Origin of the sequence: Microbacterium alkaliflavum (assembly GCF_044325405.1) — a bacterium.
Taxonomy (GTDB): Bacteria; Actinomycetota; Actinomycetes; order Actinomycetales; family Microbacteriaceae; genus Microbacterium; species Microbacterium alkaliflavum.
The window spans coordinates 109757-340442 of the sequence record NZ_JBIQWL010000002.1 but is presented as its reverse complement, the minus strand read 5'-3'; the positions used below and the strand labels follow the sequence as shown (position 1 = coordinate 340442).

Here is a 230686-nt window from a genome sequence, read left to right as displayed (position 1 = left end):
CTTCGCACATCTGCGGTCGATGGATGCCGCGGCCCCCGCCCTCCTCGTCATGCACGGCTGGCCGCACACATTCGCCCTGCAGCTCGATTTCGCCGATCTGCTGCCCGACTTCCACGTGGTCGTGCCGAGCTTCCCCGGATTCGCGTTCTCGACGCCGTACGCCGCCCGGCCGATCACCGAGACGCTTCTCGCCCACACGATGCACGTGCTCATGACCGAGGTCCTGGGCTACGAGTCGTACGTCACGTACGGCGAAGACGTCTCGGCCAATGTCAGCGACCTCATCGCCGCGACGCACGGCGATCACGTGCTCGGCATCGTCGCGACCCACGCGCACTTCCCGACGATGGCCGAGCGCGAACTGCTCACCGAGCCGGATCAGGTCGCCTTCTTCGCGCGGCTCGCGGCGGCCCATGATCCGAACGGCGCCTACGGCCACATCCAGGGGACCCGTCCCGACACCCTCGCGGCGGCACTCGACGACTCGCCCGCGGGCCTGGTCGCTTGGCTCGCCGAGAAGCTCGTGGAGTGGAGCGACACGCCGGCGGGGGATCCCCCTGCGGTGGAACGACGCATCTCGCGCGACCGCATCCTGACGGAGGCCACGCTCTACTGGGTCACCGAGACGATCGGCACGTCGTTCCGTCCGTACTACGAGGACGCAGACCAACCCGACTCCATACCGTCGGTCGACGTGCCCGCAGCCGTGTTCATCCAGACGCACGAGGGCGACTATCCCGAATCCCTCGCACGCTCGTTCTATCGCGACCTGCGCATCTTCGAGCGGCTCGACGAGGGCGGACACTTCGCCATCGCCGAGGTGCCGCACGCGATGGCCGAGCGTGTGCGGTTGTTCGCGCGGGAGATCGGCGTGCTGGCCTGAGTCGGCTGGGCCTCAGCGCCGGGCGATCTCCTCGAGCAGCTCACTGAATGCCGCCTTCGCGGCCTCCGCCGTCGCCTGATCGGGCAGCTTCTCCTGTGCGATGGTGATCGGCGTCCCGGACGCATTCTCGGGGCCGGCCGACGCCGAGAGGCGCGTGCCGTCGGCGAGCCGCCAGCGCATGATCGGCAGCGCCGCCGCGAGGTTCTGCCCGGACGGCTCGCCATACCGCGCCGTGAGCGCCGCACCGACGGCCGCCAGCGCGTCGAGCCGCTGACCCGGGATCGTCTTCGCCTTCTGCGTCGAGAACGTGCCGTCGGCTCGCTGGCCGGGAATCCGCCCCTTGCGCGCCTGCTCATAGCCGATCGTCACGCCCTGCGCCCACCAAGCGGCCACGCCCTGCTCTTCGGTCAGCCACCGGGCCGTCTCGGCGTGCGACCATCCCTTGGCGCCTGCGCCATCGAGCAGAGCGTGCCACTCGGCGTGGTCGCGACCCGTCGCGGCGCGCATGGCGTCGTCGCCCATGTTCTGTTCGAGAGGCTTCGCCATCGTCCAGTCCGTCTGCTCAGGCCGCGAGGCCGCGACGCTTCAGCAGCGGCGCGATCTCGGCATCCCGCCCGCGGAAGTCGCGATAGGCCTCCAGCGGGTCCTTCGAGCCGCCCACCCCGAGCAGCCGATCACGGAACCGCTGCCCGTTGTCGCGGTTCAAGCCGCCGTTCGCACGGAACCACTCCACCGTGTCGGCGTCGAGCACCTCGCTCCAGATGTAGGAGTAGTAGCCCGCGCTGTAGCCGCCCGAGAAGACGTGGGCGAAGTACGTCGACGAGTAGCGGGTGGGCACGACGGGGTTGTCGAGACCGATGTCGGCGAGTGCGGATGCCTCGAACGCAGCCACGTCGACCGCGGTGGCGGACTCCTCCGACGTGAGCGAGTGCCACGCCTGGTCGAGCCAGGAGGCGGCGAGGTATTCGCTCGTCGCGAAGCCCTGGTTGAACGTCTCCGAGGCGTCGAGCTTCTCGACGACCTCGGAAGGGAGCGGCTCGCCGGTGTCGATGTGGCGCGCGTACTTCGCCAGCACCTCGGGCCAGTAGATCCACATCTCGTTGACCTGGCTGGGGAACTCGACGAAGTCGCGGAAGACCGCCGTGCCTGCGAAGTGCGGATAGGTCACGGTGGCGAACAGGCCGTGCAGCGCGTGCCCGAATTCGTGGAACAGCGTCGTGACCTCGTCGAGGCTCAGGAGTGTCGGCTTGCCGGGCGCCGGCTTGGGCACATTGAGGTTGTTGACGACGACCGGGCTCGTGCCGCGCAGCCGCGACTGCGAGACGATCGAGTTCATCCACGCGCCGCCGCGCTTCGTGTCGCGCGTGTAGAGGTCGAGGATGAACAGGCCGAGCGCGGAGCCGTCGGGGTTGTGCACCTCGAAGACGCGGGCGTCGGGGTGGTACGCGACGAGGTCGGCGCGCTCGGTGAAGGTGATGCCGTAGAGCTCGCTCGCGGAGTGGAAGACGCCGTCCTGCAGCACGCGCTCCGCCTCGAACCAGGGCCGCAGTGCGGCGCGGTCGAGCGCGAACTCGGCCTGCCGCACCTTCTCGGTGTAGAACGCCCAGTCGTGCGCTTCGAGCGGGAAAGAGGCGTCCTCGGTGTCGATGATCGCCTGCAGCGCCTCCTGCTCGCGGCGCGCGTTGCGCGCCGAAGGTGCCGCGAGGTCGCGGAGGAGGGCATGCACGGCCTCGGGGGAGCCCGCCGTCTCATCGGCCGTCACGAACGCCGCGTGCGACGCGAACCCCAGCAGCGCCGCGCGCTCGGCGCGCAGCCGGACGATCTCGACGAGCACGTCGCGGTTGTCGTACGCGTTGCCGCGCGACCCGCGTGCGCGCGAGGCATCCAGGATGCGCTTGCGGCTCGACCGGTTGGTGAGGCTCGCGAGGTAGGGGTGGCCCGTGAACAGGGTGAGTGTGACGAGGTACGACCCGTCGAGCCCGCGATCGGAGGCGGCCTGCGCCGCGGCCGACAGCTCGCCCTCGCTGAGTCCGTCGAGCTCCTCTGCCGACTCGAAGACGACCGCGAGGTCGTTGGTGTCGTTGAGCAGGTTCTTCTCGAACGTCGTCGTCAGCGTCGAGAGTCGCTGGTTGATCTCGGTGAGCCGCGCCTTGGACGCGTCGTCGAGCCCCGCGCCGGCCTGCGTCTTCTCCGTATAGTGCCGCTCGACGAGGTACCGCTGCTCGGGATCGAGCTCGAGCTGATCGAGCTGGTCGTGCAGCGTCTTGATGCGCCAGTACAGCTGGGCATCGAGCTGGATGGAGTCGTAGTGGGCGGAACTCAGCGGCGCGAGCGTCTCCTCGATCTCCTGGATCTCGGGCGTCGCGTCGGCAGACGAGACGGTGTAGAACGCGCGGGAGACCTCGCCGAGGAGGCGGCCGCTCTCCTCGAGCGGCACCATCGTGTTCTCGAACGTCGGCATCGACCGTGCGCGCGTGATGGCCGAGATCTCGGCCTTGTGCTCGGCGAACGCGTGCTCGAACGCCGGAAGGTAGTGCTCCGGACGGATCGCGGCGTAGTCGGGAAGGCGGTAGGGGAGCGTGCTCGGGGTCAGCAGCGGGTTCTCGGACACCATGCCGCCGAGCCTATCGGGGCCTCGGTCGGTGGCCGCCGAAGCCCGGGTCGCATCGATGGCTGCCGAGCGTCTCGGTGTCAGTGGCCGCCGAAGCCCGTGTCGTCGTCGTGGGTCACGACGACGGCACCCTCGGCGTCGAGCGTCACGATGACGCCCGTGTCGAGCTCCGCGATGGGCCGGCCCTCGAGCCACGTGAGCGTCCACCGCGGGCGCGGCTGGCCGAGCTCGTCGGCGGGTGTCGCCTCGTCGACCTGGTGGATGCCGACGGCGAGAGCCGCGGGCACGGCCTTGGGCGGTTCGTCGCCCGACGTCCAGCGCGTTCCGAGCTGCATGTCAGACCTCCACAGGAGCGAGCTCGATGTCGGAGACCGCGGTGGCCTCGGCATCCGCGTACTCGATCTCGGCGATACGTCCGACGGCCTTGAGGTCGCCCTCGGCGAGGCGGAGCGCCGCCAGGGACGCCTCGGAGGCGGCGATCGTGACGCGTGCGACGGGCGTCTTCTGCGAGGCCTTCGCCTCGGTCTTGGCGCGACGGATGCCGACGAGCGCCTCGCTCGCCGCGACGAGCACGGCGGGGTCGCCCTCGATGCCGAGCGGCTCAGGCCATGCCGCCGTGTGGACGGAGCCGTCGTGGAACCACGACCACGACTCCTCGGCCGCGAACGACAGGACGGGGGCGAACAGGCGCAGGAGCGTCTCGAGCGCGATGTGCAGCGCAAGGGCCGCCGAGGCCTGACCGACGTCGGTCTGGTTGTAGGCGCGCTCCTTGACGAGCTCGAGGTAGTCGTCGCAGAACGTCCAGAAGAACGACTCGGAGATCTCGAGCGCCCGCGCGTGGTCGTAGGCCTCGAGAGCCTTCGTCGCGTCGCGCACGACGCCGTCGAGCGTCGCGAGCATCGACGCGTCGAGCGCATGCGTCACCTCGGCGCCCTCGGGCACGGGGAACGACAGCACGAACTTCGCGGCGTTGAGCACCTTGATCGCGAGGCGTCGGCCGATCTTGATCTGCGTCGGGTTCTGCGGGTCGAACGCGGCGTCGGTGCCGAGACGGCTCGACGCGGCCCAGTAGCGCACGGCGTCGGAGCCGTGCTGCACGAGGATGTCGGCGGGCGTCACGACGTTGCCCTTCGACTTCGACATCTTCTTGCGGTCGGGGTCGACGATGAAGCCCGAGATCGCGGCGTCGGACCACGGCGCGCGGCTGTCTTCGAGCGCGCTGCGCAGAAGGGTCGAGAACAGCCACGTGCGGATGATGTCCTGGCCCTGCGGACGCAGGTCGAACGGTGCGACGAGGCTCCACAGCTCCGGGTCGCGCTCCCAGCCGCCCGCCAGCTGCGGCGTCAGCGACGAGGTCGCCCACGTGTCGAAGATGTCGCTCTCGCCGACGAATCCGCCGGGCACGCCGCGCTGGTCGGCAGAGTAGCCGTCGGGCACGTCGGTCGTCGGGTCGACGGGAAGGCGGTCGTGGCTCGGGATGAGCACGGTGTCGTAGTCGCGGTCGCCGTTCTCGTCGAGGCCGTACCAGACGGGGATCGGCACGCCGAAGAACCGCTGGCGGCTCACGAGCCAGTCGCCGGTCAGGCCGTTGGTCCAGTTCTCGAAGCGCACTCGCATGAAGTCGGGATGCCACGAGATCTCACGGCCGAGCTCGATGAGGTTGTCGCGCAGGGCCTCGTCGCGGGCGCCGTTGCGCAGGTACCACTGACGCGTCGAGACGATCTCGAGCGGGCGGTCGCCCTTCTCGTAGAACTTCACGGGGTGCGTGAAGGGCTTGGGGTCGCCGATGAGTTCGCCCGACTCCTGCAGGAGCTCGACGATGCGCTTCTTGGCGCTGAACACGGTCTTGCCGGCGAGCTCGGCGTAGGCATCCTTCGCCTTCTGGCTCGTCAGAGCCTCAGGCGCCTCGGCGATGACGCGGCCGTCCTGCCCGAGGATCGTGCGGTTCGGGAGGTCGAGCTCGCGCCACCAGATGATGTCGGTGACATCGCCGAACGTGCAGATCATCGCGATGCCCGAGCCCTTGTCCTGCTGCGCGAGCGGGTGCGCGAGCACGGGCACCTCGACGTCGAAGATCGGCGTGCGCACGGTGGAGCCGAACATCGGCTGGTAGCGCGGGTCGTCGGGGTGCGCCACCAGCGCGACACACGCTGCGAGCAGCTCGGGACGCGTCGTCTCGATGTGCACGTCGCCCGAGCCGTCTGTCTTGTGGAAGGCGACGCGGTGGTACGCGGCCGGCTGCTCACGGTCTTCGAGCTCCGCCTGCGCGATGGCCGAGCGGAAGTCGATGTCCCACAGCGTCGGGGCGAGGGACTGGTACGCCTCGCCGCGCTCGAGGTTCTTGAGGAACGCCAGCTGGCTCGTGCGGATCGTCTCGTCGGAGATCGTGCGGTACGTCTGGGTCCAGTCGACGCTCAGGCCGAGCTTGCGCCACAGCTCCTCGAAGTGCTTCTCGTCCTCGACGGTGAGCTTCTCGCACAGCTCGATGAAGTTGCGGCGGCTGATCGGCACCTGGTCGGCGGCCTTGCTGCTCTTGTTGTCGCCGCCCTCGTACGGAGGCGCGAAGTCGGCCACGTAGGGCAGGCTCGGGTCGCAGCGCACGCCGTAGTAGTTCTGCACGCGGCGCTCGGTCGGCAGGCCGTTGTCGTCCCAGCCCATCGGGTAGAACACGGTCTTGCCGCGCATGCGCTCGTAGCGCACCTTGACGTCGGTGTGCGTGTAGCTGAACACGTGGCCGATGTGCAGGCTCCCCGACGCGGTCGGCGGGGGAGTGTCGACGGAGTAGATCCCTCCGCGGCCGACCTCGGCGGCCTTGGCGCGGTCGAACAGGTATGTGCCCTGCGCGGTCCACGCGGCATCCCACTTGTCTTCGAGACCCTCGAGGGCGGGCTTGTCGGGAATCTGCGCGTCGGCCATGGGGGTCTCCTTGTGCGATATGTGCGGCACTGTGTGAGCGTGCCTGAGTGTGGGAAGTCGCTCGATTCTACCGGGCGGGCGCCGGGGTGAGGCATCCGGTCCCCTCGGCTCGTGCCGGTGGCCTGCCTCGCGTTCGGTGTGGCCCTCCGCCCAGCGGAGGTGCTGAGGGCTGGGGAGGGTGGCACGACGCGCGTTGCGCCCTCCCGCGCGCCGAGACCCTCCGGCAAGCGGAGGGGGTGATTGGGGATGCTGCGCCGCGCCGTCCACGAGGCTGCCAGGTCCTCCCCAGGGTGGGCGTCGCCGCCAGCCATCCCCAGACTGCGATCCGCGTCGGCGCTCAGAACGGCGCCCTGACACGCTCTCACCATGGACGTCGTCGAGCTCGTCAAGTCATACGGAGGCGTCGTCCTCAGCTCCACCTTGACTGCACGCCATGTGCGACCCCACCTGGTCGAGAAGGCGGTCGCGGAGGGCAACGTCGTCCGCCTGCGGCGGCGCTGGGTCGCGCTCCCCGACGCGGACCCGCTCCTGAGGTCGGCGGCGAGAACAGGCGTCCTGCTCTCGTGCGTCACTCAGGCCAAGCGCCGCGGCCTGTGGGTCCTGCCCAAGGACGAACCAGCCCACGTCGCTGCGCGACCCCATGCGGGGCGCGTTTCGGTCGCGGCGTCGACAGTGGTCCACTGGCGGCATCCCGTCGTCCCGCGGAGTCCCGACGCCCTCGAGGATCAGATCGAGAACGTCCTGGCCCTCGTCGCATTGTGTCAGCCTCAAGAGACGGCGCTCGCCATCTGGGAGTCCGCTCTGCGACAGGGGTTGGTCGATCCGGCAGCGATGCGCCTCCTTCCTCTCCCCGCCGAAGCTCAAATGCTGCTCGACATCGCCAATCCGTTCGCGGACTCGGGACTGGAGACGATCGTCGGGCCGAGGCTGCGCTGGCTGGGCCTGCGGATCGTCTCCCAGGCGTGGATCCTGGGGCACCGGGTGGATTTCCTCATCGGCGACCGCCTCGTGCTGCAGATCGATGGTGGCCATCACGTCGGTCCTCAACGCACGTCCGATATCACGCACGATGCTCAACTGATGCTCGGCGGCTACCACGTGATCCGGGTCGGGTACCACCAGGTCATCAACGATTGGCCCGGTGTACAGGCCCTCATCACCGGAGCCATCGCGCGTGGGCTTCACCGCGCGGCGTGAGCCGCTCCGAACCTCCGCTCAGCGGCGGGCGTCAGCGGACAGGAGGGGCTTCTCGTACTCAGAGACCCTCCGCCTGCCCTTGCCCCTCCGTTCAGCGGAGGTCGAGGGCGCGGGGGATCAGTCGCGGACGTCGATCCCCGCGGCGCGGGCGAGGCCGACCGCCAGCGCCTCCACCTGGTGCAGCGACATCGTCGCGCCGCGCAGCGTGTCGGGGGCCGTGAACGACAGGGCCTCCAGGCCGCGGAGGTCGAGGTGCTCGGCGCGCAGTCCGCCGGAATCGACCTCGTCGGCGCGCGAGGCCTCGAAGCGCACGCGTGTCAGCGTCGCGAGGGGCAGGTCGAGCGTGCCGACGGTGCAGTCGGCGATCAGGATGTCGGACGCCGTCGCGCCCCGCAGCGAGAGGTAGTCGACGCGCAGCCCGCGCAGCTCGACGCCGTCGAGCTCTGCACCGGAGAGGTCGAAGGTGCCGACGCGGCCGCCCGCGAGCCGCACGGAGCGCCAGCGTGCGTTGCGGGCCACGAGCTCCGTCGCGCGCAGGCCGGTCACGTCGACGTCGGTCAGCGTCGCGCCCGTCACGTCGAGGCGCGACACGGATGCCTCGGCAACGGCGCACTCTTCGAGGCGGGCGTGTGCGGCATCCGTCTCCGTCTCGAGGTCGACGATGCGGGCGCCCACGAGGTCCGCGTTCCGGGAAAGCCCGCGGGCCGTCTCCAGACCGGGAGGCAGATCGGGAGCCGAGACGCGCGGGGGGAGCGGGCCCTGCGCGCGCGGCATTCAGCCCTCCTCGGGCTCGGGGCGTCGACGCGCAGCGGCCCAGGCCGAGACGAGCGTCACCGCCGAGAGGAGCGCGAGCACGATTCCCGGATGCCACCAGGCGAAGTCCGTCGCGCCGCCGAGTGCGACCGTCACGAGCGGCACGAATCCGCTCACGGTCGCGGCGATCGCGTACGCGACCGAGAGCGCCGAGTAGCGGAAGTGGTCGGGGAAGAGATCGTTCATGAGCCCGCCGAGCGCCGCCCACGACATCGTCGGAAGGATCCCGCCGATGATCATCGTCGCGACGAGGATCGGGAAGGTCGCGAACTGCAGCAGCCAGTACATCGGGAATGCGATGAGGAGCGTGCCCAGCGCGCCCCACGCGACGACCTGCGCCGAGCCGATGCGCGACGCCCACACTCCGAACAGCGGGATCGTGACCAGCTGCAGCAGCGCGCCGATCGTCGTGGCGACGAGGAGGTCCTGGAAGCTGAAGCCCAGCTGTTCCACGCCGTAGTTGATCGTGTACGTGTTCATGAGCGAGTACGAGCCGATGCCGAGCAGCGCCGCGCCGATCGCGATGAGAAGCGCGACGGGGCGCTGGCGGAACATCGTCGCGAAGGGCAGGCGGTCGCGGCGCCCTTCGGCCAGGACGTGCTCGAAGACGGGCGTCTCGTCGATCGACCACCGCAGGTACAACGACACGAGCAGCAGCGGGAAGGCGAGGAGGAACGGGATGCGCCATCCCCATTCCGCGAGCTGGTCGGCGGGGAGCGCGATCGTCATGACGATGAAGACGGAGGCCGAGAGGATCGAGCCGACGGGCGAACCGAGCTGCGGGATCGCCGCGTAGAACGCGCGCTTGACGGGCCCCGAGTGCTCGGTCGCGAGCAGGATCGAGCCGCCCCACTCGCCGCCTAGCGACAGGCCCTGCGCGATGCGAAGCAGCACGAGGAGGATCGCGCCGAGCCAGCCGGCCTGCGCGTAGGTCGGCAGCACGCCGATGAGGCCCGTCGCGACGCCCATGATGCCGACGGTCCACAGGAGGGTCGCGCGGCGGCCGAGGCGGTCGCCCATGTGGCCGAAGAGGGCCGCGCCGATCGGCCGCACGACGAACGCGAGTGCGATCGTGGAGAACGCCGCGAGCGTCTCGCCGAACGGTCCGAGCGGGTCGAAGAAGAGGGGTCCGACGAAGAACGCGGCGAAGTAGGCGAAGACGTAGAAGTCGAACGACTCCAGGGACGTCCCGACCATCGACGCCCAGGCGACGCGGCGCGTGGGGGAGGCGGTGGGCGACGGCGTGGCGGGTGCTGCAGTTGTCACGGGCATCCATCCTGCCACCGCGCCGACGTTGCTGGATCGGGTCCAGCAACTCCGCTCAGGCGGACGACACGGCGTTCGCCGCGATGACGGACGCGAACCAGTCCGCGCTGGCCTTGGGGATGCGTTCCTGCGTCTCGAAGTCGACCGCGACGAGGCCCCAGCGCTGCTGATACCCCTCCGCCCACTCGAAGTTGTCGAGCAGAGACCAGACGTAGTACCCCTCGAGCGGGACGCCCTCGCCGATCGCTCGCGCGGCCTGCTGGAAGTGCGCGCGGAGGAAGTCGATGCGATGCGGGTCGTCGACGGTCACGTGGGAACTCGGGTCCGGGATGCCGTTCTCCGTGACCAGCAGCGGCACCGCGGGGTAGTCGCGCACGAGCCGGATGAGGAGGTCGTAGAGTCCCTCGGGCCGGATCTGCTGCCAGGAGGCGGCGGAGGTCGGCGCGATCTGCGTCTCGTTGCCGGAGCCGTCGACGCCTGTCACGCCGTAGTACTGCACGGCGAGGAAGTCGATCGGCGTGGAGATCGTCCCCAGGTCGCCGTCGCGCTGCAGCGCGGCGAAGGCATCCGGATCGGCAGGCAGCTGCCCGGGGAGCGTGCCGATCGCCTCTTCCGGGTACGTCCCGCGCAGCACAGGGTCCAGGAACAGCCGGTTCTCCCTCGCATCGAGCGGATCGACGCCATCGGCGTATGAGGGATCGGCCGGATAGACCGGGATCAGGTTGAGGGCGACCCCGATGCGCCCGGCGGCGCCACCCGCGCGGAAGCGCTCGACTGCCAGGCCGTGGGCGAGGAGCTGGTGGTGCACCGCGGCCGCGGCGATGTCGGGATCCCGCAGGCCCGGCGCGTGCGCGCCGTACCAGTGCCCGACGAAGGCGTGGGTCTTCGGCTCGTTGAGGGTCATCCAGTCGATGTCGACGTCTCGGAACGCGTCGAAGCAGAGCTCCGCGTAGTCGGCGAAACGCGCGGCGGTGTCGCGCTCGGCCCAGCCGCCGGCATCCTGAACCGCTTGCGGAAGGTCCCAGTGGAAGAGCGTGACGGCGCTGCGGATGCCCTTGTCGGCGAGGGCGTCGATCATCCGGCGGTAGTGGTCGAGCGCGACGGCGTTGGCGCGTCCCGACCCGGTGGGCTGGATGCGCGGCCAGGCCAGTGAGAACCGGTAGGCACCGAGGCCGAGGCCCGCCATGAGCGCGATGTCCTCCTCGTACCGCACGTACTGGTCGGCAGCCGGGTCGCCTGTGGAGCCGTCCTTGATCACGCCGGGTCGGGCGGCGAAGGTGTCCCACACCGACGGCGCGCGCCCGTCGGCGGCGACAGAGCCCTCGACCTGATACGCGCTTGTCGCGGCGCCCCACACGAAGTCGCGTGGGAACAACATCGGACCCGCGGGCGGCATCCAGGTCGGGGTGGGTGTCGGCCCTCCTCCCGGCGCGCAGGCGGCGAGGGCCGCGGTGAGGCACGCACCTCCTGCGAGAGCGAGGAAGGTGCGGCGACTGACCACGGGCACGGCGTCGTGCATGTCTGCCTCTCGAAATGGGAGCGCTCCCATACGCTCCTGAAAGGAGAATATCGGATCCCGGCGGGTAGACTCGCTCAACCAGCGTCGATCCGGCCATCACCGGGGAGCTCTCGGAAGAACAGGACTCCGGTCCCCACTAGAACCGAGCGGGTCAGGCCCGTGACAGCCGCAGTGAGAGCGGGCCTTCTCAGCGGGGTCAATGCAGGGTGGTACCGCGGTGCGCCTGGTCAGCAGTCCAGGAGGCGTCGTCCCGGCAGAAGCCGATGAGACGAGACCCTGCGAGACGACATGACGTACCCCCGCCCTTCCGCATTCGGCCCGGCCGCAGACGGCGCCGCGCCCATCGTGCCCAGCCCTCGATTCCCCGAGATCGAGCGCGACACGCTCGCGTTCTGGGAGCGCGACGACACCTTCCGCGCCTCCATCGCGAACCGCGAGGGCGCCGAGGAGTGGGTCTTCTACGACGGCCCGCCGTTCGCGAACGGGCTCCCGCACTATGGGCACCTCCTGACCGGCTACGCGAAGGACCTCTTCCCGCGCTTCCAGACGATGCGCGGCAAGAAGGTCGACCGCGTCTTCGGCTGGGACACGCACGGCCTGCCCGCCGAGCTCGAGGCGATGAAGCAGCTCGGCATCACCGAGAAGGACGAGATCGAGGCCATGGGCGTCGCGACCTTCAACGCGAAGGCACGCGAGTCGGTGCTCGAATACACGCAGCAGTGGCAGGACTACGTCACCCGCCAGGCGCGATGGGTCGACTTCGAGCGCGGCTACAAGACGCTCGACACGAACTACATGGAGTCGGTGCTCTGGGCGTTCAAGACGCTGTACGACAAGGGCCTCGCCTACGAGGGCTACCGGGTGCTGCCGTACTGCTGGCGCGACGAGACCCCTCTGTCGAGCCACGAGCTGCGCATGGACGACGACGTCTACAAGATGCGCCAGGACCCGTCGGTCACCGTGACGTTCCCGCTCACCGGCGCCAAGGCCGAGGCGCTCGGCCTGACCGCCGTGCGTGCGCTCGCGTGGACGACGACACCGTGGACGCTCCCGACGAACCTCGCCCTCGCCGTCGGACCCGACATCACCTACGTCGTCGTGCCCGGCGGCCCGAACGGCGCCGCCGACATCCACCCCGGCGACGACCCGCTCGAGGCGACGGCGCACCGCTATCTGCTCGCGCAGGACCTCCTCGCCGGCTACGCGAAGGACCTCGGCTACGAGTCGGCGGAAGCCGCGAAGGACGCGGTCGTGCAGACCGTCCTCGGCAGCGAACTGCAGGGCGTGCACTACGACCGCCTCTTCGACTACTACGCGGATCCCGCGACGTGGGGCACCGAGAACGCGTGGCGCATCCTCGTCGACGACTACGTCACGACGGCGGACGGCACCGGCATCGTGCACCAGGCGCCGGCGTACGGCGAGGACGACCAGCGCGTGACGGAGGCGGCAGGCATCCCGCTCATCATGAGCCTCGACGACGGCGGGCGCTTCCTGCCCCAGGTCACCGACGTCGCGGGCGAGCTCTGGATGGACGCGAACCGCCCGCTCATCCGCGTGCTCCGTCAGGAGGCGCGCCTGCTGCGCGAAGCGAGCTACGAGCACTCGTATCCGCACTGCTGGCGCTGCCGGAACCCCCTCATCTACAAGGCGGTCTCGAGCTGGTTCGTGCGCGTCACCGACTTCAAGGACCGCATGCTCGCGAACAACGAGCAGATCACGTGGGTGCCCGAGAACGTCAAGCACGGCCAGTTCGGCAAGTGGCTCGAGGGCGCGCGCGACTGGTCCATCAGCCGCAACCGGTACTGGGGCTCGCCGATCCCGATCTGGAAGAGCGACGACCCCGCCTACCCGCGCGTCGACGCCTACGGATCGCTCGCCGACCTCGAGCGCGACTTCGGCCGCCTGCCGCGCAACACGGAAGGCCAGGTCGACCTGCACCGGCCGTACATCGACGACCTGACCCGTCCGAACCCCGACGACCCGACGGGCCAGAGCACGATGCGCCGCATCGAGGACGTGCTCGACGTGTGGTTCGACTCCGGCTCGATGCCCTTCGCGCAGGTGCACTACCCGTTCGAGAACCAAGAGTGGTTCGACGAGCACTCGCCCGCCGACTTCATCGTCGAGTACATCGGTCAGACGCGCGGCTGGTTCTACCTCATGCATGTGCTCTCGACGGCGCTGTTCGACCGCCCCGCCTTCACGGGCGTCTCGTGCCACGGCATCGTTCTCGGCAGCGACGGGCAGAAGATGTCGAAGTCGCTGCGCAACTACCCCGACGTGAGCGAGGTCTTCGACCGCGACGGGTCCGACGCGATGCGCTGGTTCCTCATGTCGTCGAGCGTCCTGCGGGGCGGCAACCTCGTCGTGACGGAGGAGGGCATCCGCGCCGGCGTGCGCGAGTTCCTCCTGCCGCTGTGGAACGCGTGGTACTTCTTCGCGACCTACGCGAATGCGGCCGGGGGCCCTTCGACAGGCTCAGGGACCGTCACAGGGTACGAGGCATCCTGGTCCACCGCCTCGACCGACGTGCTCGACCGCTACATCCTCGCTCTCACGGGCGACCTCGTGCGCGACGTCGCCGCCGACCTCGAGGTGCTCGACTCGACGATGGCCGCGGCCAAGCTCCGCGACTTCGCCGAGGCGCTGACCAACTGGTACATCCGCCGCTCGCGCGACCGATTCTGGGTCGGGGTCGACGGCGGCACCGAGGCCTTCGACACGCTCTACACGGTGCTCGAGACGCTCACGCGCGTCGCGGCCCCGCTCATCCCGCTCATCTCCGAGCGCGTGTGGCAGGGTCTCACGGGAGGCCGCAGCGTGCACCTGGAGGACTGGCCCGACGCCGACGCGTTCCCCGCGGCCGACGACATCCGCTCGGCGATGGACGCCGTCCGCCAGGTGTCGAGCGTCGCCAATGCCCTCCGCAAGAAGGTGGGCAAGCGCGTGCGGCTCCCGCTTCCGCGCCTCACTGTCGTGGTTGCGGATGCCGCGTCCCTCGCCCAGTTCGAGGACATCCTGCGCGAGGAGCTCAACGTCAAGACGGTCGAGCTCGTCGAGCTCGGCGAGACGACCGCGCAGGAGTACGGCATCACGAACCGGCTGTCGGTCAACGCCCGGGCCGCAGGGCCCCGCCTCGGCAAGCAGGTGCAGCAGGTCATCCAGGCCGCGAAGGCCGGCGACTGGAGCGAATCGGCCGGCGTCGTGACGGCGGGCGGCATCGACCTCGAGCCCGCCGAGTACGAGCTCGTGCTCGAGACGTCGGGGCGCCCCGAGGGGGAGGCGCTCGCGCTCCTCGCCGGCGGGGGATTCGTGCTGCTCGACACGACGACGACGCCGGAGCTCGAGGCCGAAGGGCTCGCGCGCGACATCATCCGCGCCGTGCAGGACACCCGCAAGGCCGCCGGCTTCGACGTCAGCGACCGCATCCGTCTGCAGCTGCTCTTCTCGAGCCACGACGACGCGAACGCCGTGTCATCGGCCTTCGAGGTCGCGGATGTCGATGGCGAGACGCTCGCCGTCGAGCACGCCGTGCTCGTGGACGGACACGGCGTGCACATCCCGGCCGACTCGACGCCTGACGTGTGGCACTCGATCGTGTTCGGCGCCGAGCCCGACCATGTCGGGCATGTGAAGGCCGGGGCATACGCGAACAAGGGCGGCTTCCACGTCGCCGTGACGAAGGTCGAGGCATGAGCATGAGTGATCGCGATCGCGCCGACGCCGTCTATGCGGCGCTGCTCGAGCGGCAGGGGGAGCGGTGGGTGCAGCCGCGGGTCGAGCGCACGCGCCGCGTGCTCGAGCTGCTCGACGACCCGCAGCGCACGTACCGCGTCGTGCACGTCACCGGCACGAACGGCAAGACCTCGACGAGCCGCATGATCGAGAGCCTCGTGCGGGCCCACGGCCTGCGCACGGGCCTGTTCACGAGCCCGCATCTCGAGCGGTTCACCGAGCGGGTCATGATCGACGGCGCCCCGATCGACGACGCCGCGATCGCCGACGCCTGGGACGAGGTCGAGCCCTTCATCGGGCTCGTCGATGCGGAACTCGCCGCCGCCGGCGATGCGCCGCTGACGTTCTTCGAGCTGCTGACGGTACTCGCGTTCGTCGCGTTCGCCGACGCCCCCGTCGACGTCGCGGTGATCGAGGTCGGCATGGGCGGGTCGTGGGACTCGACCAACACCGCAGACGGCGACGTCGCGGTGATCGCCCCGATCGATCTCGACCACGCCGACCGCCTGGGCGAGACGATCGCCGAGATCGCGTCGGTGAAGGCCGGCATCATCAAAGACGGCGCCGCGGTCGTCTCGTCGCGACAGGATGCCTCCGCCGAGGCCGTGCTGCGCGCGGCGGCCGCCGAGAAGGGCGCGACGATCGCGTTCGAGGGCCAGGACTTCGCGCTCGCGGAGGGCCGACTGGCGGTCGGCGGCCAGCAGATCACCGTCCGCGGGCTAGCCGGGACGTACCGGGACGAGTACCTCCCGCTCTACGGCGCGCACCAGGGCTTCAACGCCGCACTCGCGATCGCCGCGGTGGAGTCGCTCATCGGCGGCGCCTCGCAGCCGATCACGGGCGACGTGCTCGCCGAGGGGCTCAGCCAGGCCACCTCGCCCGGGCGGCTCCAGCTCGTCGGGACGAACCCCACGGTGCTCGTGGATGCCGCGCACAACCCGCATGGCGCCCGGGCGCTCGTCGATGCCCTCCGCGACTCGTTCGACTTCGACGAGTGGGGGATCGTGCTCGGGATCCTCGCCGACAAGGATGCCGCCGGCATCGTCTCGGCGCTCGCGCCGGTCGCGAGCCATGTCTTCGCGACGGCGCCGGACTCCGACCGCGCCAACGATGCCGACCGCATCGCCGATCTCGCCGAGCTCGCCGACCTCCCAGTCACGGTGCACCGCGACGTCTCCGATGCCGCCGAGGCCGCACGCGAATGGGCTGCCGCATCCGACCGTCGTGCCGTCGTGATCGCCGGCTCGGTCGTGCTCGCAGGGGAGGCGCTCGCCCTCGCCGCCGCGGAGGACTGGAAGTCGGGGTGGCAGGAGTGACGACTCCCTCCCCGGCTCCCGCGGGCCGACCGCGGCGCGCGCGAGGCGCCGCCGAGTCGCTCGGATCGATCGTGCTCGTGTTCGAGTCGATCGTCGTGTTCCTGGGCGGCCTGGCCGTCTACGGGCTGAAGGCGCTCCCCGAGACCATCGAGCCCTGGTGGGGCGTCGTGGCCGGCACGGTGCTCGCCGTGCTCATGCTCCTGACGGCCGGAATGCTGCGCCATCGCTGGGCGATCGTCGTGGGCTGGGCGCTGCAGGCGCTGCTCCTGCTCGGCACCTTCCTGCTCCCGGCCCTCGGGATCGTCGGGCTGATTTTCGGCGGCATGTGGGCGTATGCCACGATCAAGGGGGCGTCGCTCGACAGGCGCAACGCCCGATTGGCCGCCGAGGCCGAGACCGCGAACGGAGACTGAATTGGCCACCGAAGAAACACTCGTCCTCGTCAAGCCCGACGGCGTCGCCCGTGGACTGACCGGGCAGATCCTCGCCCGGATCGAGGCGAAAGGCTACTCGCTCGTCGACATCCGCCTCGTCGAGCCCGACCGCGAGAAGCTCGAGAAGCACTACGCCGAGCACGAGGGCAAGCCGTTCTACGAGCCGCTCGTGGAGTTCATGCTCTCCGGCCCCTCGGTCGCGATCCGCCTCGCGGGCAACCGCGTCATCGAGGGCTTCCGCGCCCTCGCGGGCACGACCGACCCGACGACCGCCGCGCCGGGCACCATCCGCGGCGATCTCGGCCGCGACTGGGGCCTCAAGGTGCAGCAGAACCTCGTGCACGGCTCGGACAGTCCGGAGTCGGCCGCTCGCGAGCTGGAGATCTGGTTCGGCTGACAGGTTGCGCGCTGGGCGTCAGAAGAGGGCGCCGAGGACGTCCAGTCGCACCTGCGCGATGACGGCGATGATCGCGTAGCTCCCGATCGCCATCAGGGGCACCCAGCCCATGAGCTTGTCCGCGCGACCACGGGCGCGCGCCGAGACGGGGAGGATGCCGGCGCGGAACAGGTGGATCGTCACGACGTAGAACGTCGGGATCGTGACCGCCCACGTCACCATGCACCACGGGCACAGGGTGCCGAGCACGAAGATGCTCTGGCTGATGAGCCAGATGACGAAGCCGAACGCGAACGCGATGCCGGCCCAGAACAAGAACCAGAACCACCGCGCGAAGCGGGCGCCGGCGAGGATCGCCATGCCGACGACGATCGGCGCGACCCAGCCGGTGAGCCCCAGGATCGGGTTGGGGAACCCGAAGACGCTGCCCTGCCACGACCCCAGGTTCTTGCTGCACTGCACGAGCGGGCTGAAGTCGCACGAGGCGCCCTCGCCGGGGTTGCTGAGCGCGTGGAACTTCTCCATCGTGAGCGAGAACGCCGCCCACCAGCCGATGACACCCGCGATCACGAGCCAGACGGCCATGACGGTGGGGCGGGTGCGCGACGGGGGCGAAGACATGACTCGGATTATGGCATCGAGGTCATGAGGATGCGCCGACCGCGACCCGTGCAGAAGCTGTCAGGTCGTGCCGCCGAGCAATCGGCGGGTGAAAGTGCGATAATGGTCGTCGATGCGTCGCGGCCGCGCCGCCACCGCATCACAGAAGACTTCAGGGCGAAGAGAGCCCTTCGCAGCGTGAGGCCCCGCCGATGAGCCGAGTCCCGCTGCAGACCGAGTGAGTTCGCGGCACCGCAGGTGCGGCGCCGCACGAGATTTCGCCGGGCGACGCGCGGTGTCGCCCCGCAGGGAGTACGCCGGTGATGGCAGATGAGAACAACGCACCCTTCGACCCCCAGCCCGAGACCGATGCACCGCTGACGGCGGAGCAGGCCGAGCCTGCCCGCGAAGAGCTGGAATCGGTCCTCGAGTCGGTGGAGGTCGTCGAGGTCGAAGGCGGCGAAGAGCCGCCCGCAGCGCCCGCCGAGGCCACGCCCGAGCCCGCCGAAGGGTCCGAGGCGCAACCCGAGTCGGAGGCGGCGACCGGGTCGGAGGCGGCGACCGAGTCGGAGGCGGCGCCCGAGCCCGAGCCCGTCACTGCCATCACGCTCGGGCTCCTGCCCGAGGTGTTCGTGTCGACCGTGTCGACGCAGCTGCACTTCTACGCGCCCGAGATCACATTCCTTCCCGCGCGACCGGGGCAGGCACGCCCGCCGGTGACCGCCGACGAGTCCGCAGGCACCAGCACGAGCGCGCGCCGTCGCCGCCGCGGTCGCGGCGCAGACGGCCGTGACGAGGCATCCGATGCCTCGACGGGTTCGGGTGCCGAACAGAGCCAGCCGCAGCCGCAGCACCCTCGCCAGCGCGCCGTCGAGCTCATCACCGAGCCCCAGCGCATCAAGGGCTCCACTCGTCTCGAGGCCAAGAAGCAGCGACGACGCGACGGCCGCGAAGCCGGCCGCCGTCGTGCCGTGGTCACCGAGGCGGAGTTCCTCGCGCGCCGCGAGGCCGTCGATCGCGTCATGATCGTGCGCTCGAAGAACGGGCGCATCCAGATCGCCGTGCTCGAGGACAACGTGCTCGTCGAGCACTACGTGGCGCGCAACCAGGACGCCTCGCTGATCGGCAACGTCTATCTCGGCCGCGTGCAGAACGTGCTGCCGAGCATGGAGGCCGCCTTCGTCGACATCGGCCGCGGCCGCAACGCCGTGCTCTACTCGGGCGAGGTCGACTGGGATGCCGTCGAGACCGGCAACCAGCCGCGCCGCATCGAGCTCGCGCTCAAGACCGGCGACAAGGTGCTCGTGCAGGTCACGAAGGACCCCGTCGGCCACAAGGGCGCCCGCCTCACGAGCCAGATCTCACTCCCCGGCCGGTACCTCGTGTACGTCCCCGGCGGCGCCATGAACGGCATCTCGCGCAAGCTCCCCGACACGGAGCGCGCGCGCCTCAAGCGCATCCTCAAGGAGGTGCTCCCCGAGTCGTCGGGCGTCATCGTGCGCACCGCGGCCGAAGGGGCGACCGAGGAGCAGCTGACCCGCGACGTGCAGCGTCTCACGAACCAGTGGGAGCACATCTCCAAGCAGGTCGAGACCATCCAGGCTCCCTCGCTGCTGCACTCCGAGCCCGACCTCCTCGTCAAGATCGTCCGCGACGTCTTCAACGAGGACTTCTCCAAGATGCTCATCCAGGGCGAGGACGCGCACCACACGATCTCGAACTACCTCACGAGCGTCGCGCCCGACCTCCTCGAGCGGGTCGAGCACTACGAGAGCGACGGCGGCGACCCCTTCGACGACTTCCGCATCACGGAGCAGATCGAGAAGGCGCTCGACCGCAAGGTCTGGCTGCCTTCGGGCGGCTCGCTCGTCATCGACCGCACCGAGGCGATGACGGTCATCGACGTCAACACGGGCAAGTTCGTCGGCTCGGGCGGCAACCTCGAAGAGACCGTCACGAAGAACAACCTGGAGGCCGCCGAGGAGATCGTCCGCCAGCTGCGGCTGCGCGACATCGGCGGCATCATCGTCGTCGACTTCATCGACATGGTGCTGGAGTCCAACCGCGACCTCGTGCTGCGCAGGCTCGTCGAGTGCCTGAGCCGCGACCGCACGAAGCACCAGGTCGCGGAGGTCACCTCGCTCGGTCTCGTGCAGATGACGCGCAAGAAGCTGGGCCTCGGGCTGCTGGAGACCTTCAGCGAAGCGTGCGAGGTGTGCGCCGGTCGCGGCGTCATCGTGCACCACGACCCCGTCGTGAAGCACCGTGCCCCGAGCCCGAACACGCAGGGTGCGCGGCGTCCCGTGCGCGGCGGAGCCCCCGCGGCCCCGTCGAACGGCACCCACGTCATCACCGAGGGCGTGAAGTCCGCTCTGGCCCAGATCGCGGCATCCACGATCCATCACCACGACGAGGCTCCGCACGCCGACGCGATCGAGACACCCGTCGAGGTGCCTGTCGAGCCGGCCCCCGAACGGCCCAAGAAGCCCCGCAAGAAGCGCGGCGAGTCGAAGGCACCCCGGACCGAGAAGGAGCTGCTGCTCGACTCGGTGCTCAACGCCCTCCCCGAGCCGAAGGCACCGGGTCAGGGCAGGGCTCGTCGCCGGGTGACGACGGCGGCGCTCACGGGCACCCCCGTGCCGCACCTGCCGGCGGGGGAGTAGCCCTACAGCCCCCGCCGCTCACGCCCTTCGACAGGCTCAGGGCAGGCGGCGCGTGACCGTCGGGCGCTAAAGCGCCCGCCGCTCACGCGCCGTGATCCTCAGCCCCGAGGCGATGAGGCGGCGCACGAGCGTGTGCCCGTCGACGTGGAGTGCACCCGCGGCGACGAGCCGCGCGTGCGCCTCGTCGGGGACGTCGTAGTGGTCGCGATCGAATCCTCGACGAGGGATGCCGTTCGCCTCCGCGAACGCGTGCAGCTCGTCGAGGTCGTGGTCGGAGACGAGGTGCGCCCAGAGGCGGCCGTGCGCGGGCCAGCGCGGATCGTCGATGAGGATCGCCACGAGCCGATCCTAGGGCCGCGCCGGGCGACACGCCCCGCCGCGCTTTTGGGGATTGCCGAGGCATCCGGTAAAGTAGTCCTTTGGTGCGTCGAGAAATCCGCACCGCGTCTTTCAGGACATCCCGAGCGCGTGCGCTCCAAGAAGAAACAGGTGTGAAGTGGTTTACGCAGTTGTGCGCGCCGGTGGCCGTCAGGAGAAGGTCTCGGTCGGAACGATCGTCGTCCTCGACCGTCAGGCGGCCAAGGTCGGCGACAAGATCGAGCTCCCCGCGGTTCTCCTGGTCGACGGCGACGCCGTCACGACCGACGCCGACAAGCTCTCCAAGGTGACCGTCACCGCCGAGGTGCTCGGTGAGGAGCGCGGTCCGAAGATCGTGATCCAGAAGTTCAAGAACAAGACCGGCTACAAGAAGCGCCAGGGCCACCGTCAGGACCTCACGCGCGTCAAGGTCACCGGCATCAAGTAAGTCCAGGAAGAGACGCAGAGATGGCACACAAAAAGGGCGCAAGCTCCACCCGTAACGGTCGTGACTCCAACGCACAGCGCCTCGGCGTGAAGCGCTTCGGCGGCCAGAAGGTCCTCGCCGGCGAGATCATCGTCCGCCAGCGCGGCACGCACTTCCACCCCGGCGCCAACGTCGGCCGCGGTGGCGACGACACGCTGTTCGCGCTGTCGGCGGGCGCCGTCGAGTTCGGCACGAAGGGCGGCCGCAAGGTCGTCAACATCGTCGCCGCCGCCGAGTAAGGCCGAGGCCGACTCAGCAAGCAGTCTTCGCGAGGGGCGGGCTTCGGCTCGCCCCTCGCAGTCTTAACACCCCAACCTTTCCGCCGGCACACGCCGCACAGTCCAGGAGAACGCGATGGTCACCTTCGTAGACCGAGTCACGCTGCACCTGCGCGCGGGCAAGGGCGGCAATGGCTGCGTCTCGGTGCGCCGCGAGAAGTTCAAGCCGCTCGCCGGCCCCGACGGGGGCAACGGCGGCCACGGCGGCGACGTCGTGCTCGTCGCCGACCCGCAGGTCACGACCCTGCTCTCGTACCACCACTCGCCGCACCGCCACGCCGGCAACGGCGGCTTCGGCATGGGCGACAACCGCTCGGGTGCCGCCGGCGAGGGGCTCGAACTCGCGGTGCCGGTCGGCACGGTCGTGAAGGACGCCGACGGCGAGCCGCTCGTCGACCTCGTCGAGCCGGGCATGCGATTCATCGTCGCGCCGGGAGGCCTCGGCGGCCTCGGCAACGCCGCCCTCTCGTCGCCCAAGCGCAAGGCGCCGGGCTTCGCGCTGCTGGGCACCCCCGGCTGGGAGGGCGATGTCCTCCTCGAGCTGAAGACGGTCGCCGACGTCGCGCTCGTCGGCTACCCGTCCGCCGGCAAGTCGAGCCTGATCGCCGCGATCTCCGCCGCGCGGCCCAAGATCGCGGACTACCCCTTCACGACGCTGCACCCCAACCTCGGCGTCGTGCAGGCCGGCGACGTGCGCTTCACGGTGGCCGACGTGCCGGGCCTCATCGAGGGCGCGAGCGAGGGCAAGGGACTCGGCCTCGAGTTCCTTCGCCACGTCGAACGCTGCACGGCGCTCGTGCACGTCCTGGACTGCGCGACGCTCGAGCCCGGCCGCGACCCGCTCAGCGACCTCGACGTCATCCTCGCCGAGCTCGCCGCGTACCCGGTCCCCGAGGGCCAGCTGCCGCTCCTCGAGCGCCCGCAGCTCGTCGCGCTGAACAAGGTCGACGTGCCGGAGGCGAAGGACCTCGCCGACCTCGTGCGCCCCGACCTCGAGGCCCGCGGCTTCCGCGTGTTCGAGATCTCCACCGTGAGCCACGAGGGCCTGCGTCCGCTCACTTTCGCCCTGGGCGACGTCGTCGCCCGCCAGCGCGCCGAAGACGCCGTCAAGCCCGCACTCGAGCGCATCGTGATCCGTCCGAAGGGCGCTGATCAGGACTTCCACGTCCGCGTCGAGGGCGGCTCGTACGGCGACATCTTCCGCATCCTGGGCGAGAAGCCGGTGCGCTGGGTGCAGCAGACCGACTTCCAGAACGACGAGGCCGTCGGCTACCTCGCCGACCGGCTCAACAAGCTCGGCGTCGAAGACGAGCTGTTCCGTCAGGGCGCGACGCCCGGTGCCACCGTCGTCATCGGCGAGGGCGACGGCGTCGTCTTCGACTGGGACCCCTCGCTCACCTCGACCGCGGAGCTCATCACGGCCCCGCGCGGCACCGATTCCCGCCTCGACGGGTCGGGACGCCGCACATCGGCGGAGCGCCGCGAGCAGTACCACGAGCTCATGGATGCCAAGGCAGAGGCCCGGGCAGAGCTCGAGGCCGAGCGACGTGCGGAGTCGGGCTGGGACGACGAGGAGGACGAGTGACGGTACGCGAGCGGTCGGAGCTGCGCAGTGCCCGCCGCGTCGTCGTGAAGGTCGGCTCGTCGTCGATCAGCGGCGAGAACGCGGGCCGCATCCAGCCGATCGTCGAAGCCCTCGCATCCGCGCACGCTCGCGGCACTGAGGTGGTGCTCGTCTCGTCGGGTGCGATCGCGACCGGGATGCCGTATCTCTCTCTCGCCGAGCGCCCCAGCGATCTCGCGACGCAGCAGGCGGCTGCCGCCGTGGGCCAGAACGTGCTCATCTACCGCTACCAGGAGGCGCTGCGGCCCTTCCGGATCGTCGCGGGCCAGGTGCTGCTCACCGCGGGAGACCTCGAGAACCACACGCACCGCTCCAACGCGCGTCGTGCCATGGAGCGCCTGCTCGGCCTGCGCATCCTGCCGATCGTCAACGAGAACGACACGGTTGCGACCCACGAGATCCGCTTCGGCGACAACGACCGGCTGGCGGCACTCGTCGCTGAACTCATCGGCGCCGACGCCCTCGTGCTGCTCAGCGACATCGAGAGTCTCTACACCCGTCCGCCGGACCAGCCCGGGGCCCGCCCCATCGACCGCGTGCACTACGGCGACGACCTGCACGGCTTCGAGTTCGGCTCGGTCGTCGTCAACAGCGTCGGCACGGGCGGCGCGGCCACCAAGGTGTCCGCCGCGCGCCTGGCTGCGGCATCCGGTGTCGGCGTGCTCGTCACGAGCGCCGATCTCGTGGACGAGGCGCTCGGCGGGGCCGAGATCGGCACGTGGTTCGATCCCAACCCGGAGCCGACCGCACCCGCCGCGACGGGGCCGATCCGCACGGCCGGCGTGGTCGCACCCCGATAAACTGGCGGGATGACCACCACCGCGACGACTCCGCGCGAGCGCATGCTGCTCGCGAAGGACGCGGCCCGCACGATCGGGCTCCTGACCGACGAGCGCAAGCGCGATGCGCTGCTCGCGATCGCCGACGCGATCGAGGCGGCTGCCGCCGAGATCGTCGCGGCCAACTCGGGCGACCTCGAACGTGGACGCGCGACCGGCCTGTCGACGGCCCTGCAGGATCGACTGCGCCTCGACGAGCCCCGCGTCGCGGCTCTCGCCGCCGCCGTCCGCGACATCGCGGCGCTGCCCGATCCGGTCGGCCGCGTGCTCGACGAGCGCACACTGGCCAACGGCGTCGAGCTCACGAAGGTCTCGGTGCCGTTCGGAGTCGTCGGCTCGATCTACGAGGCGCGGCCGAACGTGACGGTCGACATCGCCTCCCTCGCGCTCCGGTCGGGCAACGCCGTCGTGCTGCGCGGCGGTTCCGCCGCCGAGTTCACGAACGCGGCGCTCATCCGGGCGATGCGCGGCGCGCTCGCCGACGAGGGCATCGATCCCGAAGCCATCCAGACCGTCGACGACTTCGGCCGCGACGGCGCGAAGGCGCTCATGCAGGCCCGCGGCATCGTCGACGTGCTCGTGCCGCGGGGGAGCGCGCAGCTCATCGAGACCGTCGTGACCGAGTCGTCCGTGCCGGTCATCGAGACCGGCGCCGGCGTCGTGCACATCGTGCTCGACGCCTCGGCGCCCCTCGACTGGGCTCGCGACATCGTGGTCAACGCCAAGGTGCAGCGGCCGAGCGTCTGCAACTCCGTCGAGACGGTGCTCGTGCACCGGGATGCCGCATCCGGCCTCGTGCCCCCGATCGTGGCGGCGCTTCAGGAGCGCGGAGTGACCGTGCACGGCGACGCCGTCGTCGCAGGACTGGCGGCCGAGGTCGTGCCCGCGACCGACGAGGACTGGCAGACGGAGTACCTGTCGCTCGACGTCGCCATGCACGTCGTCGACGACCTCGACGACGCCCTCGCGCACATCCGCCGCTACTCGACGCACCACACCGAGTCGATCATCACGACCGACGACGCCAACGCGCAGCGCTTCCTCGCCGAGGTCGACTCTGCCGTCGTCATGGTCAACGCCTCGACGCGGTTCACCGACGGCGGCGAGTTCGGCTTCGGCGCCGAGGTCGGCATCTCGACGCAGAAGCTGCACGCGCGCGGACCCATGGGCCTTGCCGAGCTCACGAGCAGCAAGTGGCTCGCGCGGGGCTCCGGGCAGGTCCGCGCCTGACGGCATAGACTGTCTAGGCGCCCGAGTCCGCGGCGCGATCCCGAAACGGAGTCCGAATGACCGTCGCCACGCTGATCGCTTTCGCCGCCGAGGAGTCGGGGCATGGGAACGTCGCTCTCGAGACCGTCGGCTTCGGCATCACCGCCTTCGTGGTCTTCCTGGCTCTTGCATTCGTGACCCTGTCCTACCGCAACGTCGCCAACCGCCACTCGCGCAAGGCCGAGGCATACGCGCGCGCCCACGCGAACGACGTGCAGCAGACGGGGCACGGCCACTAGGCCCACCGCATGACGGTGGCACGAGCCCCGAGGATCGGGGTCATGGGTGGGACGTTCGATCCCATCCACCACGGTCACCTCGTTGCCGCCAGCGAAGTCGCGCAATCGTTCGATCTCGACGAGGTCGTCTTCGTGCCCACGGGCAATCCGTGGCAGAAGAGCGACGTCAGCCAGAGCGAGCACCGCTATCTCATGACCGTCATCGCGACGGCATCCAACCCGCGCTTCACGGTCAGCCGCGTCGACATCGACCGCGGCGGCCTGACCTACACGATCGACACGCTCCGCGACCTGAAGACGCAGCGGCCCGGAGCCGAGCTGTTCTTCATCACGGGCGCCGACGCCATAGCGCAGATTCTCAGCTGGAGAGACCATGATGAACTGTGGGAGCTCGCCCACTTCGTCGCGGTCTCCCGCCCCGGGCACGTTCTGAGCACGGACGGACTCCCCACCGACGACGTGAGTCAACTCGAGGTTCCCGCCCTCGCCATCTCATCGACGGATTGCCGCGACCGTGTTCGTCGCGGTCACCCCGTGTGGTACCTCGTTCCCGATGGCGTCGTCCAATACATTGCGAAGCACCATCTCTATCGGAGCCAGGAATGAGCACACCCGAGCAGCCCGACACTCCGCCGCTGACGCGCAAGCAAATGCGCGAGATCCGCAACACGGGGGCCAACCCCGTGATCGACACGGGCGCGATCCCCGTCGTCGCGCCCGCCGAGGCCGACGAGCCGTCTGTCGAGATCGACGACGTGCCGGTCGCGCCGCCCCCCTTCGAAGCGTCACTCGCGCCGGTCGCCCCGTTGCCGCGCCCCGCCGAGCCCGTGATCCTCCCCGAGGCGCCGATCCCCGATCGCAGCGTCGACTTGGGCGTGTCGCCGCTCACGCGGCGTCAGGCGCGCCAGCAGGAGCGCATCCGCACGGCATCCGTCCCGGTCATCACACCCGACGTCGCTGCGTCGTATCTCGCGGAATCGGCCCCGCCGCTGGCGACCGGGACGTCGGAGCCCGTCGCGGTGCTCACATCGACCGCCGACCCGTCGTCAGAGAGTGCTGAAGACGAGACGGGCATCGACGCGTTCGCCGCTCTCGGTGTGATCTCGCAGCCGACGCCTGTCGTCACAGAGCCCGAGCCGGCCGCCGAGCACGAGCCCGAGCCTGCCCCGGAGCAGCAGCCCGAGCCGGCCGCGAAGAAGAAGCCGGCCAAGTCGACGAAGCAGGCCGAGCCTGCCGCGCAGGCGGAGGCGGCCGAAGAGGCCGACACCGCCGCCGCACTGTTCGGCGGCGAGGACGCGTCCGACGAGGACGAGTCCGGTTCCCGCGTCATCGACCCGTCGTTCGGGGCCGCCCTGCTGGCCGGCGAGGCGGCGCCCGCCGCGCCGCTCGCCCCGTCGTTCGATGAGCTCATCACGCGCTCGGCGAACGGCTCCGTCGCGACGCCGAACGCGCTGATCCTCTCGCAGGCTCCCGACGGCGGCCCGATCGTCGCGCCCGTCAACGCCACCGGCGAGGTGCTCATCACGGGCACGTTCAACCTGCCGGAGGGCCTCGGATCGACCGGCCACGCGCCGGGCACGGCCGACGGCAAGGAGGTCGACGCGGTGCTCGTCGACGGCGAGCTTCCCGCGCATTCCTCGCCGACGCCGATCGCGGCCAGCGCGGCCGTGAGCACCACCAAGACGCCCGGGGAGATCATCAAGCCGCCGACCCCCGAGAAGGGTGGCCGCCTCATGCTCACGCTCGCGATCACAGCGGGTGCGCTCGCGCTCGCCCTGGTCGGCGTGCTCATCGTGGCCTTCGCGACAGGAGTGCTGTAAATGGCGGCGACCGAGAACGGACGACGGATGCTGCAGATCGCCGCGGCCGCGGCGGACTCCAAGGGCGGTGAAGACCTCGTCGGCCTCGACGTGTCGGAGCCGCTGCCGCTCGTCGACATCTTCCTGCTCGTGACGGGGCGCAGCGAGCGCAACGTCGCCGCGATCGCGGACGAGATCGAGGACAAGCTGCTCGAGGCCGGCCACAAGCGTCTGCGCCGTGAGGGCAGAGAGGAGTCCCGCTGGGTGCTCCTGGACTTCGGCGATCTCGTCGTGCACGTCTTCCATGAGCAGGAGCGCGTGTACTACGGCCTCGAGCGACTCTGGAAGGATTGCCCGATCGTTCCGATCGACCTTCCCGAGCGCATCGTGCCCGGTCGATGAGCCTGCCGTGGTTCGGAGCACCGCTCGACCTGTAGTAAGCTGAACGGGTTGCCCGCGCTCAGCGGGAAACGTTCCGGGCCTGTGGCGCAGCTGGTAGCGCACCTGCATGGCATGCAGGGGGTCAGGGGTTCGAGTCCCCTCAGGTCCACCCGAGGAATGAAGCCCTCCGCGATGCGGAGGGCTTCATTCATTTCACGCCTGGATCACAACGAGGGCGGGTCATAGCCCGCTTCGTCCCGTGGGCGACTGCGTGCGGCTTCACGTCAGGACAGTGTCCACCGATCACCGTCGAGGTCGAGGTAGTAGGTCGTGATCCCGTACAGGGTGAGTTCCCCTGTCGACCAGTGACGCTGCCGAGTCTCTCCCGACTCCGACGTGAAGACGATCGTCGACGCGTCTGCCGTGACGACCCCTCGCTCGATGACGGCGTTCTTGTACGCGAGCTCGTAGGAGCCGTCGCCCGAGATGGCGAGATACCAGTCCTCGTCTGGATCCCAGCCGCGACTCCACAGCCCCACGATCGACGCAGGCACCTGGCTCTGCGGCTCGCAGCAGTCCATGTCGGGCCCGGGGTCGAAGGGGCCGGCGCATCCGCTCAGCAGCAGGAGCGCGGCTGTCGCGACAGCCGCGAGCGCCGGTGCGCGTCGTGTGGGCGAGCGGCGCGGGCGGGCCTCCGCGGCAGGTGATTCGTATGAGCCGATCATGGCCGTTCCTTCCTGACAGCGCCGGGGTGGCGTGAACTCCACGGTCCCGCTCCGCTGATGACCCCGCGTCCACCGTCGGGTGGCTTTCGAAGGCCGATCCACGGGATGACATGAGGCATCCGGAATGCCCACCGGGGGTGGACGCGCCTGCAGCGACCGGCGCGCACACTGGCACCGCCTCGTCGCTCGGCGACGGCAGTGATCCCCGATCGTCAGGAGGAAGCCATGGACTCCACCGGTCCACTCCAGTTCGAGAGCCTGAGGTTCCCCGCTGAGCCGTCGCGCCTCGCGATGGCCACCGTCTGCGTCGTGTGCGTATCGGCGGTCTCCGTCGTCTGGCTCATCGTGATCGACGTTTCGTCGTTCGTCGCCGGCGCGATCGGGCTCGTGATCAGTCTCGGGGTCCTCTGGATCGCCACGCAGTTCGTCCGACTTCGCCGGCTCGGCGACGCCGTCCTGGTCGGGTCGGGGACCTTTCCCTACGTGCAGGACGCCGTCGAAGAGGTGCGGCGGATGCTGCAGTACGACCGTCGTGTCGACATCTTCGTAGTCCCGAACCTGTCTCCCCGCATCCAGCGGACGAGCTACTTCGGCATCAGGGTGCTGCTCATCGAGGGCGGGGCGATCGCGGACATGACGACGCCGGATCGCCGCCCCGAGCTGCTCTTCCTCCTGGGCACATATTTCGGGGCCTTCAAGGCGAAGCACGATCGGCAGGCGCTCGCCGAGCTCGTGCTCGACAACGCGGGCATGCGCAAGGTTCTCATGCCGTTCGTCGCTCCGTGGCTGCGCGCGACGGTCTACACGGGCGATCAGATCGCGTATGCGTGCACGCGCGACTTCCGCGCGAGTCTTGCGGCCGTCTTCCGGGTGCTGGTCGGGCGAGAGTTGAGCGACGAGCTCGAGGCATCCGGTCTCATTCTGCAAGCCGGGCGCGTCTCGCGCTCGCACGTTCTTCGAGTTGCCGAGATCTTCCGGTCGCAGCCACACGCGATCAACCGCTTCGTCAACCTGCTTCGGTTTGCGCAGCAGGTCGACCCCGACGCCGTCCTCGAGTTCCGGGCCGGGTTGTCACCCGAAGCCAATCGCATCCTGGACGAAGCGCTCGCGCGGATTGCGCGCATCGGGCGCAGCACTTCCGGCGTCACGTGGGTCACCGTCGGAGTGATCGCCGTGAGCGCGATCCTGGCCGGAGTCGGAATCCAGGCTATGCCTGGCCAAGCCCAGGCGAGCGAGGACGAAATCGCGGTCGACGCGCCCGAATCCCCGGAACAGCCCACCGACCCCGTGACACCCAGTCAAGACCCGATAGAGCTCCTCGTGGCGGTCGTGCCACCCTCGGTCGCCGAGGGATGCGCCGAGCTGTCCCTGCCGGCTCCGCAACTGACGTCGGGGCTCGTCGCCGCGATCGGGTGTTCCGGGACGGCCTCAGCCGACTTCGATGGTCTCGAGCTCTACGCCTACGATTCCACCGAAGGGGTGGCCACGGCGTTCGCGGCGTGGATCGGCGATCTTCCAGAGGGATCTTGCGGCGGCCAGGGCTGGAGCGCATGGACCGATGGCGACGACATCGAGCGCGGCGCTCTCGCCTGCTACTACACCTCCGCCGACGCCGTCGCACTCTGGACCTATGACACAACTCACGTGCTCGTCATCGCCTCCGATCCGTCCATGAGTCTCGACGAGGCGTACCTGCGGTGGCAGTACGCGGCCTCCAGGCTGGCGCTCGTATGACGTGGACGGCCTAGCCGCCGGCTCCACGCCCGTCGCCGGCGCGCACGAGCCCCGACCGGAACGCGACCGACACCGCTTGAGCCCGATCGGTGATTCCGAGCTTGAGGAAGATCCGGTGCACGTGGGTCTTGACGGTCGCCTCGCTGAGGAACATGTCCCGCGCGATCTGGGCGTTCGGGTGCCCGTTGGCCATGGCGGCGAGCACCTCGCGCTCCCGGCGTGTCAGCAGCTGCACCTCTGCGGCCGTGGGCAGCGACGGCTCGGCGCGCGACGCGAGCTCCTGGAGGAGCGCGCGCGTCACGGTGGGGTCAAGCCACCCGTCGCCCTTGGCGAGGGCCCGGACCGCCTCGGGAAGCACTGTGGGTGCGGCGTTCTTGAGGAGGAAGCCAGCGGCGCCGGCGCGCACGGCGTCCCGGACCGCGGCGTCCTCGCTGAAGGTCGTGAGGATCAGGATGCCAGGGGGATCCCCGTGAGCATCGCGGTACTCGCTCGAGGTGAGCGTCCTGGTGGCTTCGACACCGTCCATCCGGGGCATCCGCACATCCATCACCACGACGTCCGGACGCAGTCGTGCGACCAGCTCCACCCCGGTGACCCCATCGGATGCCTCGCCGACGACCTCGATGCCGTCCTCGGCGTCGAGGAGCATGCGCAGGCCGGCGCGGATGAGGTGCTCATCGTCGACCAGGACCACGCTCACCGCTCTTGCCCCCGCAGATGCTGCGACATCCGTCGCCATGGGCCCAGTGTGCCGCGACGATGTGCGGTCGCGCCATACCCACCGAGCGCGGTCGTCCACCCAGGGATTGAACGACCGAGTAGATCCCGAGGTGGATGCGCCGACGACCCGCACGCGAGACGCTTGTGACGAGCATGAAGGGGACGATCATGCAGCAGATGGAGGGGAGCGATTCCTCCGCGCGGACGGTGCCGCGATTCCAGGTGGGATGGCCCGAGCGGTTCGACGTGCTCGTCGTCATCGGCATCATCGTCTTCTACGTGATCGCGTTCGTCGCCGAGGGCGGCGCACGCCACGAGCAGTTCGACCTCATGCCGCGCGTGCTCGCCACGCTCGTGCCGCTCCTGTGGCGCTCTCAAGCACCCGTCCTCGTGTTCATGCTCGTGATCGCCCTCCAATGGACCGTCCTCGAGCCCTCCGGTGGGGCTTATCAGATGCCGGGCGGCATGGTCGGCGCCGTCGCGACGCTCGTAGCGCTGGGGGGCGTCGCGGCCCGGAGGCCCCTGTGGACCTCGCTGACCGCTTGGGCGGCAAGTCTCGCGTCGATGGCGCTGTCTCTCATCAATACCTGGGGAGACGACAGCGCCGGCTGGGCCGTCCTGTCCTCCACGGTGATCTGCAGCATCGTGTGGTGTCTCGGCACGGTCGCACAACGGACTCGGCGGCACATGCAGGAACTGGAGGCCGACGAGCGGCGCGCGTCGCAGGCGGTGATGAGCGAGCGGGTTCGGATCGCCTCGGACCTCAACGGCATAATCCGTCGCGCGCTCCGAGTGATGGCCGACGAGACGGGGTCGGCACGGGACCATCTCGGGCGCGACCGGGAACGAGTCACGCGAGCCCTCGCCTCGGTCGAGTCGGTCGGCGTCGAGGCGATGCACGAACTGCGTCGGCTGCTCCACGTGCTCCATGACGATCCGAGTCTCGCCATCGACGAGTCGGCCCCACCGGCTGAGCCCGAGGAGGCGTCGTTCCGGGCCTGGATCGCGCGGCTGCCGCTGCGCCTCGACAGGTCCGACCTGGCAGTCACCATCGGTGTCGTCGTCGCGACGATGTGGTTCACGTCGGATGCCTTCGGCGACGGCGCGATTCCCGTGCTCGCGAGCCTCTACTTCGGCGTCGTCCTCCTGGTGGTGCTCTGGCGCCGTCTGTTCCCGCTCGCGGTCTTCGTCCTCGTCATCGCTGGTCATGCCGTGGCCGTCCTCCTCTTCCGCGGCGGCGACTTCATCTCCTACAATCAGGCAGCCATTCCCGCGGTGCTCGTCGCGCTCGCCGCCGTCGCTGCCGCGAAACCGGTCTGGATCTCGATCCCGGTGCTCGTGATCGCGTGGGGTTACATTTCACTCTCGTCACTCCAGTACCCGGCGACCTACGTGATGAGTTTCGTCGTGGATGCGGCAGCCGTGGCCGCAGTGTGGCTCGCGGGTCTGGTGGTGGGAAGGCGGCGCCGACGCATCCATGATCTGCAGGCGGCGCGGGAGTCTGCCGAACGAGCGGTCGCGAGCGAACGCGCCAGGCTCGCCTACGAGCTTCACGATGTCGTCGGGCATGCGATCACGATCATGGTGCTCCAGGCCGCGGGCGCCCGCCGAATCCTTCTCCAGGACCCCGCACGCGCCGCCGCGGCTCTCGTGGCGATCGAAGAGGCCGGCAGGGAGGCCGAAGAAGAGCTCGAGCGGCTTCTCGCACTGCTCGATCCTCGCGATCCCGCACAGCGGGAGGGGACCACCGAGCCGCTGCTGGGGCTCTCGGATGTCGGGCAGCTCGTCGAGCGCACAAGGCGGACCGTCGTGAACACAGAGCTCGAAATCCTCGGCGAGCCAGGTTCGCTGGAGCCGAGTGTCGACGCTGCGGCGTACTCGGTCGCGCGTGAGGCGCTCGCCAACGCCGTCAAGCACGCGGGTCCCCACGCGCGCGTGGGTCTCACGATCACATGGATGCCCGATCTCGTCCGCATCGAGGTGACGAGCGGCCCTGGTCCGCGAGACGGCACGCGGGCGACCGAGCTCTCTGGAGGCTACGGCCTGCTGAGCATCAGAGAGCGGGTCGGCCTCGCCGGCGGCGACCTGCGCTGGTACTCGGAAGGAAACCGGTTCCACCTCGACGCCCGCCTTCCCACCGGGTCGCGCCGGCTGCGCGCAGAGACCGATCACGAGAGCCCTCACGCCGAGTGAGACGCGGGCGGCCGAAGATCCGCCGTGCCGCTCATGTATCAGGCCCCGGATTCCGCACTCCAGACGGGCAAGACCCAGGACAGGAGTGCGTCATGCCCACGACCTATCGGATCCACCCCGCCATCGGCATCGCCCGCGTCGGCAACAGCCCGGACGAGTTCTTCATCGGGCCGGAGCGCGCGTTCGAGCTTCCCGATCCGCCCGGCGGATTCAAGGACGCGGAAGGTCGGGTCAAGCGGCAGGCAGCGCGATTCCGGATCTTCGCGCATCACGACGACGGCACCTTCGCCGAGGTGACCGATGCCGAGGCCGAGATCCACTGGACCGTGCACCTCGTCAATGCGAAGGCGGCGCATCCGGGACGCGGCAACGGCTCGGGAGCCGGCCTCGTCATCGATCCCGGGCCCCGCAGCCTGACTGGCCCCGACCAGCAGGCGCTGTTCGACTCGGGTCAGATCACCTTCGGCGGCACGACCACGACCGTCCCACTCGGCGAGATCCGCACCGACGACGAGGGTCACCTGCTCGTGCTCGGCGGCCACGGCGCCGCGGCATCGCCGACCGGCGCGTCTATCGTCGACTTCTGGGGCAACGCCGAGTGGTACGACGACATCGCTGACGGTCCCGTGGAGGCGACCATCACGCTGCGCAGCGACGGGTCGACGCCGCCCGTCAAGCGAGCGTGGGTCGTCTCCGCCCCGCCCAAGTTCGCTCCGCAGCAGGACAGCATCACGACGCTGTACGACCGGATCCTCGAGAAGCTCGTCCAGTCGGGTGTCGCAACCGCTCCGTCGACGACGTCCTACACGAACGACATCCACCCCATCCTCCAACGGGCGCGCGACATCAACTGGGTGCGCGGGATCAAGAACAAGCACGCGTGGGCCGAGCCGGTGACGTCGCAGCCAGTCATCGACACCATCCGGGCGCGGATCAACCCCAGCGACATGCCGAACCTCAACGGCGGCGATGCCGAGCCCACATCGATCCAGGTGCAGCACTTGGACCGGTGGAAGAACGGCACCTACGTCAACGACTGGGCCGGGACGCCCCCGGTCGGCCCCCTGAGTCCCGACGGCATGGACCGTGCGGCGCTCGACGCCTGCGTCGGTGCGGCGTTCTTCCCCGGCATCGAGGCGGGAGGACTGGATGCCACGGACCGGCCGATCCTGAATCTCCCGTACGAGGCGCCCTTCCGGTTTGCACCGGGCGTCGCGCCGGGGCAGCTGAGCCAGGCTATGGCGCTGCCGTGGCAGGCCGACTTCAACGCGTGCGGCGGATCCAACACGCCGTACGGCGACGCCTGGTGGCCCGTGCCCCGCCCCAACCTCGTGTTCCCGCAGGGCCAGAGCACGTACGCGGACTGGACCCGCAACCTCGGCGGCGACATGGTCGGCAAATGGCACACCCTCGGCTTCGTCGTGAAGCAGGGCGCCGAGCACGTCGAGGTGGACTCGGCGCAGGCGCCGTCGGTCACGCTGCTGACCCCGAAGCTGCAGTTCCTCGACGTCCCCCAGGGCCCGATGGGCATGGTACGGGAGATCCCTCTCGCGATCGCCTTCGAGGTGATCGCCCCCGCGGGCGCCGTCACACTCGAATACGCGCCCGGCGGCGAGCCGAACCACGCGCAGCTCGTCGCGATCACGAACTCCGTGACCGTGGGGCCGACGCCCGGAAACAGCGTCGCGACCGCGCGTCTGTGGATCGTCTACCGCACGGGCGCCGTCGGCTCGGCGATCCCCACCCAGACCGTCACGGTGCGGCAGGCCGGCGGCGGGTCGACGTGGCAGATCACGATCGACGGCAACACGATCGCGCGCAAGACCGCAGCCGTCGCGCTCGTGCTCGACCGCTCGGGCAGCATGAGCGAGGATCGCGGCGACGGACAGCCGAAGCATGCCGCTGTGCAGGATGCCGCGAACGCCTTCGTCGATCTCATGCTGGAGGGCGACGGCGTCGGCGTCACCCGCTTCAACGAGGACGCTCAGGAGCTCCAGCCGGTGAAGGCCCTCGGCGCCGGAGGTCTGAGCGACACTGCCCGATCGGATACGCACGACGTCATCAACGGCTCGGGCCTCGATCCCTCCGGGGCCACGTCGATCGGCGACGGCATCTTCGTCGGTCGCGCCGGGCTCACGGCATCCACTCCCTTCGACACGAAGGCGCTCGTCGTCCTCACCGACGGGGTGCAGAACCAGCCGCGCTGGATCGCAGATGTCGCCCCCGAGATCAACGAGAAGACGTATGCGGTGGGACTCGGGCAGCCCCAGAACATCAGCGTGCCGGCATTGCAGACGATCTCGGGCAACAACGGCGGCTACCTACTCGTGACGGGGGCGATCACGGCCGACAACCGCTTCCGGCTGCAGAAGTACTTCCTGCAGATCCTGAGCGGGATCAACAATGCGGATGTCGTGCTCGATCCCGACGGAGTGCTCGCGCGCGGCGAGGAGATGCGCATCCCCTTCCTGCTGAGCGACGCGGATGCCGGCATCGAGGTCGTGCTGCTCACGCCGCGTCCCGCCGCCGTCGACTTCCGGCTGCAGACCCCTGCGGGGATGATCATCGAACCGTGGCGGGCGCTCAGCGATCCGACGATGACTTTCCAGCTCGGTGACGGCACGGCCTTCTATCGCCTCGGCCTTCCCGTGCAGCTCATCCCGCAGCGCTTCGAGCAGCAGGGCATGTGGCATGTCCTGCTGACGATCGGCAAGCCGCGCGTCGATCGCCCCGAGGGGGTTCACGACGGCCCGCTCGTGCGCGGCGACCGCGCGCACAGGCCCGTCCACGAGGTCGTGCGCACGGACGAGCTGCGTCGCGCGACGGAGGTGCTCTCCCCGATCGACGCGGCACCGCCGGCCGCGCTCGCCGCGGCGGCCATCAACGTCCCGTCGCGGGGCGTGCTCCCGTACAGCGTGCTCGTGCACAGCTACTCGAGCATCGCCTTCGAGGCCGATCTCGACCAGTCCTCGCTCGAGCCCGGTGCGACGGTGACCGTGCGGGCACGACTCGCCCAGTCGGGCCTGCCGTCCGAGGGCGCGTCGGTCTGGGCGGAGATCGTGCGGCCTGACGCCTCGGCCTTCACGCTCGCGCTCGGCGAGTCCGAGTCGGGCGAGCACACAGCGACCTTCGTCGCCGGCTCCGCAGGCGTGTACACCGTGCGGGTCCGAGGTCGCGGTCGCACGCGGCTCGGCAATCCGTTCACGAGAGAACGGACGCTCACGGCTGCCGTCTGGCGCGGTGGCGATCGCGCCGTCGAGCCGTCGTCACCGGCCGGTGGGGCGGGGCACTCCTCCGGCTGCGGCTGCGATGTGCTGCGCTGCATGCTCGAGAACGGCCTCTTCGACGACCGGGCGAAGGAGCGCCTGCGCGAGCAGGGCATCGATCTCGATGTCGCGCTGCGCTGCCTGGCGAAGCACGGCGATCGTCCGATCCCGGAGCGGTGACGTGTTCGATGTCGCCATCGTCGGGGGCGGACCGGCGGGATCGGTGCTCGCGCACCGGCTCGCCGGATCCGGATGCTCCGTCGCACTGCTCGAACGCACGCGGTTCGACGACCTCCGAGTCGGCGAGAGTCTCGCGCCTGTGGTCGAGCCGCTTCTGGCGTCGCTCGGGATCCACGACGTCTTCGAAGCGGTGCCCTCCGTGCCGTTCCGCACGGTCCGGACGACCTGGGCGGACGCGACATCCACCGACCTCGACATCGGCCCCGCCCACGGACGGCACGTCGACAGAGCCGTCTTCGATGCGACGCTCTCGCGACGCGCGAGCGATGCCGGTGTCGCGGTCCTCGAGGCGTGGCCCGCGACGCGCTTCTCGTTCGAGCAGGGTTCGTGGATGACACAGGCATCCGATGGACGCATCGTGAGATCGCGGGTGCTCGTGGATGCCACGGGCCGCGGTGCGCGCGTCGCGCACGCGCTCGGCGCGGGGCGTGAGGTCTTCGATCGGCAGGTGGCGATCGGCGGGCGGTGGTCGGGGCTCGCGCACGAGGACGAGGACGGCACGCTCCTCATCGAGCCGGTGCCGGAGGGATGGTGGTACTCGGCGCCGGTTCCGGGCGGCGGGCTGGTCGGGATGCTCTTCACCGACGTCGACCTCTGCCGTCGTGACCGGCTCGCCGACGACGACATCTGGATGACGGCGCTCGCTCGTGCCGCCGCGACGACCGCACGAACGCGGGGGAGCCGACCGCGCACGCGCCCGACGGTGAGTCCTGCCGCGTGCGGGCGCCTCCGCCGCCCGCTCGGCGACGATCGCCCGTGGATCGCCGTCGGAGACGCGGCGGCGAACGTCGACCCGCTCTCCGGCAGCGGTGTGCGCCGTGCGGTGGAGTCGGCGCGTGACGCCGCGCACACCATCGCCGCGATGCTCGAGGGACCGCTGGCGCGACGCGAGGCGATCGCAGACCACGAGGCCCGGGGGGACGACGACTGCACCCGTGAGCTCCGAGAACGATGGGACGTGTACGCCGAGTGCGACCGCTTCGCCTCGGACTACTGGGATCGGCGAGCCGCGGCGCGGTCCGCTCTCGCGGGCGCCGCGACCTGACTCGGCGCTCTTCCTGCCGACCGGCTCTTGCGCCTCTCACCGCGCTGACGGAGTCTGAGGGTATGAGCGATGTGACGCCCTTCCTGTGGTTCGACGACGATGCCGAGGCCGCGATCACCTTCTACACGGGCCTCATCCCCGGATCGGAGATCGTGTCGATCGGGCACTACCCGAAAGAGGTCCCCGGCGTGGGCGGCAAGGTGATGCACGCGCACTTCCGGCTCGGCGGACGCGATTACTACGCCATGGATGCAGGGCCCCAGTTCCCGTTCACGGAGGCCGTCTCGCTCTACGTGTCCTGCACCGGCCAGGCCGAGGTCGACCGGTACTGGGACGCGCTCACGGCAGGCGGCGAGGAGCAGCCGTGCGGCTGGCTCAAGGACCGGTGGGGGCTGTCGTGGCAGATCATCCCCGACCGGCTCATCGAGCTCATCCGCGACCCCGACCCCGACCGCTCGCACCGCGCCGTGCAGGCGATGCTCGGCATGCGCCGCATCGACATCGACGCGCTGGAAGCGGCCGCCGCCGCCACATGAGGGCCCCGGCGCGACTCGGCTTCGTGGGTGCAATGCTCGCCGCGGGCCTCGTGGCATCCGCGTGCACGGCCGCCGAGCCGAGTGCGAGCATCCCTCCCACGGCGACCACGGGAACCCCCAGTGCCACCGCCGCAGCGACCACCGGATGGTGGAGCCCGACGGACACACCGACGACGCTCGCCTCCGATCTTGCTGCACCGTGGTCGGTCGTGCCTCTCGACGGCGGGGGAGCGCTCATCAGCGAGCGCGGCGACGGCACGGTGCTCGAGCTGACCGCGACCGGCGAACTGCGGACGGTCGGCACCGTTGCGGGGGTCGTCTCGGGCGGCGAGTCGGGCCTGCACGGGCTCGCCGTGTGGAGCGACGCAGGCGAGCGGTGGCTCTACGCCTACCACGGGGCATCCCAGGACAATCGGGTGGTGCGGATGCCGCTCCTCGGCGATCCCGGGGCGCTCAGCCTGGGGGAGCCTGAGGTGATCCTCACCGGCATCGCGCGCGCCTCGAATCACGACGGCGGCCGCCTCGCCTTCGGGCCGGACGGGTATCTGTACGTCACGACCGGCGACGCCGGAATCCGCCCATCCGCGCAGGACGAGGCATCCCTCAACGGGAAGATCCTGCGGATCACGCCGGAAGGCGACCCGGCGCCGGGCAACCCCTTCGGCACGGCCGTCTACACGCTCGGTCACCGCAACGTGCAGGGCATCGCGTGGACGGGCGACGGCACGATGTGGGCGAGCGAGTTCGGGCAGGACACCTTCGACGAGCTCAACCGCATCGTGCCGGGCGGTGATTACGGCTGGCCGACCCACGAGGGTGTCGCGCACGACGACGCCTACATCGATCCCGTCGCGACGTGGGCGACCGACGACGCGAGCCCGAGCGGCATCGCGGCCGTCGGCGACACCGTGTTCCTCGCGAGCCTGCGCGGCGAACGGCTCTGGACCGTCGACACGGCCGACGGGAAGCTCGCGGCAGACCCCGTCGCGAGCCTCGTCGGCGAGCAGGGCAGGCTCCGCGACGTCGTGGCCGCGCCGGACGGCTCGCTGTGGATCCTGACGAACAACACCGACGGCCGCGGAACGCCCCGTCCCGGCGACGACCTGCTGCTGCGGCTCGAGGTCGCGCGCCACGAGTGACCCTACGGCCCCGCGAGGCATGCCGGGGCGTACGGTGATCGAGTGATCTCGCAACCCCGGTGCCCGGTCTGCCGGCACTTCCTGTACCTCGACGCGCTGGTCTGCTCCAACTGCGATGCCGAACTCGGCTACCACATCCTCACCCGCCAGTTCTACGCGGTGAACAAGGGCCGCGCCGTCATCGACGGCCAGAACTGGTACACGTGCTCAAATCGCGGATGGGAGTGCAACTGGCTCGTCTGGGAGGATGCTCCGGCCGGACGCTGCTTCTCGTGCCGGCTCACCCGCACCCGGCCCGACCCCGACGACACGATCGCCCTCTCGAAACTCGCCAGGACCGAAGAGGCCAAGCGCCGCCTCCTCCTGCAGCTGGGTGACCTGGGCGTGCCGATCGTCCCGTGGGACGTGCAGCCCGGCGGTCTCGGTTTCGACCTGCTGTCGAGCATCTCGCTCGGCCGGCCGGTCATGATCGGCCACGCGAACGGCATCGTCACGATCGACCTCGCCGAGAGCCTCGACGATCGGCGCGAGGCCCTGCGGATCAAGCTGGGGGAGCCGTACCGCACGATGCTCGGCCACCTCCGGCACGAGACGGGCCACTACTTCCAGAACGTCCTGCTGAAGGATGACCGCGACTGGGCGCGGTGCCGCGACCTGTTCGGCGACGAGCGGGCGAGCTATCGCGACGCCATCAAGCGGCACTACTCGATGGGGGCACCGGACAACTGGCACGAGGCCTTCATCTCGGAATACGCGACGATGCATCCGTGGGAGGACTTCGCCGAGACCTGGGCCCACTACCTCCACATCACGGGAACCCTGCAGACTGCCGCCGCCATCGGCATCCATCTGGATGCCACCGTCACGAGCCTGCGCGACATCGACGTCGTCCCGCTCGGCTCGTACCGCGACGAGCCGATCGCCCAGCTCCTCTCGGACTGGGAGTGGATGTCGGAGGCCTTCAACCGGATCAACCGCGCGATGGGCTTCGGCGATCTGTACCCGTTCACCATCAGCGCGCCGGTGCGTCGCAAGCTCGGGTTCATGCACGAGATCGTCACGAACGCCCCGCTCACGACCGAAGAGCAATACCGTCTGGCACTGCCGATGCAGGAGGCCGAGCCGGCGTGACCTCGTACACCCGCGGGCGGCGCGTCATCGGCTCGGCGACCCACCACGTCGAGAACCAGGCGCCCTGGCGTGTCGGCGTCGACGAGTACGAACTGAACGCGCCGCTCCGGAACGCGGTCGGCGCCTTCGGCGCCGGGTGGGCGGACTCCGCGCTCCACGACGTGGGTGCGCTCGTGGGCGCCCTGGACTTCCAGCGCGACGCCGACCTCGCCAATACGCACACTCCCGTCGAACACCGGCACGACCGGTGGGGGTACCGCATCGACGAGGTCGAGTACGACCCGTCGTACCACCGCATCATCGGCGCCGCGGTGGCGGCGGGCGCCCACACGTCGGCGTGGGCCGATCCCCGGCCGGGAGCGCACGTCGCACGAGCCGCGACGTTCATGCTGTTCGCGCAGGTCGAGCCCGGCCACGCGTGCCCGATCTCGATGACGCACGCGGCGGTCGCATCGCTGCAGGACTCGCCGTGGGTCGCCGACGAGTGGCTCCCCAAGCTCTACTCGCGCGAGTACGAGCCGCGCCTGCTGCCGGTCGAGGAGAAGCGCAGCGCCCTCATCGGCATGGCCATGACCGAGAAGCAAGGCGGGTCGGACGTGCGCGCCGGCACGACGGTAGGCGTTCATCTCGGCGGGCGCTCGTATCAGGTGACCGGGCACAAGTGGTTCTGCTCGGCGCCCATGTCGGACGGGTTCCTCGTGCTGGCGCACACGCGCGACGGCGCGACGGAGGAGGGGCTCAGCTGCCTCTTCGTGCCGCGGATGCTCTCGCACGGCGTGCGCAACGTCTTCCGCGTGCAGCGCCTCAAGGACAAGCTCGGCAACCGCTCCAACGCATCGGCCGAGATCGAGTTCGACGGCACCGTCGCCACGCTCGTCGGCGAGCCCGGGCGCGGCGTGCGGACCATCATCGAGATGGTGCAGCGCACCCGACTCGACTGCGTCCTGGGCACGGCGGCCGGGATGCGGCAGTCCGTCGCCGAAGCCGTGTGGCACGCCCGGGGGAGGGAGGCGTTCGGCGCGAAGCTCGTCGATCAGCCGGCGATGACCGCCGTCCTCGCCGACCTCGCGCTCGAGTCCGAGGCCGCGATGCTGACGGGTCTGCGTCTTGCACAGCTGTTCGAGGCAGAGGCATCCGATCGCGATGTCGCCCTCCGCCGCCTCGCGACACCCGTCTCGAAGTACCAGGTCTGCAAGCGCGGGCCGCAGCACGCATATGAGGCGCTCGAATGCCTCGGCGGCAACGGCTACACGGAGTCGTTCCCGCTCGCCCGCCGCTACCGCGAGCAGCCCGTCATGGCGATCTGGGAGGGTTCCGGCAACGTGATCGCGCTCGACGTGCTCCGGGCGCTCCGCCGCGATCCCGAGTCCGCCGATGCCTTCGCCGACGAGCTGTTCACGACGCGTGGGGCTTCGATCCTGCTCGACGCGCACACCGATCGCACGCTCGGCCTCCTCGCCGAGGTGGCTGCGGCGCCCGACACCGCTCCGCTCCACGCGCGGCGCCTGACGGAGAGCCTCGCGCTGGCGTTCCAGGCGTCGCTCATGCTCCGCCACGCGCCCTCCGTCGACGCCGAGGCGTTCATCGCGGCACGTCTCGGCGAGGATCGTTCGGCCATGTACGGCGCGCTGCCCGCAGGGACGGATGCCGCGGCCATCGTCTCCCGCCACTAGGTCTTGGACGTCCGAGCCGGACGTACGCTGGAACGATGGGAAGAGCGCGTCGCGGTGCGATCGCCGCCGTCGCGGGGGCGGCGCTCCTCGTGGTGTCTCTCGGCCCGTCGGCGGCCGCCGCGACGACCGCGGACGGCGACCCGGTCGTGACCGTCGTCGCCGCGACCCCCGCCGACACGCAGGCCCAGGCCGCCGCCCTCGTGAGCGCCATGGACGTGCGGCAGAAGGCCGCCACGGTCGTCATGGGACACATCCCGACGACCGACCCGACGGCGCTGAAGGACTATCTGCAGCGCACGGGGATCGGCGGCTTCATCCTCATGGGCGCGAACATCCCGGGGAGTGAAGGAGCGTTGCACGACCTCACGACCGCCATGACGATCGACCCGGCGCTGCCGCCGCTGATCGCCGTCGACCAGGAGGGCGGCGACGTCTCGCGCCTCCCGTGGGACGACTTCCCCTCGTCGGTCACCCTCAAGACGCAGCCCGCGGATGCCTCCGCCGAGGCCTTCGCGGGGAGGGGCGCGCTCGTCCAGCGGGCGGGCATCGGGGTCAACTTCGGGGTCGTCGCCGACGTCACGGCCGACCCATCGATGTTCATCTACCGGCGGGCACTCGGCACGACGCCGGACGACTCTGCCGCGCGCGTGACCGCTGCCGTCGCGGGCGAAGGCGGGCAGGCGCTCACGACGCTCAAGCACTTCCCGGGGCACGGGGCCGCGGGAGGCGATTCGCACACGATGATCCCGACCACCGGCCTCTCGAAAGCCGACTGGGAGGCGACCGACGCCCGGCCGTTCGCCGCGGGCATCAAGGCGGGCGCCGAGCTGCTCATGTTCGGCCACCTGGCCTACACGGCTGTCGACGCGGCGCCCGCGTCGCTCTCGGCGGAGTGGCACCGGATCGCACGCGACGAGCTCGGCTTCCAAGGAGTCGCGGTGACCGACGATCTCGGCATGCTCGAGGCATCCGGTGACCCGCAGTATCGCGACCCCGTCGCCAACGCGGTCGCGGCGCTCGCGGCAGGCAACGACCTCTTGCTGACCATCATGTTCTCGAATGCCGACACCGCACCTCGCATCGTCGACGGGATCGTCGCCGCCGTCGGATCAGGTGCCGTGCCCGCCGCGCGCCTCGACGACGCCGCGACGCGCGTCACGGCGCTGCGTCTGAAGCTCGCCGCGGAAGGACGTGGGCTCGATCCGTGCGGCGACTGCACGCCGGCCGGCTGAGCTCAGACGACCGCGAGGAGTCGCTGTCGCAGAGCCTGCCCGCGGACGCTGAACTCGCGCTGCCGCCGCACGTACTCGGCCTTGCCCTCGGCCGTCTCGATGCGCACGGGCGCATAGCCGAGGTCGGCGAGGTCGTACGGCGAGGCCTGCATGTCGAGGATGCGGATGTCGCGCGCGAGCTCGAATGCGTCGAGGAGCAGCTCGCCCGGCACGAGCGGGCCGAGCTTCATCGCCCACTTGTAGAGGTCCATGCCGGCGTGCAGGCAGCCAGGCTGTTCGAGCGCGGCCTGCGTCTCGCGCGTCGGGGTGTCGCGGTTCAGCGGCGCGGCGGCGGGGGTGAAGAAGCGGAATGCGTCGAAGTGCGTGCATTTGAGGTCGTGCGCCTCGACGACGGCATCCGTCCCGCCCTGGCCGAGGCGGAGGGGAGCAGGATGCCGGTGCTCGGCCTGCCGGTACACCATGGCCCATTCATGCAGGCCGAAGCAGCCGAACGATCCCGCGCGCCCTGCGGTCGCACGGAGGATCTTGGCGACGCCCGTGACGAGCAGGGACTTCTCCGCGCGGAACCCCTCCGCATCGACGACGAGCGAGCCGGCGGAGGCGCCCGGGACGTACCAGCGCCAGTCGGCACGCGGATCGGTCGCCGCATCGGAGAGCTCCACCCCGGCGCCAGGGTGCCACCGCCGCAGCAGCGCCGGCTTGTACGAGTAGTACGTGAAGAGGAAGTCTTCGACGGGATGCCGCTCCCCGCGCGCCGCGCGGGTCCGATGCGCCGCCGTGAGCGCGTCGGCGCGCTCCTCGTGCGCCCTCTCCCGTTCGCGCCAGCCGAACGCGCCGAGCGGGCGCTCAGGGCGTACGGGAGCGAGCGTCGTCACCCCTCGAGGATAGGCGGACCGCCTGTGATCTCTCCGCCGGTCCCCACGGTCATCACGACCGTGGGGACCAGCATGCGCGTCAGGCCTGGACTCGCCGGGCGTCGACGGCGGTGCGCAGACCGTCGACGACAGGGGTCGTCGGGCGGCCGAGCAGCTGCGAGAGGGTCGGGTGTGCGTCGGAGAGGACGCCACGCGCGATGCCGGCCTCCATCTCGGCGACGAATCCGATGGTCCCGACGTCGAGACCCGCCTCGGCGAGTGCCGCCTCGAACTGCTCGCGTGACACGGCCAGGTACGCCACGTCGCGGCCGAGCACCTCGCCGGCGGCTCCGGCCAGATCGCTGTACGACACCGCGACGTCGCCCGACAGCTCGTAGGTACGGCCGAGGTGGCCGTCTTCCGTGAGCACGACGGCCGCCGCCTCCGCATAGTCGGCACGGCTGGCCGCGGCGACCGTCGCGTCGCCGACCGAGGCCGCGATCACACCGGTGTCGGCGGCGCGCAGTGCGTCGGGAAGGTAGTTCTCGATGTACCAGTTGTTGCGCAGGACCACCGCGGGAACACCGCTCGCCGCGAGGTACTCCTCGGTCGACTTGTGCTCGGGCGCGAGGACGAAGTCGACGGAATCGGCGTGGGCGAGGCTCGTGTAGACGACCTTCGCGACGCCCGCCTCCTTGGCCGCGTCGATCACCGCCTTGTGCCCCTCGTAACGCTTTCCGGGCTCCGAGCCCGAGACGAGCAGCACGGCGTCTACGCCTTCGAGCGATGCCGCAACCGTCTCGGGTGCGTCATAGTCCAGCGGGACGACACGGATGCCTCGCTCCGCCAGATCCTCCGCCTTCGAGAGGGTGCGTGCGCCGGCCACGATGTCGTGCGCCGGGACGCCACGGTCCAGGAGCGCGTCGATGGCGAGGTGGCCGAATTGTCCGCCGGCGGCGGTCACGAGGATGGTCATGGGTTTCCTTTCGGGAGGCGCTGGTGCGCCCTCACCCGACGCCAACGCCCGCACCGATCGAACACATTCCGCACGGATGGTACCCACTTTGAGGTAAGGTACCCACGTGCTGGTAAGTCTTGCGGAAATTCGGGCCGAGGTTCCCGGGGTCTTCGATCAGGCGTGCCCGACGCGGCAGGTGCTCGACCACGTGATGAGCAAATGGGGCGTGCTCGTGCTCATCGCGCTGACCGAGGGCACCATTCGCTGGGGAGAGCTTCGCCGCACGGTGGAGGGCATCAGCGAGAAGATGCTCGCCTCGACGCTGCGCACCCTCGAGAACGACGGTTTCGTCGCCCGGACGTCGTACCCCGAGGTGCCGCCACGTGTCGAGTATGCGCTCACACCCCGCGGCGACGAGCTGATGGAGCACATGATGCCGCTCATGGCCTGGATCGGCGTGCACGCAAGCGAGATCGTCGATTCGCCCAGTTAGCGTCGACTCGCCGCTTCAGCGCTGCTGCGAGCGCCCGACCGCCGTTCTCGGCTCGGCTGTCACTCCACCGGCTCGATGAGCTCCGGCGAGTTGTTGCGCACGTTGCCGACAGCCTTGCCGACGACATGGTCGTCGAGGGTCTCGGCGATCGCCGGCGCCGCGTCGATCGCGGCGTCGAGCACATCGCGCACGTTGTCGGTCGTCGGATCGAGCCACGCGTCGGCGTGATCGGCGTCGATGAACAGCGGCATGCGGTCATGGATCGAGCCGAGGCGGCCGATGGAGTCGCGCGTGAGGATCGTGAAGCTCAGCACCCAACGGTCGGGATCGTCATCGGGCTTGCCGGCATCCTTCCACCACTCGTAGAGCCCCGCGAAGAACAGGGGCTCGCCGTCGGCCGGGTGGATGTAGTGCGGGATCTTCTCGTCGCCGACCTTCTTCCACTCGTAATAGCCGGTGGCCGGCACGACGGCCCGGCGCTTCTCGAGCGCGTTGCGGAACATGGGCTTGTCTTCGAGCTCCTCCGCCCTCGCGTTGAAGGCGCGGGCGCCGATCTTGACGTCTTTCGCCCACGCCGGCACGAGGCCCCAGCGGGCCGACTCCAGGCGCCTGGTCGGCGGCTCGGTCTTGGCCGAATCGAGCACGATCGCGACCGACGACGTGGGGGCGATGTTGTACGACGGCTCTGGCAGGTCTTCGCTCTCGACGTCGACGCGCAGCACGCCGACGAGCTCGGAGCCGACGTTCGCGACGACGAATCTTCCGCACATGCCGCCAGCCTACGCGCGGCTCCGACGTCAGGACTCGAGGACGCCGACCTCTTCGAGGCGCTCGAGCAAGCCCGCGCCGTCGGACTCGGTGACCCACGGCACGGATGCCGCGGAGTGGTCGTCGACGTTGGTGCGGCCACCCGCGAGCACCGCCTCGGCGGGTGACAGGCGTCGGATCGCGACGCCGACGACGTTGCCGGGATGCCGGCGCGTGAACGTCGTGTAGATCTTGTCGTCGTGCTGCCCGTCGTCGCCGATGAGGAGCCAGCGGATCTGGGGGAACTCGCGCGCGAGGCGGTTGAGGTTGGAGAGCTTGTGCGCCATGCCGCTGCGGAACCAGCGATCGTGCGTCGGACCCCAGTCGGTGAGCAGGATCGACCCGGGCGGGAACAGATGCCGCCGCAGGAACCGGATCAGCGTGGGTGCGATGTTCCACGCACCCGTCGACAGATAGACGACGGGGGAGCCCGGGTTGTCGCGCGCGATGCGCTCGAGCAGCACCGCCATGCCCGGTACGGGCTGACGGGCGTGCTCGTCGACGACGAACGAGTTCCATGCCGCCAGGAGCGGGCGCGGGAGCGCCGTCACCATGACGGTGTCGTCGACATCGGAGACGACGCCGAACCGCACGTCGGGACCGACGATGAAGACGCGCGTCTCGACGGGCTCGCCGCCCTCGACCGACATCTCGAACGTCTGCCAGCCGGGTTCGAGCCGGGCGGGGAGCACGGTGTCGAGCACGCCGCCGCGGTCGGTGACGACTTCGTGCGTCACTCCGGCGATCGTGACGGAGACCTGGGCGAACCCGACGGGCACCGACAGGAAGCTGCGCCAGCCGCGAACGGTCGCATACTCACCCGTTCCGATGGGCTTGACGGGCGGCACGATGAGCACGCGGCCGAGCACGCGCACCCAATCGACTCCGCCGTAGCCGGGGAACGGCGTGACGGTCGGCTTCTGGTGGCGCGCTCTCGCGCGACGTTCACGCCAGCTGTGGAAGCGGTACTCGAGGCGAGCGAGCCACAACACCTTGGCACGGGGTGGGGCGGTGGCGGGCATCCCCTCAGTCTTCCATGTCCTCTTCGACGGGTCGTGCCGCGGGGGTGTCCGCCTCGTGAAGGTGACGGTGCTCGAGCCGCTCGATGACCTTCTTGCCGACGAACACGAGCACGAGGAACAGGACGATGACGGCCACGAAGATGTAGCCCGCGTAGTGGATCCGGTCGGCGAGCTCCCGGTAGGTGCCCGCCGCTGCCGCCGAGACCGAGATGTACAGCGTCGCCCACACGATGCACGCGGGCGTCGTCCATGCGAGGAAGCGGCGGTAGGAGTAGCCGCTCATGCCGACCGTCAGCGGCACGAGCGAGTGCAGCACGGGCAGGAATCTCGAGATGAAGATCGCAGGGCCGCCGCGCCGGCGCAGATACCGCTCGGAGCGCTCCCACTTGTCGTCTCCCAGGCGCTGCCCGAGGCGCGACGCGCGGATGCGGGGGCCGAGGAACCGGCCCAGCCAGAAGCCGATGCTCTCGCCGATGAGGGCGCCGACGACGATCGCGATGCCGAGGAAGAGGCCTTCCAGGGGCGAGGCGACAGCGGTTCCCGCGACGATCACGATCGTGTCGCCCGGGACCACGAGTCCGACGAGGATGCTCGTCTCGAGCATGACCGCGACCCCGGCGATGAGGGTTCTCACGACGGGATCCACGCTCTGGACGGCGTCGAGCATCCACGTGAGGAACTCGTTCACGCCATGAGCCTAGAGCGCAAGGCCAGGCCATAGCCTGGGAAGATGACCCATCCGCTCGCTGTTGCGCGCCTGGGCGAATGGGCCGACCCCGAGGCCGTCTTCCTCGCCTGCTTCGCCGAGCTCGCCGACGCCTTCTGGCTGGACGCCGGGCCGGATGCCGCGACGGGATGGAGCTGGATGGGCGCGGGGGCACCCGAGGCCGACGAGACCGCCGTGCGCGACGTCGTATGCGCTCCGGGACGGGCGCGCGCCCACGCGCCGGGGCGCTTCCACGGCGGCTGGATCGGCTGGCTCGGCTACGAGGATGCCGCGGCGCGCGCCGACGCGCCGACGGCGACCCCCGACACCGGCATCCCGCAGCAGCTCTGGCTGCGGGTCGACCGCTTCGTCGCGTTCGACCACGAGACGCGCGAGGCCTGGGTGTTCGCGCCCGCGGCCGAACTCGACGAGGTCGTCCGCGCCGTCACGGATGGGGGGCGGCATCCCGTTCCCCCTCTGCGGGCGACGCCCGACCACGCCCGCGTCGTGCCGCGTCACGAGCCCGACGAGTACGCCGCGCTCATCGAGCGGTGCCGCGCCGCGATCCGCGAAGGCGACGCGTATCAGCTCTGCCTCACGACGCGCTTCGAGGTCGAGGGCGACGTGGACCCGGTCGCCGCCCACCGGCGCCTGCGCTCGCGCACGGCCGCCCACCACGGCGGCATCGTGCGCTCGGGCGGCGTCGCGCTCGTGAGCGCGAGCCCCGAGCTCTTCCTCGAGGTCGAAGGCGGCGTCGTGCGGACGCATCCCATCAAGGGCACCCGCCCGCGGGGAGCGGATGCCGCCACCGACGCCGCCCTCGCCGCCGAGCTCGTCGCGAGCGAGAAGGAGCGCGCGGAGAACGTCATGATCGTCGACCTCATGCGCAACGACCTCTCTCGCGTGTGCGACGACGGCACGGTCGCGGTCGACCGTCTGTTCGCCGTCGAGAGCTACCCCGCGGTCCACCAGCTCGTCAGCACGGTCTCCGGCGTGCTGCGCGAGGGAGAGACCGTGGGCGGCATCCTCGATGCGACCTTCCCGGCGGGAAGCATGACGGGCGCGCCCAAGCTCTCTGCGATGACGATCCTGCACGACCTCGAGGCGGCCCCTCGGGGCGTGTTCGCCGGGTGCTTCGGCTGGGTGGGCGACGACGGTGCGCTCGACCTCGCCATGGTCATCCGCTCGATCGTCGTGCACCCGGGCGGCGCGTACGTCGGCGCGGGCGGCGGGATCACCTGGAGATCGGATGCCGCAGCAGAGGTCGCCGAGGTGGGCGTCAAGGCGCGGGGACCCCTCGCCGCGGTGGGCGCGAGCCTTCCCTCCGGCTGGTGATGACGCCCGTCGGGTAACCTGGAATGCGCGTTTCGCGCGCCCTCCCGGCCTTTCCACGATTGGTATCACGACGTGTCACAGAGCTCCGCACCCCTCACCGCCGCTGACAGCGGAGGGTACGACGCCCACGCCGTGCAGACGAAATGGCAGGACCGGTGGGCGAAGGCCGACCCGTTCCGCGCTGGCGACGACACCGACACGCGGCCCCGCAAGTACGTGCTCGCGATGTTCCCGTATCCGTCGGGCGACCTGCACATGGGCCACGCGGAGAACTACCTCTACTCCGACATCGTGGCGCGCTCGTGGCGGCACCGCGGCTACAACGTCCTGAACCCGATCGGATGGGACTCGTTCGGCCTCCCCGCCGAGAACGCGGCGATCCAGCGCGGCGCCAACCCGGTGACGTGGACGTACGAGAACATCGCGCAGCAGCGCGAGAGCCTCAAGGACTACGGCGTCTCGTTCGACTGGTCGCGCGTGCTCCACACGAGCGACCCCGAGTACTACCGCTGGAACCAGTGGCTTTTCCAGAAGCTCTACGAGCGCGGCCTCGCCTACCGCAAGGAGAGCCCGGTCAACTGGTGCCCCAACGACCAGACGGTGCTCGCGAACGAGCAGGTCGTCGACGGGCACTGCGAGCGCTGCGGCGCCGAGGTCGTCAAGAAGAAGCTGACGCAGTGGTACTTCCGCATCACCGACTACGCCGACCGCCTGCTCGACGACCTCAACCAGCTCGAGGGCTTCTGGCCGCAGAAGGTGATCCAGATGCAGCGCAACTGGATCGGCCGCTCCGTGGGCGCCGACATCGACTTCGAGATCGAGGGGCGCGAGGGCGCCGTCACGGTCTTCTCGACGCGTCCTGACACGCTGCACGGCGCGACGTTCTTCGTCGTGGCGCCCGACTCCGACCTCGCCGCCGAGCTCGCGGCCGGCTCGTCCGCCGACGTGCAGGCCCGCTTCAAGAAGTACCTCGAAGGGGTGCAGCGCGAGTCCGAGATCGAGCGACAGAGCACCGACCGCCCGAAGACGGGCGTCTTCCTCGAGCGCTACGCGATCAACCCGGTCAACGGCGAGCGGCTGCCCGTGTGGGCCGCCGACTACGTGCTGGCCGACTACGGCCACGGCGCGGTCATGGCCGTGCCCGCGCACGACCAGCGCGACCTCGACTTCGCGCGCGCCTTCGACCTGCCCGTCAAGGTGGTCGTCGACACGACGGCGCCCATCACGGGCGCGATCCCCGTCATCGAGGTCGACGACGACGGCGTGCCGATCGACCCGGGTGCCGGCGACGGCTCGCTGGACGACCTCGACCCGGCCCGCACCGGCATCGCCCTGACGGGCGAGGGCCGCATGATCAACTCCGGCTCTCTCGACGGACTCTCCAAGCGCAACGCGATCGCGCGGGTCATCGAGCAGCTCGAAGCGGCCGGCAAGGGCCACGCGTCGAAGTCGTTCCGCCTGCGCGACTGGCTCATCTCGCGCCAGCGCTACTGGGGCACGCCGATCCCGATGCTGCACGGCGACGACGGCACGATCATCCCCGTGCCCGACGAGCAGCTCCCTGTGCTGCTTCCGTCGGTCGAGGGCCTCGACCTCAAGCCGAAGGGCACGTCGCCCCTGGGCGGCGCGACCGAGTGGGTCAACACGACCGATCCCGCCACGGGTGCGCCGATGCATCGCGACCACGACACGATGGACACCTTCGTCGACAGCTCGTGGTACTTCCTGCGCTACCTCTCGCCGAAGGACGCCGGCGAGGCGTTCTCGTCGCGCGAGGCCGACAAGTGGGGCCCCGTCGACTTCTACATCGGCGGCGTCGAGCACGCGATCCTGCACCTGCTGTACGCGCGCTTCATCACGAAGGCGCTGTTCGACATGGGCCTCGTCGACTTCACCGAGCCCTTCTCGAGCCTCATCAACCAGGGCATGGTGATCCTCGGCGGCTCGAAGATGTCCAAGAGCAAGGGCAACCTCGTGCTCTTCCAGGAGGAGCTCGACGCGCACGGCGCCGACGCGCTGCGCGTCGCGCTCGCGTTCGCCGGCCCCGTCGAGGACGACAAGGACTGGGACGACGTCTCGACGACGGGCGCCACGAAGTTCCTGGCACGCGCGCTGCGCGTCGCGCACGACGTGACGAGCGACCCCGACGTCGTATGGAAGGACGGTGACCCGGCGCTGCGCCGCGTGACGCATCGCCTCCTGGCCGATGCCCCCGCTCTCGTCGAGCAGACGAAGTTCAACGTTGTCGTCGCCCGCCTCATGGAGCTCGTCAACGCGACGCGCAAGACGATCGACACGGGCGCAGGTCCGGCCGACCCCGCCGTGCGCGAGGCCGCCGAGGTCGTCGCCATGGTGCTCGACCTGTTCGCGCCCCACACCGCCGAGGAGATGTGGGAGGTGCTCGGCTACGAGCCCTTCGTCGGACTCGTGACGTGGCGTCAGGCCGACCCGATGCTCCTCGTGGAGGAGTCGGTGACGGCGGTCGTCCAGATCGACGGCAAGGTGCGCGCGACCCTCGAGGTGCCCGCGCGCATCGACGGTCCGGCTCTCGAGGCGCTCGCGCGATCCGACGCACGCGTGCTCAAGTCGCTCGGCGACCGCGAGATCGTTCGCGCGATCGTGCGTCCGCCGAAGGTCGTGAGCTTCAGCACGCGCTGACGCGCTCCTCCCCAGGGAGGCGATTCGCCCAGCCGTCCACGGGGCGGGTGCGGTCGCGGCGGCGGGATCCCGCGCGCTCGTACCGTGGGCGGGTGGCACCGACCGACGATCCCCCGAACGAGCGTCGACGGCTCGGCGTCGGTGCTGCCGTCGTGGTGGTGCTCGCTGCGCTCGCGATCACGATCGGCATCGGCATCCTGCGGGGAGCAGGCGCGCCCACTCAGTCGGTGCCGATCGCCTCACACGCATCGGTGGATGCCTCGGCTCCGGCCTCCCTCTACGTGCACGTGTCGGGCGCCGTCGCCGACCCCGGACTGTACGTGCTCGACGAGGGCGCACGCGTCGTCGACGCCATCGGCGCGGCGGGCGGCTTCGCTCCCGACGCCGATCACGACGCCGTCAATCTCGCCCGCCCGCTGAGCGACGGCGAGCAGCTCGTCGTGCCGGTCATGGGGGAGTCGGCGCCGGTCGGGGATGCCTCTCCCGCGGGCGACGGTCGCATCAACCTCAACACCGCCGACACGGCGGCCCTGGACACCCTCCCCCGCGTCGGACCGGCGATGGCGCAGCGGATCATCGACTGGCGTGAGGCGAACGGCCGCTTCACGAGCGTCGAAGACCTCCTCGCGGTGCCCGGCATCGGCGACAAGATGCTCGAGGCGCTCCGCGACCTCGTGACGGTATGAAGATCCGGCGTCTGCGCCTCGTGCCGGTCGCAGCGCTGGCGTGGTGCACGGCTGCAGGCGCGACGCTCGTCCCGGCCGCTTCGGTGCCGATGGCGGCAGCGGCGTGGAGCGCGACCGCGGTCGCGCTCGTCGTGCTGCTCCGCCGCGCCCCGCGCCGGCCGCTCGTCGTCGTCGTCGTGCTCGCGTTCGCCGCAGCGGCGGTCGTGGCCTCGCACGTCGCCCTCGCGCAGCCCGCGCGCACCGCGCTTTCGGCTCTTGCGGTCGAGGGCGGCCGGGCCGTCGAGATCACGGCGCGGGTCGTGGGAAAGGTGGAGCGGCGCGCCACGACGGGGCAGCTCGTCTTCGACGCCCAGGCGTCGCGCGTCGCGACGGGGCCCGTCGCTCTGGCGGTGGATCTGCCCATCTCCATCGGAGTGCGCCCCGACGAGGTCGATCGGCCTGACGATCTCGACGTGGGCGCGCTCGTCCTGGTGCGCGGCACCGCGCGCGGCTCCGATCCGGGCGAGCGCGTCGTCGTGCTGGTGAGCGCGTCGGGAGGGCTCGACGTCGTCACCGCCCCGAGCGGGCTCGCGGCGCTCGCCGGTGACCTGCGCGACGGCCTCGTCGCGGCGACTCGCGGTCTGCCCGATCCAGGCGGAGGGCTCGTGCCCGGGCTCGCCGTCGGCGACACGAGCAGGGTGGATCCGGGCCTCGACGCCGCGATGAAATCGTCCTCGCTGTCGCACCTCACCGCCGTGTCGGGCGCCAACTGCGCACTCGTCGTGGGGCTCGCGTTCGCGGGCGCGGCGCTGCTCGGTGCGCGCCGAGGGGTGCGGGTGGGAGCGGGGATCGCCGCACTCGCCGGCTTCGTCGTGCTTGTGACGCCCGAGCCGAGCGTCGCACGTGCCGCCGCGATGGCCGCGGTGGCGATGCTCGCCGTCGCGCTCGGCAGACCGGCGATCGGCGTCGCCGTGCTGTGCCTCGCCGTGGCCGTCCTCCTCGCGCTCGATCCCTGGCTCTCGACTTCCCTGGGATTCGCCCTGTCGACCGTCGCGACGGCGTCGCTCCTGCTCCTCGCCCGTCCGCTCGCGGCGGGTCTGGCACGAGGGATGCCGCGCGCCCTCGCCCTGGCGCTCTCGGTGCCGCTCGCGGCCCAGCTGGCGTGCGGCCCGCTCCTCGTGCTCATCGCGCCCACCGTGCCGCTCTACGGCGTCGTCGCCAACCTCCTCGCCGCACCGGCCGCGCCGGTCGCGACCGTCGTCGGGCTGGCCGCGTGTCTCGCACTGCCCTTCCCCGTCGTCCAGTCGGGGCTCGCAGCGCTCGCGTGGGCGCCCGCCACGTGGATCGCTGCGACGGCGGCGACGTTCAGCGACCTTCCCGGCGGCCAGGTGGCCTGGCTCGAGGGGTGGTCGGGACTCGTGCTCCTGACAGTGCTCGGGGCAGGTGTCGCCGTGCTGCTCGCCGTCGCGCCCCGGAGAGCCGGGTCGCCGCGCCGACGGTCGATGACCTTCTCCCCGGTGACGGTGTCGCGCACGCTCGCCGGGACGGTCGTCGCCGTGGTCGTCGGCGCGTCTGCCGGCGGAGCCGCCCTGACGAGTGTCGCCGGGCCCCTGACGCTGCCCTCCGCCTGGGCGATCCTGGCGTGCGACGTCGGGCAGGGCGATGCCGTGCTCGTGCGCTCGGCCGGTGAGGTGGCGCTCATCGACACGGGTCCCGATCCGGCACTGCTTGAGGCGTGCCTCTCGCGCACCGGCATCGGCCGCCTCGATCTCCTCGTGCTGACCCACTACGACGCCGACCACGCGGGAGGCTTCGAGGCCGTGATCGGCCGAGTCGATCGGGTGCTGCACGGCCCGCCCGACACCCCTGCGCATCGGTCGGTGCTCGACCGGCTCGCCGGCGGCGGGGCGGAACTCGTCGACGCGGACTCGGGCATGCAAGGCGCCCTGGGCCGAGCGACGTACCGCGTGGTCTGGCCACGCGCCGAGAGCCGCGCCTATCCGCCGGGCAACGACTCGAGCGTCGTCGTCGACATCCGCGGCGGGGGAGTGCCCACGTCGCTGTTCCTCGGCGATCTGTCGGCCTCGCCGCAGCGCGCGATCGTGGCATCCGGTCTCCTCGACCCGCCGTACGACGTCGTCAAGGTCGCCCATCACGGCAGCGCCGACCAGGATCCGCACCTCTACGCGACCGCCCAGCCGGCCGTAGCCCTCGTCACCGTCGGACTCGGCAACGACTACGGGCACCCCCGCCCGGAGACGCTCGACGTGCTCGAGCAGCTCGGAGCCGTCATCGCCCGCACCGATCGGGAAGGCGTCCTCGCCGTCTGGCTCACCGATCAGCAGGCGCAGGTGTGGCGCGAGCACGCCGTCGGCGTCGGGCCCCCTGGATAGGCTGGAGACATGGCACCCACCGCGCGACGCTCCGCACCCGCGAAGACGCGCAGCGCGATTCCGCAGCTCTCCTGGCGTGAGCCGCAGCCGGCGCCCATCGTGCTGGTCTCGGGCCCCGAAGAGGTGTGCGCCGAGCGCGCCATCGCCGGGCTCCGCGACTATCTGCGCGCGGAGGATCCGAGCCTTGAAGTATCCGATATCCGTGCCGACGACTACACGCAGGGCACCCTCCTCGCCGTCACGTCGCCGTCGCTGTTCGGCGAGCCGCGCCTCGTGCGCGTCTCGGGGGTCGAGAAGTGCTCAGACGCCTTCCTGTCCGAGGCTCTCTCCTATCTGGCCGCTCCGCAGGAAGGCGCGACCGTGGTGATGCGGCACACCGGCGCGACGGTGCGCGGCAAGAAGCTCCTCGACGCCATCCGGGCGGGGCAGGGTGGTGGCGCCGAGATCGCGTGCCCGGCCGTCAAGCGCGACAGCGACCGCTTCGACTTCGCCGCCGGCGAGTTCCAGGCCGCGCGCAAGCGCATCGCCCCCGTCGCGCTGCGCTCCCTCGTCTCCGCGTTCGCCGACGACCTCACCGAGCTCGCCGCGGCGTGCCAGCAGCTCATCGCCGACGTGCCGGGCGACATCACCGAGCAGGTCGTCGAGCGCTACTACGGCGGGCGGGTCGAGACGTCGGCCTTCACCGTCGCCGACACCGCGATCGCGGGTCGCTCCGGCGAGGCGCTCCTGGCCCTGCGCCACGCCCTCGCGTCGGGCGCAGATCCCGTGCCGCTCGTCGCGGCGATCGCCTCGAAGCTCCGCACGATGGCGCGCGTCGCCGGCAGCCGCGAGCCGGCCGCCGCCCTCGCCGGGCGCCTCGGCCTGAAGGACTGGCAGGTCGACCGTGCCCGGCGCGATCTCGTCGGCTGGTCCGAATCGACGCTCGGCCTCGCCATCCAGGCCGCCGCGCGCGCCGACGCGGAGGTCAAGGGCGCCTCACGCGATCCCGTGTTCGCCCTCGAGCGGCTCGTCACGGTCATCTCGACGCGGGCGCCCTACGGCTCCTGAGCCGTGCCGCTCACCCGCGGCAGTCTGCGGGTTCGACCGGCACACACCCGCACAACGCCGCGGCCGAAGCATCCCCCGCCCGATTCACCCGCGGCACTCTGCGGGTTCGACCGGGCACACACCCGCACAACGCCGCGGGTGAAACGCACACACCGCAGAAACGACGAAGGCCCGCCCCTTTCGGGACGGGCCTTCGATGAAAGCCGGGGTGGCTCAGAGTGCCGCGACCTGCTTGGCAATGGCCGACTTGCGGTTCGCCGCCTGGTTCTGGTGGATGACGCCCTTGCTCACGGCCTTGTCGAGCTTCTTGGTCGCGGTGCCGAGAGCCTTCTCGGCAGCGGCCTTGTCGCCCGTCGAGATGGCCTCGCGCGTGCGGCGCACGGCGGTCTTCAGCTCGCTCTTGACGGCCTTGTTGCGCTCGTGAGCCTTCTCGTTGGTCTTGTTGCGCTTGATCTGCGACTTGATGTTCGCCACGTGTCGACGTTCTTTCGTTCGGAGTGAATCGGTTGATGCCGGACCAGCGGTAGAGGGGCGCCTCCGGCGCGTGCGGGGTGGGACCCACACGCAAGCCAAACAAGGAGTCTACCAGGTCGCCATCCATCCACCGACTCGGGCCACCTGTCCGAGAACCGCCCTCCGATGATGCATGATCGACCCGAGCAGTGCGCACGCCCCCGAGTGCGCAGCTCGCGACGAAGGAGTCCGCGTGCCCGAACAGCCCCTCGCCGACCTTTCGGCGTTCCCTCCGGGGTTCCGATGGTCCGCGGCGACCGCTGCCTTCCAGGTCGAGGGATCGCGCGACGCCGACGGACGCGGGCGGTCGATCTGGGACGACTTCGTCGACGCTCCCGGCCTCGTGCGCGACGGCGCCGTCCCCGACCCCGGTCCCGACAGCTACCGTCGCCACCGCGACGACGTCGCACTGCTGAAGGATCTGGGCGTCGACCGCTACCGTTTCTCGATCTCGTGGGTGCGCGTGCAGCCCGAGCCGGGCGGCCCGGTGCTCCAGGCGGGCCTCGACTACTACCGTCGGCTCGCCGACGACCTCCTCGAGGCGGGTGTCACGCCGTTCGCGACGCTGTACCACTGGGACCTGCCGAGCGTGCTGGAGGAGCGCGGCGGCTGGCTCGACCGCGACACCGCGCTGCGCTTCGGCGAGTACGCCGAAGTCGCGGCGCAGGCGCTCGGCGACCGCATCCGCCACTGGTACACGGTCAACGAGCCCGTCTCGACGTCGCTGCAGGGCTACGCGGTGGGCACGCTCGCACCGGGCAAGCAACTCCTCTTCGCGTCTCTGCCGACGGCGCACCACCAGCTGCTGGCGCACGGCCTCGCGCTCCGCGCGCTGCGCGACGGCGGCGCGGTCGAGGCCGGGATCGTCAACAACCACACTCTCGTGCTGCCCGCGGGGGAGACGGATGCCGACCTCGGCGCCGCCGCCGCGTACGACCTCCTGCACAACCGCATCTTCGCCGACCCCGTCCTGACCGGCGCCTATCCCGACCTCGAAGCGTTCGGCATCCCGCCCATGCCCGTCGAAGAAGGCGATCTCGACCTGATCTCGGCACCCGGCGACTTCTACGGGATCAACTTCTACAACCCGACGACCGTCGCGGCAGCCGCCGAGGGCAGCTCGATCCCGTTCGAGATCGTGCCGACACCGGGCGCCCCCGTGACCGGGTTCGGTCCGGAGTGGCCCATCGTCCCCTCGGCGCTCACCGACCTGCTCGTCGACTTCCGCGAACGCTACGGCGACCGCCTCCCGCCGCTCGTGATCGGCGAGAACGGCGCCTCGTTCCCCGAGCCCGGGCACGTCGAGGGCCCCGTCGCCGACACCGACCGCATCGCCTACCTCGCGGGCCACATCGAGGCCGTGGGCGCAGCCCTCGCTGAGGGTGTCGACGTCCGCGAGTACACGGTGTGGTCGCTGCTCGACAACTTCGAGTGGGCCGACGGCTTCACTCAGCGCTTCGGACTCGTCCACGTCGACTTCGACACGGCCGAGCGCACGCCGAAGGCGTCGTTCGACTGGTATCGCGCACTCATCACGGAGGCCCGCTCGTGACCGCTCAGCACGGCGCCAAGGTCGGCGCGACCTGGTTCATCCTCTTCACGCTCGCGTGGCTCGCACTCTGGACGGTCCAGCTCACGCCCCTCCAGCTGCTGATCCCGCTGCAGCTGAACACGCCGGACGACGCCAGCGGCTGGATCTCCGGAGTCGTCTCCTCGGGCCTCGTGCTCGCGATCGGCGGCGTCGCGGGCGTCATCGCCGCACCCGTCGCCGGCGGCCTCTCCGACCGCACGCGCGGCCGCACCGGGCGCCGGCGCCCCTGGGCGCTCGGCGGCACGTGGCTCGCGACGCTCTCGCTCGTCGGCATCGCGTTCGCACAGGGTCCGTGGGGCGTCGGGGCCGCGTGGGTCGGCGTCTCGGTCGGCGTCGCCGTCGCCTCTGCGGCGTTCACGGCGCTCATCGCCGATCAGCTCACGACGCAGCGGGGGGCCGCATCCGCCGCCGTCTCCTCGTCGCAGGCGCTCGGCATCGTCGTCGGCGTCGGCGTCATCGTGCTCCTCGAGCTCGGCGTCGTGGTCGGCTACCTCGTGCTCGCCGCGTTCATCGGCGTCGTCGGCACCCTGGCCGCGCTCCTGCTGCCCGATCCGCCCGCGCAGGGCGAGGTCGCCGCCGCGCGCAAGGTCCGCACCCTGGGCGAGCGGCTCGCCGCGCTGCGCGACCGCGATTTCGCCTGGCTGCTCGCGGGACGTCTGACCGTCAACATCGGCAACGCCCTCGGCACGGGTCTCCTCCTCTTCTTCCTCCTCTACGGACTGCATCGGGATGCCTCGACCGCCGAAGACGAGCTGCTCATGCTGATCCTCGTCTACACGCTGTTCGTCGTGGCGGCCTCGATCGTGTCGGGGTGGATCTCCGACCGCACCGGCAAGCGCGTGCCGTTCGTCGTCTGGTCGGCCATCGTGCAGGGCGCGGCATCCCTCATCCTCGTCTTCGCACCGTCCCTGACGAGCGCCATGATCGCCGCCGCACTCCTCGGCGTGGGCTATGGCGCGTACATGTCGGTGGGGCTCGCGCTGGGCACCGATCTGCTGCCGTATCCCGAGGACCACGCCCGCGACCTCGGCTTCGTCAACGTCTCGGCGAGCCTCGGCCAGCTGATCGGCCCGCTCCTGGGCGCGGGGCTCGTGGCGCTCGTCGGCGGGTTCTGGCTGCTGTTCCTCGTGGGCGGCGTCCTGTCGATCGTGGGCGGCCTCATGACGTACGCGATCCGCAGCCGCGAGCGCGCCCCCTCAGCCGTCTGACGCCTCGCGTGTCGCGTCCGGCGCCTCGCGTGTCGCGTCCGGCGCCTCGAGCGTCGCGAGCGCGACCTCCAACAGCGCGTTGAACACCTGCGGGCGCATCGCCGTGACGAGGTGCGACGTGCGGGGCACGACGACGAGCTCGGCGTGCTTCGCGAGGCGCAGGAAGAGCCTCTCGTTGACGCGGAGCTGGTCGTACTGCCCGTTGATGAACCACAGCGGCACGTCGATACGGCGCAGCGCCGCGAGCAGGTCGAGCACGGAGAGGCTGCGCAGCGCGAGGTCCTGCGTGTCGAAGGCGTAGCCTCCCGCGCCGAAGTCGGGGCGCGTCTCGGCCGGCAGCGTGCGATCGAGCACCTGGTTGGTGAGCCACATTCCCCGGTCGGGGAGCGCATCGAACCGGCGGGCGAGGAAGCGGTAGGTCTGCAGGCCGATACCGCGGGGGATGGCGGTGCAGGATGCCGCGATGAACCCCGCGACGGGGGGAGGCTCCTCGGCGCCGACGTACTCGATGCACAGCAGGCCGCCCATCGAGTGCCCCGCCAGCAGGACGGGACCGCGGGTCGCGGCATCCCGAACCGCATCGTCGATCGCAGCGAACGCCGATTCGAGCGTGAACCCCTCGCTCATGCGCGCACCGTGGCCGGGGAGGTCGACGGCCCTGACGGGATTGCCGCGTGCGGTGAGATATTCGACCTGCGACCGCCACATCGTCGCAGACGTCCGGATGCCGTGGACGAGGACCACCTGGACGGTCATGGTGCCAGCGTACGAGGCGCGGCGCGCTCCGTAGGCTGACGGCATGCCTCGACTCGCTGAACACATCCTCGGCATGCCCGGCTCGGGGGTGCGCCACATCCTCGAGCAGGCGCTGCGCCTCGAGGACGCCATCATCCTCGCCGTCGGCGAGCCGGGGGAGGAGCCCGCACCCGCGATCCGTGCCGCCGCGGCGCGGGCGTGGGAGGCCGGCCAGACGCGGTACGCGCCGAACGGCGGCATCCCGCCCCTCCGCCGCGCGATCGTGGAGAAGCTCGCCGCCGTGAACGGGTTCCGCCCCGACGTCGAGCAGGTGTGGGTGACCGTGGGCGCGACGCAGGCGCTGCACCAGGCGATGGCGATGACCCTCGCGCCCGGCGACGAGGTGCTCGTGCCCGATCCCGGCTACACGACGTTCACGATGAACGCCCACATGCTCTCCGCAGTGCCGGTGCCGTACCAGCTGGCTCCCGCGAAGGGCTTCCAGCCCGATCTCGTCCAGCTCGAGGCGCTCGTGACCGACCGCACACGGCTGCTCATCGTCAACTCGCCGTCGAATCCGCTCGGGTCGACGTTCGAGCCCGAGACGATCGCCGCACTTCTGGCCTTCGCCGCGCGCCACGACCTGTGGGTGCTCAGCGACGAGTGCTACGAGGCGTTCACGTACGGGATCCCGCACGCGAGCCCCGCCGCGCTCGACACCGACGACCGCGTCTTCTCGGTGTTCTCGACATCGAAGACCTACGCCATGACGGGCGCACGGGTCGGCTGGCTCGTGACGCCCAAGGGCCTGACCGCGACGATGCTGCGCGTGCAGGAGTCGGCGGTCTCCTGCGTCGACATGCCTGCGCAATACGCGGCGCTCGAGGCGATCTCGGGCCCCCAGGACCACGTGCGCGCCGCCGCGACGCACTACCGCGACAACCTCGCCGCCGCGTCGGCGCTCCTCGACGAACGCGGCTTCAGATATCTCACGCCGACCGGCGCCTTCTACCTCTGGATCGACGTGTCGCACTCGAGCGACGGCGACGTCGCGGCGTGGGCGGAGCGGTTTCTGCACGAGCAGCGCGTCGCCGTCGCGCCCGGCAGTGCCTTCGGCCGCACCGGCGAGGGATGGATCCGAGTGTGCTGCGCTGCGCGCCGGGAGGATCTGCTGGAAGGACTCAGCCGACTCCCGGCCCCGGCATCCCTCGCGGCACGGGCTGAGGCGTGACCCCCCGGTAGACTGGGCCGGATATGTCCCCGCGCGCCCTGAAGCCCCTCGAGCCGTCTGCCACGGCTCCCGAGGCGATCCGCAACTTCTGCATCATCGCCCACATCGACCACGGCAAGTCGACCCTCGCCGACCGCATGCTGCAGATCACGGGCGTCGTCGCCGAGCGCGACATGCGCGCGCAGTACCTCGACCGCATGGACATCGAGCGCGAGCGCGGCATCACGATCAAGTCGCAGGCCGTCCGCATGCCGTGGGCCACGGATGCCGGCACCTTCGCCCTCAACATGATCGACACCCCCGGCCACGTCGACTTCACGTACGAGGTCTCGCGCTCGCTCGCGGCCTGCGAAGGCGCGATCCTCCTCGTCGACGCGGCGCAGGGCATCGAGGCGCAGACCCTCGCGAACCTCTACCTCGCACTGGAGAACGACCTCCAGATCATCCCGGTGCTCAACAAGATCGACCTTCCCGCCGCCGATCCCGAGAAGTACGCCGCCGAGCTCGCGAACCTCATCGGCGGCGACCCCGACGACGTGCTGCGGGTCAGCGGCAAGACGGGCATGGGCGTCGAGACGCTCCTCGACCGCATCGTCGAGCAGATCCCCGCCCCCACGGGCGACGCGAACGCACCGGCCCGGGCCATGATCTTCGACTCGGTCTACGACTCGTACCGCGGCGTCGTGACGTACGTGCGGATGGTCGACGGCAAGCTCGAGCCGCGCGAGCGCATCCAGATGATGTCGACGAAGGCGACCCACGACCTCCTCGAGATCGGCGTGTCCAGCCCCGAGCCGACCCCCTCGAAGGGCCTCGGCGTCGGCGAGGTCGGCTACCTCATCACCGGCGTGAAGGACGTGCGCCAGTCGAAGGTCGGCGACACGATCACGAATCTGCGCAAGCCTGCGAGTGAGGCGCTCCCCGGCTACACCGACCCCAAGCCCATGGTCTTCTCGGGCATCTACCCGATCGACGGCAGCGACTACAGCGACCTCCGCGAAGCCCTCGACAAGCTGAAGCTCTCGGACGCCTCGCTGCAGTACGAGCCCGAGACCTCGGTCGCGCTCGGGTTCGGCTTCCGCTGCGGGTTCCTCGGCCTCCTGCACCTCGAGATCATCACCGAGCGCCTCTCGCGCGAGTTCGACCTCGACCTGATCACGACGGCCCCCTCGGTGATCTACGAAGTGCTGACCGACACCGGCGAGCACGTCACGGTCACGAACCCCAGTGAGTACCCCGACGGGCGGGTGGCATCCGTGTCGGAGCCCATGGTCAAGGCGGCGATCCTGCTGCCCAAGGACTACGTGGGCACCGTCATGGAGCTCTGCCAGGGCCGGCGCGGACAGCTGCTGGGCATGGAGTACTTCAGCGAGGAGCGCGTCGAGCTGCGCTACAACATGCCGCTCGGCGAGATCGTCTTCGACTTCTTCGACCAGCTCAAGTCGCGCACGCAGGGCTACGCGAGCCTCGACTACGAGCCCGCGGGCTCGCAGGAAGCCGACCTCGTGAAGGTCGACATCCTGCTGCAGGGCGACAAGGTGGATGCCTTCAGCTCGATCGTGCACCGCGAGAAGGCCTACGCCTACGGCACGATGATGACCGAGCGCCTGCGCAAGCTCATCCCGCGCCAGCAGTTCGAAGTCCCCATCCAGGCCGCCATCGGCGCGCGCATCATCGCGCGCGAGAACATCCGCGCGATGCGCAAGGACGTCCTCGCGAAGTGCTACGGCGGTGATATCACCCGCAAGCGCAAGCTCCTCGAGAAGCAGAAGGAGGGCAAGAAGCGCATGAAGATGGTCGGTCGCGTCGAGGTCCCCCAGGAGGCGTTCATCGCCGCGCTCTCAGGAGATGTCGAGGGCAAGCAGAAGTAGCCTGGAACCCATGCGCCGCGGAACGTTCAAGGACGAGACCGTCGACTACGCCGCCGTCGGGGCGACGCAGGCACCGGATCTCATGCAGTATCCACCGGAGCGCAGCTTCCCGGCGGAGGAGTCGTGGCGCATCGGCAGCGGTGACGCCCGGTTCGCCACGGCGAGCGAGGCGCTCCTGTCGTGGGCGGCGCTTCGCGGGGCGGGGCTCCGCATCAAGGACGTGCGCCCGGCATCCGGCCCGATGTACTCGGGCGTGAGCTTCGACGCCGAGGGCAACCCCGTCAAGCCGAGCCGCAGCGAGGCCGAGCAGCGGTTCGACTCCGACGGAACGCCGTACGTCGCCGCCGGAACGACGATCGTCGTAGAGGGCCGCGTCAAGGGCTACAACGCCGACGGCGAGCTCCGCGTCATCTTCGCCGTCGAAGAGCCGCGCCGCGTGGGCTTCGCCCTCGGCACGGTCGACGGCTCGAAGGTGAGCGGCGAGGAGTCGTTCATGCTCGACTGGCTCGAGAACGACGAGGTGTGGTTCACGGTGCGGGCGTTCGATCGCCCCGCTTCGTTCCTGTACCGGATGCTGCCGGCCATGGCGCGCCGGCGTCGCCGCGAGCTGTTCACGCGCTACCTCCGCGCGATCTCGCCGCTGTACTCGACCCCCGCCTGATGGGCTCCGCACTCCCCATCGGCGAGCCCGCTCCGGCCGACGGGGCGCTGCCGGCAGAGGTCCGCGTCGATCCGGCAACGCCGTTCGGCGTGTACCTGCACGTGCCGTTCTGCCGTGTGCGCTGCGGCTACTGCGACTTCAACACCTACACGTCGGGCGAGCTGCGCGGCGCCCGTCAGGACGAATACGCCGACACGCTCCTGCGCGAAGTCGCCCTGTCACGGGGCGTGCTCACGGGCGCGGGCGGGCTGCGGCCTGCGACCACCGTCTTCTTCGGCGGCGGCACGCCGACGCTCCTGCCGCCCGGCGACCTCGGTCGCATGCTCGCCGGCGTGCGCGACACGTTCGGCATCGCGGCCGGGGCCGAGGTGACGGTCGAAGCCAATCCCGACACCGTGACGGATGCCGTCGCGGCCGAGCTCGCGGCATCCGGTGTCACGCGCCTGTCGATCGGCATGCAGTCGTCGGTCGCGCACGTGCTCGCGGCGCTCGATCGCACGCACGATCCCGAAGCCGTCGCGACGGCCGTCGCCGCCGCCCGGGGAGCGGGGCTGGACGTGAGCCTCGATCTCATCTACGGCGCGCCCGGAGAATCGCTCGCCGACTGGCGCTCCTCGCTCGAGACGGCCATCGCGCTCGAGCCGGACCACGTCTCGGCGTACGCGCTCATCATCGAGGACGGCACGAAGCTCGCCCGGCAGATCCGCCGCGGCGAGGTCCCCGCCCCCGACGACGACCTGCAGGCCGACATGTACGAGCTCGCCGACGACCTCCTCGGCGGCGCCGGCTTCGGATGGTACGAGGTGTCGAACTGGGCGCGCGACGATGCGCACCGCTCGCGGCACAATCTGGCGTACTGGCAGGGGCACGACTGGTGGGGCTACGGCCCGGGCGCGCACAGCCACATCGCCGGCGTGCGGTTCTGGAACGTCAAGCATCCCGCTGCCTATGCCCAGCGGCTCGCGATGGGCGAGTCGCCGGCGGCGGGCCGGGAGCGACCGGATGCCGAGGCCCGCGCCCTCGAGAGCGTGCTGCTGCGCACCCGCATCCGCGAGGGGTTCCCGGTCGCCGAACTGCTCGGCGAGGGCAGGCACGCCGTCGCCGCACTCATCGCGGACGGGCTCGTCGAGGGGCCCGCGGCGCTCCACGGCCGGATCGTGCTGACGCGGCGCGGGCGGCTCCTCGCCGATGCCGTCGTGCGCGCCCTCACCGACTAGACCGCCGGGTCCGATAGAATTGGCACTCCACTCCTGGGAGTGCCAGCCCAGGCGGATCGCGCGTGAGGAGGGCGGGATGGTCACCGATCGAGGACTGCAGGTGCTGCGGGCGATCGTGCAGGACTACGTCGACTCGCACGAGCCGGTCGGCAGCAAGTCGATCGTCGAGCGCCACGCGTTCGGCGTGTCCGCCGCGACGATCCGCAACGACATGGCCCTCCTCGAGGACGAGGAGCTCATCGCAGCTCCGCACACGTCGTCGGGCCGCGTGCCCACCGACAAGGGCTACCGCGTCTTCGTCGACCATCTCGCCGAGCTGCGGCCCCTCACGCCGGCGCAGCGCCACGCGATCGCGTCGTTCCTCGACGGCCCGGGCGACCTCGACGACCTGCTCGTTCGCACCGTCCGCGCCCTCACGCAGCTCACCGGCCAGGTCGCCCTCGTGCAGTACCCGTCGTTCGCGCGTGCGAGCGTCTCGCACGTCGAGCTCGTGCCGCTCGATGCGGGCCGGCTCATCGTGATCCTCGTGACCGACACCGGTCGCGTGTCGCAGCGGCTCGTGCTGCTCCGCCACGAGCTCGACGAGACGACCATCACGCGCGCCCGCACGACCGTCGGCGACCTGATCGTGGGCCGTTCGGTCCGCGACGGCGTGCAGCGGGTCGAGGAGTTCCTCTCCACCGCCGACGACCCCACCCGACACGACGACGCGGCCACGATCGCGATCGTGCGCTTCGTCGCCGAGGAGCTGGACGAGTTCCGGCAGGACCGGCTCGTCATGGCCGGTGCCGCCAACCTCGCGCGCCGCGAGTCCGACTTCCGCGGCAGCATCTACCCGCTCCTCGAGGCGATCGAGGAGCAGGTGACGCTGCTGCGGCTCATGAGCGAGATGGTGGCCGATGAGCACGGTCTCGCGACGAGCATCGGACGGGAGAACGCTTCGTTCGGGCTCATCGAGGCTTCGGTCGTCGCAAGCGATTACGACGCGACGGGAGCGCGCGCCCGCATCGGGCTGATGGGCCCCACGCGCATGGACTATCCGAGCAACCTCGCGGCGGTGCGGGCGGTCGCCCGCTACCTCAGCAGGATGCTCGACGACGACGAGAACGCCCGCTGACGGCGGACTCGACCAGACGATCCCGCGCACGGCGCGGGCGGGAAGGCGATTGTGGCTGACCACTACGAGGTCCTCGGTGTCTCGCGCGATGCGACACCGGACGAGATCAAGAAGGCGTACCGGCGGCTCGCGCGCGAGCTGCATCCGGACGTCAATCCGAGCGAGGAGGCGTCGGAGCGCTTCAAGCTCGTGACGCACGCGTACGACGTGCTGAACGATCCCGAGCAGCGGGCGCGCTACGACATGGGCGGCAGCGACTCGCCGTTCGGCGGCGGCGCGAACTTCGGCGGCTTCGGCGACATCTTCGAGACGTTCTTCGGAGCCGCCGCGGGCGGGCGCCCAGGCCGGCCCCGCTCGCGGCGCGAGCGCGGGCAGGATGCGCTCGTTCGCGTGACCCTGGAGCTCAAGGACGTCGTCTTCGGCGCCCACCGGGACCTCGAGGTCGACACCGCCGTGCTCTGCGACACGTGCCAGGGATCGTGCTGCCAGCCGGGAACCTCCCCGGTCACGTGCGACATCTGCCACGGCAGCGGCAACGTGCAGCGCCAGGTGCGGAGCCTGCTCGGCAACGTCGTGACCAGCCAGCCCTGCAACGTGTGCCAGGGGTACGGCACGACCATTCCGTACCCGTGCGCGACCTGCCAGGGTCAGGGCCGCGTGCGCGCACGCCGCACCGTGTCGATCGACATCCCCGCCGGCGTCGAGACGGGCCTGCGCCTGCAGCTCCCCGGCTCAGGCGAGGTCGGGCCCGCGGGCGGCCCCAACGGCGACCTCTATCTCGAGGTCACGGTGCAGCCGAACGACATCTTCAGCCGCGAGGGCGACGACCTGCTGGCGACGCTCGAGGTGTCGATGCCCGACGCGATCCTCGGCACGACCACGACGATCGAGTCGCTCGACGGCCCCGTCGATCTCGAAGTGCGCCCCGGCGTGCAGGCGGGCGACGTGCTCACGATCAAGGGCCGCGGCATCACGCCGCTGCGCGGCACGCAGCGCGGCGACCTCCGCGTCGGCGTGCACGTCGTGACCCCGACGCGCCTCGACCACAAGGAGCGCCAGCTGATCGAGGAGTTCGCGCGCCGCACGAAGGCGCCCTCGCCGCGACTCGCGGAGTTCCACCAGGGCCTGTTCGCCAAGCTGCGCGACCGCTTCCGGAACGGCTGATCGGATGCCGCTGCACTTCCTTGTCGATGACGTCGCAGCCGGCCGCGGCGACGCCGTGACGCTCACGGGCGCCGAGGCCAAGCACGCCGCGGTCGTCCGGCGCGTGCGCCCCGGCGAGGAGGTCACGGTCGGCGATGGCCGCGGCGTCTGGCTCACGGGCGAGGTGGAGAGCGTGCAGCCCGTCGAGGTCGTCGTGCGGATCGTCGGGCGGCGCGACGTGCCGCCCCCGACGCCCCGGCTCGTGCTCGTGCAGGCCCTCGCGAAGGGCGACCGCGACGAGCTCGCGGTGCAGGCCGCGACGGAGCTCGGCGTCGACGAGATCGTGCCGTGGCAGTCGGCGCGCAGCGTCTCGCGGTGGGATGCGAAGGCCGAGAAGGGCCGCGCGCGGTGGGCGACGATCGCGCGCGAGGCCGCGAAGCAGGCGCACCGCGCGTGGCTGCCCGAGGTCGGCCTGCTCGCGTCCACGAAGGAGCTGGAGCGGCGGGCCGCGGCATCCCGGGTCGTCGTCCTCGAGCCGACCGCCGACGCGCGCCTCACCGGTCTTGCTCTCGACCCCGCCGACACGAGCGACATCGTGCTCGTCGTCGGCCCGGAAGGCGGGTTCGCGGGCGAGGAGCTCGACGCGCTCGAAGCCGCCGGCGCGACTCTCGTGCGGCTCGGCGACACGGTGCTGCGCACCTCGACCGCCGGCCCCGCCGCGATCGCCGTCGTGAGCGGGATCCTGGGCCGGTGGTGAGGGCCCGCCGTTAGACTGACGGCATGAGCGAATCCTCGATCTTCACGCGCATCCTGGAGGGGGAGGTCCCCTCCGAGATCATCGCCGAGACCGAGAACGCATTCGCCATCCGCGACATCCGCCCGCAGGCGCCCGTGCACCTGCTGGTCATCACCAAGTCGCAGGAATATCGCAACGTCGTCGAGCTGGCGGCGGGCGATCCCGACCTGCTCTCCGAGCTCGTCGGGCTCGCCAACTCCGTCGCCGCGGAGCACGCCGACGGCGACTTCCGGCTCGTGTTCAACACGGGCCCGCACGCGGGACAGACGGTGTTCCACGTGCACGCACACGTCCTCGCCGGAGGACTGGAGGAGAAGACACTCGGTGCCTGACGATACGCCCACGGTCGAACGCGTCTATGCCGACGGGGTTGCCATGGTGCAGCTGCTCGGCCCGCAGGATCGGCTGCTGCGCGTCGTCGAGCGCGAGCACCCCGACGTCGACGTGCATGTGCGCGGCAACGAGATCACCCTGACAGGGGACGCCGCCGCCGTCGCGGCCGCACGCTCGCTCGTCGACGAGCTTCTGGCCATGACGAAGGCCGGCCAGCACCTGGGCGAAGCCGACGTCGCGTCGTCCAACCGGATCCTGCGCACCGAGGGCGGCCCGCGGCCGTCCGAAGTGCTCGGCGAGGCGATCCTGTCGTCGCGCGGCAAGGTCATCCGTCCGAAGACCCTCGGCCAGAAGGCCTACGTCGATGCGATCGAGGAGAACACGATCGTCTTCGGCATCGGTCCCGCCGGAACCGGCAAGACCTACCTCGCGATGGCGAAGGCCGTGCAGGCACTGCAGCGCAAGGAGGTCAGCCGCATCATCCTGACGCGGCCTGCCGTCGAGGCGGGGGAGCGGCTCGGGTTCCTGCCCGGCACCCTCAACGACAAGATCGACCCCTATCTGCGGCCGCTCTACGACGCGCTCAACGAGATGATGGATCCCGAGCTCGTCCCCAAGCTCATGGCGACCGGCACGATCGAGGTCGCGCCGCTCGCGTACATGCGCGGGCGCACGCTCAACGATTCGTTCGTCGTGCTCGACGAGGCGCAGAACACGACGCCCGAGCAGATGAAGATGTTCCTCACGCGCCTGGGCTTCGGCACGCGCATGGTCGTGACGGGCGACATCACGCAGATCGACCTGCCCCAGGGCGCCTCCGGCCTCCGACTCGTGACGCGCGTGCTCGGCAGCATCGACGACATCCACTTCTCGTACCTCACGAGCGAGGACGTCGTGCGGCACACACTCGTCGGACGCATCGTCGATGCGTACAGCGAGTACGACGAGCGCCGGCTCGCCGCCCGACGCGAGCGGGACGAGGCATCCGAGTTCGCCAACCGTGCGGAGCGGCGCGCCGCCGCACCGCGCACCGCCGGTCCGCGCGACCACCTTCCGAAGCGAGGCCGCTCATGACGATCGAGATCAACAACGAGTCCGGCGTGCCCGTCGACGAGACCGTGCTGCTGCGCCTGATGGAGTACAACCTCGCCGAGCTGCACGTCAGCGCCGACGCCGACGTCGCGATCGTCCTCGTCGACGAAGGCGCGATGGAGGCCCTCCACGTGCAGTGGATGGACGAGCCCGGCCCCACCGACGTGCTCAGCTTCCCGATGGACGAGCTGCGGCCCGGCACGGAGGACATGCCGACGCCTCCCGGCCTCCTCGGCGACATCGTGCTGTGCCCGCAGGTGGCCGAGACGCAGGCCGTCACCGCCAAGCACTCGACGCAGGACGAGCTCATCATGCTCACGACGCACGGCCTGCTCCACCTCCTCGGCTTCGACCACGCCGAGCCCGAGGAGGAGCGCGAGATGTTCGGGCTGCAGAAAGACCTCATCGTGGGCTTCCAGCACGCCGAACGTCGACGAAGCCGCGCATGACGCCGGTCCTGCTGCTCGTCGCCGCCGTCCTGCTCGTCGTGTTCGGCGGCCTCATGGCCGCGATCGATGCGGCGCTCGCGGTGACCTCGCGGCAGGGGCTCTACGAGCTCGCGCTCGGCGGACGCAACGAGTCCTCCCTGCGCAAGATCTCCGACGATCCTGAGGTGCACGCGAACGCGGTCGTGTTCATCCGCGTGCTCGCCGAGACCACGGCCGCCGTGCTCGTGACGGTCGCCTTCACCCTGCTCTTCGACAGCATCTGGTGGGCCATGCTCGCCGCGGCCGTGCTCATGACGGGTGTCTCGTTCGTCGTCGTCGGCGCGAGCCCGCGCACGTGGGGACGCCAGCACGCCAAGGGTCTGCTGGCCGGTGCGGCGCCGATCGTCCGCGGCGCGCGGCTCATCCTCGGGCCGCTCGCCCACGGGCTGGTCGCCTTCGGCAGGCGCGTGACTCCGGGCATCGCGCGCGGCGCGTCGTTCGCCTCGGAGGAGCAGCTGCTCGACATGGTCGATGAGGCGGCCTCGCAGGATCTCATCGAGGAGGACGACCGCGAGCTCATCCACTCGGTGTTCGAGTTCACCGACACGATCGTGCGCGAGGTCATGGTTCCCCGCAACGACATGGTGACGGTGGATGCCACGGCCACGACGCGTGAGGCCATGGCGATCTTCCTCGACAAGGGCGTCTCACGCATCCCGGTCGTCGACGACGACGCCGACGATGTCGTGGGGATGCTGTATCTCAAAGATCTCGTGCAGTTCGGGTTCCGCGACGAGACGGGCTGGCGGGATGCCCCGGTCAATCGCATCGCGCGCCGCGCCGTCTTCGTGCCGGAGTCGATGAAGGCCGAGACGCTGCTGCAGCAGATGAAGCGGGACGCCGTCCACGTGTGCCTCGTCGTCGACGAGTACGGCGGCGTCGCGGGCCTGGTGACGCTCGAGGACCTCATCGAGGAGCTCGTCGGCGAGATCGCCGACGAGTACGACCCGCGGGCCGAGGAGGCCGTCGAGCTCGAGCCCGGCCGCTACAAGGTGAGCGCGCGCCTGGGCCTCGACGAAGTGGGCGACCTGTTCGGCCTCGAGCTCGACGACGAGGACGTCGACTCGATCGGCGGCCTTCTCGGCAAGGCCCTCGGACGCGTGCCGCAGCCGGGTGCGACGGTGGAGTACGCGGGGCTCGTGCTGACCGGCGGCGCCTCCGCCGGACGCGGCCGCGGGCTCGCTACCGTGTTCGTCGAGCGCAGTGACACACTCGAGGCCGCCGACGAGGCGTTCGGCGGCCGCCCGCGCACGGGCGAGATCCGTCTGTCACGACCGCGAACAGAGCCGATCGCGATCGTGCCGCCCGCTGCGAGCGAGACGAAGCCGGCGAAGTCGAAGAAGGAGCGCAATGGCTGATTCCCCGGTTCCCGAGCCTGTCGAGGGGAGGTCCGGATTCGTGACGTTCGTCGGACGTCCCAACGTCGGCAAGTCGACGCTCACGAACACCCTCGTCGGGGAGAAGGTCGCCATCACGAGCGACAAGCCCCAGACGACGCGACGCGCGATCCGCGGCATCCTGAACCGCCCTGCCGGGCAGCTCGTCATCGTCGACACCCCCGGCCTCCACAAGCCCCGCACGCTGCTGGGCCAGCGCCTCAACGACCTCGTCGAACAGGTGCTCGGCGACGTCGACGTGATCGGCTTCTGCGTGCCCGCGACCGAGAAGGTCGGACCGGGCGACCGCCGTATCGCGGAGTCGCTCTCGGGTTACCCGCGCGCCAAGAAGGTCGCGATCGTGACCAAGACGGATGCTGCGAACCGCGAGCAGATCACGGAGCGGCTCATGGAGGTCGACAGTCTCCGCGAGGACTGGGCGGCCGTCATCCCGCTCTCGGCCCTCGGGGCCGACCAGCTCGACGTGCTCACGGACGAGCTTCTCGCACTCATGCCGATCGGGCCCGCGCTGTATCCCGACGACGTCGTCACCGACGAGTCGCTCGACGACCGCATCGCGGAGATCATCCGCGAGGCCGCCCTCGAAGGCGTGCGCGACGAGCTGCCGCATTCGATCGCGGTGACGATCGAAGACATCGAGGAGCGCGACACCGGTGCGCTCACCGACATCTACGCGAACATCGTCGTCGAGCGCGACAGCCAGAAGGCGATCATCATCGGCAAGAAGGGTTCGCGGCTGCGGGATGTCGGAGCCCGCGCCCGCGAGCAGATCGAGCCGCTCGTCGGGATGAAGGTCTTCCTCAAGCTCCACGTGCGGGTCGCGAAGGAGTGGCAGCGCGACCCGAAGCAGCTGGGAAGACTCGGGTTCTGACGCGCCTCAGGCGTCGCAGCTGCAGATCGTGTTGAACTCCACGACCTGATCGCCGAGGTCCACACGCGCCCATGCCTCGGCCGCTGCGCGGTCGGCGAACTTCCGCGGCGCGAGGCGGCCATCGGCCATGAGCACGCCGACCTCGAGGTCGTCGCGCGGGTCTGTCCAGGGCAGGGGAGTCGCTCCCATGCCGCCGATCCTACGCGGGGTTGCGCTGCGCGGGTTCGGGGCGTCTTCCGGTTCCGACACGCCGCACGCCGCCGCGTGTCGGCGACGTGTCGCGCCCCAAACCCAGCCGCTCAACCACCCGTACGGCGAACCTTCCGAGGTCGCCGTTTCGCAGACGGCGGCAACGCGGGATCGACCCGCGTGTCGGTATCGCAGTGCACGCCGTACAGCAGCCCGAGCGGGTTGCCGTGCTTCTCGAGGAAGTCGCGACGCAGGCCGAGGACGGCCTCCCCGAGCGGCTCACCCGAGAACAGGCGATCGAAGAAGGCCATGCCCCACTCGCTCGCGAAGCGCGCCGGCACCTTCGACTCGGTGCCGATGACGCCGCGCGCGCCCTTCGCGAGGAAGTACGGCACGAACCCGTCGTAGAAGCCGGGGGAGAGCTCGCCCGACTCGCACGCGTTGACGAAGACGAGGGGATGGCTCGTCAGCTGGTCCTCGATCGGCGCGTACACGGCGAGCCGGCCGAGCGACACGCGCTCGTCGTCGCTCAGCACGAGGTACGAGTCGTCGGGATCGGTGCTCGACGCGACGGCGTGGCAGTAGAGGTAGAGCACCTTGTCGACGGCACCGGCGGCGAGCGCAGTCCCCACGAGATCGTCGACCATCGTCCCCTCACCGAGGGCGACATCCCGCGCCTCCCAGTACGCGCGCTGGGCGGCGACGGGATGCGACGGCATCTGTGCGTCGATGCCGTCGTTGAAGAGCACACGCACGCTGAGATCGGGCGTCGACGCGATCGTCGCGGTGGCCGGCAGCGCCGAGATCTCGCGCATCGGCACCTGCTCGACGACGTGCCGCATGCCGATGAAGTTCCTCCAGTCGAGTCCGTCGTCGGCGAACCGGTCGGTCAGGTACATGAGTGCCCACGGCACGGGGAAGCCCCGCGAGACGACCTGCAGCGTCGTGACGTCGTCGGCGAGACTCTCGCGCAGCCACACGCCGACCTCCCTGAGCTCGTCGGACGCGAGCGGACCGCTGAAGATCGCCTGGTAGAGGCGGAATCCGGCGAACGCGAGACTCTTGAGCGCCGCCGCCGCGAGATCGGTCGGGATGTCGATCTCGAGCCCGAACGTCTTGTCCTGCACGGCATCGAGGAGCGCCTCGCGCACTCCGTCGATGCGGGCTGCGAGCTCGTCCGCCGTCAGCGGTACGAAGACCTGCCCCTCGGTCACGCCCTTCACGTAGAGCTCGTAGCCACCGGTGGCCGGGGCGAACTGCATCGACGCCGTGCGGGGCTGCAGCTCGACCGCCGCGCCTGCGGGTCTGCCGAAGCTCGCGGCATCCACCTGCGCGGTCGCGCCGATGTCGAACGCGAGATCCAGCCGCTGCAGGAAGTTGCCCTGCACGTCGACGAGCACGCTGAGCGTCGAGCGCCCGTCGTGGAGCGGTGTCACGGGGAAGAGCGCCCTTCCGATCGACCTGCCGTCGCGGCCGATGCGGAGCTGCTGAGGGAGAGGCGGCACCGTGAAGTCGCCGCTGACGAGCTGCACCGAGACATCGACGCTCTCCTGGCCGGTCTCGAACGGGATCGCGGTCGGCACAGAACCCGCAGCCGCGTCGCTCCTCTCGCCGAAGAACACGGCGAGCACGGATTCGCGCACGGGCTCGAGCGGGTCGCCCTCCACTTCGGCGTTGAGCCATGTCGGGACCAGCTCATCGCCGAGCGCGGACTGCACCTGCTCGATCGCCGCGTCGATCTCCGCGTCTTCGCCGGCCCCGAACCCCAAGCGGCCCGCGTCGGCGTCGGCGCGGAACCGCGCCTCGAGGTCGGGATCGCCACGCAGGGCCGAGAGGATCGCCAGCGCACGCTCGGCGAGGCTCGTCGCCGACTGCCAGTCGGGCCGCGCGACGACGGCGTCGTACAGATCGACGACCGACTGCGGGAACCACTCCGCGATCGCCGGGCGACCCCGCGCATCCAGGAACGTGTTCGCGAGGATGACGGCTTCGATCGCACGCTCGTCGTCGGAAGCCATCGCCGCTCCTTTCGCTCAGGCCGCTTCGCGGAGGGCGGATCGCACGACCACGACCTTCTCGCCGAACTCGCGGTCGGCGGCATCCTGATACGAGCCGTCGTCCCAGACGACGTCGACCCACAGGTAGCCGTTGTCGATGCTCGACGAGACATAGTCCGTGCCGAGTCGATCGGCGAGCGAGTCCTGCGCGTCGGCGAGCGTCGCTTCGTCGCCCGAGCCCGGCTCGCCGCCGGTCGGATCGGGCATCGGCATCGGGTCGTACAGCGCGAGGAGGATCGGCGGCGCTGTCACGGTCAGCGTCGACCCGTCGTAGGTCCCCTGTACGACGTAGGCGCCCCACGTGACGCCGTTCGACGACTCGCTGCCGTCGACGCCGTCCCACGACCACCCGTCGAGGGGGATGCCGGAGCATTGCGGCGGATACGAATCGGCGACCGGTCCGAGGCACAGCTGCGCCTCGCCGTCCGCCTCGAGCACCGTCCCCTGACCCACGACTTCGCCCGAGGGAAGGGCCGGCTCTGCGGCCCCGAAAGGCACCGCAGAACCGCCCGAACCCGTCGCACAGGCGGCGAGCACAATCACGGCGAACGAGGCGACGACCGGCACCGCGACGGCGCGACGAAGAACGCTCATGCCCTTCAGGTGTCCCTCATCGGGCGATCGTCTCACGCGCCGCCGTTTCGTCTCACACGCGCCACGGGTGTACCCTGACTTCATGCGCGCAGCCTCGCTCCTTCTTCTTAGCTGCCGCGGCGAGTCCTCGTTCTAGGGCCTTCCTCGTCGCGGAGCTTGCTGTCGGCCCGCATCACCTCAGACGAGAGAAGAAGCGACACCATCATGGACAACACCCAGAAGCCCTCGGGGATGCCGATCCACAAGTATCGGCCGTTCCACGAGCAGATCACCGTCGACCTGCCCGATCGCACGTGGCCGAGCAACCGCATCACGACCGCGCCCCGCTGGTGCGCCGTCGACCTGCGTGACGGCAACCAGGCCCTCATCGACCCGATGAGCCCCGAGCGCAAGCGCATCATGTTCGATCTCCTGGTCCGCATGGGCTACAAGGAGATCGAGGTCGGCTTCCCGAGCGCGAGCCAGACCGACTTCGACTTCGTGCGGCAGCTGATCGAGGAAGACCTCATCCCCAATGACGTCACGATCCAGGTGCTGACGCAGGCTCGCGCCCACCTGATCGAGCGCACGTACGAGTCGATCGCCGGCGCGAAGCGGGCCATCGTGCACCTGTACAACTCCACGAGCATCCTGCAGCGCGACGTCGTCTTCCGCACCGACAAGCAGGGCATCATCGACATCGCGCTCGAGGGCGCCCGCCTGTGCCGCGAATTCGAGAAGCGCGTCCCCGAGACGAAGGTCTTCTACGAGTACTCGCCCGAGAGCTACACGGGCACCGAGCTCGAGTTCGCCCTCGACATCTGCAACCAGGTGATCGAGATCTTCGAGCCGACACCCGAGCGCAAGGTGATCATCAACCTGCCCGCGACGGTCGAGATGGCAACGCCCAACGTCTACGCCGACTCGATCGAGTGGATGAGCCGCCGCCTGGCGCACCGCGAGAACGTCATCCTGTCGCTGCACCCGCACAACGACCGCGGCACGGCGATCGCGGCGGCCGAGCTGGGCTACATGGCCGGCGCCGACCGCATCGAGGGATGCCTGTTCGGCAACGGCGAGCGCACCGGCAACGTCGACATCGTCGCGCTGGGCGTCAACCTGCTGACGCAGGGCATCGACCCGCAGATCGACTTCAGCGACATCGACCAGATCAAGCGCACGGCCGAGTACTGCAACCAGCTGCCCGTGCACGAGCGCAGCCCCTGGGCGGGCGACCTCGTCTTCACGGCGTTCAGCGGTTCGCACCAGGACGCCATCAAGAAGGGCTTCGAGGCGATGGAGGCCCGCGCCGAGGCCGAGGGTGTCTCCGTCGACGAGCTGGAGTGGGGCGTCCCGTACCTGCCGATCGACCCGAAGGACCTGGGCCGCTCGTACGAGGCCGTCATCCGCGTCAACTCGCAGTCGGGCAAGGGCGGCGTCGCATACCTGCTGAAGACGGACCACGCGCTCGACCTGCCGCGCCGCTTGCAGATCGAATTCTCGGGCGTCGTGCAGAGCAAGACCGATGCCGAGGGCGGCGAGGTCACGAGCGATCAGATCTGGTCGATCTTCAACGACGAGTACCTGCCTTCCGACATCGCCGACGAGCGCTGGGGCCGCTTCGAGCTGCTCTCGACGCGCACGCAGAGCGACCTGTCAGGCGATGTCTCGCTCGAGATCACGCTGCGTGACGGCGACGACCGGGTCGAGGCATCCGGCCACGGCAACGGACCCGTCGCGGCGTTCATCGAGATCATCCGCGCGCACGGCTTCGACGTCACGGTGTACGACTACGTCGAGCACGCGCTCAGCGCGGGCGGCGACGCGCAGGCCGCCGCCTACGTCGAGCTGCAGGTCGAGGGCGAGCGCCTGTGGGGCGTCGGCATCGACGGCGACATCTCGACGGCGTCGCTCAAGGCGATCGTGTCGGGCGTCAACCGTGCCATCCGCACGCGCGACCGCTCGCGCGAGCTCGCGGGCGTCTGACCCCGCTCAAGACTCGCTGTCGTCGCCGGGGCGGACGATCGGGATCGCCGACGTCTCCACCGCGACTTTCCGGCGATAGAGCATGCGCTGCTCGGGGAGCGACACGTCGAAGATCACGGCCAGAAGCCGGATGACGGCGGTCACGACCAGACCGGCGATCGCCGCCGCCACAAGCGGCGCCCCGAGCGCATGCGCCGTCGCCACCACGACGCACCCCGCCCCGGCGGCGACGGCGTACAGCGAGCCCACGTGCATGATCGCGGTCGGCAGTCCCATGAGCATGTCGCGCAGGATGCCTCCACCGACCGCCGAGCACACCCCGACGAAGACGGCGGGCACGAACGGCAGCCCGAGCGTGAGCGCCTTGCTCGTGCCGAAGGCTCCGAACAGCCCGATGACGATCGCGTCGAGGCCGACGATGACGGCGTTGAGCCGCCGGAAGAGGTTCGCCAGCAGCATCCCGGCGAGGGCGGCGAGCGTCGCCGTGAGCAGGTACCAGTTGTTCTGCAGCGTCGCCGGCAGCACATTCAGCAGGAGGTCGCGGATGAGTCCGCCGCCCATGCCCATGACGATGCCGATGATCGCGACGCCCAGCAGGTCGAGCCGGCGCTGCCCCTGGAAGCCCGAGGCGAACAGCGCGCCTTGAACCCCGCCGAGCCCGACGGCTGTGAGGTCTGCCCAGAGCGGGATCACGAAGAGCGGCTCGTTCACACGTCCATTGTCATGGTGGCCACGCGATAATCGTGGAGTGCCCACCTACCGCGATGAGGTCGTGGTCCTGCGCACCCACAAGCTGGGGGAGGCCGACAGGATCGTGACCCTGCTGAGCCGACGCCACGGCAAGCTCCGTGCCGTCGCCAAGGGCGTCCGCCGCACCTCGTCGCGTTTCGGCTCGCGGCTGGAGCCCTTCATGGTCGCCGACGTCCAGCTCTACCAGGGCCGGTCGCTCGACATCGTGCAGCAGGCCGAGTCGATCGGCTCGTACGGCGCCGAGATCGCCGTGCACTACGACCGGTACACCTCCGCGAGCGCCATGGTCGAGGCCGCCGACCGCCTCAACGAGGCCGAGGCGACGCCGCAGCAGTACCTGCTGCTCGTCGGCGGGCTGCGCGCGCTCGCGCGCGGCGAGCACGCGGCGCGCAGCATCCTGGATTCCTATCTCCTGCGCGCCATGGCGCTGTCGGGCTGGGCGCCCTCGCTCGACGAGTGCGCGCGGTGCGGCAAGCCCGGTCCGCACGACACCTTCGTCGCCCAGCTCGGCGGCATCGTGTGCCACGACTGCGCTCCGACCGGCGCCGCACGCGTCGGCGCCGAGACCGTGTCGCTCCTGCAATCGCTCATGGCGGGGGAGTGGGATGCTGTGGATGCCGCGTCGCACGGTGCCACGGCGGCGGCATCGGGCCTCATCGCGGCCTACGCGCAATGGCACCTGGAGCGCGGCATCCGCTCGCTCTCGCACGTCGAATCCTCGCCCTGGGAGGCCGCTCGGTGACGCCGAAGCCCTATACGCACCGCGACGCGGTGCCGTATCGCCCCATCGACTGGACCGGCCTGTACCCTCCCGCCTTCCCGAAAGGCTCGGTGCCGGCGCACATCGCGATCGTCATGGACGGCAACGGGCGCTGGGCCAACCGCCGGGGCCTGACCCGCATCGAGGGCCACAAGGCCGGCGAGGCGGCGCTCCTCGACGTCGTGGCCGGCGCGATCCAGGCCGGTGTCAAGCACCTGTCGGTGTACGCCTTCTCGACCGAGAACTGGTCGCGCTCGCCCGACGAGGTGCGCTTCCTCATGGGGTTCAACCGCGACGTGCTGCACCGCCGCCGCGACCAGCTCAACGAGTGGGGCGTGCGCGTGCGCTGGGCGGGCCGCAAGCCCCGGCTGTGGGGCTCGGTCATCAAGGAGCTCCAGTACGCCGAGCAGCTGACCGCCGGCAACGACGTGCTGACCCTCACGATGTGCGTCAACTACGGCGGCCGCGTCGAGCTCGTCGACGCCGTGCGGTCGATCGCCGACGACGTCGCCGCCGGGCGACTTCGGCCCAGCGCCGTGTCGGAGAAGCTCATCCAGCGCCGCCTGTACATCCCCGACATGCCCGACGTCGACCTGTTCGTACGCTCCAGCGGCGAGCAGCGCACGTCGAACTTCCTGCTGTGGGAGTCCGCATACGCCGAGTTCGTCTTCCTCGACACGCTCTGGCCCGACTTCGGCCGCACCGAGCTCTGGCGCGCGATCGGCCTCTACCTCGACCGCGATCGCCGGTTCGGCGGTGCCGTCGACCAGCCGGAGCCGCCCGCGCTGTGAGCATGTCACCCCGGTGAGGCGGTTCACCCCGGTCGGGGGAGGTTCACCTCCCCGATGATTGACGGCGGGTCGCGGCTCCCGGTAGACCGGGGGGAGTCATTGTCGCCGACGTTCCCTCGCCATGGGCCGCCGACGACCCGAGGAGGGGGCTCATCGATGCTGCATCACCGTGACAACGTCCGCGACGAGATTCTGGACGAGGTCTTCGCCTCGACGGATCTGTCCATCTCGATGCCGAAGTACCGCATCCCGGAGAAGGAGCACCTCGCCCGGCACGCCTACCAGGTGGTCTCGGACGAGCTCCTGCTCGACGGCAACTCGCGGCAGAACCTCGCGACGTTCTGCCAGACATGGCTCGAGCCCGAGGTCAAGGCGCTCATGAACGAGACGCTCGACAAGAACATGGTCGACAAGGACGAGTACCCGCAGACCGCGGCGATCGAGGCCCGGTGCGTGCACATCCTCGCCGACCTGTGGAACTCGCCCGACGCCGAGAACACCCTCGGCACCTCGACGACGGGTTCGAGCGAGGCCGCGATGCTCGGCGGCATGGCGCTGCTGTGGAAGTGGCGCGCGCGCCGGCGGGCGGCGGGCCTCCCCACCGACAAGCCCAACCTCATCACGGGCCCCGTGCAGGTGTGCTGGCACAAGTTCGCGGTCTACTGGGACGTGGAGCTGCGCGAGATCCCGATGGACGGCGACCGCTTCCTCATGACGCCGGAAGAGGTGCTGAAGCGCGTCGACGAGAACACGATCGGCGTCGTCCCGACCCTGGGCGTCACCTTCACGGGCGGCTTCGAACCCGTGCAGGCCGTGAGCGAGGCGCTCGACCAACTCCAGGCGGAGAAGGGCCTGGACATCCCGATCCACGTCGACGGTGCCAGCGGCGGGTTCCTCGCGCCGTTCACGGCCCCCGAGGTCGTGTGGGACTTCCGCCTGCCGCGCGTCAAGTCGATCAACACGTCGGGGCACAAATTCGGCCTGGCCCCGCTGGGCGTGGGCTGGATCGTGTGGCGGGATGCCGCGGACCTCCCCGAGGAGCTCATCTTCAACGTGAACTACCTCGGCGGCAACATGCCGACGTTCGCGCTGAACTTCTCGCGTCCCGGCGGCCAGATCGTCGTGCAGTACTACAACTTCCTCCGGCTCGGACGTGAGGGCTACCGCAAGGTCCACCAGTCCTGTTACGACACGGCGATGTACCTGTCGGCCGAGATCGAGAAGCTCGGGCACTTCGACATCATCAACTCGGGGCGCCCCGACGAAGGCATCCCGGCCGTCTCCTGGAAACTCAAGGATGGCGCCCCGCACCCCTTCACGCTCTTCGACCTCGCCGACCGCCTCCGCACGCGCGGCTGGCAGGTGCCCGCGTACACGATGCCGCCGAACCGCGAAGACCTTCCGATCCAGCGCATCCTCGTGCGCGTCGGCTTCAGCCGCGACGAGGCCGCTCTGCTCATGGACGACTACCGCGATGCGATCGCGCACTTCGACAAGCACCCCATCACGGTGCCCATGAGCGAGGAGGAAGCGGGAGCCTTCCATCACTGACATGGCGACGAGCGCCGTCTCGCGCAAGAAGCGCCTGCGGCGCGAGGCGTGGGGCTTCATGGTGGGCTCCACGTTCTTCGCCGTCGGCGCCGTGCCGTGGTACGCGGCGGCGGTCGGACCCGTGTGGGACTCCCTGACGTTCTTCGTCGGCTCGATCTTCTTCACGTTGGCGGGGCTCATCCAGCTGCTGCTGAGCGGTCGGAGGCCGCCGCTGCGCGGCGCGTCGAGAGCCGACGCGTACGACTGGTGGGCGGCGGCGATCCAGTTCGCCGGAACCCTCCTGTTCAACGTCAGCACCTTCGCGGTTCTGCTCGCCGCGTACCGCGACATCGATGAACCGACGGCGGGGTGGACCCCGGATGCCTGGGGATCCGCAGCATTCCTCATCTCGAGCGCACTCGCCCTCTTCGCGGCGGGACGGCGTCACGAGCTGTGGGATCCGGACGCCCGCACGTGGCGCGGCACGTGGCTGAACATGGTCGGCTCGATCGCGTTCGGCATCTCCGCGATCGGCGCCTACGTCGTGCCCGCGACGGGCTCCTTCATCAACGTGCAGTGGATCAACCTGGGCACGTTCCTCGGCGCGGTCTGCTTCTTCGTCGCCGCGGCGCTCTCGCGACGGGGAATATGACGCCCACGGCATGGGTTGCAACCAGCGTGACGGAACCGATCAAGATCGACGTATGGAGCGACATCGCCTGCCCCTGGTGCTACATCGGCAAGCGGAATCTCGAGAAGGGCCTGGCGGAGGCATCGCACGATGACGACGCCCCCGAGGTCGAGGTGACGTACCACTCGTTCGAGCTGTCGCCCGACACACCCGTCGACTTCGAGGGCGGCGAGACCGACTACCTCTCGAGCCACAAGGGCATCTCGCACGACCAGGCGCGGCAGATGCTCGACCGCGTCACCGGCGTCGCCGCCGACGCGGGCCTTGAGTACCGGTTCGACGTGCTCAAGCACACCAACACGGTCAAGGCGCACGAGCTGCTGCACTTCGCGAAGGCCCAGGGCCGTCAGCTCGAACTCGCCGAACGTCTCATGTCGGCGTACTTCACGGAGGGTCGCCACCTCGGTCGCGAAGACGAGCTCGTCTCGCTCGCGGCGGATGCGGGGCTCGACGGCGACGCTGCCCGCGACGCGCTGCGCAGCGGCCGCTATCTCGCGGCAGTCCGCGCCGATCAGGCGCAGGCCGCGGCCTACGGCATCAACGGCGTGCCGTTCTTCGTCATCGACGGCAAGTACGGCGTGTCCGGCGCGCAGCCCGCCGAGGCCTTCGCGCAGATCGCCCGGCAGGTGTGGGCCGAGCACCGCGAGGCGTCCGAAGACGCCGTCGCTTGAGGTCAGCCGGGCAGGTTGTCCTCGATGACCTCGACGATCGCGGGGTCGTCGGGCTTGACGTTCGGACGGAAGCGGTGCAGCGAGCCCGAGGGCGTCAGCACGAACTTCTCGAAGTTCCACAGGATCGGACCGCGCTTGCCCTCGGCATCCCGCGTCTTCTTCAGCGCCTTGTAGATCGGCGCCGCCTTGCCGCCGTTGACCTTCACCTTGTCGAACACGGGGAAGGTGACGCCCCACGTCATCGAGCAGTACTCGAGGATGTCCTCCATCGAGCCGGGCTCCTGACCCGCGAACTGGTTGCACGGGAAGCCGAGCACCGTGAAGCCGCGCTCGCCATAGGCCCGCTGCAGCGCCTCGAGCTGCTCGTACTGCGGCGTCAGGCCGCACTTGGAGGCGACGTTGACGAGGAGGACGACCTTGTCCTCGTAATCGGCGAGGGTCGCAGGGTCTCCGGACGCGGTCAGGAACGGGATGTCGCGAAGGGAGATGTCGGTCGCCTGGGTCATGCTCCCAGGCTAAGGCCGCGCTCAGGGAGCTCGGTGCATTCGTCTGGGAGAATGGTGCGATGACGACCGCCCTCGCCCCGACGCGCGCGCTGCGCATCGGGCCCATCGAGCTCGACGCCCCCGTGGTGCTCGCCCCGATGGCGGGCATCACCAACACGGCGTTCCGCCGCCTGTGCCGCGAGTACGGCGCGGGCCTGTACGTGAGCGAGATGATCACGTCGCGCGCGCTCGTCGAGCGCAACGCGACGACGATGCGCCTCATCACGCACCACGAGTCGGAGACGCCGCGGTCCATCCAGCTGTACGGCGTCGATCCCGCGACGGTCGCCGAGGCGGTGCGCATCCTCGTCGCCGAGGACCGCGCCGACCACATCGACTTGAACTTCGGCTGCCCCGTTCCCAAGGTCACGCGCAAGGGCGGCGGATCGGCACTCCCCTGGAAGCGCCGCCTCTTCCAGGACATCGTCACCGGTGCCGTGCGCGCCGCCGGCGACATCCCGCTGACCATCAAGATGCGCAAGGGCATCGACTCCGACCACCTCACCTACCTCGACGCGGGCCGCGTCGCAGAGGACGCCGGCGTGTCGTCGATCGCGCTGCACGCCCGCACCGCCGCCGAGTTCTACTCGGGGCACGCCGACTGGTCGGCGATCACGAAGCTCAAGGAGACCGTCACGAGCGTGCCGGTGCTCGGCAACGGCGACATCTGGTCCGCCGAGGACGCGGTGCGCATGATGGCCGAGACCGGCTGCGACGGCGTCGTGGTCGGCCGCGGCTGCCTCGGCCGACCGTGGCTGTTCGGCGACCTCGCGCGAGCGCTGGGTGGGCCCGGTGCAGCGCCCGAGCAGCCCGTCGACGCGACGCTCGGCTTCGTCGCGCAGGCGTTCCGTCGCCACGCGGAGCTTCTCGTCGAGTTCTTCGAGGACGAGGACCGGGGATGCCGCGACATCCGCAAGCACGTCGCCTGGTACTTCAAGGGCTACCCGGTCGGGGGCGACACGCGCGCGCGTCTCGCGACGGCGTCGAGCCTCGCCGAGATCGATGAGCTGCTCGCGACGCTCGACCTGGAGGCGCCGTACCCCGGCGCTGCGGCGGAAGGCCAGCGCGGCCGCGCGGGAACACCCAAGCGCCCGGCACTGCCCGACGGCTGGCTCGACTCGCAGGAGCTCGGGGCCGAGGCATCCTGCGCCCTCGCCGAAGCGGAACTCGACCACAGTGGCGGCTGACCCTTCGAAAGGCTCAGGGCAGGCGCCCGCAGCCTCAATCGCGAGATCGGGCGCCGTCGGCGTCTCATCCGGCCGTCCGGTCGGCTATGTCGAGCACGACGCCGAGCGATTCCACAACGAGCAGCACCGCTCGCAGCGCGACGCCTTCGCGCGCGACCGCGCCCGTGTGCTGCACTCCGCGGCGCTGCGGCGCCTCGCCGCCAAGACGCAGGTGCTGAGCCCCGCGAGCCCCGCCGATTTCGCCCGCAACCGCCTCACCCACTCGCTCGAGGTCGCGCAGGTCGGCCGGGAGCTCGCGACCGAGCTGCGCCTGTCGCCAGACGTCGTCGACACGGCCTGCCTCAGCCACGACCTCGGGCATCCGCCGTTCGGCCACAACGGCGAGCGCGCGCTCAACGAGTGGGCCGCCGACATCGGCGGGTTCGAGGGCAATGCGCAGACTCTGCGCATCCTGTCGCGACTCGAGCCGAAGGTGGTCGACGACGACGGCTCGTCGTTCGGGCTCAACCTCACGCGGGCGAGCCTCGACGCCGCGTGCAAGTACCCCTGGACGGCGGAGCATCCCGTGCCCGATCCCGGTGGGCGCCTCAAGTTCGGCGTCTACCCCGAGGACGAGGCCGTCTTCCGGTGGCTGCGCGACGGCGCGCCCGGGCGGGTGCGCTGCATCGAGGCCGAGGTCATGGACCTCTCGGACGACATCGCGTACTCCGTCCACGACTTCGAGGACGCCGTCGTGAACGGCTACATCGATCCCGCGCGCCTCGCCGACGTGCGTGAGCGCGAGGCGCTGCTGTCGGCGATCCAGAGCTGGGTCGGCTACGACTTCGCCCGCGACGAGCTCGACGACGCGCTGTACCGTCTCATGCGCATGCCGGAATGGATCACCTCCTTCGACGGCACGCGCGCGGCGCACGCCCGCCTGAAGAACCTCACGTCCGACCTCATCGGGCGGTTCGCGAGGGCCGCGACGGCGGCGACGCGCGAGCGCTACGACGCGCCCGCGCTCACCCGGTACCGTGGCCACGTGGTCGTGCCGCGCGTCATCGAAGCCGAGATGGCCGTGCTCAAGGGCACGATCGGCGCCTTCATCGTTTCGGTCGAGGGCCGCAAGGGGCTCTACAAGGAGCAGCGACGCGTGCTCAAGCGCCTCGCGACGGCCCTGTGGGAGCATCCCGAGCACCTCGACCGCGTCTACGCCGACGACTTCGCCCGCGCCGAGACGGATGCCGCGCGCCGACGCGTCGTCGCCGACCAGGTCGCGAGCCTCACCGATCGCTTCGCGATCTCGTGGCACTCGGAGCTCGTCGGATCCGTCGACCTCGCGAGCATCGGCATCTGGGTGCCGGGCAGCCGCATCGTCGCGTCCACCGCCTACGCGCTGCCCGAGCCGATCGAAGGGCTCTGATGCCGGGCCGCATCCTCCAGGCCGACGTCGACGAGGTGAAGGCCCGCACGAACATCGCCGACATCATCGGCGAGCGCGTCGCGCTCAAGGCCGCGGGCGTGGGTGCGCTCAAGGGTCTCTGCCCCTTCCACGACGAGCGCAGCCCGAGCTTCAACGTGCGTCCGCAGGCAGGCTTCTACCACTGCTTCGGCTGCGGCGAGTCGGGCGACGTGTATTCGTTCCTGCGGAACCTCGACCACCTGTCGTTCACGGAGGCCGTCGAGCGCCTTGCGGGGCGCATCGGGTACACACTGCACTACGAGGACGGCGGCGCCGCGCCTGAGACGACGGGCCGCTCGCGCATGTACGCGGCCAACGCCGCCGCCGCAGAGTTCTTCCGCGGCCAGCTCGCGACGCCCGAGGCCGACATCGCCCGCCGGTTCCTCGGAGAGCGCGGCTTCGACGCGGGCGCAGCGGCACACTTCGGCGTGGGCTTCGCACCCAAGGGCTGGTCGGGCATGCTCGACGCCCTCACGAGACAGGGCTTCTCCCGCGACGATCTCACGGCGGCCGGGCTCGTCTCGCAGGGGCAGCGCGGTGTGTACGACCGCTTCCGCGGACGCGTCGTGTGGCCCATCCGCGACGTGACGGGCCAGGTGCTCGGCTTCGGCGCGCGGCGTCTGTTCGACGACGACAACGGGCCGAAGTACCTCAACACCCCCGAGACGACGGTGTACAAGAAGGCGCAGGTGCTTTACGGCCTCGACCTGGCCAAGCGCGAGATCGCCCGCGGCCACCGCGTCGTCGTCGTCGAGGGCTACACCGACGTCATGGCCTGCCACCTCGCGGGGGTCACCACGGCGATCGCGACGTGCGGCACGGCGTTCGGATCCGACCACATCACGGTGCTCCGCCGCGTCATGGGCGACGACTCCGCCGCCGGCGAGGTCGTCTTCACCTTCGACCCCGACGCCGCCGGTCAGAAGGCGGCGCTCCGCGCCTTCGCCGACGCCAAGCGCTTCAACGCGCAGACGTACGTCGCGGTCGGTCCCGAAGGCCTCGACCCGTGCGATCTGCGCCTCAAGCGCGGCGACGGCGCCGTGCGCGCCCTCATGGACACGAAGTCGCCCATGGTCGAGTTCGTGCTCGACCAGCGCATCTCGGGTTTCGACCTCGCGACCGTCGAGGGCCGCGTCGGCGCGCTCCGCGCGGCGGCGCCCGTCGTCGCCGAGCTGCGCGACCCGCTCCTGCAGCCCGAGTACGTGCGGGTGCTCGCCCGCCGCCTCGGCATGGACACGGAAGACGTGCGGCGCGAGGTCGAGCGTGCCGGCCGGAGCGGCGGCGATCCCCGACGCGACCGCGAGCGCGAGCCGGAGCCGGGGGAGCAGGATGGCGCTCCCACGGTGCGCGTGACGCTCGCGTCGCTGCCCCGCACGGCTGACGTCGCGCTGGAGCGCGAGGCCCTCATGGGCCTCCTGCAGTTCGGACACCGCATCGATCCCGCGCTGCGCGAGCGCGCGTTCGCGCTCGCGTTCCGGCATCCCGCCCTCGAAGCCGTGCGCGCGACGGTCGCACCGAACGCGAACGTCGAGCGCCCCGGATGGGCGGCCGAGGCCGTCGGCAGCGTGCGCGAGCCCTTCCGCTCGCTCGGCGCCGAACTGCTCACGGCCGACTTCCCGGCGCTCACCGACAACGAGGCTGCGGCTTCGGCGTCCTCGCTCTGCCGGCGCCTCATCGCGCGCGACATCGAGCGCGAGAAGGCCGAGCTGCTCGGGGCGATCCAGCGCGTCCCGCCCGCGTCCGAGCAGGGTCGGGCGATCCGGCTGCGCCTCCGCGAGCTCGACGTCATCCGCCAGCAGCTGGAGTCCGAGGCCTAGGTCCGATGCCCGGACCGTGAGCCTCCACCTGACCGCCGAGAACGCGGGTGACCCCCGAGGTCTCGGCAGGCAGATGAAGGCTCACGGGTCAAGCCGCTGGCGGCCCGAGTCGGCGCAGGGCAGGATGAGTCCATGCCCCGACGACGCGACCCTGACGTCGCCATCCGCGCGAGCGACCTCTCCCTTCTGCGCTCGTCGCGCGGAGGAGTCGACGTTCGCGTCGTGGACGGTGTCTCGTTCGTGCTCCCGCACGCCTCGACGCTCGCGATCATGGGTCCGACGGGCGCGGGCAAGTCGAGCCTTGCGACGATCCTGTCGGGCTCCGAGGAGCCCGGTCTCGCCGTCGTCGGCGGCGACGCGTGGGTCGAGGGCATCCCCGTGCGCCGGCCCGGCCGGTCCGTGCGCGAGCTCACCTACTACACGGGATTCCTCGCACAGTCGGCCGGGGCGAAGCTTCCCGCACGCATGACGGTGGCAGAGGTCATCGGCGAGCCCATCACGAGCCGCGACCGCCGCGTCAACCAGCGCGCCCTCGCCGTTCGTGTCGCAACGCTCCTCGACGAGCTCATGCTGCCGCTCGGCGCGGCCGCGAAGTATCCGTACGAGCTGAGCGCCGGCATGCGGCAGCGCGTCGCGTTCGCACGCACCCTCGTGCTCGAGCCGCGTCTGTTCATCGCCGACGAGCCGTTCGCCAACATGGACGTCGAAGTGCGCCGGGCGGCGCGCGACGCGATCCTCCGCCGCCGCGATCACGGCATGGCGACCCTCATCGTCACGAACGAGAAGGAGGTGGTCCGCGACCTCCACGCCGATGTGCTCGTGCTGCGCGCGGGTCACACCGTCGCGTACGGCCGCGGAACCGAGGATCTGCTCTGGACTCCGAGCTCGGGAGCCGATCATCGCCTCGTCACGTCGTGAGCACCCTCTGAGCTTTGCTAAGATGGTCAAGTTGCCCGCACGAGAGTGCGAGTGATCCTCCATAGCTCAATTGGCAGAGCAATCGGCTGTTAACCGATAGGTTCTTGGTTCGAGTCCAAGTGGGGGAGCGAAAGCCTCGGGGCTCCACCCCCGGGGCTTTCTTGTTGCCCGGAAGACTTCGGGCGCTCAGGCCTCGATGTCGTCGATGCCCGGCGTCCACGACTGACCGGGACGGCCCCAGCCCCGCTTGCGGGCGATCTTCTGCGTCGTCTTCCAGTCGCTGTCATCCAGCCTGTCGATGTACAGGATGCCGTCGAGATGGTCGAACTCGTGCTGCATGATGCGGGCCCGCCAGCCGTCGACCTCGATGCGCACCGGAGTGCCGTCGAGATCGGTGCCCGTCACGAGCACGCGCTCCGACCGGCGCAGCGGGAACCGTTCGCCCGGGAACGACAGGCATCCCTCCGACTCCTCGTCGGGGTCGGGATCACCCGGCACGAGGGGATGCATCCACAGCACGGGGTTGATGATGACCCCGCGCCACGGCTGCCCCTCGTCGTCCTGGTACGAGTAGGTGTACAGGCGCAGACCCACGCCGACCTGGGGCGCGGCGAGGCCCACGCCGGGGGCGGCATCCATCGTCTCGAACATGTCGGAGACGAGCGTGCGCACCTCCTCCGTGATCTCCTCGACAGGCGCCGCGGAGGCGTGCAGGACAGGGTCACCCATGATGCGAATCGGCAGTACGGCCACGTCTCGAGCCTATCGAGGCCTCCTGCGGTTAGTGTCGGAGGGTGGTCTTGGCGGATATGACGGTCGATGACGTCACGAACGAACTCATCGGCTTCTTCCGCGACCCGGCGATCCTCATCGGCATCCCGCTCGCCCTCATCGGCGCGGTGTTCATGTCGTTCGGCGCCCAGTACCAGCACCGCGGCGTCACGAAGGTCGAGCGGCTCAGCGGGGCGTCCGGGAAAGCCGGACTCACGGGACGCCAGCTGCTGAACCTCCTCAAACGGCCGTCGTGGGTCGCGGGCACGCTCATGCTGGGGCTCGCGATCGTGTGCCAGCTGAGCGCCCTCGCCTTCGCTCCGCTCATCATCGTGCAGCCGATCGGGGCGATCTCGCTCGTCATCACGACCCTGCTCAATGCGCGCGTCACCGGGATCAGGCCGACGAGGCGATCGATCATGGCGATCATCGCCTGCGTGGGCGGCATCTTCATCTTCGTCACGATCGCCGCCTTCTACGCGACCGAGAACCCCATCACGGAGCGCGAGACGCTCGTCATCCTGGCGCTCCTCGGCGTCGTGATCCTCGCCCTCGCGGGCTTGTGGCTGTGGCTGCGCAAGCGCGGCCAGGCCCTCTTCTACATCGTCGCCTCGGGCATGATCTACGGCTTCGTCGCGACTCTCGCCAAGGTCGTCATCGAGCGCATCAAGGCCGGCGACTTCAACTGGCTGACGATCCTCTGCATCGTCGCGCTCCTCGCAGCCGTCGCCGTCGGCGCCTACTTCGTGCAGACTGCCTACGCGGTCGGTCCACCCGACCTCGTCATCGCGGGTCTCACCGTCATCGACCCCATCGTCGCGGTGGTCATCGGCCTCACGGTGCTGCAGGAGGCCGCCAACGCGCCCCCGTGGGCCTTCGTCGGCTTCGCGGTCGCCGGCGCGATCGCCGTCTTCGGCGTCATCACGCTGGCGCGCTACCACCCACAGCTGCTGTCCGACAGTCAGGAGCTGCCCATCCAGCGCGGCAGCACGCCTCCGGAGCCCCCCGAGACGGATCCGACCTCCTGAGGAGTGGATGCCGCGCTCAGCGCGCGTCGTGCACGTCGATCACGATGCGGCCGTCCTCCATGCGCCCCTTGTCGCCGGGTGACGGCGCCGGTGCGGGAACCTCGACCTGAGCCTCCCACTCGCGGTGCGCCTCTTCGGCCGACGGCCGCCACACGGCGTCGAGACCCGATCCGAGTCCGCCCGACACCGCGCGGCCCGCGAGCTGACGGCGACGGTGATCCCGCTTCATCGCAGGGGCGAGGGCGATCAGCACCCCCGTCGTCGCGAGCGCGGCGACGACGATGACTGCGGCGACAGGGTCCATGATGCTCGGAGTCTAGACCAGGGCCAGCAGAGCGTTCTCCTCGACCACCTCGAGCGAGAGCACCTTGTAGCCCTCGTCGTCGAAGAAGACGGTGATGCGGTCGGTGTCGACGTCGACCACGCTGCCCCGGCCCCACTCGACATGCTCCACCGCGGCACCTGGAGCGAACGCGACAGCCGATCCGTCGACCGGCTGACCGCCCGCCGTGCCCCGACGGCAGGTGTCGCACCGGCCGCAGGGCTCTGCCAGGTCTTCGCCGAAGTAGCCGAGCAGCAGCTGCCGCCGGCAGTCCCGCGTCTCGGCGTAGCGCTGCATCACCTCGAGCCGCGACTGCTCGATGCGCTCCCGCCGCTCCGCCGAGTCGGCCGCGACCGAACCGGCCTCGGCGGGCGCGAGGGTGGTGCGAACGACGGCTCCGTTCGGGGTGAGCGAGACGGCGCCGCCCTCGGCGAGGAGGTCGAGCAGACCAGTGGCCGACCTCGGCGCGATGTCGAGGGCGCCCGCGAGGACCTTCGCAGGGACCGGAGACGGGGATGCCGCGAGGATCGCATACGCGGCTGCGGCACGCTCCGGAGCGACGCCGCGCGCGGCGAAGTACCGGCGCAGCCCGAGATCCTCCGAGCGATAGAACAGCACGGCGGATGCCGGTGCTCCGTCTCTGCCCGCGCGGCCGAGCTCCTGGTAGTAGGCGTCGAGCGACTCGGGCACGGAGGCGTGCACGACGAAGCGCACGTTCGGCTTGTCGATGCCCATGCCGAACGCGTTGGTCGCGACGACGACGTCGACGCTGTCGGAGAGGAAGGCGTCGTGCGCGTCCGACCGCTCCCGGGTCGACAGCCCGGCGTGGTACGCGGCGGCGCGCAGCCCGCGCGCACCGAGAGCCTCGGCGAACTCCTCCGCCTCTCGTCGGGTCGCGGTGTACAGGAGGCCGGGACGGGGGAGCGCGGAGACGACCTCGATGACGGCATCCCGCTTCTCGTCGGCCGAGGTCTCGCGGCGCACGGCGAGGTCGATGTTGGGACGATCGACGCCGCGAACGACTAGCAGCGGATCGGACATGTCGAGTCGTTCGGCGATCTCGGCCCGCACAGGCTGGGCGCCGGTCGCGGTGAGCGCGACGGTCACGGGACCGCCGAGCGCGGCGCGGACGGCTCCGAGGCGCAGATAGTCGGGGCGGAAGTCGTGCCCCCAGCTCGCGACGCAGTGCGCCTCGTCGACGGCGAGCAGTCCCACGCCTATCGTGCGCAACCGGTCGACGACATCGTCCTTCGCGAGCTGCTCGGGCGCGACGAAGACGAACTCCGCTTCGCCGCTGGAGAGAGCCTCCCACGCGACGTCCACGGCGCGGTCGCCGATCGTCGAATTGATCGCGACACCCCGCGGCGCATCCGGTGTGTCGGCGAGGCGCGCGAGCTGGTCGCGCTGGAGGGCGATGAGAGGTGACACGACGACGGTGATGCCCGGCGTCATCGCGCCGGCGAGCTGGTAGACGGCCGACTTGCCGCCGCCGGTCGGCAGCACCGTGATGACGTCGCGACCCTCGAGCAGGGCCGCGACGGCTTCCTCCTGTCCGTCGCGCAGGCCCGCCCAGCCGAACAGCTCCCGCGCCGTCTGCGCGATCGATCGCTCCGACATCCGTCTCCCTCCGACGCCGGAACATCCTCTCAAGGCCGGAGGGAGAGACGGGTGGGGTTGACGGATTCCTGTGGAAAGAGAGTAGGGCGGGTGGAAGTGTGAAGTAGGGCGGGTGGGACTTGAACCCACGATCGTCGGGTTATGAGCCCGCTGCCTTGACCAGCTTGGCCACCGCCCCCTGCGCCCGAAGGCGCCCCACGAGCCTACCGCGCCGCGTAATGACACTGTTGTGATTCCGCGGGGTGCTGAGCCATAATGGCCGCAAGCACAACTGAAGAGCCGTGACATCCGTCCGCAGGTCGTTGGGGAAGACGCACCTGAAGGAACGGAGAGACCATGGCGACACCACAGGCGCGTGGAGTGATCTACATTCACTCCGCGCCACGCGCGTTGTGCCCCCACCTGGAGTGGGCGGTCGGCCGCGCCCTCGGGCGCGCCGTCAACTTCGACTGGGCCGACCAGCCGATCCTGACAGGCAGCCGCCGCGCCGAGTTCTACTGGGAGGGCTCCGCCGGCACCGGCGCGGCCCTCGCGACGGCGATCCGCGGATGGGAGCACCTCCGCTTCGAGGTGAGCGAAGACCCGACACCCCGCAGCGACGGCGGCCGCTGGATGCACACTCCGGGACTCGGCATCCACTATGCCCAGACCGATACGGCGGGCAACGTCGTCATCGGCGAAGATCGGCTGCGCTATGCGCTCGAGGTCGCCGCAGGAGACGCGTTCGAGCTGCAGCGCGAACTCGAGGTCGCCCTCGGAGGCGCGTGGGACGAGGAGCTCGAGCCGTTCCGTCACGCGAGCGACGATGCGCCGGTCGTGTGGCTCCACAAGGTGGGGTGACGCCGCAGACGAGACACAGGCGGTCGAGGCGCCACTACCGGTGATCGGAGGCCGAACATCCCGGACAGCGGGAACGCGAATCGCCGCCTGACACGGAAGACGCCCCCGGACCTTCGGATCGAAGGACGGGGGCGTCTTCCGTGTGGATCAGACCGAGCGGATCGCGACGACCGCGTTGTGGCCGCCGAAGCCGAACGAATTGCTGATGGCGAGCTGCGGGCCCTCCGAGAGCGCGATCGGCTCACCCGAGATGCGCAGCGGGATCTCCGGGTCCTGCGTCGTCAGGTTGATCGTCGGCGGAGCCTGGCGATCCTGGAGCGCGAGGATCGTGAAGATCGCCTCGAGCGCACCCGTGCCGCCGAGCAGGTGGCCGGTGGATGCCTTCGTCGCCGAGACGGGGATCTCGTCGATCCGGTCGCCGAAGACGCTCCGGAGCGCCTTGTACTCGGCGATGTCGCCCGTCGGGGTCGAAGTCGCGTGCGCGTTGATGTGGGTCACGTCGTCGGGGGTGGCCCCCGCCTCCTTGAGCGCGAGGCGCACGGCGCGCGAGGCGCCGAGACCCTCGGGCTCGGGAGCGGTGATGTGGTACGAGTCGGCCGTGACCCCGCCGCCGACGATCTCGGCGTAGATCTTGGCACCGCGAGCCTTGGCGTGCTCCTCCGTCTCGAGCACGAGCGCCGCGCCGCCTTCGCCCATGACGAAGCCGTCGCGATCGACGCTGTACGGGCGAGAGGCCGTCTCGGGGGAGTCGTTGCGCTTCGACAGCGCCTGCATCGCGGCGAAGGCCGCGATCGTCAGGCCGTGGATCACGGCCTCCGAGCCACCAGCGATGACGACATCGGCGCGTCCGAGACGTAGCGAGTCGAACGCGTTGATCAGCGACTCGGTGCTCGAGGCGCACGCGGAGGCGACGGTGCGCGCGTAGGCGCGCGCATTGAGGTGCATCGAAACCGCGGCCGCGGGCGCGTTCGGCATGAGCATGGGGACGCTCATCGGCATGACGCGCCGCGGGCCCTTCTCCTTGAGGACGTCCCACCCGTTGAGCGTCGTCTGCAGGCCGCCGATTCCCGTCGCGAAGTCGACGCCGAGGCGGTCGGGGTCGACGTCGGGCGCGCCGGCATCCGCCCACGCCTCCTTGGCCGCGACCAACGCGAACTGCGCCGACGGGTCGAGGCGGTTCGCCACGGGCCGCTCCAGCACGCTGTCGGGACGCACCGCCGCTTCCGCGGCGAACGTGACAGGGAGCTGGTACTGCTCCACCCAGTCGTATTCGAGGCTGTGCGTACCGGAGACGCCGTTCTTCAGCGCTGCCCAGCTCTCAGGCGCGGTGCCGCCGATGGGAGTGGTCGCGCCGATGCCGGTGACGACGATGCGGGGTGTGCTCATGTGTGTGGATCCTCGGGGTCTCGGAGCCGGTGGGGACGCGGACGTCCCCACCGGTATTCGCTAGGCCTGGTTCGACGTGATGTAGGTGACGGCGTCGCCGACGGTCTTGAGGTTCTTGACCTCGTCGTCGGGGATCGTCACGCCGAACTTCTCCTCGGCGTTGACGACGATCGTCATCATCGAGATCGAGTCGATGTCGAGGTCGTCGGTGAACGACTTCTCGAGCGCGACCTCGTCGGCCGAGATGCCGGTCTCGTCGGTGATGAGCTCGGCGAGCCCAGCGAGGACCTCTTCGCTAGTGAATGCCATCGGTTTCTCCTGTTTCTTGGGGGTTCGCGGGCCCGGGCCGGGCCGTTGTTCAGTTTAGGGTCGGGGGATCGGGCCTCAGGGGAGCACGACGACCTGCGCGCCGAACACGAGTCCGGCGCCGAACCCGATCTGCAGAGCGAGCCCGCCGCTCAGCTCGGGGTGCTCCTCGAGCAGGCGGTGCGTCGCGAGCGGGATCGAGGCCGCCGAGGTGTTCCCCGTGGTCTCGATGTCGCGGCCTACGATGACGGTGTCGGGGAGCTTCAGCTGCTTGGCGAACTCGTCGATGATGCGCATGTTCGCCTGGTGGGGCACGAAGGCGGCGAGATCGGATGCCTCGACCCCCGCGGCCTCGAGGGCCTGGCGGGCGACCTTGACCATCTCCCACACCGCCCAGCGGAACACCGTGGGGCCCTCCTGGCGGAGAGTGGGCCACGGCGCGACGCCGTCGCGGAAGTCGGTGAGGGTGTAGTCCATGCCGACGGCGTCGGCCTTCGAACCGTCGGAGCCCCACACGGTCGGGCCGATGCCCGGCGTGTCGCTGGGACCGACGACGACGGCGCCCGCACCGTCGCCCAGGAGGAACGAGATGCTGCGGTCGGCGGGGTCGACGATGTCGCTGAGCTTCTCCGCGCCGATGACGACGACGTGCTTGGCGATGCCGGCGCGGATGAGGGCGTCGGCCTGCGCCACGCCGTAGGCGAAGCCGGCGCAGGCGGCGTTCACGTCGTACGCCGCGGCGGGGTTGGCCCCGACGCGGTCGGCGACGATCGCCGAGACGGACGGCGACTGCTTGGGGTTGCTGATCGTCGCGACGATGACGGCGTCGATGTCGGCCGGCGCGACGCCGGAGCGCTCGATGGCCTCGCGCGCGGCATCCGTGGCGAGATCGATCGCGTCGGTCTCCTTCACGGCGCGAGCGCGGGTCACGATGCCCGTGCGCTGCCTGATCCACTCGTCGCTCGAGTTGATCGGCCCGATGAGGTCTTCGTTGGGCACGGCGACCTCGCCGCGGGCGGCTCCGAAGGAGTAGATGCGCGTGTGCGCGGCGCCGGTCGGCTGGATGAGCGAGCGGGTCATGCGGGTGCTCCCGTCAGAAGGGCGTCTGCGGAGGCGAGGTCGTCGGGGGTCTTGACGGCGACGCCCGGGACGCCGCGCAGCGCCCGCTTCGCGAGGCCGACGAGAGTGCCGGCGGGGCTCAGCTCGATGATGCCGGCGACACCGGACTCCGCGAACGAGGCCATGCACAGGTCCCAGCGCACAGGCGAGGCGACCTGGTCGACGAGCAGGTCGCGGAAGGCCGCACCCGAGGTCACCTCGGAACCGTCCCGGTTGGTCCAGACGCGAAGCTCCGGATCGTTCGTCACGACGTCGGCGGCGGCGGCGCGCAGCGCCTCGACGGCGGGGGCCATGTAGCGCGTGTGGAAGGCGCCGGCGACCTGGAGGGCGATGACGCGCGTGCCGGCGGGCGGCTCCGCCGCGAGGCGCTGGAGTGCGTCGAGGGCGCCCGCGGCCACGAGCTGCCCGCCGCCGTTGTAGTTCGCCGGGGTGAGGTCGAGCTCTTCGAGCCGGGCCACGACGGCGTCCTGATCTCCGCCGAGGACGGCGCTCATGCCGGTCTCTGCGGCAGCCGCGGCATCCGCCATGGCACGGCCGCGGAGTCCGACGAGGCGGAGCGCGTCCTCTTCGGAGAGGATGCCGGCGGCGGCCGCCGCGGCGAACTCGCCCACCGAGTGGCCGGCGACGCCCGCCACCTGCGCACGGTCGCCGAGGGCGTTCCACGACAGGAGGCTCGCCGCGACGATGAGCGGCTGCGCCACCTTCGTGTCGCGGATCTGATCGGCGTCCCACTCGGTGCCGGCCGCGACGAGATCGACGTCTGCCCACTCGGAGTACTCGGCAAGCCGCTCTCGAGCGCCGTCGCGCTCGAGCCAGGGTGCGAGGAACCCGGGGGACTGAGAGCCCTGCCCGGGGAAGACCGCGATGATCACCTAACCATCCTCCCAAGGATCGATTGTGGCTTTCTGGCGACGAAGTCACAGAAAAGCCGAGAAGCTTTGTTCGTGGCGTACAGAATCATGCGTGTCCGCGCCGTGGCGTCGTCGTCCGCCGACGGGTTCCGTCGGTCGCGATCGAGCCCAGGATGAGCGCGGTCTGGAGGATGAGCGCCTCGCGCGGGCCCGTGGCATCCCATCCGATGACCTCGGAGACGCGCTTGAGCCGGTAGCGCACCGTGTTCGGGTGCACGAACAGCTCGCGCGCGGTCGCCTCGAGCGACCGGCCGTTGTCGAGGTAGCTCCACAGCGTCGTCACGAGGTCGGCGCTGTGCTGCTGAAGCGGACGGAAGATCCGGTCGACGAGGGTCTGCTTGGCCAGCGGATCGCCCGCGAGAGCGCGTTCGGGCAGCAGGTCGTCGGCCTCGACGGGCCTGGGGGCATGCCGCCACGCTCGGGCGACGGCGAAACCGGCGAGGGAGGCCCGCGCGCTCTGGCTCGCGTCCACGAGGGCGGGAACGGCGGGTCCGAGGACGAGATGGCCCGTGCCGAAGCCGGGCTCCAGCCGGCGCGCGATCTCGGGGAATGGAAGCTCGGTCTGCACCTCGTCGGCGCGTGCGGGCAGTTCGGCGCGCCCGAGGACGAGCACGAGGCGCGTGCCCTGCACCCCGATGAGCACGTCGACCCCGAGCTTGCGCGCGGTGCGCCGCAGGTGGTCGACGTCCAGCAGCGGCGGCGTCGTGCCGACCAGCACCGCGACCTCTCCGTGCCCGTGCCAGCCGAGGGCCGCGATGCGGCTCGGGAGCTCTTCGTCGGCCTCGCCCGTCAGGATCGAGTCGACCACGAGCGCCTCGAGCCGGGCATCCCAGAGGCCCCGGGTCTCGGCCGCGCGCGCATAGACGTCGGCGGCGGCGAAGGCGACTTCGCGCGAGTAGAGCAGCATCGCCTCGCGCAGCGGCTCGCTCTTGCTCGCGACGCGCTCCTCGGTGACCTCGACGGTCACGCGGATGAGCTGCAGCGTCTGCTGCAGGCTCACGCTGCGCAGCAGCTCGCGCGGGGCCGCGGCGAAGATGTCCGCCGCGATCCACGGCGTCGACTTGGGGTCGTCGAACCACTGGATGAACGACGAGATGCCCGCCTGCGCCACGAGCCCGACGGCCGACCGTCGCGCCGGCGGCATGTCGGCGTACCACGGGAGGGTGTCCTCGAGGCGCTTGATCGTCGCCGTCGCGAGGTCTCCCGAGATGCGCCGCAGCCATGCGAGCGTCTCGGTCTTGTCCATCGGAGTGGAACTGGCGGGCATCCGCTCGGTCAGCTCTCGCCGCCCGCGTTGCCGCTCGTGCCGGCGGTCACGTCGTGCAGGCGGTACTTCTCGATCGCCTGCGCCGAGAGGCTGCGGTCGACGACGCCCTCCTCGGCCAGCGCCTGAAGCGTCCGGACGACGACCGACGGCCCGTCGATCTTGAAGAAGCGGCGTGCGGCGGCGCGGGTGTCGGAGAAGCCGAAGCCGTCGGCGCCGAGCGTCGCGAAGCGGTGCTGCACCCACGGACGGATCTGGTCCTGGACGGCGTGCATCCAGTCGCTCACCGCGATGACAGGGCCGGGGGTGTCGCGGAGCTTCTCGGTGATGTACGCGGTGCGGGGTTCCTCCGTGGGGTGGAGGAAGTTGTGCTCGTCGGCGGCGAGGCCGTCGCGGCGGAGCTCCGACCACGACGTGACCGACCAGACGTCGGCCTGCACGCCCCAGTCGTCGCGGAGCAGTTGCTGCGCCTCGAGCGCCCACGGCACGCCGACGCCCGACGCGAGGATCTGGGCGCGCGGCCCTTCGCCTTCGGGGCTGGAGATGCGGTGGATGCCGCGCACGATGCCCTCGACGTCGACGCCCTCGGGCTCCGCCGGCTGAACGAGCGGCTCGTTGTAGACCGTCATGTAGTACATGACATTGGGGTCGGGGTGGTTGCCGCCGTACATGCGCTCGAGACCCGACCGCACGATGTGCGCGATCTCGTAGCCGTACGCGGGGTCGTAGGACACCGTGGCAGGGTTCGTCGACGCGAGCAGCTGAGAGTGGCCGTCGGCGTGCTGCAGGCCCTCGCCCGTCAGCGTCGTGCGCCCCGCGGTCGCGCCGATGATGAACCCGCGCGCCATCTGGTCGCCCGCCGCCCACTGCGCGTCGCCCGTGCGCTGGAAGCCGAACATCGAGTAGAAGACGTAGACCGGGATGAGCGGCTCGCCGTGCGTGGCGTAGGACGTGCCGGTCCCCGTGAACGCGGCGACCGCGCCCGCCTCGTTGATGCCGACGTGGATGATCTGACCCTGCGGGCTCTCCTTGTAGGCGAGGAGGAGCTGGCGGTCGACGGACGTGTAGTTCTGACCGTTCGGGTTGTAGATCTTCGCCGTCGGGAAGTAGGCGTCGATGCCGAACGTGCGCGCCTCGTCGGGGATGATCGGCACGATGCGGTTGCCGAAGTCCTTCGCCCGCAGAAGGTCCTTGAGCAGGCGGACGAACGCCATCGTCGTGGCGATCTCCTGCGTGCCGGAGCCCTTCTTGGGCAGGGCGTAGGTCTCGTCGCCGGGGAGCGTGATCGGCACGTGGTGCGAGCGGCGCTCCGGGAGGAACCCGCCGAGGGCGCGGCGGCGCTCGACCATGTACTGGATCGTCTCGTCCTCGCCACCGGGGTGGAAGTACGGCGGGAGGTACGGGTTCTCCTCGAGCTGCGCGTCGGAGACCGGGATGCGCATCGAGTCGCGGAAGTGCTTGAGGTCTTCCAGCGTCATCTTCTTCATCTGGTGGGTCGCGTTGCGGCCCTCGAAGTGGTGACCGAGACCGTAGCCCTTGATGGTCTTCGCGAGGATGACGGTCGGCTGACCCTTGTGCTCGGTCGCCGCCTTGTAGGCCGCGTAGACCTTTCGGTAGTCGAGACCGCCGCGGCGCAGGTCGCCCCAGATCTCGTCGTCCGACCAGTCCTTCACAAGGGCGGCCGTGCGCTCGTCCCGTCCGAAGAAGTGGTCGCGGATGAACTTGCCGTCCTCGGCGCGGTACGTCTGGAAGTCGCCGTCGGGCGTCGTGTTCATGAGGTGCACGAGCGCGCCGTCGGTGTCCTTCGCGAGCAGGCGGTCCCAGCCGCTGCCCCACACGACCTTGATGACGTTCCAGCCCGCGCCGCGGAAGAAGCTCTCGAGCTCCTGGATGATCTTGCCGTTGCCGCGGACCGGGCCGTCGAGACGCTGCAGGTTGCAGTTGACGACGAACGTGAGGTTGTCCAGCCCCTCGTTGGCGGCCACCTGGAGCTGGCCGCGGCTCTCGACCTCGTCCATCTCGCCGTCGCCGAGGAACGCCCACACGCGCGAGTTCGACAGATCCTTGATCCCGCGGTTGGTGAGGTACTTGTTCGTCATCGCCTGGTAGATGGCGTTGATGGGGCCGAGGCCCATCGAGACGGTGGGGAACTGCCAGTAGTCCGGCATGAGACGCGGGTGCGGATACGAGGGGATGCCCTCGGGCGCCTTCGACTTCTCCTGACGGAAGCCGTCGAGCTGGTCGGCGCTGAGCCGGCCCTCGAGGAACGAGCGGGCGTAGATGCCGGGGGAGGCGTGGCCCTGGATGAAGATCTGGTCGCCGCCCGACGGGTCGTCCAGGCCGCGGAAGAAGTGGTTGAAGCCGACCTCGTACAGCGAGGCCGACGACGCGTAGGTCGAGATGTGACCGCCGACGCCGATGCCGGGACGCTGTGCGCGGTGCACCGTGATGGCGGCGTTCCAGCGGATCCAGCGGCGGTAGCGGCGCTCGAGCTCTTCGTCGCCGGGGAACTCCGGCTCGTTCTCGGGCGCGATCGTGTTGATGTAGTCCGTCGTCGGGACCTGCGGAACGTTGAGCTGCAGCTCGTGCGACTTCTGCAGCAGGCTCAGCATGATCTCGCGGCCACGGCCGGATCCCTTGGCCTGCACGAGCTGATGCAGGGATTCCTGCCACTCGGAGGTCTCTTCCGGATCGCTGTCGAGCGGTCCCTGGGAGTACGGATCCTGATCGTTGACAGTCACAAGAGACCTTTCGTCGTCTGGCAGGTCGTGCCAGGGAATCGGCTTCGGGATGCCGCCGGCATTGTTCGCCACAGACAACGCATCCTGCATCAGCCTAGCGAGTCAGGGGATGCCAGGATTGCCGTATGGCATTCCTGCCCGTGACCGGGCGCCGCGACGCCATCCGGGCACCTGGGCAGTCACAGGCCTGCCCATAGACTGGTCGGACGGGCCTTTAGCTCAGCTGGTAGAGCGCCACGTTTACACCGTGGATGTCGTCGGTTCGATCCCGGCAGGGCCCACCATCCCCACCTCGCCTCACTTCCGCGGGTCGCCGTCGCTGTCGTCGCGCTCGTGCGAGACGACGTGGGGGAGCGCGAAGTCCTGGTAGCCCGGCTTGCCGAGCCGCGAGTGCCGCCGCGAGTAGGCGAAGTAGATGATGAACCCGATGACGAGCCAGATGACGAACCGCAGCCACGTCTCCACCGTGAGGTTCAGCATCAGGTAGACGCAGATGAGCGCCGACAGTCCCGGCAGCCAGGGGTTCAGCGGCACGCGGAAGCTGCGCTTGAGGTCGGGGCGCTTGCGACGCAGCACGATGACGCCGACCGAGACGAGCACGAACGCCGAGAGCGTGCCGATGTTGACCATCTCCTCGAGGAGCCCGATCGGCGTGAATCCGGCGACGACCGCGACGATCCCCGTGACGACGATGGAGATGACCCAGGGGGTGCGGAGCTTCGGGTGCACCTTGGCGAGCCCCGCCGGCAGCAGCGCGTCGCGCGACATCGCGAAGATGATGCGGGTCGCGCCGATCAGCAGCGTCAGCACGACCGTCGTGAGCCCGGCGACCGCCCCGGCGGAGATGAGTGTCGCCATCCAGTCGGCGCCGTGGTACACGAAGGCGTTGGCGAGGGCGGCGGCCGGGTCGAGCTCCTGGTACGGGACCATGCCTGTGACGACGAGCGACACGGCGCAGTAGAGCAGCGTGCAGATCAGCAGCGACGCGATGATGCCGATCGGCATGTCGCGCTGCGGATTCTTCGTCTCCTCGGCCGTCGTGGCGACGACATCGAATCCGATGTAGGCGAAGAAGACGAGCGCGGCGCCCGCGAAGATGCCGCCGACGCCGAACGCGGTGGGCTCGATGCCGGAGAGGAACTGGAGGAGAGGCTGGGTCAGACCCGATGCGGCTTCGGTCGGCTGGGCCGGCGGCACGAAGGGCGACCAGTTCGCCGGGTTGACGAACAGCAGGCCCGCGACGATGACGAACAGGACGATGAAGATCTTGACCGCGACGAGAACGAGGTTGACGCGCAGCGACTCCTTGATGCCGAAGGTCATGAGTCCGCCGAGCACGACCACGAGCAGGATCGCCATGACGTCGACCGTGCCGCCGTACCCGATCGCTTCGGGGATCGGCAGGCCGAGCTGAGACATGAGCGTCCCGAAGTACGCGCTCCATCCCTGCGCGACGACGCTCGCGCCGAGGAACATCTCGAGGATCAGGTCCCACCCGATGATCCACGCGAACAGCTCGCCCAGCGAGGCATACGAGAACGTGTACGCGGAGCCCGCGACCGGCACCGTCGAGGCGAACTCGGCGTAGCAGAGCGCCGCCAGAGTGCAAGCGATCGCCGCCACGACGAAGCTGATCACGATGGCGGGTCCCGCGACGTCGTGCGCAGCGCGACCCGTGAGCGTGAAGATGCCCGCACCGATCACGACCCCCACGCCGAAGACGGTGAGGTCGAGCGCGCTGAGCGACTTCTTGAGGCGGAACTCCGGTTCGTCGGTGTCTGCGATCGCCTGCTCGACCGACTTCGTGCGCAGCATGCTCATGACGCGTTCCTCTCCGTTGCGGACCGGTCGTTGCATGCTAGTCCGCGCTCATCGCCGCGTCGACGCCCCACGGTAGGTTGGGAGGGTGAATGCCAGCCCTGCAGACCAGCGTCGTCTCCTCGAGGTGGCAGACCTCGACGCCCGCATCGACCGGGCCGATACGGCCCGCAAGAACCCCGCCCAGGCGGCGCGTGTCAACGAGCTCCTCGCCAAGCGGCAGGAGCTCAGCCAGGAGCTTGCGACGCGCCTCGGCGCCCGCGACGACCTGAGAGCCGAACTGGCGCGCATCGAGTCCGATGTCGCGGTCGTCGACGCGCGGCGCACACGCGATTCGGAGCGTCTCGCGACGTCGACGAACTCGAAAGAGGCTCAGGGCCTCGAGAGCGAGCTCGCCTCGCTCGCGCGCCGCAAGAGCGACCTTGAGGATGCAGAGCTCGACATCATGGACCGGCTCGAGCAGGCCGACGTCGCCGTCGGCGAGCAGGAGGCCGTGATCGCCGAGACCAACGCCGAGGGATCGCGGCTCAGCGCCGAGGGCAAGCAGGCTGTCGCCGACGCGACGGCCGCCTTCGAGCAGGCGACGCGCGACCGCGCCGCCGTCGCGGGAGCCGTGCCCGCCGATCTCCTGGCCCAGTACGAGCGGATCGCGAAGCGCACGACCGGCGCCGCGCTGCTGCGCGCCCGCACGTGCGAGGCATGCCGCATGGTGCTCGCGGGCACCGACCTGCAGACGCTGCGCCAGGCCCCCGACGACCTCGTCGTGATGTGCCCGGAGTGCGGTGCGATCCTCGTGCGCACGGAGGAATCCGGCCTGTGAGCCGTCGCACCGGCGAGCGTCCGGTCGATCGACGTGTCGAGCTCCGCCGGCGCTGAGCCGCCGAGCTGGATCGCGCTCGGGCTCGTCGCGGGCGAGCCGGTCGCGGCCCTCCTCGACGCCGCCGGCGCGGAGCTCGAGCGCACCTCGCCGGGCCCCGCAGACCTCGCCCGATGGGTGGCCGAGGTCGAGGCATCCCGGACCGTCCGCTGGGTGTGGAGCGACGCGCCCGCGTGGTACCCCGACCTTGTCGCGGCGGGCGTGCGCCTCGCGCGCTGCCACGACCTGCGACTGTGCCATGCGATCCTGCGCGATTCGGCGCTCGTCGAGCACGCCGACGAGCTCCGCGCGGCGGCCGCATGGGATGCGGGCCCGTCCGGCGTGGCCGTCGACGCCGCGCCTGCGCTCTTCGACCTCGACGATGCCGCGGCCTCGTCGGGACCCCCGACGGCGCTCGACGACGTGCTCGCCGAGTTCGCGCGTCAGCAGGCCGCCGTCGCCCGGTCGCCGGATGCGCGGCGTCTGCGACTGCTCCTGGCCGCGGAGTCGGCCGGCGCGCTCATCGCGGTCGAGCTGCGCGCCGCCGGCCTCCCGTGGGACCCCGCTGTGCACGACCGCATCCTCGCCGAGATCCTCGGGGAGCGGCCGGCGGGAGGCGGACTTCCGGTGCGGATGCAGGATGCCGCCGATCGCGTCCGCCGCGAGCTCGGCGATCCGGCCGCGAGCCTGGACTCCCAGCCCAAGCTCCTGCGGTCGCTCCACCGGGTCGGACTGCTCGTCGAGTCGACGAGCCGCTGGGAGCTCGCGGAGCACACGCACCCCGTCGTGGCCCCGCTCATCGAGTACAAAAGGATGGCGCGGCTGCTGAGCGCCAACGGCTGGACGTGGCTCGAGGAATGGGTGCGCGACGGGCGCTTCCGGCCCGTGTATGTGCCCGGCGGCGTCGTGACGGGGCGGTGGGCGGCCGCCGGCGGCGGCGCGCTCCAGGTGCCGCGCCAGCTGCGCGCGGCCGTGCGCGCCGATCCAGGATGGACTCTCGTCGTCGCCGATGTCGCGCAGCTCGAACCGAGGGTGCTGGCCGCCATGTCACGCGACGAGCAGCTGGCCGCCGCGGCGCGCGGGCGTGACCTCTACACGGGGATCGTCGACAGCGGCGCCGTCGCGACGCGGAGCGAGGCGAAGATCGCGCTCCTCGGGGCGATGTACGGCGCCACCACCGGCGAGAGCGGCCGGCTCGTCCCGCGCCTGCGGCGCATCTACCCGCGTGCGATGGCGCTCGTCGACGACGCCGCGCGGATCGGCGAGCAGGGCGGTGTCGTCACGACGTGGCTCGGCCGGTCGTCACCCTCGCCGTCGTCCGGATGGCGGGCGACGCAGCTGCAGGCGAGCCAGGTAGAGGCATCCGGAGCCGACGAGACCCGCGCCCGTCGCTGGGCGCGCGACCGCGGCCGGTTCACGCGCAACTTCGTCGTGCAGGGCACAGCGGCCGAGTGGGCGCTCGCGTGGCTGGCCGATCTGCGCGGACGGCTCGCCGTGCTCCCCGGCGCCGGAGTGTCCGCACCCCGCTCGGGGCCCGTCTTCGAGGGGATGCCGCACCTCGCGTTCTTCCTGCACGACGAGATCATCGTCCACACGCCCGCCGAGCTCGCCGACGAGGTGGCCGACGCGGTGCGCGGGGCCGCGGCATCCGCCGGTCGCGTGCTGTTCGGGGACTTCCCGATCGACTTCCCGCTCGACCTGAAGATCGCGCAGTCGGCCGAGAAGGGCTGATCAGCCGCGACAGGTCGCGTCGTCCGCGGAGATCGCGACGTCGTCAACCAGGGGGGTGTGCACGATCGTCGGCGCGACAGCGCCGGGCTCTGCCGAGACGAAGCGGTACTCCATCGTGTTCGTCTCGCCGGGGGAGAGGTTCACGCGCGCGCCGGTCGACGGATGCCCGTTGTCGACGACGTTCGTCGACACCTCCGGCTCGCCGTTCTTCCACACCCCGCCGTAGAACCAGCCCGGCGGCGCGGCGACCGTCACGATCGTGCCGATGTCGCCGTTGCCCGTGCCCAGCAGCCCGCCGCCAGTCACACTGAACGGGAGGCTTGCGGCCGCATCCGCCGGGGCGCGGCTGCCCATCGTCACCACGATCGACACGTCTCGGCGACCGTCCGAACGGCAGTCCGCCGTGCCGACGGTCATGCTGACGTCGAGGAAGACATCCATCTTCCCGCCGGTGACGTCGTTGAAGTAGACGGCGAAGGCATCGTCGCCCGCGTCGGCGTGACGAGCGAGGGGGCCCGCGATCGCCGTCCCGTCGATGAGAGCCTGCTCGGCGGGGTGCGCGCTCCATACCGAGACACGACCCTGCTCGACGGGCGCGGCGAGGGCCTCGGCCCAGTTGAGGACGTCGGGCGACGCGAGGAGCTGTGAGAAGACGGCGCCGGTGACAGCCTGCAGGAACGCCGTCTGCTGCACCGGGTCGAGCGTCAGGTAGGGGTCGATGAGAAGGCGCTGAACGAGGTTGTCAGAGCTCAGCTGAGACCCGTCGGGAAGTGTCACGGGACCGGTGACCGCCAGGAGCGACTTGAGCACGAGCGGGTCGATCGAAAGGACGGCGTCGGGCGTCACGCCGAACTTCTCCTGCCACCAGGTGCTCGCCAGGCCGGCCGAGAGCGCGAAGTCCGACGTTGCGGTCGCGTTCTGCACGAATCGTCCGATGACGTCGCCGTACAGCTGGGTCGTCGACTCCGGGATGGGCACGATGTCGGTGCCGCTCGGCGCGAACTGGCCCGAGTCGGCCTGCTGCACCATGGAGATCCGGCCGCCCTCTGCCCGAAGGAGCACGTAGGCGCCGGTGATGCCGCCGCCCGTGCGCAGTTCGGCGTTGTTCTGCAGCATGACGAGGATCGTCCGCGGCCCGTCCGCACCGAGGAGGGGCGGCAGCACGCTCGCCGCGCGGGCGAGGCCGCCGACGATGGGCGCCGAGGCCGTCGTGCTCTCGTCGAGCTTGTCGACGGCATCCCGCACCTGCCGGATGAGGCTCGCGCGGGGGAGCGCGCCGAAGGTGTCCGCGGCGTGATGCAGCGCGTTCGCGGCCTTGGCGAGCGGGGCCTGGGCGTCGGCCGCGAGTGCGAGATCGAAGCCGCCTGCGGCCTGCTCCGGGCCGGATCCGAGGGAGCCCATGAGGTCGACGAGCGGATGCACCGCGGAGCGGTCGAGGATCACGAGCTGGTCCGCCACGACGCGGACCGCCGTGAGGTTGGGCCCGATGGCGGGCAGCGCCTCCGCGAGGCGCCACACCGGATCGGACGTCAGCGACGCGGCGCGCTCGCTGTGCTCGCCGACGGTCGCGGAGATGTCCTCGAGCCGAGACACGTCGCGGCTCGAGGCGGCTTCCTGCAGCTCGCCGACGACCGGGACGAGGGCCTCGAGCTCGTTCTTGACCAGCACGGCGCGCACCACGACCCACGCCGATGCGGCGAGGAGCACAGCGAGGACGACGGCGCTCACGACGAGGACCGGCCGGAACCGCCTGCCGCGTCGCCGGGCGGTATCGCCCGACATGTCTCAGCTGTGGGTTCGGCGCCTGCGGCGAAGCAGCAGGAGCACGATGCCCGCGACCGCGAGCAGGGCGCCCGCGATCGAGATCGGAAGGACGGCCACACCGAGACCCGTCACCGGCAGAACCGTGGACGACGTCGTGGAGCCGACCGGCGTCACAGGCGGATTGGTCGCGCAGTTCGGCGTCGACGGCGGGTACGACAGCGGCACCACCAGCGACGGGTTCACCTCGAGCGTCGCGGTGATGGCGCCGCGCGTCCAGCGGAAGTTGCCGTCGGTCTCGACCCACTTCCCATTCTCGAACGCCCAGCCCGGCCAGCCGGTCGGGTTGCCGGCGGCGTCGACGGACGCACCCGGCCACAGCACGCGGCCGCTGAGGTGGTTGTCGACGAGCTCGCCGAGCGGGATGTCGGCCGTCTCGGTCCCGTTCGTCAGCACGAGGTGCGCGGTGTGGCTCGTCGACTGGTTGTCGGGATCCACCAGCGTCACCGTGAAGCTGATCCAGGGAACGTCCCCGTTGCACTCGCCGACGGCTGTCGATCCGGCGAGCGTCGGATTGCTCAGCTGAGTGGGGGTGTAACCCGTCGGCGACGGCGACGGCGAGGGATCGGATCCCTCGGTCGCGTACCCGGCTGTCGGAACCCCCAGAACGAGCGTGGTGGCAATGGCTGCAGACAACACCAATGCACGCATGGCAAGCCTCCCCAAAAGGCTGATGCCCGACTTTCCCCAAGTCGAAGTCGGTTGCACTGCACAATCTACTCCTGAACCGCCCCGCGCGCCGATCACGATCGCGCGTCGGCGTCGCCTCTCAGGGCGGATCGATATGATCGCGGGGCGAATGGGTCGGCCGGACGGTCGCGTCGCGGGGCTTCGGCCGCCGCGCCGAGGAACGTCCGGGCTCCACAGGGCAGGGCGGTGGGTAACACCCACCCGGAGCGATCCGCGAGACAGTGCCACAGAGAGCAGACCGCCTCGGCCTCGGCCGGGGTAAGGGTGAAAGGGCGGTGTAAGAGACCACCGGGGTCGCGGTGACGCGACCCGCAAGGTAAACCTCGCCCGGAGCAAGGCCAGACAGGGGATGATGACGCGGCCCGCCGAGTCCCCGGGTAGGCCGCTGGAGCGGCACGGCAACGTGTCGCCGAGAGAGATGACCGTCGAAGGGGCTTCGCCCCGGAACAGAACCCGGCGTACAGGCCGGCCCATTCGCCCCTATCCCAGTGCCAGCGCGGCAGCCCCGATGATCCCGGCGTTGTTGCGGTGGACGGCCGGCACGATCGGCGTCTTCAGGTCGAGCAGGTGCAGGAACTTGTCCGCGTGCTTGGACACCCCGCCGCCCACCACGAGGAGATCGGGGCTGAACAGGAACTCGATGTAGCTGTAGTACCACTGCAGGCGCTGCGCCCACTCCTCCCACGACAGCTCCTCGCGCTCCATCGCCGAGTACGCGGCGAAGCTCTCGGCGTCGCCCTTGTGCTTCGCGCGCTGCACGTGTCCGAGCTCGCTGTTCGGCACGAGCACGCCGTTGTAGATGAGTGCAGACCCGATGCCCGTGCCGAGCGTCGTCAGCAGCACGAGCCCCTCGCGGCCCTTCGCCGCGCCGAAGCGCACTTCCGCGATGCCTGCGACATCGGCATCGTTGGCGAAGTGGATGTCGCGGCCGAGGCCGTCCTCGAAGAACTTCTCGGCCTCGAAGCCGATCCATTTGTCGGAGACGTTGGCCGCCGAGAGCGTGCGGCCGCCCTTGACGATCGCCGGGAACGCCACGCCGAGGTGCACGTCGGGATCGTCGGCCACCTCGAGCGTGTCGAGCACCTTCTTCACGGCCTCGAGCACGTCGGCCGGCTCCGCCCCCTTCGGGGTGGGCACCTTGATGCGGTCGCTCTGCAGGGCGCCTGCCTCGAGATCGACGATGGCCCCTTTGATGCCCGTCCCACCGATGTCGACGCCCACCGCACGATTCGTCTTCGATGCCATGGGCTCAGCCTATCCAGCGTCGCGCGGCCGATCAGTAGGATCGAGGCAGGATCGAAGGGGAGGCGCCATGACGGACGGCAACGAGAAGTATTGGTACAACCTCAAGACCGGCGAGGTCGAGAAGGGCTTCGTATCTCCGTCGATCGATCGTGCGGGTCCCTTCGACACTCCCGAAGAGGCGGCGAACGCGCCCGAGGTCATCCGCGAGCGTTCTCGCGCGTGGGCCGAGGACGATGCGCGCAACGACGACTGGGGCTCGTCCGGCGGCACCGGCGAGGACGCCGAATAGTCTGGCCGGCGGCGGCCAGGAGAGGATCAGATGGACAAGCAGCGTGACTTCGTTCTGCGTACGATCGAGGAGCGGGGAGTCAAGTTCGTCCGACTCTGGTTCACCGACGTCATCGGAACGCTGAAGTCGGTGGCGATCGCGCCGGCCGAGGTCGAGGGGGCCTTCACCGAGGGGCTCGGCTTCGACGGCTCGGCCATCGAGGGCCTCACGCGGTCGTACGAATCCGATCTGCTCGCGCATCCCGATCCGACGACCTTCCAGATCCTGCCGTGGCGCGGCGAGATCGACCCGACGGCGCGCATGTTCTGCGACATCACGACGCCCGACGGACAGCCCGCCGTCGCCGATCCGCGACACGTGCTCAAGCGCGCGCTCGCGAAGGCCGCCGATGCGGGCTTCACGTTCTACACGCATCCCGAGATCGAGTTCTACCTGCTCAAGTCGTCGTCGTTCGGCGCCGACGGCCCCGAGCCGGTCGACTCGGCAGGCTACTTCGACAACGTCCCGGGCGGCACGGCGCACGACTTCCGCCGCCGGTCGGTGCGGATGCTGGAAGACCTCGGCATCTCGGTCGAGTTCAGCCACCACGAGGGCGGCCCCGGCCAGAACGAGATCGACCTGCGCTACGCCGACGCCCTCGCGACGGCGGACAACATCATGACGTTCCGCACCGTCATCAAGGAGGTGGCCATCGAGCAGGGCGTCTACGCGACGTTCATGCCGAAGCCGCTGAGCGGCCAGCCCGGCAGCGGCATGCACACCCACATGTCTCTGTTCGAAGGCGACGTCAACGCCTTCTACGAAGAGGGTGCGCAGTATCAGCTGTCGAAGGTCGGCCGTCAGTTCATCGCCGGGCTGCTGCGCCATGCGAACGAGATCTCCGCCGTCACCAACCAGTTCGTCAACTCGTACAAGCGCCTGTGGGGCGGCGACGAGGCTCCGAGCTTCATCTGCTGGGGCCACAACAACCGCTCGGCACTCGTGCGCGTGCCGCTCTACAAGCCGAGCAAGGGGCAGTCGTCGCGCGTCGAGTACCGCGCACTCGACTCGGCATCCAACCCCTATCTCGCGTACGCACTCATGCTCGCCGCGGGTCTGAAGGGCATCGAGGAGGAGTACGAGCTTCCTCCCGAGGCCGAGGACAACGTGTGGTCGCTCTCCGACGCGGAGCGCCGCGCGCTCGGATACGCGCCGCTGCCCGCGAGCCTCGACCACGCCTTGGAGTACATGGAGGAGTCCGAGCTCGTCGCAGAGACGCTCGGCGAGCAGGTCTTCAACTACGTGCTCCTCAACAAGCGCACCGAGTGGCAGAACTACCGCACGCAGGTCACGCCGTTCGAGTTGAAGAGCAACCTCGAGATGCTCTGAGCTCGCTGTCAGGCGATGTCGACGCGCGATCGGTCCTCAACACTCACCGAGCTCGCTCGGCTCGGCTTCAGCGAGCTCGGCGCGGCCGAGTCGCTGCTGGCCGAGCTCGAGCAGGAGCTCGGCCTCGACCGTGAGACGCTCACGGGCCAGGTCGCCGATGCGGCCGATCCGGATGCCGCGCTCGGCGCGCTCGCTCGGGTCGTGCGCCGCGACCCGGAGCCCGTCAAGGCGATCCAGCGCGATCCGCGGGGCTGGCGCGCGTTGTGGGCGCTGCTGGGCGCATCGACCGGCTTCGGCGAGTTCTACCTGAGGCGTCCCGAGGAGCTCGCCCACCTCGCGGGAGCGGGGGAGTATCTGCCGTCGGCGGAGGAGCTGCGCACGGCCCTCCTCGAATCCGTCGGCGCCCGCGACGGCTTCGCCGCGGAGGGCGGCGAGAGCGCGTGGATCGCGCTGCGGGTGCGATACCGGGCGATGCTCGCGCGCATCGCCGCCTACGACCTGCTCAGCGCGCACCCGGTCGACGAGATCGCAGCGGTCGCCGCGATCCTCGCGGATGCCGCGGGGGCGGCCCTCGAGGCATCTCTCTGCGTCGCCCGCACGCGCATCTCGGGAGGATCCGGAGCCGCGCTCTTCCCCCGCGAGCAGGTCGCCGGCACCGAGCTCGCCATCATCGGCATGGGCAAGACAGGAGCGCGCGAGCTCAACTACGTGAGCGACGTCGATGTCATCTTCGTCACGGGCGCCGATGACGGCGTGATCGAGCAGGTGGGGGAGAGCCGGGTCGTCGACATCGCGACGCGGCTCGCCGTGCAGACGATGCGCGGCGTCTCCGGAGCCGAGATCGAGCCCGCATTGTGGGAGGTCGACGCCAATCTCCGCCCCGAGGGCAAGCAGGGCGCCCTCGTGCGCACGCTCGACTCGCACCTGTCCTACTACGACCGCTGGGCCAAGAGCTGGGAGTTCCAGGCGCTCCTGAAGGCACGACCCATCGCGGGCGATGCGGCGCTCGGCGAGGCGTACGTGCGCGCGGTCCAGCCGAAGATCTGGACGAGCGCCGCCCGCGAGAACTTCGTCGACAGCGTGCAGCGCATGCGCGAGCGCGTCACGGAGCACATCCCCGCCGACGAGCTCGCGCACCAGATCAAGCTCGGGCCCGGCGGCATCCGCGACATCGAGTTCACGGTGCAGCTGCTGCAGCTGGTCCACGGCCTGAGCGACGACCGCATCCGTCAGCGCGGCACGCTCGAGGCCCTAGAGGCCCTTGTCGCCGAGGGCTACATCGGCCGTCCGGAGGCGGCGACCTTCGCCCGCGATTACGGGATCCTGCGCGTGCTCGAGCACCGCATGCAGCTGCGGAACCTGCGCCGCACGCACCTCATGCCGTCGAAGCCGGATGAGCTGCGCGTGCTCGCCCGCGCATCGCGTCTCGCCGACAGCGGGCCGGCCGTGTGGCAGGTGTGGGAGTCCGTCAAGCGCGAAGTGCGCGACATCCACGTCCGGCTGTTCTATCGGCCGCTCCTCTCTGCCGTCGCCGCGCTCCCGGCGGAGGAGCGGACGCTGTCGACCGAGCAGGCACACGACCGGCTCGCCGCGATCGGCTTCGCCGATCCCGCGGGCGCCCTGCGCCACATCGCCGCCCTCACGAGCGGACTGAGCCGCAAGGCGACGATCCAGCGGCATCTCATGCCCGTCATGATCCGCTGGTTCGCCGACGGCGCCGACCCCGACTACGGCCTCCTGGCCTTCCGCCGCATCAGCGAGCGGCTCGGCGACAGCCCGTGGTTCCTCCGAATGCTGCGCGACTCGTCCGCCGCCGCCGAGAGCCTCACGCGCGTGCTGTCCGGCTCGCGATACGTCGGCGAGCTCATGGAGTGGATCCCCGAGTCGGCCGCCTGGCTGGACGACGACGAGCTGCTCATCCCTCGCACGGGTCACGCGCTCCAGCAGGAGGCGCGGGCGATCCAGACGAGGCACACGACCACAGACGACGCGATGCGCTCGGTGCGGGCGCTGCGGCGGCGCGAGCTGCTGCGCGTCGCGATGGCCGCGATCCTCGGCGTCATCACCGTCGAGCAGCTCGCGGAGGGCCTCACGACGATCACCGAGGTGACGATCCAGGCGACGCTGCGCGCCGTCCGACGCGAGATCGTGCCCCCGGAGGACGCCGGCCTCGACTTCTCGGTCATCGCGATGGGGCGCTTCGGCGGACGCGAGCTGGGCTTCGGATCGGACGCCGACGTCATGTACGTCTACCGCCCGAACAACGTCGACCCGCAGCGGGCGCACGAGCTCGCGCTGCAGCTCGTCGCGGCGCTGCGCCGCCATTCCGAGGACCACCGCGTGCCGCTCGACCTCGACGCCGACCTGCGCCCCGAGGGGCGCAACGGCCCGCTGGCTCGGTCGCTCGACGCCTACGTCGAGTATTACCGTCGCTGGTCGCTGTCGTGGGAGGCTCAGGCCCTGCTGCGGGCGCGCGGCATCGCGGGAAGCGTCAAGCTCATCGCGGAGTTCATGAAGCTCGCCGACCAGGTGAGGTACCCGGCATCCGTCGATCTGCAGGCCGTCCGCGAGATCAAGCGCATCAAGGCCCGGGTCGAGAACGAGCGCCTCCCGCAGGGCGCCGATCCCGCCCGCCACCTCAAGCTCGGACCGGGCTCGCTCAGCGACGTCGAGTGGCTCGTGCAGCTGCTCCAGCTGCAGCACGCCCACGACGTGCCGGCGCTGCGCACGACCTCGACGATCGCGGCGCTGCGGGCCGCCGTCGAGGCCGGATTGGTTCCGGATGCCTCCGCCGACCGCCTCGCCGCGGCCTGGCGCCTGGCCAGCCGGCTCCGCTCGGCGAACACCCTGCTGTCGGGACAGACGAGCGACGTGCTGCCGGTCGACCGCAAGCGGCTCGACGGCATCGGACGCCTCCTCGAGTACCCGCCCCGGTCGGCGACGCAGGTCGAGGAGGACTACCTCGGCACGACCCGTCGCGCCCGCCGCGTGTTCGAGAAGCTCTTCTACGGGTGACTCCCGTGGCGCATCGCGCCCCGAAGGTATAGCGTGCGTCGCGGGACGTGAGGCGGCGCGCGTCTTGGGGCTGTGGGCATCGCGCCGTCAGAGCGAGCGGGACGGCGGGCGACGATGCTGTACTCGAACGGAAGAGTGCCGGACTCCGTCGTCTCGGTCGTCGTCGCCAACGGCGGATCCGGCGCCAAAGCCTGGGAGCATCGCCTCACGCCCGGCACGGCGGCGAGGTGGAAGGCCGCGCAGGAGTACGCCTTCGCGCACTTCGGCCGCCGGATATACATCACGTGGGGCGGATGGAACGCGTACCGCCCGTTCGACGTACAGAAGAGGTACCGCGACGAGGCATGCGCCAATGGCAACTGCAATCAGGCGTCCGTGGCGGGCTCCTCGTCGCACGGGGGAAACTGGCGGGGGAGCGACTGTCTCGCGATCGACGTCGATCGGAACGGGCTCGAGTGGTGGCAGGTGTGGGAGTCGTGCAGCTCGGCCGGTTTCGAGTGCAACCGGATCACTGAGAGGCGTTCCGGGATCGACGGCGGCGAGCCCTGGCACATCATCGATTTCAACGCATTCAGACCGCTTCAGGAGGATGACATGTTCACAGACGACGATCGCCGGGCGCTGCAGGAAGTGCGCGTGGCGCTGGGGGCGGGCGGCGCGACGACGGCGATCGCCGACAGCGACACCGTGCTCGGCGTCGTGCGCTCCCTCCGGGCGAACGGAGCTCTCTCCGCGGACCAGGACAACGCGCTCATCTCCATCTGGAAGGCCATCTTCTTCGGCGGCGGCAATGCCGGGCCCACGTCGATCCTCGAGACGCTCGCAACCCTCGTGGCGAGCTCGTCGGCCGACATGGCTTCGCTCGCCGACGAGCTGACGAACCAGCTCGGGACCGAGCGTGCGACCGAGCTCGCGCACGAGCTCAACCGGCGCGTCGTCACCGACTGACACACGCAGAGGCCCCTCGAGTACGCGACTCGAGGGGCTCTGCGTGAGACGTCGCTCAGACGTCGGCGATGTGCTCAGACGCCGTAGTACAGCTCGTACTCGAACGGGTGCGGACGCTGCGCGAGCGGCTTGATCTCGTTCTCGACCTTGTAGTCGATCCAGGTCTCGATGAGCTCGGGCGTGAAGACGCCGCCCTCGAGGAGGAACGCGTGGTCGGCCGCGAGGGCGTCGAGCGAGTCCTGCAGCGAGTTCGGCACCTGCGGGATGCCCTTGGCCTCCTCGGGGGGAAGCTCGTAGAGGTCCTTGTCGACCGGCTCGTGGGGCTCGATGCGGTTCTTGATGCCGTCCAGGCCCGCCATGAGCTGCGCCGCGAAGGCGAGGTACGGGTTGCCCGAGGCGTCCGGCGCGCGGAACTCGATGCGCTTAGCCTTGGGGTTGGTGCCCGTGATCGGGATGCGGATCGCCGCCGAGCGGTTGCCCGCCGAGTAGACGAGGTTGACGGGAGCCTCGAAGCCCTTCACCAGACGGTGGTAGCTGTTGAGCGTCGGGTTCGTGAAGGCGAGCACGGCGGGGGCGTGGGCGAGGATGCCGCCGATGTACCAGCGCGCGATGTCGGACAGGCCGCCGTAGCCCTTCTCGTCGTAGAAGAGGGGCTGGCCGCCGCTCCACAGCGACTGGTGGGTGTGCATGCCCGAGCCGTTGTCGCCGAAGAGGGGCTTCGGCATGAACGTGGCGGTCTTGCCCCACTGCTCGGCCGTGTTCTTGACGATGTACTTGAACTTCAGGATGTCGTCGGCCGCGTGCACCATCGTGTCGAAGCGGTAGTTGATCTCGGCCTGGCCGCCCGTGCCCACCTCGTGGTGCGCGCGCTCCAGGATCAGGCCGGCCTCGATGAGCTTGAGGCTGATGTCGTCGCGCAGGTCGGCCTGCTTGTCGACGGGGCTCACGGGGAAGTAGCCGCCCTTGTAGGGGGTCTTGTTGGCGAGGTTGCCGCCCTCTTCGATGCGGCCCGTGTTCCACGCGCCCTCTTCGGAGTCGACCGAGTAGAAGCTCGAGTTCTGCTTCACCTCGTAGCGGACGTCGTCGAAGATGTAGAACTCGGCCTCGGGGGCGAAGAACGCGGTGTCGGCGATGCCCGTCGACGCGAGGTACTTCTCGGCCTTCTTGGCGACCTGGCGGGGGTCCTTCGAGTAGATCTCACCGTTGCGCGGGTTGTAGATGTCGAAGACCATGATGAGCGTCTTCGCCTCGCGGAACGGGTCGAGGTATCCCGTCGACACATCCGGGATCAGCTGCATGTCCGACTCGTGGATGTTGGCGAAGCCGCGGATCGAGGAGCCGTCGAACAGCTGGCCGACGGTGAAGAACTCCTCGTCGACCGTCGAGGCCGGAATGTTGAAGTGCTGCTGCACACCAGGGAGGTCCGTGAAACGGATGTCGAGGAACTTGACGTCCTCGTCCTTGATGAACTTCAGCACCTCGGATGAATCATTGAACATTGAGGCTCCAGAAATAGCGCATCGGGAAGTGCCGCCCGCCCGGGCGGGCTTCCAGAACCGTATCGACAGGGGATTGCCCGCCAGTAACCCCTTTGTTTCCGGCATGTTACACGAGGCTGTATACGCTGGAAGGGTGACCCAGACAGGCGAGACGTACCCCGGCGAGCGGCTCGGATTCCCGCGCGAGGGAAGCGGCTCGATCGCCCGGCTGGGCCGACGCGTCGGCGCGATCTTCGTCGACTACGGCGCCGCCTATCTCATCTCGGGGTTCTGGGGATGGGACGCGATGTCGATCCTCGTGATCTTCGCGATCATCCAGCTCGTCTTCCTGCCGACCCTCCAGGGGAGCCCCGGGCATCGCCTCTTCGGGCTCCGCCTCGTGCGGCTCGACGGCGCCTGGGTGGGGCTTTGGCGGCCCATCGTGCGCACGCTGCTGCTGGTCATCGTGATCCCCGCCGTCATCTGGGATGCCGACCAGCGCGGCCTGCACGACAAAGCGGCCGGCACCGTCCTGCTGCGCGCGTAGACGGGCCGACCGCCGGGGGTCGTTCTCGGCGAGGTCCTAACGCGGGCGCGGCGCCCGCACCTTCGTGGGGTCGATGCCCTTCGGGATCGGCAGCGACGCGAGCGACTGCGACACCGACTCGAGGCGCTTGATGACCGCCGACTGCGTCGACTTGTCGATCTTCTTCGGCAGCCCCTTGATCGTCGAGGCGAGCTTGGCGATCGTGATCTCGTCGTCGCCGTGACCCACATACAGGACCGTCACGGGAACTCCCGAGGCGACCCGCTGCACCTTCGAGCGCTCCTCGTTCACCAGCCGCGTCAGACGTCCGCGGGCGCCTTCGCCCACGATGACGACGCCGCCGCGACCGACCACGCGGTACACGGCCTCCTGGGTCTTGGGGTTCACGCCGACCGGCATGTCCGTGGCCGACCAGTTGCGGCCGAGCGAGGTCGACAGCACGTGGCCGGCGGCTCCCGGCATCCCGTCGATCTGCTTGTACATGGCGGTCGTCGACAGTCGCGTCATGGTCATGAGCGAGATCAGGATGCCGAGCATGAGCCCGGTGACGCCCCAGAGGAGCACGCTCCACCACGCAACGGGCGGGATGAGGAAGCCGACCGCGACTCCGGCGCCGATCGAGAGCACGAAGATGCCCGCGAGGAGCCACGGAAGCCATTTGTAGGCCTTCTGGGTGAACGTGTAGAGGGTGCGCAGCTGCCGGAAGAAGCCTTGTCGCTTCTCGGGCGCAGTCGAACGGCCGGACATAGCTCCAGCCTACCTTTCGACCGCCGTCCGCTCGGCTCCTCCCCAGGCGGCCCGGACGGTGGGAACTCCCCAGATCGGGTCGCCCGCATCGCCGTCGTCGGGCTCCTCGCAAGACTCGGGGAGTGCCCTCCGCAGACCTCCTCCTCGATGCGTACCGCATCATGCGACGGCTCGACGGACCGCCGGATTCGCCGTACCCCGGCCTTCTCGCGCACTCCGCCGCGACGGGGACGTGCGTCCTCGTCGACGTCGAGATCCTGGGCGACGACTGGACCGGATGGCTCGTGCCGCACGACGGCCACATCCTCGGGCCGGCCGATCTCGTGCGACGCTCCGACGGCCACGCCGTCGCGCTGCCCGTGTGCACCGAGCGGCTCGACGACTTCCTCGGCCGCCGCCTCGATGCCCCGCTGACCGACGGCGAGCGACTGACGCTCGCGGTGAGCGTGCTCCGCGCCTGCGCCGACGCCGCAACGATCGACCAAGGCGCCGGATGCCCCGGCACCTGGTGGCTCACCGAGGGCGGGCGTCCCGTGTTCGCACCGTCGCCCGACGGCGAGCCGATCGCATCGGCGGCCGACGCCCTGCTCGACGAGCTGGCGCACGGAGCCCGCCCGGCGCTCGTCTCCGCCCTCGCCGAGGCGCGCGAGACCGCGGCCGAGCCCACCCGCCTGGGCCGAGGCCTCACACGGCTGGAGGAGCTGCTTTTCGCGACCGCCGTGCCCGAGCCGCTCGCGACGACCGTGTTCGCGCCGCGGCGCGTCCGCTCGGAGCCGACCATTCCGCAGTCGGCGCGGGCGCCCGACGACGCGCCCCGCGAGCGATCGCTCGTCGCGCGGCTGGCCGGCAACGTCGACGCCGACCTGGCCGATGCCTTCTCCCAGGCATCGACGGCCGTGTGGCGCCGCTTCCGGCGAGCCGACCGCGAGCCGGCGACGAGCCGCCGGCGTCCGCTGCTCGTCGCGGCCGCCGTCGCCGCGGTCGTCCTGGCGGGCGGACTCCTGTGGCCCACGGGAGGCGCGGGCCCCGCGACGGCTCAGCCCGATGCGACCGCGGCCGCGCCGACGGGGGCTCCGTCGGCGGAGGCGACCGCGACGCCATCCGACGTGTCAGGCCAGGAGTCGCTGGAGGCGGTGCTCGACGCGCTGCTCACGGCACGCTCGGCGTGCGGAGCCGATTCGGGATGCCTCGCCCCTCTCCAGGACGACGCGTCGGCCGTGTTCCCGCCGGGCGCGATCGACGAGCCTGCGACCGAGCGCACCATCACCCTTCTCGACGAGTTCGGGGGAGCCGCCGTCCTCCGGGTCGAGTCGTCGACGGGCGGGATCGCGGCGCAGCTCGTCGTGATCTTCCGCAGAGACGAGAAATGGGTGCTCCGCGACGTTCACGACGTCGCGGAGCACCCAGGATGACGATGTCAGATGCCGAGCTGGCCCCCGAAGTCGGCCGCCTCCAGGCGCGCCTTGACCGCGCCGAGGAAGCGGGCGGCGTCGGCGCCGTCGATGATGCGGTGGTCGTACGAGAGCGCGAGATACACGTACGAGCGCACCGAGATCGCGTCCTTGCCGTCGACCGTCACGACGCCGGGCTTCTTGACGACCGCACCGAGGCCGAGGATCGCCGACTGCGGCAGGAACACGATCGGGGTGTCGAAGAGCGCCCCGCGCGAGCCCGTGTTGGTCAGCGTGAAGGTGCCGCCGGCGAGCTCGTCGGGCTTCAGCTTGTTGTCGCGCGTACGCGCGGCGAGGTCGGCGATCTCGCGGGCGAACTGCGCGAGGCTCTTGCCGCCCGCGTCCTTGACGACGGGGGTGAGCAGGCCGCGCTCGGTGTCGACGGCGATGGAGATGTTCTCGGTGCCGGGGTAGACGATGTCGCTGCCGTCCACCGTCGCGTTGACGATCGGGTACGCCTGCAGCGCCTCGACCGCCGCGACCGCGAAGAACGGCAGGAACGAGAGCTTGTCGCCCGTCTTCGCCTGGAAGTCGGCCTTCACGGCGTCGCGATAGGCGGCGAGCCTCGTGACGTCGACCTCGACCACCGTCGTGAGCTGCGCGGTCGCCTGCATCGACGCGACGGCGCGCTCGGCGATCACCTTGCGCAGGCGCGACATCGGCTGGGTGGTGCCGCGCAGCGGCGAGACCTCGAGCTGAGGCGCGGCGGGCGCCGCGGCCGGTGCGGCTGCGGGAGCGGGGGCCGCGGCCGCCTCGGCGGCCTTCAGCACGTCTTCCTTGCGGATGCGACCGCCGACGCCGGTGCCCGTGACGGTGGCCAGGTCGACGCCCTGCTGCTGAGCGAGGCGGCGCACGAGCGGCGTCACGTAGGTCGGGGCGTCGGCGTCCTCGGCCGCGGGAGCCGCAGCGGCGGGAGCAGGTGCCGCGGGCGCCGGAGCGGCCGGGGCCGGGGGTGCGGCCGGAGCCGCGGCGGCGGGAGCAGGTGTGGCGGGCGCCGGAGCGGCCGGGGCCGGGGCCGGGGCGGCGGCGACGGGGGCGGCGGGAGCAGGAGCGGGGGCGGCCGCCTGCGGCTCGGCGGGAGCCGCGGGCTCGGCGGGGGCCGCGGCGGGTGCGCCGTCGCCGATGCGGGCGAGGGCGGAGCCGACGGCGACGGTCTCGTCCTCCTTCACCAGGATCTCCTGGAGCACGCCGCTGAACGGCGACGGGATCTCCGTGTCGACCTTGTCCGTCGAGATCTCGAGCAGCGGCTCGTCGGTCTCGACCTGGTCGCCGACCTGCTTGAGCCAGCGGGTGACAGTGCCCTCCGTGACGCTCTCGCCGAGCTCGGGAAGGACGACCTCCTTGCCGCCGCCGGTGGTGGCCGGCGCGGTCGCCTCCGCGGCGGGAGCAGGCGCTTCGGCGGGCGCCGGCTGCTCCTGCGGAGCGGCCTCGGCGGCCGGCGTCTCCGCGGCCGGGGTCTCCGCGGCCGGGGTCTCCGCGGCCGGGGCGGGGGCCTCGGCGGGAGCGGCGGAGCCGTCGCCGATCTTGGCGAGAACGGCGCCGACCTCGACCGTCTCGTCCTCCTGGACGAGGATCTCCTCGATGACGCCGCTGACAGGCGACGGGATCTCCGTGTCGACCTTGTCCGTGGAGATCTCGAGCAGGCCCTCGTCGGCCTCGATCGTGTCACCGACCTTCTTGAGCCAGCGGGTGACCGTTCCCTCGGTGACGCTCTCGCCGAGCGCGGGGAGGACCACGGATGTGCTCATAGGACTGTCTCCTTCAGAATGCCGATGTCTCGACTAGCTTAGTGACGCCGTTCCGGCGCCGGGGTTCACAGGGCGTGCAGCGGCTTGCCCGCGAGGGCGAGGAACGCCTCGCCCAGCGCTTCGCTCTGCGTCGGATGGGCGTGCACGAACGGGGCGATGTCTTCGGGGTGGGCCTCCCAGCCGACGGCGAGCTGACCCTCTGTGATGAGCTCCCCGACGCGGTCGCCGATGAGGTGCACACCGATGATCGGACCGTCCTTCAGTCGCACGACCTTGACGACGCCCGAGGTTCCGAGGATCTCGCTGCGGCCGTTGCCCGCGAGGTTGTATTCGTAGGCGACGATGCCGTCCTGGCCGTGCGTCTCGGCCGCCTTGGCCTCGCTGAGGCCGACGGAGGCGACCTCGGGATGCGAGTACGTGACGCGCGGCACGTGGGCATCGGGGACGACGACGGGATTCAGGCCCGCGATCTCCTCGGCGACGAAGATGCCCTGCTGGAAGCCGCGGTGCGCGAGCTGGAGCCCGGGCACGATGTCGCCCACGGCCCACACGTGCTCCGCCGAGGTGCGCAGGCGCTCGTCGACGACGACGAAGCCGCGTTCGAGAGCGATGCCCGCCTCTTCGTAACCCAGGCCCGACGTCGCGGGACCGCGGCCGACCGCGACGAGCAGGTAATCCGCCTCGAACGTCTTGCCGTCTTCGAGGGTCACGGTGACCGCATCCGCCGTCTGCGTCGCGCTCGCGAAGCGCACGCCGAGGGAGTAGGCGATGCCGCGCCGGCGGAAGGCGCGTTCCAGGCCCTTGCTCAGCGCGACGTCCTCGACGGGGACGAGGTGGTCGAGCGCCTCGACGATCGTGACGTCGGCGCCGAACGACCGCCACACGCTCGCGAACTCGACGCCGATGACCCCGCCGCCGAGCACGACGACGCGACTCGGGATCTCGGAGAGCTCGAGCGCCTGCTCGCTCGTCAGGATGCGGCCCCCGATCTCGAGGCCGGGAAGCGTGCGACTGTACGAGCCCGTCGCCAGGATGACGTCGGCGCCGACGTACCGGTCGTCGCCCACGCGCACGGCGCGATCCGCCTCGAGCAGGCCCTCACCGGTGACGACGGTGATGCCGCGGGCCTTGACCAGCCCCTCGAGCCCCTTGAACTTCTTCGCGACGATCCCCTCGCGGTATGCGCGGACGCCCTCAGGGTCGATCGCGTCGAAGGTCGCACGGACGCCGACCGCGCTCGCCTCGCGGGCGAGGTCGGCGACCTCGGCCGCGTGCAGGAGCGCCTTCGTCGGGATGCAGCCTCGGTGCAGGCACGTCCCGCCGACCTTGTCCTTCTCGACGAGGGCGACGGACTTCCCGAGCTCGGCCGCGCGCACCGCAGCGGCATAGCCGCCGCTCCCGCCGCCGAGCACGACGACGTCGAAGGAGTGATCGGTCATCGCGCCGCCTCGCCCTCGATGAAGCGGATGAGCGATCGCACGGTCGCGGCAGTCGGGCCCTTGTCGGTGAACCCGAATCCGCCGCCCTTGTTCATTCCGACGCCGGCGATGTCGAGGTGCACCCACGGGATCCGAGGGGCATCGGCTTGGTCGGACGTGCGCCCGACGAAGCGGCGCAGGAAGAGTCCGGCGAACAGCGAGCCTCCCGCGGGGTCGCCGACCTTGGCGTTGACGAGGTCGGCGATCGGCGAGTCGAGCTCGTCGTTCATGTGCTCGGGCAGCGGCAGCTGCCACGCGAGCTCGTCGACCTCGGCCGCGGCGGCGAGGTATCGCGAGACGGCGTCGTCATCGCCCATCACCCCCGCGTGGCGCGTGCCGAGGGCGATCGTGATGGCTCCCGTGAGGGTGGCGACGTCGACGATGAGATCGGGATGCTCGCGACTGGCCGCGACGAGACCGTCGGCCAGCACCAGCCGACCCTCGGCATCGGTGTTGAGCACCTCGACCGTGGAGCCGTCGAGGAGCCTGAGCACGTCGCCGGGGCGCGTGGCCCGCCCGGAGGGCATGTTGTCCGCGATGCAGAGCCAGGCGCTGACCCGCACGGGGAGGCCGCGCGCGGCGACGGCGCGCAGCACCGCGAGGGCGGTCGCGGCACCGCACATGTCGTACTTCATGCCGACCATCGAAGCCGCGGGCTTGAGGGACAGCCCGCCCGTGTCGAACGTGATGCCCTTGCCCACGAGCGCGATGTGACGCGGGGCGCCCTCGGGCGCGTATTCGAGATGCACGAGCCGCGGCGGCCGGTCGGAGCCCTGGCCGACGCCGAGGATGCCTCCCCAGCCGCCGGCCGCGAGAGCCGCCTCGTCGAGCACCTCGACGGTGACGGGAAGCTCGGCGACGGCGTTCGTCGCGCGCTCGGCGAAGTCGGCAGGCCCGAGCCATTCGGCAGGGATGGAGACGAGGTCCTTGACGAGCGCGGCGGCGGCCGCGGCGGCCTGCACGGCCGCGACGTCGTCGGGGTCGGCATCCGTCGTCCCGTGCACGCGAACCGTCGCGGCGCGCAGCTTGGGTGCTTCGGATTTGTAGCCGTCGAAGCGGTAGCCCCCGAGCAGCGCGCCTTCCGCCGCGGCGCGCCACAGATCGGCGTCGGCCGCAGGCAGCGCGACCGACACGGTCGTCTGACCGGTGAGCGTACGGATGCCCGTGCCGACGGCGTCGCGGACGGCGGCGGCATCGGGCTTCGCGCCCGTGCCGACCACGGCGAGCGGAAGCGATGTGCTCTCGGGCGCGTACACGCGCTGATACGACGAGGACGCGCCGGTGAAGCCCGTCGCCAGCAGGGCGTCGCGCAGCCCTGGCCAGTCGTCGAGCCCGGGGGAGTCGTCTTTGTCGAGCGGCGGGAGAGCCAGAAGGATCGCTTCGGCGTCGGTCTCTCGAATCGGGGCGGTGGTGTACTCGAGGTCGGGGAACGACATGCCCACCATCCTAAGTACCGGCTGTTCGCTGTCAGCGGGACCCGCGGCGGCCCGGGTTCGACGGCCCGGCTCGTAGCATGGAGCCATGCCCCAGTCCGCGCCCCTGTTCGAGCGTGCCGTCTCGGCCCCGCCTGTGCCGACCGGGCTGCCGCTCGTCATCGCGCTCACGGGCTTCACGGATGCCGGCAGCGCCGTCAGCGGACTCGTCGACTACGTCCGCGACGAGCTCGACCCGACACCTGTCGCGATCTTCACCAACGACGTCCTGCTCGACTACCGCGCGCGCCGGCCGATCGTCGCGTTCGATCAGGACCACCTCACCGACTACACGCCGCCGCGACTCGAGCTCTCGCTGGCGCACGACGCCCTGGGGCACCCGTTCCTCGTGCTCGCCGGCTACGAGCCCGACTTCGCCTGGGACGGGTTCGCCGCGGCCGTCGTCGACTTCGCGCGCAGCCTCGCCGTCTCGACGATCACCTGGGTGCACTCGATCCCCATGCCCGTGCCCCACACGCGACCCATCGGCACGACCGTGAGCGGCACGCGCAAGGACCTCACGGCGGCGCACTCCGTCTGGCAGCCCCACACCCAGGTGCCCGCGACGGCCGGACACCTGCTGGAGTACCGGCTGAGCGAAGAGGGGTTCGCGATCGCCGGATTCGTGCTGCTCGTGCCGCACTACCTGGGCGACACCGAGTACCCCGCCGCGACTCTGGCCGCACTCGACAGCATCACAGTGGCGACGGGCCTCGTCTTCACGGGCGACGATCTGCGCGAGCAGAACCGCGAGTACCTCACCAAGGTCGACGAGCAGGTCACCGGCAGCGAGGAGCTCTCGCGCATGCTGCAGGGCCTGGAGGAGCGCTACGACTCCTACATGGCAGGCTCGACGTCGGCGACGCCGATCATCCACGCCGGCGATCTGCCGAGCGCCGACGAGCTCGCCGCCGAGCTCGAACGGTTCCTCGCGACACGCCCGTCCGGTGACGAGGACAAGCGGCCCTGACCGGGGAATGCGCCGAACGTTCGTCGCGTTGTGGTAAACGTGTCCCCCGCCGCGATCAGCGCGCGGCGAGTGTGAGACAATAGATGACCTGACCCGTTGTCAACGTGGTCCGCGAGACAACCTCGACGGGCGGCGGACTTGACAAGGGTCTTACTAGTGTCCGAAACGATCGGAGGACGCGGCAGCCGCGTCCGCCGATGAAAGGCGAACCGTGACCTCGAGCACGAAGACATCACCTCGATCCCGAGCAGCGAAGGACACCGAGGCAGAGACCCCCGTCGAGGAGGTCGAGAACAAGCCCGCCGCCAAGCGCGCGGCGGCCAAGACGAAGGCCGCGCCCAAGGCCAAGGCCGCGGGGTCCAAGGCCAAGAGCGACGACGACGAAGAGCTCGACGACGAGGAGCTGGACTCCGACGTCGAGCTCGACGACGAGGCCGGTGACGACTCCGACGACGACGCGGCGCCGGCCGCAGGCTCGCGCAGCAAGTCGGCCGCGGGCGACTCGGAGACCGACGGCGAGTCCGCCGAGGAAGAGGACGAGGAAGAGGAGGGCAAGGCCCCTGCCTTCTCGGAGCCGCTTCCCACGGGCGCGATCGTCATCTCGTCGAGCGACGAGGACGACATCCCGGTCTACTCGACGCAGATCACCGGAGCCACGGCCGACCCCGTCAAGGACTACCTGAAGCAGATCGGCAAGGTGCCGCTGCTGAACGCGGCCGAAGAGGTCGAGCTCGCGATGCGCATCGAGGCGGGCCTGTTCGCCGAGGAGAAGCTGTCGCACATGACGGCGGCCGAGAAGTCGAACCAGCTCGGCCTCGACCTGCAGTGGGTCGCCCGCGACGGCCAGCGCGCGAAGTCGCACCTGCTCGGCGCGAACCTCCGCCTCGTCGTGTCGCTCGCCAAGCGCTACACGGGCCGCGGGATGCAGTTCCTGGACCTCATCCAGGAGGGCAACCTCGGTCTCATCCGCGCCGTCGAGAAGTTCGACTACACCAAGGGCTTCAAGTTCTCGACCTATGCGACGTGGTGGATCCGCCAGGCCATCACCCGTGCCATGGCCGACCAGGCCCGCACGATCCGCATCCCCGTCCACATGGTCGAGGTCATCAACAAGCTCGCGCGCGTCCAGCGCCAGATGCTGCAGGACCTCGGTCGCGAACCCACGCCCGAGGAGCTCAGCCGCGAGCTCGACATGACCCCCGAGAAGGTCATCGAGGTGCAGAAGTACGGCCGTGAGCCGATCTCGCTGCACACTCCGCTCGGCGAGGACGGCGACAGCGAGTTCGGCGACCTGATCGAAGACACCGAAGCGGTCGTCCCGGCCGACGCCGTGGGCTTCACGATGCTGCAGCGTCAGCTCGAGTCGCTCCTGGACTCGCTGTCGGAGCGCGAGGCGGGCGTCATCCGCATGCGCTTCGGCCTCGGTGACGGCCAGCCGAAGACCCTCGACCAGATCGGCGACACGTTCGGCGTCACGCGTGAGCGCATCCGCCAGATCGAGTCGAAGACGATGGCGAAGCTGCGGCATCCCTCGCGTTCGCAGTCGCTCCGGGACTACCTCGAATGATCGGCGAGGCCAACGCCGGCAAGGCGCTGACCGTCGATCTCGAAGGCGCATCGTTCGCCCGCATCCCGATCAAGACGCGCGTCGTCATGCCGGGTGACGATCTCGACGCCTTCGTGCGCGAGTACGCGACCGATGTCGTGCAGCCCGGTGACATCCTCTTCGTGACCGAGAAGATCGTGGCGATCACGCAGGGCCGCTCGTACCCGATCGACTCGATCAAGCCGCGGAGACTCGCGTTCTTCCTGTCGAAGTTCGTCGTCAAGACGCCCTACGGCATCGGCCTCGGCATGCCCGAGACGATGGAGATGGCGCTGCGGGAGTGCGGAACGATCCGCATCCTGTTCGCCGCGGGCGTCTCGGCCGTCACGAAGCTGTTCGGGCGCAAGGGCGACTTCTATCGCGTCGCGGGCGACAAGGCGCGCTCGATCGACGGGCCCACGAGCGGGACGATCCCGCCCTACAACAAGGCGGTCGTGCTCGGTCCGGAGCGCCCGCGCGCCGTCGCCGCGCGGCTCAAGGGCCTGCTCGGGAACGGCGTCGAGGTCGCCGTCGTCGACATCAACGACATCGGCGGCAACATCCTCGGATCGACCCTGCTCAAGGAACGCGAGAAGCAGCTCGTCGCGATCCTGCGCGACAACCCCCTCGGCCAGGGGCACCAGTCGACGCCGCTCGGCATCGTCCGCGCCTCCTGAGGTGCTCGCCACCGCATAACCCGTGAGCCTCCACTGGGCTGCCGAGAGCGTGGGTGTCACCCGCGCCCTCGGCGCTCAGATGGAGGCTCACGGTGTTCAGAACCCGATGGCCTCGCGGTAGCGCGGCTTGTGGCCGGTGCGGATGCCCGTCGCGCTCGGCTTGTTCTCATAGACGCCTGCGGCCCAGTTGCCCTCGACGAGCACAGGCCCGGTCGGCGTCACGACGATGTCCCAGCCGACGTACTGCACCTCGGGGACGACACGGGCGACGCGGTCGACGAATGCCCTGACCTCGTCCATCATCGGCAGCTGGAAGTCGGCGATGCGCACGCCCGACTCGGGGTGGAACTCGTGGATGTGCGCGTGGGAGTCGTACCCGTTGCCGGCGGCACGGCCGGAGTCGTCGAGCATCGTGTAGAACCCGCCGTACGTCATCTGGTCGCTCACCGCGCCGCGGCCGAACTTCTGCGCGACCGCGAGGATGTGCGTCGTCTCACCGTCGAAGAAGGCGGTGACGCGCGTCGTGTTCACCGTGCCGGGGCAGACGGCGGCCAGGTCGGCGTGCTGGACGATGACCTCTTCGATGAGCAGCTCACCCCGCTCGAGGAGGCCTCGGTGGAAGGCATCCCAGTCCTCGATCTCCGTCGCGTGGTAGCGGTGCACGCCGGTGCCGGCCTGGCCGACGGGCTCTTTCGTCACGATCGTGCCGAGGCGCTGGGCGAACTCGCGCACGGCGTCGGCGTTGCCCTCCTCGACGACCATCCAGTCGCGGTGCAGGTGCTCGCTGAATCGGCGGTCGAACTCGATCTTGTCCTGGAACAGCCCGCGGAAGTCGGGGTGATCGTACTTCTGCGACAGCTGGTTCGAGACGGGGTGCGTCATGTACGTCGCCCGCTCCGCCTTGTTCAGGATCGCGAAGTCGTAGTCGATGTAGTCCTGGAACCCGACGTTGCGCAGGCCCGCCTGCCACAGCATGTCGACGACGATCGCGGGGCGCCACTTGCCGTGCTCCTCCGCGGCCTCGTGGGCTCGTTCGAGCACCGAGCCGACGTCGATGCGACGAGCGCGTCCGGCGAGATAGCGAAGGCGCGGCGCGAGGCCGAGGCCCTTCCGAGGCATGGGTGCTCCAGGGTCGGGTGCGGGGGACCCCGATAGTCTAGACGGGTGACTTCGGGCGATCGGATCGAGGACGCCGCGCCCTGGCGCAGCGCTCCCGTCGCCCGCATCGATCACCGTGCACTCCGCGCCAACGTCGAGGCGCTCCTGCTCCTGACCGGCGGGGAGTACGCGATCGCCGATCTGCGGCACGACGCGTGGGGTCACGGACTCCACGAGGTCGCGCGGACGCTCGTGGACACCGGCGTCGACGGCCTCCTGGTCGATGAGCGGGAGTCGGCCGGGATGGCGGACGCCCACCCCGGCGTGGCGGTCGAATCGGTCGGCGAGGCGACGCTCGACACCTCCGCCCTCTACGGCCTGCCCGGCACCGCCGGTGTCCCGGTCATGCGCCTCTCAGGCTCGGTGCTCGTCGTGAAGGCGCTGCACGCGGGGGAGGGCGTCTCGTACGGATTCACCCATCGCGCGGCCGAGGACACCCGCATCGCGCTCGTGACGGGCGGCTACGCGCAGGGGGTCGTGCGGTCGCTCGGGGATCACGCGCGCGTGCGCATCGGCGAGGCACTGCACACGATCGTCGGCCGCGTCGCGATGGACGTCTGCGTCGTCGACATCGGCGACGCAGACGTCGCGCGCGGCGACGAGGCGGTGTTCTTCGGCCCCGAGGCCGACGACCCCGACCTGGCGCGCTGGACCGCGCACACGGGCCTGGACGGGCCCGAGATCGTCGCGGCCGTCGGCAGCCGCGCACAGCGGGAGCACGTGTCGTGACCGCCGAGCTCCGCATCGATCTCGACGCCTTCGCCGACAACCTCGCCGCCATCCGCAACCGGGTCGCGCCCGCCGCGCACATGCTCGTCGTGAAGGACGACGCCTACGGTCACGGCCTCGAGGCGATCGTGACGCGCGCGTGGGCGGAGGATGTGCGCTGGTTCGGCGCCTTCGACGTGCGCACGGGCAGCGCCGTGCGCGCATTCCTCGGCGCTGAGGCGCGCATCTTCGTCTGGATCGTCGCGACCGCCGAGGAAGCCCGGGCGGCCGTCGACGCCGACCTCGACATCGGGGTGGGGGATGCCGCACTCCTGGAGGACGTCGCCGCGGCGTCGGGCCGCGGCCGCGTCCACCTCAAGATCGACACGGGCCTGCACCGCAACGGCGTGCGTCCCGAGGAGTGGCCCGGGTTCGTCGCGCGCGCGGCCGAGCTCGAGCGTGACGGCGCGCTGGAGGTCGTCGGCGTGTGGAGCCACATCGCGGAGGCCTCCGACGCCGAGGACGACGCCGCCCGCACCCTCTTCGACGCGGCGGTGCGCCAGGCACAGGATGCGGGACTCCGACCCGTTCTCCGCCATCTCGCGGCGTCCGCCGCCGGCTTCGCGCGACCCGAGTTCCGCTACGACCTCGTCCGCATCGGCGCGTTCGCGTACGGCATCCGCCCCGCCGGCGGACCGGGGGAGGCCGAGCTCGGCATCCGTCCCGTCTCCACCCTCGCGGCGCACGTGGCGCGTGTGGACGGCGAGGATGTCACGATCGACGTCGGCGGTCTGGACGGTCTCCCGTCGACGCTCGCCGGGCGGCTCGAGGTCGGCACGATCCAGGGGTCGCGCGCCGTTCGGGTCATCGGGCTCAGCGAGAGCACGGTCGCGGGCTGGTCGACGGCTCAGGTCGGGGACGAGGTGCTGGTCCTCGGTGCCGGTGCACCTGCGAGCGTCACCGACGCGGCCGAGCGCATCGGCACGATCGGCGAGGAGATCGCACTGCGGTTCTCGCCGGGGATGCCGCGCGTCTACCGCGGCGGCTGAGCGTTACTCGCTGAGCCGTGCGGTCTCGTCGTGCCACGACGTGGCGATCGCGCGAAGCTTCTCTTCGTACTTGCGGCCGTGGTGCGCGCAGAACAGCAGCTCGCTGCCGTTGACCTCGGCGGCGATGTAGGCCTGCGCGCCGCACGAGTCACAGCGGTCCATCGCGGTGAGGCGGTATTCGAGGAGGGAGCCGGACTCGGCGGGTGTCGAAAGCGTATTCATCTCGTGGCCTCCTCGTGCTGCGTGTGCTCGGTGCTCCGCTTCTGCGGGTCATGACATACAACCACGCGAAGGTTTCGGGAATGCCGCGAACAGGTCACATTTCGCTGTGCGCGTACCGGGAATACGAGGCTCCGTGTCTGTGCTCCACGGCGTCGGCCGCCCCGGATAACCTTGACATTTGTGACCTCCGAGTATTCCGCCCATCATCTTCAGGTGCTGGAGGGCCTCGAAGCGGTCCGCAAGCGCCCCGGCATGTACATCGGCTCGACCGACTCGCGCGGCCTCATGCACTGCCTCTGGGAGATCATCGACAACTCGGTCGATGAGGCTCTCGCCGGCCACGGCGGCCGCATCGACATCATCCTGCACGCCGACGGCAGCGTCGAGGTGCGCGACCGAGCGCGCGGCATCCCCGTCGACATCGAGCCGCGCACGGGTCTCACGGGTGTCGAGGTCGTCTTCACCAAGCTGCACGCCGGCGGAAAGTTCGGCGGCGGCTCGTACGCCGCCTCCGGCGGTCTGCACGGCGTCGGCGCATCCGTCGTCAACGCCCTGTCCGAGCGACTCGACGTCGAGGTCGACCGCGACGGCAAGACGTGGGCGATGTCGTTCCACCGGGGCGAGCCGGGAACGTTCGCGGGAGGCACACCGGATGCCGCGTTCTCACCGTTCGAGGCCAGCTCCGAACTCCGCGTCGCGGGGCGTGCCGCGAAGGGCGTGACCGGCACCCGCATCCGCTACTGGGCCGATCGGCAGATCTTCACGAAGGATGCCGCGTTCAACCTCGAGGAGCTCGAGCAGCGCGCCCGCCAGACGGCGTTCCTCGTGCCCGGGCTCGAGATCGTCATCAGCGACGAGCGCGAGGGGGGCGTCAACCTCACCACTTTCCGGTTCGACGGCGGCATCTCCGAGTTCGCCGACTTCCTGGCCCCCGATGCCGCCGTCACCGACACGTGGCGCCTCACCGGCTCGGGCACATTCAAGGAGACCGTGCCCGTCCTGCAGCCGACGGGCGCCATGGTGCCGACCGAGCTCGAGCGCGAATGCCACGTCGACGTCGCGGTGCGCTGGGGCACCGGCTACGACACAGCGAACCGCTCGTTCGTCAACATCATCGCGACCCCCAAGGGCGGTACGCACCAGCAGGGCTTCGAACTGGGGCTCATGAAGGTGCTGCGCGCGCAGGTCGAGCAGAACGCGCGGCGCCTCAAGGTCGGCACCGACAAGCTCGAGAAGGACGACATCCTCGCCGGCCTCACGGTCGTGCTCACGGTGCGGCTTCCCGAGCCGCAGTTCGAGGGCCAGACGAAGGAGGTGCTCGGCACTCCCGCCGTGCGGCAGATCGTCGCCAACGTTGTGACGCGCGAGCTCACGGCCCGCTTCGCCTCGACCAAGCGCGACGACAAGAACCAGACCGCGCTCCTGCTCGACAAGATCGTGGCGGAGATGAAGGCGCGCATCTCGGCACGCGCCCACAAGGAGACGCAGCGCCGGAAGAACGCGCTGGAATCGTCGTCGCTGCCCGCCAAGCTCGCCGACTGCCGCACGAACGACGTCGCCGACTCGGAGCTGTTCATCGTCGAGGGCGACTCCGCGCTCGGCACGGCCAAGCACGCGCGCAACAGCGAGTACCAGGCGCTCCTGCCGATCCGCGGCAAGATCCTCAACGTGCAGAAGGCGTCGATCAGCGACATGCTCGGCAACGCCGAATGCGCCTCGATCATCCAGGTCATCGGGGCCGGGTCGGGCCGTTCGTTCGACATCGACTCAGCGCGCTACGGCAAGGTCATCCTGATGAGCGACGCCGACGTCGACGGCGCGCACATCCGGACGCTCCTGCTGACGCTGTTCTTCCGCTACATGCGGCCGCTCATCGAGGAGGGCCGCGTCTACGCGGCCGTGCCGCCGCTGCACCGCGTCGTCGTGATGAACCCGGGGTCGAAGCCCAACGAGACGATCTACACCTACAGCGAGCCGGAGCTGCACGGGCTCCTCACGAAGCTCGGCAAGTCGGGCAAGCGCTGGCAGGAGCCGGTGCAGCGCTACAAGGGCCTCGGTGAGATGGATGCCGAGCAGCTCGCGACGACGACGATGGACCGAAACGGCCGCACGCTGCGCCGTGTGCGGCTGGAAGACGCCGAAGCGGCGACGACCGTGTTCGAGCTGCTGATGGGCAACGAGGTCGCCCCGCGCCGCGAATTCATCGTGAGCTCGAGCGACCGGCTCTCGCGCGAGTCGATCGACGCCTGACCCACGCACGCACGGCTCGCCGACCCATCCCCTCTGTCGGTGAGACTCCACCTGAGTGCCGAGAGCGCGGGTGCCACCCACGCGTTCGGCAGCCCCATGGAGGCTCACGGGTTCCGGGTCAGCGGATGGCGGTGCCGACCGCGCCGACGACCCCGTCGATCGGCTGACCCGAGGCATCCCGCTTCGCGCCGGACGCCGGAAGGGCGCGCGTCGCGCCGTCCGCCGCCACAGCTCTCGGCTCGCTGCCGACCCACGCGATCGTCAGCGTGTCTTCGCCCTTCAGGAAGCGCTGGGCCCGCACACCGCCGGTCGCCCGGCCCTTGGCGGGGAACTCGGTGAAGTCCGACACCTTCGCCGAGCCGGCGTCGGCGCCCGCGATGGCCTGAGTGCTGCCGGCGATCGTGACGACGACGGCGTCGAACGCGGACGCGCCGACGACGCCGAAGAACACGACCCGCTCGCCCGGGGCGACGCGCACTCCCGCCATGCCGCCCGCCGCGCGGCCCTGCGGCCGCACGGAATCCGCGTCGAACCGGAGCAGCTGCGCGTCGGAGACGACGAACACGAGTTCGGCGCCGTCGCTCGCAGGGGCCGCGCCGACGACGTGGTCGCCGTCCTTGAGCGCGATGATCTCGAGGTCGTGCTTGTTGCCGAGCTCGCTCGCCGCGACCCGCTTCACGACGCCCTGCGCCGTGCCGAGTGCGATCGGTGGCCCGTCGGTGAGCGGCACGATCCCGACGACGTGCTCGCCGGACGCGAGCCCGAGGTACTGGTCGGCGCGCGTGCCCGCCGCGAGCTGCACCGAATTGCCGGGCACCGACGGAAGGTCGACCGGGGTGAACCGCACGAGGCGGCCCGTCGACGTGACGGCGCCCACGTCGCCGCGCGTCGTCGCGTCGACGGCGGCGAGGATCGCGTCGTGCTTCGCACGCCGCGACGGCGCCACGATGCCGCCGCTGGGCGCATCCGGGGTCAGCTCCGCGCGCACCATGCGACCCGTCGCCGAGAGGTAGACACGGCACGGGGCGTCGGCGATCTGCAGATCCGGCGCAGACGCCGCGGCCCGGGAGCGGGGCGCCACGGGGCCGCCGTTGAGCAGCAGGGTGCGCCGGGGGGTGCCATAGGTCTCGGCGGCGGCATCCAGCTCGCGCGCGACCTGTGCGCGCAGGAGCACCTCGCTGCCGAGCAGCTCTTCGAGCGCGGCGATCTCGCCGAGGAGGGCGTCGCGCTCGGTCTCGAGCTCGATGCGCGAGAACTTCGTGAGGCGCCGGAGGCGCAGCTCGAGGATGTACTCCGCCTGCAGCTGGGACAGGTCGAAGACGTCCATGAGGCGCGTGCGGGCCTGCTCGCCGTCGTCGGACGCGCGGATGACCTGGATGACCTCGTCGATGTCGAGGATCGCGATGAGCAGGCCCTCGACGAGGTGCAGGCGTTCCTTGCGACGGGCGAGACGGTACTCGCTGCGACGCGTGACGACCTGGAGCCGGTGGTCGAGGTAGACGCGCAGCAGCTCCTTGAGGCCGAGCGTCTGCGGCTGCCCGGCGACGAGGGCGACGTTGTTGATGCTGAACGAGTCCTCGAGCGGTGTGAGCCGGTAGAGGTGCTCGAGCACGGCCTGCGGGTCGAACCCGGTCTTGATGCCGATGACGAGGCGCAGGCCGTTGTGCCGGTCGGTCAGGTCGGTGACGTCGGAGATGCCCTGCAGCTTCTTCGACTGGACGGCATCCTTGATCTTCTCGATGATGCGCTCGGGGCCGACGAGGTAGGGCAGCTCCGTGACGATGAGACCCGTCCGACGGGGTCCGAGCGACTCGATCGCCACCTTGGCGCGGGTGCGGAAGCTGCCCCGGCCGTTCGCGTACGCGTCCTTGATGCCGTCGAGGCCCACGATGATGCCGCCCGAGGGGAAGTCGGGGCCCGGCACGAACTCCATGAGCTCTTCGACCGTCGCCTCGGGGTGCTCGAGCAGGTGCACGGCGGCGCCCACGACCTCGATGAGGTTGTGCGGCGCCATGTTGGTCGCCATGCCGACCGCGATGCCCGTCGCGCCGTTGACGAGGAGGTTGGGGAAGGCGGCCGGCAGCACGGAGGGCTGCTGGAACTGGCCGTCGTAGTTGGGGATGAAGTCGACGACGTCCTCGTCGAGGTTCTCGGTGAGCGCAAGAGCGGCCGGAGCGAGCCGGGCCTCGGTGTAGCGCGGCGCGGCGGGGCCGTCGTCGAGCGAGCCGAAGTTGCCGTGCCCGTCGACGAGCGGCACGCGCAGCGAGAAGGGCTGCGCCAGACGCACGAGCGCGTCGTAGATCGGCGCGTCGCCGTGCGGGTGCAGCTTTCCCATGACCTCGCCGACGACGCGGGCGCTCTTGACGTGACCGCGGTCGGGCCGCAGGCCCATGTCGGCCATCTGGAAGAGGATGCGCCGCTGCACGGGCTTGAGCCCGTCGCGCGCGTCGGGAAGCGCACGCGAGTAGATGACGGAATAGGCGTACTCGAGGAACGAGCCCTGCATCTCCGCCGCGACGTCGATGTCTTCGATGCGTCCGTGATCGGCGGGAACAGGTTCAGTGCGGGAAGCGGGCATGACGATCTGGCCTCGGGGACGGGCCGGCGGAAAGAGCCGGCGGGGGCTGCTCGCCGGTGTGCGAGACTGGCCCGGATGTCCCTCAGCCTACCCGCGGAGCCGCCGCGCGCCCGGAGCCTGACCCGTGTCGTACCCGAGCTGCTCGCCGCCCTGGGCGGGGGAGGAGACTGGTTCGGCCCCGCAATGAGCGCCGTCGTCTTCGTCGTCGACGGTCTCGGCGCACGCAATCTGTCCGCCCGCACCGGCCATGCCCGCTTCCTCGCCGAGCGAGGTGGACGCAAGGACGTCGCGCGCTCGGTCTTCCCTTCGACGACAGCCGCGTCGCTCACGTCGCTGCTGACGGGCGTCGAGCCCGGCGAGCACGGACTCGTCGGCTATCGCGTGCGGATCCCCGGCACCGACGACGCGCCCAACCAGCTCAAGGGCTGGGAGACCGACGGCCTCGACCCGCTGACGTGGCAGCGCGCGCAGCCGATCCTGTCGCGCGAGTCGGCCGCGGGACGGCCGTGCTTCGTGGTCTCGCGGCCCAAGTTCGCGGGCTCGGGCTTCACGCACGCGACGATGCGCGGCGCCGAGTTCGTTCCGGCGCCCGACGCCGGCACGGGCGCGAGCATCGCCGCCGACGTCGCGGCGCAGCATCCCGGATCGCTCGTGTATCTGTACGCTCCCGAGCTCGACGGCATCGCGCACAAGCACGGCTGGGAGTCGGACGAATGGGCGGAAGGCCTCGAATCGGTGGATGCCGCGGCCCGCTCGCTGTCGGCGGGGCTGCGCCCCGGCATCGGCGCCCTCGTCACGGCCGACCACGGCATCGTCGACGTCCCGCGTCACCGCCACGTGCTGCTCACGGCCGGTGACGGGCTGGTCGACGACGTGCGGGTCATCGGCGGCGAGCCGCGCATGCTGCACCTGTACACCGAGGAGGGCAGGGCGGATGCCGTGCTCGACGCCTGGCGCGCGTCCGAGGGCGCACGGTCGTGGGTCGTGTCACGCGACGAGGCGATCGCCGCAGGCCTGTTCGGGCCCGTCGACGACGGTGTGCGCGAGCGCATCGGCGATGTCGTCGTCGCCGCACGCGCGGGCATCGCGTATTACGACGATCGGTTGGCCGACAAGGGCCCGCAGAACATGATCGGTCAGCACGGCTCGCTGACCGACGAGGAGCGGACGGTGCCGCTCATCCGGCTGGGAGCCTTCGCCCAGCCTCGCTGACCGGGCGGCTAGTCTTCGCCGCGCGCGCCGGCGCCGAAGACGATCTCGTCCCACGACGGCATCGAGGCCCGCCCCTTGCGGCGGCCGGACGCCTCGGCGGCGACGGGCCGGTCGGGCGTGAGGTCGGGCTCCTTCTCGGACGGCGTCGACTCGACGTAGCCGGGCTCGAGCGCGTCGAACAGCGCGACCGGCGTCGACGATCGCGACGCCGCGACCTCTTCGGCACCCGGGAGCGGCTCCCGCTGACCTCGCCGGCGTCGCAGCGCCTCGAGCAGGTCCGCGGTCTCGGGCGAAGTCACGAGGGTCTCCTCGGCGCGCTTGATCGCAGCCTGCTGCACCGCTGCCGGGGCGGGCGATGGCACGTCGGGCTTCTCGAGGTCGGCGTCGGGGACGGGCAGGCGGCGCGGGCCGAACGCACCGCTGTCGAAGCGCGAGTCATCCTTTACGAGCGGCGTCTCGAGCGCCCGCAGCCGGGGTATGAGCCCCTCGGGCAGCGAACCCTGGCGGGACAGCTGGATCGCGTCGGGGTTGAGGGGGGAGAGCGTCGATCGCCGCGGTTCGAAGCCCCAGCGCGCATCGTGGCCGATCTCGGCCGCCGTGAACTCGAGCTTGACGATCCAGCCCGTGGATTCCTTCCAGCTCGTCCAGCGCTCACCCGTCGCGCCCGCCTCGGCGAGCTTCGCGCGCACGGCCGTGCCGAACGTCGGGTGGGTGTCGCCGTCGAGATCGGAGCCGAGCAGCACGGGCACGGCGAGAGCCTGGCCGACGACGTGCTCGCGCTCGGCGAGCACGGGCCCCTCGAAGCGGGCGACGTCCTCGACGCGCGCGCCCAGGAGGCTCGCGACCTCCTCGGCCGACAGACCTGCGCGGATGTGCGCCTGGATCTCGCGCGGGCTGGGCCGCGATGCCGAGCGTTCGTCGCCGTCGCGCTCGCGACGGGCTCGGCGCACCTCGGCACGCAGCACGTCGTCGATCGCCAGCGAGAAGCGCTCGCCCGACTCGGTCGCGAGGACGATCACGTCGTCCTCGGTTGCGATGACCTTGAGCTGTTCCATGCGAAACGCCCTCTCCGATCCAGCCGTGGTGCGTCCATGCTCACACGGCCGCAGGGGAGCGGCCGGGAATAACGCGGGCGCGCCGCGAGTTTCACGGATGCACACGTCGGGAAACCCGCTGAGTGAGCATTTGCGAAATGCTCCGCCGTCGTGCAAACTATCGCCGCCCATACGGGCATGCGACACCAAGATTTCCGGAAGTAGAGACGTTCACGCATGGCTACGGATTACGACGCCCCCCGCAAGACCGAGGACGACAGCGAGTCGATCGAGGCCCTCAAGGAGCGGGTTCCCGACAAGATGTCGGGTTCGGTGGATGTCGAGGATGCCGACAACCCGTCGGGCTTCGAACTCCCCGGCGCCGACCTCTCCGATCTCGAGCTCGACGTCGTCGTGCTCCCCGCTCAGGAGGATGAGTTCACGTGTGTGAACTGCTTCCTCGTGAAGCACCGCTCGCAGCTCGACCACGAGCGCGCCGACGGCCCCATCTGCACGGAGTGCGCGGCGTAAGGCCTACTCGGACGCAGTTCTCGAGGCAGCCTGCGCCTTCCGGATCGCGGCGGCGAGGCGGTCGGGCGTCCGCGACGACACGACCCACACGGGGGTCGGGTCGTCGGGATCGTCGACCGACACGACCACGACGCCGTCGATCCCGCCACGGATGACGTGCCACGCGCGCGGGTCGAGTCCCGGCCCGCGCGCGTTGCGCGCGTCCTCACCCGTGGCGATCGCCGGATCGCCCAGCAGTTCCACGGGGATGCGCGCGCGACCGGCGTGCAGCATCCCGTCGCGCACCGCCACGACGGGCGATCCTGCGATGAGCAGCGTCACGAAGGCGACCCCCGCGACGATGCCGGCGACCAACGCCGCCGTCGTGTCGATGGGCGCGAAAACGAGCGCCGCCATCGGCGCGACGACCGCCGCGCCGACGAGCACCCAGAGCGATGGACTGAGTCTTTCCCGGAAGAGCGGGGGTGCATCCGCACCGACGCCGCTGCCTGCTGTCTTCTGCATTACCCTCTACGAGTGACCGAAACCGTGGACGTCCTCATTATCGCGCCCGAGGTTCCGAGCTACGCCCACCCCGGCGACGCCGGCGCCGATCTGATCGCCGCCGAGGCGGTCCGTCTCGAGCCCGGCCGCCGCGCCCTCGTGGGCACGGGCGTGAGCATCGCGCTCCCCGAGGGCTACGCCGCATTCGTCGTCCCGCGCAGTGGCCTGGCCGCCAAGCACGGCATCACGGTCGTCAACTCGCCGGGCACGGTCGACGCCGGCTACCGCGGCGAGATCAAGGTCACCCTGTTGAACACCGACACCGAGCACGCGTACGACATCGCCGCGGGGGACCGCATCGCGCAGCTCATCGTGATGCCTGTGGCACGCGCGCGGTTCATCCCCGTCGAGACGCTGCCCGAAAGCGTCCGCGGCGACGGCGGGTTCGGCTCCACCGGCTATCAGAGCTCCAGCGACTACCAGAAGGAGGGGGTTCAGGCATGACCGACGCCACTCCCGCAGACAGCACCCCGGACGAGATCGAGGCCGAGGTCGTCTCCGAGCCCGCCATCGCGGACCGTGCCACGACAGGGCCGTTCGACGAGTCCGAGGCGAACCCGGTGCGCCCCTACATCGACCTGGGCGGCATCAAGATCCTGCCCCGCGAGGGCCTGAACCTGCGCCTCGAGGTCGAGGAGCAGACCAAGCGCATCGTCGCCGTCGGCCTCGACTACGCGAACTCGACCCTTCAGGTGCAGCCCTTCGCGGCGCCGCGGTCGACGGGCCTGTGGGAGGAGACGCGCGAGCAGATCCGCCAGCAGATCCGCCAGCAGGGCGGTCGCGTGGAGGAGCGGGAGGGTCCGCTCGGCCCCGAGCTCCTCGCCGAGGTGCCCGTCATGGCCGGGCCCGAGGGCACGACCGGAAAGCGTCTCGCGCGGTTCGTGGGCGTCGACGGCCCCCGCTGGTTCCTCCGCGGCGTCATCGGCGGAGAGGCCACGACCGACGTGGATGCCGCAGCCAAGGTCGAAGACCTCTTCCGGTCGATCGTGGTCGTGCGCGGCGGCTCGCCCATGCCCCCGCGCGACCTCATCCCGCTCAAGATGCCCGCGACGCCGGGCACGGCATGACCGACGACCGCGACCAGGCGGCGGCACCCGACCCCGACGACGCGAAGTCCGACCAGTCGGCATCCGACCTCCTGGGCGCCGCTCTCGGCGGCGCTGCGCGCCGCGCAGGGCTCGACCCGGCGACGGGGGCGAGCACGGGGCATGTCGTCTGGCGCGCGATGGGCGGGTGGCGCGGCATCCTGGAGTCCGTCCTTCCGTCTCTCGCGTTCCTCGTGCTCTACACGGCCACGCAGGAGCTGCTCCTCTCGCTCATCGTCTCGGTCGGCATCGCGCTCGTCTTCACGATCGTGCGATTGTCCATGCGCCAGCCCGCGAGCGCGGCCATCGGCGGCCTCGTCGCGACCGGTGCCGCTGCGGCCCTCGCCCTGTGGACCGGGCGGGCGGCCGACAACTTCGTGTGGGGATTCATCACGAACGGCCTCTACGGCACGGCCTTCCTGGTGTCGGCCCTCATCGGATGGCCGCTCATCGGCCTCGCCGTCGGATTCCTCATGAGCGAGGGCACCAGGTGGCGCGCCGACGCGCGCAAGCGCCGGGCGTTCTTCTGGCTCTCGATCGCGTGGGCGGGCCTGTTCGCCCTGCGCCTCGCGGTGCAGCTCCCGCTCTATTTCGCCGACAACGTGACGGCTCTCGCGACGACGAAGCTCATCATGGGCCTGCCGCTGTTCGCGCCGCTCGTCGCGGTCACGTGGCTCGCCGTGCGCGCGCTCTACCCGCGCTCGGAGCCCTCCGCCGAGTGATACATTTATCTCGATATCGAGATAAATCTCCCCTCGGATCCGCTTAGGCGATCCTCACTAGCCGCGGCATGCCACGAGGGGAAAGATAGGGGAGTGCTGGGCTTCGCGCCCGGTCCCGCCGCCGACGAAGGAGACAGACGTGTCCACGGTTGACAGCTTCGGTGCCAAGAGCACCCTGACGGTCGGCAGCACCGACTACGAGATCTTCCGCATCGACACGGTGCCCGGCTACGACAAGCTGCCGTTCAGCCTGAAGGTGCTCCTCGAGAACCTGCTTCGCACCGAGGACGGCGCGAACGTCACGAAGGCGCAGATCGAGGCTCTCGGATCGTGGGATGCCGCAGCCGAGCCCGATACCGAGATCCAGTTCACGCCGGCCCGCGTCGTGATGCAGGACTTCACCGGCGTGCCCTGCATCGTCGACCTCGCCACGATGCGCGAGGCCGTCACGAGCCTCGGTGGCGACCCCAACCGCATCAACCCGCTGTCGCCGGCCGAGATGGTCATCGACCACTCCGTCATCGCCGACCTCTTCGGCACCGAGAACGCCCTCGAGCGCAACGTCGAGATCGAGTACGAGCGCAACGGCGAGCGGTACCAGTTCCTCCGCTGGGGCCAGACCGCCTTCGACGACTTCAAGGTCGTCCCGCCGGGCACCGGCATCGTGCACCAGGTCAACATCGAGCACCTGGCCAAGGTCATCTACGACCGCCAGGTCGGGGGCGTCCTGCGCGCCTACCCCGACACGTGCGTCGGCACCGACTCGCACACGACGATGGTCAACGGCCTCGGCGTGCTCGGCTGGGGCGTCGGCGGCATCGAGGCCGAGGCCGCGATGCTCGGCCAGCCCGTCTCGATGCTCATCCCGCGCGTCGTGGGCTTCAAGCTCACCGGCGACATCCCCGCCGGCGTCACCGCGACCGACGTCGTGCTGACGATCACCGACATGCTCCGCAAGCACGGCGTCGTCGGCAAGTTCGTCGAGTTCTACGGCGCGGGCGTCGCCTCGGTCCCGCTCGCCAACCGCGCGACGATCGGCAACATGAGCCCCGAGTTCGGCTCGACCGCCGCGATGTTCCCCATCGACGACGTCACACTCGAGTACCTGCGCCTGACCGGCCGCGACGAGCAGGCGGTCGCCCTCGTCGAGGCCTACGCCAAGGAGCAGGCGCTCTGGCACGACGCCGACAACGAGCCGAGCTTCAGCGAGTACCTCGAGCTCGACCTCTCCACGGTCGTGCCGTCGATCGCGGGTCCCAAGCGTCCGCAGGACCGCATCCTGCTCTCACAGGCCAAGGAGCAGTTCAACTCCGACCTGACGAACTACGCCGACGCCGACCACGACCTCGTCGACCTCACCGTCGCGGAGTCGTTCCCGGCGTCCGACCCGCCCGGATTCACGCCCGAGGACGAGCACAGCCACCACGAGCACCACCACCACTCGCACGCGCCGCACACGGTCTCGAAGCCGACCGCCGTGACGACGGCGGGCGGCGCGTCGTTCACGCTCGACCACGGCTCGGTCGCCCTCGCCGCGATCACCTCGTGCACCAACACGTCGAACCCGTCGGTCATGATCGCCGCCGGCCTGCTCGCGCAGAAGGCGCTCGAGCGGGGTCTGAAGAGCAAGCCGTGGGTCAAGACGACGCTCGGCCCCGGTTCGAAGGTCGTCACCGACTATTACGAGAAGTCGGGCCTCGACAAGGCGCTCGAGGGCCTCGGCTTCTTCACCGTCGGCTACGGCTGCACGATCTGCATCGGCAACTCGGGTCCGCTCATCGAAGAGGTCTCCGCCGCGATCAACGAGAACGACCTCGCCGTGACGGCGGTCCTCTCGGGCAACCGCAACTTCGAGGGCCGCATCAGCCCCGACGTCAAGATGAACTACCTCGCGTCGCCGCCCCTCGTGGTCGCCTACGCCCTCGCCGGCTCGATGAACTTCGACTTCGAGACCGATCCCCTCGGCAAGGACCAGAACGGCGCCGACGTCTTCCTGAAGGACATCTGGCCGGCTCCCGACGAGGTGCAGGAGATCATCGACTCGTCGATCTCGCGTGAACAGTTCATCAAGCAGTACGCCACCGTCTTCGACGGCGACGAGCGCTGGACGAGCCTGCCGACCCCGACCGGCCCGGTCTTCGAGTGGGACGTCGACTCGACGTACGTGCGCAAGGCGCCCTACTTCGACGGCATGACGATGGACCTCACTCCCGTCGCCGACATCCACGGCGCCCGCGTTCTCGCGACGCTCGGCGACTCGGTCACGACCGACCACATCAGCCCCGCGGGCAACATCAAGGCGGGCACCCCTGCCGCGCAGTACCTCACCGAGCACGGCGTCGCGCAGAAGGACTTCAACTCCTACGGCTCGCGCCGCGGCAACCACGAGGTCATGATCCGCGGCACATTCGCGAACATCCGCCTGAAGAACCTGCTCGTGAGCGCCGTCAACGACGGCGCGATCGTCGAGGGCGGCTTCACGCGCGACTTCACGCAGGAGGGCGGCCCGCAGTCGTTCATCTACGACGCGAGCCAGAACTACCAGGCCGACGGCACGCCGCTCGTCATCTTCGGCGGCAAGGAGTACGGCTCGGGATCATCGCGCGACTGGGCGGCGAAGGGCACGAGCCTCCTGGGCGTCAAGGCCGTCATCACCGAGAGCTTCGAGCGCATCCACCGCTCGAACCTCATCGGCATGGGCGTCGTGCCGCTGCAGTTCCCGGCCGGCTCGAGCTGGGAGTCGCTGGGCCTCGACGGCACCGAGATCGTCTCGATCGAGGGCCTCGAGCAGCTCAACGACGGCGTCACGCCCAAGACCGTCAAGGTCACTGCGGCCCCGAGCGAGTTCTCCGCGCCCGACAAGCAGCCGATCGAGTTCGACGCCGTGGTGCGCATCGACACGCCCGGTGAGGCCGACTACTACCGCAACGGCGGCATCCTGCAGTACGTGCTGCGCTCGCTCGTCTGAGCGACCGGCGATCGGAGGTCCCGGGGCTCGCCTGCCCCGGGACCTCCGTTCTGCCCGGGTAGACTTGGCCAGGCATCCGCACACGCGGGACATGCTGTCGATCGTTGCGAGGGAGAGCCGGATGACGCTGCTCGCGTCCGTCACAGGACCCCGCGACCTCGACGCGATGACGATGGAGCAGCTCGAACAGCTCTCGTCGGAGATCCGCGATTTCCTCATCGAGAACGTGTCGCGCACCGGCGGCCACCTCGGACCCAACCTCGGCGTCGTCGAGCTCACGATCGCGCTGCACCGCGTGTTCGACTCGCCCGCCGACCCGATCATCTTCGACACGGGCCACCAGTCGTACGTCCACAAGCTGCTCACGGGCCGCCAGGACTTCTCGCGGCTGCGGTCGCGCGAGGGTCTCGCGGGCTACCCCCAGCGCTCCGAGAGCCCGCACGACGTCGTCGAGTCATCGCACGCCTCCAGCTCGCTGAGCTGGGCCGACGGCGTCTCGCGCGCCCTGACGCGCACGGGCCGTCGCGACCGCCACGTCGTCGCGGTCGTCGGCGACGGCGCCCTGACCGGCGGCATGACGTGGGAGGCGCTCAACAACATCTCCGACGACAACGACCGCAACCTCGTCATCATCGTCAACGACAACGGCCGCTCCTACGCGCCGACGATCGGCGGCATGGCGCGCTATCTCAACCGCGTGCGCACCGCCGACGCCTACGAGACGATGCGCGGCGGGTCCGAGTCGTTCTTCCGCGCCTTCGGCGCCGCCGGCCGGGCCACGTACCGCGGCCTGCGCGGCGGCACTCACGGGTTCCTCAGCCGCTTCACGAACAACGCCGCGCTCTACTCCAACCTCGACATCAAGTATCTCGGGCCGGTCGACGGACATGACCTTCCGTCGCTCATCGAGACGCTGAAGCTCGCGAAGGACTACGGCGCACCCGTCATCGTGCACGCGATCACAGAGAAGGGGCGCGGCTACGAGCCCGCCCTCCTCGACGAGGCCGACCAGTTCCACGCCGTCGGTCGCATCGATCCCGTCACGGGTGAGGCGCTCGGCAGCAGCGGCGGCACGGCGTGGACCGACGTCTTCGCCGAGGAGCTCCCGCACATCGGCGAGGAGCGCGCCGACGTCATCGCGATGACCGCGGCGATGCTCCGCCCGACGGGCCTGCTGCCGTTCTCGCAGCGCTTCCCCGACCGCGTGTTCGACGTCGGGATCGCCGAGCAGCACGCCGTCGCGTCCGCCGCCGGCCTCGCCTTCGGCGGGCTCCACCCCGTCGTCGCGATCTACGCGACCTTCATGAACCGTGCCTTCGACCAGGTCCTGATGGATGTCGCCCTGCATCGCGCGGGCGTCACGTTCGTGCTCGACCGGGCCGGCGTCACGGGCCCCGACGGTCCGAGCCACCACGGCATCTGGGACCTCGCGATGCTGCAGATCGTGCCGCACATCCGCATCGCCGTGCCGCGCGACGCCGAGCGCCTGCGCGAGGAGCTGCGCGAGGCGGTGGCCGTCGGCGACGCCCCCACCGTCATCCGCTTCCCCAAGGGCACCGTCAGCCCCGAGCTGCCGGCCGTCGAGCGCCTCGCGGACGGGGTCGACGTGCTCGTGCAGAGCGACGCGAAAGACGTCCTGCTCGTCGGCATCGGTCCCATGGCGCACCTCGCGGTCGACGTCGCAGAGCGCCTGCGCGCGCAGGGGATCGGCGCGACCGTCGTCGACCCGCGATGGGTCGTGCCCGTGCAGCCGTCGATCGTCGAGCTCTCGGCATCCCATCGCCTCGTCATCACGATCGAGGACGGCATCCGTGTCGGAGGCATCGGCACACGCGTGCGTCAGGTGCTGCGCGAGGCAGGCGTCGACACCGCCGTCGACGAGCTCGGCGTGCCCGACGAATTCATCGACCACGCGACGCGCGAGCAGATCCTCGAAGACGCGGGCCTGACCGCCGCCAAGATCGCTCAGGACGTCGTGGCCCAGGTGCTCGGCACCCGCATCCCGGTCGCGCGCCAGACGCCGACATCCGAGATCCCCACGATCCCGGAGTGGGCCTCGCACCACGACTCCTGAGACGGCGAAGGCGGCGTCGAGTTCATCGGCCACGAGTCGGGTGGGGGCCCGTACTCGCGAGCCGATACGAAGCCGACGAGCCGACACGCTCCTGATGACACAGGGCGTATCGGCTCGCCAGGAACGTATCGGCTCGCGGAGAAGGGTCTCAGCCGCCGATCCCGCGGATCACCGGGTGGTGGAACGTGTCGCCGAAGACGCGCTCCGAGGCGCCCTCGCGGTCGAGGTAGGGCGATGCTCCGCCGTCGATGAAGGGCCACGCAGCGCCGAGGATGAGGCACAGGTCGATGTCCTCGACCTCGGGGACCACGCCCTCGTCGAGCATGAGCTTGATCTCCTGCGCGAGACCGTCCTGCACGCGGCGGAGGATCTCGTCCTCGCCCGCGGGCGCGTGACCGACGGCGCCCTTGAGCACGGTCGAAGCGGCCTTGGACCAGCCGGTCACCCGGCCCGACTTGTCCTTCTCGACGACCTCCGGCAGTTCGGCGAGCCGATGGAAGTTCTCGTTCGCGTAGAACCGGTCGGGGAACGCGTGCGCCATGGTGTCCTGCACGTGCGCGGCGACCTTCCAGCCGACGAGGTCGATGAGCGCGAACGGCGTCATCGGCAGGCCGATCGGCGCGAACGCCTTCTCCACCGTCAGCAGGGGAGTTCCCTCGTAGACGGCGCGCGCTGCCTCGCCCATGACCTTCGCCAGGAGCCGGTTCACGACGAAGCCCGGCGCGTCGGCCGTGAGCACGGCGTTCTTGCCGAGGCCCTTCGCGACGACGAAGGCGGTCGAGAGCGCGGCATCCGTCGTGTGCGGAGTCTTGACGATCTCGATGAGCGGCATGACGGCGACAGGGTTGAAGAAATGGAAGCCGACCAGGCGTCCCGGGTGGGCGAGCTTCGCACCGATCTCCTCGACCGACAGCGACGACGTGTTCGTCGCGAGGATCGCGTCCTCGGCGATGAACTGCTCGATCTCGCCGAACACCTGCTGCTTGACGCCGACCTCCTCGAACACGGCCTCGATGACGAAGTCGCAGTCGGCGTAGAGGCTCTTGTCGGTCGTGCCCGTCACGAGCGCGCGCAGCTTGTTGGCGGTGTCGCCGTCGAGACGGCCCTTCGCCTCGAGCTTGCCGATCTCTTCGTGGATGTACGCGATGCCCTTGTCGACGCGCGCCTGATCGAGGTCGGTGATCAGCACCGGCACCTGCAGCTTGCGTACGAACAGCAGCGCGAACTGGCTCGCCATCAGGCCCGCACCGATGATGCCGACCTTCGTGACCTTCTTCGCGAGCTCCTTGTCGGGAGCGCCGACGGGACGCTTGGCGCGCTTCTGCACGAGATCGAAGGCATACATGGATGCCGCGAACTGGTCGCCCGTGACGAGCTCGGCGAGAGCCTCGTCCTCGCGCGCGAAGCCCTCGGCCTTCGTGCCGCCCTTCGCCTTGTCGAGCAGCTCGAGCGCCGCGTACGGCGACTTGGGAACCGTGCCGATCCTCGACTCGAGCATGCCGCGCGCGACCTTGATGGCGATGGGCCACTTCGTCAGGCGCTCGATCTTGCCCGGCTCGTTCTTGCGGACGACCTTGATGGAGCCGCCGAGCACGCCGTCGGCCCAGCGCAGCGAGTCCTCGAGGTAGTTCGCGGCCGGGAAGATCGCGTCGAAGATGCCGTAGTCGTACGCCTGCTGGGGCTTGAGCATCCGGTTCTGCTTGAGGGGGTTCGACACGACGACCTCGAGCGCGTTCTCGATGCCGATGAGGTTCGGCAGGAGGTAGGCGCCGCCCCAGCCGGGGATGATGCCGAGGAACACTTCGGGAAGCGCGACGGCCGCAGCCGAGGCATCCACCGTCCGATACGTGCTGTTGAGCGCGATCTCCAGTCCGCCGCCCAGCGCGAGCCCGTTGACGAAGGCGAACGCGGGCACGCCGAGCTCGCCGAGCTTGCCGAACACCTTGTGGCCGAGCTGCGCGATGAGGCGCGCGTTGTCCTTCGAGCCGACCTTCGAGATGTCGCTCAGGTCGGCGCCGGCGGCGAGGATGTACTGCTTGCCGGTGATCGCGACGGCCTGGATCTCGCCGGCGGCCGCACGGGGCTTCAGCCCGTCGAGCGTCGCCGCGAGCTCCGTGAGCGTCGTGGGACCGAGCGTGTTGGGGCGGTTGTGGTCACGGCCGTTGTCGAGCGTGATGAGAGCGAGCACCTTGCCGGACGGCAGGCGGACGTCGCGCACGGGGGAGTGCGTGACGACCTCTCCGTCGGCGAGGGCATCGAGGGGCGAGAAGTCGATCTCGTCGTAATTCGTCATTCGTGCGTGGCCTTACTTCCGCTTCTTGCCGTCGTAGTGCGGGTTCTCCCAGATGACCGAGCCGCCCTGTCCGAGGCCCACGCACATCGCGGTGAGGCCGTAGCGGACGTCGGGACGCTCGGCGAACTGCGCCGCGAGCTGGATCATGAGACGCACGCCGGAGGCGGCGAGGGGGTGGCCGAGCGCGATCGCGCCGCCCCACTGGTTGACCCGCGGGTCGTCGTCGGCGATGCCGAAATGGTCGAGCAGCGAGATGACCTGGATCGCGAACGCCTCGTTGAGCTCGAAGAGGCCGATGTCGTCGATGGTCAGACCGGCCTTCTTGAGGGCCTTCTCGGTCGAGGGGATCGGGCCGATGCCCATGATCTCGGGCTGCACGCCCGCGAAGGCGAACGAGACGAGCTTCATCTTGGGGGCGAGTCCGAGCTCCTTGACGGCGCCGCCACCGGCCAGCAGCGACATCGTCGAGCCGTCGGTGAGCGGCGACGACGTGCCCGCCGTCACGCGGCCATGCGGCCGGAAGGGGGTCTTCAGACTCGCGAGGTCTTCCATCGTCGTCTGCGGACGGCGACCTTCGTCCTCGGTCGCGAGGCCCCACGCGCCGTCGGCGTCCTTGATCGCGACCTGCACGAGGTCGGGCTGGAACCTGCCGGCGTCGTACGCGGCCTGCGCCTTGTGCTGGCTGAGCATGCCGAAGCGGTCGGAGCGCTCCTTCGTGAGGTGCGGGAACCGGTCGAAGATGCGCTCGGCGGTCACGCCCATGTTGAGGGCGCCCGGGTCGACCATGCGCTCCGCGACGAAGCGCGGGTTGGGGTCGGCGTTGCCGCCGATCGGGTGGTGGCCCATGTGCTCCACGCCGCCCGCGAGGGCGAGGTCGTACATGCCGACGCCGATCGACGCCGCCATCGTCGTGACGCTCGTCATCGCGCCGGCGCACATGCGGTCGATCGCGAACCCCGGAACCGTCTGCGGAAGGCCCGCGAGGATCGCCACCGAGCGGCCCAGGGTCAGGCCCTGGTCGCCGGTCTGCGACGTCGCGGCGATCGCGACGTCGTCGATGCGGTCCGCGGGAACGCCCGGGTTGCGCTCCATGAGCCCGATGGTCGCCTTGACGGCGAGGTCATCGGCGCGGGTGTTCCAGTACATGCCCTTTTCGCCGGCGCGCCCGAACGGGGTGCGCATTCCATCGACGAAGAAGACGTCCGAAATCTCGGCCACTCTGCCTCCAGAAAGTAGGGATGCGGCCAGCCTAGGAGGGGCCTTCTGCGCCCCGGAATCGGGTGGCGGAAACCTACGAAGCCGTTTCGGATGCCTCGGAGGGGCCTTGCACGGAAACCACAAAGGCATCCGCGATCACCTGTGCGGTTTGCTCAATCTGCCAGGGCCGCGCACCCAGTTCGGCGAGGGCCTCTTCGATGCCGGCCGCTGTCGGAGGCTCGGGCGGAGCCCAGGCCACCCGCCGCAGGAGCTCGGGCGTGAGGAGGTTCTCGACCGGCATGTCGAGAGTCGTCGCGACAGCCTCGACGAGCGGTCGGGCGGTCTTGAGGCGCGCGTCGGCGGCGGGATTGCGGTCGGCCCATGCACGCGGGGGCGGGAGGGAGTCGCCGCCCGTCGCGCGGTCGTTGGGCAGGTCGGGCGTGGCACGGCCTGCCTCGATCGCCGCCCACCACCGGTCGAGCTGCGTGCGGCTCGCGCGGCCCGTGAAGTCCTTGACGCGCGCGAGATCCTGCTTCGTCTTGGGGTCGGCCAGGACGGCCGCCACGAGCGAGCGGTCGGGCACGAGCCGACCCGGCGACACGTCCTCATCGCGCGCGAAGTCCTCGCGCGCGACCCACAGCGCGCGGGCGATGGCGAGGTTGCGACGGCCGCGCACCGTGTGGAGGCCGCTGAGGCGCCGCCACGGCTCCTCGCGCGCAGGCTTGGGCGGCCGCTCGAGCACGGCCTGGAACTCCTCGGCGGCGAACCGCGTCTTGCCCTGCACGTCGAGCTCCCTGGCGAGCGCGTCGCGGACGTCGATGAGGTGCTCGACATCCAGCGCGGCGTATTCGAGCCATTCCTGGGGGAGGGGCCGCTGCGACCAGTCCGAGGCGGAGTGGGCCTTCGCCAGCGTCACGCCGAGGGTCTCCTCCACGACGGCGCCCAGTCCCACGCGCTCGCGCCCGAGCAGACGAGAGGCGAGCTCGGTGTCGAAGATCGAGCGCGGCACGAGGTCGAGCTCGCGGAGGGAAGGGAGGTCCTGGCTCGCCGCGTGGAAGACCCATTCGGCATCGCCGATCGCGGCCTGCAGGGCCGAGAAGTCGCCGATCGGAGGCGGGTCGAACAGGTAGATGCCCGCGTCGCGGCGGTAGACCTGGATCAGGTAGGCGCGCTGCGAGTAGCGGAAGCCCGATGCACGCTCGACATCGACCGCGACCGGCCCCGAACCTTCGGCGAGGCGGGATGCCGCGGCTTCGAGTCCCGCGAGATCGTCGATGACGTCGTACTCAGCCACGCGGAGACCTGCGCGAACCGAGCATCGTGATGCCCTCAGACCCGGGCGGGAGGCCCGCCAGCATGCACACGAGCTCGCCCCATGCCCGCGCGTGCGGGCCGATCGGACCCGTGGGCGACCACGACGCGCGCAGCTCGATCTGCGCGCCGTCGCCCTCGGCCGCGAGCGCACCGAAACCCTTCGACAGCGTCTTGGTCGCGGTTCCCGAGGCCGCGTGATAGCCCGCGCGTCGCGAGTCGAGCGCATCGATCAGCCACGACCACGCCACATCGGCGAGCATGGGGTCGATCCCGATCTCAGGTTCCAGCGGTGCCTGCGCGAAGCAAACGATGCGCCACGCTCCTTCCCATGCGGCCGGCTCCTCTTCGTCGTAGAGGAGGATGAACCGACCGGTTCCGTATGCCGAATCCTCACCAGTCTCGTCGGGACGGACGTCTCCCGCGAGTGCGAGCGAGTGCGGGGCGAGCCCGGAGGGCGACGGGATCTCCCTCACGACGAAGTCGTCGCGGAAGGCGGTGTCGCGCACATCGGCGGCCGCGCGTTCGAACGACGGCGGCGGCGCCGGGGGACGAAGCTCAGCCACGCGGACAGACTAGAGTGAGGCCTCGATGGTCACTCCCAGGCGCGCCGCGACGCGTGGCGCATCCCCCTCGCTGATGGCCGGCATCCGCGCCGCGCTCGTGACGCTGAGCCTCGCGCTCACGGGGGTGCTCACCGTCATGGGCTTCCTCTCCGTGCGGATCGCGCGGACGATCGTGACGCCCGCGGCCCGCAGGACCGATACGAAGATCCTCGACCTGGATACTGCCGCCCAGACGATCACCCTCGCCAAGACGCCCGACACCGTGCTGCCCGGACGCTACGGCCTGTTCACGACGGGCACCGCTTCGTACGTCAAGCTCGGCTCCGTGCTCGGGGAGAACGACAGCACCGTCAAGCGGAAGCTGCTGACGCACGTCGCGCCGTCGTCCCAGCTCTCGTCGGAAGCCGCCTTCAGCGGCTGGTACTACGCGCAGCCCGAAGAGCTGCACCTTCCCTTCACGCCCGAGCTGATCGGCTCGTCGGTAGGCCCGTGCCCCGCCTGGCTCTTCCCCTCGTCCGAGCCGAGCGAGACCTGGGTCATCCAGATCCACGGGCGCGGCACCAACCGGCAGGAGTGCCTGCGCGCCGTGCCGCTCTTCCACGCCGCCGGCATCACGTCGCTCGTCGTGTCCTACCGCAACGACGGCGAGGCGCCGCGCAGCCGCACGGGCACCTACGCGCTGGGCGCGACGGAGTGGCGCGACGTCGACGCGGCCATCGGCTTCGCGCGCCGGCGCGGCGCCCGGCGCATCATCCTCATGGGCTGGTCGATGGGCGGGGCGATCGCGTTGCAGGTCGCGCTCAACTCGGCGCACCGGGACCTCATCGCGGGGCTGGTGCTCGAGTCGCCGGTCGTGGACTGGCGCATCGTGCTGGACTACCAGGCCAAGCTGCTGCGGATCCCGCACACGGTGGCCGACCTCGCCATCGGTGCGCTGAAGTCGGAGTGGGCGACGCCGCTGACCCGGACCGGGAGCCCGATCCCCTTCGATCGGCTCGACGTCGTCGCGCGGGCCGACGAGCTGCGGCATCCCATCCTCATCCTGCACAGCGACGACGACGGGTTCGTCCCGTCCGACGCGTCGCATGACCTCGTCGTGCGACGGCCCGACCTCGTGGAGCTTCAGGTGTTCGAGGTCGCCCGCCACACGAAGCTGTGGAATTACGACCAGGAGCGCTGGAGCGCCAGCATCCGGTCGTGGCTCCAGCGGCACGACCTCACCGCGACGGGCGCAGCCGCAGATAGCTGAAGCCCGCGTCGTCGACGAGCATCCCCGCGACGCTCGACTCGATGCGCGCAGCGGGACCGATGAACGGGTGGCCCGTCGCCTCGAGCACGGGCGACACGGTGACGCAGATCTCGTCGACGACCCCCGCCTCGACGAACTGCGTCGCGAGTGCGGGGCCGCCTTCGCAGACGATGCGGCGGAGTCCCCGCCCGCGAAGCGCGTCGACGATCGCGCGCGGTGTCAGCTGATCGGATTCGGCGGCCACGCCCCACACCTCGGCGGGGGCATCCCGGATGCCGTCGCGAACGACGTCGACGCGCGAGACCGGACACAGCACGATCGCGGGCGGCCGATCGTCGCGCCCTTCCGCGCTGAGCCTGCCGTCGCCGAGATCGCCGGACGACGTCACGATCGCCAGGCGCGCGGTCTTGGGGAGGAGGTACCCCTCGGCGCGGACGGTCTGAGCTCCGACGACCACGACGTCCGCGTTGCGGCGGATACCGCCGAGCACGTAGCGGTCGGTGCGCGAGGTGATCGTCTCGCTCGTCCCGTCGGCTCCGGCGGTCGCACCCGTGATCGTCGTGATGAGGTTGAGGCGCACGAAGTCGTCGGTCGGCAGACCGTAGCGCAGCGACATCCAGGCATCCGTACCGTCCGCACCGATCTCGGCGGACTCGAGGGTGCGCGGTACGACCTCGGTCACGACGCCGGCCCGACCGGGGGACTCCGTCCTGGGAGCGTCGACCGTCATGCGGCGAGCTTCGCCCGCACCTGACGTTTGGCACGCATCAGCATGCCCGTCATCCCTGCGATGCGCAGCGGCGAGACCGCCCGGGTGAGGCCGATGCTCTGGGGGAAGTCGTCGGGGATCGCGAGCACCTCCTCGGCGCTGAGGCCAGTGATGCCCTGCGCCAGGATGCTCGCGAACCCGCGCGTCGTAGGCGCTTCCCGGGGCGCCGTCGCGTGCATCGCGACACGGCCGTCATCGTCGACCTCGACGATGATGTAGACGGGCGACTGGCACTCGACCACTCGCTCGGCCAGCTCCGGGTGCCCCTCGAACTCCGCAGGCACCGGCGGCAGCTCGTTCGAGAATTCGAGGAGGAGCTGCAGGCGGTCGGACTCGGGAAGCTCGAGGAACTCCTCGCGGATGCCGGCCAGCGACGCGGGAAGAGCGGTCTCAGTCATCCCTCCCATCCTCCCACGCCGGGAGGCCACATGCTCAGGCGGGGAGCGCGCCCGGCTCGTCGCCCGTGACGATCGGCACCCGCACGGCGCTGCCCCACTCGGTCCAGGACCCGTCGTAGTTGCGGACGTCCTGGAAGCCGAGCAGGTGCTTCAGCACGAACCAGGTGTGGCTCGAGCGTTCGCCGATGCGGCAGTACGCGACGATCGAGTCACCGGCGGCAAGACCAGCCTCGCCGCGGTAGATCGCGTCGAGCTCGGCGCGCGTCTTGAAACCGCCGTCAGCGGCCACGGCGCGCGCCCACGGCACGCTCTGCGCCGTGGGGATGTGGCCGGCGCGCAGCGCGCCCTCCTCGGGATACGCGGGCGCGGAGGTGCGCGAGCCGTTGTACTCCTCGGGCGAGCGGACGTCGATGAGCGGGTTGCCGAAGTGGGCGAGCACGTCGTCCTTGTACGCCCGCAGCTTCGAGTCGTCGCGCTCGACGACGGGGTACTGCGTCGGCGCGAGCGATGCGGGGTCGGTCGTGATGGGCCGGCCCTCGGAGATCCACTTGTCGCGGCCGCCGTCGAGCAGGCGCACGTCCTCGTGGCCGAAGAGCGAGAACACCCAGAGGGCGTACGCGGCCCACCAGTTGTTCTTGTCGCCGTAGATGACGACCGTGTCGTCACGCGAGATGCCCTTGCGGCTCAGCAGTTCGGCGAAGCCCACGCCGTCGACGTAGTCGCGCACGACGGGGTCGTTCAGCTCCGTGTGCCAGTCGACCTTCACGGCGCCGGGGATGTGGCCCGTCTCGTAGAGGAGAACGTCCTCGTCGGACTCGACGACGACGAGCCCGGGCCGGCCCAGGCGCGGTTCGAGCCATTCGCTCGTCACGAGCCGACCGGGCTCGGAGTAGTCGGCGAACTTGGCGGACGACGTGTCGATCTCGACGGACACTTCAGGCTCCTCGGGTCGGGGGCTGCGCTGCGACGGCGTAGGGTTGAACCGCCCTCCTCGACCCTAGATTCCCGCGCAGGACGGCGCACCACCCTTGTAAGACGGCGACACAGGATGAGATGAGCACCAAGGCTGCCGGAATCGCGCACCTGACCGAGCGCGCACCCCAGGTCTCCGGGGCCGAGATGGTCGCCGCGCTCGTCCCGCCCCCGCAGTTCGACGGCGCGACGTTCGACTCGTACCGCGCCGACCCCGCCTTCCCCTCCCAGCAGGAGGCGAAGGATCTGCTCATGACCTTCTCCGGGCTCGGGCAGCCGGCCGCGAAGGGCGGCTTCTTCCGCCGCGCGAAGAAGGGTCCCGAGCTCAAGCCCGGCGTGTATCTCGACGGCGGGTTCGGCGTCGGCAAGACGCACCTCCTCGCGTCGATCTACCACGCGATCCCCGCCCGCAGGAAGTACTTCGGCTCTTTCATCGAATACACGGCGCTCGTCGGGGCGCTGGGGTACAAGAACACCGTCGAACTCTTCCGCGGCGCCGATCTCCTGTGCATCGACGAGTTCGAACTCGACGACCCGGGCGACACGATGGTCATGACCCGCCTGCTGGGCGAGCTGGTCTCCGGCGGCACGCGCATGGCCGCGACGTCCAACACCCCGCCCAACGCCCTGGGCGAGGGCCGCTTCGCGGCGCAGGACTTCCTCCGCGAGATCCACGCGATGGCGGCGAACTTCCAGACCATCCGCATCGACGGCACCGACTACCGCCAGCGCGCGATCGACGGGCACGCGGCGGTTCTCACCGAGTCCGAATACGAGCGGACGACGGCGGATGCCGCGACCCGCGGTCTCGTCTCCGACGACGCGTTCTCCGCCTTCGTCGAGCATCTCGCGCACGTCCACCCCAGCCGCTACATCCGCCTCATCGACGGTCTGGCCCAGATCGGGCTGCGCGGGGTCGCCGAACTCGACGACCAGTCGGCCGCCCTGCGGTTCGTCGCCTTCGTCGACCGCGCGTACGACGCGCAGATCCCGATCCGGGCGACCGGCACGTCGCTCGACCTCGTCTTCGGCGAGGAGATGCTCGGCGGCGGGTACCGAAAGAAGTACCTCCGCGCCATCTCGCGGCTCGTCGCCCTCACGCACGAGTAGGACGTCCGTTTTCGGTGGCCGACTCCCGGCATCCCGAAATCTGATGTTTACACAGGCGGCGCACGCGTAACCAACGCGAAACAGCCACCCGAGGGCCACGGAAACGGGCTCTGGTCAGAATGGGCGAACCCGACGCTTTTTCCTGCGTCCCTGCAGAGAGGTTCCTCCCGAGATGGATCAAGGCAACACCGCATTCATCCTCATCGCAGCCGCCCTCGTCCTCCTGATGACGCCCGGACTGGCGTTCTTCTACGGCGGACTCGTCAAGGCCAAGAGCGTGATCAGCATGATGATGCTGAGCTTCGGCGCGATGGGTCTCATCGGAGTGCTCTGGGTGCTCTACGGCTACGCGATCGCTTTCCCGACGACGGCCGTGGGACAGATCCAGTTCCCCTGGACGGTCGACCCTGCCGAGTTCGGGCTGTCCAGCCTGCTCACGACGCCGGAGGGCGCTGCGTACCCGCCGCTCGCGTTCGTGGCGTTCCAGGCGACCTTCGCGATCATCACCGTCGCGCTCGTCTCCGGCGCCATCGCCGACCGCGCGAAGTTCGGCGCCTGGATGCTCTTCGCGACGGTCTGGGCGACGATCGTCTACTTCCCGGTCGCGAGCTGGGTGTTCAACTTCGGCCTCGCCGACGACGGCAGCTTCTCCTACGGCGGCTGGATCACCTACGGCATGCAGACCTGGTTCGGCGTCGGCGCGATCGACTTCGCCGGTGGAACAGCGGTCCACATCAACGCCGGTGCCGCCGCCCTCGCCCTCGCGCTCGTCCTCGGCAAGCGCGTCGGCTTCCAGAAGGGCATCGCCGTCCCGCACAACCCGCCGTTCGTCCTCCTCGGCGCCGGTCTCCTGTGGTTCGGCTGGTTCGGCTTCAACGCGGGCTCGGAGCTCGCCGCCGACAACACCGCAGCCATCGCGTTCGTCAACACGATCGCCGCTCCCGCCGCGGCCCTGCTCGCCTGGCTCGTGGTCGAGAGGATCAAGGACGGCAAGCCCACCTCGGTCGGCGCCGCCTCGGGCGCCGTCGCGGGTCTCGTCGCGATCACCCCCGCCTGCGCAGCTCTGACGCCGTTCTGGGCGATCGTGCTCGGCCTGCTCGCCGGCGCTGTCTGCGCCCTCGCGATCGAGCTGAAGTTCAAGTGGGGCTTCGACGACTCGCTCGACGTCGTGGGCATCCACCTCGTCGGCGGCCTCATCGGCACGCTGTACCTGGGCTTCTTCGCCAACGGCACGGGCCTCATCTACAGCGGCAGCTTCACGCAGCTCATGGTGCAGGCGATCGCCGCCTTCTCCGTGCTCGTCTACTCGTTCGTGCTCGCCTACGCGATCGGCTGGATCATCCAGAAGACCATGGGCTTCCGCGTCAAGAACGAGGACGAGATCGCCGGGATCGACACCGTCGTGCACGGCGAGGAGGGCTACGTCCTCACCGACGTCCGCGGCTGAGTCGCACACACGACACAGAGGGGCGTCGCGCATCGCGCGGCGCCCCTCTCGCACGTCGGATTAGGGTTGCGCCTATGACACCTCGCCGCGGGTTCCTCGGAGCGCTCAAGAGCCTCCTGACGCCTCCGTCGCGCAAGGCTGCCACGCCCGAAGCCCACCAGGAGGGCCGTGCCGGCGTCGCCGCGACGATCGAGATCGAACCGCCGGCCGCGAACGCGCTGCGCATCACCTACGCGCCCGACCCCGACGGCGACCCCGACGCGGGGGAGATCATCTGGACGTGGGTGCCCTACGCGGAGCGCGACGGGCGTGGCAAGGACCGCCCCGTGCTCGTCATCGGTCGCGAGAGCGACTCGCGCGTCTACGCCGTGCGCCTGACGAGCAAGTCGCACGACGGCGATCGCGACTTCCTGGGGATCGGCTCGGGGCCGTGGGACTCGCAGGGCCGCCCGTCGTGGATCGACATCGAGCAGCTCTACAGCGTGCACACGGACGGCATGCGCCGGGAGGCATCCGCCCTGGATCTCGATCGGTTCACGCGCGTGGCCGCCGCACTGCACGACCGCTACGGCTGGGCCGTGGGGGACAGATGACGAAAGCCCGGGATCGCTCCCGGGCTTTCTGGATGGTGGGCGATACCAGACTCGAACTGATGACCTCTTCCGTGTGAAGGAAGCGCGCTACCAACTGCGCCAATCGCCCGTCGCCCCGTGGGGCCGAGTCACGATCCTACTAGATGCGGCGGGGTCGCACGAATCGGGACGCGTGACACGCGCGGGCGTCGCTCGGTTTGGTGCACGCCGATTCCTGGGTTAGAGTCTTTCAAGTGCCCGGGATGCGAATCCCGGAAACGAAATGCGGATGTAGCGCAGTTGGTAGCGCATCACCTTGCCAAGGTGAGGGTCGCGAGTTCGAGTCTCGTCATCCGCTCGAGTGCAGGGATCCCTTCCGGGGATCACGGCACGTGGGGTCAAACCACACGCGGTGGCGTGGCCGAGCGGCTAGGCACCGGCCTGCAAAGCCGTTTACACGGGTTCGAATCCCGTCGCCACCTCCACTCTCCCTAACTGAACAGCCTTTTCAGGCGCGATTGGCGCAGCGGTAGCGCGCTTCCCTGACACGGAAGAGGTCACTGGTTCGATCCCAGTATCGCGCACCACCCACGAAGCCCCCGGTCCTCCGGGGGTTTTTCGTTTGCCGGTGATTAACCTCGGCAGGTCATCCTGCTCCGATGCACGACAAGACCGACTCGGGCCACTGGTTCCACCGCGTGGCGACCGAGGTGCAGGACTGGCTCAACGCGAACCCCAGCACGCCGCTCAGCACCGAGGCATTCGACGCCGTCGTCGGCGCGGGCGGCGCACCCGAGCAGCGCGGGGGAGCGGACTACCTCTCCGACGCCGACGAGGAGTACGTCGCCGAGCAGCGCCGGGCGCGCGAAGCCGGCGACTGACGCTCCGCGGCTAGGGTGGGCGCGTGACCGCGCTCGCCGACGACCTCCGTGCCCGACTCGCGGCCGCGGGGGACCCCGTGCGCGCCGTCGCGCAGCAGGCGTACATGAAGTCGTCCATGCCGTTCCACGGCGTCCCGGTTCCGGAGGTGCGGCGCCTCACACGTGCCGCCGCGAAGGAGACGACGGATGCCGCAGCGCTGCGCACGACCGCGCGGGAGCTGTGGGACGAGGCATCCCGCCGCGAGGAGCGGTACGCCGCGATGCAGCTGCTCGCCCTCCGGCCCGTGCGAGCGGACCCCGCGGTCGTCCCGCTCGTCGAGCACATGGTGCGCGCGGGGCAGTGGTGGGACTTCACCGACGATCTCGCGCATCGCCTCGCCGAGGCGCTCGACGCGCGTCCCGAGGACACGGCGGCACTGCTGCGCGTCTGGAGCCGCGACGAGGACTTCTGGATGCGGCGCATCGCGATCATCGCCCAGCTCGGGCGCGGCGATCGCGTCGATCCCGTGCTCCTGACCGACGTCATCGAACCCAACGCCGCCGACCGCGAGTTCTTCATCCGCAAGGCCATCGGGTGGGCGCTGCGCGAGTACGCGCGCGTCGAGCCCGACTGGGTGCGCCGTTTCGTCGCCGGGCACGAACTGAGCCCGCTCAGCGTCCGCGAGGCCCTCAAGCACCTCTGACCGCCGCGATCACGCCTCGCGGTTGAGCTCCTCCAGCATCGACGGGAACACATCCAGATGCGCCCGATGCCCGACGAACACGTCGGCGTGCCCGTAGTCGGGGATCACGTGCACCGTGTGGCGGCCCGGCTGGTGCTTCTCGAGGTAGGCGTGGGTGGCCTGCTGGCTCTGCGGCAGGAATGCATGGTTCTCGGAGCCGGTGAACAGGGCGAACCGCGCCGTCGACTGCGGAGCGGCGCTCGCGTAGCGCACCGGCATCCCCTCGGTCGGCTGGAACGCGACGAGCTGTCCGGCGCGCTCCGATTTCGCGATCTGAGCGTAGAGGGCGAGCGGAATCTTGCCGAATTCGGTCGCGAGCCAGGCGTGCGTCTCGCGGTCGAGGTTGCGGTGGCGCCAGATCGCGGGATGCCCCGATCCGAGGGCGAAGCTCGCCATGTTGCACGCCGGATTGCTGCACTCGACGTGCCAGAGACGCACCATGGAGCGCGTCACGAGGTGCACGCCCTTCTCGGGGCCGTCACCCCACGCGACGTCGACGTACGGCTGACCGCTCTGGAAGAGCGGACGCAGCGCGTGCAGCTTCACCTTCGAGAAGCGGGGCACGACGGGATGCAGCGACACGCCGTTCGAGACGACGGTGTCGATCTCGGGCACGAGGCCCGCGACGACGGCCATGCTGAGGCTCGTCGAGCCCTGGCAATGCGCGATCGCCTTGATCGAGGTCGCACCCGTCTGCGCAACGATGTACCGCACGGCTGCGGGGTGGTCGTATCGGGCGACATCGTCGAGCGTCCAGGGCACCGCGTCGAGATCGGTCGACCCGCGCCAGTTGAAGAGCCAGACGTCCCAGCCGTCCTCGAGGAGGGCATCGACCAGCGACCGGATGGCGGGCGGACGGAACGATTCCGCGCGCATCCCCGCGCCGTGGACGAGGAGCACAGGCGGCTTCGTCGGGGCGGCGGCACCTCGGACGTGGATGAGGGTCAGCGCCACGCCGTCGTCGGCCTTGAGGAAGTGATGCTCGTCGACCTGCGCCCTGCGGGCCGCTGTGACGGTCGTGGTCATCGTGCGGCCCCCTCCGGTGCGCCTGCGGTCTCGTGCGGGGGAGCGGGGGGCAGATAGGCGTCGGCGACGGACTTGCCGAAGAACATCCCGAACCGGCCGATCGAGGCGAGCGGCCCGCGGCCCGCGCCGCGGAAGGTCGTGAGCTGTCGCGCGAAGTCCTGCGGCAGGATCCGCAGCATCCCGGCGGCGATCGCCTGCACCGTGCCGTCGTCGGCCCCGTTCTCGCCCGGCGGCACATGCCCCTTCATGATCCGGATGTACAGCGTCGACGTGTCGCTCCAGATGTCGAGTCCGGGATCGTCGCGCACGGTCTTGAAGCCGTACATCGTGTAGGGAGTCCCGGAGATGTCGCTGAACCACAGGCGGTAGCGCATCTCGCGGGTGCGCGCCTGATCCGTGTCCACGAACAGGTTCGCCCACCCGCGCTGGACCGGCAGCTCGCCGCCCAGCAGGTCGCAGGCGACGTAGCCTTCGGCGACGGCGGTGTGGTCCTCGGTGGAGACGAAGCGCTCGACATCGGGGGCCGTGATCGTGAGCTTGAACATGAAGCGCTGCGAGAGCCGCCGCCCGGTGCGCCAGCCCGTCATCGAATCCGCCGCACCGAGGGCGATGTAGCCCTTCATCTTCTCGGTGAACTCCATGCTGCGCCCCGGAACGGGATCGACGACGGGCGCGACCTCGACCTCGGGTTCGGCGGGCACGGCAGGCGCGCGGCGCTTGGTCCGCGGCTTCTCGAGGATATGCTCGATCGCGCGATCGGCCATCGCCGCGATCGTGAGAGACGGATTGGGCCCGACGGGCCCCGGCACCGCCGAGCCGTCCACGACGAACAGGTCGGGATGCCCGAACGACTCGTTCCAGTTGTCGACCACGCCCTCGTGCACGTGACGGCCCATGGGGCTGCCACCGAGGGGGTGGACCGTGATGACCCGCTTCGTCCACCAGAGCGGATTGTCGCGGAAGGTGCCGCCGAGGGTCTCGGTGATCTCCTTCATCGTGCTGCGCATCGCGTCGAAGTACGCGGCGCTCGTCGCCGTGGTCCACTCGATGTCGAGCTCGCCGTCCCTGATCGTCATCCTCCCGTCCGGCGTGTCGCGTCCCATACCCAGCAGGGGGAGCGAACTCGAGGTGAGCCGTCCCTGGCCGACCAGCTTGGCGACCTCGGCCGAGATCGTCGATTCGTTGCGCCCGCTGAGGCGATTGCCCACCATCTGGCGGACGACGGCTGCGGCGGTCTTGAGCGACGACGTGACCTGCGACGTCTCGATGAGCCAGTTCGCGAACTCGGGGAATCCCGCCTCCTGGACGTAGTAGCCGCGGCCGCGGCCGGCCTCGTCCACGCCGTCGGGCTGGCGGATGGCCGTCGTGATGACGGGGCCGTAGGTCGGATCGATGAACCGGATCTGCCCCGCCTCCGACGTCGAGGTCGCATCCATGCAGAACGTGATGAGATCGCCGTTCCCGCTGAACCGGCTGCCGAGCGCGCGGCCCAGCGCCGGCAGGTTCGCGCGGTTGCGCAGGAGGAGGGCCGTCGTCCCGAACGTGCCCGCGCCGAGCAGGAGCTGATCGCACGTGATCCGGGTCTCAGTGCGCGACCGCTTGCCGTCGGCCTCGGCCTCCGTCCCGTACTGCCGGTATCGCACCTCGTAGCCGCCTCCCGGCAGGGGGACGATGCCGTAGACCTCGGCGAGGGTGCGGATGTCGGCCCCCTTGGCCGCCGCCGCCGAGAGGTAGTTGTGGTCGAGGGTGTTCTTCGATCCCTCGTTGCAGCCGATGTCGCACTCGCCGCAGAGTCGGCAGGTCAGCCGCGTCGCGCCGTGGATGTTGCCGTAGGCCGGCTCCTCGATCATCTGCTTCGGCTGGGGCGCGGCGCCCGGCCGTGGCGCGAACGTCACGGCGAGCGGGGGCGCGAAGCTCGGCATGCCCAGGCTCACCGCGGCATCCCGGAGCGCCTTCGACTTGGGCAGATCGGGGTACGGGTTCGGTGACGGCGTCATCATCGCCTCGACGGCGTCGTAGTGCCGGTCGAGGTCGCTGCGGCCGATCGGCCAGTTCTCGTAGCCGCCGCCGGGAAGCGGCGAGTCGTGGACGAACCAGCGCTCGTCCTTGCGCAGCAGCACGTTGGCGTAGATGAGGGACCCGCCCCCGAGGCCCGCCGACACGATGCCCTCGAGCTTGCGGAAGGACCGGATGTCGAAGAGCCCGAACAGCTCGTCCTTCGGCTCCCAGAACGCGCGGCTCATCTCGTATGGATTGCGGGCGAAGCTTCCGGGCGGGTACGCGCGGCCGCGCTCGAGCACGACGACCGAGCGTCCCGCCTCCGCGAGGCGGTACGCCGAGACCGAAGCCCCGAAACCCGAACCCACGACGACGGCGTCGACGTGCTCAACCTGTGCCCCCACGGCAGTCCCTTCCGGTGCACGGTCTGTCGCCGACCCACAACGGGCTGTGCCGACCCCCACCCGCACCTGAAACCACACGCTAGTGAGCGTGAGCCTCGCGCCGCAACGCATAACCGCGCGCGTATGCGTCGGCCTCCGAGATCGGAGGCCGGGATGACGGCACTCGGCGGTTCCCGACGAATGATGATGGCCGCGGCATCCTCCCCTTCACTATGATTCGGGCAGATCCACTGGGATGAGGGCAGATCCACTGGGGGACCGCCGTCCCTGCGCGATTGGAGTCGAGCAGTGAGCAGACCATCCGTGTTCGGGCGTGCGTTGATCGGGATCTACACGCGCGTGAATCGGCGCACGCCGTGGCACAAGCTGCCCTTCCTCTTCGGGCTGTTCAATCTGATCGCCCTGCGCGATCAGCTCCGCGAGGACAACCTCGTCGACACCCGCACGCCGGGCGGCGTGGGCCTGGCTCCGGGGGTGGCGCTCGCCGACGCGCCCGACGACGAGCGGCGCTTCCGCACGGCCGACGGGTCGTTCGACGATCTGAGCGATCCCGACATGGGCAGGACGGGCACGCGCTTCGCGCGCAACGTCGCGCTCGACAAGGTGTGGCCCGGCACGCCCGAGGAGCTGATGACGCCGAACCCGCGCGAAGTGAGCCAGCGGCTCATGCGACGCGATCAGTTCACGCCGGCGACCTCGATCAACCTGCTGGCTGCGTCGTGGATCCAGTTCCAGACGCACGACTGGTTCGCCCACGGCCGCGAGGACCACGACGACATCGAGATCCCGCTGCCCGAGGGCGACGAATGGTTCGAGGACCCCATGCGCATCCCGCGCACGAAGCAGGACAACACGCGGACCGATGCCGACAAGGACCTCCCGCCGACCTACCTCAACATCAACTCGCACTGGTGGGACGCCTCGTCGATCTACGGCAGCACCGCTGCGAAGCAGAAGGCGGTGCGCAGCTTCGTCGACGGGAAGCTCGTGCTCAAGAACGGGCAGCTCCCGCTCGACCCCGCCTCCGGCGTCGCCCTCACCGGATTCAGCGAGAACTGGTGGGTGGGGCTCGGGATGCTTCACACCCTCTTCACGCTCGAGCACAACGCGATCTGCGACGCCCTGAAGACGAACCATCCGCACCTCACCGACGACGAGCTCTTCGGCATCGCCCGGCTCGTGAACTCCGCGTTGCTCGCGAAGATCCACACGGTCGAGTGGACCCCGGCGATCATCGCGCACCCCGTCCTGAAGGTAGCCATGCGGGCGAACTGGTGGGGCCTCGCGGAGGAGAAGATCCACCGCCGCTTCGGACGCATCAGCAAGAGCGACGTCATCAGCGGCATCCCGGGCTCCGCCCACGATCACCACGGCGCGCCGTACCAGCTCACGGAGGAGTTCGCGGCCGTCTACCGCCTGCACCCGCTCCTGCCCGAGCAGCTCGAGGTGCGCTCGCTCGACGACGGGTCGCTCTTGGACTCGATGGAGTTCCAGGAGATCATCCTGCTCAACGCGCAGCGGGTGCTCGAGGGGCCGCAGGAGGTCGAAGACCTCTGGTACTCGTTCGGCACCCAGAATCCCGGCGCCGTCCAGCTGCACAACTTCCCGCGCTGGCTTCAGGACATCACCCTCCCCGACGGCGTGCGGCTCGACATCGCCGCGCTCGACATCACCCGCGATCGCGAGCGGGGCGTGCCCCGGTACAACGAGTTCCGCCGTCAGCTGCACCTCAAGCCCGCTGCGACCTTCCAGGAGCTCACCGACAACCCCGTGTGGGCGAAGGAGCTCGAGGAGATCTACGGCGACGTCGAGAAGGTCGACCTGCAGGTCGGGATGCACGCCGAGACGCCGCCGAAGGGCTTCGGTTTCAGCGACACGGCCTTCCGCGTCTTCATCCTCATGGCGAGCCGGCGCCTCAAGAGCGACCGGTTCCTCACCGACTGCTACACCGAGGAGTACTACACGAAGACGGGTCTGCAGTGGATCGCCGACAGCAACATGCGCACCGTCCTGCTGCGACACTTCCCGCAGCTCGGAAAGGCGCTCGACGGGGTGCCCAACGCCTTCGTGCCCTGGAACGTCAGCACCTCCCGCACCGCCCCTGCCGCAGCGGCTGCCGTCGCCGGCCAGCACGAGTGACGCATCGCAGCGTCCTGACAAGGAGTTCCATGACCGCGACAACGACCGAGGCGGACCGCGAAGCGCGGATCACCCTCATCCGCACCTACTGGGATGTGCTCATGGCCGCCGACATGGTGGCCTTCCGGAAGCTGCTCGCGCCGGGCGCAGTCATCCACTATCCGGGCCAGAACCACATGTCGGGCGACTATCGCACGACCGACGACATCGTGGGGCTGTACACGCAGCTCACGCAGTTCATCAAGGACGGCGTGTTCGTCGGCGAGGTCCTCGACATCACGGTCGGCGAGATCTTCACGACGGTCATCCTCAAATACGAGATCCGGATGCCGATCAAGACGCTGCACGGACGGGCGACGGGCATCTTCATCCTCGACGAGAACCACCTGATCCAGGAGTACTGGCTCCACGAGTGGAACCAGCAGATGATCAACTGGGTCTTCCGCTCGTCGCGCTGGTTCGGCTGGGTGACCAAGCTCGTGCCCAAGAAGAACAAGAAGAAGTGACGATGGCGCGCCCCACGAAGAAGCAGAAGCCCCTCCCGCCCGGCCGCTTCGGCATGCCGTGGCTGGGGGAGACCCTCGACATCATCAAGAACAACCACGCGTTCTACAAGGACCGGCTCACGAAGTACGGACCGATCTTCAAGACGCGGCTGTTCGGCAACAGCTTCGTCGTCTTCTCGGGCCACGAGGCGTTCCACACCTTCGCGACCGACGAGCGCATCGTGCGCGGCGACGCGGACCCGATCTCGGCGGAGCAGATCTTCCTCAACTCGCTCGCGCTGATCGACGGCGTCGAGCACCACACCCGCAAGGCCGTCATGCTCCGCGCCGTCGGGTTCCGCTCGGCCATCGCGTCGTATCTGCCGACGATGCAGTCGCTGCTCGAGCGCACGATCGACCCGTGGCTGGAAAGCGGGAAGGGCATCAACCTGCGCGCCGACCTCCAGCGGTTCGCGGCGCGGCTCACGGGCGCGCTCTATACAGGCGATCTGAGCGAGGAGCACGCCGCCGAGCTCGACTACCACCTGGCGAACATGCGCGAGGCGTTCATGACGCTGCCCCTCGCGATCCCCGGGACGAAGTACGGCAAGGCCATCGCGGGGCGCAAGCGCATGGACGTCATCATCGCCGACGCGCTCGAGAAGCATCGGCGCGGCGGCTACGACGACATCGTCTCGCGCATGATCACGGCCGCGAACGAGTCCGACGTGCCCATCGAGAAGCTCCGAGGTGACATCCGGCACCTCATCTTCGCCGGGCAGGGCGGCTACTTCGTGCCGCTGACCCTCGTGACGATGATCCTGGGACAGCATCCCGACATCATGGAGAAGGCGAGGGCGGAAGTGCTCGCGATCTCGCCCGACGGCCCCGTCACGATGGAGCAGGTCGAGCAGATGGAGTACCTCGAAGCGATCTCCAAGGAGCTGCGCCGCTACTTCGCGATGAACTCGGCGACGTTCTTCGGTCGCGTGCAGGAGGACATGGAGGTCGGCGGCTACCGCATCCCCAAGGGATGGGGCGCCATCGGCGGCATCCACATCAACATGCGCAACCCCGACGTGTTCCCCGACCCCGACCGCTTCGACCCCGACCGATTCGCACCGCAGCGCGAGGCGGCGCTCGCTCCGGGAAGCTACGTGCCGCACGGCGACGGCCAGTCGACGCACCACCGCTGCCCCGGCGAGAACATCGTCACGGTCGCCGTCAAGGTCTACCTGACGCTCCTGCTGCGCAAGGCCGAGTGGTCGCTGCCCGATCAGGACCTCACGCTGACGAACGAGCTGTTCCCGCTGCCCGCGAGCGGGCTGCAGGTGAACTTCCGGCAGCACGTCCCCGTCGCGAGCTGATCGAGGGGAGCCTGCGAAATGTCTGACCAACGAGGGCTGCGCAAGCTCATGCACCTGACGAACCTCATGGTGTACGGCGACCGCCAGCCCATCACACGGACGCCCGCCGATGTCGGGCTCGCGTTCGAGGAAGTGGCGTTTCCTGCGACCGACGGCGTCGACCTGCGCGGCTGGTTCGTGCCGGCGGGCGACGCGAAGGCGCCCGCCGTCGTGTGGGTGCACGGGTGGCTGTGGAACCGCGCGGGCAACGCCGCGGGGCGCGTGCCGTTCGTCGACCGCGACGTCGAGTTCCTGACCGCGACGAAGGCGCTGCACGACGCCGGCATCCACGTGCTGATGTTCGATCTCGCCAACCACGGCGAGAGCGGCAAGCGCCCACCCCTCACGCACGGCGTGTGGGAGGCGCGGGACGCGGCCGGGGCGGTGAAGTACCTGCACAGCCGGCCCGAGGTCGATCGCGATCGGATCGGAGTCATCGGCACGTCGGCGGGCGGCAACACGGCGATGTACGCGATCGCCGGCGGGACGCCGGTCAAGGCGCTGCTGTCCATCCAGCCGACCAAGCTCAAGGTGTTCAACCGCAACTTCGCCCGCACCGAGCTGGGTCCGTTCGGCCCCGCCGGGGCGAGCAGCACGAACATCGTGTACTTCTTCATGCGCGCCCCGCTCCCGATGCGCCACGACCCCGGCATCCCCGCCCGCAAGCTCGGCGACACCGTCGTGCAGTACGTGCAGGGCACGGGCGATCCGTGGGGCGAGATGGGCATCGTCGAGGGCTTCTCGCGGGTCACGCCGCACTCGCTCGGCGTCATCGCCTACCCGTCGACGGGACGGTACGAGGGGTATCAGTACGTCACCAAGGAAGCCGGCGCCGTCGTGGACTTCTTCACGACCCACCTGTAGCTCCCACGACCCCTTCGGACGAGGACCGCCCCGGGCGCCTGCGGCGCGCGGGGCGGTTTCTCATCGCGAGGGAGGTTCCCTCTGCGTCAGGGGTGCCAGAGGCCGTCGTGCGCCTTCTGGCGCGTGTACTGGCGCGGGTCGAAGAACCGGTCGTAGTACTCCAGCTCGAGGTGCGAGAACTGCAGCCACATGCCGGGCGTGTAGAACGCGTCGACGTGCGCCGGGAAGCGGCCGTACGTGTCCCAGATGTAGTTGCAGATGTCCTTCGTGTAGGCGATCTCGTCGGGGCCGAACTTCGTGCCCTTCTCGAAGAAGGCGCGCGCGTCGTCCTTGCTGCGGTACGGGCTGGACCACACCGCCTCGTTGCCGTAGGCGGGACCGGTGGCGCTGTACTTCGACTCGACGACGCGGTCGACGGCCTCGTCCATCGACGACACGTACGGGGGCGTGAGCCCCTCGAGGATGCCGTCGATGCCGACGGGGTTGGGTTGCGAGGCGGGCACCGGCGGCCACTTGCGGTGCTTCTTCGGCTCCTCCAGCCGGAACCCGAGCCCATGCCAGCCCTTCGACTCGTCCTGCTGCCAGATGTAGGGCGGGAAGACGGAGCCGTGGATCCAGCCGCCGAGGCCCATGGCCTGCCCGAGCAGCATGAGGTTCTGGAAGTAGAAGAACGACTCGTAGTCGGTGCGCAGCGCGTGACCGAACCCGAGGGGGGCCTGGCTGTCCTTGTTGACGTAGCCGCTGCGCACGCGCGACAGCCCGCCGATCGGGTGATACGGGATCTTGGGGGAGATGCCGAGGCCCCCGCCGATCTTCGCGAACCACTCGACGAAGCCCTTGGGCTGGAAGCTGCGCCAGTCGTCGAGGAAGAGCGGCCGCATGCCGCCCGGCTCGGTCAGCAGGATGATGATCGCGTTGATGTACTGCCACGTGCAGTCCACGACGGGGAAGAAGATCGTCGTGCCGGGCGTGTTCGAGGCCTGGTTGTTCCAGCCCAGGTAGTACGGCCACTCGCGCGGGAAGTCGAGCCGCTTGTCGGAGATGCGGATGGTGCACTCCGCCGCGGCCGAGACCCAGTCGTCCTCGGTCCAGTCGCCCCACTTCGGCGGGAGCTCCTTGAGCAGCTCGAGCGCGCGGGTGCCCTTCGGCGGCTTGAGCAGGAAGATCCCGTCGTCGTTGATCATGAAGAAGTAGGTGGCCTGTGCGTTGTCTGCGCTGCTCGCCGTGCGCGCGAGGATGTTGAGGAACGGCGTGCCGAGCTCGGGGAGGCCGTTCTTCTCGAGCAGCGGCCCGTCGTGCGTCGTGATGCCGGTGATCCCCGTGACGCACGTGATGAGGATGGCCTCCTCGAGCTTGCTCAAGGGAGCGGGGGCGTTGTGGCTCTCGTGGCTGAGCGGGCCCGCGTCGACCGAGAATCCGCGGGGGATGCGGCGAGTGCGACGATCCGTCAGCGCTGACAGGAACGGGTAGCTCGCCAGGTCTGCAAGGGCGGGGTTGATCCCCGTCTGTGCGGGCCTCGGCGCGGAGTCATCGATCGTGGTCATACGTGCGCTCCTGGTTCGTCAGTTGTGGAGGTCGAGCTGGGCGGTGATGGTGGGATAGACGTCGCGCGCGGCATCCTTCCCGATGAAGCAGTCCATGTGGGCGTAGTCCGGGATGATGTGGCGCGAGTACAGCTCGGGCCCGTTGCGCTCGACGAGGAACTCGTAGGTGAGCTTGCTGCCCTCGGGCAGGAACAGCCGGTTGTGCTCGCCATGGATGAAGGCGATCGGCACCTTGAGCCCCTCGACGTCGTCGAGGTAGTCGTGGTCGCCGTCCCAGCTCACGGCGTGGTCGGCACGGAGCATCTTCGTGACGTGCGTGAGGGTGCGGATGTTCGCGACGCCGAAGGCCTCCTCGAGGTGATCGTGGGTCGCGTCGTTGAGCTTGTCGTGGTCGTAGACCTCGCCGTACATGAACATCACGCGGCGGCAGAACGGGCGGTCGCACGGCTCGTCCCCCGACGGGTAGATCGCGAGCGCCTTGTCGTAGAGCTTCTCGCCCCACGACGGATCGTCGTCGAACTCGGTCGTGAGCGTGTCGAACCCGAGGGCGTCGAGGATGTTCCCCGCGTAGATGCCGGCGCGCAGCTCGTTGAGCGTGCCGCCCCGCGGATGCAGGGTCACCTGCGACGCGACCGCCGAGCGGACCCCCGGAAGGCCCAGCTGAAGCGCCATGAGCATCGTGAGCGAGCCGACGCAGTGGGCGACGATCTGCACGTCCGCGACGCCCGCGACCTCGCGGACCTTGTCCACCGCGGCCGGATAGTCGTGGGCCGCGATGTCGTCGAGCGTGAACTGCGTGCTCGCCGACTCGAGGAGCGGACTCGCGCGGTAGTCGAGCACCCACACGTCGTACCCGTGCTCGAAGAGGTACTCGGGATAGTTCGTGTCGGTCGTGTCGATCGTGTACGCGATCGACGACGTGCCGAACCCCGGCGTCAGGATCACGGGGCCCTTCGTGCCGCCCTCGAAGCGCGTCAGCTGCAGCTCGACCCCGTCATCCGTCGTGAACCGGTACACCGTCGGCTCGCCGCAGCGCAGCGGCCTCCGAACCCGATCAGGGGCGTCGGTGACCGCGCCCACCCCGTCGCCATCGCTCATTTCGACCCCCGAATGGATGCCGGACCATGCGTCGTCGAGGTTGAGCCCCCATCTGCCCCGCCCGCGCGACGATTCAGCATATTGGCATAGGTGCGCCCACGTCACTGGATTCTCCGCGACACGGCGGAGGGTAGCCTGGACCGAACCACATCTTGGAGATCTCCCTTGACTGACGTCGCCCTTCCGTCGGAGGTGGCCTTCCCCGCCGACGGCTTCGCTCTGTTCCCCGACCGCTCCGTCATCGCCCTGCGTGTCAACGGCGAGCTGAAAGACCTCGCGACGGTCGTCGATGCGACGGATGCCGTCGAGCCGGTCACGATCGGCAGCGCCGACGGACTCGCGATCCTGCGCCACTCGACGGCGCACGTGCTCGCGCAGGCGGTGCAGCGGATCAAGCCGCAGGCGAACCTGGGCATCGGCCCGCCCATCACGGACGGCTTCTACTACGACTTCGGCGTCGCCGAGCCCTTCACTCCGGAGGACCTCAAGGCGATCAAGAAGGAGATGGAGCGGATCGTCCGCGAGAACCAGCGGTTCGTCCGCCGCGTCGTGACCGACGACGAGGCGCGCGCCGAGCTCGCCGACGAGCCGTTCAAGCTCGAGCTGATCGGCCTGAAGGGCGGCGGCGCCGACAAGACGGAAGGGGCTTCCGTCGAGGTCGGCGCCGGCGAGCTCACGATCTACGACAACGTGAACCGCGACGGCGAGACGGTCTGGAAGGATCTCTGCCGCGGACCGCACGTGCCCGGCACCCGCCTCCTCGGCAACGGCTGGGACCTCACCCGCATCGCCGGCGCATACTGGCGCGGCAGCGAGAAGAACCCGCAGCTGCAGCGCATCTACGGCACGGCCTGGCCGAGCAAGGACGAGCTGCGCGCGTACCAGGAGCGTCTCGAGGAGGCCGCGAAGCGCGACCACCGCAAGCTCGGCAAGGAGCTCGACCTCTTCTCGTTCCCCGACGAGATCGGCTCGGGCCTGTCGGTCTGGCACCCCAAGGGCGGCGTCGTCCGCGGCGAGATGGAGCAGCACGCCCGCCGCCGCCACGTCGCGGGCGGCTACACCTACGTCTACACGCCGCACATCTCGAAGGAGGACCTGTTCCTCACCTCGAACCACCTCGTCACGTACAAGGAGGGCATGTTCCCGCCCATCCACCTCGATGAGGAGCGTGACGAGGACGGCGCGATCACGAAGCACGGCCAGGACTACTACCTGAAGCCGATGAACTGCCCGATGCACATCCTGATCTACCGGGAGCGGGCACGCAGCTATCGCGACCTGCCGATGCGTCTCGCCGAGAACGGGACCGTCTATCGCAACGAGCTCTCCGGCGCCCTGCACGGGCTCACCCGCGTGCGCGGATTCACGCAGGACGACTCGCACCTGTTCGTCACTCCGGATCAGCTCGAGGAGGAGACCACTCGAGTCCTGGAGTTCGTCATCTCCATGCTGCGCGACTTCGGTCTCGAGGACTTCGAGCTCGAGCTGTCGATGCGCGACGACGAGAAGGACAAGTGGATCGGCTCGGACGAGTTCTGGGACTACTCGACCGACGCCCTGCGCAACGTCGCGGTCGCGAGTGGCCTGAAGGTGACCGAGGTGCCCGGTGAGGCGGCCTTCTACGGCCCCAAGATCGATCTCAAGACGAAGGACGCCATCGGGCGCACCTGGCAGCTGTCGACAGTCCAGGTCGATGTGAACCTGCCCGAGCGCTTCGAGCTCGAGTTCACCGACCGTGACGGCCAGAAGAAGCGGCCGATCATGATCCACCGGGCCCTGTTCGGGTCGATCGAGCGGTTCTTCGCGATCCTGCTCGAGCACTACGCGGGCGCCTTCCCCGTGTGGCTCTCGCCCGTGCAGGTGGTGGGCATCCCGGTCGCCGACGAGTACGCCGACTATCTCGGCGGGATCGTCGAGCGCCTGCGCGCGGAGGACGTGCGCGCCGAGCTCGACCGCAGCGACGACCGCATGCAGAAGAAGATCCGCACGCACACGACCCACAAGGTGCCGCTGCTGCTGATCGCCGGCGATCAGGACCGTTCGGCGGGCACCGTCTCGTTCCGGTTCCGCGACGGCTCGCAGCGCAACGGCATCCCCGTCGACGAGGCGATCGCGCTCGTGAAGGGCGCGATCCAGGCGAAGACGCTCGTCAACACCGCGGAGGACCTGGCGTGACGGACGACGCGGGGGACGCGGGGCTCGTCAAGGCGAGCACGCTCCCCGGCGTCCCCGACGAGTTCCAGCGGCTGTGGACGCCGCATCGGATGGCGTACATCCAGGCGGGGCCCGAGCCGCTGCGCGAGACGTGCCCGTTCTGCGCCGCGCCGGACATGTCCGACGTCGACGGGCTCATCGTGCACCGCGGCGTCACGTCGTACGTGCTGCTGAACCTGTTCCCGTACAACTCGGGGCACCTGCTGGTGTGCCCGTACCGTCACATCTCGACGTACGACGAGGCGACCGCCGAGGAGGTCGCCGAGATCGGCGCCCTCACGCAGCAGGCGATGCAGGTGCTCCGGGCCGTGTCGAGGTGCGACGGCTTCAACATCGGCATGAACCAGGGGAGCGTCGCCGGCGCCGGCGTCGATGCGCACCTGCACCAGCACGTCGTGCCGCGGTGGGCGACCGACGCGAACTTCTTCCCGATCATCGCCAAGACCAAGGCCCTGCCGCAGCTGCTCGGCGACGTGCGCCAGGCCGTCGCCGACGCCTGGGACGCCTGACGCGCCCGACCCGCGGGGGAGTCAGCGCACCTGACGCGCCTCGAACTGCAGGCGGGGGTGGGCGTAGGCCTCCTGCGATTCGACGAGCTGCAGCTCGCGCTGCCCCGAGTCGAACGTGTTCTGGAGGAGGTCGAAGACGCTCGACGTCGTGCGGGCGAGGGCGAGCGCGGCGTCGCCCGTCGCCTGGTAGTGCGCCGTGAAGAGCGCCGCCGTGACATCGCCCGACCCATTCGCCTTCATCGGGATCTGCGGCGTCTGCACGATCCACGCGCCGTCGTCCGTGACGGCGAGCATCTCGATCGTGCCCTCCGGACGGTCGGGCCGCTCGACGCTCGTGACGAGCACCGTGCGCGGACCCATCTCGCGGGCCCGGTCGGCCGATTCCAGCGTCGAGGCGAGGTCGGCGGGCTCTGTGCCGGTCAGGAAGCCGAGCTCGAACTGGTTCGGCGTGATGATGTCGGCGTGCGGCACGACGCGCTCGCGCAGCAGGATCGGGATGGCGGGGGCGACGAAGCATCCCGATTTCGCATTGCCCATGACGGGGTCGCACGAATAGATCGCGGAGGGGTTCGCCGCCTTGACGCGGGCGACGGCATCCAGGATGACGTCTCCGATGCCCTCGCTGCCCTGATAGCCGGACAGCACGACGTCGACCTCGGGGAACGCGCCGCGCTCCTCGATGCCCGTGATGACCTCCGCCACATCCGCAGGCGCGATGAGGGGCCCGCGCCACGCGCCGTAGCCCGTGTGGTTCGAGAAGTTGACCGTGTACACGGGCAGGACCTCGACGCCGATCCGCTGCAGCGGGAACACGGCGGCGGAGTTCCCGACGTGACCGTAGGCGACGGCGGACTGGATCGACAGGATCTTCACCGGTCGATCATCCCACCTTGCGCAGGGCGTCCCCGGCGCGCACGGCGGCGGCGAGGTCGGCTGCCAGCTGCTCGGCGTCCTCGTCGTCGAGGTCGTGCACGGTCAGGCGCAGATGCCACGACGCGTCGTCGTCGGAGAGCACGAATTCGTCGCCGGGGCGGGCGAGCCACCCTCGCCGCATGAGCCGCTCGGTCACCCCGCGGGCAGGCACGGGCACGCGCACCCAGAGGTTGAGGCCGTCGCCCGCGACCGCCGGCACGCCGTGGAACGTCAGGCGCCGGGCGAACTCGGCGTTGCGGTCGGCGTAGTGCGCACCTGCCTCCGCGATCCCGGTCAGCACGTCCTCGTCGGTGACGAGGGCGTGCGTGAGGCGCTGCAGCAGGTGGCTCACCCAGGTCGTGCCGGGGGTCAGGCGCATCGCGAGCCGCTCGGCCGTCCGGGGATCGGATGCCGTGACGGCCAGGCACATGTCGGGTCCGAGCGACTTCGACACCGAGCGCACGAGCGCCCAGCGGCGATGGCCCGGTCCGATGAGCGAGTGGTGGGGCCGTGTCGAGAGCATCGCGAAGTGGTCGTCCTCGATCACGAGGACGTACGGGTGATCGGCGAGCACGGCGCGGAGGTCGGCGGCGCGCCGTGCCGAGAGGCTCGCACCCGTGGGGTTCTGTGCGCGCGGCGTGCACACGACCGCCCGCACGCCGTCGGCGAGCGCGGCGCGCAGGCCCGGGACCGTCATCCCCTCGTCGTCGACGGGGATCGCGACGGGACGGTAGCCGCCGAGACGCACCGTGTGGATGCTCGCGAGGAAGCAGGGGTCTTCCAGGCCCACGGCGTCATCGCGTGTGAGGGCCTGCGCGAGCAGCCGCTCGATGGCATCCGACGCGCCGCTCGTGATGGTCAGACCGAACGGGAGCGCCGCATCGACGGCATCCCGCATCCAGCCGTTCGCCCACTCGGCGAGGTCGGGGTCGATGACCGGCTCTCCGTAGAGCACGGGCCTCCCGGCGACCCGCGCGAGCGCGGCCGACGGATCGGGGATGAGATCGGGATCGGGATTCCCCGTCCCCACGTCGCGCAGCACGCTGTCGCTCGCGTAGCCCTCCTGCGCGACCGGGGCGCGGTCGGCGATGCGGGTGCCGCCGCGCCCGCGGGTCACGACGACCCCGGCCCGCGTCAGCTGACCGTAGGCGGCGACGACGGTGTTGCGGTTGACGTGCAGCCGGTCGGCGAGCGCCCGCACCGGCGGCAGCGCGTCACCGGGAGACAGCGCGCCGCGATCGAGCAGCCGCCGCACGCTCTCGGCGATCTCGGTCGCCGTGCCGCCGACGATCTCGTCGTCCATCGAGCCCCCTCCGAGCCGTGAAATGTTCGAGCTGGGTCGTGCTATGTTTTGGCCTAGGCCAATACCGAGGAGTCTATCCATGTCTGCCCCCACCACCGGTTCCTCGCGCGTCAAGCGCGGTCTCGCAGAGATGCTGAAGGGCGGCGTCATCATGGACGTCGTCACGCCCGACCAGGCGAAGATCGCCGAGGATGCCGGCGCCGTCGCCGTCATGGCGCTCGAGCGCGTGCCCGCCGACATCCGCGCGCAGGGCGGCGTGTCGCGCATGAGCGACCCCGACATGATCGACGGCATCATCTCGGCCGTGTCGATCCCGGTCATGGCGAAGGCGCGCATCGGCCACTTCGTCGAGGCGCAGGTGCTCCAGGAGCTCGGCGTCGACTACATCGACGAGTCAGAGGTCCTGTCTCCGGCGGATTACGTGAACCACATCGACAAGTGGGGCTTCACGGTTCCCTTCGTCTGCGGTGCGACGAACCTCGGCGAAGCGCTTCGCCGCATCAACGAGGGCGCCGCGATGATCCGCTCGAAGGGCGAGGCCGGCACGGGCGACGTCTCGGAGGCGACCAAGCACATCCGCAAGATCACCGGCGAGATCAACGTCCTCAAGTCCCTCACGAAGGACGAGCTGTACGTCGCGGCGAAGGAGCTCCAGGCGCCCTACGAGCTCGTCGCCGAGGTCGCCGAGACCGGCAAGCTGCCCGTCGTGCTCTTCGTCGCGGGCGGCGTCGCGACGCCCGCCGACGCGGCCATGATGATGCAGATGGGCGCCGACGGCGTCTTCGTCGGCTCGGGCATCTTCAAGTCGGGCAACCCCGCACAGCGCGCGGCGGCCATCGTCAAGGCGACGACGTTCTACGACGACGCCAAGGTCATCGCCGACGTCTCCCGCGGCCTCGGTGAGGCCATGGTCGGCATCAACGTCTCCGACCTGGCCGCACCGCACCGCCTCGCCGAGCGTGGCTGGTAGTCGCACACCGCACGTCGGCATCCTCGCCCTCCAGGGAGACGTGCGCGAGCACGCGCAGGTGCTGCGCGCCCTGGGTGCCGAGGTGTCGCTCGTGCGCCGCCCGACCGAGCTCGCCGCGGTCGACGGACTGGTGATCCCGGGCGGCGAGTCGAGTGTCATCGACAAGCTCGCTCGCGCCTTCGACATGCAGGGTCCCGTCCGCGACGCGATCGCGGCGGGGATGCCGGTCTACGGCACCTGCGCCGGGATGATCATGCTCGCCGACCGCATCACGGGTGCGATCGACGGACAGGAGACGTTCGGCGGCCTCGACATCGTGGTCGCACGCAACGCCTTCGGCAGCCAGGTCGACTCGTTCGAGACAGACCTCGCCGTCGACGGGTTCGACGGCGGGCCCGTGCACGCGACCTTCATCCGGGCGCCTCTGGTCACCGAGGTGGGGGAGCGCGCCACGGTGCTCGCGGCGCTTCCCGACGGAGGGGTCGTCGCCGTCGAGCAGGGATCGCTGCTCGCCACGGCGTTCCACCCGGAGGTCTCGGGCGAAGTCCGCTTCCACGAGCGATTCCTCGACCGCGTGCGCGCCGCGGCGTGAGAACCGCACCCGCGGCCGGTTAGGGTTCACGCATGGGGATCAACGACTGGTGGCGCGATCATCCTGAAGAGCGGTACTGGATGATCGCGCCGTCGCGCGGAGTCGTCGGCGAAGCCCTGAGCGCGCCGGTCTCGGCCGACGACCGCCGCTTCGAGTGGTCGCACGAGCTCGTCGGCCACACGCAGCCCGGCGACACGATCTTCGTCTGGGACCGCACGCTCGCCACGCCCGGCATCGGCGCGTGGGGTCGCATCCTCGGCCCCCTCGGCACCGACGAGCGGATGCGGCACGGCGACTCGCTGCCGCACTGGCGCATGCCCGTCAGCGATACCCTCCGCCTCGCGTCGCCCATCAGCCTGACGGCGCTGCGGCGCATCGGCTCCGACATCGTGTCGGTGCGCGACGCGATCGAGGGGCTCACCGACGGTCCTGTGTACTTCCCGTTCATCGGCGGCCCCGACACCCTCGTGCCGGCGCCCGCCTACCTCACCAAGATGCCCCGCGACCTCGTGGCGCTCCTCTCGTCGCGGTTCGGGTTCGAGTTCGCACTGTGACCGCGTGGGTCGCGCTCCTGCGCGGAGTGAATGTCGGCGGCATCACGATCCGCAGCGCGGAGCTCGCCGACGTCTTCCGAGAGCTGGGCTTCGACGGGGTGCGCACCGTGCTCGCGAGCGGCAACGTCGTCTTCGAGACGGGCGCCGCGCGTCGGGACGACCTCAAGGCGACCATCGAGCAGGCCCTCGGGGACCGCTTCGGCTACGACGCCTGGATCCTCCTCGTGACGCAGGAGGAACTGGCCGCGGCGATCGACGCCTTCCCCTTCGACGACGCCGACGATGCCCGCCAGCCGTGGGTGATCTTCTGCGTCGACGACGCCACGCGTGACGAGCTGACGGATGCCGCGGCATCCCTCGATCCCGCCGTCGACCCTGTCGCCGCCGGCCCGGGAGTCGTGTACTGGAACCCCGCGAAGGGCACGACGACCGACACCGCGTTCGCGAAGGTCCTGGCGAAGAAGGCGTTCAAGCCGCGCACGACCAACCGCAATCTCCGCACGCTGTGCAAGCTCGCGCTGTGACGAGGCGCCCGCCCGCCTAGGATCGTGCGATGGCGCACAACCCCGACATCCCCGACGCCTTCGACGTCTACACCGTCGTCATCCTCCGTCGGCCGGCGGATGCGCCCGAGCTGCCCGAGGCCGACCTCGACGCCCTCCAGGCGCGGCATCTCTCCTACCGCGCGGAGCTGCGCCGTCGCGGCGTGCTCGTCGCCAACGGGCCGTTCGACCGGCAGAGCGACGAGGCGTACCGCGGCATGTCGGTGTTCGCGTGCGACCCCGCCGAGGCGGCGCGGCTGTCCGATGAGGACCCGTCGGTGATCGCCGGACGGCTGGCCTACGACGTCATGGAGTGGTGGGTGGCCGCGGACTCGCTCGCATTCCCGCACGCGTCGGCCCCCGTCGGCGACCGGCGCGCCATGCCCGACGAGTGAGCCCGGGCGAGGGGCACGGCACCGCCCTCTAGACTGGAATCCATGTCCGGGCACTCCAAATGGGCGACCACCAAGCACAAGAAGGCCGTCATCGACGCGCGCCGTGCCAAGTCGTGGGCCAAGCTCATCAAGAACATCGAAGTAGCCGCCAAGCTCGGCGGCCCCGACCTTCAGGGCAACCCGACCCTGTTCGACGCCGTTCTTAAGGCGAAGAAGACGTCGGTCCCGAAGGACAACATCGACCGCGCGATCAAGCGCGGCGCCGGCATCGGCGGCGAGTCGGTCGAGTACGCGTCGATCACGTACGAGGGCTACGGTCCCAACGGCGTCGCGCTCATGATCGAGTGCCTCACCGACAACAAGAACCGCGCCGCCGCCGAGGTGCGCACCGCGCTGACCCGCAACGGCGGCACCCTCGCCGACCCGGGCAGCGTCGCGTACAACTTCACGCGCAAGGGCGTCATCGTCGTCGCCGGCGAGGGCACGAACGAGGACGACGTCATGCTCGCCGTGCTCGAGGCCGGTGCCGAAGAGGTCGAGCCGCACGCGCAGGGCTTCGAGGTCATCACCGAGGCGTCCGACCTCGTGACGGTCCGCTCGGCCCTGCAGGACGCCGGCATCGACTACGAGTCGGCCGACGTCGAGTTCGTGCCCAACCTCAAGGTCGAGATCGACGCCGACACGGCGCGCAAGGTCTTCCGCCTCATCGACGCCCTCGAGGACAGCGACGACGTGCAGAACGTCTACGCCAACTTCGACCTCACCGCCGACGTCCAGGCCGAGCTCGAAGAAGAAGAGGACTGACCCGACGCCACGAGCCGATCGGGCGCGCGCGAGCAGGGCGCGCCTGAGCGTGAGCCCCACCGACCACGCCTAGCGTGGGGGAGTGACCCGCGCTCAGGCATCCGTCCGCGTCCTCGGGGTGGACCCCGGACTGACGCGGTGCGGAGTCGGTGTCGTCGACGTCGCCCGCGACCGCTCGGCGACCCTCGTGCACGTCGGGGTCGTCCGGTCCGACCCCGAGCTGCCCATCGAACGGCGTCTCGCGGCGATCGCGGCGGGGCTGCGCGCCGTCCTCGAGGAGCACAGGCCTGACGTCGTGGCGGTCGAGCGCGTCTTCGCGCAGCAGAACCGCAGCACCGTCATGGGCACGGCCCAGGCGAGCGGCGTCGCGCTGCTCCTGGCCGCCGAGCGCGGCCTTCCGGCCGAGACGCACACGCCGTCGGAGGTGAAGGCCGCCATCACGGGCTACGGCAACGCCGACAAGCGTCAAGTGCAGACGATGGTCGCCCGCGTGCTCCGCCTCGACGAGCTGCCCAAGCCCGCCGACGCCGCCGACGCGCTCGCGCTGGCCCTCTGCCACGCGTGGCGATCGGGCGGTCCGGCCGCGCCCAGCGTGCGCGGGCGCGGGGCGCTCACCCCGGCGCAGCGCGCGTGGGCCGACGCCGAGCGCCTCGCCCGGCGCTGAGCCCGACGCGTGTCGGTCGAACAAAAGTCCGAACCCCTGCCTAGGCTCGAACCATGATCTCCTCCGTCCGCGGGCGCGTCGTTCATGCCGACGCCGACTCCGTCGTCGTCGAAGTCGGAGGCGTCGGCCTCGCCGTCGCGGTGCCTCCGCAGGTCGTCCACACGGCGCACCTCGGCGACGAGCTGCACCTGCACACGACCCTCATCGTGCGCGAAGACGCCCTGTCGCTCTTCGGCTTCGGGTCGCGCGAGGAGCTCGCGGTCTTCACGCTCCTGCTCGGAGTGACCGGCGTCGGCCCCAAGTCGGCGCTCGGGGTGCTCTCGACACTCACCGTCGCCCAGATCGCCGACGCCGTCGCGGCCGACGACGACGCCCCGTTCCGGCGCGTGTCGGGGATCGGCCCCAAGACGGCCAAGCTCATCGTCGTGCAGCTCGCGGGCAAGCTCGCTCCCGTGCACCAGGCGCAGCCGCCGCGGACGGATGCCGCCACCGCCGTCGTCGCGCAGGTGACCCAGGCCCTGGTCGGCCTCGGCTGGTCGGAGCGCACCGCCGCCGAGGCGGTGACATCCGTCGCCGACGACGCCTCCGCGATCGACCGCGCCTCCGTGCAGGCACTGCTGCGACTGACCCTTGCGGCGCTGGGACCTGCACGCAAGGAGCCTGCGGGTGGATGACCTGAGAGACGTCGGCGATCCGGTCGACGAGACAGAGCTCGCGATCGAGGGCGCCCTGCGCCCGACGTCGCTCGCCGAGTTCGTCGGCCAGCAGAAGGTGCGCGGGCAGCTGCAGCTGCTGCTCGACGCCGCACGCATCCAGCAGCGCCCGCCCGACCACATCCTGCTGTCCGGCCCTCCGGGCCTGGGCAAGACGACGCTCGCGATGATCGTCGCGCACGAGAGCGGCCGGCCGCTGCGGCTGTCGAGCGGGCCCGCCATCCAGCACGCGGGCGACCTCGCGGCCCTCCTGTCGAGCCTCACGCCCGGAGAGGTGCTCTTCATCGACGAGATCCATCGCATGGCGCGCTCGGCCGAGGAGATGCTGTACCTCGCGATGGAGGACTTCCGCATCGACATCATGGTCGGCAAGGGCGCGGGCGCCACGAGCATCCCGCTCGACCTCGCTCCGTTCACCCTCGTGGGCGCCACGACGCGCTCGGGGCTCCTGCCCAACCCCCTGCGCGACCGGTTCGGCTTCACTGCGCACCTCGAGTACTACGAGCCCGAGGAGCTCGAACGCGTCGTCGAGCGCTCCGCGCTCATGCTCGGGGTCACGGTGCCTCCCGAGCCGCGTGCCGAGATCGCACGCCGCTCGCGCGGCACGCCGCGCATCGCCAACCGCCTGCTGCGGCGCGTGCGCGACTACCTCGTCGTGCACGGCGACGGCGGGGGAGCCGACGCCCGGATCGTCGACGCCGCGCTCGATCTGTACGACGTCGACGCGATCGGCCTCGACCGGCTCGACCGTGCGGTGCTCGACGCCATCGTGCGACGCTTCCGCGGCGGACCCGTGGGGCTCAGCACGCTCGCGGTGACGGTGGGTGAAGAGGCCGAGACGATCGAGTCCGTCGTCGAGCCTTATCTCGTGCGCATCGGGTTCCTGGGCCGCACTCCGCGCGGACGCATCGCGATGCCCTCGGCGTATGAGCATCTGGGGGTCGCCCACGCCGACTCGGCGCTGAGATTCGATGACTTATAATCCTTGGAGGCTTTCGCCGATCCTCCTTCTCCTAGGCAGCGCCGCCACGGCGCGCGCCTGACCTGAAAGGTCCCCCTACCTCCATGGACTTCGCTTCGTTCTTCGCCAACTACGGCCTGATCATCCTGCTGGTCGCGCTGCTGGTCTTCATGTTCTGGAGCTCGCGCCGCCGGATGGCGAAGCAGAAGGCCGAGCAGGAGGCGAAGGCCCGCCAGACCGTGCCGGGCGCCGAGGTGCTCCTGCAGGGCGGCCTGTACGGCACGATCGTCGAGTACGACCCCGACAACCTCGACCGTCCCGCCGTCGTGGAGATCGCCCCCGGCGTCGACATCAAGGTGCACAGCCAGGCCATCCTCCGCGTCGTCGACCCCGTCGCGGGCGCCGTGACCGGCGACGAGTACGTCGAGTCCGAGGCGGAGGCCGTCGAGAACACCGACGCCATCGACGACGACGACACGGACTCCAAGCCCAAGGCCTGATCCCTTCGCCCTTCCCGGGCACTTCAGAAAGCTGACCCCCTCGTGGCGACATCCACCCCCGTGCGGCATGCCTGGCGCGCACTGATCGGCCTCGGCGTCATCATCGCCATCCTCTTCGGCATCAACGCCCTCGGCGTCTATGTCTTCAAGGAGAGCTCCTGGACGCCCGAGCTCGCGCTCGACCTCCAGGGCGGCACCCAGATCATCCTGGAGGCCCAGACCACCGACGGCGCCGACCCGTCCCAGGACCAGATGAACCAGGCGGTCACGATCATCCGCCAGCGCGTCGACGCCTCCGGCGTCGGCGAGGCCGAGGTCACGACCGAGGGCGGCAAGAACATCGTCGTCCAGATCCCGGGCGAGGCCGACGACCAGACGCGCCAGCGCATCGAGGCCTCCGCGCAGCTCCAGCTGCGGCCCGTGCTGTACGCCGGCGCGCCGGCGAACACGTTCGTGGGCGACGACGGCAAGACGACGCCCTACCCGACGCCCGACCCGTCGCTCGTCGCGACCCCGACGGCGTCGCCGACCAACGCGAGCGACACGGCGTGGATCACGCCTGCCCTGCAGGCCGAGTTCCTGGCGTACGACTGCAACGACAAGGCGAACAACCCTGCGGCCGAGCCGACCGATGAGCCGCTCATCACGTGCGACGTCACCGGCACCGTGAAGTACATCCTCGGCCCGGTCGAGCTCGACGGGTCGTCGATCTCCGACGCGACGTATGGCCTGCAGCAGAACAACGGCGTGTGGGCCGTCAACCTCGCGTTCGACAGCAAGGGCACCGAGACGTTCGGCGAGATCAGCCAGCGCCTCTACGGCGCCCAGTCGCCCCTGAACCAGTTCGCGTTCGTGCTCGACGGCAACGTGCTCTCCGCACCCGCCATGCAGGGCGTCATCCTCGACGGCAAGCCGAGCATCACGGGCAGCTTCACGCAGGAGTCGGCCAAGACCCTCGCCGACCAGCTCAAGTACGGCGCCCTGCCGCTGAGCTTCGAGGTGGTCAGCTCCGACACGATCTCGGCGACGCTCGGCTCGCAGCAGCTCGCGATCGGTCTCATCGCGGGCCTCATCGGTCTCGCGCTCGTCGCCGTCTACTCGCTCATCGTCTATCGCGCGCTCGGCTTCGTGATCATCGCGTCGCTCATCGTGATGGGCGTCATCACCTACCTCGCGCTGTGCATCCTGGCGTGGCGCATGGGCTTCCGCCTGTCGCTCGCCGGCGTCGCGGGCCTCATCGTGTCGATCGGCTTCACCGCCGACTCGTTCATCGTGTACTTCGAGCGCATCCGAGACGAGCTGCGCGACGGCAAGTCGATCACGGGCGCCGTGGAAGACGGCTGGGGCCGCGCCAAGCGCACGATCTACATCTCGAAGTCGATCAACATCCTCGCGGCCGTCGTGCTCTACATCCTCGCCGACGCGACGGTGAAGGGCTTCGCGTTCACGCTGGGTCTGACCACCGCGATCGACGTCCTGATCTTCATCCTCTTCACGCACCCCGTGATGCAGCTGCTCGCCCGCACGAAGTTCTTCGGGTCGGGGCACCGCCTGTCCGGCATGGACCCCGAGGCGCTCGGCGCCGTCTACCGCGGACGCGCGCAGTTCCGCGCGCCCGTCACGACGGGCCCCGCCACGGCGGCGAACCGCCGCACGGGGCGCTCGCGCGGCGAGGCCGAGCGACGCCAGACGATCGCCGAGCGCAAGCAGGCCGAGCTGTCGGCGTCCGATTCCGCCAAGACGGCGACCGCCGTGAAGGACAAACCGAGCACGACCGGCAAGGAGGGAGACGACTGATGCGCTCCATGAATCAGCTCGGCAACGACCTCTACACCGGCAAGACCTCGTTCCCGTTCGTCGGCCGCCGGCGTCTGTGGTTCATCATCGCCGCGGCGCTCGTGCTCGGCTCGGTGCTCGTGCCGCTGTTCCGCCCCATCCAGTTCTCGATCGAGTTCACGGGCGGCTCGCAGTTCACCGTCTCGGGCGTGGCGACGACGGACCAGGACATCGCGACGGAGGCCGTGCACTCGGTCGTCCCGGATGCCACGACCAAGGTCACCACGATCGGCGAGGACACGATCCGCGTCCAGACCAACCAGATGACGGCCGCCGAGACGCGCCAGGTCACGACGGCTCTCGCCGACGCCTACAAGGTCGACGAGAGCGAGGTCACGACCTCGTTCATCGGCCCGAGCTGGGGCGCCGACGTGACGCGCCAGTCGCTGTGGGGTCTCGTGATCTTCCTCGCGCTGACCTTCGTCATCCTGGGCCTCTACTTCCGCACGTGGAAGATGTCGGCCGCCGCCATCATCGGCCTGATCGACGTGCTCGTCATCACGATCGGCGTGTACGCGCTGTTCGGCTTCGAGATCTCGCCCGCCGCCATCATCGGCTTCCTCACGATCCTGTCGTACGCCCTGTACGACACGACCGTCGTGTTCGACAAGATCAGGGAGAACACGAGCGAGGACGGAGAGGTGTCGGGCCGGACGTTCGGCGAGTCGGTCAACCTCGCGGTCAACCAGACGCTCGTGCGCTCGATCAACACGACGGTCGTCGCGATCCTGCCCACCGGCGCGATCCTGTTCATCGGCGCCCTGTGGCTCGGTGCGCAGACGCTCACCGACATCTCGCTGTCGATCTTCGTGGGAACGATCGTGGCCGCGTACTCGACGATCTTCGTCGCGGCGCCGCTGTACTCGCTCCTGCGCGAGAACGAGCCCGGGATCGCCTCGCGCGACCAGAAGGTGCTGCACGCGCGGGAGCGGGCCGGCGTCCCGGCCTGATCGGCGAGGATACCCGCGGGCGTAGGATTGACGGATCCAGCGGAGGGGAGACGACCGGCATGACCGAGACCGTCCCCGCGTCCGCTGGAGCGTCGCAGACGTCGTCGTTGCGCCGGCTCGTACCGAGGATCTTCTCCCGGTCGGCCCGGCGCGACGACGTCGAGCAGCTCCTGCGGACGGTGCGCACGCACCATCCCAAAGGCGACCTCTCGATCGTCGAGCGCGCCTACACCGTCGCCGAGCAGGCCCATTCCGGGCAGACGCGGCAGAGCGGTGAGCCGTACATCACGCACCCGCTCGCGGTCGCCCAGATCCTCGCCGACCTCGGCCTCGGTCCGCGCGCGATCGCGGCGGCACTCCTGCACGACACCGTCGAGGACACCGACTACTCGCTCGACCAGCTGACCGCCGACTTCGGCGACGAGGTCGCGATGCTCGTCGACGGCGTCACGAAGCTGGACAAGGTCAAGTACGGCGAGAGCGCCCAGGCCGAGACGGTCCGCAAGATGATCGTCGCGATGTCGAAAGACATCCGCGTGCTGCTCATCAAACTGGCCGACCGGCTCCACAACGCCCGCACCTGGGGCTTCGTGCCGCCCGAGAAGGCGCACCGCAAGGCCACCGAGACGCTCGAGATCTATGCGCCGCTCGCGCACCGGCTCGGCATCCAGACGATCAAGGCCGAGCTCGAAGACCTGTCCTTCGCGGCGCTGCACCCCAAGCTGTACGCCGAGATCGAGAGCCTCGTGCGGCAGCGCACGCCGCAGCGCGAGCAGTACGTGCACAACGTCATCAACGCCGTCGACGATGATCTGCGCGAGCTGCGCATCCGCGGCCGCGTCATGGGCCGGCCCAAGCAGCTCTATTCCGTGTACCAGAAGATGGTCGTGCGCGGTCGCGAGTTCGACGACATCTACGACCTCATCGGCATCCGCGTCATCGTCGGCAGCGTGCGCGACTGCTACGCGGTCCTCGGCGCCATCCACGCGCGCTGGACGCCGCTGCCGGGCCGTTTCAAGGACTACATCGCGACGCCGAAGTTCAACCTCTATCAGTCGCTGCACACGACGGTGATCGGCCCGGGCGGGCGCACGGTCGAGATCCAGATCCGCACGAACGAGATGCATCAGCAGGCCGAGTACGGCGTCGCGGCGCACTGGAAGTACAAGGAGCAGATGGCGGGCGGCAAGCCCGATGCGAAGTCGGTCGACGCCGACATGGCGTGGCTCGCGCACATCTCCGACTGGCAGGCCGAGACGGCCGACCCCGGCGAGTTCCTCGACTCGCTCCGCTTCGAGATCGGCGCGAAGGAGGTCTACGTCTTCACGCCCAAGGGACGCGTCATCGGGCTTCCCGCCGGCGCGACCCCGGTCGACTTCGCGTACGCCGTGCATACCGAGGTCGGGCACCGCACGATGGGCGCGAAGGTCAACGGCCGTCTCGTGCCGCTGGAGTCGGAGCTCAAGAGCGGCGACGTGGTCGAGGTCTTCACGTCGAAGAATCCGGATGCCGGCCCCAGCCAGGACTGGCTGGGCTTCGTCAAGAGCACCCGCGCCCGCAGCAAGATCCGCGGCTGGTTCACGAAGGAGCGCCGGGAAGAGGCGATCGAGCAGGGCAAGGAGGCCATCGCCCGGGCGATGCGCCGCCAGAACCTCCCGCTGCAGCGCCTCATGAGCCAGGACTCGTTCGCCGAGGTCGCCTCGCAGCTGCGGTACGAAGACGTCTCAGCCCTTTACGCCGCCGTCGGCGAGGGCCACGTCTCGACGCAATCGGTCATCGAGAAGGTCACGGCGCTCGTCGCGGCCAACGACACGTCGACGGGGCCCATCGACCTGCCGCACGTGGGGCGGTCGCGCGCGCCGCGCAACGGCGACTCGGGCGTGCTCGTGCGCGGAGCCCCCGACATCCTCGTCAAGCTCGCGAAATGCTGCACGCCCGTGCCCGGCGACCAGATCGTCGGCTTCGTGACGCGCGGAAGCGGCGTATCGGTGCACCGCGCCGACTGCACCAATGTGAACTCGCTGATGTCCGATCCCGAAAGGATGATCGAGGTCGAGTGGGCGCCGACGACCAAGAGCGTCTTCCTCGTGCAGATCCAGGTCGAGGCGCTCGATCGCTCGGGCCTGCTCAGCGACATCACGCGCGTGCTCAGCGAGCACCACGTCAACATCCTGTCGGCGTCCGTGCAGACCACCAACGAGCGCCTCGCGCTCAGCCGCTACGTCTTCGAGATGGGCGATACCGTGCATCTGGACCGCGTGCTCAACGCCGTGCGGCGCATCGACGCCGTCTACGACGTCTACCGCGTCACGTCGTCCTGACCGGCGCGACGGGTTCGCGTGCGGCGAGGCCGCGCAGGAACGCGACGGCCGACCGCTTGTGCGGAACGGGGCCGCGCTCCTCGAACCACCCGACGGCGTCCAGAGCGAGTCCGGGCACGACGTCGGCGAGCCTGCGCGCCGCGTCGGCGTAGTCGTCGTCGGGCACCCGCGCGAGGTCGGCGAGCGTGCGGCGCGGCGAGGTGACCAGGACGCCGCCGATGGGCAGCAGGTCCTCCGGCGGGATGCTCGGGTCGCGATACACGACGCGGCGCCCGATCACCTGATGCAGTCGCCACGGCACGGCGCGCTGCACGGTGTGGCGGGTCGGCGGCTCCTCGAGTCCGCCGTGCACCCACGCGGCGCTCAGATGCGTCGCGGCCAGATGGTCGCCCAGGATGCCGCGCAGCGACCCCGCTCGCAGACCCCTCGTCTCGACGGCGTCGGCGGGGATGTACGCCTCGCCGAGCTCCACCACGTCGCCGTCGAGCCGCGCCGCCGACAGCTCGGCGGGGGAGAGGCGGTCACCGGGGAAATACAGGAACGGGGACGTCATGAGGGCAGTGTGCCCCACCTCGCCCACGCGCGATCGCGCATCCGGTGTCGCTGTGGAGAACCGACGGCGACGTCAGGCTGAACAGGACCGCACGTCCGAGGCGCGGCGGAACGGCCTCAGCCTCCGAGCGCCCGCAGCCATCCCCTGCGCGCCTCGAGCGCCTCGGACGCCTTTGCGATCGAGGCCTTGTCGCCCGACTTCTCCGCCGCGGCCAGTTCGTCCTCGAGCTTCTCGATCGCCTCGGTGAGCTGGCGCGTCATGTCGTTGGCGCGCGCCTTCTGCTCGGGGTCGTTGCGCTTCCAGTCGGCGTCCTCGCGCGTGCGCAGCGACTGCTCGATCTTGCGGAGATCGTCGTCGAGGCCGCGCTCGGCCTCGCGCGGGAAGATGCGCCCGACCTCGTCCCAGCGGCGCTGGATGCCGGTCAGCAGCGCGCGCGCCTTGGCGAGGTCGCGCTCGTCGGGCACGGCCTTCGCCTCTTCGAGGAGCTCCCGCTTGGCGGCGATCTTCTCGCGCGACGCCTCGGCGTCGGCGGTCTCGCGTTCGCTGCGCGCGCCGTACAGGGCATCGCCGGCGGCCTTGAATCGCGCCCACAGCGCGTCGTCGGCCTTCTTGCCGGCACGGCCGGCGGTCTTCCACTGGTCGAGGAGCTCGCGGTACGCCGCGATGCCCTCCTCGCCCTTCGGAGCCAGGGCCTCGGCCTTCTCCACGAGGCGCGTCTTGCGGTCGCGCACCTCCTTGTGGGCCTCGTCGAGCTCGGCGTAGAACTCGCGGCGGTGCTTGTCGACCGTGGCGCGGGCGTCACGGAACCGCTTCCAGAGCTGCTGCGCCGTCGACTTGGGCAGGCGCGGGCCGTTCTGCTGCTGCGACTGCCATTCGTTGAACAGCGTGCTGAGCTCGGCCGATGCCTGCTTCCACTGCACGGTGCGAGGATCGCGCGCGGCGAGCGCCTCGGCCTTCTCCACGAGCTCGGTGCGCACCTTGACGGCCTCGTCGACGGCCTCGCGCGCAGCCGCGGCCTCGGTCTCGGTCTCGGCGGACAGCGTCTCGGTGAGCGCCGCGACGCGCGCGTCGAGCGAAGCGAGGTCGCCGACGGCGGAGGCGCCGTTGATCTTCGCCGAGACGGCCTTGGCGGCCGAGCGCAGGTCGGCAGCCGAGGCGCCGCCGCGGCGGTGGCGCACCTCGAGGAGGGTCACCTCGCTCGCGAGGTCGGAGTACTTGCGCTCGTAGTAGGCGAGCGCCTCCTCGGGAGGACCGTCGGGGAACTGGCCCACGACGCGCCAGTCGTCGCCTTCGCGCACCGAGACGGTGCCGTCGTCATCGACGCGGCCCCAGGGCTGGGCGTCGGCGGTCTGCGGAGTGGGGTCTGCTGCGGCAGTCACGATTGCACCTCAATGCGGCACACGCCGCCTGCGGGGGATGGACGCGCACAAGCCTAGTACGGCGCACGGGCAGCCCTCAGGCCGGGAGTCGGCCCGGATCGGCGGGATGGGTCAGGAGCTCGGCGTCGGGCTGGGCGTCTCGTCGGTCGTCGGCGACGGGGCGTCGGTCGGGGCCGGTGTGACGCTCGGCGAGACGCTCGGGACGGGCTCGGGCGCGCCGGGACCGACCAGGAAGTACGCCGCCTGCGCGCCGATGACGCCGAGGATCAGCACGCCGCCGATGATGCCCGCCAGCAGATTGTCGCGACGCCGGCGACGCGCCTGGTCTTCGTGCAGCTGCTGCCGTGCCTGATAGACGCGAGCCCGCTCGCGCGATTCGCGCGCCTCACGGTCCTTGCCACCCGTCGCCACAGGGCCTCCTCGTCTGGCCGGACGACGTCCTGGGCCGGGATGATCCTACGGGGCACGCCCGAGCCCGACAAACCGCAGCGGCGCCCGCGTCGCAGGCCCCGACTAGCCTGGAACGATGACTTCGCCCGCCGCGCTCTTCCAGGGGCAGACGCCCCTCGCCGTGCGCATGCGGCCGACCTCTCTGGAAGAGGTCGCGGGGCAGTCCCACCTGCTGCGGCGCGGGTCCCCCCTCGTGGCGCTCGCCGATCCGGATGCCACGGCCACGGCGACGTCGGTCATCCTGTGGGGCCCGCCGGGCACGGGCAAGACGACCCTGGCGCAGGCGATCGCGCGCTCGTCGGGCAGGCGCTTCGTCGAACTGTCCGCCATCACTGCGGGGGTGCGCGACGTCCGCGAGGTCATGCAGGAGGCGCTCACGCAGCGCGACCTCTACGGGCAGTCCACGATCCTCTTCCTCGACGAGATCCATCGCTTCACGAAGGCGCAGCAGGACGCGCTGCTCCCGGGCGTCGAGAACGGCTGGGTCGTGCTGATCGCCGCGACGACCGAGAACCCGTCGTTCTCCGTCATCTCGCCGCTGCTGTCGCGCTCGCTCCTGCTGACCCTCAAGCCGCTCACCGACGAAGACCTTGGGATGCTCGTCGACCGCGCCCTGGAAGACCCCCGCGGGCTCGCGGGCGCGGCATCCCTCCTCCCCGACGGCCGTGACGCTCTCGTGCGACTCGCTTCCGGCGACGCACGCCGCGCGCTGACGGCGCTCGAGGCCGCGGCATCCATCGCGGCGAGCGATGCCGCCGACGTCATCTCGATCACGGCCGACGACGTGGCGCAGGCCGTCGACCGCGCGCTGCTGCGGTACGACCGGCAGGGCGACGAGCACTACGACGTCATCAGCGCCTTCATCAAGTCGATCCGCGGCTCCGACGTCGACGCCGCGATGCACTACCTCGCACGCATGATCGAGGCGGGGGAGGACCCGCGCTTCATCGCGCGCCGGCTCATCATCTCGGCGTCCGAGGACATCGGGCTCGCCGACCCGCAGGCGCTGCCCCTCGCGGTGGCGGCAGCCGACGCCGTGCAGTTCATCGGCATGCCCGAGGGCCGCATCCCGCTCGCCGAGGCGACGGCGTACCTCGCCACGACGGCGAAGTCGAACGCCGCCTACCTGGCGATCAACAAGGCGATCGAGGACGTGCGCGCCGGCGGCTTCGGCCGCGTGCCGGTGCACCTGCGCGACGCGCACTATCCGGGTGCCAAGCGGCTCGGCCACGGCAAGGGATACGTGTATCCGCACGACACCGAGATCGGGGTCGTCGCGCAGCAGTACCTGCCCGACGAGCTGAAGGGCCGCCGCTACTACGAGCCGACCAGTCACGGCCAGGAACGCGACGTGCAAGCCCGCCTCGAGAAGATCCGCCGCATCATCGCGGGCGAGTGAGACCGGCCGGGCGAGGCATCCCGCCCCTCATCAGGGGATCAGGGACCGGTCTGATAGACTTGATCGGCTCGAAACCGGGTTTTCGGGCATCCCCTCTCTTCTGTACCACCTTCCGGCATGCCCCGACGTGCAGCCCGGACAGGGCGAAGACAGGCGATACGTCCGCGAGCCGTGAACGACACGGCCGCGTCATCGGAAGGAACACTTCGTGGCAACGAAGTCCCAGGACCGCCGCAAGGTGCGTCTCTCGCGCGCCCTCGGCGTCGCACTGACCCCCAAGGCCGCCCGCTACCTCGAGAAGCGTCCCTACGCTCCGGGCGAGCACGGCCGCACGAAGCGCAAGGCCGACAGCGACTACGCCGTCCGCCTCCGCGAGAAGCAGCGTCTGCGCGAGCAGTACGGCATCCGCGAGAAGCAGCTGCGCATCCAGTTCGAAGAGGCCCGCCGCAAGGACGGCCTGACGGGTGAGAACCTCGTCGAGCAGCTCGAGATGCGTCTGGACGCCCTCGTGCTCCGCGCCGGCTTCGCCCGCACGACCGCGCAGGCCCGCCAGCTCGTCGTGCACCGTCACATCCTCGTCGACGGCCAGCTCGTCGACCGCCCGTCGTTCCGCGTGAAGCCGGGCCAGCTCATCCACGTCAAGGCCAAGAGCGAGGGCCTCGAGCCCTTCCAGGTGGCGGCGCTCGGCGGTCACGCCGAGGTCCTGCCCCCCGTTCCGGGCTACCTCGAGGTCGAGCTCGACAAGCTGCAGGCGCGCCTCGTGCGTCGCCCGAAGCGCGCCGAGGTCCCCGTGGTGTGCGAGGTCCAGCTCGTCGTCGAGTACTACGCCGCCCGCTGATCGAGCGAGCACGAAGGGCGTCGGGAGAACCCGGCGCCCTTCGTCGTTTCCGCCTACGATGGGGGGATGCCGCGACCGCGGCCGAGGAGTGGTGACATGAAGAACGTCCTGTGGTTCCTGGTCGGCGTCATCGGCGGTTTCGTCGTCGCACACCTCGTGAACAAGGACCCGCGCGGCCACGAGCTCCTCGCCGAGCTCGATGCGCGCATCAGCGAGTTCACCGACCGCATCGGCGACGCGTACCGCGAGCAGGAGGCCCGCTTCGGCGACGCCTTCGAGACGGCTCGGGATGCCGCCGGCGACGCGTTCGCCGCCGTGCAGGACGCGGCATCCGATGCCATCGACTCCGCACAGGATGCGGCATCCGACGCCGTCGACGCCGCGAAGACCGCCGCCCAGAAGCTCACCGACTGAAACCCGCTCGCTCCGTGACCCCGTGCGCCGGGGTCGACGTCGCTCGCCCTCGAGGAATCCACACGCAATGAAGACCGCGGAGATCGCCCGCCGCTTTCTCGACTATTTCGAGAAGAACGGGCACACCATCGTCCCCTCGGCGTCGCTCGTCACCGACGACCCGGCCCTGCTGTTCACCGTCGCGGGCATGGTCCCGTTCATCCCGTACCTGTCGGGCGACGTCCCCTCGCCGTACCCGCGTGCGGCCGACAACCAGAAGTGCATCCGCACGAACGACATCGAAGAAGTCGGCAAGACGCCGCGCCACGGCACCTTCTTCCAGATGCTCGGCAACTGGTCGTTCGGGGACTACTTCAAGGAAGGCGCGATCCGCTTCGCATGGACGCTGCTGACCTCACCCGAGGAGGAGGGCGGCCTCGCCTTCGATCCCGCGGATCTGTGGGTCACCGTCTATGAGGAGGACGACGAGGCGTACGGCCTGTGGCAGTCCGTCGCGGGCGTCTCGGAGGACCGCATCCAGCGGCTCGGCAAGGACACGAACTACTGGAGCACGGGGCTGCCCGGCCCCGCCGGCCCCTGCTCGGAGATCTTCTTCGACCGCGGCCCCGCGTACGGCATCGACGGCGGTCCCGCGACCGACGACGACCGCTACGTCGAGATCTGGAACCTCGTGTTCATGCAGTACGAGATCACCAATGTGCGCTCGAAGTACGACTTCGACATCGTGGGCGAGCTGCCGGCGAAGAACATCGACACGGGCATGGGCCTGGAGCGCGTGGCCTTCATCAAGCAGGGCGTCGACAACATGTACGAGACGGATCAGGTCCGCCCCGTCCTCGACCGCGCCGTCGCCCTGTCGGGCCGCACGTACGGCGCAAACCACGAAGACGACGTGCGCTTCCGCGTCGTCGCCGACCATGTGCGCTCGTCGCTCATGCTGCTCTCCGACGGCGTGACGCCCTCCAACGACGGCCGCGGTTACATCCTCCGCCGTCTCATGCGACGCGCAATCCGCTCGATGCGACTGCTGGGCGTCGACGGCCCGACGTTCGCCGAGCTCTTCACCACCTCGCGCGACGCGATGAAGGAGGCGTACCCCGTCGTCGAGACCGACTGGCAGCGCATCTCGCAGTACGCCCTCGCGGAGGAGGAGACGTTCCTTCGCACGCTCGCGGCGGGCTCGACGATCCTCGACGAGTCGGTGGCGCAGACCAAGGCGTCGGGAGGCACGAGGATCGCCGGTGCCGAGGCCTTCCTCCTGCACGACACCTACGGCTTCCCGATCGACCTGACGCTCGAGATCGCCGAGGAGGCCGGCCTCACGGTCGACCGCAACGCGTTCGACACGCTCATGCAGGAGCAGCGGGCGCGCGCGAAGGCCGACGCGAAGGCGCGCAAGCGCCAGCTCGCCGACACCAGCGTGTACCGCGACCTCCGGGCGCAGGGAGAGACCGTCTTCACGGGCTACACCGACCTCGAGACCGAGTCGAGCGTGCTCGGCCTCCTCGTCGACGGCGTGTCCGTCGACCGCGCGACGACGGGGCAGATCGCCGAGGTGATCCTCGCCGAGACGGCGCTGTACGCCGAGTCGGGCGGCCAGGTCGCCGACAAGGGCGTCATCGTCGGCCCGGGCTACGAGCTCGAGGTGCTCGACGTGCAGAAGCCCGTGCCGGGCCTCGTGAGCCACACGGTCGAGGTGACCACCGGCGAGGTCGGCGTGGGCCAGGCTGCGACGACGGTGGTGGATGCCGCCAACCGGCGCGCCGCGCGCCAGGCGCACTCCGCCACGCACCTCGTGCACGCCGCGCTGCGCGACACGCTCGGCAAGACGGCCACGCAGGCTGGATCGCTCAACCGCGCCGGCTACATGCGCTTCGACTTCGCCTGGGGGCAGGCCCTGTCCGACGCGACGAAGAGCGAGATCGAGGAGATCTCGAACAACGCCGTGCGCGACAACCTCGAGGTGACCACGCGCGTGCTGGCCCTCGACGAGGCGAAGGCGGCCGGCGCCATGGCCCTGTTCGGCGAGAAATACGGCGAGACGGTGCGCATGGTCGACATCGGCGGCCCGTGGTCGCGCGAGCTGTGCGCCGGCACGCACGTGTCGACGAGCTCCGAAGTCGGCCTCATCAGCCTCGTCGGCGAGTCGTCGGTCGGCGCGTCGAACCGCCGCGTCGAGGCCCTCGTCGGACTCGACGCGTTCCGGTCGCTCGCCGCCGAGCGCGCCCTCGTCTCGCAGCTGACCTCGACGCTCAAGACGCCGCGCGAGCAGCTGCCCGCGCGCATCGCCGAGCTTCAGGCGAGCCTGAAGGCCGCCGAGAAGAAGATCGCGCAGTTCGAATCGCGCGCCCTCGCCGATCGCCTGCCCGCGCTCGCGGGCGGCGCGACGACGGTCGGTACGTACCGGGTCGTCGCGGAGTCCCTCGGCACGGCGGCATCGGCCGACGATGTGCGCTCGCTCGCCCTGCAGGTGCGGGACCGGCTCGGCTCCGACGCGGCTGTCGTCGCGCTCGGTGCGGCGGTGGGCGATCGGCCCGTCGTGGTCGTCGTGACCAACGAGGCGGCCCGCGCCGCCGGCGCCAAGGCGGGCGTGCTCGCCAAGGCCGCGGCAACCGCCCTCGGCGGTGGCGGCGGCGGACGCGACGACGTCGCCCAGGGCGGCGGAACGGATGCCGCGGCCCTGCCGTCGGCGCTCGGGGCCGTGAAGGACGCCCTCGGAGCAGCGTGAGCGGATTCCGCCGCGGGGTGCGCCTGGGGATCGACGTGGGCAAGGCCCGCGTCGGGGTCGCACGCTGCGACCCCGACGGCATGCTCGCGACACCTGTCGAGACGGTGACCCGGGACGACGCGTCGATCACGAGGGTCGTCGAGCTCGCGCGCGAGCACGAGGCGGTCGAGCTCGTCGTGGGGCTGCCCATCAGCCTGAGCGGCGCCGACACGCCGTCGACGGCCGACGCGCGGGAGTTCGCGGCGGCCCTGGCGGGGGCCTCCGGCCTGCCCGTGCGGCTCGTCGACGAGCGGCTCAGCACCGTCTCGGCGCACTCGGCCCTGCGCGGTTCGGGCAAGACACAGCGTCAGTCTCGTAGGATTGTCGACCAGGTCGCCGCAGTGGTGCTGCTCCAGCAGGCACTCGATGTCGAGATGAACTCGGGGCGGCCGCCCGGAACCCCCGTACCCCCGGCCCAGGAGCCCGCCTGACAATGCCCCGCTCGTCCTCGCCGTACGACGATCCGTTCGCGGATCTGTTCGGCAAGCTTCCCGATCCGCGGTCGCGCGGCGGGGAGATCCCCGGTCCGCGCCGCACGCCTGCTCCCGAACCGGGCCCCGAGGACATCGAGTACGACTACGCTGCACGCCCCGCGACGCCGCGGCTGACCCCGTTCTCCATCGCCGAGCCGATCGGCGGTGCGGTTGCCGCGCCGGTGGCCATGGCGACAGCGGCGGATGCCACGCCTGCGGGCTTCGTCCCGGATTCGACGATCAGCGGCCCCATCCCCTCCGCGTCGATCCCGCCCGCCGGCCCTCCCACGAACGCCGCCCCCGGCGGCCCGGCGAACTCGGCCCCCGGCGGCCCGGCGAACTCCGCATCCGGCATTCCGGCGAGCTCGGCCCCCGGCGACCCGGCGAACTCCGCATCCGGCATTCCGGCGAGCTCGGGCTCCGGCGGCGACCTTCCGACCGGGTCGGCTCCCGGCGGCACGCCCGGCGGTCCTGCCGCGTCCGGCGGCCAGACCGGCCCGACGCCGACAGGCGAGCCGCCGGCCGCCCCACCGCTGAGCCGGCGGGCCGCGCGCGAAGCACGCGCATCGCAGACGTTGACGGGCGAGACGCCCACGACGACACCGCCCACGGCCTCAGGCCCGACGCCGCCGCCGGCATCGGGTCCGGCGACGCCGCCGACGGACGACGCGGCGGGCGAGGCATCCACCGACCCGACAGCCGAGCCTGCCGACGAGACGCCCGCCGAGGCATCCCTGCCGGCGACGGCCATCCTGCCGGTGACCTCCTTCGACGACCTCCTCGCGCCCGCCGCGGCGGCGGTGCCGGCGCCCACGCCGCAGGAGAGCGCTCCCGCGGCGCGCGAGTCGCGCCCCGTCGCGCCGTCGGCGAGCCTCGAGGACCTCTTCACGGGCACAGCGTCGTCCGACGAGATCGGCCGCGTTCCGCCGCCGCCGAACAAGCGACGCCGTCGCGTGGGCGGCTGGATCGCGCTCGGCATCGTCCTGCTGATCCTCGGCGGCGTCGCCGCCGGCGGGCTGTGGGTGTGGAACACCTACGAGGACAAGATCCGCGCGTTCATGGGCTGGGAGGAGCCGAAGGACTACGAGGCCGGACAGGCCTCGGGTGAGGCGCTCGTCACGATCTCGTCCGGCGACACGGGCAGCACGATCTCGACGTCGCTGTACAACGCCGGGGTGACCAAGACCTCCGACGCGTTCTACGACATGCTCGTGAAGTCCGGCCAGAACCCGACCTTCTATCCGGGCGTGTACAAGCTGCAGCAGAAGATGACCTCGGATGCCGCGCTGACGGCGCTGCAGGATCCGGCGAACAAGCTGGAGAACTCGGCACTTCTGCGAGAAGGCCTCACGGTCGACCAGATCCTGCCGATCGTCTCGGAGGGCGTCGGCGTGCCGCTGGCGGATCTCCAGGCCGCTGTACAGGATCCGTCCGCGTACGGAGTGCAGGCCGACAGCCTCGAGGGCTGGCTGTTCCCCGCGATGTACACGTTCGACCCGGGAGCCACGGCGCCGCAGATCATCCAGACCATGGTCGATCGCACCGTGCAGTCGCTCGACGCGGCCGGCGTGCCTGCCGAAGACCGCCAGCGCGTCCTCACGATCGCGTCGATCATCCAGCGCGAGGCGCGCTTCGAAGACGACTTCTACAAGGTCTCGCGCGTCATCGAGAACCGCCTCGACCCGAACAACGACCAGACGTTCGGCCTGCTGCAGATGGACTCCACGGCGCAGTACGGCTACGGCGAGATGCACGACGGCACGGTGTCGTCGTCGCAGGCGGCGCTCGACGACGACAACCCGTGGAACACGTACAAGCATCCCGGCCTGCCGAAGGGTCCGATCGCCAACGCCGGCGACAAGGCCATCGACGCCGCGATGCATCCCGCCGACGGGCCGTGGCTCTACTTCGTCACGGTCAACCCCGACACGGGCGAGACAGTGTTCACGACGAACGTCCAGGACCACGAGAAGGCAGTGAAGCAGTGGCAGGAGTGGTGCGCCGCCAATCCGGGCAAGTGCTGACCGGCACGGCGACGCGGCTCGAGGTGTGGGGCGACCCCATCGCGCACAGCCGCTCCCCGCAGCTGCACGGCGCCGCCTATCGCGTGCTCGGGCTCGACTGGACGTACACGCGCCGACAGGTCTCGGAGACCTCGTTCGCCGGCGAGCTCGCTTCGCTCGACGAGCGCTTCCGCGGGCTCTCGCTCACGATGCCGCTCAAGGGCGTCGCGTTCGAGGCGGCGCGCGTGCGCGATCGCCGCGCCGAGCTGACGGGCGCCGTCAACACGCTGCTCCTCGATCCCGAGGGGCCGCACGGCTTCAACACCGACATCGGCGGGATCGTCCGCGCGCTCGGCGAAGAGGGTGTCGACGACCTCGAAGAGGCGCGCATCGTCGGCGCGGGTGCGACGGCGACCTCGGCCCTCGTCGCCCTCGCCGAGCTCGGCGCACGGCGCGTCGAGGTCGTCGCCCGCAGGCCCGAGGCGGTCGTGCCGCTCGCCGAGCTGGGCGACCGGCTCGGCGTCGCGGTCCAGGCGGCGCCGTTCGCGGCATCCGTTCCCTCACCGGTGCCCGTCACGATCGCGACCCTTCCCGGCGATGCACCCGTGACGGATGCCGCCGCCGATGCCCTCGCGTCGGCGGGCGGCCTGCTCATGGACGTCGTCTACGGCCACTGGCCGACGGCGCTGTCGTCCGCGTGGGAGCGGGCGGGGCATCCCGCCGTCTCGGGTCTCGGGATGCTGCTGCACCAAGCCCTCCTGCAGGTGCGGATCTTCATCACCGGCGAGGTCGACCAGCCTCTGGACGGTGAGGAGGAGGCCCTCGCCGCGATGCGCTCGGCGATCATGGGAGACTAGAGCAATGCTCCGCGTGCTCACGGCCGGCGAATCGCACGGCCCCGAACTCGTCGCCCTCATGGAAGGTCTGCCGTCCGGCGTCCCGATCTCGCGCGCCGCCATCCAGGCGGATCTCGCGCGCCGCAAGCTCGGCTACGGCCGCGGCTCGCGCATGAAGTTCGAGGAGGACGAGCTCACGATCTCCGGCGGCGTGCGCCACGGCCTGTCGCTTGGCAGCCCCATCGCACTGCGCATCGGCAACACCGAGTGGCCGAAGTGGGTCGAGGTCATGAGCCCCGAGCCCGTCGAGCTCACCGACAAGTCGCGCGGACGCGGCGCGGCCCTCACGCGACCGCGGCCCGGCCACGCCGACCTCGTCGGCATGCAGAAGTACGACTTCGACGAGGCCCGCCCGATCCTCGAGCGTGCGAGCGCCCGTGAGACGGCCGCGCGCGTCGCCCTCGGCGCCGTCGCGCGCGGGTTCCTCGGCGAGCTCGGCATCCGCCTCGTCAGCCACACCCTCTCGATCGGGCCGGTGCGCGTCCCGAAGGACGCCGCGCTGCCGACGCCCGACGACGTGGACGCGCTCGACGCCGATCCGCTGCGCTGCTTCGACGCCGCCACGAGCGAGCGGATGGTCGCCGAGGTGGACGACGCCCGCAAGGACGGCGACACGCTCGGCGGCATCGTCGAGGTGCTCGCGTACGGCCTGCCGCCAGGGCTCGGCTCGCACGTGCAGTGGGACCGCCGCCTCGACGGCAAGCTCGCCCAGGCGCTCATGGGCATCCAGGCGATCAAGGGCGTCGAGGTCGGCGACGGCTTCCTCACGACGACGCGCCGCGGCTCGCAGGCGCACGACGAGCTCTTCGCGACCGACGCCGGCATCTCGCGAGGGTCCGACCGCGCGGGCGGCACGGAGGGCGGCATGTCGACGGGCACCGTCCTGCGCGTGCGCGCCGGCATGAAGCCGATCGCGACCGTGCCGCACGCCCTGCGCACGGTCGATGTCGCGACGGGCGACACCGCGGCGGCGCACCACCAGCGCTCCGACGTGTGCGCCGTGCCCGCAGCCGGCGTCGTCGCCGAGGCGATGGTCGCCATCGTGCTCGCCGACGCCGTGCTCGAGAAGTTCGGCGGCGACAGCGTGCGCGAGACGCGGCGCAACCTCGAGAGCTACCTCGCCGCCATCCCCGAGTCGCTGCGCACGACGCCGGCGTCGGAGGCGGCGCTGCTCGAGCACGAGCTCTCGTCCTGATGGCGGAGGGCACCACCGCGGCGATCGTCCTCGTCGGCCCCATGGGCGCGGGCAAGACCAGCATCGGCCGTCGCGTCGCGCGTGAGCTCGGCGTGACGTTCACCGACACCGACAGCATCGTCGTGCGCGATCACGGCGCCATCGCCGACCTCTTCGCGACCCAGGGCGAGACCCGCTTCCGCGAGATCGAGCGCGCGGCCGTCGGCGAGGCGCTGGCCCGTGGCGGCGTCGTCGCGCTCGGCGGCGGAGCCGTGCTGAACGCCGACACGCGCCACGACCTCGCGGCGCACCGCGTCGTGCTGCTGACGGTCGCACCCCACATCGTGCGCTCGCGCATCCAGGGCGAGGCGCGTCCGCTCCTCGCGACCGACGACGACCCCGTCGCGCGCTGGCAGACCATCATGGCGGCGCGCAAGCCCCTCTACGAAGAGGTCGCCGACGTCACGTTCGACACGTCGTCCGGTCCGCTCGCGCTCGTCGTCGCGGACATCGTCGCGTGGGTCCGCGGACAGCAGCCCGCCGCCGACGGCGCATTCGGGGTTTTGAGCGAGGAGACGAAGTGACCGACCTCACGACCATCACGGTCGCCGGAGACCAGCCGTACGACGTGACCGTGGGCCGCGGCATCCTGGACCGCGTCGGCGAGGCGATCCCCGCCTCGGCACGCAAGGTGCTCGTCATCCACCCGCCGACCCTCGCGGCGCAGGCCGCGAGCCTGCGCGAGCGGCTGCTGGCCGACGGCGCGCGCGAGGTGCTCATCGCCGAGATCCCCGACGCCGAGCAGGGCAAGCGCGTCGAGGTCGCCGCGTTCTGCTGGCAGATCCTCGGGCAGGCCGACTTCACCCGGACCGACGCCATCGTCGGATTCGGCGGGGGAGCGGTGACCGATCTCGCAGGCTTCGTCGCGGCGACCTGGCTGCGCGGCGTCGCGGTCGTGCAGGTGCCGACGACCGTGCTCGGCATGGTCGACGCCGCCGTGGGCGGCAAGACCGGCATCAACACGGCGGAGGGCAAGAACCTCGTGGGCGCCTTCTGGCCGCCGACGGCCGTCGTGTGCGACCTCGAGCTGCTCGACGGGCTCTCGGTCAACGAGCGCACGGCCGGGTTCGCCGAGGTCGTCAAGGCCGGGTTCATCTGGGCGCCCGAGATCCTCGACCTCATCGAGGCCGATCCCACCGCCGCCGTCGACCCGGCGAGCCCCGCCTTCCGGCGCTCGATCGAGCTCGCGATCGACATGAAGGCGCGCGTCGTGGGGGAGGACCTCCGCGAGGCGGGCCTGCGCGAGATCCTCAACTACGGCCACACGCTGGGGCACGCGATCGAGCACGCCGAGCGCTACCGCTGGCGCCACGGCGCCGCCATCTCGGTCGGCATGCTGTTCGCCGCCGAGCTTTCGCGCCTCGCCGGACGGCTTCCGGATGCCGCGGCCCAGCGCCATCGCGACATCCTCGAGACCCTGGGCCTGCCGACCTCGTACCGGGCGGGGGCGTGGCCCCAGCTGCTGGCGACGATGCAGCGCGACAAGAAGAGCCGCGGCGGGATGCTGCGCTTCATCGTGCTCGACGACATCGCCAAGCCGACGGTGCTGCAGGCCCCCGACGAGTCGTTGCTGTTCGCCGCGTACCAGGAGGTCTCGGGCTGACGCCGCGCCGCGGCATCCACCGTCCCCAACCATGCACGAGGCCCCGTTCCGCACGATGCGGGACGGGGCCTCGGGGCTCGGACTCAGACGGCGGGAACGAGGTCGTGACGGTGCTCCGAGGCGACCCCGAGCTGAGCCGTCGGGACGTTCTTGGTCTCCCGCGCCGTCAGGGCGCTGATCGTCGCGATGATCGAGATGACGGCGGTGAAGGCGCTGATGACGACCCAGCCGCCCTGCTGCACGCCGCCGAGCGCCGCGACGATCGAGGGCGCGAAGCCGGCCATGAGGAAGCCGAGCTGCGTGCCGATCGCCATGCCGGAGAAGCGCACGCGGGTCGAGAACATCTCGCCGTAGAACGAGGGCCACACGGCGTTGGCGGCGGCGTAGCCGAACGAGAAGGTGACGACCGCGAGGAGGAACGTCACGAAGGCGTTCCCCGCGCCCATCGACAGCATGTAGAAGGGCATGAACACCGCCGAAGACAGGGCGCCGTAGATGAAGACCGGCTTGCGGCCGATGCGGTCGGCGAGCATGCCGAACAGGGGCTGCGTGCCGAGTGCGACGAAGTTCGCGGCGACGACGAGCCACAGCGTGATGGCCGCGTCGAGTCCGACCTCGACGCCGTAGGCGATGGCGAGGTTGCCGAACACGGTCGAGACGGCGGCGATGAAGGCGCAGCAGATGACGCGCAGCACGTCCCGCCAGTGGTCGCGCAGGAGGGGGAGCAGCGGCATCCGCGCGATCCGTCCCTCGGCCTTCGTCTGCTCGAACTCGGGAGTCTCGTGCAGCGTCCGGCGGATGAGCCACGCGACGAGCACGACGACGGCGCTCAGCCAGAACGGCACCCGCCAGCCCCACGTGTACTTGATCTCGTCGGGCAGCGCCACGACGGGGATGAGCACGAGTGCCGCGAGGATCTGGCCGCCCTGCGTGCCGGTCAGGGTCCACGATGTGAAGAACGACCGGCGATCGTCCGGCGCGTGCTCGAGCGTGAGCGATGAGGCGCCCGCCTGCTCACCCGCCGCCGACAGGCCCTGCAGGAGCCGGCAGAGCACGAGGATCGCGGGAGCGGCCCAGCCGATCATGTCGAAGCCGGGGATGCAGCCGATGGCGAAGGTCGAGATGCCCATCAGCAGGAGTGTGAACATGAGGACCTTCTGGCGGCCGATGCGGTCGCCGAAGTGTCCCAGGATGACGGCGCCGAGGGGCGCGCGATGTAGGCGAAGCCGAAGGTCGCGAACGACATGATGAGCGCGGCCTGGTCGTCGGAGGGGAAGAAGACGGTCGGGAAGATGAGCGCTGCGGCCGAGCCGTACAGGAAGAAGTCGTAGTACTCGACGGCGCTGCCCATGAAGCTCGCGACTGCGGCCCTCACGGGGGTCTTCCGCGCCATTGCGGTGGTGGTCATCGGGGTTTCCTTCTCTCAGGAGTCTTAGGCGAGAACCTCGTGCGGCGCAACGAGGCTGTGGAAGTGGCGGATCATGCGGTCGGGGTCGGGGGTCAGACCCGTGATGAGACGGAAGGCGTCGACGGCCTGATGGACCGCCATCCGTCCGCCGTCGAGCGTCGCGCAGCCGGCCTCGCGCGCGGCCTGCAGCAGCGCCGTGTCGAGGGGGCGGTAGACGATGTCGGCGACCCAGAGATCGGGCCGCAGGAGATCGGGGGAGAACGGGGTGCCGGGGTGCTCCTTCATGCCCGTCGGCGTGCAGTGCACGAGGCCCGACGCCGACGCGAGCAGGCGGGGGAGCGCGTCGGGCGCAGCGAAGTCGACGTCGGCCGCGTGGCGCCCGGCGAGGTCGGTCGCGAGCTCCTCCGCGCGGCCGCCGTCGAGGTCGACGACGGTGAGGCGGCGCGTGCCGACCCGCAGCAGCGCGTCGGCGACGGCGGAGCCGGCCCCGCCCGCGCCGAGCATCGTGACATGGTCGACGGGTGCGCCCGGAAGGCCCGTGCGGAACGCGGTCTCGAATCCGGTCGTGTCGGTGTTGTAGCCGACCTGACCGTCCTCGGTGAACAGCACGGTGTTGACCGAGCCGAGGGCGGCGGCGATCGGGTCGATGCGGTCGAGGTATTCCACGACGAGGCGCTTGCACGGGTGGGTGATGTTGAGGGCGTCGAAGCCCAGGCGCCGCGCCCACGTGAGGATGTCGGGCAGCTGGTCCGGGGCGAGGCCGAGGGTCGTGAGGTCGATCGTGCGGTACACGTAGTCGAGGCCGAGGGCGCGAGCCTCCGCCATGTGCATGGCGGGCGTGAGCGATGGCGTCACACCCGTTCCGACGAGCCCCACGAGATAGGGCGGGGTCTGGGTCATGGCACTCCTTCGTCCGACCACAATGTACTAACTGGTACGTTCAGAGGAAACCACGAGTGAGAGGCGCTGTCAAGGGACGCGCTGTGGAGTGTGGGCTCGCGAGTGGAGGGATGCCGCGTCGCGGCGTGGGCGACTACGCCTGGGGCGCGGTCAGCCAGCCCACGACGACGTCGCCGATGAGGCCGCGCAGGTGGCGGCGGCGTTCGGGGTCGGTGAAGGACATGTCGAAGAGGTACCCGAACGTGTACTGGTTCGCGATCTGGAAGACGCAGTAGGCACTGATCACGAGGTGCACATCGATCGCGTCGACGTCGGCCCGGAAGACCCCGGCGGCACGGCCGCGCTCGAGGATCTCGTCGAGCAGGGTCTTGGCGGGCTGGGCCAGCGTGCGCAGCGAGTCGATCCGCCGGATGAACTCGCCGCGGTGGATGTTCTCGATCGCGACGAGGCGGATGAACGCGTCGTGGGTCACGTGGTGGTCGAACGTGAGCTCGGCGAGCTGGCGGATGGCCGCGACGGGATCCGTGTGGTCCACGTCGATCGCGCGCTCGGCCTCGCGGATCCCCTGGTAGGCGTTCTCGAGCACCGCGAGGTACAGCTGCTCCTTGCCGCCGAAGTAGTAGTAGATCATCCGCTTCGTCGTGCGCGTGCGCTCGGCGATGTCGTCGACGCGAGCGCCCGAGTAGCCCTCCTCGGCGAAGACCTCGGTCGCCACGGCGAGGAGCTCGGCTCGCGTCCGCTCGGCGTCACGCGATACGGGGGGCACGGTTGTCAGGATAGTCGGCACCTTTCGCCGATCCGCGGAAACAGGGGAGTGCGCCACAATGTACTAACTGGTACATTGTGGCGCATGAAGACCTCGATCGCGACGGTGTGCTTGAGCGGGACGCTCGCCGAGAAGCTCCACGCGGCGGCATCCGCGGGCTTCGACGGCGTCGAGATCTTCGAGCCCGACCTCATCGCGGCGCCCGAGAGCCCCGAGGAGATCCGTGCGCTCGCCGCACGCCTGGGTCTCACGCTCGACCTGTACCAGCCCATGCGCGACGTGGAGGGAGTGGACGAGGATGCCTTCCGCGACGTCCTGCGCCGCGCCGAGGCCAAGTTCGGCCTCATGCAGCGCCTCGGCATCGACGTCGTGCTGTGCTGCAGCAACGTCGCCACCGCGACGATCGACGACGACGAGGTGTCGGCGTCGCAGCTGCGCCGTCTCGGCGAGCTCGCGCGGGGATACGGCATCCGGATCGCCTTCGAAGCCCTCGCCTGGGGGCGATTCGTCGACGACTATCGCCGGGCGTGGCGCATCGCCCGACTCGCCGACCACCCGGCAGTCGGCGTGTGCCTCGACTCGTTCCACATCCTCTCGCGCGGCCACGACCCCGCCGCGATCGAGCAGATCCCCGGCGAGAAGATCTTCTTCCTGCAGCTCGCCGACGCCCCCGCGCTGTCGATGGACGTCCTGTCGTGGAGCCGGCACCACCGGCTCTTCCCGGGCGAGGGCAGCTTCGACCTGACGCGCTTCCTGACGCACGTCGTGCGCGCCGGCTACACGGGCCCCGTGTCGCTCGAGGTGTTCAACGACACGTTCCGGCAGACGGACGTGCGCAGCACCGCCGTGCACGCACGCCGGTCCCTCCGCTGGCTCGAGGATGCCGTCGCCCGCGAGCTCGGCGCGGAGGCCGGCTTCGCACCGCTTCCCGGCGCCGGCGCACCGGCCGCATTCGACTTCGTCGAGATCAAGGCCGAGGACACCTCGAGCATCGAGGCGCTGCTCGAGACGGTGGGGTTCACGCCCCGCGGCAAGCACCGCACGAAGCCCGTCACGCTGTGGACTGCGGGCGCTGCGCGCGTCGTGCTCAACGAGCAGCACGCGCGCGGGCTCGACCCCCACCTCGCCGCGCTCGGCTTCGCGGTCTCCGACCCCGCGGCGCTGACGGCGCGTGCCGGCGAGCTCGGCACGCCGTTCGCGTACCGCCGGACGTACGCGGGGGAGCAGGCGCTCGACGGGGCCGTCGCGCCGGACGGCACCGAGATCTACTGGGCCCCGCAGGGCGACGGCGGCGGCGAGCCTGCGTGGGCGGCGGAGTTCGAGCACGGGGCATCCGTCCGCGACAGCCCCGTCGTGGGCATCGACCACGTGAGCCTCGGCCAGCCGTGGCAGGTGATCGACGAGGCCATCCTGTTCTTCGCCTCGGTGCTGGAGCTTCCGACAGCGAGTTCGACGGAGGTCGCGAGCCCGCAGGGCCTCGTGCAGAGCCGCGTCATCCAGTCGCCGGACGGGTCGATCCGCATCCCGCTCAACGTCTCTCCGCCGATCCTGTCCGGACGCCGCGCGGCACTTCCGCAGCACGTCGCGTTCGCGTGCGACGACATCGTCGCGCTCGCCCGCGCGGCGCGGGCCCGTGGCCTGTCGCCCCTCCCGATCCCGCAGAACTACTACGACGACCTGGCGGCCCGCTTCGACCTCGATGACGCCTTCCTTGCGACGCTGAAAGAGCTCGACCTCGTGTACGACCGCGACGCGGACGGCGAATACCTGCACTTCTACACGGCCACGGTCGGCGACCTGTTCTGCGAATTCGTCGAGCGGCGCGGCCGATACGACGGCTACGGCGCCGGCAATGCACCCGTACGGCTCTCCGCGCAGCAGGCGGGTGCGGAGCCCGCTGATATCGTGCGAGCATGACCGCTCCGCGCCGGATCCTGCTCGTCAACGGACCCAACCTGAACCTCCTGGGCGTCCGCGAGCCCGAGGTGTACGGCACCGAGACGCTCGCCGACGTCGAGCGCATCGCGAGGGATGCCGCGGCGGCGCGCGGCTTCGAGCTGCGGGCCGTGCAGAGCAACCACGAAGGCGTCCTGCTCGACGCCATCCACGCGGCGCGCGAAGAGTGCGCGGGCATCGTGATCAACCCCGGCGGCCTGACGCACACCTCCGTCGTGCTGCGCGACGCCCTGTCGGGCGTGGCCCTCCCCGTCGCCGAGGTGCACATCTCCGACGTCATGAAGCGCGAGGAGTTCCGCCACCACTCGTACGTCGCCGACGTCGCCGTCGTGCACGTCATCGGCGAGGGCGTCCACGGCTACGCGACCGCGGTGGCCCGCCTCATCGCCGTCATCACCGGCCAGACCGACTGACGGCATCCCGGGCATCCCGGGCATCCCGGTCCCTCCCGGCCCGCGGACGAAGACCGTGAGCCTCCACCCGACTGCCGAGCACATGGGTGTCACCCGCGTGGTCGGCAGCCCAGTGGAGGCTCACGGGCAGAGGGTCAGGCGGGCTCGGCGACCGCCGGGGGCGCGGAGGCCGGGACGGGCGCGGGCCTGGCCGGCAGGGCGAAGCAGACCCCGATCGCGACGACAGTGAACCCGACCGCCGTCCAGAACGCGACGACGAAGCCGGCCGCGACATCCGCCGCCGTCGTCGCACCGTCCGTCGCGAGCTCGAGGACGACCGCGAGGAGCGCCGTGCCGAAGGCGCCGCCGAGCTGCTGCGTGAGGCGCGTGATGATGCTCGCGTGCGGCACCTCGTCGTGCTCGAGGCCGAGGAAGGCGACCGACATCACGGGGATCATGACGGCGCCCATGCCGAAGCCGCGAACGAGCAGCACGGCCATGAGCCACCACTGGTTGGTCGCCCCATCCGCCATGGCGAAGGGGATCGTCGCGGCGCCCATGATGACGAAGCCCGCGATCGCGACGAACCTCGCGCCGATCGAGTCGGTGAACCGGCCCGCAAGTGTGCGGCTGAGGAGGGCGCCGACGCCCTGCGGCACGAGCATGAGCGCCGCCCCGAGCGGGTCGAGACCGCGCACGATCTGGAAGTACAGCGGCAGCAGCAGCATCGCGCCGTAGAGCGACGCGCCCGACAGGAAGAGCACGGCCGACGACGATGCGACGGAGCGACGGCGCAGCAGCCCGACGTCGACGAGCGCGCCGTTCGGGCGGCGGACCTGGGTCACGACGAACGCGGTCATGAGCACGAGTCCCACGGCCACGGGGATCCAGACGTCGGGACGCGCGAACCCGCCGTCCTGGCTGACGTTGGACAGGCCGTACAGGATGCCGACGAGGGCGGGGGAGACGAGCACGAGGCCGACCCAGTCGAGCACCGGCTTGCCGCGCGGGGCGTCGGCGGGGATGAACCGCCACGCCAGGAGCAGCCCTGCGACGCAGAACGGGACGTTCACCCAGAACAGCCAGCGCCAGTCGGCGAAGCTGAGGATGAGGCCGCCGATCGTGGGGCCGAGGATGGGGCCGAGCGCGGCGGGGAGGCTCACCATCGCCATGAGCCGCCCGAGGCCCACTCCGCCTGGCACCTGCTGGATCGCGAGCGTCGCCATGAGCGGCATCATCAGGCCGCCGCCGATGCCCTGCAGCACCCGGAAGGCGATGAGGCTCGGCGCGTCCCACGCGAGGCTGCACAGGATCGACGCGATGAGGAAGATCGTCAGGGCGATCATCCAGAGGCGCTTGCCGCCGACGCGCGCCTGCGCCCACCCCACGACGGGGATCGCGACGCCGAGCGCGAGCAGGTACGCCGTCGTCACCCACTGGATCGTGCTGACCGGCACGCCGAGGTCGATCGACAGCGTCTTGAGCGCGATGCTCATGATCGTGCTGTCGAAGATGACGGCGAGCCCACCGACCACGAGCACAAGGGCGGTGACGATGGCGCGGCGCGGGACGGCCGGAGCGGCGGGGACGGTGGTCACGAGAGTGCTCCTCAATAAGATACAGATATGTATCTCTATCGCCCCGAGTGTACGCCGAGCCGATAAGATACACAAATGGCTCTTGAAGAGACGCAGACGCGCCGCCGCGGCAAGGAGCTGGAGGACGCGATCCTCGCCGCGGGCTGGGCGCAGCTGCTCAACAGCGGGTACTACGGCTTCACGATCGACGCCGTCGCCGAGCGCGCCGAGACGAGTCGCTCCGTCATCTACCGGCGCTGGGCGGACCGCGACGAGCTCCTCAAGGCCACGCTCATGTTCGGGCTCAATCAAGGACGCACGGAGCCGCCCGACACGGGGAGCCTCCGCGAGGACCTCATCGAGCTCCTGCGCGGCGCGAATCACCGCAACGCCGTCATCGCCCCCGTCATGAGCGTCTTCATGGGCGCCTACTACTCCGAGTCGGGCCGCACGTTCGCCGACGTCCGCCGCGAGGCGTTCGGCGACCGCGCCGGCACGTCGCTCGACACGATCCTGAAGCGCGCGATCGCGCGCGGCGAGGTCGACCCCGACCGGCTCACCCCGCGCGTGCGCACCGTCGCCACCGACCTGTACCGCCACGACGTGCTCATGACGGCGGCGCCGCCCAGCGACGACGACATCGTCGCCATCGTCGACGAGGTGTTCCTGCCCCTCGTCGCCCCGCCGCGGCGGGGCTGATCGCGGGGTCGGGTGCGGCATCCCGTAGAATCGAACGTCGGTCTTCCGCGCCTGCGCGACCGACCCCCTGACACGAAACGGACTTCTTCAGCCATGGCATCGACCGCAGACATCAAGAACGGCGTCGTCCTCAGCATCGACGGGCAGCTCTGGAGCGTCATCGAGTTCCAGCACGTCAAGCCCGGCAAGGGTGGTGCGTTCGTCCGAACCAAGCTCAAGAACGTCGTCTCCGGCAAGGTCGTCGACCGCACGTACAACGCCGGCGCGAAGATCGAGATCGAGAACGTCGACCGCCGCGACTTCACGTACCTGTACAACGACGGCGAGGGCTTCGTCTTCATGGATGTCGCGGACTACGACCAGCTGACGGTCGGCGCCGCGACCGTGGGCGACGCGAAGAACTTCCTGCTCGAGAACCAGCAGGTGCAGATCGCCCTCAACAACGGAAACCCGCTCTACGTCGAGCTGCCGGCCTCCGTCGTGCTCGAGATCACGTACACCGAGCCGGGCCTCCAGGGCGACCGCTCGTCGGCCGGCACGAAGCCCGCAACCGTCGAGACGGGCTACGAGATCCAGGTTCCGCTGTTCCTCGAGACCGGCACCAAGGTCAAGGTCGACACGCGCACGGGCGACTACCTCGGCCGCGTGAACTGAGCCTTGAGCGCCCGTACGAAGGCGCGCAAGCGCGCGCTCGACATCCTGTTCCAGGCTGACGTCCGCGGCGACGACGTCGCGACGATCCTTGCCGCCGAGGCCAAGCGCGCCGCGAGCGAGCCCGCCCGCGAGGCCTCGTGGCTCTACGCGCGCGACATCGTCGACGGCGTGATCGACAACCGGGACGCGATCGACGAGCAGATCACGACGTTCGCGAAGGACTGGTCGCTCGCGCGCATGCCGGCCGTCGACCGCGCCCTGCTGCGCATCGGCGCGTGGGAGATCCTCTACAACGACCAGGTGCCCGCCGCCGTCGCGATCGACGAGGCGGTCGAGCTCGCGAAGGAGTTCTCGACCGACGACTCCGGCTCGTTCGTGCACGGAGTGCTCGCACGCATCTCGCGCGCGTCCTGACGAGGCAGCGCCGCTGTCGGCGGGCGGCGGGATGATGGATGCCGTGATCCCCCCGCACGTCGCCGTGTCGCACATCCGCGGCCGGGCCGGCCTGCAGACGTACGAGCGCGGCGCCGGCTACTTCGAGTCGGGCGCCGTGCACGGGCTGACGTGGGATCCCGCGACGTCGGTGCTCGAGTCCGACGTCATCGGCAGCGCGGGACGCGTCTACCGCGCGCGGGTGCGCCTCGACCCGCACCGCCCCGACCGGCCGATCGCGGCCATGGCGTGCACGTGCCCGGTGCAGTTCGACTGCAAGCACGGCGTCGCGACGATCCTCGCGGGCAACAGCCTCGCCGAGCACGCCCCTCCGCTCGGGCCTGCGGTCTGGCGCACGCTCCTGGGCGCCCAGGACGGTGGGCACCGGCGGACCACGACGGCGCTCGCCCTCGGCGTCGAGCTGCGCCAGCGCGTGCGGCGCGGGGCCTCGACATGGTCGCCTGCGCGGGTCGAGTCGGCGACGCCGCGCGGCCTGCACCAGTTCGGGCCCGACGTGCTCGTTGGGCTGCGCCCGCTCGAGCACAGCCCGCGCAGCGACGCCTGGATCAAGGGCGACGCGTCGTGGGACGCCGTGCGCCGCCCCACGACGCGCTTCGATCCCGCCCAGGCGCGGTGGTTCGCCGAGCTGCACAGCATCGGCCGCGACCTGCGCACGCTCGGCACCTTCACCGACGGCTCGGAATGGCTCACGCTCGACGACATCGAGTCGAGCCTGTTCTGGCCGCACCTCGACGCGGCGGCGGGGCACGGCATCCCGATCGTCCCGACGCGCCGTCAGCACACGATCGCGCTCGCACGCGCTGAGGCCGCACTGCATGTCGCCCGACAGGACGCCTCATTCGTCGTCACCGCCCGCGCGACGATCGACGACGAGCAGGTGGATGCCTCCGCCCTTCGGCCGATCGGACGCATCGGCGTCTACCGGTTCGAGGTCGTCCGCGCGGGCATCGCGCTGACCCTCGCCCCCGTCGCGCTCTCCGAGCCGCTGCGCTCGCTCCTCGCCGGCGACGTCTCGGCGCTGGTGCCTGCGAGCGACTCTGCGGAGTTCCTCGCCGACCACCTCCCGCGCCTCCTGCGGCTCGGGCCGGTACAGGCCAGCGGGCTCGCGCTTCCGACGCCCGTGCGCCCGACGCTGGTTCTCGCTGTGGCCTTCGCGCCGTCGCACCGGCTCGAGTTCGCCTTCACGTGGCGCTACGGCCGCGAGTCGGGGCTGCCCTTCACCTCGCCGGCGACGGCGGATCGAGACGAGGCGGCCGAGTCGGCGATCGCGGCACGTGTGCGCTCCGCATGGGACGAGGCATCCGTCGTGCCCTTCGAGGCCACGGGCACGCTCACGGGTCTTCCGGCCGCGGAGTTCGCGGCGCACGTGCTCCCGGCGCTCGAAGCGCTCGACGACGTCGTGGTCGAACTCTCCGGCGAGCGCCCGCGCTACCGCGAGCTGACCGGCGACCCGCGGATCGAGATCACGACGGTCGAGTCGACCGACCCGGACTGGTTCGACCTCGGCGTCGTCGTGACGATCGACGGGCGCAGCATCCCGTTCGCGCCGCTGTTCACGGCGCTCACGCGGGGGCGGAAGAAGATCCTGCTGAGCGACGGCGCCTACTTCTCCCTGTCCCATCCGTCGCTGCAGCGCCTGCGCGACCTCATCGAGGAGGCGGGCGAGCTGGAGGAATGGGAGACGGGGCCGCGCCTCAACCGGCGCCAGACCGACCTCTGGGCCGACTTCGAAGACCTCGCCGACGAAGCTCAGCCCGCCGTGTCGTGGCGGACCACGGCCGAGGGGCTGCGCGCCGCGGACGGCGTGCCGGCGGCGCCCGTGCCCGCGGGCCTGCGCGCCGAGCTCCGCCCGTACCAGCGCGCCGGCTACGACTGGCTCGCGTTCCTGTGGGACCACCGGCTCGGCGGCATCCTCGCCGACGACATGGGGCTCGGCAAGACGCTGCAGACCCTCGCGCTCATCGCCCACACGCGCGACGCGGGGGAGCGGCGGCCGTTCCTCGTCGTGGCCCCGACATCGGTGCTCTCGACCTGGCGGTCCGAGGCCGCCCGATTCACCCCCGACCTGCGCGTCGAGGTCGTCGGTGCCCGCAGCAGGTCGGTTCGGGATGCCGCCACCCGCGTCGACGTCATCGTGACGTCTTACGCCCTGCTGCGGCTCGACGAACGCGAGTACGCGCGCGTGGAGTGGGCCGGCGTCGTGCTCGACGAGGCGCAGTTCGTCAAGAACAGTCAGACGAAGGCCTATCGCGCCGTCCTCGCGCTGAAGGCCGACGTCGTCTTCGCCATCACCGGCACGCCGCTGGAGAACAGCCTCACCGAACTGTGGGCCCTCCTCGCGCTGGTGGCACCGGGCCTGTTCGCCTCGGCGCGCAGGTTCCGCGAGGAATACGTCAAACCCATCGAGAAGGGCAAGGTTCCCGACGACCAGGAGGGCGGCGAGTACCGCGCGCGACGCCTCGCGCGCTTGCGGCGCCGCATCCGCCCGCTCGTGCTGCGCCGCACGAAGGAGCAGGTCGCCGCCGACCTGCCGCCCAAGCAGGAGCAGGAGGTGCGCGTCGAGCTCAGCCCCGCCCACCGCGCCCTGTACGACACGGTGCTGCAGCGCGAGCGCCAGAAGGTGCTCGGCCTCCTCGACGACCTCGACCGCAACCGCTTCATCGTGTTCCGCTCGCTCACGCTGCTGCGGATGCTGAGCCTTGCGCCCGAACTCGTCGACGCGGCCCACTCCGACATCGCGCCGAGCAAGCTCACGGCCCTGTTCGAGCAGCTTGACGAGGCCCTCGAGGAGGGGCACCGGGCGCTCGTGTTCAGCCAGTTCACGTCCTTCCTCGGCCTCGTCGCGAAGCGGCTCGAAGCCCGCGGCATCCCGTTCGCCTACCTCGACGGATCGACGCGAGACCGGGATGCCGCCGTCGCCGGCTTCCGCGACGGCGACGCGCCGGTGTTCCTGATCAGCCTCAAGGCGGGCGGCTTCGGGCTGACGCTCACCGACGCCGACTACGTCTTCCTGCTCGATCCATGGTGGAACCCGGCCGCCGAGGCGCAGGCGGTCGACCGCGCGCATCGCATCGGACAGACCCGCAGCGTCATGGTCTACCGCCTCATCGCGAACGGCACGATCGAGGAGAAGGTCATGGCGCTGCAGCAGCGCAAGGCGCGCCTGTTCCGGTCGGTCATGGACGACGACGCCCTGTTCGGGCAGGCCCTCACGGCCGACGACATCCGGGGGCTCTTCGAGCCCTGATCCCTCCGCACGGCCCGCCGCCGCGGCGAGGCCGGAGGTCTTGATTAGACTCGACGGGTTCGACTCAGGAGGACTCCCCATGCGCATCACGGGCCTCGGCCATGCCGGAATGTTCATCGAGACCAGGGGTGGCAGCATCCTGTGCGACCCGGTGATCGGGCCGACGTTCTTCGGCTCATGGTTCCCGTTCCCCGACAACCGGGGCCTGGACTGGGAGCGGTTCGGCAAGGCCGACTTCCTGTACATCTCGCACCGCCACCGCGACCACTTCGACCCGAAGCTCATGGAGCGGGTCGTCCCGAAGACGATCAAGGTCCTGTTGCCGGACTATCCGACCGACGACCTCGAGCAGGACCTCCGGGGGCTCGGCTACGACAACATCGTCTACACGCAGGCCGGCGTCCCTCTCGAGTTCGGCGAGCTCAAGGTCATGGTCACCCCGCTGCGCGCGCCCAGCGACGGCCCCATCGGCGACTCCTCGCTGTCGGTCGACGACGGCTCCGCGAGCATCCTGAACCAGAACGACTCGCACCCGCTCGACCTCGAGAAGCTCATGTCGTTCTCCAAGCCCGAGGCGTACTTCACGCAGGTGTCCGGCGCGATCTGGTGGCCCATGGTCTACGACCTCCCGCAGGACGCGAAGCAGAACTTCGCCAAGCTCAAGCGCGACGCGCAGAACAAGCGCGCCATGTACTACATCGAGAAGGTGGATGCCGAGCACGTCTTCCCGATGGCGGGCCCGCCGATGTTCCTGCGCGAAGAGCTGTTCCGCTACAACGGGCAGGGCCTGGAGGGCGACGCGATCTTCACCGACCAGCGCGAGTTCCTCGCCCACATGCGGGAGCTGCGGCCCGAGCAGAAGGGCTACGAGTTCGTCCCCGGCACCGTGGTGGAGCTGAACGGCGGCGAGCTGTCGGTCACGCAGTCGCTGTACACGGATGCCGAGATGGACCGGTTCTTCGACGACAAGTGGGCCTATCTGGCCGAGCAGCGCGACTCGCGCCAGGACGAGATCCGCGCGGAGGAGGCATCCCGCGCCCCTGTCCTTGCGCCCGACGAGATGCTCGCCGCGATCAAGGAATGGTGGGAGCCGCTCCTGCGCCGCGCCCGCACGATCCGCAACGGGGTCGGCGGAAACGTGCGGTTCCGCATCGGCGAGCTCGACATGGTCGTGGACTTCCCCAAGGCGAAGGTGCGGGAGTACGCGGGGGAGGAGTGCATCTACTGGTACACGATCCCCGCCGACCTCGTCTCGACCAACATCGCCGACGGCGAGATCGACTGGTCGAACTCGATCTTCCTGTCGATGCAGTTCGAGGTGGGGCGCAGCGGCAAGTTCAACGAGTTCCTCACGACGTTCCTCAAGTGCCTGTCCCGCGACCGCATCGAGTACGTCGAGAACTGGTACGCCGAGCAGACCGACCAGACCGAGGACGCCCGGCTCGGCGACTGGATGGTGCAGCGCCGCTGCCCGCACCTGCGCGCCGACCTCACCAAGACCGGCAAGATCGAGGACGGCGTGCTGACCTGCTCCCTGCACGACTGGAGCTGGGACCTCGCCAGCGGCAAGTGCCTGACGTCCCAGGGCCACCCGATCCGCGCCTCGCAGGTCGAAGAGGAGGCGGACCAGCCCGCGGCCTGAGGCGAGCTTGTCGCCGGCGTTTTCACCGAGACAGGGGATCTCGCCGAGACACGGCGTCCTGATCCCCGGTCTCGGAGAGATCCCCTGCCTCGGCGGTGCCGGGGCGTCCGATAGACTGGGGCGGTTACCACAGCAACCTTTAACCCCGTCCTGTGAGGCGGAGAAGGGAGCGGCGGATGAGCACGCGCACCGTGTTGCACGAGGCCGACATCGCCCGGGCACTGACTCGGATCTCGCACGAGATCCTCGAGTCCAACAAGGGCCCCGAGAATCTGGTCATCCTCGGCATCCCCACTCGAGGAGTCACCCTCGCGAACCGCGTCGCTGCGCTCGTGTCGGAGTTCGGCGGGCAGCCGATCCCCGTCGGGTCGCTCGACGTCACGATGTACCGCGACGACCTGCATCGCAATCCGACCCGCGCGCCGCATCCGACGCAGATCCCGCCGGGCGGCATCGACGGCAAGACCGTCGTGCTCGTCGACGACGTGCTGTTCTCGGGGCGCAGCATCCGCGCCGCCCTCGACGCCCTGCAGGACATCGGCCGTCCCGCGGCCGTGCGCCTCGCGACGCTCGTCGACCGCGGGCACCGGGAGCTGCCGATCCGGCCCGACTTCGTGGGCAAGAACCTGCCGAGCGCGCGCGAGGAGCGGGTCAACGTCCGCCTCGCCGAGATCGACGGCTCGGAGGAGGTGACGATCGAGTCATGAGGCACCTCCTCGACACCCAGACCCTCGGCCGCGAGGACGCCCTCCGCATCCTCGACGTGGCCGAGGACATGGCCGATACGCAGCGACGCGAGGTCAAGAAGCTCCCGACGCTGCGCGGCAAGACCGTCGTCAACCTCTTCTTCGAGGACTCGACGCGCACCCGCATCTCGTTCGAGGCGGCCGCCAAGCGGCTGAGCGCCGACGTCATCAACTTCTCCGCGAAGGGCTCGAGCGTCTCGAAGGGCGAGTCGCTGCAGGACACCGCCCAGACGCTGCAGGCGATGGGAGCGGATGCCGTCGTCATCCGCCACGGCGCCTCCGGCGCCCCCCGCACGCTCGCGACGAGCAGCTGGATCACGGCCGGCGTCGTCAACGCGGGCGACGGCACGCACGAGCACCCCACGCAGGCCCTGCTCGACGCCTTCACGATCCGCAAGCGCACGTTCGGCGCCCACAGCCGCGGCCGCGATCTCGCGGGCCTGCGCGTCACGATCGTGGGCGACGTGCTGCACTCGCGCGTCGCACGCTCGAACGTGTGGCTGCTGCACACGCTCGGCGCCGACGTCACGCTCGTCGCTCCGCCCACCCTCGTGCCGCAGGATGTCTCGGCCTGGCCCGTGCGGGTTCTCTACGACCTCGACGAGGCGATCGCCGGCGGCTGCGACGCCCTCATGATGCTGCGCATCCAGCTGGAGCGCATGAACGCCGCGTATTTCCCCACTGAACGGGAGTATTCCCGGCGGTGGGGTCTCGACGCCACGCGGCTCGCGGCCCTCGGCACCGATAGCATGGTGATGCACCCGGGCCCCATGAACCGGGGCCTGGAGATCTCCGCCGACGCCGCCGACTCGCCCCGCTCCACTGTGCTCGAACAGGTGACGAACGGCGTGTCGGTGCGCATGGCGGTGCTGTACCTGCTGCTCGCGGGCGCCACGGACGAGAGGGAGAACGACAAGTGACCGAGGTTCTTCTCTTCCGGGGCGCTCGACTCGAAGGCGGCGAGGCCGCCGACCTGATCGTCGAAGACGGCCTGATCGCCGAGGTCGGCGCGGGGCTGTCGCGCGCCGGCGCGACCGAGATCGACGTCGACGGTCTCATCGCCCTGCCGGGTCTCGTCGACCTGCACACGCACCTGCGCGAGCCCGGATACGAGGCATCCGAGACGATCCTGACCGGCTCCCGCGCGGCCGCCGCGGGCGGCTACACGGCCGTCTTCGCGATGCCCAATACGTCACCGGTCGCCGACACGGCCGGAGTCGTCGAGCAGGAGCTGGCCCTCGGCGAGGCCGCCGGCTACGTCACGGTGCAGCCGATCGGCGCCGTCACCGTCGGGCAGAAGGGCGAGAGGCTCGCCGAGCTCGGCGCCATGGCCGACTCGCGCGCCCAGGTGCGCGTCTTCAGCGACGACGGCTTCTGCGTCTGGGACCCGCTCATCATGCGGCGAGCGCTCGAGTACGTGAAGGCGTTCGACGGCGTCATCGCGCAGCACGCGCAGGACCCGCGCCTCACGGAGGGCGCGCAGCTCAACGAAGGTCGCGTGTCGGCGGAGCTCGGGCTCGCGGGCTGGCCCGCGGTGGCCGAGGAGTCGATCATCGCGCGCGACGTGCTGCTCGCTGAGCACGTCGGCTCGCGCCTTCACGTCTGCCACCTGTCGACGGCGGGATCGGTCGAGATCATCCGCTGGGCCAAGCGCCGCGGCGTCAACGTCACGGCCGAGGTCACGCCGCACCACCTGCTCCTCACCGACGAGCTCGCGCGCGGCTACGACGCGCGGTTCAAGGTCAATCCGCCGCTGCGCCGCGAAGAGGATGTTCTCGCGGTGCGCGAGGGCCTCGCCGACGGCACGATCGACATCGTCGCGACCGATCACGCCCCGCACCCCGCCGAGGCGAAGGCGTGCGAGTGGCAGGCCGCCGCGAACGGCATGGTGGGCCTGGAGAGCGCGCTGCGCGTCGTGCAGCAGGCGATGGTCGACACGGGTCTCATCGTGTGGGCCGACGTCGCCCGCATCATGTCGCGCACACCCGCCCGCATCGGCCGGCTCGAAGGCCACGGCACTCCGCTCAGCGCGGGGCACGCGGCATCCGTCACCTTCTACGACCCGGAGCCCGTGCGTGCCTTCTCGACGGACGACCTCCGCGGCCGCAGCGTGAACTCGCCCTACCTCGGCCGGGAGCTGCCCGGCGAGGTGCGCTGGACGCTGCACCGCGGCATCCCGACCGTCGCCGACGGATCACTCCTGGACACGCCGGGGGTGCGCGGATGAGCCAGCAGGGCGCGCTCCTGACGATGATCAGCGTCGCCGTGGCGCTGCTGGTCACGCTCGTGTGGGCGTGGATCCGGCGAACGCGCCGCGACCAGGCGCTCCGCGCTCCGGTCGTCGACGCGCCCGCCGGAGCGAACGTCACGACGAGCTTCGACGGCTTCTACGTCGCGACCACGAAGCACGGCGAGCCGCTCGAGCGCCTCGCGATCCGCGGCCTCGGCTTCCGCTCGCGCGCCGAGGTCATCGTCACCGATCACGGCGTCGCGCTCGACCTCACGGGTCAGCCGCGCGTCTTCCTCCCCACCGCACGGATCGTCGGCGTCGCCCAGGCGACCGTCGCCATCGACCGTGCCGTCGAGCCCGACGGCCTCGTGCGCCTCGATTGGCGCACCGACGACGGCACCGTCGTCGACTCCTACTTCCGACCGCAGGATGCCTCGGCCCGTTCCCTCGCGGACGCCGTCGCCGCCATCCTCACCCCGACCCCGACAGGAAACGACGCATGACCTCCCTGTTCTCGGCCGACCCCGCCGTGCTCGTCCTCGAGGACGGCACCCGGCACGTGGGCCGCGCCTACGGCGCCCACGGCACGACCCTCGGCGAAGTCGTCTTCGCGACCGGCATGACCGGCTACCAGGAGACCCTCACCGACCCCTCCTACGCCGGCCAGATCGTCCTGCAGACGGCCCCGCACATCGGCAACACCGGCATGAACGGCGAAGATCCCGAGTCGCGCCGCATCTGGGTGTCGGGCTACATCGTCCGCGACCCCTCCCGCGTCGTCTCCAACTGGCGCGCCGACGAGTCGCTCGACGACGCCCTCGTGAACGACGGGGTCGTGGGCATCAGCGGCATCGACACGCGAGCCGTGACGCGCCACATCCGCTCGGCCGGCAGTATGCGCGGCGGCATCTTCTCCGGCGAGGCGGCGGGCATCGACGCCGAGGAGCAGCTGCGCCTCGTGCGCGAAGCGCCCGAGATGGCGGGGCAGAACCTCTCCGCGCAGGTGTCGGTCGCGGCCGCGGAGGTCACTCCGGCCAAGGGGGAGCGCATCGGCAACCTCGCCGTGCTCGACCTCGGCGTCAAGCAGGCGACCGTCGACAACCTCGCCGACCGGGGCTTCGACGTGCACGTGCTCCCGCAGGACGTCACGATCGACGACATCCGGGCGATCGAGCCCGTCGCGGTGTTCTACTCGAACGGCCCCGGCGACCCCGCGGCCTCCGGCGACCACGTCGAGCTCCTCCGCGGGGTCCTCGACGACGGGCTGCCGTTCTTCGGAATCTGCTTCGGAAACCAGCTGCTCGGCCGCGCCCTCGGCCTCGGCACCTACAAGCTCCCGTTCGGACACCGCGGCATCAACCAGCCGGTGCTCGACAAGCAGACCGGCCGCGTCGAGATCACGGCGCACAACCACGGCTTCGCGGTCGACGCACCGCTCGACGGCTCGTTCGAGAGCCCGAACGGCTACGGCAAGGTCGAGGTCTCGCATGTCGGGCTGAACGACCAGGTCGTCGAGGGCCTGCGCGCGCTCGACATCCCGGCCTTCTCGGTGCAGTACCACCCCGAGGCCGCCGCCGGCCCGCACGACGCCAACTACCTGTTCGACCGCTTCCGCGACCTGGTCGTCGCGACCCTGGAGACCAAGAAGAATGCCTAAGCGCGAAGACATCAAGAGCGTCCTCGTCATCGGGTCGGGCCCGATCGTCATCGGCCAGGCCTGCGAGTTCGACTACTCCGGCACCCAGGCGTGCCGCGTCCTGCGCGAAGAGGGGGTGCGCGTCATCCTCGTCAACTCCAACCCGGCGACGATCATGACCGACCCGGACTTCGCCGACGCGACCTACATCGAGCCGATCACGCCCGCCGTCATCGAGACGATCATCGCGAAGGAGAAGCCCGACGCGATCCTGCCGACGCTCGGCGGCCAGACGGCCCTCAACGCCGCGATGGCGCTCGACAAGGCGGGCATCCTCGCGAAGTACGACGTCGAGCTCATCGGCGCGAAGGTCGAGGCGATCGAGAAGGGCGAGGACCGCCAGATCTTCAAGCAGCTCGTCCTCGACGCGGGCGCCGATGTCGCGGCATCCGTCATCTGCCACTCGATGGACGACCTGCTCGCCGGTGCCGAGAAGCTCGGCTACCCGCTCGTCGTGCGCCCGTCGTTCACGATGGGCGGCCTGGGCTCGGGCTTCGCGTACGACGAGACGGACCTCCGCCGCATCGGCGGCGCGGGCCTGCACGACTCGCCGACCAATGAGGTGCTCCTCGAGGAGTCGATCCTCGGCTGGAAGGAGTACGAGCTCGAGCTCATGCGCGACACGGCCGACAACACGGTCGTCGTCTGCTCGATCGAGAACGTCGACCCCGTCGGCGTGCACACGGGCGACTCGATCACCGTCGCGCCGGCACTGACGCTGACCGACCGCGAGTACCAGAAGCTCCGCGACATCGGCATCGACATCATCCGCGCCGTGGGCGTCGACACGGGCGGCTGCAACATCCAGTTCGCCGTGAACCCCGACAACGGCCGCATCATCGTCATCGAGATGAACCCGCGCGTGTCGCGCTCCTCGGCGCTTGCGTCGAAGGCGACGGGCTTCCCAATCGCGAAGCTCGCCGCGAAGCTCGCGATCGGCTACCGCCTCGACGAGGTGCCCAACGACATCACGAAGGCGACCCCGGCGAGCTTCGAGCCGACCCTCGACTACGTCGTGGTCAAGGTGCCCCGCTTCAACTTCGAGAAGTTCCCGGCCGCCGACGTCACGCTCACCACGACCATGAAGTCGGTCGGCGAGGCCATGGCGATCGGCCGCAACTACGCGACCGCGCTGCAGAAGGCGCTGCGCTCGCTCGAGAAGCGCGGTTCGAGCTTCCACTGGGGCGACGAGCCGCGCTCGGTCTCGGAGCTCCTCGAGGTCGCGAAGATCCCGACGGACGGCCGCATCGTCGTCGTGCAGCAGGCCCTGCGCAAGGGCGCCACGGTCGAGCAGGTCTTCGAGGCCACCGCCATCGACCCCTGGTTCATCGACCAGATCGTGCTCATCAACGAGGTCGCGTCGTTCGTGAAGAACGCGGGGGAGCTGGATGCCGCGACCCTGCGCATCGCGAAGGAGCACGGCTTCAGCGACGCCCAGATCGCGCAGCTGCGCGGCGACAGCGAGGCCGAGGTGCGCGGCGTCCGCCACGGGCTCGGCGTCCGCCCCGTCTTCAAGACCGTCGACACATGCGCAGGGGAGTTCCCCGCCCTCACGCCGTACCACTACTCGAGCTACGACTTCGAGACCGAGGTGACGCCCTCCGACCGCACGAAGGTCGTCATCATCGGCTCGGGGCCCAACCGCATCGGCCAGGGCGTCGAGTTCGACTACTCGTGCGTGCACGCGTCGTTCGCCCTCGCGGCGGCGGGCTACGAGACCGTCATGGTCAACTGCAACCCGGAGACGGTCTCGACCGACTACGACACGAGCGACCGCCTCTACTTCGAGCCGCTGACGCTCGAGGACGTCCTGGAGGTGCTGCACGCGGAGGCGCAGTCGGGAGAGATTCTCGGCGTCATCTGCCAGCTCGGCGGACAGACGCCGCTCGGCCTCGCGAAGGGCATCGAAGAGGCGGGCTACCGCATCCTCGGCACGAGCCCCGCGGCGATCGACCTCGCCGAGGAGCGCGAGCTGTTCTCGCGCCTGCTCGACCGGGCCGGCCTCGTGGCGCCGCGCAACGGCACCGCGATCGACGAGGCCGGCGCGATCGCCGTCGCCGAGGAGATCGGCTACCCCGTGCTCGTGCGCCCGTCGTTCGTGCTGGGCGGCCGAGGCATGGAGATCGTCTACTCGACCGAGGCGCTGAGCGACTACTTCGTGCGCATCGCCGATCAGGCCATCATCGGCCCCGGCCTGCCCCTCCTGGTCGACCGCTTCCTCGACGACGCCGTGGAGATCGACGTCGACGCGCTCTACGACGGCCAGGAGCTCTACATCGGCGGCGTCATGGAGCACCTCGAGGAGGCCGGCATCCACTCGGGCGACTCCAGCTGCACCCTCCCGCCGATCTCGCTCGGCCGCACCGAGATCGACCGGGTCCGCGAGGCGACGCACGCGATCGCGGAGGGCGTCGGCGTGCGGGGCCTGCTCAACGTGCAGTTCGCCGTCAGCGCCGGCGTGCTCTACGTCATCGAGGCCAACCCGCGCGCATCGCGCACCGTGCCGTTCGTCTCCAAGGCGCTCGGCATCCCGCTCGCGAAGGCCGCGTCGCGCATCATGGCGGGCGCCACGATCGCCGAGCTCAAGGCGGAGGGCGTCCTGCCCGAGGTCGACGGCTCCCGCGTGCCGCTCGACGCGCCGGTCGCAGTGAAGGAGGCCGTGCTGCCGTTCAAGCGGTTCCGCACGAAGGAGGGCCTGATGGTCGACTCCGTCCTCGGACCCGAGATGCGCTCGACCGGCGAGGTCATGGGCATCGACCGCGACTTCCCGACGGCGTTCGCGAAGAGCCAGGAGGCCGCGTACGGAGGCATGCCGCTGGAGGGCACCGTGTTCATCTCGGTCGCCGACAGCGACAAGCGCGCCGTCATCCTCCCCGCGCACCGCCTGCAGGAGCTCGGCTTCGACCTCGTCGCGACGGAGGGCACGGCCGAGATCCTCGCTCGCAACGGCATCGACGTCGAGGTCGTGAGCAAGTACTCCGAGACCCAGACGAGCGGCGAGACGAACATCGTCGACCTCATCAACTCCGGTCAGATCGACATGATCGTCAACACGCCCAGCGGCGGCACGGCCCGCGCCGACGGCTACGAGATCCGCGCGGCGGCCGTCGCGGCCGACAAGGCCCTGTTCACGACGATGGCCGTGCTCGGCGCCGCCGTCTCCGCGCTTCCCGTCCTCCGCGAGGGCTTCGACGTGAAGAGCCTGCAGGAGTACGCGATCGACCGAGCGGAGCGCGCGTGACGACCTTCGGGGAGCGGCTCACCAGCGCTTTCCAGCAGCACGGACGCCTGTGCGTCGGGATCGACCCGCACGCACACCTGCTCCAGGAGTGGGGGATGGATGCCTCCGGCCACGGCCTGCGCGAGTTCGGCCTCCGGGTCGTCGAGGCGGCCGCGGGGCGCGTCGGGATCGTCAAGCCCCAGGTCGCGTTCTTCGAGCGCTTCGGATCGGCGGGTTTCGCCGCCCTCGAGGACGTCCTGTCCGCGGCGCGCGTGGCGGGGCTCCTCGTGATCGCCGACGCCAAGCGCGGCGACATCGGCTCGACGATGGACGGCTACGCCTCCGCATGGCTCGAGCCGGGATCGCCCCTCGAAGCCGACGCGCTGACCGTGAACCCGTACCTCGGCCCGGAGTCGCTGCGCGGGGCGCTGACCTCAGCGGTCAAGGCCGGCAAGGGCGTGTTCGTCCTCGCCGCGACGAGCAACCCCGAGGCGGCGGCCCTCCAGACGGCGCAGACGACGGATGTCGCCGCCGGCGACGGCGAGACGGTCGCGGCCCGCGTGGCACGCGACATCGCGTGGGTCAACGGCTCCGCGGCCTTCGCGGGCGGTCTCGGTCCCGTCGGGCTCGTCGTCGGCGCGACCGTCGACCGCCAAGAGTTCGGCCTGACCGACGAGGTGCTGGCGGGCGCGCCCATCCTCGCACCCGGATTCGGCGCGCAGGGCGCAGAGCCGGCCGACCTCACCGCGCTCTTCGGGACCGTGGCGGCGAACGTCATCGCCTCCGAGAGCCGCAGCATCCTCTCCGCCGGACCCGATGGGCTCGTCGCGCGCATCGAAGAGCGTTCGGCCCTGTACCGTGGGGAATCCCATGGCTGACGCGCAGCACCCACCCGAAGTCGACCGTGTCGCGGCATCCCGTCGCGCCGTCGCCGCGCGACGTGCTCGCGCGTCGCTCAAGAAGGACGTCGCGATGCGCGTCCTCACTCCGCAGGAGCTGCTGCGTCGCGCCTTCGCCGAGCCGGCATCGCCGGCCGGCACGATGCGCGTGACGGAGTTCCTCACGAGCATCCCCGCCATCGGCGAGGGCAAGCGCGACCGCATCCTGGAGCGCCTCGGCATCTCTCCGGTCAAGCGCCTCGGCGGCCTCGGCGCTCGCCAGCGGCGCGCGATCGAGGCGTTCCTCGACGAGCGCTGGCCGGAGCTGCAGCCCCGCGACGGCCGCAGCCGGCTCGTCGTGCTCGCGGGCCCCACGGCGGTCGGCAAGGGCACCGTCGCGGCGGCCATCGCCCGGCAGCATCCCGAGATCCACCTCTCGGTGTCGGCGACGACGCGGGCACCTCGCCCCGGCGAGGTCGACGGCGAGCACTACTACTTCGTCGACGACGCGGAGTTCGACCGCCTCGTCGACGACGGGGAGCTGCTCGAGCACGCGACGGTGCACAACCGCTTCCGCTACGGCACGCCCCGCGAACCCATCGAGCGGGCGCTCGGCGAGGGCAAGACGGTGCTCCTCGAGATCGACCTGCAGGGCGCGCGTCAGGTGCGCGAGGCCGACCCCTCGGCGACCCTCGTCTTCCTCCTGCCGCCCAGCTGGGACGAGCTCGTGCAGCGGCTCGTGGGCCGCGGCACGGAGGGCGCCGAGGAGCGCGCGCGGCGCCTGCGCACCGCGAAGGTCGAGCTGGCCGCACAGCACGAGTTCGACTACCGCGTCGTGAACGACGAGGTCGGCCACGCCGCCGAAGAGGTCGTCTCCCTCACGCGGTAGCATCCGGCTCGGCGCTTCGGGGTTCGAGTCGGCGTCCGGCGCGCGAGTCGAGCCTCGGGGTTCGAGTCGGCGTCTGGGGCGCGAGTCGAGCCTCGGGGCGCGAGTCGGCGTCTGGGGCGCGAGTCGGGCCTTGGGGCGCGAGTCGTGGTGTCCCGGGCCTCGAGCCGAACCCCGAGTCTCGACTCGGCCCCGGAGCCCCGACTCGGGGGAGCGCCGGCGTCTCCTGCACAGGGACCGCGGATGCGCGTGCCACCACAGATCCACGCACGCGACCGGTGCGACGAGCGACGCCTGCGACGGTGAGGCGGTGAGTAGCGAACAGGCCAAGCGCCTCATCTTCACCGACCGACACCATCGCGGGGCGAGCGGTCGACGCGTCGTCGCCATCAGACGTGGGGTAGGGGCGGATGCCGCGTGGTGGCGCGGGATGAAGCCCTGGGACCGATACCGGCTCCGCGTCGAAGCTGCCGCTCACGCGCTGCGCGATCCGGTGTTCGCGCTGGAGTCGGCCGCCGTCGTTCATCGGCTGCCGACGTTCGGCGAGCCCGTCGATCTGCACGTGCTGGCCGCCGAGGGGAGTCGTGGCTACCGCAGGGGTGGCATCGTGCGACACATGCGCCGGCCCGGGGTCGCCATCGTGCGGGTCGAGGGTGTCCTCGCGACGTCGCTCGAGGACACCGTGCTCGATCTCATCCGCGTGCTGCCCCTCGTCTTCGCCGTCGCTGTCCTGGAGGCCGCGCTCTGGCGTGGAGTGACGGTCGATGGACTGCGCGGGATGCTCGACGCGCACAGCGACCGCCGCGGGCGGCGGCGTGCGCAGGCCGCGCTCGACCACGCGGACGGACGCTCGGAATCCGTGCTGGAGAGCATGAGCCGCGTCGTCATCGAGCTCCTCGGCTATCCGGCGCCAGAACTGCAGGTGGAGTTCGCGACGGCATCCGGTCAAGCGCGCGCGGACTTCTTCTGGCGCGCCGAGGGCGTCGTCGGGGAGGCGGACGGCAAGTCCAAGTACTTCGGCGAAGCGGCGGGCACGGATGAGGTCGTGCATGCCGAACGCCGTCGGGAGATCGCCCTGCGCCGAGTCGTGCGCGACATCGCGCGATGGGAATGGGCCGATGTCGTCGACCCGGCACGTCTCGACGCCATCCTTGCGGCCGTGGGCCTGGAGCGTGTCCGCCCGATGGATCCGCACCTCGCGGAGGCGGTGACGAATCCGCGGAGCGACGCCCAGTCGAGCCGTCGTCTTCGAGTCGAGCACTCGTGATCGAGTCGAGCCGCCCGGAGGTGCGACCCGCCCCCCGCGTCTCGACTCGCGCCCGCACGATCGACTCGCGCCCGCACGATCGACTCGGGCGATCGCGGGCCATTGTAGAATGATCGGATGCGCGTTTACGCGCGAACGACTTCAACCCCGTCCCGAACCAGGAGGTTCCCCATGGCCGGAACGAACCAGGGCATCATCGAGCCCCCCATCGACGATCTGCTCGGCAAGGTCGACTCCAAGTACCAGCTCGTGATCTACGCATCGAAGCGCGCGCGTCAGATCAACGACTACTACTCCGACCTCCACGAGGGAAACCTGTTCGACAACGTCGGCCCGCTCGTCGACTCGACCGTCGAGGACAAGCCCCTCACGATCGCGCTCCACGAGATCCACGAGGACAAGCTCCGCCTCCGCAACGTCGAGTAATCCGGCGCCTCACCCCCCGTGGCGCCCATCGCCGCGGTGTCGGCGGTGGGCAGCAGACTGGTGCAATCCCTCGCCCGCAACGATCCTGGAGCACGATGACCGAGCTGCGCCTGTTCACCTCCGAATCCGTCACGGAGGGGCACCCCGACAAGATCTGCGACCAGATCTCCGACAGCATCCTCGACGCCATCCTGCGTGACGACCCCCAGGGTCGCGTCGCGGTGGAGACCCTCGTCACGACGGGCCTCGTGCACGTCGCGGGCGAGGTGTCCACGAGCGCCTACGTCGAGATCCCCGCGATCGTGCGCGACGTCGTCAACCGCATCGGCTACACGTCGAGCGAGACGGGCTTCGACGGCGATTCGTGCGGCGTGAGCGTGTCGATCGGCGCGCAGTCGTCCGACATCGCCGCGGGCGTCAACAAGGCGTTCGAGCGCCGTGAGGCGGGCTCGGAAGACCCGCACGATCTCCAGGGCGCCGGCGACCAGGGCATCATGTTCGGCTACGCCACGAAGGAGACGCCGCAGCTCATGCCGATGGCGATCTGGACCGCGCACCGCATCGCCGAGCGGCTCACCGACGTGCGGCGCTCCGGCGCGCTGCCCTTCCTGCGGCCCGACGGCAAGACGCAGGTCACGCTGGGCTACGACGGCCAGACGCCCAAGACGATCGAATCGGTCGTGCTGTCCACGCAGCACAACCCCGAGATCTCGCAGGCCGAGCTCCGTGAGCGCGTGCGGGCCGAGGTCATCGAGCCCGTCCTCGCGCAGACGGGCCTCGACTTCCCGTCGGTCAACTACTACATCAACCCTGCGGGCCCGTTCGTGACGGGCGGCCCCAAGGGCGATGCCGGCCTCACCGGCCGCAAGATCATCATCGACACGTACGGCGGCGCGGCGCGCCACGGCGGCGGCGCGTTCAGCGGCAAAGACCCGTCGAAGGTCGACCGCTCGGCGGCGTACGCGATGCGCTGGGTCGCGAAGAACGCCGTCGCGGCGGGCCTCGCCGATCGCCTCGAGGTGCAGGTCGCGTATGCGATCGGCAAGGCGAAGCCCGTCGGCCTGTACGTCGAGTCGTTCGGCACCGGCCACGTCGCCGACGACGTCATCACGGCGGCCGTCCGCGACGTGTTCGACCTTCGGCCGAAGGCCATCATCGACCAGCTCGACCTGCTTCGTCCGATCTACGCGCAGACGGCGGCCTACGGCCACTTCGGCCGCGAGCTGCCCGACTTCACGTGGGAGCGCACCGACCGCGTCGACGAGCTGCGCGCGGCCGCCGGGCTCTGACATGGCGTCGCGTCCACACGCGGCCATGACACGCGCGGGGCGCTGACGTGACCGCGCGGCCCGTCGCGCGGGTCCTCCTGGACTCGCCGCTGCCGCAGCTCGACCGGCTCTTCGACTACGCCATCCCTTCCGAATGGGAACGGGATGCCGCGCCCGGCGTGCGCGTCCGTGTGCCGCTGCGCACCGCCGGACGGGTCGTCGACGGCTACCTCGTCGAACGTGTCGAGGAGGAGCCGGGTGATCGGCCGCTGTCCGAGCTCGATGCGGTCGTCTCGTCCGTGCCCGTCCTGACGCCCTCGCTCTACGCTCTCGCACGCCGCGCCGCCGACCGCGCCGCGGGCTCGGCATCCGACATCCTGCGCCTGGTCATCCCCAAGCGCATGGTGCGTGCCGAGAAGGCGTGGAGCGCGGCCCCGACTCCCGAGGCGCCTGTCGTCGAGCCCTCCTCGACGGCCTGGGCCGACCGAGTGCTCGCGGCCTTCCCCGGCCTGGCCGCGGGCATCGACGAGGGCGCACGCCTCGCGGTCGAAGCTCCCGCGCGTCCCGCCGGGGTGGCCGACGGGTCGGTGACGGTCGGCGCGTGGGCCGAGCTGCTGGCCGCCGCCGCCGTGCACACCCTGGCCCAGGGTCGCAGCGCCGTCCTCATCGTGCCCGACCACCGCGACCAGGCCCAGCTCGAGGCCGCGCTGGCCGCGCGCGTGCCCGAGGCCGCGGTCGTGCGCCTCGACGCACGGCAGCCGTCGCCCGCCCGCTACGCCGGGTTCCTCCGCGCCCTCGATCCCGTGCCGTGCATCGTCGTCGGAAGCCGCTCGGCCGTGTACGCGCCCGTTCACGCGCCGGGCCTGGTCGCCGTGTGGGATGACGGCGATCCGCTGCTGTCCGAGCCGCTGACGCCGGGCGTGCACGCGCGCGACGCCGCCTTGGTCCGCCAGGAGCTCGACGGCTGCGCGCTGCTGTTCGCCGGCCACACCCGCACGACCGACGTCGAGCGCCTCGTCGCGGTCGGCTGGGTGCGCGACGTCGCGCCGGCGCGCCGTTCGAGCCCCCGCGTCGTCCTCAGCGCGACGCGTGAGGGCGAGTCGCGCGGTGCCCGCGTGCCGTCGGCGGCCTTCGCCGCGGCCCGTGAGGCGCTCGCGTCGGGCCCCGTGCTCGTGCAGGTCGCACGGCCCGGCTACGCGCCCGTGCTCGTGTGCGCGGAGTGCCGTCGACCCGCGCGATGCGCGCACTGCGCCGGGCCGCTGCACGCGGCGCGCCCCGGGGCGGTGCCCGAGTGCGGCTGGTGCGGCCGCGCCGCCAACGGATGGGCGTGCCCGCACTGCGAATCACCGCGCGTGCGCATGGCGTCGTCAGGCAGCGAGCGCACGGCCGACGAGCTCGGCCGCGCATTCCCGGGCGTGCGCGTCATCATCGCCGACGGCGAGCATCAGGTGCTGCGAGTCGACGCCCGCCCTGCGCTCGTCGTCGCGACGCGCGGCGCGGAGCCGATCGCGGAGGGCGGCTACCGTGCCGTCATCCTGCTCGACGGGGAACGGATGCTGCTCGCCGACGATCTGCGCATCGGCGAGTCCTGCCTCCGCTGGTGGATGAACGCCGCCGCACTGGCGGCCCCCGGCTCGCCCGTGCACCTCGTCGGGGTCGCCGGCCCGGTCGCCCGGGCCCTCGCGACGTGGACGCCTGCGGCCTACGCACGCGCCGAGCTCGCCGACCGTGCGCCGCTGCGGATGCCGCCCGCCGTGCGCGTCGCCGCGCTCGACGGGCCCGCCGACGCCGTGCGCAGATCGATCGAGACGCTCCGGGACGATGTGCCCGAGGTCGACGCCGACGACATCCTCGGCCCCGTGACCGGCACCGACCGCCCCGCGCGCGCCCTCGTGCGCTTCGACTACGGCCAGGGCACGCGGGTCGCCGACAGCCTGCGCTCGTCGGTCGTGTCCGACGCCCTGCGTGCACGCAAGGCGGCGAAGGGGAGGGCACCGGGAGCCCGCAATACACTCAGAGTGCGGGTCGACGTGCCCGATCTCGACCTGTGAGGAACCTCATGCGCCTCGTCTTCGCCGGGACCCCGGATGCCGCCGTGCCCTCGTTGCGGCGCCTCGCCGACTCCGATCACGAGATCGCCGCCGTCGTGACCCGCTCCGACGCCCCCCTGGGCCGCAAGCGCGTGCTGACGCCGTCGCCCGTCGCACAGGCCGCGGCCGAGCTCGGCCTCGAGGTCATCAAGGCCGACCGCCTCGACGCCGCCACGACGGAGGCGATCGGCGCGCTCCAGCCGGACCTCGGCGTCATCGTCGCGTACGGGGGACTCGTGCGCGAGCCGCTGCTGTCGCTGCCCGCGCACGGCTGGATCAATCTGCACTTCTCGCTCCTGCCCCGGTGGCGCGGCGCCGCGCCCGTGCAGCGCGCGCTCATCGCGGGCGACGCCGAAACGGGCGCCGCCGTGTTCCAGCTCGTGCCCGAGCTCGACGCGGGCGATGTGTTCGACGAGCTGCGCATCCCGGTGCCCGACGGCGCGACGTCGGCCGACCTGCTCGCCGATCTGGCCGCGCGCGGGGCGGAGCTCGTCGCCGAGGTCGTCGACGGCATCGGCGCCGGCACGGCCTGCGCAACGCCCCAGCAGGGGGAACCGACGCTCGCCCCGAAGCTCACCCTCGACGACGGCCGCATCCGCTGGGACGAGCCGCGCGACGCGGTGCTCGCCCGCATCCGCGGCGTCACGCCCGAACCCGGGGCGCACACGACGCTGTCCGACGCGCGGCTCAAGGTGCTCGCGGTGGGCGCCGCGACCGGCGGCGAGGCACTGCGACCCGGTGAGATCAGGCTCGTCGGCCGCGCGGTGCACGCCGGCACTGGCACCGAGCCGATCGTGCTGGAGCGCGTGCAGCCCGCGGGCAAGGGCGCGATGGCCGCCGCCGACTGGTGGCGCGGGCTCCGCGTCGACGGATCGGTGGTCGCCCGGTGAGCGCCAGCGCCGCGCGCCAGGTCGCGTACGACGTGCTCCGGGCCGTCAACGAGTCCGACGCCTACGCCAACCTGCTGCTGCCGACCACCATCGACCGCGCGGGGCTCTCGACCGCGGACGCGGCACTCGCGACCGAGCTGACGTACGGCACGCTCCGACGCCGCGGCACCTACGACGCCGTCATCGCCCTGGCCGCCGATCGTCCCGCACAGGACATCGATCCGCCCGTCATCGACGCCCTGCGGCTCGGCGTGCACCAGCTGCTCTCCACCCGCGTCGCCTCGCACGCGGCGGTGCACGAGTCCGTCGAGCTGGCGCGGCCCGCGGGCCGAGGGGCGGCGGGCTTCGTGAACGCGGTGCTGCGGCGCGTCTCGCGCGACACGCCGGGGGACTGGATGACGCGGGTCGAGGAGTCGGCGCGCTCCGACGATGAGCGGCTCGGCCTCGTGTCGGCGCATCCCGTGTGGATCGTGCGCGCATTCCGGCGCGCTCTGGCGGCGGAGGGCCGCGCCGACGAGCTGGAAGCGCTGCTGACGGCCGACAACGCGTCGCCGCGCGTCACGATGGCGGCCCTGCCCGGCCTCGCCGAGCCGCCCGCCGACGCGCGACACACCCCGTTCTCCCCGCTCGGCTTCCGCCTGGGCGGGGGAGACCCGGAGTCGCTCGTCGCGGGCTCCGACGGCCGCGTCCGCGTGCAGGACGAGGGCTCGCAGCTCGCGGCACTCGCGCTGACGCGCGCCGAACCCGTCCGGGAGGGGGAACGCTGGCTCGACCTGTGCGCGGGGCCCGGCGGGAAGACCGCGGTCCTCGCGGCCGAGGCGCTCGCGGGCGGCGCGACGCTCGAGGCGAACGAGGTCTCGCCCGCGCGGGCCGGGTTGGTCCGACGTGCGATCGAGGGCGTTCCGCTCGACGTTCCCGTGTCGGAGGAGGACGGCCGCGTGCGCGCCGCCGACAACCCCGGTGCCTACGACCGCATCCTCGTCGACGCGCCCTGCACGGGCCTCGGGGCGCTGCGACGCCGGCCGGAGGCGCGGTGGCGCAAGTCGCCGGCCGACGTCCCGTCCCTGACCGAGCTGCAGACCGAGCTGCTGAGCGCCGCCGTCGTCGCGCTCAAGCCCGGCGGGATCGTCGCCTACGTGACGTGCTCGCCCCACCTGGCCGAGACGTCCGGCGTGATCGGGGAGATCCACCGCGCGTTCGGGGGCGCCGTCGAGGAGCTCGACACGCGCGCCGTCGTCACGGCGATCTCGACGACCGATCCGCGCCTGCCCGAGCAGGCCGACGGCTCGAAGCGCGCGCAGCTGTGGCCGCACCGGCACAACACCGACGCGATGTCGATCTCGCTCCTGCGCAAGCTCTGACCCGGGGCATCCCGTCCCGGGCACAACCGCGGAGATTCCGCTCGACACGCCGCCCCGTACCGGCGCGCCGCGCAATCCGCCCGCAGCTGT

The 230686-nt window shown here is 70.4% G+C and carries 199 protein-coding genes, 8 tRNA genes, 1 other RNA gene and 1 pseudogene (1 of these 209 only partly in view); 141 read left to right on the top strand and 68 right to left on the bottom strand.

What is annotated here, in order from left to right; all coding sequences use genetic code 11:
- A protein-coding gene (locus ACH3VR_RS06555; RefSeq protein ID WP_396639956.1) for an epoxide hydrolase family protein crosses the window boundary here: on the top strand, nucleotides 1-883 show its 3' portion. Its footprint begins 236 nt before the window's first position; 883 of the gene's 1119 nt are visible here — the last part of the coding sequence; its start codon lies beyond the left edge, outside the window; the stop codon is at nucleotides 881-883.
- A gap of 12 nt (nucleotides 884-895) precedes the next feature.
- Here the strand turns inward: ACH3VR_RS06555 and ACH3VR_RS06550 are convergent, their stop codons facing one another.
- The 4 genes from ACH3VR_RS06550 to valS all read right to left on the bottom strand — a co-directional run bounded on the left by ACH3VR_RS06550 (nucleotide 896) and on the right by valS (nucleotide 6410).
- Nucleotides 896-1429, bottom strand: coding sequence for a hypothetical protein (locus tag ACH3VR_RS06550; protein ID WP_396639955.1), 534 nt, complete (start codon nucleotides 1427-1429; stop codon nucleotides 896-898).
- A 16-nt stretch (nucleotides 1430-1445) separates the two neighbouring features.
- Nucleotides 1446-3497, bottom strand: coding sequence for a M3 family metallopeptidase (locus ACH3VR_RS06545; RefSeq protein ID WP_396639954.1), 2052 nt, complete (start codon nucleotides 3495-3497; stop codon nucleotides 1446-1448).
- 77 nt (nucleotides 3498-3574) lie between these two features.
- On the bottom strand, nucleotides 3575-3829 hold the full coding sequence (locus ACH3VR_RS06540; RefSeq protein ID WP_396639953.1) for a hypothetical protein: 255 nt from the start codon (nucleotides 3827-3829) through the stop codon (nucleotides 3575-3577).
- Between the two features lies 1 nt (nucleotide 3830).
- Complete coding sequence (gene valS, locus ACH3VR_RS06535; protein WP_396639952.1) at nucleotides 3831-6410, bottom strand: valine--tRNA ligase; 2580 nt, start codon at nucleotides 6408-6410, stop codon at nucleotides 3831-3833.
- Nucleotides 6411-6776: 366 nt separating this feature from the next.
- On the opposite strand from valS, the gene ACH3VR_RS06530 reads away from it, so the two are divergent.
- Nucleotides 6777-7607: an endonuclease domain-containing protein gene (locus ACH3VR_RS06530; protein ID WP_396639951.1), complete on the top strand. Its 831-nt coding sequence runs from the start codon at nucleotides 6777-6779 to the stop codon at nucleotides 7605-7607.
- 117 nt (nucleotides 7608-7724) lie between these two features.
- Here the strand turns inward: ACH3VR_RS06530 and ACH3VR_RS06525 are convergent, their stop codons facing one another.
- The 3 genes from ACH3VR_RS06525 to ACH3VR_RS06515 are packed head-to-tail and all read right to left on the bottom strand — an operon-like array spanning nucleotide 7725 to nucleotide 11205.
- Nucleotides 7725-8381 carry a pentapeptide repeat-containing protein gene (locus ACH3VR_RS06525; RefSeq protein WP_396639950.1) on the bottom strand — a complete coding sequence of 219 codons (657 nt, stop codon included), beginning with the start codon at nucleotides 8379-8381 and terminating at the stop codon, nucleotides 7725-7727.
- A complete protein-coding gene (locus ACH3VR_RS06520) occupies nucleotides 8382-9686 on the bottom strand; it encodes an MFS transporter (RefSeq protein ID WP_396639949.1) in 1305 nt (434 codons plus the stop codon). It lies immediately after the preceding gene.
- 55 nt (nucleotides 9687-9741) lie between these two features.
- The gene (locus ACH3VR_RS06515; RefSeq protein ID WP_396639948.1) at nucleotides 9742-11205 is read right to left on the bottom strand and encodes a GH1 family beta-glucosidase; all 1464 of its coding nucleotides are present in this window, start codon (nucleotides 11203-11205) and stop codon (nucleotides 9742-9744) included.
- Nucleotides 11206-11493: 288 nt separating this feature from the next.
- On the opposite strand from ACH3VR_RS06515, the gene ileS reads away from it, so the two are divergent.
- Genes ileS through ndk form a run of 4 tightly spaced genes read left to right on the top strand, consistent with a single transcriptional unit; the run spans nucleotide 11494 to nucleotide 17090 of the window.
- Entirely contained in the window at nucleotides 11494-14904 is a 3411-nt protein-coding gene (gene ileS, locus ACH3VR_RS06510; RefSeq protein ID WP_396639947.1) for an isoleucine--tRNA ligase, read from the top strand.
- 2 nt (nucleotides 14905-14906) lie between these two features.
- Entirely contained in the window at nucleotides 14907-16259 is a 1353-nt protein-coding gene (locus ACH3VR_RS06505) for a bifunctional folylpolyglutamate synthase/dihydrofolate synthase (protein ID WP_396640452.1), read from the top strand.
- Nucleotides 16256-16672 (top strand): DUF4233 domain-containing protein, encoded by a 417-nt coding sequence (locus tag ACH3VR_RS06500; RefSeq protein ID WP_396639946.1) that lies wholly within the window; start codon nucleotides 16256-16258, stop codon nucleotides 16670-16672. The genes ACH3VR_RS06505 and ACH3VR_RS06500 overlap by 4 nt, the downstream gene beginning before the upstream one ends.
- A gap of 1 nt (nucleotide 16673) precedes the next feature.
- Nucleotides 16674-17090 carry a nucleoside-diphosphate kinase gene (ndk, locus tag ACH3VR_RS06495; protein WP_396639945.1) on the top strand — a complete coding sequence of 139 codons (417 nt, stop codon included), beginning with the start codon at nucleotides 16674-16676 and terminating at the stop codon, nucleotides 17088-17090.
- A gap of 18 nt (nucleotides 17091-17108) precedes the next feature.
- Here the strand turns inward: ndk and ACH3VR_RS06490 are convergent, their stop codons facing one another.
- Complete coding sequence (locus tag ACH3VR_RS06490; protein ID WP_396639944.1) at nucleotides 17109-17711, bottom strand: vitamin K epoxide reductase family protein; 603 nt, start codon at nucleotides 17709-17711, stop codon at nucleotides 17109-17111.
- Nucleotides 17712-18013: 302 nt separating this feature from the next.
- Here ACH3VR_RS06490 and ACH3VR_RS06485 point away from each other — a divergent pair, with 302 nt between their 5' ends.
- Entirely contained in the window at nucleotides 18014-20353 is a 2340-nt protein-coding gene (locus ACH3VR_RS06485) for an Rne/Rng family ribonuclease (protein ID WP_396639943.1), read from the top strand.
- Between the two features lie 66 nt (nucleotides 20354-20419).
- Here the strand turns inward: ACH3VR_RS06485 and ACH3VR_RS06480 are convergent, their stop codons facing one another.
- Nucleotides 20420-20692, bottom strand: a complete 273-nt coding sequence (locus ACH3VR_RS06480) for a DUF4031 domain-containing protein (RefSeq protein WP_396639942.1) — start codon at nucleotides 20690-20692, stop codon at nucleotides 20420-20422.
- Nucleotides 20693-20849: 157 nt separating this feature from the next.
- On the opposite strand from ACH3VR_RS06480, the gene rplU reads away from it, so the two are divergent.
- The 10 genes from rplU (at nucleotide 20850) to ACH3VR_RS06430 (ending at nucleotide 27795) form a co-directional block, all read left to right on the top strand.
- Entirely contained in the window at nucleotides 20850-21158 is a 309-nt protein-coding gene (rplU, locus tag ACH3VR_RS06475; RefSeq protein ID WP_396639941.1) for a 50S ribosomal protein L21, read from the top strand.
- A 20-nt stretch (nucleotides 21159-21178) separates the two neighbouring features.
- A complete protein-coding gene (gene rpmA / locus ACH3VR_RS06470; RefSeq protein WP_396639940.1) occupies nucleotides 21179-21436 on the top strand; it encodes a 50S ribosomal protein L27 in 258 nt (85 codons plus the stop codon).
- A gap of 115 nt (nucleotides 21437-21551) precedes the next feature.
- Entirely contained in the window at nucleotides 21552-23060 is a 1509-nt protein-coding gene (gene obgE, locus ACH3VR_RS06465; protein WP_396639939.1) for a GTPase ObgE, read from the top strand.
- Nucleotides 23057-23899, top strand: a complete 843-nt coding sequence (gene proB, locus ACH3VR_RS06460) for a glutamate 5-kinase (RefSeq protein ID WP_396639938.1) — start codon at nucleotides 23057-23059, stop codon at nucleotides 23897-23899. Before obgE ends, proB begins: the two co-directional genes overlap by 4 nt.
- Nucleotides 23900-23908: 9 nt before the next feature.
- Complete coding sequence (locus ACH3VR_RS06455) at nucleotides 23909-25168, top strand: glutamate-5-semialdehyde dehydrogenase (protein ID WP_396639937.1); 1260 nt, start codon at nucleotides 23909-23911, stop codon at nucleotides 25166-25168.
- A 56-nt stretch (nucleotides 25169-25224) separates the two neighbouring features.
- Nucleotides 25225-25446 carry a hypothetical protein gene (locus ACH3VR_RS06450; protein WP_396639936.1) on the top strand — a complete coding sequence of 74 codons (222 nt, stop codon included), beginning with the start codon at nucleotides 25225-25227 and terminating at the stop codon, nucleotides 25444-25446.
- Between the two features lie 9 nt (nucleotides 25447-25455).
- A complete protein-coding gene (gene nadD, locus ACH3VR_RS06445; RefSeq protein WP_396639935.1) occupies nucleotides 25456-26052 on the top strand; it encodes a nicotinate-nucleotide adenylyltransferase in 597 nt (198 codons plus the stop codon).
- Nucleotides 26049-27266 (top strand): hypothetical protein, encoded by a 1218-nt coding sequence (locus tag ACH3VR_RS06440; protein ID WP_396639934.1) that lies wholly within the window; start codon nucleotides 26049-26051, stop codon nucleotides 27264-27266. The genes nadD and ACH3VR_RS06440 overlap by 4 nt, the downstream gene beginning before the upstream one ends.
- Complete coding sequence (gene rsfS, locus ACH3VR_RS06435) at nucleotides 27267-27647, top strand: ribosome silencing factor (protein ID WP_396639933.1); 381 nt, start codon at nucleotides 27267-27269, stop codon at nucleotides 27645-27647.
- Nucleotides 27648-27722: 75 nt separating this feature from the next.
- A tRNA-Ala gene (locus ACH3VR_RS06430) sits at nucleotides 27723-27795 on the top strand.
- Between the two features lie 115 nt (nucleotides 27796-27910).
- On the opposite strand, the gene ACH3VR_RS06425 is transcribed toward ACH3VR_RS06430, so the two are convergent.
- A complete protein-coding gene (locus ACH3VR_RS06425) occupies nucleotides 27911-28351 on the bottom strand; it encodes a hypothetical protein (RefSeq protein WP_396639932.1) in 441 nt (146 codons plus the stop codon).
- Between the two features lie 225 nt (nucleotides 28352-28576).
- On the opposite strand from ACH3VR_RS06425, the gene ACH3VR_RS06420 reads away from it, so the two are divergent.
- Nucleotides 28577-30085, top strand: a complete 1509-nt coding sequence (locus ACH3VR_RS06420) for a M48 family metalloprotease (protein ID WP_396639931.1) — start codon at nucleotides 28577-28579, stop codon at nucleotides 30083-30085.
- A 10-nt stretch (nucleotides 30086-30095) separates the two neighbouring features.
- On the opposite strand, the gene ACH3VR_RS06415 is transcribed toward ACH3VR_RS06420, so the two are convergent.
- Nucleotides 30096-30824, bottom strand: coding sequence for a response regulator (locus tag ACH3VR_RS06415; protein ID WP_396639930.1), 729 nt, complete (start codon nucleotides 30822-30824; stop codon nucleotides 30096-30098).
- A 149-nt stretch (nucleotides 30825-30973) separates the two neighbouring features.
- Here ACH3VR_RS06415 and ACH3VR_RS06410 point away from each other — a divergent pair, with 149 nt between their 5' ends.
- The 8 genes from ACH3VR_RS06410 to ACH3VR_RS06375 all read left to right on the top strand — a co-directional run bounded on the left by ACH3VR_RS06410 (nucleotide 30974) and on the right by ACH3VR_RS06375 (nucleotide 43260).
- Nucleotides 30974-32998 (top strand): sensor histidine kinase, encoded by a 2025-nt coding sequence (locus tag ACH3VR_RS06410; RefSeq protein WP_396639929.1) that lies wholly within the window; start codon nucleotides 30974-30976, stop codon nucleotides 32996-32998.
- Nucleotides 32999-33090: 92 nt separating this feature from the next.
- Nucleotides 33091-36444: a LodA/GoxA family CTQ-dependent oxidase gene (locus ACH3VR_RS06405; protein ID WP_396639928.1), complete on the top strand. Its 3354-nt coding sequence runs from the start codon at nucleotides 33091-33093 to the stop codon at nucleotides 36442-36444.
- 1 nt (nucleotide 36445) lies between these two features.
- Nucleotides 36446-37549: an NAD(P)/FAD-dependent oxidoreductase gene (locus ACH3VR_RS06400; protein WP_396639927.1), complete on the top strand. Its 1104-nt coding sequence runs from the start codon at nucleotides 36446-36448 to the stop codon at nucleotides 37547-37549.
- A gap of 62 nt (nucleotides 37550-37611) precedes the next feature.
- Complete coding sequence (locus ACH3VR_RS06395; RefSeq protein WP_396639926.1) at nucleotides 37612-38085, top strand: VOC family protein; 474 nt, start codon at nucleotides 37612-37614, stop codon at nucleotides 38083-38085.
- Nucleotides 38086-38117: 32 nt separating this feature from the next.
- Nucleotides 38118-39224: a PQQ-dependent sugar dehydrogenase gene (locus ACH3VR_RS06390; RefSeq protein WP_396640451.1), complete on the top strand. Its 1107-nt coding sequence runs from the start codon at nucleotides 38118-38120 to the stop codon at nucleotides 39222-39224.
- Between the two features lie 42 nt (nucleotides 39225-39266).
- The gene (locus ACH3VR_RS06385) at nucleotides 39267-40355 is read left to right on the top strand and encodes a zinc-binding metallopeptidase family protein (RefSeq protein ID WP_396639925.1); all 1089 of its coding nucleotides are present in this window, start codon (nucleotides 39267-39269) and stop codon (nucleotides 40353-40355) included.
- Nucleotides 40352-42028 carry an acyl-CoA dehydrogenase family protein gene (locus tag ACH3VR_RS06380; protein WP_396639924.1) on the top strand — a complete coding sequence of 559 codons (1677 nt, stop codon included), beginning with the start codon at nucleotides 40352-40354 and terminating at the stop codon, nucleotides 42026-42028. The genes ACH3VR_RS06385 and ACH3VR_RS06380 overlap by 4 nt, the downstream gene beginning before the upstream one ends.
- 35 nt (nucleotides 42029-42063) lie before the next feature.
- Nucleotides 42064-43260, top strand: coding sequence for a glycoside hydrolase family 3 N-terminal domain-containing protein (locus ACH3VR_RS06375; protein ID WP_396639923.1), 1197 nt, complete (start codon nucleotides 42064-42066; stop codon nucleotides 43258-43260).
- 2 nt (nucleotides 43261-43262) lie between these two features.
- Here ACH3VR_RS06375 and ACH3VR_RS06370 read toward each other — a convergent pair whose 3' ends face one another.
- Entirely contained in the window at nucleotides 43263-44135 is an 873-nt protein-coding gene (locus tag ACH3VR_RS06370; RefSeq protein ID WP_396639922.1) for a 3-methyladenine DNA glycosylase, read from the bottom strand.
- Nucleotides 44136-44214: 79 nt separating this feature from the next.
- The gene (locus ACH3VR_RS06365; RefSeq protein ID WP_396639921.1) at nucleotides 44215-45090 is read right to left on the bottom strand and encodes an SDR family oxidoreductase; all 876 of its coding nucleotides are present in this window, start codon (nucleotides 45088-45090) and stop codon (nucleotides 44215-44217) included.
- A 106-nt stretch (nucleotides 45091-45196) separates the two neighbouring features.
- On the opposite strand from ACH3VR_RS06365, the gene ACH3VR_RS06360 reads away from it, so the two are divergent.
- Nucleotides 45197-45565 (top strand): winged helix-turn-helix transcriptional regulator, encoded by a 369-nt coding sequence (locus tag ACH3VR_RS06360; RefSeq protein ID WP_396639920.1) that lies wholly within the window; start codon nucleotides 45197-45199, stop codon nucleotides 45563-45565.
- A 59-nt stretch (nucleotides 45566-45624) separates the two neighbouring features.
- On the opposite strand, the gene ACH3VR_RS06355 is transcribed toward ACH3VR_RS06360, so the two are convergent.
- Genes ACH3VR_RS06355 through ACH3VR_RS06345 form a run of 3 tightly spaced genes read right to left on the bottom strand, consistent with a single transcriptional unit; the run spans nucleotide 45625 to nucleotide 48082 of the window.
- Entirely contained in the window at nucleotides 45625-46335 is a 711-nt protein-coding gene (locus tag ACH3VR_RS06355) for an SOS response-associated peptidase (RefSeq protein WP_396639919.1), read from the bottom strand.
- Between the two features lie 27 nt (nucleotides 46336-46362).
- Nucleotides 46363-47394, bottom strand: coding sequence for an App1 family protein (locus tag ACH3VR_RS06350; RefSeq protein WP_396639918.1), 1032 nt, complete (start codon nucleotides 47392-47394; stop codon nucleotides 46363-46365).
- A gap of 4 nt (nucleotides 47395-47398) precedes the next feature.
- Nucleotides 47399-48082: a DedA family protein gene (locus tag ACH3VR_RS06345; RefSeq protein ID WP_396639917.1), complete on the bottom strand. Its 684-nt coding sequence runs from the start codon at nucleotides 48080-48082 to the stop codon at nucleotides 47399-47401.
- A 42-nt stretch (nucleotides 48083-48124) separates the two neighbouring features.
- On the opposite strand from ACH3VR_RS06345, the gene ACH3VR_RS06340 reads away from it, so the two are divergent.
- From ACH3VR_RS06340 to holA, 5 genes are all read left to right on the top strand, one after another.
- Entirely contained in the window at nucleotides 48125-49435 is a 1311-nt protein-coding gene (locus tag ACH3VR_RS06340; protein WP_396639916.1) for an anthranilate synthase component I family protein, read from the top strand.
- A gap of 72 nt (nucleotides 49436-49507) precedes the next feature.
- A complete protein-coding gene (gene leuS / locus ACH3VR_RS06335; RefSeq protein WP_396639915.1) occupies nucleotides 49508-52093 on the top strand; it encodes a leucine--tRNA ligase in 2586 nt (861 codons plus the stop codon).
- Nucleotides 52094-52185: 92 nt separating this feature from the next.
- Complete coding sequence (locus ACH3VR_RS06330) at nucleotides 52186-52779, top strand: helix-hairpin-helix domain-containing protein (protein WP_396639914.1); 594 nt, start codon at nucleotides 52186-52188, stop codon at nucleotides 52777-52779.
- A complete protein-coding gene (locus tag ACH3VR_RS06325) occupies nucleotides 52776-55151 on the top strand; it encodes a ComEC/Rec2 family competence protein (protein WP_396639913.1) in 2376 nt (791 codons plus the stop codon). Before ACH3VR_RS06330 ends, ACH3VR_RS06325 begins: the two co-directional genes overlap by 4 nt.
- A 9-nt stretch (nucleotides 55152-55160) precedes the next feature.
- Nucleotides 55161-56198, top strand: coding sequence for a DNA polymerase III subunit delta (gene holA / locus ACH3VR_RS06320; RefSeq protein WP_396639912.1), 1038 nt, complete (start codon nucleotides 55161-55163; stop codon nucleotides 56196-56198).
- A gap of 213 nt (nucleotides 56199-56411) precedes the next feature.
- Here the strand turns inward: holA and rpsT are convergent, their stop codons facing one another.
- Complete coding sequence (gene rpsT, locus ACH3VR_RS06315; protein ID WP_396639911.1) at nucleotides 56412-56672, bottom strand: 30S ribosomal protein S20; 261 nt, start codon at nucleotides 56670-56672, stop codon at nucleotides 56412-56414.
- 232 nt (nucleotides 56673-56904) lie between these two features.
- Here rpsT and ACH3VR_RS06310 point away from each other — a divergent pair, with 232 nt between their 5' ends.
- Both ACH3VR_RS06310 and ACH3VR_RS06305 read left to right on the top strand, forming a co-directional pair.
- Nucleotides 56905-58263 (top strand): GH1 family beta-glucosidase, encoded by a 1359-nt coding sequence (locus tag ACH3VR_RS06310; protein WP_396639910.1) that lies wholly within the window; start codon nucleotides 56905-56907, stop codon nucleotides 58261-58263.
- Nucleotides 58260-59510 carry an MFS transporter gene (locus ACH3VR_RS06305; protein ID WP_396639909.1) on the top strand — a complete coding sequence of 417 codons (1251 nt, stop codon included), beginning with the start codon at nucleotides 58260-58262 and terminating at the stop codon, nucleotides 59508-59510. Before ACH3VR_RS06310 ends, ACH3VR_RS06305 begins: the two co-directional genes overlap by 4 nt.
- Here the strand turns inward: ACH3VR_RS06305 and ACH3VR_RS06300 are convergent.
- Nucleotides 59499-60266: an alpha/beta fold hydrolase gene (locus ACH3VR_RS06300; RefSeq protein ID WP_396639908.1), complete on the bottom strand. Its 768-nt coding sequence runs from the start codon at nucleotides 60264-60266 to the stop codon at nucleotides 59499-59501. The genes ACH3VR_RS06305 and ACH3VR_RS06300 overlap by 12 nt on opposite strands.
- Nucleotides 60267-60309: 43 nt before the next feature.
- Here ACH3VR_RS06300 and ACH3VR_RS06295 point away from each other — a divergent pair, with 43 nt between their 5' ends.
- The 12 genes from ACH3VR_RS06295 to era all read left to right on the top strand — a co-directional run bounded on the left by ACH3VR_RS06295 (nucleotide 60310) and on the right by era (nucleotide 72462).
- Nucleotides 60310-61476, top strand: coding sequence for a pyridoxal phosphate-dependent aminotransferase (locus ACH3VR_RS06295; protein WP_396639907.1), 1167 nt, complete (start codon nucleotides 60310-60312; stop codon nucleotides 61474-61476).
- A 23-nt stretch (nucleotides 61477-61499) separates the two neighbouring features.
- On the top strand, nucleotides 61500-63347 hold the full coding sequence (gene lepA / locus ACH3VR_RS06290) for a translation elongation factor 4 (RefSeq protein WP_396639906.1): 1848 nt from the start codon (nucleotides 61500-61502) through the stop codon (nucleotides 63345-63347).
- Between the two features lie 10 nt (nucleotides 63348-63357).
- Nucleotides 63358-64008 (top strand): DUF1990 family protein, encoded by a 651-nt coding sequence (locus ACH3VR_RS06285; RefSeq protein WP_396639905.1) that lies wholly within the window; start codon nucleotides 63358-63360, stop codon nucleotides 64006-64008.
- Nucleotides 64008-65225 carry a radical SAM family heme chaperone HemW gene (hemW, locus tag ACH3VR_RS06280; RefSeq protein WP_396639904.1) on the top strand — a complete coding sequence of 406 codons (1218 nt, stop codon included), beginning with the start codon at nucleotides 64008-64010 and terminating at the stop codon, nucleotides 65223-65225. Before ACH3VR_RS06285 ends, hemW begins: the two co-directional genes overlap by 1 nt.
- 76 nt (nucleotides 65226-65301) lie before the next feature.
- Nucleotides 65302-66342, top strand: a complete 1041-nt coding sequence (hrcA, locus tag ACH3VR_RS06275) for a heat-inducible transcriptional repressor HrcA (protein ID WP_396639903.1) — start codon at nucleotides 65302-65304, stop codon at nucleotides 66340-66342.
- 51 nt (nucleotides 66343-66393) lie between these two features.
- Nucleotides 66394-67506, top strand: a complete 1113-nt coding sequence (dnaJ, locus tag ACH3VR_RS06270) for a molecular chaperone DnaJ (RefSeq protein WP_396639902.1) — start codon at nucleotides 66394-66396, stop codon at nucleotides 67504-67506.
- A 4-nt stretch (nucleotides 67507-67510) separates the two neighbouring features.
- Nucleotides 67511-68242 (top strand): 16S rRNA (uracil(1498)-N(3))-methyltransferase, encoded by a 732-nt coding sequence (locus ACH3VR_RS06265; RefSeq protein WP_396639901.1) that lies wholly within the window; start codon nucleotides 67511-67513, stop codon nucleotides 68240-68242.
- Between the two features lie 23 nt (nucleotides 68243-68265).
- Nucleotides 68266-68613 carry an HIT domain-containing protein gene (locus ACH3VR_RS06260; protein WP_396639900.1) on the top strand — a complete coding sequence of 116 codons (348 nt, stop codon included), beginning with the start codon at nucleotides 68266-68268 and terminating at the stop codon, nucleotides 68611-68613.
- A gap of 43 nt (nucleotides 68614-68656) precedes the next feature.
- Nucleotides 68657-69688: a PhoH family protein gene (locus tag ACH3VR_RS06255; RefSeq protein WP_396640450.1), complete on the top strand. Its 1032-nt coding sequence runs from the start codon at nucleotides 68657-68659 to the stop codon at nucleotides 69686-69688.
- Nucleotides 69685-70155 carry an rRNA maturation RNase YbeY gene (gene ybeY / locus ACH3VR_RS06250; protein WP_396639899.1) on the top strand — a complete coding sequence of 157 codons (471 nt, stop codon included), beginning with the start codon at nucleotides 69685-69687 and terminating at the stop codon, nucleotides 70153-70155. The genes ACH3VR_RS06255 and ybeY overlap by 4 nt, the downstream gene beginning before the upstream one ends.
- Nucleotides 70152-71552 (top strand): hemolysin family protein, encoded by a 1401-nt coding sequence (locus ACH3VR_RS06245; protein ID WP_396639898.1) that lies wholly within the window; start codon nucleotides 70152-70154, stop codon nucleotides 71550-71552. The genes ybeY and ACH3VR_RS06245 overlap by 4 nt, the downstream gene beginning before the upstream one ends.
- The gene (gene era, locus ACH3VR_RS06240) at nucleotides 71545-72462 is read left to right on the top strand and encodes a GTPase Era (RefSeq protein WP_396639897.1); all 918 of its coding nucleotides are present in this window, start codon (nucleotides 71545-71547) and stop codon (nucleotides 72460-72462) included. Before ACH3VR_RS06245 ends, era begins: the two co-directional genes overlap by 8 nt.
- A gap of 6 nt (nucleotides 72463-72468) precedes the next feature.
- Here era and ACH3VR_RS06235 read toward each other — a convergent pair whose 3' ends face one another.
- The 3 genes from ACH3VR_RS06235 to ACH3VR_RS06225 form a co-directional block, all read right to left on the bottom strand.
- The gene (locus ACH3VR_RS06235) at nucleotides 72469-72651 is read right to left on the bottom strand and encodes a hypothetical protein (protein ID WP_396639896.1); all 183 of its coding nucleotides are present in this window, start codon (nucleotides 72649-72651) and stop codon (nucleotides 72469-72471) included.
- Between the two features lie 110 nt (nucleotides 72652-72761).
- Nucleotides 72762-74669, bottom strand: coding sequence for a CHAT domain-containing protein (locus ACH3VR_RS06230; RefSeq protein WP_396639895.1), 1908 nt, complete (start codon nucleotides 74667-74669; stop codon nucleotides 72762-72764).
- A gap of 15 nt (nucleotides 74670-74684) precedes the next feature.
- Nucleotides 74685-75302 carry a hypothetical protein gene (locus ACH3VR_RS06225; protein WP_396639894.1) on the bottom strand — a complete coding sequence of 206 codons (618 nt, stop codon included), beginning with the start codon at nucleotides 75300-75302 and terminating at the stop codon, nucleotides 74685-74687.
- Nucleotides 75303-75506: 204 nt separating this feature from the next.
- On the opposite strand from ACH3VR_RS06225, the gene leuA reads away from it, so the two are divergent.
- The gene (gene leuA, locus ACH3VR_RS06220; protein ID WP_396639893.1) at nucleotides 75507-77267 is read left to right on the top strand and encodes a 2-isopropylmalate synthase; all 1761 of its coding nucleotides are present in this window, start codon (nucleotides 75507-75509) and stop codon (nucleotides 77265-77267) included.
- A gap of 6 nt (nucleotides 77268-77273) precedes the next feature.
- Here the strand turns inward: leuA and ACH3VR_RS06215 are convergent, their stop codons facing one another.
- On the bottom strand, nucleotides 77274-77978 hold the full coding sequence (locus ACH3VR_RS06215) for a trimeric intracellular cation channel family protein (protein WP_396639892.1): 705 nt from the start codon (nucleotides 77976-77978) through the stop codon (nucleotides 77274-77276).
- Between the two features lie 37 nt (nucleotides 77979-78015).
- Between ACH3VR_RS06215 and recO the strand changes: the two genes are divergently transcribed.
- From recO to ACH3VR_RS06190, 5 genes are all read left to right on the top strand, one after another.
- Nucleotides 78016-78759: a DNA repair protein RecO gene (gene recO, locus ACH3VR_RS06210; protein ID WP_396639891.1), complete on the top strand. Its 744-nt coding sequence runs from the start codon at nucleotides 78016-78018 to the stop codon at nucleotides 78757-78759.
- Nucleotides 78756-79568: an isoprenyl transferase gene (locus tag ACH3VR_RS06205; protein WP_396639890.1), complete on the top strand. Its 813-nt coding sequence runs from the start codon at nucleotides 78756-78758 to the stop codon at nucleotides 79566-79568. The genes recO and ACH3VR_RS06205 overlap by 4 nt, the downstream gene beginning before the upstream one ends.
- 156 nt (nucleotides 79569-79724) lie before the next feature.
- Nucleotides 79725-81119 (top strand): glutamate decarboxylase, encoded by a 1395-nt coding sequence (locus tag ACH3VR_RS06200; RefSeq protein ID WP_396639889.1) that lies wholly within the window; start codon nucleotides 79725-79727, stop codon nucleotides 81117-81119.
- 1 nt (nucleotide 81120) lies between these two features.
- The gene (locus ACH3VR_RS06195; protein ID WP_396639888.1) at nucleotides 81121-81750 is read left to right on the top strand and encodes a hypothetical protein; all 630 of its coding nucleotides are present in this window, start codon (nucleotides 81121-81123) and stop codon (nucleotides 81748-81750) included.
- A gap of 26 nt (nucleotides 81751-81776) precedes the next feature.
- Complete coding sequence (locus tag ACH3VR_RS06190; RefSeq protein WP_396639887.1) at nucleotides 81777-82460, top strand: DsbA family oxidoreductase; 684 nt, start codon at nucleotides 81777-81779, stop codon at nucleotides 82458-82460.
- A gap of 2 nt (nucleotides 82461-82462) precedes the next feature.
- Here the strand turns inward: ACH3VR_RS06190 and ACH3VR_RS06185 are convergent, their stop codons facing one another.
- Nucleotides 82463-82966 (bottom strand): glutathione peroxidase, encoded by a 504-nt coding sequence (locus ACH3VR_RS06185; protein ID WP_396639886.1) that lies wholly within the window; start codon nucleotides 82964-82966, stop codon nucleotides 82463-82465.
- Between the two features lie 59 nt (nucleotides 82967-83025).
- Between ACH3VR_RS06185 and dusB the strand changes: the two genes are divergently transcribed.
- The 5 genes from dusB to ACH3VR_RS06160 all read left to right on the top strand — a co-directional run bounded on the left by dusB (nucleotide 83026) and on the right by ACH3VR_RS06160 (nucleotide 88499).
- Nucleotides 83026-84192, top strand: coding sequence for a tRNA dihydrouridine synthase DusB (dusB, locus tag ACH3VR_RS06180; RefSeq protein ID WP_396639885.1), 1167 nt, complete (start codon nucleotides 83026-83028; stop codon nucleotides 84190-84192).
- Nucleotides 84193-84229: 37 nt separating this feature from the next.
- Nucleotides 84230-85597: a deoxyguanosinetriphosphate triphosphohydrolase gene (locus ACH3VR_RS06175; protein WP_396640449.1), complete on the top strand. Its 1368-nt coding sequence runs from the start codon at nucleotides 84230-84232 to the stop codon at nucleotides 85595-85597.
- A complete protein-coding gene (gene dnaG, locus ACH3VR_RS06170; RefSeq protein ID WP_396639884.1) occupies nucleotides 85597-87453 on the top strand; it encodes a DNA primase in 1857 nt (618 codons plus the stop codon). The genes ACH3VR_RS06175 and dnaG overlap by 1 nt, the downstream gene beginning before the upstream one ends.
- Nucleotides 87454-87585: 132 nt before the next feature.
- A complete protein-coding gene (locus ACH3VR_RS06165) occupies nucleotides 87586-88371 on the top strand; it encodes an ATP-binding cassette domain-containing protein (RefSeq protein WP_396639883.1) in 786 nt (261 codons plus the stop codon).
- Between the two features lie 55 nt (nucleotides 88372-88426).
- Nucleotides 88427-88499 (top strand) — tRNA-Asn (locus ACH3VR_RS06160).
- 58 nt (nucleotides 88500-88557) lie between these two features.
- Here ACH3VR_RS06160 and def read toward each other — a convergent pair.
- Nucleotides 88558-89124, bottom strand: coding sequence for a peptide deformylase (gene def / locus ACH3VR_RS06155; protein WP_396639882.1), 567 nt, complete (start codon nucleotides 89122-89124; stop codon nucleotides 88558-88560).
- 56 nt (nucleotides 89125-89180) lie between these two features.
- Between def and ACH3VR_RS06150 the strand changes: the two genes are divergently transcribed.
- A complete protein-coding gene (locus ACH3VR_RS06150; protein ID WP_396640448.1) occupies nucleotides 89181-90170 on the top strand; it encodes a DMT family transporter in 990 nt (329 codons plus the stop codon).
- A 16-nt stretch (nucleotides 90171-90186) separates the two neighbouring features.
- On the opposite strand, the gene ACH3VR_RS06145 is transcribed toward ACH3VR_RS06150, so the two are convergent.
- The 3 genes from ACH3VR_RS06145 to ACH3VR_RS06135 all read right to left on the bottom strand — a co-directional run bounded on the left by ACH3VR_RS06145 (nucleotide 90187) and on the right by ACH3VR_RS06135 (nucleotide 92287).
- A complete protein-coding gene (locus ACH3VR_RS06145; protein WP_396639881.1) occupies nucleotides 90187-90474 on the bottom strand; it encodes a hypothetical protein in 288 nt (95 codons plus the stop codon).
- A gap of 12 nt (nucleotides 90475-90486) precedes the next feature.
- Nucleotides 90487-92109: a RecQ family ATP-dependent DNA helicase gene (locus ACH3VR_RS06140; protein ID WP_396639880.1), complete on the bottom strand. Its 1623-nt coding sequence runs from the start codon at nucleotides 92107-92109 to the stop codon at nucleotides 90487-90489.
- 104 nt (nucleotides 92110-92213) lie between these two features.
- Nucleotides 92214-92287 (bottom strand) — tRNA-Ile (locus ACH3VR_RS06135).
- A gap of 158 nt (nucleotides 92288-92445) precedes the next feature.
- Between ACH3VR_RS06135 and ACH3VR_RS06130 the strand changes: the two genes are divergently transcribed.
- Entirely contained in the window at nucleotides 92446-92949 is a 504-nt protein-coding gene (locus ACH3VR_RS06130; RefSeq protein ID WP_396639879.1) for a DUF3145 domain-containing protein, read from the top strand.
- 147 nt (nucleotides 92950-93096) lie between these two features.
- Here ACH3VR_RS06130 and ACH3VR_RS06125 read toward each other — a convergent pair whose 3' ends face one another.
- The 6 genes from ACH3VR_RS06125 to aceE all read right to left on the bottom strand — a co-directional run bounded on the left by ACH3VR_RS06125 (nucleotide 93097) and on the right by aceE (nucleotide 100676).
- Nucleotides 93097-94335: a beta-ketoacyl-[acyl-carrier-protein] synthase family protein gene (locus tag ACH3VR_RS06125; protein WP_396639878.1), complete on the bottom strand. Its 1239-nt coding sequence runs from the start codon at nucleotides 94333-94335 to the stop codon at nucleotides 93097-93099.
- A gap of 60 nt (nucleotides 94336-94395) precedes the next feature.
- Nucleotides 94396-94644 carry an acyl carrier protein gene (locus ACH3VR_RS06120; protein ID WP_396639877.1) on the bottom strand — a complete coding sequence of 83 codons (249 nt, stop codon included), beginning with the start codon at nucleotides 94642-94644 and terminating at the stop codon, nucleotides 94396-94398.
- A gap of 75 nt (nucleotides 94645-94719) precedes the next feature.
- A complete protein-coding gene (locus ACH3VR_RS06115) occupies nucleotides 94720-95721 on the bottom strand; it encodes a beta-ketoacyl-ACP synthase III (protein ID WP_396639876.1) in 1002 nt (333 codons plus the stop codon).
- On the bottom strand, nucleotides 95718-96632 hold the full coding sequence (locus ACH3VR_RS06110) for an ACP S-malonyltransferase (protein ID WP_396639875.1): 915 nt from the start codon (nucleotides 96630-96632) through the stop codon (nucleotides 95718-95720). Before ACH3VR_RS06110 ends, ACH3VR_RS06115 begins: the two co-directional genes overlap by 4 nt.
- Before the next feature lie 85 nt (nucleotides 96633-96717).
- Complete coding sequence (locus tag ACH3VR_RS06105; protein WP_396639874.1) at nucleotides 96718-97917, bottom strand: PucR family transcriptional regulator; 1200 nt, start codon at nucleotides 97915-97917, stop codon at nucleotides 96718-96720.
- Between the two features lie 29 nt (nucleotides 97918-97946).
- Entirely contained in the window at nucleotides 97947-100676 is a 2730-nt protein-coding gene (aceE, locus tag ACH3VR_RS06100; protein WP_396640447.1) for a pyruvate dehydrogenase (acetyl-transferring), homodimeric type, read from the bottom strand.
- Between the two features lie 208 nt (nucleotides 100677-100884).
- Here aceE and ACH3VR_RS06095 point away from each other — a divergent pair.
- Nucleotides 100885-100960: transfer RNA gene (locus ACH3VR_RS06095), tRNA-Val, on the top strand.
- Between the two features lie 13 nt (nucleotides 100961-100973).
- Here ACH3VR_RS06095 and ACH3VR_RS06090 read toward each other — a convergent pair.
- Nucleotides 100974-102497 (bottom strand): amino acid permease, encoded by a 1524-nt coding sequence (locus tag ACH3VR_RS06090; protein WP_396639873.1) that lies wholly within the window; start codon nucleotides 102495-102497, stop codon nucleotides 100974-100976.
- Nucleotides 102498-102582: 85 nt separating this feature from the next.
- On the opposite strand from ACH3VR_RS06090, the gene ACH3VR_RS06085 reads away from it, so the two are divergent.
- The gene (locus ACH3VR_RS06085) at nucleotides 102583-103314 is read left to right on the top strand and encodes a zinc ribbon domain-containing protein (RefSeq protein WP_396639872.1); all 732 of its coding nucleotides are present in this window, start codon (nucleotides 102583-102585) and stop codon (nucleotides 103312-103314) included.
- Nucleotides 103315-103347: 33 nt separating this feature from the next.
- A complete protein-coding gene (locus ACH3VR_RS06080) occupies nucleotides 103348-105081 on the top strand; it encodes a bifunctional 3'-5' exonuclease/DNA polymerase (protein ID WP_396639871.1) in 1734 nt (577 codons plus the stop codon).
- Here ACH3VR_RS06080 and ACH3VR_RS06075 read toward each other — a convergent pair whose 3' ends face one another.
- Entirely contained in the window at nucleotides 105082-106863 is a 1782-nt protein-coding gene (locus ACH3VR_RS06075) for a DUF4012 domain-containing protein (protein WP_396639870.1), read from the bottom strand.
- A gap of 3 nt (nucleotides 106864-106866) precedes the next feature.
- Nucleotides 106867-107538 (bottom strand): LPXTG cell wall anchor domain-containing protein, encoded by a 672-nt coding sequence (locus ACH3VR_RS06070; protein ID WP_396639869.1) that lies wholly within the window; start codon nucleotides 107536-107538, stop codon nucleotides 106867-106869.
- Between the two features lie 164 nt (nucleotides 107539-107702).
- Between ACH3VR_RS06070 and rnpB the strand changes: the two genes are divergently transcribed.
- An RNA gene (rnpB, locus tag ACH3VR_RS06065) (RNase P RNA component class A) lies at nucleotides 107703-108069 on the top strand.
- 3 nt (nucleotides 108070-108072) lie between these two features.
- Here the strand turns inward: rnpB and ppgK are convergent.
- Nucleotides 108073-108837: a polyphosphate--glucose phosphotransferase gene (ppgK, locus tag ACH3VR_RS06060; protein WP_396639868.1), complete on the bottom strand. Its 765-nt coding sequence runs from the start codon at nucleotides 108835-108837 to the stop codon at nucleotides 108073-108075.
- A 67-nt stretch (nucleotides 108838-108904) separates the two neighbouring features.
- Between ppgK and ACH3VR_RS06055 the strand changes: the two genes are divergently transcribed.
- From ACH3VR_RS06055 to ACH3VR_RS06040, 4 genes are all read left to right on the top strand, one after another.
- Nucleotides 108905-109126 (top strand): SPOR domain-containing protein, encoded by a 222-nt coding sequence (locus ACH3VR_RS06055; protein WP_396639867.1) that lies wholly within the window; start codon nucleotides 108905-108907, stop codon nucleotides 109124-109126.
- A 30-nt stretch (nucleotides 109127-109156) separates the two neighbouring features.
- Nucleotides 109157-110494 (top strand): type I glutamate--ammonia ligase, encoded by a 1338-nt coding sequence (glnA, locus tag ACH3VR_RS06050; protein WP_396639866.1) that lies wholly within the window; start codon nucleotides 109157-109159, stop codon nucleotides 110492-110494.
- A gap of 15 nt (nucleotides 110495-110509) precedes the next feature.
- Entirely contained in the window at nucleotides 110510-113509 is a 3000-nt protein-coding gene (locus ACH3VR_RS06045; protein ID WP_396639865.1) for a bifunctional [glutamine synthetase] adenylyltransferase/[glutamine synthetase]-adenylyl-L-tyrosine phosphorylase, read from the top strand.
- Nucleotides 113510-113623: 114 nt separating this feature from the next.
- Nucleotides 113624-114457, top strand: a complete 834-nt coding sequence (locus ACH3VR_RS06040; protein ID WP_396639864.1) for a hypothetical protein — start codon at nucleotides 113624-113626, stop codon at nucleotides 114455-114457.
- A gap of 74 nt (nucleotides 114458-114531) precedes the next feature.
- On the opposite strand, the gene glnA (ACH3VR_RS06035) is transcribed toward ACH3VR_RS06040, so the two are convergent.
- A complete protein-coding gene (glnA, locus tag ACH3VR_RS06035) occupies nucleotides 114532-115956 on the bottom strand; it encodes a type I glutamate--ammonia ligase (RefSeq protein WP_396639863.1) in 1425 nt (474 codons plus the stop codon).
- A 103-nt stretch (nucleotides 115957-116059) separates the two neighbouring features.
- Between glnA (ACH3VR_RS06035) and ACH3VR_RS06030 the strand changes: the two genes are divergently transcribed.
- The gene (locus tag ACH3VR_RS06030; protein ID WP_396639862.1) at nucleotides 116060-116482 is read left to right on the top strand and encodes an RDD family protein; all 423 of its coding nucleotides are present in this window, start codon (nucleotides 116060-116062) and stop codon (nucleotides 116480-116482) included.
- Between the two features lie 36 nt (nucleotides 116483-116518).
- Here the strand turns inward: ACH3VR_RS06030 and ACH3VR_RS06025 are convergent, their stop codons facing one another.
- On the bottom strand, nucleotides 116519-117229 hold the full coding sequence (locus tag ACH3VR_RS06025; protein ID WP_396639861.1) for a DUF4191 family protein: 711 nt from the start codon (nucleotides 117227-117229) through the stop codon (nucleotides 116519-116521).
- A gap of 122 nt (nucleotides 117230-117351) precedes the next feature.
- On the opposite strand from ACH3VR_RS06025, the gene ACH3VR_RS06020 reads away from it, so the two are divergent.
- Entirely contained in the window at nucleotides 117352-118641 is a 1290-nt protein-coding gene (locus ACH3VR_RS06020; RefSeq protein ID WP_396639860.1) for a hypothetical protein, read from the top strand.
- Nucleotides 118642-118646: 5 nt separating this feature from the next.
- Here the strand turns inward: ACH3VR_RS06020 and sucB are convergent, their stop codons facing one another.
- The 3 genes from sucB to ACH3VR_RS06005 all read right to left on the bottom strand — a co-directional run bounded on the left by sucB (nucleotide 118647) and on the right by ACH3VR_RS06005 (nucleotide 123342).
- Entirely contained in the window at nucleotides 118647-120428 is a 1782-nt protein-coding gene (gene sucB / locus ACH3VR_RS06015; RefSeq protein WP_396639859.1) for a 2-oxoglutarate dehydrogenase, E2 component, dihydrolipoamide succinyltransferase, read from the bottom strand.
- Nucleotides 120429-120493: 65 nt separating this feature from the next.
- Nucleotides 120494-121867 (bottom strand): dihydrolipoyl dehydrogenase, encoded by a 1374-nt coding sequence (lpdA, locus tag ACH3VR_RS06010; RefSeq protein WP_396639858.1) that lies wholly within the window; start codon nucleotides 121865-121867, stop codon nucleotides 120494-120496.
- A complete protein-coding gene (locus ACH3VR_RS06005) occupies nucleotides 121864-123342 on the bottom strand; it encodes a leucyl aminopeptidase (protein ID WP_396639857.1) in 1479 nt (492 codons plus the stop codon). Before ACH3VR_RS06005 ends, lpdA begins: the two co-directional genes overlap by 4 nt.
- An 85-nt stretch (nucleotides 123343-123427) precedes the next feature.
- On the opposite strand from ACH3VR_RS06005, the gene ACH3VR_RS06000 reads away from it, so the two are divergent.
- From ACH3VR_RS06000 to ACH3VR_RS05990, 3 genes are all read left to right on the top strand, one after another.
- On the top strand, nucleotides 123428-124348 hold the full coding sequence (locus ACH3VR_RS06000; protein WP_396639856.1) for a proteasome assembly chaperone family protein: 921 nt from the start codon (nucleotides 123428-123430) through the stop codon (nucleotides 124346-124348).
- A 211-nt stretch (nucleotides 124349-124559) separates the two neighbouring features.
- Nucleotides 124560-125915: an RNA polymerase sigma factor gene (locus ACH3VR_RS05995; RefSeq protein WP_396639855.1), complete on the top strand. Its 1356-nt coding sequence runs from the start codon at nucleotides 124560-124562 to the stop codon at nucleotides 125913-125915.
- Nucleotides 125912-126610 (top strand): coenzyme F420-0:L-glutamate ligase, encoded by a 699-nt coding sequence (locus ACH3VR_RS05990; RefSeq protein WP_396639854.1) that lies wholly within the window; start codon nucleotides 125912-125914, stop codon nucleotides 126608-126610. The genes ACH3VR_RS05995 and ACH3VR_RS05990 overlap by 4 nt, the downstream gene beginning before the upstream one ends.
- Before the next feature lie 96 nt (nucleotides 126611-126706).
- Here the strand turns inward: ACH3VR_RS05990 and ACH3VR_RS05985 are convergent, their stop codons facing one another.
- Nucleotides 126707-127729 carry a sugar-transfer associated ATP-grasp domain-containing protein gene (locus tag ACH3VR_RS05985; protein WP_396639853.1) on the bottom strand — a complete coding sequence of 341 codons (1023 nt, stop codon included), beginning with the start codon at nucleotides 127727-127729 and terminating at the stop codon, nucleotides 126707-126709.
- A 45-nt stretch (nucleotides 127730-127774) separates the two neighbouring features.
- On the opposite strand from ACH3VR_RS05985, the gene ACH3VR_RS05980 reads away from it, so the two are divergent.
- Nucleotides 127775-128497, top strand: a complete 723-nt coding sequence (locus ACH3VR_RS05980; protein ID WP_396639852.1) for an alanine racemase — start codon at nucleotides 127775-127777, stop codon at nucleotides 128495-128497.
- Nucleotides 128494-129525 carry an alanine racemase gene (locus ACH3VR_RS05975; protein WP_396639851.1) on the top strand — a complete coding sequence of 344 codons (1032 nt, stop codon included), beginning with the start codon at nucleotides 128494-128496 and terminating at the stop codon, nucleotides 129523-129525. Before ACH3VR_RS05980 ends, ACH3VR_RS05975 begins: the two co-directional genes overlap by 4 nt.
- Before the next feature lie 3 nt (nucleotides 129526-129528).
- Here the strand turns inward: ACH3VR_RS05975 and ACH3VR_RS05970 are convergent, their stop codons facing one another.
- Nucleotides 129529-129747, bottom strand: a complete 219-nt coding sequence (locus tag ACH3VR_RS05970; protein ID WP_396639850.1) for a DUF7455 domain-containing protein — start codon at nucleotides 129745-129747, stop codon at nucleotides 129529-129531.
- A 180-nt stretch (nucleotides 129748-129927) separates the two neighbouring features.
- On the opposite strand from ACH3VR_RS05970, the gene ACH3VR_RS05965 reads away from it, so the two are divergent.
- Nucleotides 129928-131997 carry a DNA gyrase/topoisomerase IV subunit B gene (locus ACH3VR_RS05965; protein WP_396639849.1) on the top strand — a complete coding sequence of 690 codons (2070 nt, stop codon included), beginning with the start codon at nucleotides 129928-129930 and terminating at the stop codon, nucleotides 131995-131997.
- A gap of 118 nt (nucleotides 131998-132115) precedes the next feature.
- On the opposite strand, the gene ACH3VR_RS05960 is transcribed toward ACH3VR_RS05965, so the two are convergent.
- A complete protein-coding gene (locus ACH3VR_RS05960) occupies nucleotides 132116-134575 on the bottom strand; it encodes a DNA gyrase/topoisomerase IV subunit A (RefSeq protein ID WP_396639848.1) in 2460 nt (819 codons plus the stop codon).
- 75 nt (nucleotides 134576-134650) lie between these two features.
- On the opposite strand from ACH3VR_RS05960, the gene ACH3VR_RS05955 reads away from it, so the two are divergent.
- The gene (locus ACH3VR_RS05955) at nucleotides 134651-135787 is read left to right on the top strand and encodes an alkaline phosphatase family protein (protein ID WP_396639847.1); all 1137 of its coding nucleotides are present in this window, start codon (nucleotides 134651-134653) and stop codon (nucleotides 135785-135787) included.
- A gap of 8 nt (nucleotides 135788-135795) precedes the next feature.
- On the opposite strand, the gene sepH is transcribed toward ACH3VR_RS05955, so the two are convergent.
- Nucleotides 135796-136842 carry a septation protein SepH gene (gene sepH, locus ACH3VR_RS05950; RefSeq protein ID WP_396639846.1) on the bottom strand — a complete coding sequence of 349 codons (1047 nt, stop codon included), beginning with the start codon at nucleotides 136840-136842 and terminating at the stop codon, nucleotides 135796-135798.
- A gap of 216 nt (nucleotides 136843-137058) precedes the next feature.
- On the opposite strand from sepH, the gene ACH3VR_RS05945 reads away from it, so the two are divergent.
- Nucleotides 137059-137352 (top strand): DUF4193 domain-containing protein, encoded by a 294-nt coding sequence (locus tag ACH3VR_RS05945; protein ID WP_360127110.1) that lies wholly within the window; start codon nucleotides 137059-137061, stop codon nucleotides 137350-137352.
- A gap of 3 nt (nucleotides 137353-137355) precedes the next feature.
- Here ACH3VR_RS05945 and ACH3VR_RS05940 read toward each other — a convergent pair whose 3' ends face one another.
- A complete protein-coding gene (locus tag ACH3VR_RS05940) occupies nucleotides 137356-137856 on the bottom strand; it encodes a DUF3093 domain-containing protein (RefSeq protein ID WP_396639845.1) in 501 nt (166 codons plus the stop codon).
- 12 nt (nucleotides 137857-137868) lie between these two features.
- On the opposite strand from ACH3VR_RS05940, the gene dut reads away from it, so the two are divergent.
- From dut to dxs, 5 genes are all read left to right on the top strand, one after another.
- The gene (dut, locus tag ACH3VR_RS05935) at nucleotides 137869-138339 is read left to right on the top strand and encodes a dUTP diphosphatase (RefSeq protein ID WP_396639844.1); all 471 of its coding nucleotides are present in this window, start codon (nucleotides 137869-137871) and stop codon (nucleotides 138337-138339) included.
- Nucleotides 138336-138962, top strand: a complete 627-nt coding sequence (locus ACH3VR_RS05930) for a DUF3710 domain-containing protein (protein WP_396639843.1) — start codon at nucleotides 138336-138338, stop codon at nucleotides 138960-138962. The genes dut and ACH3VR_RS05930 overlap by 4 nt, the downstream gene beginning before the upstream one ends.
- Complete coding sequence (locus tag ACH3VR_RS05925; RefSeq protein ID WP_396639842.1) at nucleotides 138959-139702, top strand: DUF3159 domain-containing protein; 744 nt, start codon at nucleotides 138959-138961, stop codon at nucleotides 139700-139702. The genes ACH3VR_RS05930 and ACH3VR_RS05925 overlap by 4 nt, the downstream gene beginning before the upstream one ends.
- A gap of 139 nt (nucleotides 139703-139841) precedes the next feature.
- Nucleotides 139842-142670 (top strand): aconitate hydratase, encoded by a 2829-nt coding sequence (locus ACH3VR_RS05920; protein WP_396639841.1) that lies wholly within the window; start codon nucleotides 139842-139844, stop codon nucleotides 142668-142670.
- Between the two features lie 121 nt (nucleotides 142671-142791).
- Nucleotides 142792-144744, top strand: coding sequence for a 1-deoxy-D-xylulose-5-phosphate synthase (dxs, locus tag ACH3VR_RS05915; RefSeq protein ID WP_396639840.1), 1953 nt, complete (start codon nucleotides 142792-142794; stop codon nucleotides 144742-144744).
- A 148-nt stretch (nucleotides 144745-144892) separates the two neighbouring features.
- Here dxs and ACH3VR_RS05910 read toward each other — a convergent pair whose 3' ends face one another.
- The 4 genes from ACH3VR_RS05910 to ACH3VR_RS05895 form a co-directional block, all read right to left on the bottom strand.
- Entirely contained in the window at nucleotides 144893-147037 is a 2145-nt protein-coding gene (locus ACH3VR_RS05910; protein ID WP_396639839.1) for a 3-hydroxyacyl-CoA dehydrogenase NAD-binding domain-containing protein, read from the bottom strand.
- Between the two features lie 12 nt (nucleotides 147038-147049).
- The gene (locus tag ACH3VR_RS05905; protein WP_396639838.1) at nucleotides 147050-148255 is read right to left on the bottom strand and encodes a thiolase family protein; all 1206 of its coding nucleotides are present in this window, start codon (nucleotides 148253-148255) and stop codon (nucleotides 147050-147052) included.
- A gap of 73 nt (nucleotides 148256-148328) precedes the next feature.
- A complete protein-coding gene (locus ACH3VR_RS05900; protein WP_396639837.1) occupies nucleotides 148329-149528 on the bottom strand; it encodes a ribonuclease D in 1200 nt (399 codons plus the stop codon).
- Nucleotides 149521-150111, bottom strand: coding sequence for a DUF3000 domain-containing protein (locus tag ACH3VR_RS05895; RefSeq protein WP_396639836.1), 591 nt, complete (start codon nucleotides 150109-150111; stop codon nucleotides 149521-149523). The genes ACH3VR_RS05900 and ACH3VR_RS05895 overlap by 8 nt, the downstream gene beginning before the upstream one ends.
- 25 nt (nucleotides 150112-150136) lie before the next feature.
- On the opposite strand from ACH3VR_RS05895, the gene ACH3VR_RS05890 reads away from it, so the two are divergent.
- Nucleotides 150137-151360, top strand: a complete 1224-nt coding sequence (locus ACH3VR_RS05890; RefSeq protein WP_396639835.1) for an alpha/beta hydrolase family protein — start codon at nucleotides 150137-150139, stop codon at nucleotides 151358-151360.
- On the opposite strand, the gene ACH3VR_RS05885 is transcribed toward ACH3VR_RS05890, so the two are convergent.
- Genes ACH3VR_RS05885 through ACH3VR_RS05875 form a run of 3 tightly spaced genes read right to left on the bottom strand, consistent with a single transcriptional unit; the run spans nucleotide 151329 to nucleotide 153461 of the window.
- Complete coding sequence (locus ACH3VR_RS05885) at nucleotides 151329-152090, bottom strand: dihydrofolate reductase family protein (protein WP_396639834.1); 762 nt, start codon at nucleotides 152088-152090, stop codon at nucleotides 151329-151331. The two genes, ACH3VR_RS05890 and ACH3VR_RS05885, sit on opposite strands and share 32 nt — an antisense overlap.
- On the bottom strand, nucleotides 152087-152527 hold the full coding sequence (locus tag ACH3VR_RS05880) for a SufE family protein (RefSeq protein WP_396639833.1): 441 nt from the start codon (nucleotides 152525-152527) through the stop codon (nucleotides 152087-152089). The genes ACH3VR_RS05885 and ACH3VR_RS05880 overlap by 4 nt, the downstream gene beginning before the upstream one ends.
- A gap of 34 nt (nucleotides 152528-152561) precedes the next feature.
- On the bottom strand, nucleotides 152562-153461 hold the full coding sequence (locus ACH3VR_RS05875) for a sulfurtransferase (protein WP_396639832.1): 900 nt from the start codon (nucleotides 153459-153461) through the stop codon (nucleotides 152562-152564).
- A gap of 119 nt (nucleotides 153462-153580) precedes the next feature.
- Here ACH3VR_RS05875 and zapE point away from each other — a divergent pair, with 119 nt between their 5' ends.
- The 3 genes from zapE to ACH3VR_RS05860 all read left to right on the top strand — a co-directional run bounded on the left by zapE (nucleotide 153581) and on the right by ACH3VR_RS05860 (nucleotide 156649).
- Complete coding sequence (zapE, locus tag ACH3VR_RS05870; protein WP_396639831.1) at nucleotides 153581-154609, top strand: cell division protein ZapE; 1029 nt, start codon at nucleotides 153581-153583, stop codon at nucleotides 154607-154609.
- A gap of 172 nt (nucleotides 154610-154781) precedes the next feature.
- On the top strand, nucleotides 154782-156056 hold the full coding sequence (locus ACH3VR_RS05865) for an ammonium transporter (protein ID WP_396639830.1): 1275 nt from the start codon (nucleotides 154782-154784) through the stop codon (nucleotides 156054-156056).
- A 74-nt stretch (nucleotides 156057-156130) separates the two neighbouring features.
- The gene (locus ACH3VR_RS05860; RefSeq protein WP_396639829.1) at nucleotides 156131-156649 is read left to right on the top strand and encodes a type II toxin-antitoxin system PemK/MazF family toxin; all 519 of its coding nucleotides are present in this window, start codon (nucleotides 156131-156133) and stop codon (nucleotides 156647-156649) included.
- A 33-nt stretch (nucleotides 156650-156682) separates the two neighbouring features.
- Here the strand turns inward: ACH3VR_RS05860 and ACH3VR_RS05855 are convergent.
- A tRNA-Val gene (locus ACH3VR_RS05855) sits at nucleotides 156683-156758 on the bottom strand.
- Nucleotides 156759-156913: 155 nt separating this feature from the next.
- On the opposite strand from ACH3VR_RS05855, the gene ACH3VR_RS05850 reads away from it, so the two are divergent.
- The 5 genes from ACH3VR_RS05850 (at nucleotide 156914) to ACH3VR_RS05830 (ending at nucleotide 158192) form a co-directional block, all read left to right on the top strand.
- A tRNA-Gly gene (locus tag ACH3VR_RS05850) sits at nucleotides 156914-156986 on the top strand.
- A gap of 53 nt (nucleotides 156987-157039) precedes the next feature.
- Nucleotides 157040-157113, top strand: a tRNA-Cys gene (locus ACH3VR_RS05845).
- 27 nt (nucleotides 157114-157140) lie between these two features.
- Nucleotides 157141-157215, top strand: a tRNA-Val gene (locus ACH3VR_RS05840).
- Between the two features lie 72 nt (nucleotides 157216-157287).
- Nucleotides 157288-157509 (top strand): hypothetical protein, encoded by a 222-nt coding sequence (locus tag ACH3VR_RS05835; RefSeq protein WP_396639828.1) that lies wholly within the window; start codon nucleotides 157288-157290, stop codon nucleotides 157507-157509.
- 23 nt (nucleotides 157510-157532) lie between these two features.
- Nucleotides 157533-158192 (top strand): DNA alkylation repair protein, encoded by a 660-nt coding sequence (locus ACH3VR_RS05830; protein WP_396639827.1) that lies wholly within the window; start codon nucleotides 157533-157535, stop codon nucleotides 158190-158192.
- 9 nt (nucleotides 158193-158201) lie between these two features.
- Here ACH3VR_RS05830 and ACH3VR_RS05825 read toward each other — a convergent pair whose 3' ends face one another.
- Both ACH3VR_RS05825 and ACH3VR_RS05820 read right to left on the bottom strand, forming a co-directional pair.
- Nucleotides 158202-159257 carry an alpha/beta fold hydrolase gene (locus ACH3VR_RS05825; protein ID WP_396639826.1) on the bottom strand — a complete coding sequence of 352 codons (1056 nt, stop codon included), beginning with the start codon at nucleotides 159255-159257 and terminating at the stop codon, nucleotides 158202-158204.
- Nucleotides 159254-161659, bottom strand: coding sequence for a GMC oxidoreductase (locus ACH3VR_RS05820; RefSeq protein WP_396639825.1), 2406 nt, complete (start codon nucleotides 161657-161659; stop codon nucleotides 159254-159256). Before ACH3VR_RS05820 ends, ACH3VR_RS05825 begins: the two co-directional genes overlap by 4 nt.
- 288 nt (nucleotides 161660-161947) lie before the next feature.
- On the opposite strand from ACH3VR_RS05820, the gene ACH3VR_RS05815 reads away from it, so the two are divergent.
- Genes ACH3VR_RS05815 through ACH3VR_RS05800 form a run of 4 tightly spaced genes read left to right on the top strand, consistent with a single transcriptional unit; the run spans nucleotide 161948 to nucleotide 166553 of the window.
- The gene (locus ACH3VR_RS05815; RefSeq protein ID WP_396639824.1) at nucleotides 161948-163798 is read left to right on the top strand and encodes a peroxidase family protein; all 1851 of its coding nucleotides are present in this window, start codon (nucleotides 161948-161950) and stop codon (nucleotides 163796-163798) included.
- A gap of 29 nt (nucleotides 163799-163827) precedes the next feature.
- On the top strand, nucleotides 163828-164304 hold the full coding sequence (locus ACH3VR_RS05810; RefSeq protein WP_396639823.1) for a nuclear transport factor 2-like protein: 477 nt from the start codon (nucleotides 163828-163830) through the stop codon (nucleotides 164302-164304).
- 2 nt (nucleotides 164305-164306) lie between these two features.
- Nucleotides 164307-165650 carry a cytochrome P450 gene (locus tag ACH3VR_RS05805; protein WP_396639822.1) on the top strand — a complete coding sequence of 448 codons (1344 nt, stop codon included), beginning with the start codon at nucleotides 164307-164309 and terminating at the stop codon, nucleotides 165648-165650.
- Between the two features lie 18 nt (nucleotides 165651-165668).
- Entirely contained in the window at nucleotides 165669-166553 is an 885-nt protein-coding gene (locus ACH3VR_RS05800; protein WP_396639821.1) for an alpha/beta fold hydrolase, read from the top strand.
- An 86-nt stretch (nucleotides 166554-166639) separates the two neighbouring features.
- Here the strand turns inward: ACH3VR_RS05800 and ACH3VR_RS05795 are convergent, their stop codons facing one another.
- Together ACH3VR_RS05795 and ACH3VR_RS05790 are read right to left on the bottom strand one after the other, a co-directional pair.
- A complete protein-coding gene (locus tag ACH3VR_RS05795) occupies nucleotides 166640-168097 on the bottom strand; it encodes a hypothetical protein (protein WP_396639820.1) in 1458 nt (485 codons plus the stop codon).
- Between the two features lie 18 nt (nucleotides 168098-168115).
- Nucleotides 168116-169195 carry an alpha/beta fold hydrolase gene (locus ACH3VR_RS05790; protein WP_396639819.1) on the bottom strand — a complete coding sequence of 360 codons (1080 nt, stop codon included), beginning with the start codon at nucleotides 169193-169195 and terminating at the stop codon, nucleotides 168116-168118.
- 165 nt (nucleotides 169196-169360) lie between these two features.
- Between ACH3VR_RS05790 and thrS the strand changes: the two genes are divergently transcribed.
- Nucleotides 169361-171370: a threonine--tRNA ligase gene (thrS, locus tag ACH3VR_RS05785; protein ID WP_396639818.1), complete on the top strand. Its 2010-nt coding sequence runs from the start codon at nucleotides 169361-169363 to the stop codon at nucleotides 171368-171370.
- Complete coding sequence (locus tag ACH3VR_RS05780) at nucleotides 171367-171918, top strand: HIT family protein (RefSeq protein ID WP_396639817.1); 552 nt, start codon at nucleotides 171367-171369, stop codon at nucleotides 171916-171918. The genes thrS and ACH3VR_RS05780 overlap by 4 nt, the downstream gene beginning before the upstream one ends.
- A 21-nt stretch (nucleotides 171919-171939) precedes the next feature.
- Here the strand turns inward: ACH3VR_RS05780 and pdxY are convergent, their stop codons facing one another.
- Entirely contained in the window at nucleotides 171940-172791 is an 852-nt protein-coding gene (pdxY, locus tag ACH3VR_RS05775; protein WP_396639816.1) for a pyridoxal kinase PdxY, read from the bottom strand.
- A gap of 7 nt (nucleotides 172792-172798) precedes the next feature.
- Nucleotides 172799-174133 carry an aminotransferase class I/II-fold pyridoxal phosphate-dependent enzyme gene (locus ACH3VR_RS05770; protein WP_396639815.1) on the bottom strand — a complete coding sequence of 445 codons (1335 nt, stop codon included), beginning with the start codon at nucleotides 174131-174133 and terminating at the stop codon, nucleotides 172799-172801.
- A gap of 79 nt (nucleotides 174134-174212) precedes the next feature.
- Here ACH3VR_RS05770 and pdxS point away from each other — a divergent pair, with 79 nt between their 5' ends.
- The 13 genes from pdxS (at nucleotide 174213) to ACH3VR_RS05705 (ending at nucleotide 185935) form a co-directional block, all read left to right on the top strand.
- A complete protein-coding gene (pdxS, locus tag ACH3VR_RS05765) occupies nucleotides 174213-175103 on the top strand; it encodes a pyridoxal 5'-phosphate synthase lyase subunit PdxS (protein WP_396639814.1) in 891 nt (296 codons plus the stop codon).
- On the top strand, nucleotides 175093-175695 hold the full coding sequence (pdxT, locus tag ACH3VR_RS05760; protein ID WP_396639813.1) for a pyridoxal 5'-phosphate synthase glutaminase subunit PdxT: 603 nt from the start codon (nucleotides 175093-175095) through the stop codon (nucleotides 175693-175695). Before pdxS ends, pdxT begins: the two co-directional genes overlap by 11 nt.
- Nucleotides 175696-175727: 32 nt before the next feature.
- The gene (locus ACH3VR_RS05755) at nucleotides 175728-176249 is read left to right on the top strand and encodes a hypothetical protein (RefSeq protein WP_396639812.1); all 522 of its coding nucleotides are present in this window, start codon (nucleotides 175728-175730) and stop codon (nucleotides 176247-176249) included.
- A complete protein-coding gene (locus ACH3VR_RS05750; protein ID WP_396639811.1) occupies nucleotides 176246-176773 on the top strand; it encodes a DUF1697 domain-containing protein in 528 nt (175 codons plus the stop codon). The genes ACH3VR_RS05755 and ACH3VR_RS05750 overlap by 4 nt, the downstream gene beginning before the upstream one ends.
- A 29-nt stretch (nucleotides 176774-176802) precedes the next feature.
- Nucleotides 176803-177186 carry a YciI family protein gene (locus tag ACH3VR_RS05745; RefSeq protein WP_396639810.1) on the top strand — a complete coding sequence of 128 codons (384 nt, stop codon included), beginning with the start codon at nucleotides 176803-176805 and terminating at the stop codon, nucleotides 177184-177186.
- Between the two features lie 42 nt (nucleotides 177187-177228).
- The gene (locus ACH3VR_RS05740) at nucleotides 177229-177990 is read left to right on the top strand and encodes a YebC/PmpR family DNA-binding transcriptional regulator (RefSeq protein ID WP_396639809.1); all 762 of its coding nucleotides are present in this window, start codon (nucleotides 177229-177231) and stop codon (nucleotides 177988-177990) included.
- 82 nt (nucleotides 177991-178072) lie between these two features.
- Nucleotides 178073-178654 (top strand): crossover junction endodeoxyribonuclease RuvC, encoded by a 582-nt coding sequence (gene ruvC, locus ACH3VR_RS05735; RefSeq protein WP_396639808.1) that lies wholly within the window; start codon nucleotides 178073-178075, stop codon nucleotides 178652-178654.
- 53 nt (nucleotides 178655-178707) lie between these two features.
- A complete protein-coding gene (gene ruvA, locus ACH3VR_RS05730; protein WP_396639807.1) occupies nucleotides 178708-179328 on the top strand; it encodes a Holliday junction branch migration protein RuvA in 621 nt (206 codons plus the stop codon).
- Nucleotides 179321-180349, top strand: coding sequence for a Holliday junction branch migration DNA helicase RuvB (gene ruvB, locus ACH3VR_RS05725; RefSeq protein ID WP_396639806.1), 1029 nt, complete (start codon nucleotides 179321-179323; stop codon nucleotides 180347-180349). Before ruvA ends, ruvB begins: the two co-directional genes overlap by 8 nt.
- Nucleotides 180350-180432: 83 nt before the next feature.
- On the top strand, nucleotides 180433-180828 hold the full coding sequence (locus ACH3VR_RS05720; protein ID WP_396639805.1) for a preprotein translocase subunit YajC: 396 nt from the start codon (nucleotides 180433-180435) through the stop codon (nucleotides 180826-180828).
- 42 nt (nucleotides 180829-180870) lie between these two features.
- Complete coding sequence (secD, locus tag ACH3VR_RS05715) at nucleotides 180871-182625, top strand: protein translocase subunit SecD (RefSeq protein ID WP_396639804.1); 1755 nt, start codon at nucleotides 180871-180873, stop codon at nucleotides 182623-182625.
- Nucleotides 182625-183614 (top strand): protein translocase subunit SecF, encoded by a 990-nt coding sequence (gene secF, locus ACH3VR_RS05710; protein WP_396639803.1) that lies wholly within the window; start codon nucleotides 182625-182627, stop codon nucleotides 183612-183614. The genes secD and secF overlap by 1 nt, the downstream gene beginning before the upstream one ends.
- A gap of 59 nt (nucleotides 183615-183673) precedes the next feature.
- The gene (locus ACH3VR_RS05705) at nucleotides 183674-185935 is read left to right on the top strand and encodes a RelA/SpoT family protein (protein ID WP_396639802.1); all 2262 of its coding nucleotides are present in this window, start codon (nucleotides 183674-183676) and stop codon (nucleotides 185933-185935) included.
- Here the strand turns inward: ACH3VR_RS05705 and ACH3VR_RS05700 are convergent.
- From ACH3VR_RS05700 to ACH3VR_RS05690, 3 genes are all read right to left on the bottom strand, one after another.
- A complete protein-coding gene (locus tag ACH3VR_RS05700) occupies nucleotides 185922-186488 on the bottom strand; it encodes a type IV toxin-antitoxin system AbiEi family antitoxin (protein ID WP_396639801.1) in 567 nt (188 codons plus the stop codon). The genes ACH3VR_RS05705 and ACH3VR_RS05700 overlap by 14 nt on opposite strands.
- Nucleotides 186489-186604: 116 nt before the next feature.
- Entirely contained in the window at nucleotides 186605-187870 is a 1266-nt protein-coding gene (locus tag ACH3VR_RS05695) for a DUF349 domain-containing protein (protein WP_396640446.1), read from the bottom strand.
- Between the two features lie 108 nt (nucleotides 187871-187978).
- Nucleotides 187979-188278 carry a dioxygenase gene (locus tag ACH3VR_RS05690; RefSeq protein WP_396639800.1) on the bottom strand — a complete coding sequence of 100 codons (300 nt, stop codon included), beginning with the start codon at nucleotides 188276-188278 and terminating at the stop codon, nucleotides 187979-187981.
- A gap of 115 nt (nucleotides 188279-188393) precedes the next feature.
- Here ACH3VR_RS05690 and ACH3VR_RS05685 point away from each other — a divergent pair, with 115 nt between their 5' ends.
- The 10 genes from ACH3VR_RS05685 to aroB all read left to right on the top strand — a co-directional run bounded on the left by ACH3VR_RS05685 (nucleotide 188394) and on the right by aroB (nucleotide 199944).
- Complete coding sequence (locus tag ACH3VR_RS05685; protein ID WP_396639799.1) at nucleotides 188394-189716, top strand: replication-associated recombination protein A; 1323 nt, start codon at nucleotides 188394-188396, stop codon at nucleotides 189714-189716.
- Between the two features lie 208 nt (nucleotides 189717-189924).
- Nucleotides 189925-190554: a 30S ribosomal protein S4 gene (gene rpsD / locus ACH3VR_RS05680; protein ID WP_396639798.1), complete on the top strand. Its 630-nt coding sequence runs from the start codon at nucleotides 189925-189927 to the stop codon at nucleotides 190552-190554.
- Between the two features lie 96 nt (nucleotides 190555-190650).
- A complete protein-coding gene (locus ACH3VR_RS05675; RefSeq protein WP_396639797.1) occupies nucleotides 190651-190968 on the top strand; it encodes an ATPase in 318 nt (105 codons plus the stop codon).
- 67 nt (nucleotides 190969-191035) lie between these two features.
- The gene (gene alaS, locus ACH3VR_RS05670) at nucleotides 191036-193696 is read left to right on the top strand and encodes an alanine--tRNA ligase (protein ID WP_396639796.1); all 2661 of its coding nucleotides are present in this window, start codon (nucleotides 191036-191038) and stop codon (nucleotides 193694-193696) included.
- Nucleotides 193693-194166 carry a Holliday junction resolvase RuvX gene (gene ruvX, locus ACH3VR_RS05665; protein ID WP_396639795.1) on the top strand — a complete coding sequence of 158 codons (474 nt, stop codon included), beginning with the start codon at nucleotides 193693-193695 and terminating at the stop codon, nucleotides 194164-194166. Before alaS ends, ruvX begins: the two co-directional genes overlap by 4 nt.
- Nucleotides 194167-194168: 2 nt before the next feature.
- Complete coding sequence (mltG, locus tag ACH3VR_RS05660; RefSeq protein WP_396639794.1) at nucleotides 194169-196232, top strand: endolytic transglycosylase MltG; 2064 nt, start codon at nucleotides 194169-194171, stop codon at nucleotides 196230-196232.
- Complete coding sequence (locus ACH3VR_RS05655; RefSeq protein ID WP_396639793.1) at nucleotides 196205-197068, top strand: shikimate dehydrogenase; 864 nt, start codon at nucleotides 196205-196207, stop codon at nucleotides 197066-197068. Before mltG ends, ACH3VR_RS05655 begins: the two co-directional genes overlap by 28 nt.
- Before the next feature lie 4 nt (nucleotides 197069-197072).
- Entirely contained in the window at nucleotides 197073-198302 is a 1230-nt protein-coding gene (gene aroC, locus ACH3VR_RS05650; RefSeq protein ID WP_396639792.1) for a chorismate synthase, read from the top strand.
- Nucleotides 198302-198865 (top strand): shikimate kinase, encoded by a 564-nt coding sequence (locus tag ACH3VR_RS05645; protein WP_396639791.1) that lies wholly within the window; start codon nucleotides 198302-198304, stop codon nucleotides 198863-198865. The genes aroC and ACH3VR_RS05645 overlap by 1 nt, the downstream gene beginning before the upstream one ends.
- Entirely contained in the window at nucleotides 198862-199944 is a 1083-nt protein-coding gene (aroB, locus tag ACH3VR_RS05640) for a 3-dehydroquinate synthase (RefSeq protein WP_396639790.1), read from the top strand. Before ACH3VR_RS05645 ends, aroB begins: the two co-directional genes overlap by 4 nt.
- An 83-nt stretch (nucleotides 199945-200027) precedes the next feature.
- On the opposite strand, the pseudogene ACH3VR_RS05635 reads toward aroB, so the two are convergent.
- The 3 genes and pseudogenes from ACH3VR_RS05635 to ACH3VR_RS05625 all read right to left on the bottom strand — a co-directional run bounded on the left by ACH3VR_RS05635 (nucleotide 200028) and on the right by ACH3VR_RS05625 (nucleotide 203018).
- Nucleotides 200028-201352: pseudogene (locus ACH3VR_RS05635) on the bottom strand (MFS transporter).
- A 24-nt stretch (nucleotides 201353-201376) separates the two neighbouring features.
- Complete coding sequence (locus ACH3VR_RS05630; RefSeq protein WP_396639789.1) at nucleotides 201377-202252, bottom strand: shikimate dehydrogenase; 876 nt, start codon at nucleotides 202250-202252, stop codon at nucleotides 201377-201379.
- A 133-nt stretch (nucleotides 202253-202385) separates the two neighbouring features.
- Complete coding sequence (locus tag ACH3VR_RS05625; protein ID WP_396639788.1) at nucleotides 202386-203018, bottom strand: TetR/AcrR family transcriptional regulator; 633 nt, start codon at nucleotides 203016-203018, stop codon at nucleotides 202386-202388.
- A gap of 84 nt (nucleotides 203019-203102) precedes the next feature.
- On the opposite strand from ACH3VR_RS05625, the gene ACH3VR_RS05620 reads away from it, so the two are divergent.
- Entirely contained in the window at nucleotides 203103-204935 is a 1833-nt protein-coding gene (locus ACH3VR_RS05620; protein WP_396639787.1) for a bifunctional sugar phosphate isomerase/epimerase/4-hydroxyphenylpyruvate dioxygenase family protein, read from the top strand.
- The gene (gene aroQ, locus ACH3VR_RS05615) at nucleotides 204932-205387 is read left to right on the top strand and encodes a type II 3-dehydroquinate dehydratase (RefSeq protein ID WP_396639786.1); all 456 of its coding nucleotides are present in this window, start codon (nucleotides 204932-204934) and stop codon (nucleotides 205385-205387) included. Before ACH3VR_RS05620 ends, aroQ begins: the two co-directional genes overlap by 4 nt.
- 134 nt (nucleotides 205388-205521) lie before the next feature.
- Here aroQ and ACH3VR_RS05610 read toward each other — a convergent pair whose 3' ends face one another.
- Entirely contained in the window at nucleotides 205522-206964 is a 1443-nt protein-coding gene (locus ACH3VR_RS05610) for an MDR family MFS transporter (protein ID WP_396639785.1), read from the bottom strand.
- Nucleotides 206965-207039: 75 nt separating this feature from the next.
- On the opposite strand from ACH3VR_RS05610, the gene ACH3VR_RS05605 reads away from it, so the two are divergent.
- From ACH3VR_RS05605 to ACH3VR_RS05515, 19 genes are all read left to right on the top strand, one after another.
- Complete coding sequence (locus tag ACH3VR_RS05605; protein WP_396639784.1) at nucleotides 207040-207642, top strand: TetR/AcrR family transcriptional regulator; 603 nt, start codon at nucleotides 207040-207042, stop codon at nucleotides 207640-207642.
- Nucleotides 207643-207735: 93 nt separating this feature from the next.
- On the top strand, nucleotides 207736-208296 hold the full coding sequence (efp, locus tag ACH3VR_RS05600) for an elongation factor P (RefSeq protein ID WP_396639783.1): 561 nt from the start codon (nucleotides 207736-207738) through the stop codon (nucleotides 208294-208296).
- 3 nt (nucleotides 208297-208299) lie between these two features.
- Nucleotides 208300-208710 carry a transcription antitermination factor NusB gene (gene nusB / locus ACH3VR_RS05595; RefSeq protein WP_396639782.1) on the top strand — a complete coding sequence of 137 codons (411 nt, stop codon included), beginning with the start codon at nucleotides 208300-208302 and terminating at the stop codon, nucleotides 208708-208710.
- 43 nt (nucleotides 208711-208753) lie between these two features.
- The gene (locus tag ACH3VR_RS05590; protein ID WP_396639781.1) at nucleotides 208754-211996 is read left to right on the top strand and encodes a DEAD/DEAH box helicase; all 3243 of its coding nucleotides are present in this window, start codon (nucleotides 208754-208756) and stop codon (nucleotides 211994-211996) included.
- A 79-nt stretch (nucleotides 211997-212075) separates the two neighbouring features.
- Nucleotides 212076-213638: a Rieske 2Fe-2S domain-containing protein gene (locus ACH3VR_RS05585; RefSeq protein ID WP_396639780.1), complete on the top strand. Its 1563-nt coding sequence runs from the start codon at nucleotides 212076-212078 to the stop codon at nucleotides 213636-213638.
- Between the two features lie 176 nt (nucleotides 213639-213814).
- The gene (gene pyrR / locus ACH3VR_RS05580) at nucleotides 213815-214345 is read left to right on the top strand and encodes a bifunctional pyr operon transcriptional regulator/uracil phosphoribosyltransferase PyrR (protein WP_396639779.1); all 531 of its coding nucleotides are present in this window, start codon (nucleotides 213815-213817) and stop codon (nucleotides 214343-214345) included.
- Complete coding sequence (locus ACH3VR_RS05575) at nucleotides 214342-215304, top strand: aspartate carbamoyltransferase catalytic subunit (protein WP_396639778.1); 963 nt, start codon at nucleotides 214342-214344, stop codon at nucleotides 215302-215304. Before pyrR ends, ACH3VR_RS05575 begins: the two co-directional genes overlap by 4 nt.
- Nucleotides 215301-216611: a dihydroorotase gene (locus tag ACH3VR_RS05570; RefSeq protein ID WP_396639777.1), complete on the top strand. Its 1311-nt coding sequence runs from the start codon at nucleotides 215301-215303 to the stop codon at nucleotides 216609-216611. Before ACH3VR_RS05575 ends, ACH3VR_RS05570 begins: the two co-directional genes overlap by 4 nt.
- Nucleotides 216608-217117, top strand: a complete 510-nt coding sequence (locus ACH3VR_RS05565; protein WP_396639776.1) for a PH-like domain-containing protein — start codon at nucleotides 216608-216610, stop codon at nucleotides 217115-217117. The genes ACH3VR_RS05570 and ACH3VR_RS05565 overlap by 4 nt, the downstream gene beginning before the upstream one ends.
- On the top strand, nucleotides 217114-218271 hold the full coding sequence (carA, locus tag ACH3VR_RS05560; protein WP_396639775.1) for a glutamine-hydrolyzing carbamoyl-phosphate synthase small subunit: 1158 nt from the start codon (nucleotides 217114-217116) through the stop codon (nucleotides 218269-218271). Before ACH3VR_RS05565 ends, carA begins: the two co-directional genes overlap by 4 nt.
- Nucleotides 218264-221551, top strand: a complete 3288-nt coding sequence (gene carB, locus ACH3VR_RS05555) for a carbamoyl-phosphate synthase large subunit (RefSeq protein ID WP_396639774.1) — start codon at nucleotides 218264-218266, stop codon at nucleotides 221549-221551. Before carA ends, carB begins: the two co-directional genes overlap by 8 nt.
- The gene (gene pyrF / locus ACH3VR_RS05550; protein ID WP_396639773.1) at nucleotides 221548-222408 is read left to right on the top strand and encodes an orotidine-5'-phosphate decarboxylase; all 861 of its coding nucleotides are present in this window, start codon (nucleotides 221548-221550) and stop codon (nucleotides 222406-222408) included. Before carB ends, pyrF begins: the two co-directional genes overlap by 4 nt.
- Complete coding sequence (gene gmk, locus ACH3VR_RS05545) at nucleotides 222401-223297, top strand: guanylate kinase (RefSeq protein ID WP_396639772.1); 897 nt, start codon at nucleotides 222401-222403, stop codon at nucleotides 223295-223297. Before pyrF ends, gmk begins: the two co-directional genes overlap by 8 nt.
- Nucleotides 223298-223604: 307 nt before the next feature.
- The gene (locus tag ACH3VR_RS05540) at nucleotides 223605-224561 is read left to right on the top strand and encodes a hypothetical protein (protein WP_396639771.1); all 957 of its coding nucleotides are present in this window, start codon (nucleotides 223605-223607) and stop codon (nucleotides 224559-224561) included.
- Between the two features lie 171 nt (nucleotides 224562-224732).
- Nucleotides 224733-224987 (top strand): DNA-directed RNA polymerase subunit omega, encoded by a 255-nt coding sequence (rpoZ, locus tag ACH3VR_RS05535; protein ID WP_396639770.1) that lies wholly within the window; start codon nucleotides 224733-224735, stop codon nucleotides 224985-224987.
- A gap of 95 nt (nucleotides 224988-225082) precedes the next feature.
- Nucleotides 225083-226276: a methionine adenosyltransferase gene (gene metK, locus ACH3VR_RS05530; RefSeq protein ID WP_396639769.1), complete on the top strand. Its 1194-nt coding sequence runs from the start codon at nucleotides 225083-225085 to the stop codon at nucleotides 226274-226276.
- 47 nt (nucleotides 226277-226323) lie between these two features.
- Nucleotides 226324-228306, top strand: a complete 1983-nt coding sequence (locus tag ACH3VR_RS05525; RefSeq protein WP_396639768.1) for a primosomal protein N' family DNA-binding protein — start codon at nucleotides 226324-226326, stop codon at nucleotides 228304-228306.
- An 8-nt stretch (nucleotides 228307-228314) separates the two neighbouring features.
- A complete protein-coding gene (gene fmt, locus ACH3VR_RS05520) occupies nucleotides 228315-229235 on the top strand; it encodes a methionyl-tRNA formyltransferase (protein WP_396639767.1) in 921 nt (306 codons plus the stop codon).
- Nucleotides 229232-230596, top strand: a complete 1365-nt coding sequence (locus ACH3VR_RS05515; RefSeq protein WP_396639766.1) for an RsmB/NOP family class I SAM-dependent RNA methyltransferase — start codon at nucleotides 229232-229234, stop codon at nucleotides 230594-230596. The genes fmt and ACH3VR_RS05515 overlap by 4 nt, the downstream gene beginning before the upstream one ends.
- The last annotated feature ends 90 nt before the right edge of the window (nucleotides 230597-230686 follow it).

Bases quoted from the DNA above. Each gene is read 5' to 3' on its own strand.
- ACH3VR_RS06550 (WP_396639955.1), bottom strand. From the start codon at position 1,429: ATGGCGAAGCCTCTCGAACAGAACATGGGCGACGACGCCATGCGCGCC.
- ACH3VR_RS06545 (WP_396639954.1), bottom strand. From the start codon at position 3,497: ATGGTGTCCGAGAACCCGCTGCTGACCCCGAGCACGCTCCCCTACCGC.
- ACH3VR_RS06540 (WP_396639953.1), bottom strand. From the start codon at position 3,829: ATGCAGCTCGGAACGCGCTGGACGTCGGGCGACGAACCGCCCAAGGCC.
- valS (WP_396639952.1), bottom strand. From the start codon at position 6,410: ATGGCCGACGCGCAGATTCCCGACAAGCCCGCCCTCGAGGGTCTCGAA.
- ACH3VR_RS06530 (WP_396639951.1), top strand. From the start codon at position 6,777: ATGGACGTCGTCGAGCTCGTCAAGTCATACGGAGGCGTCGTCCTCAGC.
- ACH3VR_RS06525 (WP_396639950.1), bottom strand. From the start codon at position 8,381: ATGCCGCGCGCGCAGGGCCCGCTCCCCCCGCGCGTCTCGGCTCCCGAT.
- ACH3VR_RS06515 (WP_396639948.1), bottom strand. From the start codon at position 11,205: ATGCACGACGCCGTGCCCGTGGTCAGTCGCCGCACCTTCCTCGCTCTC.
- ileS (WP_396639947.1), top strand. From the start codon at position 11,494: ATGACGTACCCCCGCCCTTCCGCATTCGGCCCGGCCGCAGACGGCGCC.
- ACH3VR_RS06505 (WP_396640452.1), top strand. From the start codon at position 14,907: ATGAGTGATCGCGATCGCGCCGACGCCGTCTATGCGGCGCTGCTCGAG.
- ACH3VR_RS06490 (WP_396639944.1), bottom strand. From the start codon at position 17,711: ATGTCTTCGCCCCCGTCGCGCACCCGCCCCACCGTCATGGCCGTCTGG.
- ACH3VR_RS06485 (WP_396639943.1), top strand. From the start codon at position 18,014: ATGGCAGATGAGAACAACGCACCCTTCGACCCCCAGCCCGAGACCGAT.
- rpmA (WP_396639940.1), top strand. From the start codon at position 21,179: ATGGCACACAAAAAGGGCGCAAGCTCCACCCGTAACGGTCGTGACTCC.
- obgE (WP_396639939.1), top strand. From the start codon at position 21,552: ATGGTCACCTTCGTAGACCGAGTCACGCTGCACCTGCGCGCGGGCAAG.
- ACH3VR_RS06455 (WP_396639937.1), top strand. From the start codon at position 23,909: ATGACCACCACCGCGACGACTCCGCGCGAGCGCATGCTGCTCGCGAAG.
- ACH3VR_RS06450 (WP_396639936.1), top strand. From the start codon at position 25,225: ATGACCGTCGCCACGCTGATCGCTTTCGCCGCCGAGGAGTCGGGGCAT.
- nadD (WP_396639935.1), top strand. From the start codon at position 25,456: ATGACGGTGGCACGAGCCCCGAGGATCGGGGTCATGGGTGGGACGTTC.
- ACH3VR_RS06440 (WP_396639934.1), top strand. From the start codon at position 26,049: ATGAGCACACCCGAGCAGCCCGACACTCCGCCGCTGACGCGCAAGCAA.
- rsfS (WP_396639933.1), top strand. From the start codon at position 27,267: ATGGCGGCGACCGAGAACGGACGACGGATGCTGCAGATCGCCGCGGCC.
- ACH3VR_RS06425 (WP_396639932.1), bottom strand. From the start codon at position 28,351: ATGATCGGCTCATACGAATCACCTGCCGCGGAGGCCCGCCCGCGCCGC.
- ACH3VR_RS06420 (WP_396639931.1), top strand. From the start codon at position 28,577: ATGGACTCCACCGGTCCACTCCAGTTCGAGAGCCTGAGGTTCCCCGCT.
- ACH3VR_RS06415 (WP_396639930.1), bottom strand. From the start codon at position 30,824: ATGGCGACGGATGTCGCAGCATCTGCGGGGGCAAGAGCGGTGAGCGTG.
- ACH3VR_RS06410 (WP_396639929.1), top strand. From the start codon at position 30,974: ATGCAGCAGATGGAGGGGAGCGATTCCTCCGCGCGGACGGTGCCGCGA.
- ACH3VR_RS06405 (WP_396639928.1), top strand. From the start codon at position 33,091: ATGCCCACGACCTATCGGATCCACCCCGCCATCGGCATCGCCCGCGTC.
- ACH3VR_RS06395 (WP_396639926.1), top strand. From the start codon at position 37,612: ATGAGCGATGTGACGCCCTTCCTGTGGTTCGACGACGATGCCGAGGCC.
- ACH3VR_RS06390 (WP_396640451.1), top strand. From the start codon at position 38,118: ATGCTCGCCGCGGGCCTCGTGGCATCCGCGTGCACGGCCGCCGAGCCG.
- ACH3VR_RS06375 (WP_396639923.1), top strand. From the start codon at position 42,064: ATGGGAAGAGCGCGTCGCGGTGCGATCGCCGCCGTCGCGGGGGCGGCG.
- ACH3VR_RS06365 (WP_396639921.1), bottom strand. From the start codon at position 45,090: ATGACCATCCTCGTGACCGCCGCCGGCGGACAATTCGGCCACCTCGCC.
- ACH3VR_RS06355 (WP_396639919.1), bottom strand. From the start codon at position 46,335: ATGTGCGGAAGATTCGTCGTCGCGAACGTCGGCTCCGAGCTCGTCGGC.
- ACH3VR_RS06350 (WP_396639918.1), bottom strand. From the start codon at position 47,394: ATGCCCGCCACCGCCCCACCCCGTGCCAAGGTGTTGTGGCTCGCTCGC.
- ACH3VR_RS06340 (WP_396639916.1), top strand. From the start codon at position 48,125: ATGACCCATCCGCTCGCTGTTGCGCGCCTGGGCGAATGGGCCGACCCC.
- ACH3VR_RS06325 (WP_396639913.1), top strand. From the start codon at position 52,776: ATGAAGATCCGGCGTCTGCGCCTCGTGCCGGTCGCAGCGCTGGCGTGG.
- holA (WP_396639912.1), top strand. From the start codon at position 55,161: ATGGCACCCACCGCGCGACGCTCCGCACCCGCGAAGACGCGCAGCGCG.
- ACH3VR_RS06300 (WP_396639908.1), bottom strand. From the start codon at position 60,266: ATGACCGTCCAGGTGGTCCTCGTCCACGGCATCCGGACGTCTGCGACG.
- ACH3VR_RS06295 (WP_396639907.1), top strand. From the start codon at position 60,310: ATGCCTCGACTCGCTGAACACATCCTCGGCATGCCCGGCTCGGGGGTG.
- lepA (WP_396639906.1), top strand. From the start codon at position 61,500: ATGTCCCCGCGCGCCCTGAAGCCCCTCGAGCCGTCTGCCACGGCTCCC.
- ACH3VR_RS06285 (WP_396639905.1), top strand. From the start codon at position 63,358: ATGCGCCGCGGAACGTTCAAGGACGAGACCGTCGACTACGCCGCCGTC.
- hemW (WP_396639904.1), top strand. From the start codon at position 64,008: ATGGGCTCCGCACTCCCCATCGGCGAGCCCGCTCCGGCCGACGGGGCG.
- hrcA (WP_396639903.1), top strand. From the start codon at position 65,302: ATGGTCACCGATCGAGGACTGCAGGTGCTGCGGGCGATCGTGCAGGAC.
- ACH3VR_RS06265 (WP_396639901.1), top strand. From the start codon at position 67,511: ATGCCGCTGCACTTCCTTGTCGATGACGTCGCAGCCGGCCGCGGCGAC.
- ACH3VR_RS06260 (WP_396639900.1), top strand. From the start codon at position 68,266: ATGAGCGAATCCTCGATCTTCACGCGCATCCTGGAGGGGGAGGTCCCC.
- ACH3VR_RS06255 (WP_396640450.1), top strand. From the start codon at position 68,657: ATGGTGCAGCTGCTCGGCCCGCAGGATCGGCTGCTGCGCGTCGTCGAG.
- ybeY (WP_396639899.1), top strand. From the start codon at position 69,685: ATGACGATCGAGATCAACAACGAGTCCGGCGTGCCCGTCGACGAGACC.
- ACH3VR_RS06245 (WP_396639898.1), top strand. From the start codon at position 70,152: ATGACGCCGGTCCTGCTGCTCGTCGCCGCCGTCCTGCTCGTCGTGTTC.
- era (WP_396639897.1), top strand. From the start codon at position 71,545: ATGGCTGATTCCCCGGTTCCCGAGCCTGTCGAGGGGAGGTCCGGATTC.
- ACH3VR_RS06235 (WP_396639896.1), bottom strand. From the start codon at position 72,651: ATGGGAGCGACTCCCCTGCCCTGGACAGACCCGCGCGACGACCTCGAG.
- ACH3VR_RS06230 (WP_396639895.1), bottom strand. From the start codon at position 74,669: ATGGCTTCCGACGACGAGCGTGCGATCGAAGCCGTCATCCTCGCGAAC.
- ACH3VR_RS06225 (WP_396639894.1), bottom strand. From the start codon at position 75,302: ATGAGCGTTCTTCGTCGCGCCGTCGCGGTGCCGGTCGTCGCCTCGTTC.
- leuA (WP_396639893.1), top strand. From the start codon at position 75,507: ATGGACAACACCCAGAAGCCCTCGGGGATGCCGATCCACAAGTATCGG.
- ACH3VR_RS06200 (WP_396639889.1), top strand. From the start codon at position 79,725: ATGCTGCATCACCGTGACAACGTCCGCGACGAGATTCTGGACGAGGTC.
- ACH3VR_RS06195 (WP_396639888.1), top strand. From the start codon at position 81,121: ATGGCGACGAGCGCCGTCTCGCGCAAGAAGCGCCTGCGGCGCGAGGCG.
- ACH3VR_RS06185 (WP_396639886.1), bottom strand. From the start codon at position 82,966: ATGACCCAGGCGACCGACATCTCCCTTCGCGACATCCCGTTCCTGACC.
- dusB (WP_396639885.1), top strand. From the start codon at position 83,026: ATGACGACCGCCCTCGCCCCGACGCGCGCGCTGCGCATCGGGCCCATC.
- dnaG (WP_396639884.1), top strand. From the start codon at position 85,597: ATGCCGGGCCGCATCCTCCAGGCCGACGTCGACGAGGTGAAGGCCCGC.
- ACH3VR_RS06165 (WP_396639883.1), top strand. From the start codon at position 87,586: ATGCCCCGACGACGCGACCCTGACGTCGCCATCCGCGCGAGCGACCTC.
- ACH3VR_RS06150 (WP_396640448.1), top strand. From the start codon at position 89,181: ATGACGGTCGATGACGTCACGAACGAACTCATCGGCTTCTTCCGCGAC.
- ACH3VR_RS06145 (WP_396639881.1), bottom strand. From the start codon at position 90,474: ATGGACCCTGTCGCCGCAGTCATCGTCGTCGCCGCGCTCGCGACGACG.
- ACH3VR_RS06140 (WP_396639880.1), bottom strand. From the start codon at position 92,109: ATGTCGGAGCGATCGATCGCGCAGACGGCGCGGGAGCTGTTCGGCTGG.
- ACH3VR_RS06130 (WP_396639879.1), top strand. From the start codon at position 92,446: ATGGCGACACCACAGGCGCGTGGAGTGATCTACATTCACTCCGCGCCA.
- ACH3VR_RS06125 (WP_396639878.1), bottom strand. From the start codon at position 94,335: ATGAGCACACCCCGCATCGTCGTCACCGGCATCGGCGCGACCACTCCC.
- ACH3VR_RS06120 (WP_396639877.1), bottom strand. From the start codon at position 94,644: ATGGCATTCACTAGCGAAGAGGTCCTCGCTGGGCTCGCCGAGCTCATC.
- ACH3VR_RS06115 (WP_396639876.1), bottom strand. From the start codon at position 95,721: ATGACCCGCTCGCTCATCCAGCCGACCGGCGCCGCGCACACGCGCATC.
- ACH3VR_RS06105 (WP_396639874.1), bottom strand. From the start codon at position 97,917: ATGGACAAGACCGAGACGCTCGCATGGCTGCGGCGCATCTCGGGAGAC.
- ACH3VR_RS06090 (WP_396639873.1), bottom strand. From the start codon at position 102,497: ATGAGCATGCTGCGCACGAAGTCGGTCGAGCAGGCGATCGCAGACACC.
- ACH3VR_RS06075 (WP_396639870.1), bottom strand. From the start codon at position 106,863: ATGTCGGGCGATACCGCCCGGCGACGCGGCAGGCGGTTCCGGCCGGTC.
- ppgK (WP_396639868.1), bottom strand. From the start codon at position 108,837: ATGGCATCGAAGACGAATCGTGCGGTGGGCGTCGACATCGGTGGGACG.
- ACH3VR_RS06055 (WP_396639867.1), top strand. From the start codon at position 108,905: ATGACGGACGGCAACGAGAAGTATTGGTACAACCTCAAGACCGGCGAG.
- glnA (WP_396639866.1), top strand. From the start codon at position 109,157: ATGGACAAGCAGCGTGACTTCGTTCTGCGTACGATCGAGGAGCGGGGA.
- ACH3VR_RS06045 (WP_396639865.1), top strand. From the start codon at position 110,510: ATGTCGACGCGCGATCGGTCCTCAACACTCACCGAGCTCGCTCGGCTC.
- ACH3VR_RS06040 (WP_396639864.1), top strand. From the start codon at position 113,624: ATGCTGTACTCGAACGGAAGAGTGCCGGACTCCGTCGTCTCGGTCGTC.
- glnA (WP_396639863.1), bottom strand. From the start codon at position 115,956: ATGTTCAATGATTCATCCGAGGTGCTGAAGTTCATCAAGGACGAGGAC.
- ACH3VR_RS06030 (WP_396639862.1), top strand. From the start codon at position 116,060: ATGTTACACGAGGCTGTATACGCTGGAAGGGTGACCCAGACAGGCGAG.
- ACH3VR_RS06025 (WP_396639861.1), bottom strand. From the start codon at position 117,229: ATGTCCGGCCGTTCGACTGCGCCCGAGAAGCGACAAGGCTTCTTCCGG.
- sucB (WP_396639859.1), bottom strand. From the start codon at position 120,428: ATGAGCACATCCGTGGTCCTCCCCGCGCTCGGCGAGAGCGTCACCGAG.
- lpdA (WP_396639858.1), bottom strand. From the start codon at position 121,867: ATGACCGATCACTCCTTCGACGTCGTCGTGCTCGGCGGCGGGAGCGGC.
- ACH3VR_RS06005 (WP_396639857.1), bottom strand. From the start codon at position 123,342: ATGTCGTTCCCCGACCTCGAGTACACCACCGCCCCGATTCGAGAGACC.
- ACH3VR_RS06000 (WP_396639856.1), top strand. From the start codon at position 123,428: ATGCCCCAGTCCGCGCCCCTGTTCGAGCGTGCCGTCTCGGCCCCGCCT.
- ACH3VR_RS05990 (WP_396639854.1), top strand. From the start codon at position 125,912: ATGATCGGCGAGGCCAACGCCGGCAAGGCGCTGACCGTCGATCTCGAA.
- ACH3VR_RS05985 (WP_396639853.1), bottom strand. From the start codon at position 127,729: ATGCCTCGGAAGGGCCTCGGCCTCGCGCCGCGCCTTCGCTATCTCGCC.
- ACH3VR_RS05970 (WP_396639850.1), bottom strand. From the start codon at position 129,747: ATGAATACGCTTTCGACACCCGCCGAGTCCGGCTCCCTCCTCGAATAC.
- ACH3VR_RS05960 (WP_396639848.1), bottom strand. From the start codon at position 134,575: ATGCCCGCTTCCCGCACTGAACCTGTTCCCGCCGATCACGGACGCATC.
- ACH3VR_RS05955 (WP_396639847.1), top strand. From the start codon at position 134,651: ATGTCCCTCAGCCTACCCGCGGAGCCGCCGCGCGCCCGGAGCCTGACC.
- sepH (WP_396639846.1), bottom strand. From the start codon at position 136,842: ATGGAACAGCTCAAGGTCATCGCAACCGAGGACGACGTGATCGTCCTC.
- ACH3VR_RS05945 (WP_360127110.1), top strand. From the start codon at position 137,059: ATGGCTACGGATTACGACGCCCCCCGCAAGACCGAGGACGACAGCGAG.
- ACH3VR_RS05940 (WP_396639845.1), bottom strand. From the start codon at position 137,856: ATGCAGAAGACAGCAGGCAGCGGCGTCGGTGCGGATGCACCCCCGCTC.
- ACH3VR_RS05930 (WP_396639843.1), top strand. From the start codon at position 138,336: ATGACCGACGCCACTCCCGCAGACAGCACCCCGGACGAGATCGAGGCC.
- ACH3VR_RS05925 (WP_396639842.1), top strand. From the start codon at position 138,959: ATGACCGACGACCGCGACCAGGCGGCGGCACCCGACCCCGACGACGCG.
- dxs (WP_396639840.1), top strand. From the start codon at position 142,792: ATGACGCTGCTCGCGTCCGTCACAGGACCCCGCGACCTCGACGCGATG.
- ACH3VR_RS05910 (WP_396639839.1), bottom strand. From the start codon at position 147,037: ATGACGAATTACGACGAGATCGACTTCTCGCCCCTCGATGCCCTCGCC.
- ACH3VR_RS05890 (WP_396639835.1), top strand. From the start codon at position 150,137: ATGGTCACTCCCAGGCGCGCCGCGACGCGTGGCGCATCCCCCTCGCTG.
- ACH3VR_RS05885 (WP_396639834.1), bottom strand. From the start codon at position 152,090: ATGACGGTCGACGCTCCCAGGACGGAGTCCCCCGGTCGGGCCGGCGTC.
- ACH3VR_RS05880 (WP_396639833.1), bottom strand. From the start codon at position 152,527: ATGACTGAGACCGCTCTTCCCGCGTCGCTGGCCGGCATCCGCGAGGAG.
- zapE (WP_396639831.1), top strand. From the start codon at position 153,581: ATGAGCACCAAGGCTGCCGGAATCGCGCACCTGACCGAGCGCGCACCC.
- ACH3VR_RS05865 (WP_396639830.1), top strand. From the start codon at position 154,782: ATGGATCAAGGCAACACCGCATTCATCCTCATCGCAGCCGCCCTCGTC.
- ACH3VR_RS05860 (WP_396639829.1), top strand. From the start codon at position 156,131: ATGACACCTCGCCGCGGGTTCCTCGGAGCGCTCAAGAGCCTCCTGACG.
- ACH3VR_RS05835 (WP_396639828.1), top strand. From the start codon at position 157,288: ATGCACGACAAGACCGACTCGGGCCACTGGTTCCACCGCGTGGCGACC.
- ACH3VR_RS05825 (WP_396639826.1), bottom strand. From the start codon at position 159,257: ATGACCACGACCGTCACAGCGGCCCGCAGGGCGCAGGTCGACGAGCAT.
- ACH3VR_RS05810 (WP_396639823.1), top strand. From the start codon at position 163,828: ATGACCGCGACAACGACCGAGGCGGACCGCGAAGCGCGGATCACCCTC.
- ACH3VR_RS05805 (WP_396639822.1), top strand. From the start codon at position 164,307: ATGGCGCGCCCCACGAAGAAGCAGAAGCCCCTCCCGCCCGGCCGCTTC.
- ACH3VR_RS05800 (WP_396639821.1), top strand. From the start codon at position 165,669: ATGTCTGACCAACGAGGGCTGCGCAAGCTCATGCACCTGACGAACCTC.
- ACH3VR_RS05795 (WP_396639820.1), bottom strand. From the start codon at position 168,097: ATGACCACGATCGATGACTCCGCGCCGAGGCCCGCACAGACGGGGATC.
- ACH3VR_RS05790 (WP_396639819.1), bottom strand. From the start codon at position 169,195: ATGAGCGATGGCGACGGGGTGGGCGCGGTCACCGACGCCCCTGATCGG.
- ACH3VR_RS05770 (WP_396639815.1), bottom strand. From the start codon at position 174,133: ATGGACGACGAGATCGTCGGCGGCACGGCGACCGAGATCGCCGAGAGC.
- pdxS (WP_396639814.1), top strand. From the start codon at position 174,213: ATGTCTGCCCCCACCACCGGTTCCTCGCGCGTCAAGCGCGGTCTCGCA.
- ACH3VR_RS05755 (WP_396639812.1), top strand. From the start codon at position 175,728: ATGGGGATCAACGACTGGTGGCGCGATCATCCTGAAGAGCGGTACTGG.
- ACH3VR_RS05745 (WP_396639810.1), top strand. From the start codon at position 176,803: ATGGCGCACAACCCCGACATCCCCGACGCCTTCGACGTCTACACCGTC.
- ACH3VR_RS05740 (WP_396639809.1), top strand. From the start codon at position 177,229: ATGTCCGGGCACTCCAAATGGGCGACCACCAAGCACAAGAAGGCCGTC.
- ruvA (WP_396639807.1), top strand. From the start codon at position 178,708: ATGATCTCCTCCGTCCGCGGGCGCGTCGTTCATGCCGACGCCGACTCC.
- ACH3VR_RS05720 (WP_396639805.1), top strand. From the start codon at position 180,433: ATGGACTTCGCTTCGTTCTTCGCCAACTACGGCCTGATCATCCTGCTG.
- secF (WP_396639803.1), top strand. From the start codon at position 182,625: ATGCGCTCCATGAATCAGCTCGGCAACGACCTCTACACCGGCAAGACC.
- ACH3VR_RS05705 (WP_396639802.1), top strand. From the start codon at position 183,674: ATGACCGAGACCGTCCCCGCGTCCGCTGGAGCGTCGCAGACGTCGTCG.
- ACH3VR_RS05700 (WP_396639801.1), bottom strand. From the start codon at position 186,488: ATGACGTCCCCGTTCCTGTATTTCCCCGGTGACCGCCTCTCCCCCGCC.
- ACH3VR_RS05685 (WP_396639799.1), top strand. From the start codon at position 188,394: ATGACTTCGCCCGCCGCGCTCTTCCAGGGGCAGACGCCCCTCGCCGTG.
- ACH3VR_RS05675 (WP_396639797.1), top strand. From the start codon at position 190,651: ATGAAGAACGTCCTGTGGTTCCTGGTCGGCGTCATCGGCGGTTTCGTC.
- alaS (WP_396639796.1), top strand. From the start codon at position 191,036: ATGAAGACCGCGGAGATCGCCCGCCGCTTTCTCGACTATTTCGAGAAG.
- mltG (WP_396639794.1), top strand. From the start codon at position 194,169: ATGCCCCGCTCGTCCTCGCCGTACGACGATCCGTTCGCGGATCTGTTC.
- aroC (WP_396639792.1), top strand. From the start codon at position 197,073: ATGCTCCGCGTGCTCACGGCCGGCGAATCGCACGGCCCCGAACTCGTC.
- ACH3VR_RS05645 (WP_396639791.1), top strand. From the start codon at position 198,302: ATGGCGGAGGGCACCACCGCGGCGATCGTCCTCGTCGGCCCCATGGGC.
- ACH3VR_RS05630 (WP_396639789.1), bottom strand. From the start codon at position 202,252: ATGACCCAGACCCCGCCCTATCTCGTGGGGCTCGTCGGAACGGGTGTG.
- ACH3VR_RS05620 (WP_396639787.1), top strand. From the start codon at position 203,103: ATGAAGACCTCGATCGCGACGGTGTGCTTGAGCGGGACGCTCGCCGAG.
- aroQ (WP_396639786.1), top strand. From the start codon at position 204,932: ATGACCGCTCCGCGCCGGATCCTGCTCGTCAACGGACCCAACCTGAAC.
- ACH3VR_RS05605 (WP_396639784.1), top strand. From the start codon at position 207,040: ATGGCTCTTGAAGAGACGCAGACGCGCCGCCGCGGCAAGGAGCTGGAG.
- efp (WP_396639783.1), top strand. From the start codon at position 207,736: ATGGCATCGACCGCAGACATCAAGAACGGCGTCGTCCTCAGCATCGAC.
- ACH3VR_RS05585 (WP_396639780.1), top strand. From the start codon at position 212,076: ATGCGCATCACGGGCCTCGGCCATGCCGGAATGTTCATCGAGACCAGG.
- pyrR (WP_396639779.1), top strand. From the start codon at position 213,815: ATGAGCACGCGCACCGTGTTGCACGAGGCCGACATCGCCCGGGCACTG.
- ACH3VR_RS05575 (WP_396639778.1), top strand. From the start codon at position 214,342: ATGAGGCACCTCCTCGACACCCAGACCCTCGGCCGCGAGGACGCCCTC.
- ACH3VR_RS05565 (WP_396639776.1), top strand. From the start codon at position 216,608: ATGAGCCAGCAGGGCGCGCTCCTGACGATGATCAGCGTCGCCGTGGCG.
- carA (WP_396639775.1), top strand. From the start codon at position 217,114: ATGACCTCCCTGTTCTCGGCCGACCCCGCCGTGCTCGTCCTCGAGGAC.
- carB (WP_396639774.1), top strand. From the start codon at position 218,264: ATGCCTAAGCGCGAAGACATCAAGAGCGTCCTCGTCATCGGGTCGGGC.
- gmk (WP_396639772.1), top strand. From the start codon at position 222,401: ATGGCTGACGCGCAGCACCCACCCGAAGTCGACCGTGTCGCGGCATCC.
- rpoZ (WP_396639770.1), top strand. From the start codon at position 224,733: ATGGCCGGAACGAACCAGGGCATCATCGAGCCCCCCATCGACGATCTG.
- metK (WP_396639769.1), top strand. From the start codon at position 225,083: ATGACCGAGCTGCGCCTGTTCACCTCCGAATCCGTCACGGAGGGGCAC.
- fmt (WP_396639767.1), top strand. From the start codon at position 228,315: ATGCGCCTCGTCTTCGCCGGGACCCCGGATGCCGCCGTGCCCTCGTTG.